This is a genomic window from Amorphus suaedae (assembly GCF_053629675.1).
The window spans coordinates 397,110-624,749 of sequence record NZ_JBRJIT010000001.1 but is presented as its reverse complement, the minus strand read 5'-3'; the positions used below and the strand labels follow the sequence as shown (position 1 = coordinate 624,749).

The window sequence follows — 227,640 nt, the reverse complement described above, 5'->3', positions numbered from 1 at the left end:
TCGACCACAAGATCCGCGTCTCCGACCCGCTGCTGCGCGCCGCCCGGCCGGTGATGGCGGAGCTGGTGGCCGACGTGCCCGGCGTGGCACTGCTCTGCCGGCGCTACCGCCAGAAGGTGCTGTGCGTGCATCAGGAGACCAGCACCGCCGCGTTCACCAGCACCTACGAGCGCGGCAAGGCGCGGCCGCTGCTGGAGGGCGCGGCGTCGGTGGCGATCCTGGCGTGGCTGCCCGCGCCCCAGATCGGCCGGCTCTACAAGGCGATGCCGGAGGCGTTCGCGGCGGCGGGGCTGGGGGAAAGCCTCCAGGAGGCCAAGGCGATGCTGAAGGCGCACCGCCAGGCGGGGTTCGTGGTCAGCTACGGGCAGGTGACGCCGGGGGTGATCGGCATCGCCGCGCCGGTGATCGATGCGCGGCCGGAGGTCATCGGCTCGCTCAGCCTCACCATTTCCGACACGCCGGCCGCCCGCGCGCGTCTCGACGCGATCGTCGCCAAGGTGACCTTCTGCACCCGGGTGGTCAACGGCGCGCTCGCCCGCTGACACGCCGAAAAGCCCGGCCTGTCGGGGCCGGGCTTCCGGTTGTTTCGATGCGGGGGTGCCCGGCGTCTGGCCGCCGATGCCGTCGCTATTTCTTCGGCGCGACCATGGCGAAGTAGGCACCCTGGGGGTCGAACCCCTGGACGATCCACATGCCGCCCGGCACCTCCATCGGTCCGTTGACGACCTGGCCGCCGGCCGTCTTCAGCCGCTCGATCGCCGCGTCGATGGCCTCGACGTTGATGTAGTAGCCCCAGGCGCAGACCGGCACCTGCGGCGGTCGGCGCATCATCGCGCCCACCATTGTCCCGGCTTTGCCGAAGATCTGGTAGACGCCCATGTCGCCCATATCCATGGCCTCCATCTTCTCCCAGCCGAAGTGCGAGGCGTAGAACGCGAACGCCGCCTCGGGATCGTCGGTGAGAAGCTCGTGCCAGCCGAAGGTGCCGGCGCTCCCGGCGGGCAGGGACGGCGGCGGCGCGCCGTCGCCGCGGAACAGGCAGATCACCGCGCCCTGGGGATCGCCGACGACGGCGAAGCGACCGATGCCCGGAATGTCCTCCGGGGCGTGGTGGATGGCGCCGCCCGCCTTGGCGAAGGTGTCCGCCATGGCGTCCACGTCGGCGACCGCGATGTAGCCCATCCAGGCCGGCTGCGCACCGGACTGGGCGGCGCGTTCCGGGATGCTCATCACGCCGGCGATCCGATGGGGTCCGACGCCGAGCAGCGTGTAGTCCATGCCCGGCATGCCGCTGTCGGTGGCCTCCCAGCCGATGGTGGTCGTGTAGAAGGCGACGGCGGCCTTCGGGTCGGACGTCATCAGTTCGTACCAGCAGAAATCACCCTGGGACATCGACATTCAGTCTCTCCTTGCAACGGGCAGGGCCCGGCGGTCGGTCGGGGGTCACGCACGCTCGTAGCGGGCGTGCATGATCTCGGTCCACGAGCCGTCTTCCGCCTCCATGTACGACACGAAGGTCCGGGTCGTCCCATCGAGAAGGGTGATGACCTCGCGGTAGCTGGCGCTCTTCGTCGGGTCGGAGAAGTCCGGCCCCTGGCAGTCGAGGGTCAGCGTGTTCGCGGCGCGGTCGAGGGTGCCCTCGTAGACGAACATGTACGGCATCATCGATCCGATCCACGAGCCGACGAACGACTTCACGCGGGTATCGTAGCCGAGGGTGAGCAGGCTGGTCACCGCCGTGCCGTCCGGCGCGACGCCGTGGCCTTCGCCGACGATCCAGAACCCTCCGACCGAGCGGACGGTTTCCCGGCCGGGCGGCATGGCGCCGCACTGCGGCGCGCTGGCCGTGTAGGACCAGTCTCCCACCAGCTGATCGAGCCACGCGTGCTCCTGGCCTGGTTCGAAATTCATTCTTTTCTCCCTGTTGGCATCCGCGCGGCCGCGGACGGGTTGATGACCGGGTCGTTGGAGCGGGCGAACACGACGCGGTTGCCGTCGGGATCGCGCACGACGGTGCCGCTCGTGGTCGGGCCGTCGAAGGTCCACTCGCTGTCGTGGCCGGCGGCGGCCAGCGAGCGTCGCGTGGCCTCGATGTCGTCGACCACCAGGGTGATCGACGACGTGCCGGCGCGGTCCGCGTCGACAAACACCTGGAGCCAGCCACCACCGTCGAACGACCACTCTGCCAGCCCCTCCATCGGGCTGGCGTCGTGGGGCCGGCCGAGCAGCGCGGCATACCATTGGATGGCGGCGGCGAGATCCCGGATGGCGATGGACGCCAGGACGTTGGTGACCGCCATCGGCCCGCTACTCGGCTGCCGCGTGGCAGCAGGCGGCGGCGGGCGCGTCCTCGTACTCGTCGTGGCGGCGGATGAAATCCATCGTCGAGTCCTCGTTGCGGCCGAGCGGCGCCCGGTCGAGGACCATCAGCGTTCCGATCAGCTCCTCCGGCCCGCGCGCGTAGCTCGAATAGGTGTGGTAGACGGTCCCGTCGGCGTCCTTCACGAAGGCGCTGAGGCCCGGCAGCTCGTCGAAGGCCCGGTCGGACGGGGTGTCGGTGAAGTTGTAGAAGACCGACCCGCTGGCGAGCTCCTCCTTGCTGAAGGAAACGCCGAAATCCTGGTTGAAGCGGCTTTCGAACGACGACACCCAGGGAAAGCGCCAGCCCATCCGCTGCTTGTAGGCGGCGATCTCGGCGAGCGGCGCCCGGGACACGGCGACCAGCGTGACGTCGTGGTGATTGAGATGGGGCAGGGTGCCGTCGAAATGGTCCGCCATGAACGAGCACCCGGGGCAGCCCGCCTCCCAGCCCGGCGCCAGCATGAAGTGGTAGACGATCAGCTGGCTACGCCCGTCGAACAGCTCCGCGAGGCTCTTGCGGCCCGCCGGCGTGTCGAAGACGTAGTCCGCGTCGATCCGGACCCAGGGCAGGGCGCGCCGGGCGGCGTTGACCTCGTCGCGCAGCCGCGTCTCGGCCTTTTCCTTGGCGAGGAGCGCTCGGCGGGCCTCCAGCCACGCATCCCGGGAGACAATCTGGTGATCGGTCATGTCGCATTCCCTTTCAGCCTCGAAGGACGATGATGCATCCGGTGCGCCCGCGCGCTGTGGGCCGCGCACGTCGCTCGCTGGCCCCTGCTGCGCGGTCCGGCGGCGCCGGATCACCTTGACAATTACATTGATATCAATATAAAAGGTCCATGTCAAACACAACCGACGTCCCGTTCTCGACGACGATCCTGGTGCGTGACACCTGCCTGTGCCTGCACGCGCAGCGGGCCGCCCGTGCGCTGGCGCGGCGCTTCGACGATGAACTGAAACCCTTCGGGCTGACCAACGGCCAGTTTTCGCTGCTGATGTCGCTGAACCGGCCGGAACCGCCGCCGATGGGGCCGGTCGCCGAGCTCCTGGCCATGGACCAGACGACGCTCACGGCCGCGCTGAAGCCGCTGGAACGGCGCGGGCTGGTGGAACGGCGGGCGAACCCCAACGATCGCCGCAGCCGGCTGCTGGCGCTGACCGACGAAGGCCGCCGGACACTCGCCGCCGCGGTGCCGGTCTGGAAGCGCGTGCACGCCGAGATCGAGGAGGGGCTCACCGATCCGGAGACGCTCAGGGCCGATCTCAGGGTGCTGTCGTTCGGACCGCCGCCGCCGGGCGACGGGGCGATCGAGGTGGCGCCACCCGAGGCGCGGCGGCGCCGAAACTGAGGCGGGCAGGGGCGCGCCGCCTCATCCCGGCGGTCCCAGACGATCTGGCCTGCGCCTGATTAGATCGCCCGCCCGGTGGAGGGCGGACCGCGCGCCTATTCCATCGCCAGGATCATGTTGCGCACGACGGGATAGATCTCGCGTTCCCAGCGCTTGCCGTTGAAGACGCCGTAGTGGCCGACGTTGGCCTGCAGATGGTGGCGTTTCAGGTGCGGGCGCAGCGACCGGCAGAGATCGTGGGCGGCCGCCGTCTGGCCGAGGGCGCAGATGTCGTCGCGCCCGCCCTCGACCGTGAGCAGCGCCGTCTTGCGGATGGTTCCGGGATCGACGATCCGGCCGCGATAGCCGAACTCCCCCTTCGCCAGCTCGTTGCGCTGGAACACCCGGTCGATGGTCTCGATGTAGAATTCGGCGGTAAGGTCGAGGACGGCGAAATACTCATCGTAGAAGGTCTTGATCTTCTCCGCCTCGGCCGTCTCTCCCTTGGCGAGGTGCTCGTAGAGCTTGCTGTGGGCGGCCTTGTGACGGTCCATGTTCATCGCCACGAAGGCGGTGAGCTGCAGGAAGCCCGGATACACCTTGCGCCCGCCGCCTGCGTAGCGTCCGGGAACCCTGTGGATCACCGACTGCTCGAACCACGACAGCGGCTTGGACGTCGCCAGGTCGTTGACGGCGGTCGGGCTCTCCTCCACGTCGATCGGGCCCGCCATCAGTGTCATCGAGCGCGGCGTGTCGGGATGGCCGTCCTCCGACATGATGGCGACGGCGGCGAGCGCCTGGACGCACGGCTGGCAGACCGCCAGGATGTGCGCGCCGGGGCCGATCTCCTCCAGGAAGCGGATCAGGTAGTCGATGTAGTCCTCGACCCCGAACCGGCCCGCCTCGAGCGGCACGTCGCGGGCGTTCACCCAGTCGGTGACGTAGACCTCGTGGTCCTTCAGCAGCGTCTGGATCGTTCCGCGCAAGAGCGTCGCGAAGTGGCCCGACAGCGGCGCGACCACCAGCACTTTCGGCTGCGCGGTGTCGATGTCCTTGGCGAACTTCAGCAGGGTGCCGAACGGCATTTCCAGCGCCGCCTCGGTGGTCACCGGCACGTTCCGGTTGCCCACCATCACGCTGTCGATGGCGAAGTCCGGTCGGGTGTGGCTGAGCTCGTAGCGCGACAGCATCTCCAGGCCGGCGTCGAGCCTGCGCCGGAGCTGGGCGGCGATCCCCCAGTCCATCAGCTCCGCCCACGGCGTCTGCGGCATGGCGCGGGCCAGCGCGCGGATCGGCGCGATGAGATCATCCTGAAGCTGATAGGCCTGATAAAGCATCTGTCCGTCCCGATCGTGACCGGCAAAATGCCGCGTTGCAAAAAAGTTAGTGTGGTTTTTCGCGCAGTGCGAGAGGATTGTGCCGGAAGCGCTGGCGGACCGGTCCTTTCCGGCCCGTCGATTGCAGGGATCCCGTCGAACGGGACAAGCATGTCCCGGGCCAAGCCGGGATCGCATGACGTTCGGGCCCGACGGGGCGACGGCGTCCTGCGGTTGCATGCGGGTTGGGCAGACACGAACAGGGGCTGATGGCACAGATGGCCGGTGCGAAGCTGACGATTTCCTCGAAGAACTATTCCTCCTGGTCGCTGCGCGGCTGGCTTCTCTGCCGGATGGCCGGGCTGGACTTCGACGAGGAGCGGGTCGGCATGGACGATCCCGACAACCGCCAGGAGCTGCTGCTCCTGTCGCCGTCGGTGCTGGTGCCGCGGCTCACCAACGGCGCCGTCACCGTCTGGGATACCCTGGCGATCGCCGAGTATCTGGCCGAGATCGCCCCCAAGGCCGGCCTGCTGCCGGCCGACCAGGCGGTGCGGGCGCACTGCCGCGCGGTGTCCGGCGAAATGCACTCCGGGTTCTACAACCTGCGCTCGGCGCTGCCGATGAACCTCAAGGCCCGCCACGAGCGCTTCAAGATCTTCTCAGGCGCGCGTCCCGACGTGGAGCGCATCAAGACGATCTGGACGGAGTGCCTGGAGACCTACCGCGGCCCGTATTTGTTCGGGAAGACCCCGACGGTGGCCGACGCCATGTACGCGCCGGTGTGCAGCCGCTTCCTCACCTACGCCGTCGAGCTCGACCCGGCACTTGCCGCCTACCGCGACCGCATCCTCGACTGGCCGCTGATGCAGGAATGGACCGAAGGCGCCCGCGCCGAGCCCGACGAGATCATCGAGCTCGAGGTGGAGTTCTAGGGCATCTGCCGGTCAGAAACGGCACTCCGTCAATGGATGTCGGGCGTCGGCATCGCCGAACCGTCGCCACGCGTCACCATCCACATGCCGCGCAGCGCGAGCAGCAGGGCGCCCGTTCCGATGGTCCAGGTGTAGATCCGGAGCAGGCCCGTCCAGACGGTCGGCAGCGCCATCCCGAGCATGATGATCTCCAGGGCGCCGAGAATGCCGATCGCGGCGAGGCGGATCAGGATGCCGGTCAGGTCGCGGGCGTGCAGGCGGTTGATGGTGACGTCGGAGCGGTAAAGATAGAACTGCGAGACGGCTGTCGCGGTGACCAGCAGGATGATGGTCGCAAGCGACAGCCCCCGCAGCCAGCCGGTGCCGATCGAACTCTCCGCGATCCCGAGCCCCAGGGCGATCACGAACGCCGCCAGCAGGCAGGCATACGCGGCCACGATCGGCCGCGACGGACGCGCGGCGGCGGGGACTTCCGGGAGAGCAGCGGTGATGCCGGCCATGAGCGGTGCTCCTCAGTCCGTCCCGTCGGGGTCGATGATGCCGGCGTCGAAGAGGTCGCGCAGGGCCTCCGACCGGAACACCATGTGATAGTCGGTCCGCGGGAAGATCGCCGCGAAGCAGAGGTCGGGAAACACATCCCGGGCGTCCGGCTCCAGCGCGGCGCGGATTTCGGCGTTGTAGTACGCGAAGATGGAGTCGTCGGCGACGATCGCGTCGGCGCGACCGTCGATCAGCATCTGGGAATGGACCCGCTGGTCGGCGATCTCGATGTAGCTGTTGAACGCCGGGATGCGTTGCCGGATCGGGTCCAGCACGGTTGCGGCGCCGCTGAAGGCCACCACGTCGAGGCCGTCGAGGTCGTCGGCGGCGAAGCCCGCCGGATGGTCCGCGCAGCGATAGCCGATGCCGTTCTGATAGGTGATGTAGCGACGTGACGGAAAGCCTTCGAGCGTCATGCCGTCGGGCACGGTCGCGACGGCGTCGAACCGGCTGTCGTTCAGGTAGCTGGTCCAGTGACGGGAGAAGGGCAGGACGAAGAACTCGATGTCCTCGGCCGCGTATCGCGCCTTGAGCGCCGCACGGATCGCGACGCTCTCCCGGCCTTCGCCCTCGGCGTTCATGTAGGGCGGAATCAGTCCGGCGACGATTCTGGCCGTCGGCGCCTTGTCGCTGGCGCCGGCCGAAAGGCTGGCCGGGTTCGACAGATGGCTGGACCGCGCCGCCAGCATGACGAGCAGCGCCGCGCCCACAGCCACTGCGAGGATTGCCAGCGGCGGGCCGGCCGGCCGCCCGTCACTCACGTTCGGGGGTCTCGACGAGGGGCCGCGGGACGGGAGCGCGGGTGCGAAGCACGTGCCGCGGTCGCCTTGCGCGACGGTTGTCCGGGCCTTTGCCGGAGTAGTCGACGTCCCATTCCACCTCCTCGAGCATCAGGTAGAACTTGCCCGTGTTCAGGAGGTCGAGGAGGCTGTTGATCAGCAGGATGGAGAGGATCCACAGCGCCGGCCAATAGACCATCCTGTCTTCCGCCGTGGGATCGAGCACGGGCACCAGGGCCTCGAAGACCAGCGCCGACGCGTTCGCGATGACCGCGGGGGAGGTCGGCGACGGCGCCAGGCCGGACGCGGTGAGGCTGGGCAGGGCCTCCAGGCAGTCGGTTTCGCGGGCGGACGGGGAGGCCGTCTCCGCCGGCAGGCAGCCGGCGCTGTTCTGGGCTTTGGCGATGAGGACGCAGTGGCCGGTGGCGGCGGGACAGATGCTGCCGATCGCCAGCGGACCCAGCGTGAGGAGCACGCACGCCAGATTGTTGCGCATCCAGAGGATGGAGCCGGGCGGCTTCAGGCTGACCGCGGTGTGGTTGGCGCTGCGGGCGAACCCCCGCTTGCGGTACTCGATTGCCGCGATCCAGGCGGAGTTCAGCAGCAGCAGGACGATCTGCATGGTGAACAGGCCGTACAGCGCGCTCTGCGAGAACGGCTTGCTGGACAGCATCAGGAAGCCGATGTGCTCGAACTCGGAGCCGATCAGGTAGAACAGCATCGCGTGCAGCAGAATGATGAACCAGTGGATCGAGATCTCGTAGTGCCTGAGCGGCGCCAGGTCGTGCATGTCCGGGTGGTGGCGGACGGTCTCGTGCACCAGCAGGCGGAAGTTGCGCGGCACCCAGAAGAACCGGATCCCGAGCAGGACGACGTTGAAGAAGACCAGCAGGAAGAGAAGCTTCTCGCTGTTCGTCTGGTCCGGCGAGAGCAGGACCGTGGTCATGAAGCTGTACGAGCCGGTGAACACCTCGCCCAGGCCGAGCGCCATGATGAAGGCGAAGACGGCCTGGAAGACCTCGATGCCGCGAACGGAAAGCTTGTATTTGAGGGTATATCTGGGGGCCACGGGCGGCTCTCGGCAATGACGTGTCGAAGGGTCGTGGCAATCCGCCGGAAGCGCGCCCGCGCGTGAGGCGATTCGCGGGCGGCGTCCCGCACAGCTTGCCTCGGGCAATGAGGCCAGGCAATCGTCTGCGCGGGCGGCACCGGTCGGAAAGTCCGCAATTCACCGGGGGAACGGGCGCGCGTGCCGCGCGTTCGCCCTACACTCATCATCCGCGGGCGGGCTGGCTGCGGGATGTCGGGACCGCCTCCACGGTTGCCGGATGTCCATGCCCGCGCCTCGACAGTCAGGGGAGACGTCATGGCGTCCGGCTCGAAGCATGTCATCTACGCCGCCCTCGCGGGCAACCTCGCCATCGCGGTGACCAAGTTCGCCGCCGCCGCCTGGACCGGCTCCAGCGCGATGATGTCGGAAGGCATCCACTCCACCGTCGACAGCACCAACCAGGCGATCCTGCTGCTCGGGATGAAGCGGTCCTCGCGGCCGCCGGACGAGCGCCATCCCTTCGGCTACGGCATGGAGATCTATTTCTGGGCGTTCGTGGTCGCGCTCCTGATCTTCGCGCTGGGCGGTGCGGTCTCCATCTACGAAGGCGTGCACCGGGTTCTCGCGCCCGAGCCGATCCACCAGCCCTGGGCGAACTTCATCGTCCTGGGCGTCGCCATCGTGATCGAGGGATCCGTGTTCAGGATCGCCTGGAAGGAACTGCGTCACCAGCAGCCCAACCGGACGATCTGGCGTGCGCTCAGAGCCAGCAAGGACCCGAGCGTCTTCGCGATCTTCTGCGAGGATTTCGCGGCGCTGGCGGGGCTCTCGGTGGCGCTGATCGGCGTGGGGCTGGCCTACTTCCTGGAGATGCCCATCTTCGACGGGATCGCCTCGGTGCTCATCGGCCTCATCCTGGTCGCGACGGCCGTCTTCCTCTCCCGCGAGACGCTCAGCCTGATGACCGGTGAAAGCGCCTCGCAGGGCGTGCTGACCGACGTCCACGCCGTGCTCAACGCCGACGACCGGGTCAACCATGTGGACGAAGTGCTGAGCATGCATCTCGGCCCGCGCGAGATCATGATCGCGGTCTCCATCGACTTCGCCGAACGACTGAGCGGCGAGGAGGTCGAGGCGACCATGCGCGAACTCACGCTCGCCCTGGAGGCCGAACGCGAGGAGATCAGCCGCGTCTTTCTGCGCCCGGTGCGCTCGGAGAAGCCGGAGCCGACGCCGGTGCTCCCCTGAGCCGCGCGGGGCGGGATTGCGCCTGCGCGCGGCCGCCCCGGCCGGATAGCCCTCAGTCGCCGTCGGTGGCGAGGGCTGCGACCGCGTCGGTGGCCGACATCTTGCCGACCACGCGCCCGTCGCCATCGACCACCACCAGCGGCGTCGTGTGGCCGGCATAGAGCGACAGCACGTCGGAGAGCACCTGGTCGTCGCGGGCGGTGCGCGGCGCCGGCAGGTTGCCGGGCGTGCGCCACCATTCGTCCGACCGGTCGCGGAATTCGTAGAGCACGGTTTCGCTGACGGCCGCGAGCGGCTTGTTGTCCCCGTCGACCACGATCACGTCGCTGACGCCGTCCCGGGCGATCACCTCCGCCAGCCCCTGGCGTGACACCTCGGCCACGCCCATCGTGGTGGCGTCCCGCGCGGTGCTGGCGAGCGTCACCACCTGGCCGCGGTTCACGTCGCGCACGAAGCGCTCCACGTAATCGTCGGCCGGGTTCAGCAGGATGTCCTCGCCGGTGCCCACCTGGCGCAGCTCGCCGTCGTTCAGGATGGCGATGTGGTCGCCCAGCTTCAGCGCCTCGTCGAGGTCGTGGGTGATGAAGACGATGGTCTTCTTCAGCTTCGCCTGCAGTTCCTTCAGCTGGGTCTGCATGTCGCCGCGGATCAGCGGATCGAGGGCCGAGAACGCCTCGTCCATCAGCATGATGTCGGCGCTGGTGGCGAGCGCGCGGGCCAGCCCGACGCGCTGCTGCATGCCGCCCGACAGGTGCCGCGGGTAGCGGTCCTCGTAGCCGGCGAGCCCCACCGTCTCGATCTGCTCCATCGCCGTCTCGCGGGCCTTGTCCTTCGCCACGCCGTCGATGCGGAGCGGGTACATGACGTTCGCCAGGATGGTCTTGTGGGGCAGCAACGCGAAGCGCTGGAAGACCATGGAGATCTTCTGGCGCCGCAGTGCCCTGAGCCGCTTCTCGTCGAGGGTCAGCACGTCCTCGCCGTCGATCAGGATGCGGCCGGCGGTCGGCTCGATCAGCCGGTTGATGTGGCGGATCAGCGTCGACTTGCCTGATCCCGACAGCCCCATCACCACGAAGGTCTCGCCCGGTGCGATCGAAAGGTTGATGTCGCGGATGCCGACGACGTGGCCGTCTTCTTCCAGGATCTCCCGCTTGGTGGCGCCGGCCTCGACGCGCGGCAGCACCGCCTGCGGATCGTCTCCGAAGATCTTGTAGACGTGCTCGATGGATATCTTGGGGTCCCGGGTCGGGGAGGATGTGCTCATCGGGACCTAGCTGTTGTGGAGGTGCTGCTGGGCGCGGCGGCCATAGGCCTGCGCGATGCGGTCGAAGATGATGGCGAGGAAGACGATGGCCAGCCCCGCCAGCAGGCCCCGGCTGACTTCCAGCCGCTGGATGCCCTGGAGGACCTGATAGCCGAGCCCGCCGGCGCCGATCATCGAGGCGATCACCACCATCGACAGCGCCATCATGGTCGTCTGGTTGATGCCGGCCATGATCGTCGGCAGGGCGAGGGGGATCTGCACCGAGAACAGCCGCTGGCCGGAGGTCGCCCCGAAGGCGGTCACCGCCTCGATCACCTCCGCGTCGACCTGGCGGATGCCGAGGTTGGTGAGCCGGATGACCGGCGGCACGGCGAACACGATGGTGGCGAGCAGCGCCGGGATCTTGCCCGGCCCGAACAGCATCACGAAGGGGATCAGGTAGACGAAGATCGGCATCGTCTGCATCACGTCGAGCACCGGCAGCATGATCGACTGCAGCCGGTCCGAGCGTGACATCAGGATGCCGAGCGGAATGCCCAGGATGATGGCGAGCCCGGTGGCCGTGATCATCAGCGCGATGGTCGCCATCGCCGGCTCCCACAGGCCGATGAAGCCGATCAGGAACAGCATGATCGCGATGCCCACGGTGGTCACCAGCGAGCGCGTCGCGGCATAGCCGAGCGCCGCGATCGCCAGGATGACGACGTACCAGGGCAGCCAGAGCAGGCCGTCCTCGATGTTGTTGAGGAGCCGGAGGACCGGCAGGAACAGGAGCTCGAGCTGGCGCCCCCATTCGATGACCACCCAATTGAAGGCGTCGTCGATCGCAAGGCGCAATCCGCGCGTGTTGATCAGGTCCGGAAACCCGGAGTCCATCGCTGTGTCCCTCTGGCTCTGTCGATCGTTCTGGCTGAACCGGCGGCGCGCCGTCCGTGCCGGTTACCGGTCTTCGGAGGCGTCTTTGCCCGTTCGAAACCGGCCGGGCGCGTGCGCCCGGCCGGAGCTTTGGAAGGCTTGGCGTGTGCCGCCGGTCCTTACTGCAGGGAGGCCTTCACGGCCTCGGCAACGTCATCCGGCACCCAGGCGGTCCAGACGTCCTCGTGGTTCTTGAGGAAGTAGTCGGCCGTGTCCTCGGCGCTCGCCGACTGCTCGTCGCCCCAGGCCAGGACCTCGTTCACGACGTCGTTCGGGATCTGCATCTTGGACAGGAACTCGGCGACCGGCTTCGCCTTGTCGCGCAGCGCCGTCGTCGCCGCCACGGCGACCTCGCCCTTCTGCCAGCCGGTGACCTGCGGATCGGCGCAGTTCATGTCGGTCAGGCACGTGAACTTGTCGGCGTCGAATTCCGGCATGTCGAGCCGCACGAGCCCGTAGCGGCCGATCACCGCCGTCGGTCCCCAGTAGTAGCCGACGATCGGCTCCTTGCGGGTCACCTTGCGGGCGATCGACGCCTTCAGGTTGGCGCCCGAACCCGGCGAGAACAGCTCGAACGTCTCGTCGAGTTCGAGGGCCTTGAAGAGGTTGTTGGTGATGATCTCGCAGCCCCAGCCCGGGGGGCACCCGTAGAGACGGCCCTTGTCGGGCGACGACGGCTCGGTGAACACCTTCCAGTTGGCCTTCAGGTCGGTGACCGACTTGATCTCCGGGTGCTCCTCGGCGACGTAGTCCGGGATCCACCAGCCTTCGATGCCGCCGGAGCCGAAGATGTCGCCGGCCTTGTAGACGTTGCCCTTGGCGATCGCCTTGTCCCAGATCGCCTCGGCGGTGGAGACCCACATTTCCGGGGCGATGTCGGGCTCGGACTTGGTCAGCATCGAGGTGGCGGTCGGGACGGTGTCGCCGGGAACGAGTTCGGCGTTGCAGCCGTAGCCGTCGGCCAGGATGTCCTTGGTCACCGTGGCGATGACGCTCGCCGACAGCCAGGTCATGTTGGCGATGCTGATGGTGTCCTTGGTGCCGCATTCGGTGGCCTGCGCGGCGCTCGGGATGAGGCCAGCGGCAAGCAATGCGATGCCACCGGCCGCAAATAGCGGTTTCATGCAGGTCATGGTGATGTTCCTTTTGGTCCGTTTGGGACGACGCTGATTGTGTGCAGCGCCGGTTCGGGCATCCCGCGAGCGCGGGACGCGGTTTAAGCCGAGCCGGAACCCGCCTCGGACGAGGCTGGCGCAATGGGATATTCAGGGCAACTTTAAAGTTTTGGCTCTAGCTTCAAATCGATTGAAGCTGCTGCCCCGTCGGTGATCAGTGTGCAATTCCTGTGCGGCCGGAGTCAAACCGGCCGCCCGGCCGTGCGCCTGCCACTCGGTGCCCGAGGCCGCACGAGCCGGGGAGGGGCCTCACTTCAGGAAGTTGTGGTCGAGCAGCGCCCAGACGTCGTCCAGCCGGCCGTTCAGAACCGCCTTCGCGCCGTAGACGGCGGTCGACACGACCTCGCCCGCGTTGATGGTCGGCGGCATGACGAGCTCCATCCGGTTGACCTTCACGTCGAGCAGCGCCGGCCCCGGCTGGGCCAGCCACTCGGTCATCGCGGCCTCCAGGTCGTCGGCGTTGGTGACCTGGGCGCCGTAGAACCCGCAGGCCCGGGCGAGGTCGCCGAAGTTCGGGTTGGTCATGCCGGTGTAGGTGTCGAGCAGCCCTTCGACCTTCATCTCCATCTCGACGAAGCCGAGCGTATCGTTGTGGAAGATCAGCAGCTTGACCGGCAGCTTCTCCTGCACGAGCGTCAGGATGTCGCCCATCAGCATGGTCATGCCGCCGTCGCCGCACATGGCGATCACCTGGCGGCCGGGATAGGCCTTGGCGCAGCCGAGCGCCTGGGGATAGGCGTTGGCCATCGTCCCGTGCAGCAGGCTGGTGAGAAAGCGCCGCTTTCCGGTGGCGCGGATGTAGCGCAGCATCCAGACGAACGGCGAGCCGCCGTCGGCGGTGAAGATGGCGTCGTCGGCCGCCAGCCGGTCCAGCGTCTTGGCGACGAACTGCGGATGGATCAGCTCCGGCGAGGGCTCCCGGGTCTGGTCGTCGAGCGTCTTCAGGCTTTTCCTGTGCTCGTCGAGCGCGCCCTTCAGGAACGTCTCGTCGGTCCGTTCGGCGAGCCGGGGTAGCAGCGCCTCGACGGTCGGCTTGATGTCGCCGACGACGCCCAGCGTCACCGGCGTGCGGCGGCCGATGTTCAGCGGATCGATGTCGATCTGCACGATGCGGCCGTGCTTCGGATAGAACTGGGTCCAGGCGAAGTTGGTGCCGAGGCACAGCAGCAAGTCGCAGTCCTCCACCGCCTCGAACCCCGATTTCATGCCGATGATGCCGGTCATCGAGACGTCGTAGGGGTTGTCGGGCTCCAGGAACTCCTTGGCGCGCGAGGTGTGGACGATCGGGGCCTTCAGCCTGGCCGCCAGCGCGACGACCTCGTCGTGGGCGTGCCGGCACCCGATGCCGCCGAAGATGGTGATCTTCCGCGCCTCGCCGATCATCGCGGCCACGGCGTCGAGCTCGTCGTCGCTCGGCCGGATCACCGGCTTCGGCCGCGAGACGGTCCAGTGATGGCTGTCCGTGGTCGTCGCCTTGGACATGTCGCCGTTGATGATGATGACGGCGACGCCGCCCTTGGTCAGCGCCGCCTGGGCGGCCATGACGGTGATGCGGCGCGCCTGCTCCGGGTGGGCGATGTACTCGCAGAACACCGAGAACTGCTCGTAGATCTTCCGCTGGTCGACGGCCTGGGGAAAGTTCAGCCCTTCCTGGACCCGGTCGATCTGCGAGGCGATCAGCACCACCGGGGCGCCGTTTCGGTGGCTTTCGAACAGGCCGTTGACGAAATGCAGGCTGCCGGGGCCGGTGGAGCCGGCGCACAGCGTCAGTTCGCCGGTCATGTAGGAGTCCGCGCCGGCGGCGAACCCGCCGACCTCCTCGTGCCGGACATGGATCCAGTCCATCCCCTGCCGGCGCATGGCGTCGGTCACGTAGTTGAGGGTATCGCCGACGATGCCGTAGCAGCGCTTCGCGCCGGCCTCCATCAGCGCTTCGACCATCACGTCGGCGACGGACTTCGACATCGGCTCCTCCCGTGAGCTCTCCCCGATCCTCGCCAGCGAATGTCCGCCCGAGGGGAAGGTCAAGTCAACGCACGCCGCGCGGAGGCCGCCGACGGCGCGAAGCCGCCGCCGCGCCCGGCCTACGAGACGTAGGCGTTGATCCGCTCCAGCAGCGCTTCCGGCACGTCGGTGCCGTCGCGCTCGATGCGGGCGCGGTTGGCGAAGCGCCGGCTGCCGGGAATGCGGGCGCCGTCCTGGGCCTCGATGGCCTCGACCAGCTCGGCGACGGAGCCAGCGAAGGCGCCGCCGGAGAAGGCGTCCGGGTCGACCGCGAAGAAGAACTGGCCGGTCTTCGGCGGCCCGCCGGCGGTGCCGGAGAAGGGGCTGGCGTTCTTGCCAAGCGTGGCGCCGGAGAGCGCCGCCGCGAAGATCTCCACCATCAGCCCCGCGCCGAAGCCCTTGGCGCCGCCCGACGGCGTCATCGAGCCCTTCAGCGCGGCGTCTGGATCGGTGGTCGGGTTGCCGTCGGCGTCGAGCGCCCAGCCCTCGGGGATCGTCTCGCCCTCGCGGGCCCGCATCATGATCTCGCTCTTGGCAACCGTGCTGGCGCTCTGGTCGATGAGCAGGCTGGGACCGTCGGGACCCGGAACGGCGAGGGAGAACGGGTTGGTGCCGATCACCGGCTTGCGGCCGCCGACCGGGGCGATCGAGGCCGGCGCGTTGGTGAAGCCGAGGCCGACCAGGCCTTCCGCCGCCAGCCGCTCGGTGTGGTAGCCGAGGACGCCGCAGTTGTAGGAGTTGAAGACCGCGAGGCCGGCGCAGCCGTTGTCGCGCGCCGCCGGCACCAGCTCGGCGAACCCGGCCTCGATCGCCGGATGGGCAAACCCGCTCGCCGCGTCGACGCGCACTGCGCCCGGCTTCGGCCGCGAGACCGTGGGGCGCGCCTGGCCGTCGACCTTTCCGCAGACGACGTGCTCGCAGTAGATCGGGATGTAGTGGAGGCCGTGGCTGCGGATGCCGTCGCGCTCCGCTCCCGCGCAGGCGCGCGCCATCGCCGCGGCCGCCGCCGGGCTTGCCCCGGCGCCGACGAGGGCGCGGGTGGCGAGGTCTTCGATCTCGGCGAGGCTGAGGCGGGTGCTGGTCAAGACGGGCTCCGTCGACGGTGGGAATGGCAACGCGAGGCGTGGGACCATCTGCGGTCGGATGAACGCACCCGGCCGATGGGGAATGGCCCCGGATTCAATGTCTTGAGCGGGTCTGCTCTAGTCGGTGTCGATGCGGCCGGCGCCCGCGCCGCGTTCGCGCGACGCGTCCGAGGCCGGCACCAGGGTGCGGGCGAACAGGCGGGCGATGATGTCGGACGCCGGTTCGGTCGGCACGCCCGAGGCGATCACCCGGGCCCGGTCGTCGGCGTCGCCGTAGACGCGCACCGGCTCCGACGGGACGGCCGGGTCGGCGATCTCGATCAGGAGGTCGGACGGCGACGTCCAGGCCGACAGGTCGTCGCCGCTGAGCAGCGCCACCTTCGGCGACACGATCAGCACGTGCGCCGCGCCATCCCCGTCGCCCAGCACCACCGACACGCCCGGCGCGTCGGTCACCGTCGCCAGCAGCGCCACCACCAGCACCGGCGACGACACGGAGCCCAGCCGGATCGTCGTGGATCCGGCGTTGATGAGGTCGGCGGCGACCACGCCCGCGTGGCAGGGGCACAGCGGCCGGTCGTCGACTGGCGCGATCGTCCATCCGGCGCCCGTGTCGGTGCCCCGGCCGACCGTCGTCGTCTTGTCGAGGCTCGCCTCCAGCGCGGCGGCACAGATCGTCAGCGCCGGCAGCCCGGCCAGCGCCAGCCATTCCGCGGCGCGCCCGGTTTCCTGGGCGATGCCGTAGGGCAGGCCGGCCCCGATGCTGGCCTTGCGCACGGAGACTTCGATTTCGTTCAGCGACAGTCGGGTCATGGCGGGCTTCCCGGCGCCAGCACGAACCAGTCCGGTCCGCCGCGCGTGAGTTCGTCGGGAAGCGGCGCCCCCGCGAACATGGTGATCCGCGTCCACAGGTCCGACTTCGGATCGAACTTGGACGCGCCGAAGAAGGACAGTTTACAGCGCAGCAAGTCGATCGGAAGGCATTCCTGGCCGATGAGATTGTCGCGGATCTCGCCGTAGGGAAAGCGGGCGACGGTCTGGATGCGCGCCGCCGTCTGGCGCACCTCCGGGTGGGCGAGGGCAGCCTCCACCAGCAGCTGGTCGTCGGAGAAGCCGTCGATCACCGCCGCCAGCGCCTGGACGTCGCGGGCGATCGCCAGCGGCATCTCCCGGTCGGCGCCGAGGTCGCTCGCCCGCTCGCCGAGGCGCGGTTCGAGCTTCTCCTCCGACACGTACCAGAAGCGCTGCTGCGACGGCGGCGCGCCGAAGTCGATGGCGATCGCCCACCCGTAGTGGGTGCGCAGGATCTCCCGGAACCGGCCGATGGTCATGCCCGCCTCGAAGCGCGGGGTCTCGTCGGCGCTCATGGTGGCCGTCAGCGGATCGACCAGCGCGCCGTGCGGCTCCAGCAGCAGCGTCACGGTGAGCTCCTGGGCCTCCAGGCCGAGGGTCGCCTCCGCGTGGCGGTAGATCGCGTCGAACGGCCGGGGACCGGCAAGCGGATCCGCCGCGTCGATCCACGCCGCGAGCGTTGCCAGATCCTCGCCGAGCCGGGCGATCCGGGCGCCCTGGCGCGCATCGTCGACGCGCCACTCCGCCACGTGCCGGCGCGCCTGGGCGAGGGCGGTGCGCACTCCTTCGGCCGTGTCGTGGGTGGCCGCCTCGAGGCTGCGCACCCGCGCCAGCGCCTCCTCGCGCGCGGCGATCCAGTTGTTGATCAGCACCGGCTGGTTGGCGAGGAACGGCGCCATGCCGAGGCCCGTCGCGTTGCCGATGCCGAGGCGGCGCCGCGTCGCGCGCGCCAGCGGCACGAAGCTCGCCGGCGCGCGGTTGCGGGCGATGTGCTCCACCAGGTCCAGCGTGAAGCAGCGGATCAGGTAGACGTTCAGCATCTCCGCCTGGAACGGGCCGGCGAGTTCGGGGCGGTCCTTGAAGCGGGCGCGGTCGGAGATGCCGAACTTGCCGTTGCCGTAGACCGCCGTCGTCCGCATCAGGTAGCCGACGCTTGCCACCAGCTCTGGGTCCGGCTGCCGCCCGGCCGCGAGGCTGTCGACCATGTGCTCGAAGAAGCGGACGCTGCGGTTCGCCCGCGACAGCACCAGCTCGCTCGACCGGTAGCGGCCGGCCTCCTGGTGCGGGGCGTTGCGGGACAGGCGGTCGATGTCGTCCGCCGTGGGGATTCCGTCGAACAGGCAGAAGGTCGCGTCCCAGGCGTCGGCGATGACCCGGTCGCTGCGCCGCTCCGGGTCGAGCTGGCGGGAGAACGCGATCAGCGTGTAGGTGCGCTTCGGACCCCGGGCATGATAGAGGACATGCCCATAACCCTCTGCGTCCAGGGCGTTTTCGCCGCGCTCGATCCGCCATTCCTCGTCGCGCAGGCGGCGCAGCAGGGTCGGCATGAACGACAGGCGCGACGGGAAGAAGCTGCCGATGCGCTCCAGCCGCATCACCGTGGAGGGCGGCCGGGGGCCGATGGCGGGGCGCGCCGACATGTCCGTGTCTCCGCTCGCCGCCATGGCCCTAGTCCTCTTTCGGGGCGCCGGGACCGGTGCCTCCCGCCGGCTCGAAGGCGTCGCCGTAGAAGGCGAGCCAGTTGCCCCCCATGATCCCGTCGACCTCGGCCTCGGAAAACCCGACGGTCTTCAGGCCCCCGGCGATCGTCATGAAGTCGCGGTTGTCGCGGAACCAGTCCGGCTGCGGCGGAAAGCCGGCGGCGGCCGCCGAGCCCTCGCCGAAGTCGAGGTCCTTGGTCCAGCGGCCGTTGCGCATCCATTCGACCACCGTGTCCGGCTGGTCGACGCACAGGTCGCTGCCGATGCCGAGCCTGTCGGCGCCGATCATGTCGGCGGTCCTCGCCACCATCTCGCAGAAGCTCTCCAGCGTGCAGTCCGACTTGTTCTTCAGATGGTGCGGATAGAGCGAAAATCCCAGCATGCCGCCGCTTGCGGCCAGCGCCTTCAGCACCGTGTCGGACTTGTTGCGCAGGCCGTCGTGCCAGAAGCTCGGGTTGGCGTGGGTGATGGCGATCGGCCGCGCGGAGATCTCGATCGCCTCCAGCGTCGAGCGCTCGGCCGAATGGCTCATGTCGACGGTCATGCCGACGCGGTTCATCTCGCGGATCACCTGGCGCCCCATGCGGGTGATGCCGGGGTCCTCGGCCTCGTAGCAGCCGGTCGCGAGCAGGCTCTGGTTGTTGTAGGAGAGCTGCATGAAGCGCACGCCGAGCCGGTGCAGGATCTCCACCAGCCCGATGTCGTCCTCGATCGGCGAGCAGTTCTGCAGCCCGAAGACGATCGCGGTGCGCCCCTCCGCCTTGGCGGCGCGGATGTCGGCGGCGGAGTACGCCGGGCGGATCAGCTCCGGATGCCGCTCGAACCAGCCGTTGAAGCGCTCCAGGTTCGCCACCGTCTCGCGGAACGTCTCGTGGTAGCAGATGGTCACGTGGACCGCGTCGACGCCGCCCTCCCGGAGCTGCCGGAACACGGCCTCCGACCAGTTGGAATACTGCAGGCCGTCGATGATGTAGGCGGGACGATGCATCCGGTCGCTCTCAGGTCTCGGGAGTGCCGGCCCGGATGTAGGCCGTCTTCACCTGGGTGTAGAATTCCGCGGCGTAGCTTCCTTGCTCGCGCGGGCCGTAGCTGGAGTTCTTCCGGCCGCCGAACGGCACGTGATAGTCGGTGCCGGCGGTCGGCAGGTTGACCATCACGCAACCGGTCTTCGCGTTGCGCCGGAAGTGGGTGGCGCGCGCCAGCGAGGTCGTGACGATGCCGGCGGTCAGCCCGTAGTCGGTGTCGTTGGTGACGGAAAGCGCCTCCTCGTAGTCGTCGACCGCGATCACCGCGGCGATCGGCCCGAAGATCTCCTCGCGGTTGATCCGCATGGCGTTGCTGGAGCCGGTGATCAGCGCCGGGCTCATGAAATAGCCTTCGGTCGGGCGCTCGACCCGGGCGCCGCCGCAGGCGATCTCGCAGCCCTCCTGGCGGGCGAGGTCGACGTAGGCGAGGTTGGAGGCGAGCTGCGCCTCGCTGGCGACCGGCCCCATGGTCACGCCGTCCTCCAGCGCATGGCCGACTTTCATGGCGGAAAGCGCGGCGGTGAGCTTGTCGACGAAGGCGTCGTGGACGGCCCGATGCACCACGAGGCGCGAGGAGGCGGTGCACTTCTGGCCGGTGCCGGAGTAGCCGCCCGCCACGGCGCAGGCGACCGCCACGTCGAGATCGGCGTCGTCCATCACCACCAGCGCGTTCTTCGACCCCATCTCCAGCTGCACCTTGGTGAGGTTCTTTGCCGCCGACACGGCGACCCCGCGGCCCACCTCTAGCGAGCCGGTGAAGGTGACCGCATCGACGCCCGGCGCCTCCACCAGCGCCTGGCCGACGCCGGAGCCCGAGCCCATCAACAGGTTGAACGTGCCGGCCGGCAGGTCCTGGCGGGCGATGATCTCGGTCAGCGCCCAGGCCGAGGCCGGCGTCAGGTTCGCCGGCTTCCAGATGACAGCGTTGCCGAAGGCGAGCGCCGGGGCGATCTTCCACGCCGCCGTCGCCGTGGGAAAATTCCACGGCGAGATCACCGCCACGACGCCCATCGGCTCGCGGGTCACGTCGACCTCGATGTCGGGGCGCACCGAGTCGGCCTTGTCGCCCTGCAGGCGCAGCACCTCGCCGGCGGAGTAGGTGAAGAACTGGCCGGCGCGGTAGACCTCGCCGACGCCCTCGGCGCGCGGCTTGCCTTCCTCGCGCGACAGAAGCTCGCCCAGCTCGGCGGCGCGCGCCATCAGCTCCCGGCCGATCGCGTCCAGCGCCGTCGCGCGCCGCTCCAGGCCGGTCTTGGCCCACGCGTCGGCGCCGGCACGGGCAGCCTCGACGGCGGCGGCCACGTCGCCGGCCGAGGCCTGGGCGTAGCGGCCGACGACGTCCGAGAGGTCGGACGGATTGACGTTGTCGACGGCGTTCGAGCCCGGCAGCCAGGCGCCACCCACGTAGTTGGCGAAGATGTCAGTCACTCGGGGCAACCCATTGCTTGACCGTCGGAGGGCGAAACTCCGGTCAACTTGCGGCGCGCCGCTACTTCAATCAAATCGAAACTTCTGTTACGAACTTCAGTGCAATTGGATTTGTGAGCGCCATGGCACTGACCCTCGGGCAGCTGCGCGTCTTCCTCGAAGTCGCGGATCTCGGAAACATCAAGGACGCCGCCGAGAAGATCGGCCGGACGCCCTCGGCGGTCTCCATGTCCCTGAAACAGCTCGAGGAACACCTGGGCGGCGCGCTCTTCGAAACCGACCGCAAGACGACGCTCACCTCGCTCGGCGAGTACGTGCTGACGGTGGCGCGCGCCGAGGTGAGGGGCTTCGACCGCTCCGTCGCCGCCGTCCACGCGTTCGCGCGCAACGAGATCGGCCGGCTGGAGATCGCCTGCGTGCCGTCGGTGGCCACCCAGCTCATGCCGATCGTGCTCAACAGCTTCCTCGCCGCGCGGCCGGACATCGAGCTCGACGTGCGCGACGCCGATTCGGAATCGGTGGAACTGGCGATCGAGCGCCAGCGGGTGGAGCTCGGCATCGCCGGCCGCCCGGCGAATGCCGGCATCGTCGCCTTCACGCCGGTGTTCCGCGACCGCTTCGTGCTGGTGTGCGCGGCCGGCAATCCGCTCGCCGCCACCAATGGCCCGGTGCATGCCCATGAGCTTGGCGACGTGCGCTTCATCGCCAACGGGGCGTCGGCGCGGATGCACGATCCGGAATTCCAGGCGATCTCGCGGGCCTCGCGCCTGATGGTCCGCAACGTCACCTCGCTGCTGGCGCTGGTGCGCGCCGATTTCGGCGTGACGGTGCTGCCGGCGCTGTCGGTCGCCGCCGACAAGGCGGTGTGCTGCCGGCCGCTGGCGGGGGACGACCTCTACCGCGAGGTCGGGCTGCTGTGGCGGGCCGGGCGCACGCTGTCGCCGGTCGCGGAGGCGTTCAGCGACGCCTTCCGCGCGGCGATTGCCACTTCGGGGATCGACGCGCGGCTCGACTGACACCGGCTCAGGCCTTCTCCATCACCACGACGATGTGGATGTAGTCCATGGCGTGGCCCTCTGGCGCCGCGGCCACGTGGTCCTCGTAGCGCTGGTAGAAGTCGTCGACGAGCGCCTGGGCCTCGTCGCGCGGCCGGGCGTCGAGGGCGGTCAGGTACACCGTCTCCGACCACGAGCGCATGGTGGGGATCAGCGTCTTGGCGAAGTCCGCGCCGGACATGGCGCCGGCGGACTCGGCGAACTTCGCCTCGTAGGGGCAGCGAGTGTAGGTGGAGAACGCCTCCACCAGCTTGAGGCCGGCCTTCGAGACCGGTGACGCCGGATCGGTGAACGGGGCGGTGAACTCCTCCAGCGTCCGGTAATACTGCACGAAGGTCGCGCGCTCGTACTCGGTCTTGGTGATCTTGCCCTCGTCGCGCAGCTCGCCCCAGAACCGGTCGAACAGGTTGAACATGTGGGCGCCGCCGGTGGTGCCCAGATGGCGTCCCTGTTCGTCGATACCGAAGTTCAGGCAGATCATCCGGCCGCCGGACTTCAGTTCCGCGGCGCGGGCGAGCAGGATGCGCTCCCAGTCGGCGCGCGCCTGTTCGGCGAAGGCGGCCGCCTCGTCGCCTTCCGCGCCCACCGCATGGCAATGGGTCGAGATCTCGCACGGCTTCTGGGAGAGGTAGTGCATCGCCGTGGCGGAGAAGCCGAGGTCGAGCGTTCCGGCGGGGAAGAGCTGGCTGTGGAAGCCGGTGCCGCAGCCGTAGACGAACACGTCGTCGACGTTCTTCTGGTAGGCGAGCGCCGGGTCCCCCTGCAGCCCCTGCATGGTGCGGAACAGCGTGGAGAAATCGTTCGAGGGAAGGTCGGTGTAGGTGATCGCGATCTCGCGGGTGTCGCCGCCCTGACGCAGCCCCTCGAACGCCTTGAACCACATTTCGCGGCTGGTGCCGCCATCGGCCGCGCCGTAATCGGCGACGCGCACGACGCCGGTCGCGCCCGGCTGCGGCTTCAGCGCGTCCTGGACGATCGGCAGCATCTTGTCGATCGCCTGCTTGGCGCCGTAGGTCCGCTCGGAATAGTAGCCTCCGCCGCGCATGGAGAGGACGGCCTGGGTGCTGATTCCGGTCTGGGAGGCGGTCATCTTGGTGTGTCCTTGAACAATCGACTGGCAATCGGAAAGGGCCGGCCGGAGGGCATCCGGCCGGCCGCGTCGCGGGTGTCCGGTCAGACCGGCCGGGCGTTGATGTAGGCGCCCTCGGAGATCGCGGTGTACGGCTTGATGGTCTTCATGAAGTCCTGGATGGACGCGTAGACCTTGGTCGCCAGCGGATCGGAGTCCGCCACCGTCTGGACGACGCCCGCCGACACCTCGGCGAGCTTCTTCAGGATGTCGTCGTTGAGGGTGCGCACGTCGACGCCCTCCGACCGCATCTGGGCGAGCGCCTTGCCGTTCTTGGCCACGAACTCGTTCAGCACGATCTGGTTGGCCATCACGTTGGCGCCGCGCACGATCTCCTTCAGGTCGTCGGGGAGCTTGTCCCAGGCGGCCGGGTTGATCATGCAGTCGAGCACGCCGCAGGGCTCCATCCAGCCCGGCCAGTAGTAGTATTTGGCGACCTTGTGCAGGCCGAACGCCATGTCGTTCATCGGGCCGACGAAGTCGGCGCCGTCGATCGCGCCGGACTGCAGCCCCTGGGGCACTTCGCCCAGCGGCATCTGCACCGGCGTCGCGCCGACCTCGGTCAGCACCTTGGCGCCGAGGCCGCCGGAGCGGACCTTGAGGCCCTTGTAGTCCTCGATCGAGTTGAGTTCCTTGTTGAACCAGCCGGCCGCCTGCACGGAGGTGTTGCCCGACGGGAAGAACTTCACGCCCAGCTTGCCGTAGACCTCGTCGGCCAACTCCTGGCCGCCGCCGTAGGAGAACCAGGCGTTCTGCTCCTGGGTGGTGAAGCCGAACGGCATCGGGGTGAAGAACTGCATCGCCGGCAGCTTGCCGGCCCAGTAGGCGGGATAGCCGTGGCCCATCTCCAGCGTGCCGTCGGCGACCGCGTCGAGCACCTGGAACGGCGGCACGATCTCGCCGGCGGCGTACAGCTTGACGGACATCCGGCCGCCGGAGGCCTTGGAGATGAAGTCGGCGACGATTTCAGGGCCGGTGGCGAGCAGCGGCGAGTTCTTCGCCCAGGTCATCTGCATGCGCCATTCGATCTTGCCCTGGGCGATTGCTGGGGCGGCGAGGCCGGTTGCCACCGCCGTTCCCGATGCCAGGCCCAGTCCGGCCTTGGTGACGAATTGTCTGCGGTCCATGTCGAGTTCCCCTCAGTGTTGCGACAAAGGTCGGTGTCGTCGATCTGCCGTCGTTGCGACGGATCACGCGCGCCTTGCCGGTCCCCTCGACCGGTTGTGCGGCGCGCGATTCCTCAGCCCGAGAGCAACCCGGGCAGCCAGTGGACCAGTCCCGGCCAGATCCACAGCACCGCGACGGCGACAAGCTGGATCACGACGAACGGGATCACGCCCCGATAGATGGTTGGAAGCGACAGGCCGCTCGACGCGCCCTGGAGGTAGAAGATGCCGAAGCCGAACGGCGGCGTCAGATAGCTCGTCTGGAGGATCACGGCGGCGGCGACGCCGAGCCAGAGCGGGTCGACGCCCTGCATGATCAGTCCCGGCGCGAAGATCGGGATCACGATGAAGATGATCTCGAAGGTGTCGATCATGAAGCCGAGCAGGAACATCAGGCCGAGCACGAAGATCGTCGCCCCGATGGCGCCGGCCGGCAGCGAATGCAGAAGCTCGATCACCACGTCCTCGCCGCCGAAGCCGCGGAAGACGAGCGAGAAGATCGTCGCGCCGATGAGGATCGCGAAGATCATCAGCGAGATGCTCATGGCGTCGCGGATCGCCTCGGCGAACGTCTCCCAGGTCAGCGACCGGTTCATCAGCGCCAGCAGCACCGCGCCGACGCCGCCGAGGGCGGCCGATTCCGTCGCCGTCGCGATGCCGGTCAGGATCGAGCCGAGCACCAGCAGGATCAGGCCCAGCGGCGGCACCATCGCGAACAGCACCCGCATCGGCAGGTTGGTCCGCTCGGCCTCGCTCATGGGCACCGGTGGGCAGCTTTCAGGGTCGGTGACGGCGCGGAAGAGGATCCAGGCGATGTAGAAGCCCACCAGCACCAGGCCGGGCAGCAGCGCGCCGGCGAACAGGTCCGTGACCGTCACCGGATCGGAGGAGAAGATCCCCATCCGGAGCTGCGCCTGGGTGTTGGCGTTCTGCAGCATGGTGCCGAGCAGGATCAGCACGGTGGAGGGCGGGATCAGCTGGGCGAGCGTGCCCGAGGCGCAGATCACGCCGCACGACAGCGACTGGCTGTAGCGGGCCCGCTGCATCGCCGGCAGGCTGATCAGCGCCATGGTGACGATGGTGGCGCCGACGATGCCCGTCGAGGCCGCCAGCAGCGCGCCGACGAGCACCACCGAGATGCCGAGGCCGCCGCGCATCCCGCCGAACAGCTGGCCCATGGTGATGAGCAGGTTCTCGGCGACCTTCGAGCGCTCCAGCACCGTCCCCATGAACACGAACAGCGGCACCGCCACGAGGGTCGGGTTGAGGCCGATGTCGAGGAGGCGCGAGGGCAGGGAGCCGAGCAGGATCGGATCGAACGCCCCGAACAGGCTGCCGATGCCCGCCATCAGCACCGCCGACCCGCCGAGCGCGAACGCCACGGGAAAGCCGGTGAGAAGCGCGATCACGACGCCGAGGAAGAGGAGGAGACAGGAAACGGCTTCCGTTTCCATCTCAGTGCGAGCCCCCGGGCCCGTGGACGATGACGTGCAGGCTGCGGAGCGCCGTCGCCACCCCCTGGATCGCCATCAGTCCGCAGAAGGCGACCACGGCGGTCTTCATCAGATAGAGGAAGGGCAGGCCGTCGATGGAGGGCGAGGCCTCCATCAGGTTCCACGACCGCAGCAGGGCAGGCCAGGCCTTCACGGCGATGACCGCCATCATCGGCCACAGGAACAGGACGGTCCCGATGAGGTTGGTCCAGGCCCGGCCGCGCGGGCCGAGCATCCGGTAGACGAGATCCACCCGGACGTGGCCGTCGCGGGCATAGACCGCCGAGGCACCGAGGAAGACGAGCGCGCCGTTCAGCCAGACGAAGCTTTCGGAGAGCCAGGGGTAGCCGATCGACAGGCCGTAGCGCAGCAGAGCGACGGCGGCGGCTAGGAAAACCACGACGGGGAGGATCCATTTGAGGAGTTCGCCGAACCCCGCCATCGCCCGGTCAATGGTGCCCGCCGCCCTCAGCATCCTTCACCACCTGCCGCGGTCGAAGGGGGCGGTCCGGGAGACCCTGTGCACCGCCGCGCGACACGCGCGCCATCGTATGGACATCAGCTGTCCCCCTGGCGGTCCGGCGTGGAAAGAAGGATCGATACAGGTCTTCATTTCAAGAAGCGTGCCAAGCGGCGCGGATTGAGGCAAACCGGAATTACTTGTTCACGCTTCAAAAAAACTGGAATGCAGTCATCCGTCGACCTCGCGCCGTGCCGATCGCTCTTCCGTGCGCACAAACGCGCACAAACGCGCACGAAAGCGCAAAATCGCGCAGCCAGATCACAAAGCTGCGCGCAGGTGCGCGCGCGCAGACCTTCCACCCCGAAATGTGTCGGCGGCGCAACTAGTTGCGGACGAGAATGCGCGTATTGGCTGCGCCGTTCGCCTGCACCAGGTCATAGAGCGCCTTCGCGTTCGACGGAGCCAGCCGCACGCAGCCGTGGGACGCCGGACGCCCGAGGCTCTTCACCGCCGTCGTCCCGTGGATGGCATAGCCGCCCCGGAAGAAGATCGAATGCGGCATCGGCGCGTTGTCGTACTTCTTCGAGTAGTAGCGCCGGTACATGCGGGTCGGCCGGTAGCTGCCGGTGGGAGTCCGGTAGCCCTTGCGGGCCGTCGAGACAGGCCACGCGTAGACGGGCGTGTTGCCGACACGCACGTACATGCGCTGCTCGGACAGATCGATCGTCGCCGTCACCGTGGCGGCCCGCGCGGCCGCCGGAAGCGTGACCGCCGCGGCCACCACCGCGAGCGCCAGCGTGGCGGCCCGCACGTTGCTCCAACCCCAGTTCAATCCGTAACGCATCTACGCCCCCGAATTTCCCCGGTCCGACAGCCAGATCGAGAAGGCCATCGCGACCGAACCCGGCCGCGATGTTAATCCTCGGATGGCGGAATGGCGCACCCCAAATCCGGCCTTCCGCGATGAAAGTGATGTGATCGGGGCGCTGCCGGCGGCGATTCGTGCACGGGGAGCTTCGCATCGGAGTATCCGTGCGCCGGCCCGGGCAAGCCCTGCGCGGCACACGGGCGTTTTCGCGGTCATCGCTTCGATCTCGCCTGGAAATGCTCTAGACATGGCGCACGAGCGCGATGCGGACGGAGCGGAGACGGCGACCATGTGGATCTTCATACTCGGGCTTGTGATCTTTTTCGCCACCCACCTCCTGCCGGCCGACACCGGCCTGCGCGCCAGCCTGCGCAGCCGAATGGGTGAGGGGCCTTACCGGGCCGTCTACTCGATCGTCGCCTTCGTCGGGCTCGTCCTGATCATCTGGGGCTACGGCGAGTGGCGCGATGCCGGCCCGGCGATTCTCTACGTCCCCCCTGTCTGGACCCGGCATCTGACGATGCTGATCATGCTGCCGGTCTTCGTGCTGCTGGTCGCCGCCTACGCTCCCGGGCGGATCTCGCGGGCCACCAAGCACCCGATGATCCTGGCGGTGAAGATCTGGGCGCTGGCGCATCTTCTGGCCAACGGCGACGTGGCGTCGGTGCTCCTGTTCGGATCGTTCCTGGCCTGGGGCGTCATAGCCCGCATTTCCCTGAAGCGCCGCCAGCAGGCGAACCCGCACGCCGTGCCGGTCGCCGGCTCTGCCCGCAACGACGTCATCGCTGTGGTGGTGGGCCTCCTTGTTTACGCCCTCTTTGTCTGGAAGGTGCACGTCTGGCTGATCGGTGTGCCCATAATCGCCTGATCTTCACTTCGTTTCAGCGGCTGCCCGAGCGCGCCAAATGGCTTGGCCCGCAGCCCGGAACGCGTTACACGGCGCGGACCGGGACCGGATTGGCAGCGGCGATGAACGCGGCAAGAGAACCGATGAGGATCGACGGACGATGACGGACATTTTTCACGAGGTCGAAGAGGATCTGCGTCGCGAGCGCATGCGGTCGCTGTGGGACCGCTTCGGGCTCTATGTCGTCCTCGTCGCCGTCCTGATCGTGGTCCTGACCGCGGGCTATCGCGGCTATGTCTATTTCCAGACGAAGGCCGAGCAGACGGCCGGCGACGAATTCCTGACGGCGCTCGACACCGCGGCCAACGGCGACAGCGCCGGGGCCGCCGAGGCGCTCACCAAGTTTGCCGAGTCCGCGCCTGGCGACTATCCGGTTCTTGCCCGTTTCCGGGCGGCAAGCGAAATGGCGCTGGCCGGCGAGACCGACGCGGCCGTGGCCGCCTTCGATGCGCTCGCCGCCGACAGCAGCCTGTCGCAGCGCCAGCGCGATCTCGCCCGGGTGCGGGCCGGCTATGTGCTGCTCGACACCGGCGACAAGGCCGGCATCGAGGACCGGCTGACCGGCGTCGCGACCGAGGTTGGCGCCTGGCGCAACTCGGCCCGCGAGATCCTCGGCATCGCCGCCTACCAGGACGGCGACTATGCGGGCGCAGAGAAATGGTTCGGCGAGATCGGGATGGATCCGTCCGCGCCGCAGGACCTCAAAGCCCGGGTCCAACTGTTCATGGGTCTGATCAATGGGTCCCGTGCCGCACCCGCGGCAAGCGAGGCCGCGTCGACGCAAGACAGCGGCACGGCAGCGCCACAGGATGGCGATGCGGCCGGTGCGGGGGCGTCGGAGGTGAGTAAATGATGAGTTCTTTGCGTCCGGTCGCGGCTCTTGTCGCGGTCGCAGTTCTGGTAAGCGGGTGCGGCTCGGTCGGCGACTCGGTGTCCTCGATCAATCCGTTCCGGAAGAAGGACACCATCCTTCCCGGCGAGCGGAGCCCCATCTTCACCAACCAGGACACCCCGGACGAGGCGAACACCGACGTGGCCTCCGTCTCGATCGGCGCCGCGTCGTCCATGGGCGACTGGCCGCAGGTTGGCGGCAACCCGTCGTCCAACACCGGGCATCTCGCCTTCAGCGGCAGTGGCGCCCGTGCCTGGAGGTCCTCCATCGGTCGCGGCGGCGGCAGCGTCATGCAGTTCGCCAACGAATCCCAGCGGATCGCGGCCCGCCCCGTGGCCGCCGGCGGCAACGTGATCATCTACTCGCCTGACGCGACGGTCACCGCATTGTCGGTGACCAGCGGCGGGCGCGGCTGGAGCACCAGCCTGCGGCCTGAGAAGGAGAGCGACGTCGCCAGCGGCGGCGGTGCGGCCATCGACGGCGGCAAGGTGTTCGTGGCGACCGGCTACGGCACGCTCGCAGCCCTGGATCTCGGATCCGGCAAGGTGCTGTGGTCGACCGAGATGTCCATCCCGGCGCGCGGCTCGCCGACGGCGACCGCCGGCAAGGTGTTCGTGGTCAACCAGTCCAACGAGATCGTCGCGGTCAACCAGGCCGACGGCACCGAGGTCTGGACCTATCGCGGAATTCCGGAGACCGCCGGCCTGCTGTCCACCGCCAATCCGAGTGTCTCAGGCGACACCATCGTCGTGCCGATGAGCTCCGGCGAGGTGATGGCGCTGACCGCGTCGAAGGGCGAGCCGAAGTGGATCGACTCGGTGACCCGGTCGACGCGCACCCTGGCCGTGGCCGGCCTGACCGACGTGTCCGGCAGCCCGGTGATCGATGGCGGCACCGTGTTCGCAACCGGCGTTGGCGGGCGTACGATCGCCGTCAGCCTGGCGACGGGCGAGCGGGTCTGGGAACAGAACGTCGGCAGCGCGTCGACGCCGATCGTCTCCGGCACCGGCGTGTTCCTCATCGACCTCGAGGGCCGCATGGTCGCGCTTGAGAAGTCGTCCGGCAAGATCGCCTGGCGCACCGCGCTTCCGCAGAAGAAAAAGGGTCGCTACGCCTGGAACGGGCCCATACTGGCGGGCAACTCCCTGTGGGCGATTTCCAACGAAGGCGAGCTCGTGGTCGTGAACCCGACGGACGGACAGATCAGGTCTCAGACGAACGTCGCGAACCACGGCTACACCGCGCCGATCCTGGCGTCCGGCAACATGATCTTCGTGTCCGACTCCGGCGAGATCTCGGCACTCCGATGAGGTCAAGATCCCGGCGCTCCGATGATGACGCTGCCGACCGATCCGGTAAACGGCAGGCGCGCGTCGCCATCGTCGGGCGGCCGAACGTCGGCAAGTCCACCCTGTTCAACCGGATCGTCGGCAAGCGCCTTGCGCTGGTAGACGACACGCCCGGCGTCACCCGCGACCGGCGCGAAGGGCAGGGCCGCGTCTCCGACCTGCGGTTTGTAGTCGTCGACACCGCAGGCCTGGAGGATGCCGGTCCGGACACGCTCGAAGGCCGGATGCGGCAGCAGACCGACACCGCCATTCAGGCGGCCGACGTGATCCTGTTCGTCGTCGACGCCCGCGCCGGCATCACCCCCGCCGACCAGGCCTACGGCGCGCTGCTGCGGCGCACGTCCCATCCAGTGATCGTGCTGGCCAACAAGGCCGAGGGACGCAGTGGCGACACCGCCGCCCTGGAGGCGTACAGCCTTGGCCTGGGCGAGCCCATTCCCTTCTCCGCCGAGCACGGCCAGGGCATCGACCTGCTCTACGACGCCCTCGACGCGGCGTTCCAGACGCTCGATCTTGGCGGCGACGCGGATGTCGACGACCAGGACGCGGTCATCGCCGGCGACCTGCTGGGCGAGGACCTTGCGCCGGAACACGATGCGCCCGCCGAGGACGACGCGGGCCCCGGCCGGACCCGCCCGATCCAGGTGGCGATCATCGGCCGCCCGAACGCCGGCAAGTCGACGCTCATCAACCGCCTGATCGGCGAGGAGCGTATGCTGACCGGGCCCGAGGCCGGCATCACCCGCGATTCCATCAGCGTCGACTGGACGTGGCGCGACCGCGCCTTCCGTCTGGTGGACACTGCCGGTATGCGCAAGAAGGCCAAGGTCCAGGCCAAGCTGGAGCGCCTGTCGGTCAACGATTCCATCCGGGCGCTGCGCTTCGCCGAGGTGGTGGTCATGACCATCGATGCGACCGTGCCGTTCGAGAAGCAGGACCTGCACATCATCGATCTGGTGGAGCGCGAAGGCCGCTCCATCGTGATTGCGCTCGACAAGTGGGATCTGGTCGAAGATCGCGACCAGACGCTCAGCGCGTTGCGCGAGGCGGCGGACCGGCTGCTCCCGCAGTTGCGCGGCCTTCGCCTGGTTCCGGTGTCCGGCCTTACGGGGCTGGGCCTCGACCGGCTCATGGAAGCCGTCGTCAGCACCGTCGAGCGCTGGTCGACCCGGGCGACGACGGGCCAGCTCAACCGCTGGCTCTTCAATGCCATCAACCGGCATCCGCCGCCGGCCGTTGCCGGCCGCCGCATCAAGCTGCGCTACATCACCCAGGTGAAGACGCGTCCGCCGCACTTCGTGGCGTTCTGCTCGATGCCCGACGACCTGCCGGCGGCCTACAAGCGCTACCTGGTCAACGGCCTGCGCGAGACCTTCAAGCTCGACGGCGTGCCGATCCGGCTGACCCTGCGCAAGGGCGACAACCCCTACGCCTGAAATCATTTCCGAGATGCATTATGGCCGGACCCGCTGATCGCGAGGCCCGGCTGGGGCCTTGAGCGAATTTACTTCGATCAGATTGCGTCGATCAGATCGGGAAACGCTCAGGCGATGCCCACGGTCCGTTCGCTGGCCGGGATGCCGTCGTCGGCAACGGGGTGGCCGAGCTCGATGAGGCTACCGTGCTCCAGGCAGGCGGGCGTGAGTAGCGCCATGATGGGCAGCGCGTGGGCGCTCGGCGGTGTCGCCGCATCCTTCGCTTCGCCCGGGAACGCCTTGCCGCGGAAGTGGGTGCGGGTCGGTCCCGGATCGACGAGGTTCACCCGAACGTTGGTGTGGCGCACCTCGTTGGCATAGGTGCGCACCAGCGCTTCCAGTCCGGCCTTCGACGCGGCGACGACACCCCAGAACGGCTCGGAGGTGCGGGCCTGGGCGGCCGTGAGGAACACCGCACGGCCGGCCTCGGACTGACGCAGCAGCGGATCGAGCGAGCGAAGCAGCCGCCAGTTGGCCGTGAGGTTGAGGCCGATCGCATCGTCCCAGACCTTCGGCGGGATATGCCCGATCGGCGACAGCTGGCCGAGCATGCCGGCGTTGCCGACCAGGACGTCAAGGCGGCCCCAGCGCTCGTACAGCGCCGCACCCAGCCGGTCGATGGCGTCGTAGTCGGTGAGGTTGATCGGCACGAGGGTCGGGGCGGGGCCTCCCGCGGCGCGGATCTCGTCGTCCAGTTCCTCCAGCGCGCCCACCGTGCGGCCGACGGCCACCACGTGGGCGCCGGCTTCGCCGAGCTTCAGCGCCACCGCACGGCCGATGCCGCGCGTCGCGCCCGTCACCAGGGCGACACGGCCTTCGAAGGCTCCCGACATGATCAGCCGACCTCGGCCAGCAGCGAGAGCTGCGGGTCGGTGTTGTTCTCGAGCCGATCGGTCAGGCGGGTCGGATAATCGCCGGTGAAGCAGGCGTCGCAGTATTGCGGGCTCTCGTTGGTCCGGCCGGGCTGGCCGGCGGCGCGGTAGAGACCGTCGATCGAGAGGAAGGCCAGGCTGTCGACCTTGATGTAGCGCGCCATCTCCTCGACCGTCATGCGGGCGGCGATGAGCTTGGACTTTTCCGGGGTGTCGACGCCGTAGAAGCACGAGTCCGTGGTCGGCGGGCTGGCGATCCGCATGTGGACCTCGGCCGCGCCGGCCTCGCGCACCATCTCGACGATCTTCAGGGACGTGGTGCCGCGCACGATGGAATCGTCCACCAGCACGACGCGCTTGCCCTCGAGAACCTCGCGGTTGGCGTTGTGCTTCAGCTTCACGCCCATGTGGCGGATGGCGTCGGTCGGCTGGATGAAGGTCCGACCGACATAGTGGTTGCGGATGATGCCGAGATCGAAGGGCAGGCCCGCCGCCTCGGCAAACCCGATCGCCGCCGGGGTGCCGGAATCGGGCACCGGCACCACAACGTCGGCAGGCACCGGAGACTCACGCGCGAGTTCGGCGCCGATGCGCTTGCGCACGTCGTAGACGTTCAGGTTCGACACGATCGAATCCGGCCGCGCGAAATAGACGTACTCGAAGATGCAGAAGCGGGAGGAGGGCGTGCTGGCGAACGGGTGCAGCGATTCGATGCCGTCGCTGGTGATGACCACCACCTCGCCGGGCTCGATGTCGCGGACGAACCGGGCACCGATGATGTCGAGCGCGCAGGTCTCGGAGGTCAGCACGTAGGAGCCGTCGAGATCGCCGAGCACCAGCGGGCGGACGCCGAGCGGGTCGCGCGCTCCAACGAGCTTCTTGTCGGTCATGCCGACGAGCGCGTAGGCGCCTTCGAGGTTGCGCAGCGCATCGATGAAGCGCTCGATGAAGGAGCGCCGGTCGCTGGTCGCCACCAGGTGGATCAGCGTTTCGGTGTCCGACGTGGACTGGAAGATCGAGCCGCGTTCGCGCAGCTGCCGCTGCAGCGTGCGGGCGTTGGTGATGTTGCCGTTGTGGGCGACGGCGAAGCCGCCGCCGGCGAACTCGGCGAACAGGGGCTGCACGTTGCGCAGCGCAGCGCCGCCCGTGGTGGAGTAGCGTGTGTGGCCGATGGCGCGGTTGCCGTGCAGCCGGGCGATCACCGCGGGCTTGGTGAAGTTGTCTCCGACCAGGCCGATGTGGCGTTCGGTGAAGAACTGGGCGCCATCGTAGGAGACGATGCCCGCGGCCTCCTGGCCGCGATGCTGGAGCGCGTGCAGGCCGAGGGCCGTCAGCGCGCCGGCATCGTCGTGGCCGAAGATGCCGAAGACGCCGCACTCGTCGTGGAAGTGGTCGTCCGCTTCGTCGGCGAAGGAGCCGGCGTTCGCGGGGCTCACTGAATCGTAAAGACGGGGCATTCGGGACCGGACCTCATTAACCCCCCAAGATCAACGCGGATGCGGCTGGGCTTACCCGACCGCACATAGGTTGATCCCTGACCAATATCCAGTGCACCCCGGCTGCTTTCATACAAGCCGTGGGTGCGGATGGATCTCAAAAGTAGGAACGCCGCCCTTGTCGACTAATTTCCCGGCGTTCCGGCGTCGGTACCGGCGGGGGCCTGGGGGGCCGGAGCCGCCTCGGAATTTCCCTCACCGGTGGACTGGATCAGCTGATCCATCTGGTTGCGTTCCTGCGATCCGTAGTCCGGCGTGGTCCGGGTCGGCGCAGTCGCGTTGTCGTCGACGGGAGCGCCGCTTTCGCGGGGCTTCACGGCGTCGCGGAAGGTGGCTTCCGGATCGTCGGGCAGGGCCGCCAGCAGGCGGTTGCCGAGGTCGTTGAGGGTCGGGCGCGAGGCCGACTGCACGACCCAGGTCGGCTGGTTCCGCTCCGGCACGAGCCAGTTGAAGAAGATGAGCGCGACGACGATCAGCAGCACGCCGCGGGCGACGCCGAACAGGAAGCCGAGGAAGCGGTCGACGAAGCCGGCGCGGCTGTCGACGACGAAATCGGAGAACTTCATGGTGATGAAGCTGACGACGATCAGCGTGACCAGGAAGATGACGGCCGCGGAGACCGCGAGCGCGATCGTCGGCTGGGTAATGTACTTCTCGATCGTCGGGACGAGGGAGTCGTGGAACATGTAGGCGACGAGGGCGGCGATCACCCAGGCGGCGATCGACAGCACTTCCCGCACGAAGCCTCGGATCATCGCCAGCAGCGCCGAGATCAGCACGACCGCGAGGACAAGGGCATCAAATGCGGTGAAGGACATGGATCGGGCTCCTCACGCCACCGCGCCGTTCTGGGCGCGTTTCAAGCACTTCTCAGGATGATGCGGATGGTTTGCGATCGGGCGCATCTTTGTCGCCGCCGCGGAGCCCGTCGGGAACCCCGTCTTCGAACAGACGTCCGATGAGATCATTGAGACTGCCGATCGCAACTGTTCGCAAACCCTTGGGTGAGTCCGTCGCCACCGCTTCCGGAACCACAGCCTGCCCAAACCCGAGTTTTTCCGCTTCCTTCAGCCGTCCCGCCGCATGGGCGACCGACCGGACACGACCAGACAGGCTGACTTCGCCGAAATAGACGCAATCACTGGGCAGAGCAAGCCCGCCCAGAGAGGAGATCAGCGCCGCGGCGACGGCGAGGTCGGCGGCGGGCTCGGTGATGCGCAGACCGCCCGCCACCGCCAGGTAGACGTCGTTGCTTCCGAGCCGCACGCCGCAGCGTGCCTCCAGCACGGCGATCACCATGGCGAGGCGGCTGGAATCCCAGCCGACGACGGCCCGGCGCGGGGTTCCGAGCGTGCTCGGAGCCACCAGCGCCTGGATCTCCACCAGCAGGGGGCGGGTGCCTTCCATGCCGGCGAACACGGCGGCCCCGGGGCTCGCGGTGTCGCGCTCGCCGAGGAACAGCTGGGACGGGTTATCCACTTCCCTGAGGCCGGCGCCGGTCATCTCGAAGACGCCGATCTCGTCGGTGGGCCCGAATCGGTTCTTCGTGGCGCGCAGGAGCCGGAAGGAATGGCTGCCGTCGCCCTCGAAGGTGATCACCGCGTCGACCATGTGCTCGACCACCCGGGGCCCGGCGATCTGGCCGTCCTTGGTGACATGACCGACCAGCACGACTGTCGCGCCGGAAGTCTTGGCGTAGCGGATGAGGGCCTGCGCGCTGGCGCGGACCTGGGACACGGTTCCGGGCGCGGATTCGGCGATCGACGTCCACAGGGTCTGGATGGAATCGATGATCACCAGGCCGGGCCGGGGGCCCACCTGCAGCGTCGCCAGGATGTCCTCGACGCAGGTCTCGGACGCAAGCGCCACGGGGGCGCCGCTGGCGCCGAGCCGCTCCGCGCGCATGCGCACCTGGGGGATCGCCTCCTCGCCGGAGATGTAGACGACGTGACCGCCGTCCATGGCGAGTCTCGCGGCCGCCTGGAGGAGGAGGGTCGACTTGCCGATCCCCGGGTCGCCGCCGACCAGCAGCACCGAGCCGGGTACGAAGCCGCCGCCGGTGACGCGGTCGAGCTCGGCGATGCCCGTCTGCAGCCGCGGCGGTTCGTCGCTGGTGCCGGCCAGGCTCTCCAGCTTCACCGGCCGGCCGCGCACCGACGAGAGCTTGCCGGTGCCAGCCAGGATCGGGTCGGTGACGGTCTCCTCGGAGATCGAGTTCCAGGCGCCGCAGGATTCGCACTTGCCCGCCCAGCGATTGGTGACGGTGCCGCATTCCTGGCAGACGAAGCGCGGTTGCCGCTTGGCCATCAGCGCGCGTCCAGCCCGACGTAGCGGCGGGCGTAACGGCGGGAGAGATCCGTCAGGAGTTCGTAGCCGATGGTGCCGGCGGCCTGGGCAACGTCGTCCACGGCGATGTGGGGCCCGAAGAGTTCGACCCAGCTCCCCCGGTGCAGGAGGTGCTCGGGGACGGCGCTCACGTCGAGCGTGATCTGGTCCATGGAGACGCGGCCGATATAGGGCACTCGGTGCCCGGCGATCCATGCCGTCGCCCCCGCGGCGCCGGGGCGCTCGCCGGCGCCGCGCAGCAGCCCGTCCGCATAGCCGACCGAGACGATCGCGACGCGGCCCGGCCGTTCCAGGTGACCGACGGCTCCGTAGCCGACGGTTTCCTCCCGGGACACCTCGCGCACCTGGAGCACCCGTGCTTCCAGTGTCACGACCGGTGCCATCGGGTTTTCGCCCTCGACCTTCGCCCGGCCGCCATAAAGCGCGATGCCGGGGCGCACGAGATCGAACAGGAAATCGCCGCCGGCGAGCACGCCGGCCGAATTCGCCAGCGAGGCGGGAATGTCCGGATAGAGCGCCTTTGCCGCCGCGAAGGCGTCGAGCTGCTTGCGGTTCAGCGGATGATCCGGCGTGTCTGCGCAGGCGAGGTGGCTCACCAGCAGCTTCGGCGCGACGCCCGGCTCCATGTCGACGCCGGCGAACGATTCCGCTTCGGCGTGGGTGAGGCCGAGCCGGTTCATGCCGGTGTCGACGTGGATGGCCGCCGGCAGCTCGCGCTCGACCGAGCGTGCGTACCGTCCCCAGTCCTCGATCTCGCCGGGGCTGCCGAGCACCGGGATGATCTTCGCCTCGCGATAGTCCGCCTCCGCGCCCCGGAACAGCCCGTTCAGCACATAGATCGTGGCGTCGGGCAGCACCTCGCGCAGCCGCATTCCCTCTTCGGGAAGGGCTACGAAGAAGGTCCGGCAGCCGGCGTTCCAGAATGTGTCGGCGGCCCGCTCCAGGCCGATGCCGTAGCCATCGCCCTTCACCACGGCCGAGCAGTCGGCCGGGCGGCTGCGGTCACGCAGCCGGATCCAGTTTCCGGCGAGCGCGGCAAGGTCGATGGTCAGCCGTCCGCCGGCATGCTGCTCGCGAGGGTAGGCGGGGGAGAAGGGGCTTCGAAACACGGCGCTCTGATCCAATCAGTCCAGGCGTGCGGGGAGATGGTCGTCCGGGGCAAGGCTGGAGAAGCGGGTGACCTGGGCGTCGAACTGCAGGTTGACGGTGCCGGTGGGGCCGTGGCGCTGCTTGCCGACGATGACCTCGGCGCGGCCGGCCACCTGTTCCATCTGGGCCTGCCACTCGAAGAACTGCTCGGTGCCTTCCTTCGGCATCTTGCTCTGCAGATAGTACTCCTCGCGGTACACGAACATCACCACGTCGGCGTCCTGCTCGATCGAGCCCGATTCACGCAGGTCGGAGAGCTGCGGCCGCTTGTCGTCACGCGATTCCACCTGACGCGACAGCTGCGACAGCGCCAGCACAGGCACGTTGAGTTCCTTCGCCAAGGCCTTGAGGCCTGTGGTGATTTCGGTGATTTCCTGGACGCGGCTGTCGGAGGAGCGCTTGCCCGAGCCCTGCAGCAGCTGAAGGTAGTCGATGATGAGGACGTCGAGCCCCTGCTGCCGCTTCAGGCGGCGGGCCCGGGCGGTCAGCTGTCCGATGGTCAGGCCGCCCGACTGGTCGATGAACAGCGGCAGCGTGCGCATTTCCTGCGCCGTCGCGGCCAGCCGCGCGAACTGCTCCTCGTCGATGTCGCCGCGTCGGATCTTCGACGAGGACACGCCCGACTGTTCGGCGAGAATACGGGTGGCCAGCTGTTCCGACGACATTTCCAGCGAGAAGAAGCCGACGACGCCGCCGTCGAGCGCCTTGATGGTCCCGTCCGGCTGGGTCTCCGGTTTGTAGGCGCGGGCGATGTTGAAGGCGATGTTGGTCGCGAGCGACGTCTTGCCCATGGCGGGGCGGCCGGCAAGGATGATCAGATCCGACGCCTGCAGACCGCCGACCTGCCGGTCGAGATCCACAAGGCCCGTGGAGACGCCGGAGAGGTGGCCCGAGCGTTCGAAGGCGGCGGCGGCCATGTCGACCGCCAGGGTCACCGCGTCGCCGAAGGAGCCGAACCCGCCCTCGAACCTGCCGCTCTCGGCGATCGAGAACAGCTTGCGTTCGACGTCCTCGATCTGGTGGCGCGGCGTGGCGTCGATCGGGGAATCGTACGCGACGTTGACCATGTCCTCGCCGATGGTGATCAGCAGGCGCCGGAGCGCGAGGTCCATCAGCGTGCGGCCATAGTCCTCGGCGTTGATGATCGTCGTGGCGTCGGCGGCGAGGCGCAGCAGGTACTGGGTGACGGGCAGGTCGCCGATCTTCGCGTCAGCCGGGAAGAACGTCTTGACGGTGATCGGCGAGGCGACCTTGCCGGCGCGGATCAGGTGGGCGACCTTCTCGTAGATCTGCCGGTGCTGCTCGACGAAGAAATGCGTCGGCTCGAGAAAGTCGGTGACGCGGTAGAACGTCTCGTTGTTCACCAGGATGGCGCCGAGGAGCTGTCGCTCGATCTCGATGTTGTGGGGCGCCGTGCGGGCTGCCGCCGTCTCGCTGGTCAGGGAAAGGGCCGAGGTGGCCATGGTTCGCCTCCGTCCCCGCTTCCGCGCCGGCGCCGGTCCCTCTGCGTGTCCGCCCGTCCGGAGGGCGTTCGTCGCGACGGAGTTGGCCGGACGGTCGTCGGACCGTGATCATCCGTAATGCATGGGCGATGCCCGCGCTGCCCGCCCGACGACGGCCGGGCGGATCCCGCATGATCCATAGCGGTGAAAGCCGGCGAGCGGGAGAACAAGCGTACCTGATTCGCCGCTTGTGCCCGCTATCCCCCGCCGCGAACGAAAAGCCGCGCCGGGGCTTGACGCGACCCTGTCGCTACTCTCCCGCCTCGCGGTACGAAATAGGCTCCCGGTCGATCTCCTTGAGCCTGGTCTCGGCCTCGATCATGTAGTCGCGGGTGAGGGGCAGGGCATGCTGGTTCCGGGTGATCTGGATCTGGAAGTTCATCATGTCCTGGAAGCGGAAGGCGGTCTCCGATCCGGCCAGGTAGAACTCCCACATCCGGCAGAAACGCTCGTCGTAGAGCGCCTTCGCCTCGTCCCGGCGGGCCATGAACCGTTCGCGCCAGGCCTTCAGCGTCTCCGCGTAGTGAAGGCGGAGGATCTCGATGTCGGTGATCTTGAGCCCAGTGCGCTCGATGACCGGGATCACCTCGGACGTCGCGGGGATGTAGCCGCCGGGGAAGATGTACTTCGAGATCCACGAGTTGGTGTCGCCGGGCCCATCGAACCGCCCGATCGAATGCAGGAGCATCACCCCGTCGTCAGCCAGCAGCGACCGGCACTTGCGGAAATAATCCTCGAAGTAGCCGACGCCGACGTGTTCGAACATTCCCACCGAGACGATCCGGTCGTAGGGGCCGTCGAGGTCGCGGTAGTCCTTGAGCTCGAAGTGGACGCGGTCGGACAGGCCCATCTCCGCGGCGCGCGCGTTGGAGCGCTCGTACTGCTCCGTCGACAGCGTCACACCCGTCACTTCGGCATCGAAATGGCGCGCGATGTAGAGGCCCATGCCACCCCAGCCGGAACCGATGTCGAGGACCCGCTGTCCGGGCTCGAGCGCCAGCTTGGCCGCGATGTGGCGCTTCTTGGCGAGCTGCGCCTCCTCCAGATCCGTATCGGGCGTCTCGAAGTAGGCGCACGAATACTGCGAATCGGCGTCGAGGAAGAGCCGGTAGAGATCGCCGTTGAGGTCGTAATGGTGGGCGATGTTGGAGCGCGCGCGCGAATGCGTGTTGTGCTGGCGCAGGCGGCGGGTGAGGTAGCGGTAGGTCTCCTCGGCACGCATCCACCAGCCCGGCCTTTCGAGACCGGTGTTGGAGAGCACGACGGCGAGGAAATCGTAGATGGCGCCCTGCTCGACGACGAGCGTCCCATCCATGAAGCATTCCCCGACCTTCAGGCCGGGGTTGAGAATGCAGCTTCGTTCAGCCCCGGGGGTCGTGAAGCGAACGCGGACCGGAGTTCCAGAACCGTCGCCGAACTCGTGCGTGGCTCCGTTGGCGCTCACGACGGTGAGCGCTCCCGTCTTCACGACGCGCGAGAGGAAGCTCTTGAGCAGCTTGTCCATAACGCCTCGGATGGCCAGCCGGTTGGAATGACCGGCGATTCTCCGTTCAAGTTGACGTTATCGTAAGCAAAGGAGCGCTTGAACCTCAAGCGCTCCTTGAACATAGGTCAGCCAATTGGATGCATGGCTTTTGCCGCTCCGCCCAAGCAGGCCGAAGCGGCAAAACAAGTCAGGCGTTGACGTCGTCTTCGGTTGCTTCCGGCTCTTCGCCAGCAGCTTCCTCGGCCTCGGCGGACGCCTCGGCATCCTCGTCCTCGTCTTCCTCGAACGCGAACTGGTCGTAGGAGAGAACGTCCTCGCCACGCGCCTGGCGGGTGGCCTCGTCCGGCGAGCGGGCGATGTTGACGGTCACCGAGACGGCCACTTCCGGGTGGAGGCGGATCGAGATGGTGTGCACGCCGAGGGTCTTGATCGGCTGGTTCAGCTCGACCTGGTTACGGCCGACCGAGAAGCCGCCGCCCTCGAGGATCTCGGCGATGTCGCGGGTCGAGACCGACCCGTACAGCTGACCGGTCTCGCCGGCCTGGCGAATCACCACGAACGCGCTGCCGTCGAGCTTCTCGCCGACCTGCTCCGCTTCCTGGCGACGCTCAAGGTTGCGCGCCTCGAGCTGGGCGCGGTCGCGCTCGAAGCGCTTCTGATTCGCCTCGTTGGCGCGCAGCGCCTTGCCCTGCGGCAGGAGGAAATTGCGGGCGAAGCCGTCGCGCACGCGCACGCTGTCGCCCATCTGGCCGAGCCGGGGAATTCGCTCGAGAAGAATGACCTGCATTGTCGGGGGTCCTTTCCGTCTGTCCCGCACGGTGATCATCCTGCCGTCGGGCGACTGCCCTGGCCGGCGCGGAAGATGATCGTGTTCGATGCTCTGGAGTGCGGCTCGGGCGCGACTGCGCTGCGGCGGCTTGCTCCAGGAGGCGGTTAGAGGCCGGTCGCGGGTTGCCCCGGCCGGTCCCAGCGGTAGTCCCGGCGGCGCGATTTAAAGGAACCGTCGCCGCCGGGGGCAGTCGAGATGAAGGCGCTGTCTACTTGATCACGTAGGGCAGCAGGCCGAGGAAGCGGGCGCGCTTGATCGCCTTGGCGAGCTCACGCTGCTTCTTGGCCGACACAGCCGTGATGCGCGACGGCACGATCTTGCCGCGCTCGGAGACGTAGCGCTGCAGCAGCTTCACGTCCTTGTAGTCGATCCGCGGCGCGTTCTCTCCGGAGAACGGGCAGGTCTTCCGGCGGCGGAAAAAGGGCCGGCGGGTGGGCAGCTGGGCGATATCGATCATTCTGCAACTCCACGACGGTCGTCACGGCGGTCACCGCGATCGCGATCTCCACGGTCCGGACGATCACCACGCTCGGGACGATCGCCACGCTCCGGGCGGTCACCGCGATCGAAGCGGTCGCCGCGGCGACGGTCGTCGCGCTCGCGCTTCTGCTTCATGACGGACGGACCGTCCTCGTGGGCTTCCACGCGGATGGTGATGTAGCGCAGGATGTCCTCGGAGAGGCGCATCTGGCGCTCCATCTCGGCGATGGCGGCCGGCGGCGCGTCGATGTCCATCAGCGCGTAGTGCGCCTTGCGGTTCTTCTTGACGCGGTAGGAGAGGTTCTTGAGACCCCAGTTCTCGATGCGCCCGACGGAACCGCCGAGGCCTTCGAGTACGGCCTTGTACTGTTCGATCAGCTGATCGACCTGCTGGCCTGAAATGTCCTGGCGAGCCAGGAACACATGCTCGTAAAGTGGCATGGATGTGCCTTCCTCTGTTGACTATCACACCCAGCGCAAAGCCTCGTCGAAGCCTTCGAGAAAGGCGTTCGAATACGCCTTCGCGAGCGGAGACACGGGAAAACGGCTTCCAGTGTGGAAAACCTGTCGTTCTCGGTCGACTACCAAGAGCGACTTTCCGTTCAGCCTCCAGCCGAATGTGATGTAGGTCGGTCTATCTATCCCCTTCGCGGAAAAATGCAACTGGTTTGAGCGGTTGCGAGCATCTGCACTTGACAGGCCGGCGCCGTCTCGTCTTTGTCCGGCCGCACACGAGACGAGTGACGCACTTTTGTGACGGTCGCTCTTCGGCCGAACCAGGTCGCTCGCAAGGAACGCCATTATTCAATGACGATCGCTTTCACGTTTCCGGGGCAGGGCAGCCAGACCGTCGGTATGGGGCGCGACCTCGCCGACGCCTATCCGTCGGCGCGCGCGGTCTTCGACGAGGTCGACGATGCGCTCGGCGAGAAGCTGTCGGCCACCATCTGGGACGGCCCGGCCGAGACGCTGACCCTGACGGCCAATGCGCAGCCCGCGCTGATGGCGGTGAGCCTCGCCACGATCCGGGCCCTCGAATCGGAGGGCGTGCGCGTCGCGGATGCGGCGACCTTCGTGGCCGGTCACTCGCTGGGTGAATATTCCGCGCTTGCCGCCGCCGGCAGCCTGTCGATCGCCGACGCCGCGCGCCTCCTGCGCCGCCGCGGACTGGCGATGCAGGAAGCCGTGCCGGTCGGCGTGGGCGCCATGGCGGCGCTGCTGGGTCTCGACCGCGACGCCGCCGAGGGGGTTGCCCGCGACGCGGCCGAAGGCGACGTGATCGCGGTTGCCAACGACAACGCGCCTGGCCAGGTGGTGGTCTCCGGCCACCGTGCGGCCGTCGAGCGCGCCATCGAGATCGCCCGCGAGCGCGGCGCCAAGCGTCCGATGCTGCTGCCGGTCTCCGCGCCGTTCCATTGTCCGCTGATGGCCCCGGCCGCGACGGTCATGGCCGCGGCGCTGGCCGACGTATCCCTGCAGGCGCCGTCGGCGCCGCTCGTCGCCAATGTGCGGGTGGCGCCGATCGCCAACCCGGACGAGATTCGCGCCTGCCTCGTCGAGCAGGTGACCGGCACCGTCCGCTGGCGGGAATCGGTCGAGTGGCTCGCCGCCAACGGCGTCGATACGATCGTCGAGATCGGCGCGGGCAAGGTCCTGACGGGGCTGGCCAAACGCATTGATCGCGCGCTCGACGGCGTTGCGGTAAACGGACCCGACGACGTGCGTGCTTTCGCCGAGCGTCTCGGCACCCGAAGCTAGGACAACCAAGATGTTCGACCTGACAGGCAAGATCGCGCTGGTGACGGGCGCAAGCGGCGGCATCGGCGGGGCAATCGTCCGGGCGCTGCACGCCCAGGGCGCCACCGTCGCCCTTTCCGGCACCCGGCGCGAGGCGCTCGACACGCTCGCCGGCGAACTGGGCGACCGCGTCCACGTCGTGCCGGCCGACCTGTCGGACCGCGACAGCGTCGAGGCGCTGGTTCCCGCCTGCGAGGAAGCCGCGGGCCCGGTGGACATCCTGGTGAACAATGCCGGCATCACGCGCGACATGCTTGCGCTGCGGATGAAGGACGAGGACTGGGACCGGGTGCTGGAGGTCAACCTGTCGGTCGCCTTCAAGCTCTCGCGGGCGTGCCTGCGCACGATGATGCGCAAGCGCACGGGCCGGATCATCAACATCTCGTCGATCGTCGGCGTGACGGGCAACGCGGGGCAGGTGAACTACGCCGCCGCGAAGGCCGGCATGATCGGCATGACCAAGGCGCTCGCGAAGGAAGTCGCGAGCCGAAACGTCACCATCAACGCAATTGCCCCCGGCTTTATCGAGAGTCCGATGACAGATGCGTTGAACGCGGACCAGAAATCGTCGATTCTCTCGGCTGTCCCGGCGGGCGTGCTGGGGCAGGGGTCCGACATCGCCGCCGGGGTGGTGTATCTGGCCAGCGACGAAGCGGGTTACGTGACGGGTCAGACGCTCCATATCAATGGCGGCATGGTCATGATCTGACCATCGCCGATGGGCCGCAAGGCCCGGAAATCCTGGACCGGATGGGCGGCGGCGCTTCTGGTCAAGCCTTTGAAAGTGTGTTACCTACCGCCGCGCCCTGAGGACGGACTTAGACCTGAGCGCTCCTGTTGAAAGGACGCCTGTGTCGAGGTCGTACGGTCCTGGATCATCCGCTGGGTCTTTCCTAAAAAGAAGAAACGCGGTCAGTGAGGCCGGGTCATCCCGGCAGGATAGTTTCGCCAAACACAATCGAGGAACCGAGAATGAGCGACATCGCGGAACGGGTGAAGAAGATCGTCGTAGAGCACCTCGGGGTCGAACCGGAGAAGGTCACCGACAATGCGAGCTTCATTGACGATCTCGGGGCTGACAGCCTCGACACCGTCGAGCTCGTCATGGCCTTTGAAGAAGAGTTCGCCGTCGAGATTCCTGACGATGCAGCAGAGACGATTCTGACCGTTGGTGACGCGGTTAAGTTTCTCGAGAAGAACACGCAGTAACAGCGCGTCCGAAACGGTCGGTCCCGCACGTGGCGGGACCGGTAGCCGGCATTTGGATTAAGAGGACGTGCCGAACAAAGAGGCGAGCGGCTAGTTGATGAGACGCGTTGTCGTAACGGGGCTGGGGACGGTCAACCCGCTCGGATGCGGGGTCGAAACAGCCTGGGCCAACGCGCTTGCAGGTAAAAGCGGCGCTTCGAAGGTCGATCATTTCGAGGTTTCCGACCTCGCATGTCAGATCGCCTGCCAGATTCCCCGCGGTGACGGGGCGAACGGTACGTTCAATCCCGACGACTGGATGGAGCTGAAGGAGCGTCGCAAGGTCGACGACTTCATCGTCTTCGCCATGGCGGCCGCGGAGCAGGCGCTTACCGACGCCGACTGGAAGCCGAAATCCTACGAGGATCAGACCCGTACCGGTGTGCTGATCGGGTCGGGAATCGGTGGCCTCATGGGCATCGAGGAAGGTGCGATGACGCTCCGCGATCGCGGACCGCGTCGTCTGTCGCCCTTCTTCATCCCGGGCCGGCTGATCAATCTCGCATCGGGCTATGTCTCGATCCGCTACGGTCTCAAGGGACCCAACCATGCGGTCGTGACCGCGTGCTCGACCGGGGCGCACGCCATTGGCGACGCGGCCCGCCTGATCGCGCTCGAGGATGCCGACGTCATGGTTGCCGGCGGCTCGGAATCGCCAATCGGACGCCTGTCGCTGGCGGGCTTTGCCGCCTGTCGGGCGCTGTCCACACATTTCAACGACACGCCTGAGAAGGGCTCGCGGCCATACGATCGCGACCGTGACGGCTTCGTGATGGGCGAAGGCGCCGGCGTGGTCGTGCTCGAGGAATACGAGCATGCCAAGGCCCGCGGTGCCCGCATCTACGGCGAAGTGATCGGCTACGGCATGTCCGGCGACGCCTATCACATCACCGCGCCGTCGGAGGATGGCGACGGAGCCTTTCGCTGCATGACCGCCGCGCTGAAGCGGGCGGGCATCACGCCGGCCGATATCGACTACATCAACGCCCACGGGACCTCGACGCCGATGGGCGACGAGATCGAGCTGGGCGCCGTCGAGCGGTTGATGGGAAACTCGGCGGGTGATCTCACCATGTCGTCGACCAAGTCCGTCACCGGGCACCTTCTCGGTGCCGCCGGCGCCGTCGAGGCGATCTTCTCGCTGCTCGCGATTCGCGACAACAAGATCCCGCCGACGATGAATCTCGACAACCCTTCGATCGAGACCACCATCGATCTCGCGCCGAATGCCATGCGGGAGCGGGAGGTGAATATTGCGCTCTCGAATTCGTTCGGCTTTGGCGGTACGAACGCCTCATTGGTGTTCCGCAGCGTCGACGCGTAGTCGCGCGCCGACGTGACGGGATCTGGCCATAATCGGCGGTCAGGAAACGATTGCGAGATCGTCTCCTTCCGCCGGTAGGGGCTGCGTGTGTCGCGGATCAGGGAATCAGAATGAGCAACGACGCGTCAGACAAGCCCGGTCCGGGCAATCGAAACCGGCCGAGGCCCGTTGCCGCGCGTCCGTCCCCCCGCAGCCCGCGCGAGGCGCTGCAGCCGGAGATCGCTCCGCCGCCGCCGCCGAAGGTGCGGTCGCGCCAGGCCCGGCACCCTGTCGTCATCGTCCTCAATTTCTTCCTCACGCTCGGCCTGATCGCGGCCTTCGCCGCGGGCGTCGGTCTCTACTGGAGCCGCCAGGAATATCTGTCGGCGGGCCCGAACGGCTCCGACGCGAACTTCGTCGTCGACCAGGGCTCGACCGTCGAAGGGATCGCGGCACAGCTTGAGGATCGCGGCCTGATCTCCAACCGCTGGATCTTCGTCGGCGCGGCGCAGATGATGAAGACGGCCACCAAGATCAAGGCCGGCGAGTATCTCATCCCCGCCCACGCCAGCATGGACTCCATCATGGAGAAGCTGGTCGAGGGCCGCTCGATCCAGCACGCGATCACCATTCCCGAGGGTCTCACCAGCGCGCAGATCGTCGCCCGCATCAACGAGAACCCGATTCTCGTCGGCGACATCGGCTACATCCCGGCCGAAGGCAGCCTGCTGCCGGAGACCTACAAGTTCACGCGCGGTGCCAACCGCCAGGATGTGCTGGAACGGATGCAGCGCGCGCACCAGAAGGTCGTCGACGACGCCTGGGAGCACCGCATCGACGACCTGCCGCTGAAGTCGAAGGCCGACGTCGTCACGCTCGCCTCGATCGTCGAGAAGGAAACCGGCCGCGCCGACGAGCGGAACCGCGTCGCCGCCGTCTTCCTCAACCGTCTGAAGAAGGGCATGAAGCTGCAGTCCGATCCGACGATCCTCTACGGCCTGTACGGCGGGGAGGCGTGGGAGAAGCCGCGCACGATCTACCGGTCGGACATGCAGCGTCCGAACGCCTACAACACCTACCAGATCGAAGGCCTGCCGCCCGGACCGATCGCCAACCCCGGCCGGGCCTCCATCGAGGCGGTGACCAATCCGTCGCGCACCGACGACCTCTATTTCGTCGCGGACGGCACCGGCGGGCACGCGTTCTCGGAAACGCTGGCCGAGCACAACCGGAACGTCGAGAAGTGGCGCGACATCGAGGCGGCCCGCCCGAGCTCGGGATCCTCGAACTGATGGGCGTCCCGACATCCGCTTGCCTGCAGGCCGGCGACGGGGAGGGCCGAACGTGAGCCTCTCGTCGATGACCGGCTTCGCCGCCACCCGCGGGACCAGCGGCAGCATCAACTGGCTGTGGGAGGCCCGCTCGGTGAACGGCCGCGGGCTGGACCTCCGGGTGCGCCTGCCCCAGGGCTGGGAACGCTTCGACCCGATCGTGCGCGAGCACGCCACCAAGCGCTTCAAGCGCGGTTCGGTCTCCATTTCGCTCAGCCTGTCGCAGGTCGACACCGTCACCCGCTACGCCATCAACGAACCGCATCTCAACGCGCTGCTGGAGCTGGTGCGCCCGCTGCAGGAGCGTGGCGATGTCGCGCCGCCGACCGCCGATGGCCTTCTGGCGATCAAGGGCGTGCTGGAGCCGATCGACGACGGCGCCAACGGAAACGGTGACAAGGAACTCGAAGCCGCCGTGCGGACCGGCATCGAACAGACGCTCGACGCGCTGCACGACAATCGGCTGTCGGAAGGCGCGCGTCTCGGCGAAGTCGTCGGTCAACAGGTCGCGACGATTTCCGGATTGTCCCGGTCCGCCCGGGCGCATCCCTCGCGCTCCTCCGAAGCGATCCGCGAGCGCCTCGCCGCCCAGGTGACGGCGCTTCTCGATGCCTCCGCCTCCTTCGACAGCGTCCGCCTCCACCAGGAAGCGGCGCTGCTTGCCGCCAAGGCCGACATCGCCGAAGAGATCGACCGCCTCGACGGACACGTCGACGCGGCGACCAAGCTGCTCCGCGAGGGCGGGGCGGTCGGGCGTCGGCTCGATTTCCTGGCCCAGGAGTGCCACCGGGAGGCCAACACCCTGACGGCCAAGTCGGTGCATCGGGACGTGACGGCGATCGGCCTCGACCTCAAGGTGGTGGTCGACCAGCTCCGCGAGCAGGTCCAGAACATTGAGTAGCGCGCCCGTGCCAGATACCGGAACCGCCTCGCGCCGCCGCGGCGTCATGCTGGTCCTTTCGTCGCCGTCCGGGGCGGGAAAGACGACGCTGTCGCGCGCCGTGCTCGATACCGACGACAACATTGAGCTGTCCATCTCGGCGACCACCCGCGCCAAGCGGTCGAGCGAGGCCGACGGCGTGCACTACCACTTCGTCACCCAGCGCGCCTTCGAAGCGATGCGCGACCAGGACGAGCTGCTGGAGTGGGCCGAGGTTCACGGCAACTACTACGGCACGCCGCGCGAGCCCGTGGAGAAGGCGCTCGGCAACGGCGAGGACATCCTCTTCGATATCGACTGGCAGGGCACCCTGCAGCTCTACCAGACCTGTCGCGACGACGTGGTCTCGATCTTCATCCTTCCGCCCTCGGGCAAGGAGCTGAAGGCGCGGCTGGAACGCCGGGCCGAGGACGATCCGGACACCATCGCCAAGCGGCTGGTGAACGCCAAGACCGAGCTCGCCCACTGGAACGAGTACGACTACGTCATCGTCAACGACGATCTCGAGCGTGCGCTGGCCGGTGTCCGGGCGATCCTGTCCGCCGAGCGGCTGAAGCGCACGCGCGCCGCCGATCTGGATGGCTTCGTGAAGCGCCTCATCGGCGATCTCTGAAGGCCTGCGGCTTCAAAAGCCGAGCTCAAGCCCCTGAGCAGAAATGATTTTCAGGCTCAGTCTGGGTTCGAGCCGCTCGTCTTGCGGGCCGCTTCGACGGCACGGGCAAGTGCGACGAACCCTTCCACGGAGACGTTCTCGGCCCGCTCGGTCGGCTCAAGCCCGGCGGCCTCGATCAGCGCCATGGTGTCCAGGTCGAGCGTCTTCAGGCTCTGGCGCAGCATCTTCCGCCTCTGGCCGAAGGCGGCCGCGGTCACCCGGCTGAGGATCCGGCCTTCGCAGGCGAGCGGCTCGGCGCGCGGCCGGATGTGGACCACCGACGACCACACCTTGGGCGGCGGCGTGAAGGCCTTCGGCGTCACGTCGAACATGATGCGCGCCTCGGCCCGCCACCCGGTGAGCACGCTCAGGCGGCCGTAGCTGTCGCTTCCGGCCTCGGCGACGAGGCGTTCGGCGACCTCGCGCTGGAACATCAGCGTCAGCGACTGCCACCAGGGCGGCCACGGATCCGTCTCCAGCCAGCCGACCAGCAGCGCCGTGCCCACATTGTAGGGGAGGTTCGCCACGACGGCGCCGGGACGTCCGTCGAGACGCGCTGCCATGTCGACCTGCAACGCGTCGCCCTCGACGATCTCCAGCCGGTCCGGATAGTGCGCGGCGATCTCCTCCAGCGCGGCGATGCAGCGGCGGTCCCGCTCGATCGCCACCACCTTTGCCGCCCCTTCCATCAGGAGGGCGCGGGTGAGGCCGCCCGGACCGGGACCGACCTCGATGATGGTCATTTGCGACAGGTCGCCGGCGGTGCGCGCGATGCGCCGGGTGAGGTTCAGGTCGAGCAGGAAGTTCTGTCCGAGCGACTTGCGCGCGGACAGCTCGTGCGTGCGGATGACCTCGCGCAGCGGCGGCAGCGGATCGTCAGACATCGGCGGTTTTCGCGCGGCGGCCGGCGGTCATGCGGTCGGCCATGGCGATCGACGCCAGGAAGCTTTCCGGGCGCGCCCGTCCGGTTCCGGCAAGGTCGAACGCGGTTCCGTGGTCGGGCGAGGTGCGCACGAAGGGCAGGCCGAGCGTCACGTTGACGGTTTCGTCGAAGGCCAGCGTCTTCACCGGGATCAGCGCCTGGTCGTGATACATCGCCAGGACCACGTCATAGGTCTTGCGGGCGGCGGCGGAGAAGATCGCGTCGGCGGGGAAGGGCCCGCGCGCATCGATCTTGCGGAGCTGCAGCTCCCCGACGGCCGGCGCCACGATCAGTTCGTCCTCATGCCCAAGGGCGCCTCCCTCGCCGGCGTGGGGATTGAGGCCGGTCACCGCGATCCGGGGATTCTCGATGCCGAAGCGGTCGACGAGGTCGCGGGCGACGATCTGGCCGGCCGTCACGATCATCGTCGGCGTGAGCATCGTCGGGACATCGCGCAGCGGAATGTGGACGGTGACGGGGACCGTGCGGAGTTCGGGTCCGGCCAGCATCATGATCGGCGTCGCGGTGACGCCGAACAACCGCTCCGCCAGCGTGCCGAGATACTCGGTGTGGCCCGGGTGGGAGAAGCCCGCCGCGTAGAGCGTGCGCTTGTGGATGGGGGCGGTGACGATGGCCCGGGCCGATCCGGAGCGAACGGCCATGACGCAGGCGTCGATGGAGGCGATCACCCCGTCGGCATCGGCGCTGCTCGGCTCCGCGGGTATTCCGCGCGCGGTGTGGCCCGTGGGCACCACGGGAAGGGCGTCGGGGAAGACGGCTGCCGTGTCGGTCTCGGCGCAGGTCTTGATCGCCACGTCGAGGCCGAGCAGATCGGCGCGACGGGCGAGGCAGTCGGGGTCGCCAGCAACGAAGAACGGCGGCAGACCGCGGGCCCGGCGCTGCAGCCAGGATTGGAGGATCAGGTCGAGCCCGATGCCGGCCGGCTCACCAAGGGTGATGGCCAGCGGCAGGGCGGGAGAGGGAGGCGAACGATCCACCATCCCTCAGCGCCGTTCGATCACGGCGTCCTTTCTGAGATTGCGGAGATACTGGCGCGAGAAAAGCGCCCCTTCCTCGCCGACGATCTCCGACTGAACCTCCTGGATGGCCGCCTCGGTGCTCCGGACGGTGTCCTTGGCACAGACCGCGTACATCTCCAGACCTTCGCTGGTCTTGTCGGGGGCGGACAGATGTCCGACTTCCGTCGCCTCGACGAGCTTGAGGACGTTCTCGGGGATCTCGTTCGACGTGCGCCGGCCGGCCTGCTTCACCACCACCCCCTTCGCCTGCCTGGCGAGGTCCAGACCGCTGTCGCAGGAGGTGAAGCGGGACCGGAGCTGGCGAGCCGTCGTCTCCGCGGACGAAATCTCGCCGCGCGACGCCGACTTCGGAATGACCACGATGACCCGCTCCAGCAGATACTGGGACGTTTCCTTGCTGGTCTCGGTGCCCTTGCCGCGCAGGGTGGCGATCAGGTCCTGCTCGGTGACCTTCTTGGAAGAGCGGAAGCGCGTGCCGACCACCCGGCTCCATGCGAGCTGGACGCGGAGGCGGTCCTTCAGCGTTTCCGGGTTGACGCCGTTCTGGCTGAGCGCCGTAGCGAAGTTGGCCGGCGACAGCTTCACGCGCGTGGCGATCTCGGCGAAGGCGGCGTTGACCTGCGCATCGGAGATCTCGACGTTGGCGCGCTTCGCTTCCTGGCGCTGCAGCACCTCGTCGATGAGCTGCTCGGTGGCCTCGTCACGCACGTTGCCCTTCGCGCCGGTGAGCTTCAAAAGCCGCGCGCGCTGATCGATCGCGTAGTTGGTGATCGCCTGGTCGTTGACGACCACCTCGATGCGCGTTGATGCCGCGCTCGGCCCGGCAAGCATGACGCAGATCCCGAGCAGTGCTCCGACACTCGCCAAGACATTCCGAACGGGTCCAGTCGCTGTCGCCACGAATATCCTCCTGCTGGGTGCGATCTTATCGATGCCGCACCCGCATCAAGTCGGAAACGGTCCAACGGTCCAAAGTCATTCTACCGGATCGATTGCCTACTTCGTAGGGCGAAAGCGTGGCAAAGCGGCGTCGCGCGGGCCCTGGCGGGCGTTAGTTGCTCAGATAATCGCTGAGCCCCGTCGACAGGTCGCTGTCGCCAAGGGTGCGCAGCCCGAAGCGGAGGTACACGGTGCGGTCGATCTCGGCGGTATTGCTCCGGTCCTCGGCGAAGGTGACGGAGACGGACAGCGAGTCGTCGTCGTAGCCGACGCCGAAGCCGTCGCGCACGATGCCGGAATCCTCCAGATCGTAGCGCACCCGGCCGAACAGCCGCCACTTGCGCATCAGCTGCAGGCTGGCAGCTCCCTGCACTTCGCTGCGGTCGTCGTTGATCCCCAGGTCCGGCTGCGCCCGCAGATAGGCGTAGATGGCCTGGGAGGTGAGAGGTCCGCTCACGCCGGTGGCCTGGGCCTCGAAGCGGTTCGTCTGCAGGTCCTCGTTGTCGAACCGTCCCTGGGCGCTCATCCGGACGCCCATGTTGGTGTCGAGGTAGAGGCTCGCGATGTAGTCGGACTGATCGGTCTCGAGACCGGAATACTGGGTGGCGTCGAGGATGCCCGGAACCTCGTAGGAGTTCGCCCCGGCGAGCTGGAACGACTGGCCGACGAGGCCGGAGATGAAGCCGCCCGAATAGGTGGCGACCGTGTACTTCATGCCGATGTTGGCGCGGGTGCCGCCTTCCACGCGGTCGAAGCCGGAGAACTTGTCGGCGTCGAACAGGGTGGTGTCGTCGAAGACGATGCTCTGCGCGTCTTCGTTGGGCAGCTTGCCGATGCTCGTCTCGTTGGGGCGCACCACGACCTGTCCGATCGGCTCGAACAGCTGGGTGCCCCAGGAATGCGCGCTGAGCCACGGGTAGCGATAGGTGATGCCCGCCGCCGGCATGGCGCGGCCGACCACCGTCTCACCCTGCAGGGCGGTGACGTTGTTATCGGTGGAGTTCAGGAAGAACACGTCGGCCTGCGCCGACAGGAACGGCGTGAACACCTGTCCGATCGGATCGATCAGCTGCCGACGCCATTCCGACTTCGCGGAGGTGCGCGTGAACGTACCCGCGACGCCGCGGAACCGCGCCTGACCCGATGGGGTGAAGATCGCGTCGGTCTCCTGGCGCGTCAGCGAGGTGAAGTTGGTGTCGAACGACAGCTCGCCGCCCAGCACCGAATGGCCGATCAGGCCATTGTAGTCGATGACCGGGTGGACGTAGGGCTGCTTCTCCTGCTGGTCGATGCCGGATCCGGTGAACGGCGAGCCGGCCGGCGGCTGGGTGGTGCCGCTGTAGACATAGTCCTCGCGCAGGATCTGGTAGGCATAGGCCCGCATGTCGAAGAAGTTGTTCCGGCCGAGGCCGGTCAGGAAGATCGACGAGGTGCTCGTCGACTGCCAGAGCTGCGCGTAGTTGTCGGCGAAGGTGACGTCGCTGAACAGCGCCGCGTCCCAGCCCCAGGTCCAGCGCGGATTGATGCGGAAGGCGCCGTGCGTGGTGACCACGCCGCGCCAGTCGGTATCGCCGGCATGGCCCGCGAACGCGCCGGGATCGAGCTGGTAGATGCCGGCGCCGCGAACCGTCATTTCACCCGACCGGAACGTCTTGCGTAATTCCACGTCCATCAGCAGGCCCTGCCGCGACAGCGGGGTGGCGATGAAGGTGACGTCGTAGCTCTCGGCCGGAGCCCAGAAATACGGGATCGACGCGCCGAAGCCGAGATCCTCCGAATAGAAGGCGCTCGGGCGCAGGAAGCCCGACTTGCGCTTCACGGTCGGATCCGGGTGGCTGAAATAGGGGAAGTACGCCACCGGCACGCCCCAGAATTCCAGGCGCGGCGAGGTGTAGCTGATCTTCTGCTCGGTCTTGTTGTGGACGATCTTGGTCGCCTTGATCTGCCAGGTCGGCGGCCGATCGGGATGGGCGAGGCAGGAATAGCAGGCGGTGTAGACGCCCTTGTGCATCGTCGTGATGTCGCCGTTCTCGCGCTCGGCGCTTTCAGCGGCGATGCGTGTCCGGTTCACCGCGTCGATGCGCAGCGCCTTCACGAAGCCGTCGCGGAAATCGTCGGTCAGCGAGATGGTCTCGGCGACGATGATGTTCTCGTCGGGTTCGGTGAGCTTGGCGCCGCCCTCGGCGATGAATCGCCCGGTCTTGCGCTCGAGGCGCACGGCGTTCGCGAAAAGGGTGTAGCCGTTGTAGTACATCTCGACGTTGCCGACGGCCGAGATGACGTCGTTGTCCTTGTCGTAGATGAGCTCGTCGGCCTGCAGCACCAGTTGCGCATCGGCGGGAGCGCTCACGCCGAACATGTCATCGCCGGTGGTGACCTGGGCGAAGCCGGCAGACGGTGCAAAGAGGAAAAGCACGCTGACCATCACGCACGTCAGCGCACGCGCATTCCGTCGCCTGGAACGACGACGAGGGTGCGAGCGCTTTGTGCCCGTCTGCAACATGCAACGGGTGCCCAGCCTCATCCGTCCTCCTGGTGCAGCAGGATAGAAACGCCCAACAAAATCGCAGCCAGACCGGGAGCCCACGCGGCAGCGGCCGGCGCGATCACCCCGGCGCCCCCTAGGTCACTCGTGATCTCTGCCGTAACATAAAGCACGAACCCGGCAGCGATGCCACTGGCAATGGCGCGCGCGATCCCGCCCAGTCGAGCGAGCCTTAACGAAACCGTAGCGGCGATCAGAACCATGGCGGCAAGCAGCACCGGGCGGGCGAGAAGGGACTGATAGCGCAGCCGATACCGGTAGGCCGGAAGGCCGGCGCGCTTGGTGAGCGTAATCACGGACGGCAAGCGCCAGAACGGAACGGCATCGGGCTGACCAATCGTTTCCCGCACCTCGGTCGGCGTGAGAAAGGTCGAGACCGAATAGGTGTCGTGATGCGTTTCCTCTCCATCGGTGGAGTAGGTAGTCGCATCGCGCAGAAGCCATTCCCCGTCACTGAGCACCGCCTCCTTTGCGTTGATCCGTTGCCGGAACGCGTTGTTGTCGCCGAACTGGTAGACCACAACTGCGAACAAATGCTTGCCATTCTCCACGACCTGTCCGGCATGGACGATGGATTCACCGTCTCCGCCGTCCTGGCGGAACCAGACGGACCCGCTGGTCTGGATCAGCGCCTTCTCCTCGCCGTCGAAAAGCGTCGCGCCGAGCAGGTTGGCGCGCTCCTTCAGCACGGCGGAAACGGGATTGTAGATTGTGGTGGCGGCGATGCCGATCACCACGGCGACGACCAGGGGCGGCAGGATGAACTGCCAGACCGAAACCCCCGACGCGCGCACGACGACAAGCTCCAGCCGACGGGAGAGGCCGATGAAGGCCGCGATCGAGCCAAAAAGGACCGCAAAAGGCAGGAATTCCTCGGTGAGGGAGGGGGTGCGAAGGCTGGAGATCAGCAGCGCGCGAAGCACGGTGACACTGTCTGAGTCACTTGTGCGGCGCAACAGTTCCAGAAAGTCGGCGAGCAGGATGATCGCGCTTCCCAACAGGAAAACCGCGGCAATCCAGCTGACGAATCGCATGGCCAGATAGCGGGGAAGGATCGTGCCGCTCATGATGCCGCCCTCTTGCGGCGACCCGCCAGCGGCTTGCCGCCCCGCGATTCGGTGAGCCGCTTGATCCAGTCGGAAATGGCCGCCGTCGCGCGGTCGTGGACGGTGATGGTGCGGTCGGTCAGGATGATCCAGAGCGACAGGATGCTGAACCCGATCGGGATGCCGTACATGGCGACGGTCGCGATGGGAAAGCGAACCGCCAGCGTCGTCGCCACGAACCCCAGGAAGCGCACGCTCCCGATTGCCACGATGGCGCCCATCACCGCCGAGAGGCGCCCCTGGCGCAGGGTCTGCGGATCGCCGACGAACAGGAAGCCCAGCAGAACCAGCGTGATCGGATACAGCGGCTGCGACAGCCGGTCGTGGAATTCCACCCGGAAGCGGTCGGCATTGTTCTTGGCATATTCGTCGTCCGGCGGCGGGTTCATGAGCTCGAACACCGTCCGCTCGCTCGGCCGGAACGTCGTCGACACGTTGTTGGGAAGCATGCTCGTCAGGTCGAACGCGTAGGCGTCGAACTGGACGATCGACATCTCGTCGTTGCGCCGGTCGAACCGCTGCATCGAGCCGTCGCGCATGACGAGCAGGGTGGTGTCGGGTGTCTCCACGATGCGGCCGGAGGCAGCGAGATAGGTCTGGCTGCGCTGCGGATCGCGCTCGTCGGAGAGCACCAGGCCCTGCAGGGACCCGTCGCGCAGCCGGTCGCGGATGTGAACGGTCAGCCCCTGTTCCATGGACATGAAACGGCCCGGCTGCAGCACCGTGGCGATCACGTCGGCGCGCACTTTGGTGATCAGCACGCGCACGCTCTTCAGTCCCATCGGCGCGACGTAGGTCGAGACCCCGAGCATGGCGATGGTGACGAGGACGCCGAGAATCATGCTGGGCTTCAGGAGCTGCCAGCGCGAGTTTCCGGCGGCGCTCATGACCACCAGTTCGCTGTCGCCGTTGAAGCTGTTGTAGACGGTGACCATCGCCATCACGAGCGCGATCGGCGCGGTGATCAGCATCAGGAACGGGATCGCCAGCAGGGTGAGCTCGAGAAACAGCCCGATCGTCTGCCCCTTCGACGTCACGACGTCGAGCTGGCGCAGCGCCTGGGTCGTCCACACCACGGCGGTCAGCACCAGCATGACGGCCAGGAAGCCTGTCGTCACCCGCCGGAAAATGTAGAGTTGGATCAGACGCATCTACTCGGAACCAGGATCGTCGCTTGCCGCCGCGCTCTTGTTACCGTGCCTTGGCCGTCCGTGCACCCGTGCATTTGAGCACATCCAGACTTGCCGCTCCTGCCGGTCCGGCAAGGGCCACTCGTCGCGTCGCCGATAGTCTGCATTTGCGGCCTCCACGAGACGACCGCCTTGCGGGCGGCTGCCTAGGGGTCCATTTTCCCGGTCTGTGCCCACCGTCACAAGTCCTCCCTTCCGCCGTCACTCCGCCAGCGAGGTTTGCGTTGTCATGACTGCATCTCCCACCATCCGTTTCGTCGATACCGCCCGTCCCACGAAAGGCTCCGTGGTGCTGTTCGTCGACGAGCAGCGTGCGTTCGGATCGATTGGACGCGCTCTCGATGACGAAGCTGGCGGCCTTCTGACACGGGCCATGGAGCTCGCCAAGTTCAAGGGCAAGCGGCTGAAGACGATGGAGCTGCTCGCTCCCGCCCATCTTCCCTATGACCGGATCGTGATCGCCGGCCTCGGGTCCGATACGCCAGCCGAAGCCGAATGGACGTCGCTGGGCGGCGCCGTGTTCGGCGCGCTCTCCGGCGGCGGCGCCGTCACCGTGGTCGCCGAACGCCCGTCGCACACCGCCATCCCGGCGGCCGATTCGGCGCGCCTGGCGCTTGGCATGATGCTCCGCGCCTACGGTTTCGACCGCTACAAGACGAAGTCCGACAACGGCGACAAGGACGCGCCCGGCGCCGATATCGCCATCGCCGTGGCCAACACGGCCGAGGCCGAGGAGGCCTGGCAGGCGGTGAAGGGGATCGGCGAAGGCGTCATCCTCGCCCGCGACCTGGTCAACGAGCCCGCCAACGTGCTGGGCCCCGTCGAGTTCGCCGAAAAGGCCGCCGCGCTTTCCGAGCTGGGCGTCGAGGTCGAGATCCTCGAGGAACCCGCCATGCGGGAGCTCGGCATGAACGCGCTCCTCGGCGTGTCGCAGGGCTCCGAGCGGCCTCCGCGCCTGGTGATCATGCGCTGGCAGGGCGGGGCCGCCGACGCCCAGCCGCTGGCCATCGTCGGCAAGGGCGTCGTCTTCGATACCGGCGGCATCTCCATCAAGCCGGCGGCCGGCATGGAGGACATGAAGGGCGACATGGGCGGCGCGGCGTGCGTGGTCGGGCTGATGCATGCGCTTGCCTCTCGCAAGGCCAAGGCCAACGTGATCGGAGTGATCGGCCTGGTCGAGAACATGCCGGACGGCAAGGCCCAGCGGCCGGGAGACATCGTGAAGTCCATGCAGGGCCAAACGATCGAAATCATCAACACCGACGCGGAGGGCCGCCTCGTTCTCGCCGACGCGCTCCATTACACCATCGACCGGTTCAAGCCGCGCTTCGTGGTGGACCTGGCGACCCTGACGGGCGCGGTCATCGTCGCGCTCGGTCACCTCAACGCCGGGCTCTTCACCAACGACGACGGGCTGGCGGACGAGTTCACCGCCGCGGGCATCGCCACGGGCGACGCCGTCTGGCGCCTGCCGGTCAGCGCCGACTACGACAAGCTGATCGATTCGAAGGTGGCCGACATGAAGAACACCGGCGGACGCACCGCCGGCTCGATCACCGCCGCGCAGTTCCTTAAGCGGTTCGTCGGCGAAACCCCTTGGGTGCACCTCGACATTGCAGGCACCGGCATGGGCGCGCCGTCCAACGAGATCAGCCGCACCTTCGGCTCCGGCTTCGGTGTGCGCCTGATCGACCGGGTGATCGCCGACCACTACGAGGGCTAGCGTTACTCAGCAAAGCTCGGCCTTGGTCCGGTCCGGAATTCTCCGGATCGGACGGAGGCCACATGTCGCTGAGAAACCGAAGCGGGCTGGATCCGGTCCGGGATGAGACGGGAAGGGCGGGTGATGGCGGAGGTGCTGTTCTACCATCTCGAGCGCCAGCCGCTCGAGCAGGTTCTGCCGACGCTCCTGGAGCGGTCGCTGCAGCGCGGCTGGCGCGTCGTGGTGCAGACCGGCGACGAGGAACGGCGCGACGCCCTCGACGGGCATCTGTGGGCGTACCGGGACGATTCGTTCCTGCCGCACGGCACAGCCCGTGACGGGTACCCCGATCTGCAGCCGGTCTGGCTGACCTGTCTCGACGAGAACCCAAACGGCGCGACGGTCCGGTTCCTGGTGGACCGGGCCACCTGCGCGGATCTCGCCCCTTACGAGCGGGTCGTCTACATGTTCGACGGCTTCGACCAGACCGCGCTCGCCGACGCGCGGCTGCGCTGGAAGGAGGCCAAGGCCGCCGGCCATGGCGTTACCTACTGGCGCCAGGGCGAAGAAGGCGGCTGGACCAAGATGGCCTGAAGCCGTTCCGGATCAACCGGTTGCGAGTGCTTCCTCGTATTCGGTCGAGAGCGCCAGCCAGTTTTCCTCCAGCTCCTGGATTTCTTCCACCGTGCGGGCACGATCCTTGGCGAAGCGGGCGCCCTTTTCGGGATTGCCCGAAAACAGCTTCGGGTTGGCGAGCGCAGCATCCAGCGTCGACAGGCGCATCCGGGCGGCCTCGATCTGCCGTTCGGCGGCGGAGATCTTCTTCTTCAGCGGCGCCAGCTCGGCGCGGGCCTGGGCGGCCGCCTTGCGGCGATCCTGTGCCTTGCCGCGGGCGCGGTCCTCGCTGCCACCCTTTGATGTCGTATCCCGCTTCAGCACCATGTCGCGGTACTCGGCGAGATCGCCGTCGAAGTCCGACACGGTCCCGTTGCCCACCAGCCAGAGCCGGTCGGCGCACGCCTCGACCAGGTAGGGATCGTGCGAGATCAGGATGACGGCGCCTGAATAGGCGTTGATCGCCTGCATCAGCGCCTGTCGGCTGTCGATGTCGAGATGGTTCGTCGGCTCGTCCAGGATGACCATGTGCGGTCCGTCGAAGGTGGCGAGCCCCAGCAGCAGCCGGGCGCGCTCGCCACCGGACAGGTCCGCCGCCTTGGTGTCCATGCGGGCGCCGGCCAGTCCGAACTGGGCCACGCGCGCACGCACCTTGGATTCCGCCACGCCCGGCAGGCGCCGGCGGACATGCTCGACCGGCGTTTCACCGCCGACGAGTTCGTCGAGCTGGTGCTGGGCGAAGTAGGCGACCTTCAGCTTGTCGGCCTTGACGATGCTGCCGCCCTGGGCCGCAAGCCGGCCGGCGAGCAGCTTGGCGAAGGTCGACTTGCCATTGCCGTTCGAGCCCAGCAGCGCGATGCGGTCGTCGTCGTCGATCCGGAGGTCGAGGCGGGAGAGGATCGGTTTGCCGGGCTCGTAGCCGACGGAGACGTGCTCCATGGCCACGATGGGCGGCGACAGCTTGCCCGGCGGTTCCTGCAGCCGGATCGGCAGGACGGTTTCGTCCACCACCGGGGCGATCTGCTCCATCTTCTCCAGCCGCTTCATGCGCGACTGGGCCTGGCGGGCCTTGGAGGCCTTGGCCCGGAAGCGATCGACGAAGGCCTGCAGGTCCTTTCGCTCAGCCTCCTGCTTGGCGATCCGCTTGCCCTGCAGCACGGCCTGCTCGGCGCGCTGGCGGGCAAAGGAGTCGTAGCCGCCCGTGTAGGTGGTGAGCTTGGCCTGGTCGAGATGCATGATCTGCGTGACGGCGCCGTTCAGGAGGTCGCGGTCATGGGAGATCAGGATGACGGTGTTCGGATAGCGGGCGAGGTAGGTCTCCAGCCACAGCGTGCCTTCCAGGTCGAGATAGTTGGTCGGCTCGTCGAGCAGCAGCAGGTCGGGGGCGGAGAACAGGATGCCGGCCAGCGCCACGCGCATCCGCCAGCCGCCCGAGAACTCGTGGCAGGGGCGCGCCTGCGCAGCGGTGGAGAACCCGAGGCCCGACAGGATCCGCGCGCCGCGGGATTCCGCCGAATGGGCGTCGATGTCCGACAGCCGCAGATGGATTTCGGCGATCCGGTTCGGGTCGGTGGCCGTTTCGGCCTCGACCAGCAGCCGGGCGCGTTCGGTATCGGCGGCCAGCACCCATTCTATGAGGCTGTCGTCCGACGCCGGCGCTTCCTGGGCGACCGCACCGATGCGCGTCGCATTGGGCAGCCGGATGCTGCCGCTCTCGGGCGAGAGCTCTCCCTGGATCAGCTTGAACAGCGTCGTCTTGCCGGTGCCGTTTCGACCGACGAAGCCAACCTTCGAGCGCGCCTGCACGGTGGCGCTGGCGCCGTCGAACAGGGTGCGGCCCGCAATGCGAAAGGTGAGGTCTGAAATCGTGAGCATGGGCGCGTTGTGACGGCAAAACGGGCGCGCGGCAAGCGGGCTTGGTGGCAATGCAGCATGGAATGCGTCAGTGCAGGCCGATCCCGGTCTCGAGGTTGAAGTAAACCAGGTCGAGCGACGGTGTATCGACCCCGAGCCGCGTCAGCAGCGCGGTTGCCTGGCCGCGGTGATGGGTCTGATGATTGAAGAGATGATGGAGCGCCGGCAGGAGCGGGTAGGCGACGTCCCTCGGCTGGGAAAGGGCCCGGTAATGCAGGACCGACGCGAGCGCATCGGCGTCCAGTCCGTCGACGTAGGCGATGATCCGCTCGTCCTCGGCGAGCCGTGCGGCACGCAGCGCGGCGAAGTCATCGTAGAGGATCTCGTCGAGGGCGCGGGGGACAGGGCCGGTTCCGGTGAATCGGGACAGCCAGACCCGGTCGCCCACGAGTATGTGATTGAAGGTTCCGTGGACCGACTTGAAGAACGCGCCGAGATCGGCACGGTAGTCGGCATCGGAGAGACGGGCAGCGGCGTCGTAGAGGCGCTCGTTGCACCAGGCATTGTAGCTTGCCATCATCTTGAAGTGGTCGCGCATGGTCTCGGCTCCGGTCACGTGCCGCAGCCATAGCATGAGCTCGACCTCGCGCGCAGGCGAATGGCAGGCCGGGCGCCAACGGGAACGGGACACATCTGAATGTCGATCATCCTCTACGATCTGTGCGGCGCCAACGACGTCCGCTTCTCGCCCTATTGCTGGCGCGTCAAGCTGGCGCTCGCCCACAAGGGCTTGGCGTTCGAGACGCGCCCGGTCCCGTTCACGGAGATTCCGTCGATCGCGGACGGCACTCAGAAGACGGTGCCGGTGATCGACGATGAAGGCCGTATCGTACGCGATTCCTTCGACATCGCTGTCTATCTGGAACAAGCCTATCCGGACCGTCCGAGCCTGTTCGGCGGACCGGGCGGGATGAGCGCCGCGCGCTTCATCGAGGCATGGTCCCGCGTCGTCGTGCACATGGGGCTGACGGGGCTGATCGTTGCCGATGTCCACTCCGCGCTGCAGGACGTCGACGACCGCTATTTCCGCGAAAGCCGCGAGAAGCGGCTCGGTCGCAAGCTCGAGGAGGTGCAGGCCGGGCGGGAGGATCGACTGGAGGCGTTCCGCGCAAGCCTCGCGCCGGCGCGCATGACCCTCGACTCACAGCCTTTCCTGGGCGGCAGCGCTCCGCTGTTCACCGACTACATTCTGTTTGGTGCCCTCCAGTGGGCGCGCGCCACCAGCCCGCTCCCGATGCTCGCGGACGACGATCCGCTCCACGCGTGGTTCGAGCGCTGCCTCGACCTCCACGACGGCCTGGGACGCGCACAACCGGCACGCGCGGCCTGACTCTCGGAAAATCGCGCGATCCGGGGCGTTTTCGGGCCAAATTCGGCCTTGATCGTGGGTGAGGCCCTTGCGGGCAATTCGTGCCTAAAGCTATAGCAGCGCGACGCCGCCGGCTTCCGCCGGCTGCCACGCATTCACCACCGACAGACATTCCGGAAGGAACTGACCACAATGGCGATCGAACGCACGTTTTCCATGATCAAGCCGGACGCCACGCGGCGCAACATCACCGGCAAGATCGTCGACCGCCTGGAGTCCGCCGGCCTTCGCGTCGTCGCCCAGAAGCGCATCCTGATGTCCAAGGCGACCGCCGAGGCCTTCTACGCCGTCCACAGCGAGCGTCCGTTCTTCCAGGAATTGACCGAATTCATGTCGTCCGGTCCGGTCGTCGTGCAGATCCTGGAAGGCGAGAACGCCGTCCTGAAGAACCGCGAAGTGATGGGCGCCACCGACCCGGCCAAGGCCGATCCCGGCACCATCCGCGCCGATTTCGCGGAATCCATCGGCGAGAACTCGGTCCATGGTTCCGACGCGGTCGAGACCGCCAAGGAAGAGATGGCCTTCTTCTTCTCCGGTTCCGAAATCACCGGCTGACACGGCGTGTGACCGTTCGGAGCGCAGCGACCGGGCTCTCGCGGGTCAGATCGCGCCGCTCCGAACGCAGCGCCTTGCACGACAAAGCCTGCCGCGGTTGCCGCGGCAGGCTTTTTTGTTGAAGTCTCATCGGGCCTCAGCCCTGGGCCGTCGGCCGGACGACGATCTCGCCGATCTCCACGTCCGCCGGCTGTTCGATGGCGAACGCGATCGCGCGCGCGATCGCCGCGGGCGCAATGCCGATCTTCTCCTGCATCGCCACGATCTCGGCCCTCAGACCGTCGTTGGTGATGGCGGCACCGAAGTCCGTCGCGACGGCTCCCGGCGAGATCACGGTCACCCGCAGGTTGGGGCCGGCCTCCTGGCGAAGGGCTTCCGAAACCGCCCGTATCGCATTCTTCGACCCCGCGTAGACACCCATGGTCGGCACGATCTTGATGCCTGCCGTCGACAGGACGTTGACGAACTGGCCGCTGCCCTGGGCCTGGAAGACGGGCAGGGCCGCCGCCATGCCATAGAGCGGGCCCTTCACGTTGATGTCGATCATCCTGTCCCAGTCGTCCACCCGGCGTTCGTCCATGCGCGAGATCAGCCCCACGCCGGCGCAGCTCACCAGCACGTCGAGGCGCCCGAACCGGTCGAGAGCGTCGTCGACGAGGCCCTGAACGTCAGCCTTGACCGTGACGTCCATGACCCGTGAGGCAGCGGCGCCGCCTCCTTCGGCGATGCGCCTGACGAGCGCCTCGAGCCGGTCCGCCCTGCGCGCGCCCAGCATGACGCTCGCGCCGCGCTCCGCCAGCAGCAGGGCCGTCGCCTCGCCGATGCCGCTGCTCGCCCCGGTGATCGCCACCACCTTGTCCTTCAGTCCCGTCATATCGACCGTCGCTTTCTCATCTGAGGCGGATGGTTTTCCGCGCCGGTCAGCAAGCTATGGTGCGAGCCTGGGATGATGAATAATCATCCGTCCCAGATACATTCGCGAAAGTACCGGAATGCACGGCGATCCGATCTCGGACATTCTCGCGCTCACCGATGCGCGCACCACCGTCTCGGGCGGCTTCACCGCCGGCGGCGACTGGTCCATCCGCTTTCCGCCGCCGGGCAGGATCAAGTTCTTCGCGCTCATCCGCGGCCGGTGCGCGCTGCGGATGGAGGGGAGCGACACCGTCGTCCCCATCGGCTGCGGCGACGTATTCCTGCCATCGGCGACCTCCGGCTTCGTGCTGTCGGGGGGCGCAGGCGCCGTTCCGATGGATGCCGCACCGCTGTTCGCCGACGCGCCGGAGACGATCGTCGCGGTGGGAGGCGGCAACGACTGTCTGGTGATCGGCGGCCACGTCCACCTGAACCCGGTGAGCGGCAGCCTCCTGTCGGAGATCCTGCCGCCGCTGGTACATGTGCCGGCGGCCGACGAACGGGCAGCGCCTATCCGCTGGCTGCTCGACCAGCTGATGGCCGAACGGGCCGCGGCCGCCCCCGGCGCCGACATCGCGCGGGCGCAGATCGCCCAGCTGATGTTCGTGCATCTCATCCGCGCGCATCTCGCCGGGGGCGGTGCCATCCCCATCGGGCTCCTGCGCGCCGCCGGCGATCCGCGACTGATGGCGGCGCTGCGGCTCATCCATGGCGACCCGGCCCGCAACTGGCGCCTCGCCGAGCTCGCGGCGGCGGCCGGCATGTCGCGGACGAACTTCTCCCTCCGGTTCAGGGAGGCGGCGGGCGTGGCTCCGCTCGCCTATCACACGCGCTGGCGGATGCGGCTCGCCGACCGGATGCTGCGGGAAGGCCAGGCGCCGATCTCGGCCGTCGCCCGGTCCCTCGGTTATGCGTCGGAGAGCGCCTTCAGCAGCGCGTTCAAGCGGGTGACGGGCAGCGCACCGCATCATTACCGGCGCGCGGCGGCGGGGCCGCGTTCGGGATCGTGAGGCCCGGCGCGCGCCGGACGCCGCGACACTGAACGGAAAACCATGAAAAAGGCCCCGGAGCTTTCGCCCCGGGGCCTCTTTTTCGTACGTCCCGTCTCAGCAGGAGATCAGGCGAGGCGTCCGCTCGCGTGGGCGAGCATCGTGTAGAGCTTGCCGGTCTCCGAGGTCAGGTAGGTCCGGCTGGTCGATCCCGTACGATCGGTCTCGGCCACGTCGGAGATCAGCTTCTCGAAGTCGTCGACGTACCGGTCCACCGCATCCCGGAAATCCCGGTCCCGCTGATACTTGCGGCGGATTTCGTCGAAGGTCTGCTGGCCCTCCATGGTGTAGAGCCGGCGGCTGAACACCTTCGATTCACCGCGGTTGTAGCGCGACCAGGCGTCCCGGTAGCTGTCCTCGTCGACGGCCCGTGCCATGTCGCTGGTCAGCACGTCGAGGCTCTCGGCGGCCGGCGTGGGTGCCTCGTCCGGCTGCTGGCGGCCGCGCGGACCACGGTCGTCGTCCTCGTCGACGGAGGCGCGGCGCAGGAGGCTGGCGACCCATCCATCCGCGTTGCCGGTTCCCTCGTCGGGATCGGGCAGGCGCATGGCCGGGTGGCTCTCGCGGCGTCCGCCGCCGCCGTTGCCGGCGTCACGCTGCGGCGCGGGCGCCCGGAACTCCGGCTCCGGATCGACCGGCGCCCGCTCCATCACCGCCGTGTCGGCCGGTCCCTGGGGCTCGCGTTCGCGGGCGACGGGCTCGGAGCGGGCCTCGCGGCGCGGTGCCTGCCGGGCGCCCTGGGGCTGCTCGGTGTGCACCGACACGATGTTGGCCAGTTCCTTCAACGCGTCGATCTGGTCGGTGACCGCGCGGCGCATGGCGGCGGAGTTTTCCGCTGCCTCTTCCGGCAGTTCCAGCACCCCACGCTTCACTTCGGCGCGGGTGGCCTCCAGGTCGCGCTTCATCTGCTCGGCCGCGGACCGCATGTCCTCGGTCGCGCTGGTGAAGCGGCTTGCGATGTCCTTCAGCGTGCGGGTCATCTCCTCCGACATCACGCCCTGGGCCTCGCGCACGGCTTCCCGTGCCTGGTTGCCCTGGTCGCTCGCCACCGACGACAGCGACGCGAGCTGGTCGGCCAGCGTCTGCGAGGCCTGCTCGACCGTCCGCTCGATGAGGGCGGAGGTCTCCTGCGCGCGGGCTTCGGCGGTCGAGATCGAGCGTTCGACGCGGCCCAGGAAGGACTTCATCAGGCCGTCGACGGTCTCGGTCTTGCTGGCCAGTGCCGAGGTGATCTCCTCGATCGTCGCCCGGTGCTCGGCAAGCGTTGCCTCGACCGACTGGTTGGCGACCTCGAAGCGCTCGGTGGCCGAGACCAGGCCGCTGGTGTGCTCGTTGACCTGGCCGTAGAGGCTCTGCAGGTCGCGCAGCGCGCTGCCCGTCAGGCGGCGCAGTTCCTCGGTCTGGGAGCTGAGCATGCGCCCGGTCTCCGAGGTCGAGTTGCCGGCCTGGGCGACGGTGGTCTCGAAGCGGGCCATCTGCTCGCCGAGCGCACCCTCGATCTCGGCCATCGTCGAGCCGATGGTGGAGAGCGTGGAGTGCAGCGAGCCGTTGCTGTCCTCAAGGTTGGCGACCAGCGTGCCCAGCTCGTTGCGCAGCGACTGCTTGAGGGCCTCGGATTCCCGGGCGAAGCGATCGGCGGTCTCCGACAGGATGTCCTGCAGGTTCGCGCCGTTGGCCGAGATCCGGTCGGCGAGGTCCGTGAGCGGGGTGATCGCGTTGTCGATGCTGCTGCGGACGACGGCCTGCAGGGCTTCCTGGGCGCGGTCGCTCTCGTCCTTGAGGACGGTCGCGATTTCGCCCGTGCCGTCCCGGGTGAGCCGGTCGATCTCCTCCAGGTGACCCTTGAAGGTCGCGGTGATCTCCGTCTGGCCGGTGTGCAGGCTGCTCGCCACGTCGCGGGCCCGGGTCAGCAGGGTGTCGCTCAGCTTCTCGATGCGGCCATCGAGCGCCTGCTCCATGGTCTCGATGCGGCGGCCGAGGACGGAGTCGATCTCCTCGCCGCGGGTCCCGACCGTCTCCACGAGGGAGGCGGCGCGCCCGTCGATGAGTTCGCTGAAGCTGCCGATCTGACCTTCGAAGGCTTCGTGCACCGAGTTGGCGCGCACCGTGAGCATCGTCTCGAGCCGGTCCAGCTTCTCTTCCAGGCCCGACTGCAGTCCGTCGCCGCGGGTGGAGAGCAGGTAGGACAGGCGCTCGGCGTAGCTCTCGAGCCGGGTGTCGATGCTGTCGCCGGTCTGGCCGAGCAGCATTTCAAGCCGTCCGAGGTTGCTCTCGAGCGAGCTGTGGATCGTGTCGCCACCGCTGGAGAGCAGGGTGTCGAGCCGCTGTGCGTGCCCGTCGAGCTGCGTGTTGATCTGGTTGCCGGACCGGGAGAACAGCTGGTCCAGACGGTTGATCTGCTGCTCAAGCGTGCCCTGCATGCCTTCGCCGCGGCTGGCGATGACCGTGGAGAGGTGCTCCGCGTGGCCGGCAAGCCGCGCATCGATGCCCTCGCCGGACCGGGCGAGCGCGGTCTCGAGGCGTCCGATGTTCTCCTCCAGCGAGGCGTGGATGCCTTCGCCGTTGGTCGACAGAACGTGGGACAGGCGGTTGGTGTGGCGCGTCAGGCGGCTGTCGATGGTCTCGCCGGACTGGGAGAGCAGGGCCTCCAGGCGGGCGATGTTCTCCTCCAGCGAGGTGTGGATACCCTCGCCGTTGGTCGACAGCACGTCGGTGATGCGGTCGGCGTAGCCGGACAGGCGGCTGTCGATGGTCTCGCCCGACTGGGAGAGCAGGGCCTCGAGGCGCCCGATGTTCTCTTCCAGCGAGGTGTGGATGCCCTCGCCGCTGGTCGACAGCACGTGGGTGATGCGGTCGGCGTGGCCGGTGAGGCGGCTGTCGATGGTCTCGCCCGACTGGGACAGCAGTGTCTCGAGGCGGCCGATGTTCTCGTCCAGCGAGGCGTGGATGCCTTCGCCGCTGGTCGACAGCACGTGGGCGATCCGGTCGGTGTGATCGCCGAGCTGGGTGCCCAGGTACTCGCCCGACTGGGTGAACAGGTTGTCGAGGCGGCTGATGACGGTCTCGATGGAGGCCTGCACGCCTTCGCCGCGGTTGGCCAGCACGTTGGAGAGGTGCTGGGTGTGCGCATCGAACTGGGTGCCCAGGGCTTCGCCGGTGTCGGAGAAGAGCTGGTCGACCCGGCCGATCTGCTCCTCGAGCGTGGCATGGATCATGTCGCCACGGCCAGCCAGCAGCTCGTCGATGCGGGTGACATTGCCGGTGAACGTCTGCTCCAGCCCGTCCTGGTGGACCGAGAAGACCTCTTCCAGGCGGTTTGCGCTTTCCTCGCTGGCAATGCGGATCTGGTTGCTGCGGTCGGACAGGAGGTCGCCGATGCGGCTGACGTTGTCGTCGACCGACGCGCGGATCTGCTCGCTGTAGGACCCGAGGAGGCTGTCCATGCGGCCGACGCTGTCGTCCACGGAGTAGCGGACCGTGTCGCTGTGGGAGGACAGGATCCCATCGAGGCGTCCGACGCTCTCGTCGACCCGGGCGCGGACTTCCTCACCCTGGGCGCCGATGCGCTCGGCGACGGTTTCGGCGCTCTGGGTGATCTCCTCGGCGATCCGGGAGCCGCGCTGGACGATCGCCCGCGAGATCTCGGCGCCGGCGGTGGCCAGCGTCTCGCCGAGCTCGGTCGTGCGGTGTCCGAGCGACGCGGAGGTCGTCTCGACCACCGTCTCGATGCGCGCGTTGAGGGCGTTGGTCTGGGCCTCCAGCGCCTCCGCCAGGGCGGCGGTGGAGCGCGAGAAGGTTTCGGCGATGCCGTTCGACGACCGGTCGAGGTTCTCCTCGAGCGAGCGGCCTTCCACGGTGATCGTCTCGTGGATGCGAACGGCGGTCTGCGAGAGCTTCTCCGCGAGTTCGAGACCGGAGACGGTGATCGCCTCGTCGAAGCGGGAGGCGGTGGTCTCCAGGTGGCCCGACAGGACATCCACCTGCTGGGTGAAGTCGGAGACGAAGGTGCTGCCGCTCTCCTGCAGGGCGGCGACCGCGCGGCCGGCTTCGCTGGAGAGCTGGTTGGTCACGCTGTCGCCGAAGCCCGTGAGCTGGCTGACGGCGCGTTCCGCCTCGCCGGACAGCTGCGAGGTGATCGTCTCGCCGAGGCCGGTGAGCGACGCCACGGCACGCTCGGCCTCGCCGATCATCTGCGCCGAGATGGTGTCGCTGAAGCCGGTGAGCGAGGTCACGATCTCTTCGCTGCGGGTGCCGAGGCGGCTGTCGATGGCGACCGTTGCGCCGTCGAGCGCTTCCTGCAGCTCGCGGGTCCGGATCTCGAAGGTCTGGTTCAGGGTCTCCTGGCGACCGGCCAGGATCGCGTCGGCCTTCTCCACATGGCCGAGCACGGCCTGCGAGAGTTCGGTCGAGCGCTCGTGGATGACCTCGCCGACGCGGCCGCCGAGGTCGGAGAGGGTCGCCTCGATCTCGCTCATGCGGCTGTCGACGCTCTCGCCGAGCGCAACGTTCGCCGCGCCGATCGTGCCGAGCAGGCGCTCGCCGGTTTCCGACAGCGAGTAGTGCAGTTCGCTGACCTTGCCGTCGATGGAGGAGACCAGCTGCGTGGCGGTGTCGGTGAGGTTGCTGTCGATCGTGCTGGCGCGATCCTCGAAGCCCTTGACGATGCGCTCTGTGACCTGGCCGAGGTTGTTCTCCAGGCCCGACAGCCGCTCGTCGAGATCGACGGTGAAGCGGCCGGCCGTGCCGAGGATGGCCGTGTCGATCGCCGACAGCCGCTCCTCGATGGACTGGCTGAGGCGCTCGCCGGCCATGGCAACGGTCGTGTCGACGGCGGCGAGCCGGTCGTCGATCGTCCCCGTGAATTGGGCACCGGCGCCGTCGAGCGAAGCCGTGATGCGCTCGTGGGCGGCATCGAGCGCCAGCAGGAGGGCGTCGGAGCGCTCTTCGACGCCCGAGGTGACGCGCTCGGAGGCCGCCGCGATGGTCCCGTCGAGGGTCTCCAGCCGGCCGTCGATGAGCGTGGTGAAGCGGCCGCTCGCGGTGTCGATGGCGTTGGTGACGCGGTCCTCGGTGGTGAACAGCATCTCGTGGAGGCCGTTGTAGCGCTCGTCGAAGGCCGACGAGAGGCGCTCGCTCGCCTGACCGACAGAGCCGTCGAACGTCTCGAGGCGCTCGTCGACGAGGGTGGTGAAGCGGCCGCTGGCGTTCTCGATGGCGTTGGTGACGCGGTCTTCCGTGGTGAACAGCATCTCGTGGAGGCCGTTGTACCGCTCGTCGAAGGCGACGGCGAGGCGCTCGTTGGCCTGGGTGACCGAGCCGTCGAACGCTTCCAGTCGCTCATCGAACATCGCGGCGAAGCGGCCGCTGACGCTGTCGACCGCCGCGGTGACGCGGTGTTCGGCGGAGGTGAGGGCCTCGTGCAGGCTGCTCGACCGCTGATCGAAGGACGTGGCCAGGCGCTCGCTCGCTTCGGCGAAGGTCGCGTCGAAGGTGCCGAGGCGGTCTTCGACCGAGCTCGACAGCCGGCTCGCCGCGGCGTCGATGGACGAGGTGACCTGATCTTCGGTGTTGAGGATCGCCTCGTGCATGGCGCCGGAGCGCTGCTCGAAGGTGGTGTTGAAGCGCTCGCTGGCCTCGTCGAAGAGGCTGTTGAACGTGCCGAGGCGCTCGTGCACCGCCAGCGTGAAGCGGTTCGACGCCTCGTCGATGGCGCCGGTCACCTGCTCGTGGGTGCCCGACAGCGTCGCATGAAGGTGTTCGGTGCGCTCCTCGACGGTGGCGCTCAGGCGCTCGCTGGCGCCGGTGACGGCGCCGTCGATCAGCGCGAGGCGATCGTCGATCGTGCCGGTGAAGCGGCCGGTCACGTTGTCCAGTTCGGAGGTGATCTTCTCGTGGGTTTCGGTCAGCGAGGCGCTGAGGGCCTCGAAGCGACCGCCGACGGATTCCAGGATCAGCTCGCCGGACGACGAGATCGAGGAGGTGAGCGTTTCGCGGGCGCTGTCGACTTCGCCGCGCAGCGACGAGACGACCGTCTGAAGCGTGCCGGTCAGCGTCGACTGGCTGCTGTCCAGCTGCTCCTTCAGGAGGCCGGCGTTGTTGGCCACTTCCTGGCGTTCGTTGACGAGTTCGTTGATCAGGCTGCGGATCGCCACCTCGTGCTCGCCGTACGAGCGCTCCAGGGCGGACACTTCGCGCTTCACCATGACCTCGAGCTCGCTGGCCCGGGCAAGCGCGCGCTCGATGCCGTCGCCCATGGCGGCGACTTCGCGGCGGATCGTCTGGCCGACACTGACCATGCCTTCGGCCGCGTGGACCTCCGGCTCGGACAGGCGCAGCGCGATGTCGGTCATGGAGGCCGCGGCGAGGCGGAATTCCTGCCCGCGGCGGATCATGTAGGCGAACGCGAACAGGCCGAGCACCGGGACGAGGGCCAGCGCGATCAGCACGAGGAACTCGCCGGTGGCGGTGAAGGCGGTGAACGACGCGGCGTCTTCGAAGGCACCCGGGAACTGCTGCTGCACGATCATCGCGCCGGCGCCGAGCCAGGCGAGGCTCAGGATGGCGGCGATCCACAGGGGCCAGTTGGACGGGCGCTGGGAGGCGGCGAGGGCACGACGGGCGTCGACGCGGTCGTCGTTCGCCGCCGAGCTCGGACGCGCCAGCTTTGGCCGTGCGCGGCGATCCTTGCCGGGCAGGGGAGCCGCATCGCCTTCCAGGCCGTCATTGGCCACCGACGGCGCGGCGCTGTCCGCCTCGCTCTCGTCGAACAGGGATGCGGTGTCCTCCGCCTGCGTGTCCGCAGCCTCTGCGGTGGCAGAGGACTGGTTGTCCTCGTCATCGCGCAGAGATGTCGTTCCGAGATCGAACAGGGCCTCTTCAACCGCCGACAGGGCAGCTTCCGCGGGATCGTTCGCCTTCGAAGATTGCGTGGCCATGGTGTGCGTCGCCTCGCGTCCGTACGCTTTACTCATCGGGACCGGCCGCTGCTCTCTCGAACACAGAGAACTGCCGGCGGGAAAAACCGTTTACGCATCGCTTCCGCTTCACTTTCGCCCCGGTACCGAGACGATGTCTCGCTGTTTCCAGGGAAACTGCGCGCATCATCAGCCGATAGGGCGAGAAACGGAATTTGTTAACGAATTGGTAATGACATATCCGGCGTCCCGGAACAAGGAAATGCCTTGGATGGACAAGGCTCTATGGTTAACGACTGCCGCAGTTCGGGCGTATATTTGGCGAAACCGTGGCGGCTGTCTTGAGCGGCAATTTGGAACGGCTCCGACTTGACGCGGCGCAGCAACCCGATATGTCGGTCGGACGCAGGCTCTCTCAGTGCATCGAAGGAATCCCATGGCGAAGATCACCTACATCACGGCTGACGCGGAAACCCACGAAGTGGACGCGGAGCCGGGCTCGACCGTCATGGAGAACGCCGTGCGCAACATGGTGCCGGGCATCGAGGCGGAATGCGGCGGCGCCTGCGCCTGCGCGACCTGCCACGTCTACGTCGACGAGGGCTGGCGCGAGCGCGTCGGGGATCCGTCGCCGATGGAAGAGGACATGCTCGACTTCGCCTACGACGTGCAGCCGAACTCGCGCCTGTCCTGCCAGATCAAGGTGACGGCGGAGCTGGACGGCCTCGTCGTGCGTGTGCCGGAGCGTCAGGCCTGAGGCGACGCCCGGGCTTCGGGATTATTGTTTCAACATAGATAGTTGAGGGCGGGCGTTCACGTTCCGCCCGGCCGACTTGGGTGGCGCCGAGGGGCGTGTGGACGCCCTTGCGCGGCGACGGCTTCGGGCCGGCGGAGGGCTGTGGACAGCTGCGCGCGCGCAGCCTCGGTGCGCGCGCACAAAGGCGCAGTCAGCCTGCGCGTTCTTGCGCTTTTCTGCGCGTTTCCGCGCGATTTTGCGCGCGCCTCCTACATGTTCGGATAGTTCGGGCCGCCGCCGCCTTCCGGCACCGTCCAGACGATGTTCTGGTTCGGATCCTTGATGTCGCAGGTTTTGCAGTGCACGCAATTCTGCGCGTTGATCACGAAGCGCGGGTCGGTGTCCTGGTCCACCCATTCGTAGACGCCGGCCGGGCAATAGCGCTGCGACGGGCCGGCATAGACCGCCCATTCGGACTCCTTCTGCAACGCCATGTCCTTCACCTTGAGGTGCACCTGCTGGTCCTCCTCGTGGTTGGTGTTGGACAGGAACACCGACGACAGCCGGTCGAAGGAGAGCTTGTTGTCGGGCTTGGGGTAGACGATCGGCTTGCACTCGGCGGCCGGTTTGGTCGAGGCCGCGTCGGTCTTGCCGTGGGACAGGGTGCCGAACGGCGAGAAGCCGAACAGCGACTGCATCCACATGTCGACGCCGCCGAGGCCGATGCCGAGCAGCGTGCCGTAGCGCGACCACAGCGGCTTGACGTTGCGCACCCGCCAGAGGTCGCGGCCGATCTCCGAGCCGCGCCAGGCTTCCTCGTAGCCGACGATCTCGTCGTTGGCCCGACCCTCAGACAGGGCCGAGTGGACGTGCTCGGCGGCCAGCATTCCCGACAGCATGGCGTTGTGGGAGCCCTTGATGCGGGGCACGTTGACGAAGCCGGCCGAGCAGCCGATGAGCGCGCCGCCGGGGAAGGTGAGCTTCGGCACCGACTGGTAGCCGCCCTCGGTGATGGCGCGGGCGCCGTAGGCCAGGCGCTTGCCGCCTTCCAGCGTCTCCGCCACCGCCGGGTGGGTCTTGAAACGCTGGAACTCCTCGAACGGGTTCAGGTAGGGGTTCTGGTAGTTCAGGTGGACGACGTAGCCGACCGCCACCTGGTTGTCCTCGAAATGGTAGAGGAACGAGCCGCCGCCGGTCTTGCCGTCGAGCGGCCAGCCGAACGAGTGCTGGACCAGGCCCGGCTGGTGCTTCTCCGGCGGGACCTGCCAGATCTCCTTGAGGCCGATGCCGTATTTCGGCGGCTCGCGGCCCTCGTCCAGGCCGTATTTGGCGATCGCCATCTTCGACAGCGACCCGCGCACGCCCTCGGCGAACAGCACGTACTTGCCGCGCAGCTCCATGCCGGGGGTGTAGCTGTCCTTGTGCTGGCCCTCGCGGCCGATGCCCATGTCGCCGGTGGCGACACCGATGACCGCGCCGGCGTCGTCGTAGAGGATCTCGGCGGCAGCGAAGCCGGGATAGATCTCCACACCCAGCCCCTCGGCCTTTTCCGCCAGCCAGCGGCAGACGTTGCCGAGCGACACGACGAAGTTGCCGTGGTTCGACATCAGCCGGGGCATCAGGAAGTTGGGCAGCCGGATGCCGCCGCTCTCGCCGAGGAACAGGAAGCGGTCGTCGGTGACCGGCGTCTTGATGGGCGTATCCTCGTCGCGCCAGCCGGGCAGCAGCTTGTCGAGCCCGATCGGGTCGATGACCGCGCCGGAGAGGATGTGCGCGCCCACCTCGGAGCCCTTTTCGAGCACCACCACGGAGAGCTCGGTGCCGGCTTCGGCCGAGAGCTGCTTCAGCCGGATGGCCGCCGAAAGGCCGGCCGGTCCCGCGCCGACGACGACCACGTCGTAGTCCATGCTCTCGCGTTCGACCGCTTCGTTCGTGTCGACCATACCTGTCCTCTGTTCCTGGTGCCGCCCGACGGCACGGCGCGAATCCGGAATTGCTCCAGAATACTTGCATCCCCCGGGCGTCAGGTGAACACTGTCTTCTCAACGCGCAATCGGACATCATGGATCCGACAGCCGTTGATCCACGGCGCCGCGTCGACCACTACGAACCGCCGGGCACCGTCCGGATGGCGCAGCCGGCCAGCGGTCCGGCGCGCACCGGAAGCACCGCTGGACCGACGCTTCAACGCGATCGTCAGCCATAGGGCAGGGCTGTCGAGGGTGCAATTCCAGGGTGCAGGAAACGCCGCGAACCGGGCGGCAGGGAGTTTGGGCTGGTGATCGAGGGACTGGGGGACAACCGGCGCGCGGCGGCCGAGGCGCTGCTGGGCTGGTACGAGGCGATCGGCGTCGACGCCGTCGTCCTGCCCGACGCCGTCGATCGCTTCGCCGCGCCCGTTGCCGCACCGCCCCAGATCGCAGCCCTGGAGCCCGAAGAGGTTCCTGCCGGCCGATACCCGGAGAGGCCGGCGTCCGCCCCGAGGCCGCGCCCGGCGCCGGCCGGCGAGGCCGACGACGAGATCATGCTAGCCCGCTCGGAGGCGGCGCGCGCTGAGAGCCTCGACGAACTCAGGGAAATCCTCGCAGGCTTCGACGGCTGCCAGCTCAAGGCGACGGCGCGCCAGCTCGTCTTCTCAGACGGCAACCCGGCCGGCCGGCTGATGCTGGTCGGCGAGGCGCCGGGGCGGGAGGAGGACGCGCAGGGCACGCCGTTCGTCGGCCGCTCGGGCCAGCTTCTCGACCGGATGCTCGCCGCCATCGGGCTCGACCGCTCGTCGGTCTACATCGCCAACGTGGTGCCCTGGCGGCCGCCGGGAAACCGCACGCCGAGCCCGCTGGAAACCGAAATCTGCAAGCCGTTCATCTCCCGCCAGATCGAACTCGCCGATCCGGACGTGCTGGTGTTCCTGGGTGGTGCCGCATCGAAGGCGATCACCGGATCGAGCGAAGGCATCCTGCGGGCGCGCGGCAAGTGGGCGAGCCACCAGACCGGCCAGCGCGAAATTCCCTGCATGGCGACCCTGCATCCCGCCTACCTGCTCCGCCAGCCGGCCCAGAAGCGGCTGGCCTGGCGCGACTTCCTGGCCATCAAGCGGCGTCTCGACGGGACAGACTGATGGGGCGTGGCTTTCCCCCGGTGTCGCGTGTCCGCTACAAATCGTCTCTAGGACTTTTGGCCGACTCGCGGGGCGCGGGCGGGCCGAGTAGACCAGATCGGACGGGGCGGGCTGACGTGACCGCCTGACATCGGGCTACGCGCTTGCGGTCGGGGTTGCCGTGGCGCGGTGTTTTCAGGAGGGCCTGTGATGGACTTCGATCCCGTAATTCTCGCCAGAATTCAGTTCGCGTTCACGGTGTCGTTTCACATCATCTTCCCGTCCTTCACCATCGGGCTGGCGGCATGGATCGCGACGCTCGAGGGGATGTGGCTCAGGACGAAAAACGAGCGCTACCACACGCTTGCGCGCTTCTGGACCAAGATCTTCGCCGTGTCGTTCGGCATGGGCGTCGTCTCCGGCATCGTGCTGAGCTACCAGTTCGGCACCAACTGGAGCGAATACTCCCGCATCGTCGGCAACGTGGTCGCGCCGCTCATCGGCTACGAGGTGCTGACCGCCTTCTTCCTGGAGGCGACCTTCCTCGGGATCATGCTGTTCGGCTGGAACCGGGTGCCGCCGTGGCTGCACTTCACCGCCTCGGTGCTCGTCGCGCTCGGCACGACGATGTCGGCTTTCTGGATCCTGTCGGCCAACTCGTGGATGCAGTACCCGGTCGGCCACGCCATGGAGAACGGCATCGCCGTTCCGGTCGACTGGCTGCAGATCATCTTCTCGCCGACCTTCCCGACCCGCCTGCTGCACATGGTCATCGCGGCCTACATCACCACCGCCTTCGTGGTGTTCGCCATCGGCGCGCGCTACTGGCTGCAGGGGCGCTTCATCGACCATGCCGAAACCATGCTGCGCATGGCCCTTGGCCTGCTGCTGGTGCTGGTGCCGCTGCAGATGCTGGTCGGCGACCAGGCCGGAACCACCGTCGCCAAGTACCAGCCGGTGAAGCTGGCGGCCATCGAGGGGCACTGGAATGGCGACGAGTCGCCGGTGCCGTTCGTGCTGTTCGCCTGGCCGAACCAGGAGCAGGAGCGCAACGACTTCGCGATCCAGATCCCCTATGTGGCCAGCCTGCTGATCACCCACACCCTGGACGGCAAGTTTCCCGGCCTGACCGACGTGCCGCGCGAGGACCGTCCGCCCGTCTGGCCGGTGTTCTTCTCGTTCCGCATCATGGTGGGCCTGGGCCTGATCATGCTGGCGACCGTGGTGGTCGGCGGGGTGCTCTGGTACCGGGACCGGCTGTTCTCCACGGGGATCTACCTGCGCGTGGTCTCGCTGATGTGGCCGATCGGCTTCGTCGCGATCCTGTTCGGCTGGTTCACCACGGAGATCGGGCGACAGCCCTGGGTCGCCACCGGCATCCTGCGCACCGCCGACGCGGCGTCGCCGGTTCCGGGCGGGTCGATCATCGTCTCGCTGGTGATGTTCGTGCTGGTGTACGGCGTCGTCTTCTCCGCCGGCATCTACTACATCAACCGCCTCCTGCGGCGTGGTCCCGACCATTCCGGCTCCGGCGGTGACGACAGCTCGAGCCGACGCCCGATGTCCTATGCCCAGGACTCCGGGCGCGAAGCCATCCACGCAGGGGAGTAAGACGCCATGGAAGCCTATCTTCCCGTCATCTGGGGCGGCCTGATCGCCACGGCGGTCACGCTCTACGTCATCCTCGACGGCTTCGATCTCGGGGTCGGCATCCTGTTTCCGTTCGGCCGCACCGAGGCCGAACGGGACCACATGATGAACTCCATCGCCCCGTTCTGGGACGGCAACGAGACTTGGCTGATCCTGGGCGGCGGCGGCCTGTGGGTGGCGTTCCCGACGGCCTTCTCCATCATCATGCCGGCCATGTACTTCCCGATCATCTTCATGCTGCTGGCGCTGGTGTTCCGGGGCGTGGCCTTCGAGTTCCGCTTCGTTTCCAAGCCGAACCACAAGATGTGGGACGTGGCGTTCTCCGGCGGTTCGTACACGGCGGCGTTCTGCCAGGGCCTCGTGCTGGGCGGCGTGCTGGACGGCATCACGGTGACCGACGCCCGCTTCACCGGCGGCCCGTTCGATTTCCTGTCGCCGTTCGCCATTGCCTGCGGCTTCGGGCTGATCTGCGGCTACGCGCTGCTGGGCTCGACCTGGCTGATGATGCGGGTGGGCGGGACCGCCGGCACCAAGGCGCGGGGCTGGGCGTTCCCGGCCCTGGTGCTCATGCTGGTGTTCATCGTGGTGGTGTCGGTGTGGACGCCGCTGATGGATCCGCACATTTCCGAGCGCTGGTTCTCGCGGCCGAACATCTACGTGCTCTGGCTGGTGCCGATCGCCACCGCGCTTCTGGCGCTGATGGCGATGCGCAGCATCGACTCCGACCGGGGCTTTCCGGCCTTCGCCGCCTCGGTGGGCCTGTTCCTGCTGTGCTTCCTGGGCCTCGGGATCTCCACGTTCCCGTACCTGGTGCCGCCGACGCTGACGGTGTGGGACACGGCGGCGGTGCCGGCGAGCCAGCTGTTCACGCTGGCGGGCGTGCTGGTGATGCTGCCGATCATCCTGCTCTACACGGCGTTCGTGTACTGGACGTTCCGCGGCAAGCTGATGGAAGGCGAGGGCTACCACTGAGCCGATCCCGCCCCGGCGGGCACGGTCCGGAGCCTGCTTCCACGGCGCTCAGCCCCTGCGACTTTCGGAGCGCGCATTGTCCCGATGCGCGCTCCTCCCATATCTGGAGCACGCCGCGCCACTTTGCGCGCCCCCTCGCTTGAAAGGATCCCATCGTGATCGACCGCATACGCTCGCTCCTTCCGGCCCGCTGGGCGAAGTCGAAACCGGTCGTTCCCGTGGTGCGCATTCACGGGGCCATCGGCCTCTCCACCCCGCTGCGACCGGGCGTCACCATGGCCGGGCTCGCGCCGGTGCTGGAGAAGGCGTTCAGCATCAAGAAGGCGCCGGCGGTGGCGGTCGTCATCAATTCGCCCGGCGGCTCGCCGGTGCAGTCGCACCTGATCTTCAAGCGGATCCGCGCGCTGGCGGAGGAGAGCGGCAAGCAGGTGCTGGTGTTCGTCGAGGACGTTTGCGCCTCCGGCGGCTACATGATCGCGGTGGCCGGCGACGAGATCTTCGTGGACGAGCACTCGATCGTCGGCTCGATCGGCGTGGTTTCCCAGGGGTTCGGCTTCGTCGGGCTGATCGACAAGCTGGGCATCGACCGCCGCGTGCACACCTCGGGCGACCGCAAGGCGATCCTCGATCCGTTCCAGCCGGAGCGGCAGGAGGACGTCGACCACCTGCTGCAGCTGCAGGAGGAGATCCACTCGGAATTCCGCGATCTGGTGACCGGCCGGCGCGGCACGCTGCTCTCCGACGACGGCGAGCTGTTCTCCGGGCTGTTCTGGACGGGCCGGACGGCGATCGGGTTGGGGCTCGCGGACGCGGTGGGCGACGTGCGCACGGCGCTGAAGGCGCGGTTCGGCGAGGACACCGTGCTGAAGCTGATTTCCACGCCGCGGCCGATCCCGTTCCTGCGGACGGCCTCGCCGGGCGTCGGCCTGTCGCTCGACGGCTGGTCGGCGGATCTGATCTCGACGCTGGAGGAACGGTCGCTGTGGAGCCGCTTCGGTCTCTGACCGGGGCGCGGAGGCCGGCCGACCGGGACGAAATGTCCCGCGACGCGATCCCTTCCATTTGCGCCGGGAATCCCTAGATTTGAGCCATGCCGGCTGGCGCGCGGGACGGGTGCGCGCGTGCCGCGAAGGGAGTATCGCATGCCTCAGCTCGTGTTCGTGGCGCTTGCCGCCGGTGCCGCCATCCTCGGATCCCGCTGGATGAAGCGCGAAATGGCGCGCGTCGAGGCGCGCATGCGGCCGCAGGAGGCACGCGACGATCGCGGCCGGCGCCTGGAGCGCGATCCCGCCACCGGCGTCTACCGTCCCGAGAAATAGGACGTCCGGACGGGCAGGGGCGGCCGCTCCGCCGTCTGTCGATTTCCCGCCGAAACCGAGCATCCATTCCGTCGGTTCGCCGTGCCGGTTCGGTGAACGGCGGGCCGCTCGATGAGGTGAACGGTCCGCCGCAAGATCTTCTTCCCAAATGCATTTCGGCGCCTCGCCATCGGCGCGTCCGCGTCAGCGGTAGGTGCGCACCACCTCGCCGCAGTCGCGGTAGACCAACATGCGCCCGTCGGCGAGCAGGTCCTGGCGCATGTAGCAGGCCTCGTTGGCCCGCACCGTTTCCGCCTTGCGCCGGCGGTTGGGGTTGCGGGGCACGTGGGTGACCACGGGTGCCGCCGCTGCCGCGCCGCCACCGTAGCCGTGGCCGCCGCCCTTGAGCACGCCGTCCTCGATGAAGGCGTTCGGGTCGGCGCAGCCGGTGCAGACGATCAGCCGTTCGCTGCCGCCGCCTCCGGGGCCGCCGCTGGTGCCGATGCCGCCGCCCTTGCCGCCGTTGCCGTTGGACTGCGCCAGCGCGCCGCCGGCGGCCGAGAACGCCACCGCGGTGACGACGAGGCCGGAGGTGATCAGGGTCGTGAGGGTCGTCCGTTTCATGTCAGTCTCCCATTCCGGTTGTGGATGAAGGCAGGCCCGCCGGCTCCGTTCGGGAGGCCGGGCGGGATGCCGCCACCAGCGGCGCGGACGGAGCGGCGTCCGGGGCCGGAGCTTCGGCCAGCCGGATGACGCGACGCGCGGACAGCGCGGCCCTGTGGCCCTTGCCGAGCACCCCGAAGATCGGAATGCGGACGGCGTCCAGTGATCCGTGATGCGTCATGTCGCTCCTCCCACCGCTTGCCCGTGTCGCTGGTGACGACCCGGACGTCGGCACGGGAGAGCCCGGCTTTAAGGGGCCGGGGCGGCGGGAACGGCGCGTATGTGACGGGGGACACGCGCCGGGCGACCGATGGTGACGGGCGTCACGCGCTTGACCGGAGGCGGGCGGCCTGCCTACCGTGCCGCCGCTTTCGCGCGGTGCCGCTCCGCCGCTCGCGCGCCTCCCGCATCCGACCGATCCTCCGCGATCGCCGGCGCCCGCTCCGGCGCCTCAACCGCTCGAAGTGCCCGATGACCGATACCGCCGCCGACCCGCTTTCGCCGAAGACCTCGTTCCAGGGGCTGATCCTGACGCTGCAGCGCTTCTGGGCGGCGCAGGGGTGCGTGGTGCTGCAGCCCTACGACATGGAGGTGGGGGCGGGCACCTTCCATCCGGCAACGACGCTCCGGGCGCTGGGGCCGCGCCCGTGGAAGGCGGCCTACGTGCAGCCGTCGCGGCGGCCGACCGACGGGCGCTACGGCGAGAACCCCAACCGGCTGCAGCACTACTACCAGTTCCAGGTGCTGCTGAAGCCGAGCCCGGCGAACCTGCAGGAGCTCTACCTGGAGAGCCTGCGCGAGATCGGCATCGACATGGGGCTGCACGACGTCCGCTTTGTCGAGGACGACTGGGAGAGCCCGACGCTGGGCGCCTGGGGGCTGGGCTGGGAGTGCTGGTGCGACGGCATGGAGGTGTCGCAGTTCACCTATTTCCAGCAGGTGGCGGGCTTCGAGTGCGCGCCGGTGGCGGGCGAACTCACCTACGGGCTGGAGCGGCTGGCCATGTACGTGCAGGGCGTCGACAACGTCTACAACCTGAACTTCAACGGCCGCGAGGGCGCCGAGCGGGTGAACTACGGCGACGTGTTCCTGCAGGCCGAGCAGGAATATTCCCGCCACAACTTCGAGCACGCCGACACCGAGATCCTGCTGCAGCACTTCCGTGACGCGGAGAAGGAATGCCACGCGCTGGTGGAAGCCGGCTGGACCGGCGAGGGCGAGGCGCGCCGCCACCTGATGGCGCAGCCCGCCTACGACCAGTGCATCAAGGCGAGCCACATCTTCAACCTCCTGGACGCCCGCGGCGTGATCTCGGTGACCGAGCGCCAGAGCTACATCCTGCGGGTGCGCCAGCTTGCGCGCGCCTGCGGCGAGGCATGGCTGGCGACCGCGTCGGGCGGCGCCGAGCCGGTCGCGGCCTGACCGGTCACTCGGAGCGGTAGACCTCGACGATCTCGACCCGGCGGTTCTTCGCGCGGCCTTCCTCGGTCCGGTTGGTGCTGACCGGCGACATCATGCCCGCGCCGGCGGCCGTCATGCGCTTGCCGTCGATGCCGTAGCCGGAGGAGAGGCGGGCGGCCACCGCCTGGGCCCGCGCCTGGGACAGGTCGAGGTTGTAGTCCATCGCGCCCTTGCCGTCGGTGTGGCCGACGATGAGGATCCGCAGCTCCGGATTGTCCTGCAGGAGCGCCGCCAGCTGCTCGACCTGGGGCTGGGAATCGGGCTTCAGGTCGGCCTTGTCGAAATCGAAATAGAAGCCGTAGACGGCGATCTTGCCGTCGCGGGCGAACGCCCGCTCCATCTCGTCGGCCTCGACCAGCGTGATCTTGTCGCTCTCCATCGCCTCGCCCTCGACGATGGTGGCCGCGAGCTGGGGTTTGCGCTCCAGATTGCCGCCGGTCTCCACGGCGAGGATCCCGATGGTGTCCTGGCGGCCGTCCTGGCTCCTGCGGGCGAGCAGGTAGATCGAGCTGCCCCAGTTGGAGGTGAGGCCGATCTTGCCGCGCCCGGCGTTCCAGATCTCGGCGAGGCTGACCTCCGAGCACTCCTTTTCGCGGCAGAAATAGGCGATCTCGAAGCCTTTCGCCTCGAGCGCCTTCTGGTAGTTGCGCATGACCTCCAGCGGCGACCGGCCGGGCGGCCCCTCGTAGCGGATGCGCGTCACCTTTCCGGCGACGTCGATCTGCCAGGCGCCCGGATCCTTGACGTTCTCGCGGGTGATCCTGGCCGCCGGCAGGGTGATCTCGTCGTAGGCCGACTGCATGTACTGGGTGATCTCGGCGCCTTCGTACCGCCCCAGGAGCGGGTGATCGGACGATCCCTTCACGTCCTCGGCGAGGGCTGCCGGCGCGACCGCGAGGAACGCGGCGGCGGCAAGCGTGGCGCGGGCGGATGTCGTGCGAGCGACGGGCATGGTGTGTCTCCCTCCAGTTGGGCAATCCCCCTGAACCCCGGTCGTCCAGCCTTCCAGCCGCAGCCTAAACCGGCAAACGCGGCGGATGCACGGGCGGAAAGCGGCGGAGAGTTGGCCCGCCGCCGCCAGCCTCGGACGCCAGCCCGGTTTATGTCCGCAGCCGGGATCCGGCTGTGCCGCCGGTCACAGTTTTTCGTCCCGCGTGCCGTTTCCGCGGGTGCACCAGCTCGCGCACGTCTACGGCGAGGCGGGGCTGCCGAGCGGGAGGCTGTGGGGGAGCAGGTCAGTCGTCGGTGAGGGTCCAGACGGGCGCCGGCCGGTCCGTCGACGCGCGATCCGTCGTTGCGCGCGACCCGTGGGCCAGCGAGGCGAGCGGCCCGGCCGCCGCGAAGATGGCCATGGCCAGGACCAGGCAGACCACCTGGGGCAGTTTCGCGGACATGGTGAAGCCCTCCACCGCAACGATCGCTCCGGGACCTGCGGTCTCGGGCGCCGTTCCCGTCTAGGTCCGCCGCCGCAATCCATCTGTGTTGCGGATCACACTTTGTCGCTCCGCGGGCCCGGTCGAGGATCAGGGTGCCCCGGAGGCGCCGCCTCGCGCCACGAGCGGGCCCAGCCCGTCGACCAGGGCGTCGAAGACGGCGCGGCAGGGCGCGCTGGTCCTCAGGTCCTCGTGCATCACCACCCAGACTTCCAGGTCGACCGTGAAGCGGTCGGCGAGAACCCGCAGGTCCGGCTGCCGGGCGGCGCGACGGCGTCGCGTTCGCCGCCTCTGGCCTCGGGAGCCAACTCGGTTTATGTCCGCAGCGAAGATCCGGCGGTGCCGCCGGTCCCCGTTTTCGTCCCGAGCCCGAGCGTCCGCGTCCTCATGCCCGAACTCCTGCTTGAACTCTTCTCCGAGGAAATTCCCGCGCGCATGCAGCGCCGTGCCGCCGACGACCTGAAGGCGCTGGTGACCAACGGCCTGGTCGAGGCGGGTCTCGTCTACGAGGGCGCCACGGCGACCGCCACGCCGCGCCGGCTCTGCCTGCACGTGATGGGCGTGCCGGGGCGCTCGCCGGAGCGCACGGAACTCCGCAAGGGGCCGCGCGTCGGCTCGCCGGAGAAGGCGCTGGAGGGCTTCCTGCGGGCCGCGGGCCTCGCCTCCATCGAGGAGGCGGAGATCGTCACCGACCCGAAGAAGGGCGATTTCTACCAGGCGAAGATCGTCACCCCCGGCCAGGACGCGGCCGCGGTGCTGACCGAGCTGCTGCCCGAGGTGGTGCGCAAGTTCCCGTGGCCGAAGTCCATGCGCTGGGGGGCGGCCTCGGCGGAGCCGGGCGCGCTGCGCTGGGTGCGGCCGCTGCATTCCATCGTCTGCACCTTCGGGCCGGAGACGGAGGAGCCGGAGATCGTCCGCTTCGAGGTCGGCGGCATCGCGTCGGGCGACGAGACGCGCGGCCACCGCTTCCTGGCGCCGGCGCCGTTCAAGGTTCGCCGGATGGACGACTACGTGGCGAAGCTGGAAGCCGCCAAGGTCGTGCTCGACCTCGACCGCCGCAAGCAGATCATCGTCAACGACGCCAAGGACCGCGCGCTGGCGCTGAACCTGGAGCTGGTCGAGGACGCGGGGCTGCTGGAGGAGGTGGCCGGGCTGGTGGAATGGCCGGTGGTGCTGATCGGCCGCTTCGACGAGCAGTTCCTGGCGCTGCCGGACGAGGTGATCCGCCTCACCATCCGCGAGAACCAGAAGTGCTTCGTGATGCGCGACCCGAAGACGGGCCGGCTCGCCAACGCCTTCGTGCTGACCTCCAACATCGAGGCGAGCGACGGCGGCGCGGCCATCGTCGCCGGCAACCAGCGCGTCGTCCGCGCCCGCCTGTCGGACGCGGAGTTCTTCTGGAAGACCGACCTGAAGACGCCGCTCGCCGACCACGCCAGGAAGCTCGCCTCGGTGACCTTCCACGAGAAGCTGGGCTCCCAGTCGGAGCGCGTCGAGCGCGTCGCGGCACTGGCGAAGGCGCTGGCGCCGATGGTGGGCGCCGATCCGGATGCCGCCGAGACCGCAGCCCGCCTCGCCAAGGCGGACCTGGTCACCGGCATGGTGGGCGAGTTCCCGGAGCTGCAGGGCTATGTCGGCCGGCGCTACGCCGAGGCGCAGGGCATCGACCCGGCGATCGCGGCGGCCATCGAGGAGCACTACAAGCCGGCCGGACCGTCCGACGACGTGCCGACCGCGCCGGTCTCCATCGCCGTGGCGCTCGCCGACAAGCTGGACCTTCTGGTGTCGTTCTGGGCGATCGACGAGAAGCCGACCGGCTCCAAGGACCCGTTCGCGCTCAGGCGTGCCGCGCTGGGCGTGATCCGGATCGTGCTGGAGAATGGGCTGCGGCTGGACCTGATGCGCGTCCTTCGGGCACCGGCGTCGACGATGCTGTCCATCGTGGGCGAAGGCTCGCCGCCGGCCGGCTCCGACACGGAGAGCAAGGCCGTCGCGGCCATCGAGACCGATCTCCTTTCCTTCTTCATGGACCGCCTGAAGGTCCAGTTGCGGGAGCAGGGTGCCCGCCACGACCTCGTCGACGCCGTGCTGGAAGGCGAAGCCGCGACAGGGACGCAGGCAAACGCCGACCTCCTGCTGATCACCCGCCGGATCGAGGCGCTGTCGGCGTTCCTGGCGACCGAGGACGGGGCGAACCTGTTGTCCGGCTACAAGCGCGCCGCCAACATCCTGCGCGCCGAGGCGAAGAAGGACGGCCGGTCGTTCGACGGCGAGGCCGATCCGGCGCTGCTGGCCGAGGCCGAGGAAAAGGCGCTGTTCGCGGCGATCGGTCCGGCCCGCGAGACCGCCGCGGCCGCGGTGGCGCGGGAAGACTTCGCCGGCGCCATGGAGGCGCTGGCCGGGCTGCGGCCGCCGGTGGACGCCTTCTTCGACAGGATCCTCGTCAACGCCGACGACCCGGCGCTGCGCGAGAACCGGCTGAAGCTGCTCAGCGCCATCCCGGCAGCTACGGCCGCGGTTGCGGACTTCTCGAAGATCGCGGGGTAGGGGCGCGTCCGGGGCCTGCCCTAGGCCGTTGATGGCCGGCTCCGTGCCGTGCCGCCCTGGATTCCCGCTTTCGCGGGAATGAGCGGAGGATGGGGAGGCGACTGTGCCATGACCTGTCGCGATGTGGCCGATCTCGGACACACGCATTCGAAGCCTCCGGCTTCTTGGGAGTTTCCAGGACGGAACAGAAACTCCGCTCATTCCCGCGAAGGCGGGAATCCAGGGCCTCGTGTCGCAGCCTGGGTTTGGTGTTTTGGCCGGGCGGATGCTGGCACTCCGCTCGTGTCTGCGGGACGAGTCACCGTGCGCCCCTTGCGATCATACCGGCTGCCTGGCCGAACGGCGAAGGTCGCGGTCGGCTGCGTGCGGAGGGCAACATGGCCGTCAGGCGTGGCGAGTGGGCTTGCTACCGCCCCTCTACGGCCGGCTCCGTGCCGTGCCGCCCTGGATTCCCGCTTTCGCGGGAATGAGCGGAGGATGGGGCTATCCCGGGGGACAAACTGTTGTTTGGACTATGACGCCCGACGGTTGGGTGTTTGCGACCGACCGGATCGGAGGAAATGGGCGACGTCTGCCCCACGACCGGTCGCTCTGGAGCGGGATATCCGTCTTACCGCAGCTTCCAAGCCTCGGCCTCGTCGGATTCTCCGGGTTTGGACAGAGACTCCGCTCATTCCCGCGAAGGCGGGAATCCAGGGCCCAGGGCCGCAGCCTGGATCTGGTTTGGCCGGCCCCTTGCGATCACGCCGGCTGCCTGGCCGGACGGCGAAGGTCGCGGTCCGTTGCGTGCGGAAAGGCAACATGGCCGTCAGGCGCGGCGAGTGGGCCTGCTTCCACCCCTTGACTGCCGGCGTCGTGCCGAAGCGCCCTGGATTCCCGCTTTCGCGGGAATGAGCGGAGGATGGAGCTATCGCGGTGGCAGACAGCAACCTGACTCAAGCAATCCGCCGATTAGGGCGGAACTTGGAGATGCAGGAGGATGCTTGCGGGTGCCGAACGTTGACGCGGTGTGCGAACTGGGAGGTGACGCGTTGAGGGTCCGGGGCGGTGCCCCGGCTTTCAGCTCAAGACGCCCGAGTCAGTGGTCCCGGCGGGTCCTGCCTGCGTCTCGGACGCGATGGACGCCTTCTTCAACCTGGGTGGCGACCAGGCAAGCCGCTTGCCTGCGGCGGGTGACTGGTCGGCACGCTTGTCGTCGGTCTTCTGCATGGTTCCACTCTCCGGCCCCCACTGTGCGGGGCACGCAACTCTCGGGCGGAATGTAGACCCCCGCGAGCCATGTTGAAAAGGGGGATGCGGGGAGGTTTGGCATGGTCCGTTCATGCGCGCGAAAGCGGGAATCCCGTTGCGGGGCCGCCACTTGCCCCTTGCGGGAGAGAAGATGGCCTGGCGCCCCCCGAGCCGGAATCCTCACCACGCCTCGAGCATCTACTCCATGCCCGGCCGCCCTGGATTTCCGCCTTCGCGGGAAGGAGCGGAGATTGGGCGGGAGCTCCGCGCGACGTCCCGTTCCGCCGGCAAAACAGCGTCTGAGCGGCGAGGCGCTACGCCTGTAGCCTGTGGCGATCAGCAGCCCGGCTGGCGCGAGACCGGCCGAACCGGAACAGGGGTTCATCCATGCCACGTCTGCGCCACTTCGCCATCGTCGTCCGCGATCTCGAGGCTATGACCGAGTTCTACAAGTCGGTCTTCGAGCTGGAGTTCGTCGGGTCGGAGACCATCGGGACCGGAACGGCGAACTACCTGACCGACGGCGTGGTCAACCTGGCGCTCCTGCATTTCACCGACAAGACGGGCGAGGAGCTGGACCGGATGGCCGGGCTCAACCACTTCGGCGTGCAGGTCGACGACGTGGCGGAGTACGAGCGGCGGGTCGAGGCGGCCGGGGGAAAATTCTTCTTCGAGCTCGCGGGCTCCAAGCAGGGCAACTCGGAGCGCAAGTACAAGGACCCCGAGGGCGTCGTGTTCGACATCTCCGCCCACGGCTGGGTCGGCACCGACGGCCGCGTGGAGGCGGCGGAGTAGCAGCCGTCGACGGGGCCGCGGCGCCATCGGCCCGGCGCGCCGGGCCTGAACTATCTGCATCAACGCTCTGAAACCACAGGCGAAACGCCGCGGGCGGCCTGCCGCCATGCGCCGCGCGCCTAGCCACCGCCGTCGCAAAGCGGCTATCCTCGTCGCAATCCGACCAACGACGGCGAGGCGCCCCGACATGACGCTCCTGACCACGGCCGAAGAGATCTCCGACATCGCCTTCGGCTTCATGGGGTCGAAGGCCCTGTTCGCGGCGCTGCACTTCGGGGTGTTCACGCACCTGGCCGACGGGCCGATGACGGCGGAGGAGCTGGGCAAGGCCGCCGGCCTGCCGGCGGAGCGGGCGCGCACGCTGCTCACCGCCGTGGCCTCGCTGGGGCTGGTGTCGGTCGAGGACGACCGCTTCGCCAACGCGCCAGCAGCGGAGTCCTTCCTGGTGCAGGGCGCCCGCCACGACTTCGGCGACTATCTGCGCCTGCAGGTCGACCGGCAGATGTACGGCCTGCTCGACCAGATCGAGCCGGCGCTGGCGAACCGCCTGCCGGACGAGGCGACGTGCAGCTACGCGGAGTGGTTCGACGACCCTGAGCAGGCGCGGATCTATTCCGAAAGCCAGCATGCCGGCTCGCTCGGCCCGGCGCGCGGGCTTGCCAAGATCGTCGACCTCTCCGGTGCGAAGACGCTGCTGGACGTGGGCGGCGGCACCGGCGCCTACGCGATCACGCTGTGCAACGCCTGGGCGGGCCTGACCGCCACCGTGGTGGATTTCCCCAACGTCGCCGCCATCGGCCGGGAGTACGTGGCGGACGCCGGCCTCAGCGACCGGATCGCCTACGTGGAGGGCGACGCGCTGGTGACCGCGTGGCCGGCCGGGCAGGACGCGTTGCTGATGTCCTACCTGTTCTCCGGCGTGCCGGGCGACGCCCACGAGGGGCTGATCGCCCGCGCCTTCGAGACGCTGGCGCCGGGCGGGCTGATGATGCTGCACGATTTCGTCGTCTCGGCCGACCGCACCGGGCCGAAGCTCGCCGCGCTCTGGCAGCTCCAGCACACGGCGTTCACGCCGACGGCGCGCAGCCTCGACGAGGCGACGCTGGCCGACATGATGACGTCGGCCGGCTTCGAGGGCGTGTCGGTCGGCGAGATGATCCCCGGCCTGACCATGTTGGCGACGGGCCGCAAGCCCGGCTGAGGCGCGCGCGGCGGACCGGCGCGCCTTTCGGGAGCGGCGATTCGCCGGCTTCCGTTGCCGTGTCAGGACGTTGCGTCAGAAACCTTCGAGCACGATCTTGCCGCGCGCCGTGCCGCTTTCGAGCGTCGCGTGGGCGGCCTTGAGGTTGGCGGCGGTGATCGGGCCGAGGCTCTCGGTCATGGTGGTGCGGATGCGGCCGCTGTCGACCAGCCCCGACACCTCGTCGAGGAGCGCCCGCTGGGCGGCCATGTCGGCGGTCTGGAACATCGACCGGGTGAACATGTACTCCCAGTGGATCGAGACCGACTTGGGCATGAAGGCGGCGAGCGGGATGTCGCCGGAACGGTCGATCATCCCGAAGCGGCCCTGGGGGGCGATCAGCTTGGCGATGGCTTCCGCGTGCTTGCCGGTCTGGTTGGTGGAGAACACGAACGCCGGGGCGCCGATGCCGAGGGCGGCGACCTCCGCGTCGATGGGGTTGGCGTGGTCGATGACATAATGGGCGCCGAGCTCGGTGGCCCAGGCCTTCGTCTCCGGCCGGGAGGCCGTGGCGATGACGGTGAGGCCCGTCATGGCGCGCAGGATCTGGATGGCGATCGAGCCGACGCCGCCCGCGGCGCCGACGACCAGGACGGCGTTGGCGGCGCCCGGCACCGCGCGGCGCACGTCGAGCCGGTCGAACAGCATCTCCCAGGCGGTGATGGCCGTCAGCGGCAGCGCGGCGGCCTCCGCCATCGAGAGGCTTTTCGGCTTGCGGCCGACGATGCGCTCGTCGACCAGATGGAACTCGGCGTTGGTGCCCTGGCGGATCACCGAGCCGGCGTAGAAGACGTCGTCGCCGACCTGGTAGCCCTCGACGCCGTCGCCGACCGCCGCCACCGTGCCGGCGGCGTCGTAGCCGAGCACCCGGACGGGCACGTCGATCGGCGCGATGCCACCGCGCACCTTGGCGTCCACCGGATTGACCGACACCGCCTTCACCTCGACCAGCAGGTCGCGGCCGGAGGGCGCCGGCCGGTCGAGGGTCACATCGACGAGCGCGTCGTCGCGGTCGATCGGTCCAGGCTCGCGAAACCCGACAGCCTTCATCTCGTCTCTCCCCGTTTCATGGTCTTGCACCCGCGCCGCGCCGGCGCGGGCGGATGGTCAGCCGATCCGCTTCATCAGGACGGCGAAGCGGGTGAGGCCTTCGGGCCAGGGGCCGTGGCCGCTTTCGTTGTTGAGGTGGCCGGCGTCGCCCGCGTCGATGAGCTCCGAGCCCCAGCTGGCGGCGAAGTCCTCGGCGCGCTCGTAGGAACAGTACGGGTCGGTCCGGCTCGCCACCATCAGCGAGGGAAACGGCAGCGGATCGCGCGGCAGCGGCGCGTAGGCCCTGGTCGCCTCCGGCATGTCGTCGCGCTCCAGGTCCGGAACGCCCACCAGGAACGCCCCGGCGACGCCGGGCAGCGACGTTTCGGCCGCCGCATGGACGGCGAGCGCCACGCCGAGCGAGTGGGCGATCAGCACCACCGGGCGCTTCGCCTCGGCCACCGCCGTGACGAGCGCGTGGGTCCAGCCGACGCGGTCGGGCGCGTCCATGTCGTCGAGGGCGATGCGGCGGGCGCTCTTCAACTGGGTCTCCCAGCGGGAGTACCAGTGCTCCGGCGTGCCGCCGCCAAGGCCCGGAAGGATCAGCAGTTCAACATCGGACGTCTTCATGCGGTGGCCCCGTCGGTGCCGAACACCCGGTCGAAGATGGTGTCGACGTGGGCCAGATGATGGTCGAGATCGAAGAGCGCGTCGATCTCCTCCGGCGTCAGCTTGGCCGCGACGTCCTTGTCGGCCTTCAGCAGCGCCTTGAAGTCGCCGCCCTGCTGCCAGACCGGCATCGCGTTGCGCTGGACCATCCGGTAGGACTCCTCACGCGACACGCCCGCCTGGGTGAGCGCCAGCAGCACGCGCTGGGAGTGGACGAGGCCGCCGAGCCGGTCGAGGTTGGCCTGCATGCGGTCCGGATAGATCAGCAGCTTGTCGATCATGCCGGTGAGGCGGGCGAGCGCGAAGTCGAGGGTCACGGTGGCGTCCGGGCCGATCATCCGCTCCACCGACGAGTGGGAGATGTCGCGCTCGTGCCAGAGCGCCACGTTCTCCATGGCCGGCAGGGCGTAGGCGCGCACCATGCGGGCGAGGCCGGTGAGGTTTTCCGACAGCACCGGGTTGCGCTTGTGGGGCATCGCCGACGAGCCCTTCTGGCCCTCGGAGAAGAACTCCTCGGCCTCCAGCACCTCGGTGCGCTGCAGGTGGCGCACTTCCGTGGCGATCCGCTCCACCGACGAGGCGACGACGGCGAGCGTGGCGAAGTAGGCGGCGTGCCGGTCGCGCGGGATCACCTGGGTGGACACCGGCTCCGGCGTCAGGCCGAGCTTCTCGGCGACGTGCGCCTCGACCTTCGGGGAGATGTTGGCGAAGGTGCCGACGGCGCCGGAGATCGCGCAGGTGGCGACCTCCTCGCGGGCGATCTCCATGCGCTTGCGGCAGCGCGAGAACTCGGCATAGGCCTGGGCGAGCTTCAGGCCGAAGGTGGTCGGCTCGGCGTGGATGCCGTGGCTGCGGCCGATGGTCGGCGTGTACTTGTGCTCGAAGGCGCGGCGCTTGATGGCGGCGAGCAGCTGGTCGAGGTCCTCGATCAGCATGTCGGCGGCGCGCACCAGCTGCACGTTGAAGCAGGTGTCGAGCACGTCGGAGGAGGTCATGCCCTGGTGGACGAAGCGCGCCTCGGGGCCGACGATCTCGGCGAGGTGGGTCAGGAAGGCGATGACGTCGTGCTTCACCTCGCGCTCGACCTCGTCGATGCGGTCGACGTCGAAGGTGGCGTTGCCGGCGCGTTCCCAGATGGTGGCGACGGCCTCCTTCGGGATCACCCCTTCCTCGGCCTGGGCCTCGGCCGCGTAGGCCTCGATCTCGAACCAGATGCGGAACTTCGACTCCGGCGACCAGATCGCGGCCATGGCGGGACGGGAATAGCGGGGGATCATCGTATGGACAGCTCCGAGGGGGAAGGAGGCTCGCCCATAGCAAAGCCCGCGCCCCGCGACAATCGGCGCCGCGCGCGCGCAGGCGCGTCCGGCGCGGCGGATTTCTGAGGACGCACGCCTAACCGGCTGGCGGACCTCGACATATCGCGTGCGCGGACGACCATGCGCGCGGGACGGGGTGTTTCGCTCGCCTTGCGGCGCCGGGGCGAGTTGCGCACTATCGGCGCAAGCCCCGATTGCACGGGGCGGGGGGACCGATCCGGGAGGACACGCATGACGGAGCGGGCGGACATCGTCGTGCTCGGGGCCGGCATCGTCGGCGTTTCGACGGCGCTGCACCTGATGATGCGCGGCCGGGACGTGCTGCTCGTCGACCGGCGCGAGCCCGGCGAGGAAACCTCCTACGGCAACGCCGGGGTGGTGGAGCGCGAGGGCCTGGTGCCGGTGATGTTCCCGCGCGGCTTCGACAAGCTGCTGCCGTTCGCCCTCAACCGCAGCGTGGCGGCGCACTACCGCGCCCGCGACCTGCCGAAGTTCGCCGGCTGGCTGGCCGCCCTGCGGGCAAATTCCACCCCCGAACGGGTCGACCACTATACCGCCGCCTCCAACGCGCTCAGCCGGGAGGCCGCCGCCGAGCACCATGCGCTCGCCCGCGCCGCCGGCGCGGAGAGCTATTTCCGCAAGACCGGCTGGCTGCGCTTCTACCGCACCGGCGAGAGCTTCGCCGCCGCCCAGGCCGCGCACCTGACGCGCGCCAAGCAGCTCGGCCTGCCGTTCGACATCCTGACGGCGGAGGAAACCGCCGAGATCGAGCCGCACCTGACGGCGGAGTTCCACCGGGCGGTGCTTTGGCCGGAGACCGAGAGCGTCTCCAGCCCCGGCCGGGTGACCAAGGCCTACGCGGCGCATTTCCTCGCCGGCGGCGGGCGGTTCCTGCTGCAGGAGGCGCGCGCCATCAAGCCGCTACCCAGGGGCTACGAGGTGATCACCGACGGCGGGACCGTGCACGCCGCGCAGGTGGTGGTGGCGATGGGGCCATGGGCGGGCGACATCGTCCGGCCGCTCGGCTACGCGCTGCCGCTGATGCCCAAGCGCGGCTACCACCGGCACTACCGGCCGCGCGGCAACGCCAGCCTGGGTCGCCCGGTGGTCGACATGGACAACGGCTTCGCCATCACGCCGATGATCGACGGCATCCGCCTGACCACCGGCATCGAATTCGCCGACCGCGACGCCCCGCCGAGCCCGGTGCAGCTCGCCAAGGCCGAGCCCATCGCGCGCCACCTGTTTCCGCTCGGCGAGCCGGTGGAGGCGACGCCGTGGATGGGGTCGCGGCCGTGCTTCCCGGATTCGCTGCCAGCGATCGGCCAGGCGCCGGAGCACGACGGGCTGTGGTTCAATATCGGCCACGGCCACCTGGGCTTCACCCAGGGCCCGGCGTCCGGCCGGCTGCTCGCCGAGCTGATGACCTGGACCCGGCCACTGGTGGATCCGAGTCCGTATTCGCCGAAGCGGTTCGGGTAGTTTTTCCCCTCGCGCCGAGTTCGCTCCGCTCACCGGCCGGGAGGGCGGCCTGACCGGCCGGCGCGCGGTCGCGCGCTGATGGGTGCATTCCGGACAGGATCTGGAGGGCTTTGCGGACTCGGCGTGAGGGCAAAGACCCTCCTCAATCCTCGCGGATCGGCAGGGCGGGGGTGTCCTTCACGGTGGCGATGACGATGCGCGACTGCACGTCGGAGACGAGATCGTTGTTGAGCAGCTTGAGGCGCAGGAAGTCGTCGTAGTCCTTGATGTCGTCGGCGACGATCTTCAGCAGGTAGTCAACCGCGCCGGTGATGCGCTCGCAGATCACCACCTCCGGCCAGCGGTTCACCAGCCGGTCGAACTCCTCCATGTTGTCGCGGCTCGGGATAGAGAGCTTCACGAACGAGTAGGAGGCGAACGTCAGCCCGACCTTCTCGCGGTCGACCAGCGCCGCGATCTGGCGCACGACGCCGCTGTCCTTCAGCTTCTTGATGCGGCGCCAGCAGGGCGTCTGGCTCATGCCCGCCTGACGGGCGATCTCGGCGATCGAGAGGGACGCGTCGCGCTGCAGAATCCGCAGTACGCGGATGTCCGCCGGGTCCAGGTGGGTTCTTCCGCTGCTGGCCTTCATTCCGGATGGTTCTTCCTACTGAGCCGCCCTTTGGTGTCACGATAGCAGAGATATTCCCGCTCAAGAGAACAAACTCTCCGCAAGTGGGGAGTCCGTCTCCCGTCCGCGTGCGGTCTGCCGCGCTTCATCGCCTGCCAGCGGGATCGCCCTCCCGCCCAAGGCGCCGAAGCAACCAAAGGCTGATCGGCGCGTTGTTCCGTCAAAGGCGCCGGGAGGCATCATGACCGCACATCCGACCAGCATTACGCTGCAGGACAAGTACAGGTTGGAGCGTGGAACCGTCTACCTGACGGGGATCCAGGCGCTGCTGCGGATCGGCCTCGACCAGATCCGCGCCGACCGGGCGCACGGTCACAAGACCGGCGGCTTCTACTCCGGATATCGCGGCTCGCCGCTCGGCGGGCTCGACCAGCAGCTCGGCCGCGAGAAGAAGCTTCTCGACGAGCACGACATCGTCTTCAAGCCGGGCGTGAACGAGGAACTCGGCGCCACGGCCGTCTGGGGAACCCAGAAGGTCGGGCTGCACGGGCAGGGCTCCACCCACGAGGGCGTGTTCGGCATCTGGTACGGCAAGGCGCCCGGCGTCGACCGGGCCAGCGACGCGCTGAAGCAGGCGAACGCCAGCGGCACCGCGCCGCTCGGCGGCTGCCTGGCGCTGTGCGGCGACGACCACCTGGCCAAGTCGTCGATCCTGCCCGCCCAGAGCGAGTTCTCGCTCCTGAATTTCGAGATGCCCGGGCTGAACCCCTCCGACCTGCAGGACGTGCTCGACTACGGGCTGCACGGCCTCGCGATGTCGCGATTCTCGGGGCTGTGGACCGGCATCCTGTGCCTGGCCGACACGATGGATTCCTCCGGCCTCGTCAACGTCGACCCGGAGCGGCTGGCGATCGTCATCCCCGACGAGCACGATCCGCGCCGCGAGGCCGACGTGAACCGCGTGCTCCTGCTCAAGAACCGGCTGGAGACGGAACGGGTGCTGCGCGAGCACAAGATCCCGGCCGCCCAGGCCTATGTCCGGGCGAACGGCCTCGACCGGGTGGCCTTCGGCTCGCACCGGCCGCGCTACGGCATCGTCACCACCGGCAAGGCCTACCGCGACCTGCGCCAGGCGTTCGAGCTGATGGGCATCGACGAGCAGGTGGCGCGCCGCATCGGGCTGGCGATCTTCAAGGTCGCGATGCCGTGGCCGCTGGAGCCGACCCGCGTCGCGGCGTTCGCCCGCGGCCTCGACCGGCTGATGGTGGTGGAGCACAAGCGCGCCTTCATGGAGCCGCAGATCAAGGACCTGCTCTACGGCTGGCCCGAGCACCAGCGGCCGCGCATCTGGGGCAAGAAGACGCCGGACGGCGCGCCGTTCCTGTCCGATCTCCTGGAACTGCAGATGCAGGAGATCATCGAATCCATCCTGGCGTTCGTGCCGGAGGTGCAGGAGGACGGCGCCATCCGCGAGGTGGCCGAACGGCTGGTGATGCGCTCCGCCTGGGCCGGCGGCCACGCCGAGAAGGCCCAGCGCAGCGCCTATTTCTGCGCCGGCTGCCCGCATTCCTCGTCGACCATGGTGCCGGAAGGCGCCCGCGCCCAGCCGGGCATCGGCTGCCACGCGATGACGGAGATCAACGGGCGCACCACGGACGGCCAGATCGCCATGGGCGGCGAGGGCGTGCTGTGGGTCGGCCAGGAGCCGTTCTCCAAGGACCGGCACATGTTCGTCAACCTCGGCGACGGCACCTACTTCCACTCCGGCATCCTGGCGATCCGCCAGGCAGTTTCGTCAAATGTTCCAATCACCTACAAGATCCTGTTCAACGACGCGGTCGCGATGACCGGCGGTCAGGAGTTCGACGGACCGCTGTCCCCTGCGCTGATATCCCGCCAGCTCGCGGCCGAGGGGGTCGAGAAGATCGTCGTGCTGTCGGAGCGCCCGCACCTCTACGAGGGCGACAAGGGGCTGGCGCCGAACACGCCGGTGCACGACCGCGGCGAGCTGATGAACGTGCAGAACGAGCTCGCCGCCTATCCGGGCGTCTCGGCGATCATCTTCGACCAGACCTGCGCGGCGGAGAAGCGCCGCCGCCGCAAGAAGGGCGGCTACGAGGACCCGGACAAGCGGCTGTTCATCAACCCGCGCGTCTGCGAGGGCTGCGGCGACTGCTCGGTGCAGTCGAACTGCATCGCGGTGGAGCCGCTCGACACCGAGTTCGGCGAGAAGCGCCGCATCAACCAGTCGAGCTGCAACAAGGACTTCTCCTGCGTGAAGGGCTTCTGCCCGTCCTTCGTCTGGGTGGAGGGGGCCGAGCTGGTCACCGCCGAGGACGCGCACATCGACATCGACGCGATGGTTGCCAAGCTGACGGCGCCGCGCCCCGACGTGCCGACCGCCACCCGCAACCTGCTGATCGCCGGCATCGGCGGCATGGGCGTCACCACCGTCGGTGCCGTGCTCGCCATGGCCGGCCACATCGACGGGCTGAACGTGACCACCCTCGACGTGACCGGGCTTGCCCAGAAGAACGGGCCGGTGACCTCGCACGTGCGCTTCGCGCCGAAGGGGCGGGACATCGAGGGCGCGCGGATCCCGACCGCCAGCGTCGACGTACTGCTCGCGGCCGACATGCTGGTCGCCTGCAGCGCCGACGTGCTGGGGCTCGCCGACTTCGGCCGCACCTCCACGGTCGCCAACACCCATGTGGCGCCGACGGCGGAGTTCGTCATGAAGCAGACGCTCTCCTACGAGGAGGCGCGCCTCAAGAAGACGCTTGCGGAGGGCAGTCGCGCCTTCACCGCCATCGACGCGGCGGATCTGGCGGAACGGCTGATGGGCGATGCGCTGTTCACCAACATCATGCTGGCCGGCGCCGCCTGGCAGCGCGGCGAGATCCCGCTCAGCTACGAGGCAATCGAGACGGCGATCCGGATGAACGGCGCCGCCGTGGAGAAGAACCTCAAGGCGTTCGCCGTGGGACGGGTCGCCGCCGCCGATCCGTCGGCGCTGGCGGCCGCGCTGCCGAAGGAGGAGCACCCGGAGGAAGAGACGCTGGACGAGCGGATCGCGCTTCTCTCCGACGAGCTCGTCGCCTACCAGGGCCGCGGCTACGCCCGCCGCTTCCGCGACCTCGTCGGACGCGTCCAGGCCGCCGACGCGGAGAAGGGCCAGGGGAGCATGCGGCTCACCCGCAGCGTGGCGGAAAACCTCTACAAGGTGATGGCCTACAAGGACGAGTACGAGGTGGCGCGGCTCTATTCCGAGCCGGCCTTCCGGGCCCGCCTGAAGGACACCTTCCACGACCACAAGCGCCTGACGGTGATGCTGGCGCCGCCGATGCTCACCGGCACCGACCCGGCGACCGGGCGCCCGAAGAAGCGCGCCTTCGGGCCGTGGGTGTTCAAGGCGTTCGGCGTGCTGGCCGGGCTGAAGGGCCTGCGCGGCACCGTCCTCGACCCGTTCGGCTACACCAGCGAGCGCCGCGCCGAGCGCGACCTCGTGAAGCGCTATCGGGCCGACGTGGAGATGATCCTCGCGCGGCTCGGCGAGGCGAACTACGGGCTGCTCGTCGAGATCGCCCGGATCCCGGACCTGATCCGCGGCTACGGGCCGGTCAAGCAGGCGAACTTCGCGGTCGCCGACAAGAAACGCGAGACGCTCATCGCCCAGCTCGACAGCGGCGCGCGCGGCGGACCCGAGGCCGGCGTCACCCGGCACCGGATCCTGGAGGCGGCGGAGTAGGCAGGCCGTTCGAGGCCGCGCCCCTCAGCCGCCGAACCGGCTCGCCCAGGTCGGCAGCACGTCGCGGTCGGCCGCCTGGGCCGCATGGACGCCGCGCGCGATGGCGCGGGCCAGCGTCGCCGCCGCGGCCGCCCCGAGCTCGATGGGCTCGAACAGCGCATCGGCGATGGGCCGCTTGCCGGTCGACATCGTGAAGATGGTATCGCCGTCATAGGGCGTGTGGGCCGGCCACAGCGCGCGGGAAAAGCCGTCGTGGGCGGCGATCGCCAGCCGCTTGAGCTGCGCCTTGGAGAGGATCGCGTCGGTCGCCACCACGGCGATGGTGGTGTTGGCGCCAGCCTTCAGGGCGTCGAGCTTGGTGACCAGCCGGCTCGCGTCGGCGGGCAGCGGATGCGGCATGCCGCGACCGCCGAACTCGCCGTCGAGCTCGAACGGAGCCGCCCAGAAGTGCTCCCCGCCGGCGATGGTGGCGGTGCCGACCGCGTTGACCCCGACGATCGCCGCGATGGTGTGGCCGCTCGGCAGGACGGTGGAGGCCGAGCCAAGGCCGCCCTTGAGATCAGCCGTGGTGCAGCCGGTGCCGAGCCCGACGGTGCCGATGCGCACGTCGTCGGACGAGGCGGCGCGCACGGCGGCCAGCCCCAGTTCGCGGAACGGCGGCACGTCCCCCCACGCCTTGTCGCCGCCGTTGGCGAGATCGAAGACGATCGCCGCCGGCGCGATGGGGACGCGGAACCCGGCCACCTCCGCGCCGCGTCCCATGGCGGCGAGCGCCGACAGCGCGCCGTCGGCGCTCGCGAGCCCGAACGCCGAGCCTCCCGACAGCACGATGGCGTCGACCGCCGGGATCATCTGCTCCGGCGCCAGGAGGTCGGTCTCGCGGGTGCCGGGCGCGCCGCCCAGCACCGCCACCGAGGCCGCGGCCGGTTCGTCCGGCACGACCACGGTGACCCCGGTCTTGACGTGGGGATCCTCGGCGTGACCGACGGAGAGGCCGGCGACGTCGAGCAGGTGATTGCGGGGTCCCGGGCGCATGGGCATTGCCTCCGGTCGGATGGGAAAAGGGGGTCCTGAAACGAAAACGCCCGCCGGCCGGGGGACCGGCGGCGGGCGTCGCGAGCGCGTCGGGGCGAGGGCGCCCTACTGCTTGGCGGGGGCGTCGCCGCTCGCCGGAGCGTCGGTGCCGGGCTCGTTCGCCGCCACCTCGACCGACAGAACGTTCGGCAGGGTCTGCGGCGCCATCATCACCGTGCCGACGAGCTGGGCGAACGGCACGGGGGCGGCCGGCGCCGCGGTGATCTCCAGCGACTTCGGATCGTTCAGGAACATCTTCACCGCCGCGGAGACCTTCTCCTCGAACGGCTTGTTCTCCAGCATCGCCAGCATCTGCGACACCTGCATGTTGAGGGTGTCGATGAGCTCCGGCTTGGTGACGTCCTGGTCCTTGGCCGAGAGCGTGAGCGCCCGGTCGGCGAGCGAGGAGTCGTCGTAGCGGATCTTCAGGTTGGCGACGCTGACGCCCTGCATGGTCTGCATGAGCTTGGAGAAGTCGTTGTCGTCCTGCTGCAGCGCCGCCACCACGTCCGGCGTCAGGCCCAGGAACTTGCCCGACATGGCCACGGTGCCCATGTCCTCGGCCGAGATTTCCAGCTGGGTGAGCGTCGCCGTGCCGTCGTCGGAATTCCAGTCGCCCTCGGCGACGAGGTCGACGACGATCTCGGCGTAGCCGAGGTCGGTCAGCCGCTTGCGGGTCTCCTCGTCCTCGATGGTCGAGGTGGCCATGACGGCGTGCTCGAGGGTGATGGTGCCGCCGCGCGGGTCGCCGTCGATGCGCTTGGTGACGGCGAGGTGGGCGCGCTCAACCGGCAGCTCGGAGCCGTTCTCGTCGGTGAAGACGAGGTTGTTGAGCTCGGCGTCCTTGTAGTCGGAGAGGCTGGAGGTGGGCTCGCCGTTGGCGGTGGCGGCCTTCTCCACCGGGATCTCCGGCTCGTTGACGACGATGCTGTCGACGGAGAGCTTCGACTGGCTGTCGACCTCGTCCATCGTCACGTCCTGGATGGACAGCGAATCGGCGGTCAGCACGCCGTCGGCGACCTTGCCGTTGGCGATCGCGGTCTTGCCGAGGAGGGCGGTGCCGCTTCCCGAATCGCCCGTGTAGCCGACCTTGATGTCGGTGATGGTAACGGTGGAGCCGGAGGCGTCCACGGAGCCGTAGCTGACCGTGCCGCCGTCGTTGGGCTCGATCGCGGTGAGGAAGGCGTCGGCCACGTCGTTGCCCGTCGGCTCGATGGCGAACGACGGCTGCGCCAGGGCGACGAGCACGGAAACCAGCGCAGCGGTGCCGGAAACCCGGAGAGCGTTCATGTCAGACCTCTGAAATCTCATGCTTCGGACGTGGCGGGCGCTCGATCGGTGCCTGAGGCCCCAGTTCGGCGCCACTCTGGTGGAGGATGGCGGCCAGAGCAAGACGACCCGGCGGCCCGGAGCGTGACACGCGTCACGGACTTGACGGATGCGGGCGGCGTGGACAGGTTCTCCGCCGACTGCCGAGATAACCGCAATTCGAGGGACTTGATGACCGACCGCTCCTGCCTGGCGATCATCCTGGCGGCCGGCGAGGGGACGCGGATGCGCTCCCAGACGCCGAAAGTCCTCCACGAAATCGCCCACCGGCCGATGATCGGCCATGTGCTGCATGCGGCCGGCGCGGCCGGCGTGGCGCGCCGCGCGGTCGTCGTCGGGCACGGCGCCGACACGGTGCGCGATGCCGTCGGCCGGCTCGACGCGGCGGCGGAGGTGTTCGAACAGACCGAGCGGCTCGGCACCGCCCACGCGGTGCAGTCCGCCGCGCCTGCGGTGTCCGACGACCTACACGATATCGTGATCCTCTACGGCGACGTGCCGCTGGTGACGCCGGAGACGATCGGCCGGCTGCGCGCCGGGCTCGCGGCCGGTTCCGACCTCGTGGTCCTCGGCTTCGAGGCCGCCGACCCGACGGGCTACGGACGCCTGATCCTCGACGGCGACCGCCTCGTCGCCATCCGCGAGCACGCCGAGGCGAGCGAGGCCGAGCGCCGCATCACGCTCTGCAACTCCGGCATGCTGGCGGTGCGCGCCGACCGGCTGCTGCCGCTGCTGGAGCGGATCGGCAACGCCAACGCCAAGGGCGAGTACTACCTGACCGACGCCATCGAGATCGCCAACGCCGAGGGGCTAGCCGTTTCGGTCGAGGTGACCGGCGAGGAGGAACTGATGGGCGTCAACGACCGCGCCCAGCTCGCCGCCGCCGAGGCGGCCTTCCAGCGCCGGGCGCGGGCGCGCGTGCTTGCCTCCGGCGTCACCATGCACGCCCCCGACACGGTGATGTTCGCCGCCGACACCGAGATCGAGCCCGACGCGGTGATCGAGCCCTACGTGGTCTTCCGCCGGGGCGTGTCGGTCGCCGCCGGCGCGGTGGTGCGGGCGTTCAGCTACCTGGAGGGCGCGCGCCTGGAGGGCGGCGCGCTGGTCGGGCCGTTCTCCCGCCTGCGCGACGGAACGCATGTCCACGAAGGCGGCAAGATCGGCAACTTCGTGGAGATGAAGAACACCGAGCTCGGACCGGGCGCCAAGGTGAACCATCTCGCCTATGTGGGCGACACGACGATCGGCGCGCGCGCCAATCTCGGCGCCGGAACGATCACCTGCAACTACGACGGCACCCAGAAATTCCGCACCGAGATCGGCGAGGGGGCATTCGTCGGATCCAACTCGGCGCTGGTGGCGCCGATCCGCATCGGCGAGGGCGCCTATGTGGGCACCGGCAGCGTCGTCACCGACGACGTGCCCGACCGCGCGCTGGTGATCGCCCGGGCGCGCCAGGTGGTGAAGCCGGATCGCTCGCCGCTGCCCGCGCGGAGCGACAAGCCGAAGGCCGGGTGAGCCGGTCGGGCGCGGTCACACTTCGAAACCTGGATTGATTCACGCACGCGGCCACCGACCGGGTAGAACCCGGCGGACAAGAGCTGCATCCGAATCGGGTTGAAAAGGGGTCTCACACGTGTGTGGAATCGTTGGCGTTCTCGGCAGTGAACCTGCGGCCCCGCTGCTTCTGGACGCCCTGAAGCGGCTGGAGTACCGGGGTTACGATTCCGCCGGCATCGCCACCCTCGACGGAGCCGGGCACCTGTCGCGCTGCCGGGCGGCCGGCAAGCTGCGCAACCTCGAGGCGGCGCTGGACGCGCACCCGCTCGCCGGCATCACCGGCATCGGCCACACGCGCTGGGCGACCCATGGGGCGCCGACCGAGAGCAACGCCCACCCGCACATCGCCGGCCGGGTCGCCGTGGTCCACAACGGCATCATCGAGAACTACCGGGCGCTCAAGGACGAGGTCACCGCGAAGGGCGGGACGTTCGAAAGCGAGACCGACATCGAGGTGGTCGCCCACCTGATCAACATCGCCCTGGAAGAGGGCCTGTCGCCGAAGGACGCCCTCGGCTCCACGCTGGCCCGCCTGCAGGGGGCCTACGCGCTGGGCATCCTGATCGACGGCGAGACCGACCTGATGGGCGCGGTGCGCGTCGGGAGCCCGCTCGCCATCGGGCTTGGCGCCGAGGGCACGTTCCTAGGCTCCGACGCGGTCGCGCTCGCGCCGTTCGCCAACAAGATCATCTATCTGGAGGAGGGCGACTGGGCCCTCATCAGCCGCTCGGACATTCAGATCTTCGACGAGGCCGGTAACGCCGTGGACCGGCCGGCCGTGCTGATGCCGGCCAGCATCTCGCTCGCCGAGAAGGGCAACTACCGCCACTTCATGGCCAAGGAGATCCACGAGCAGCCGGCCGTGCTCGGCCACACATTCGGCCACTATCTCGATCTGGCCGGGGAGCGGGTGCACGTGGCCGAGGCCGCCGGGATCGACTTCGCCGGCGCCGAGCGGGTGACGCTGACGGCATGCGGCACGGCGTTCTACGCGGGTCTCGTCGGCCGCTACTGGTTCGAGCAGCTGGCGCGGCTGCCGGTCGACATCGACGTCGCCTCGGAGTTCCGCTACCGGGAGGTCCCGGTGACGGCGAACAATCCCGCCGTGTTCATTTCCCAGTCGGGCGAGACGGCCGACACGCTCGCGTCGCTGCGCTACTGCAAGGCGGCGGGGCAGACGATCGCGAGCATCGTCAACGTCACCACCTCCACGATCGCGCGCGAATCCAACAACGTGATGCCGATCCTGGCGGGGCCGGAAATCGGCGTGGCCTCGACCAAGGCGTTCACCTGCCAGCTCGCGGTGCTCGCCGCGCTGGCGCTGCACGCCGGCCAGGCGCGCGGCCATCTCTCCGAGGAGCAGATCCGCGCCCACGTGCGGGCGCTCGCCGAGGCGCCGGGCTACGTGGCCGAGGCGCTGCGGCTGGAGCCGGTGATCGAGGGCATCGCGCGCGACCTGGCGCACGCCTCCAACGCGCTCTACCTGGCGCGCGGCACCAGCTATCCGCTGGCCCTGGAAGGGGCGCTGAAGCTGAAGGAGATCTCCTACATCCACGCCGAGGGCTACGCGGCGGGCGAGCTGAAGCACGGGCCCATCGCGCTCATCGACGAAGAGATGCCGGTGATCATCGTGGCGCCGTACGACCGAGTGTTCGAGAAGACCGCCTCGAACATCCAGGAGGTGGCGGCACGCGGCGGACGGATCATCCTGGTGACCGACGAGCGCGGCGCCGAGGAGGCCGGCCACAACGCCGCCGAGACGCTCGTCATGCCGACGGTGCCCGACCTCATCGCGCCGATCGTCTATGCCGTGCCGATGCAGCTGCTCGCCTACCACGCGGCGGTGTTCAACGGCACCGACGTGGACCAGCCGCGCAACCTGGCGAAATCGGTCACCGTCGAATAGGCACTCCCGGCCGCCCGCACGATTTCAGGATCGACGGCAAGAAATCCTGCTGGCGTTCGTCTTGCATCTCCTATCTTAGACAGGTGCTGTCCCGGCCGGAGCGGCGATCTTGGCGATCGTTCGGAACAGGATGCGGCCCCGAGCGGTTGCGACCGAGCGGCCGGCTCAGCCCGACAGACCGCGTGCGGCTTTTGTGGAGACGTGACGATCGATGAAAAGAGACCCGCGGGGTCCTGAAACGGACCAGCTCCCGAAGCCACGCAACTCGGTCTGGGCGCGCTTGCGGAACTATTTCCTCACCGGTGTCGTGTTCGCGGCGCCGCTGACGATCACCTTCCTCATCACCTGGTCGTTCGTGCGCTGGGTCGATGCGTGGGTGAAGCCCTTCATCCCGCACCGCTACAACCCGGACACCTATCTGAGCTTCCCGCTGCCGGGCATCGGCCTGATCGTCGCGCTCGTCGGCCTGACGCTGCTCGGGTTCCTGACGGCGAACATCTTCGGGCGGACGCTCTTGTCGTTCGGCGAGCAGATGCTCAACCGGATGCCGCTCGTCCGTAACCTCTACAAGGCGCTGAAGCAGATCTTCGAGACGGTGCTCTCGGAGCGCGGCAGGTCGTTCCAGCAGGCGGGCCTGATCGAGTATCCGCGCCGGGGCATCTGGTCGATCGTGTTCATCTCGACCGACGCCAAGGGCGAGGTGGCGCACCGGCTCTCCGAGGACGACTTCATCTCCGTCTTCCTGCCGACCACGCCGAACCCGACCTCCGGGTTCCTGCTCTATCTGCCGCGGCAGGACGTCAAGATCCTCGACATGAGCATCGAGGATGCGGCGAAGCTCATCATCTCCGCGGGCCTGATCGCCCCGGACTTCGACGGCGGCGTCCAGCCGCTGGAGCTGACGCAGGCCGAAAAGGATGCCGCGGCGGCGGTCGACGCCGATCAGCCGGCGCGCAGCAGCCGCACCGCCTCGTCGCGCTCGAACAGGTAGAGCAGGATCCGGAGCGCCCGGCCGCGCTCGGTGACGAGATCCGGGTCGGTCTCGATGATCATCCGGGCGTCGTCGTGGGCGGCGGCGATCAGGTCGCCGTGCAGCTCGGGGACCGCCAGCCGGAAGCCGGGCAGGCCGCTCTGGCGGGTGCCCAGAAGCTCGCCTTCGCCGCGCAGGCGCAGGTCCTCCTCGGCGATGACGAAGCCGTCCTCGCTGTCGCGCATGACCGAGAGGCGGCCCTTCGCCGTCTCGCCGAGCGGCTCCTTGTAGAGCAGCAGGCAGACGGAGCGGCGGGCGCCGCGGCCCACGCGGCCGCGCAGCTGGTGGAGCTGGGCGAGGCCGAACCGCTCGGCGTGCTCGATGACCATTATGGTCGCGTCCGGCACGTCGACGCCGACTTCGACCACGGTGGTGGAGACCAGCACCTTGAGGTCGCCGTTGCGGAAGCGGCCCATCACCTCGTCGCGCTCGGAGCCCTTGATCTTGCCGTGGACGAGCCCGACGCGGTCGCCGAGGCGGGCCTGCAGCGCGCGGTGGCGCTCGGTCACTGCGGCGAGCTCCACCACGTCGGAATCCTCCACCAGCGGGCAGATCCAGTAGGCCTTCTCGCCGCGCGCCAGCGCCGCCTCCAGCCGGTCGACCACGTCGTCGAGGCGGCCGAGCGGCACGGTGCGGGTGTCGATGGGGGTGCGGCCGGGCGGCTTCTCGGTGAGCCGGGAGACGTCCATGTCGCCGAACACCGTCAGCACCAGGGTGCGCGGGATCGGTGTCGCGGTCATCACCAGCACGTCGCTCGACGGGCCTTTCTCCGACAGCGCCAGCCGCTGGTGGACGCCGAACCGGTGCTGCTCGTCGACGATGACCAGGCCGAGGTCGCGGAACGTCACGTCCTCCTGGAACATGGCGTGGGTGCCGATCACCACGTCGACGGTGCCGGCGTCGAGGCCGGCGCGGATCTGGTTGCGTTCGCCGGCCGGGACGCCGCCGACGAGGAGCCGGCAGCTGATGCCGAAGGTGGCGAACAGCGGCGCGAGCGCTTCGAAATGCTGGCGGGCGAGGAGCGCGGTGGGCGCCATCAGGGCGGCCTGGGAGCCGCTGGTCACCGCCATGGCGATGGCGACGACGGCCACGGCGGTCTTGCCGGAGCCGACGTCGCCCTGCAGCAGGCGCAGCATCCGGTGCGGTGCCTTCATGTCGGCGGCGATTTCCGTCAGCGCTTCGCTCTGGGCATTCGTCAGGTCGAACGGCAGCGCGCCGCGGACGGCGGCGACGCGCTCGGCGTCCCACGTCCGCGACACGCCCTGCTGGCGGCGGATGCGGCGGCGGATGAGCGCCAGGGCGAGCTGACCGGAGAGGAGCTCGTCGTAGGCGAGTCGCAGCCGGGCAGGGGCGGCGGGCGACAGGTCGGCGATGTCGGTCGGGTGGTGCAGGCGGGTCAGCGCCGCGTGGAAGGACGGGTAGCCGCCCCTGGCGAGCCAGTGCCGGTCCTGCCACTCCGGCAGGTCGGGGACCGTCTCCAGCGCGCCGGCGACGGTCTTGGCGAGGACGCGCGCCGTCAGCCCCTCGGTGAGCGGGTAGATCGGCTCGATGGTGGGAAGCTTGTCTTCGTCCTCGAGCGCCACCGCGTGGTCCGGATGGACCATCTGGGGACGGCCGCTGTACCATTCGACCTTGCCGGAGACGAGGCGGATCTCACCCTCCGGCAGGAGCCGGCGCAGCCAGTCGGGCTGGGCGTGGAAGTAGACGAGCGCCAGTTCGCCGGTCTCGTCGTGGGCGTAGACCTTGTAGGGGGCGCCGCGGCGCTTCGGCGCCTCGTGGCGGTCGATGCGGACCGTCAGCGTGGCGATGGCGCCGTGGGGGGCGGTGGCAATCTCCGGCCGCGCCCGGCGGTCGAGCACGTCGACCGGCAGGTGGAACAGGAGGTCGCCGACGCGCGGATCGTCGCCGCCGCGGCCGAGCAGGCGGGCATAATGCCTGACCGACTTCGGCCCGACGCCGCCCAGGTCCGTCAGCGCGCGAAAAAAGGGATTGAGTTCGGCAGGTCGCATCGGGCATTCACGGGGTTTCGCGCGGCGGTCTCGGCCGGCGCGCCACGGGGCGCTCATGATGCGGTCACTCGCATCCGCTTGCGCAAGTACCACGTAAGCGCAGGAAAGACACCGATCCCGCGTCCCGTCGCCGGCCTTTGCGGCGATCCATTCTCGACGGAGCCTGTCCGCGCATGATCATCGACGCAGCCGCGATCCGGCCGCCCTTCCTCGCCCCCGTCACGACCCGCGCGGGAGGCCGGCCATGAGCGGCACCGTACGCTCCTCCGACGGGCTCGACGTCCGCCGCAAGAAGCTCCTGTTCCATGCCTGGCATCGAGGCACCCGGGAGATGGACCTGCTGCTCGGCCGCTTCGCCGACGCCACCATCGGCGAGCTGTCCGACGACGAGGTCGGCGCCTTCGAGGCGCTGATGGAGGTGCCGGACCCCGATCTCTACGCCTGGATCGCCGGCCAGGCCGACGTGCCCGCCAACTGGGACGACGGCCTCCTGCGCAAGATCATCGCCTTCCACACACCTTCATGAACCGAGCCGTGACGACCGCCATGCGCGCCGCATCCGCATCCCTCGCCGCCGTCCGACCGGATCCCGGCACCACCGTGACCGTCGCCGACGTGCCGGACGGGCTGGAAGGCCTCGTGCTGGGCGACATCGCGCGCGCCGGCGGGACCGCGCCGTCGGTGCTGTTCGTGGCGCGCGACGGCCAGCGCCTGCAGGCGGTGCAGGACTCGCTCGCCTTCTTCGCGCCCGACGTCACGGTGCTGGAATTCCCCGCCTGGGACTGCATGCCCTACGACCGGGTGTCGCCGAACCCGTCCGTCCAGGCGCGGCGCATGGCGGCGCTGGCGCGCCTCGTCTCCGCCGATGCCACCGACTGGCCGAAGGTGGTGCTGACCACCGCCAACGCCGTGGTGCAGCGGTTGCCGGCGCGGACCTGGATCGAGAGCGACGTCTGGTCGGCGGCCGCGGGCGGCCAGATCGCCATGGAGAGCGTCGTGCGCTGGCTCGACGCCAACGGCTTCCTGCGCACACCGACGGTCCGCGAGGCCGGCGAGTACGCGGTGCGCGGCGGCATCGTCGACCTCTACGCGCCGGGCTCGGAGTCGCCCGTGCGCCTCGACTTCTTCGGCGACACGCTGGAATCGATCCGGCCGTTCGACCCGGAGACCCAGCGCACCACCGGCCAGCAGCCGCGCCTCGACCTGGTGCCGATGAGCGAGGTGGTCATCGGGCCCGACGTGGTCACCCGTTTCCGCACCGCCTACCGCGAGAGCTTCGGCGCGCCGTCCCGCGACGATCTGCTCTACACCTCGGTGAGCGAGGGCCGCCGCCATCCGGGCATCGAGCACTGGCTGCCGCTGTTCCACGACCATCTCGACACGCTGTTCGCCTACACGCCCGACGCGGTCACCGTGCTCGACCACCTGGCCGACGAGTCCATCCGCAACCGGCTGAGCGAGGTCGCCGACCACTACGAGGCGCGGCGCGCCGGCATCGGCGCCGGGCAGGGGGGCGTGCCCTACCATCCGATCGAGCCGCGCACGCTCTATCTGGGCGAGGACGAGCTGAAGGCCGACATGGCGGCGCCCGGGCAGGTGCGCTTCACGCCGTTCATGGTGCCGGCGACCCAGGAGACCGGCCCCGTCACCGACGCCGCCGGCCGCGTCGGCCGGACGTTCGCGGCGGAGCGAGCGGCGGAGAACGTCAACGTCTTCGACGCGCTGGTGAAGCACGTCGGCAGCCTGCGCAAGGCGAAGAAGCGCGTCGTCATCGCCGCCTGGAGCCTCGGCTCGCGCGACCGGCTGCTGCAGGTCCTGGTCGACCACGGGCTCGGCAAGGTGACGCCGGTCGCCGACTGGAACGAGGCGCTCGGCCTGCCCGACGGCACCGTCGCGCTGGCGGCGCTTGGGATCGAGACCGGCTTCGAGACTGACAGCCTCGCCGTCATCGCCGAGCAGGACGTGCTGGGCGACCGGCTGATCCGCGGCAAGCGCCGCAAGCGCTCCAACGCCGACGTGCTGACCGAGGCGTCGAGCCTGGCCGAGGGCGATCTGGTCGTCCACGCCGACCACGGCATCGGCCGCTTCATCGGCCTGAAGACGATCCAGGCCGCCGGCGCGCCCCACGACTGTCTGGAACTCGCCTACCACAATGGCGACAAGCTGTTCCTGCCGGTGGAGAACATCGAGCTCCTGTCGCGCTACGGCTCCGACGAGGCCGAGGCGCAGCTCGACCGGCTCGGCGGCGGCGCCTGGCAGGCCCGCAAGGCCCGCATGAAGCAGCGGATCCGCGACATGGCGGGCCAGCTGATCAAGATCGCCGCGGCGCGCGCCATGCGCCACGCCGCCGTCATCGAGCCGCCGTCGGGGGCTTACGACGAGTTCGCCTCGCGTTTCCCCTACGAGGAGACCGAAGACCAGCTCGGCGCCATCGACGCCATCTTCGAGGACCTGGCCACCGGCCGGCCGATGGACCGGCTGGTCTGCGGCGACGTCGGCTTCGGCAAGACCGAGGTGGCGCTGCGCGCGGCCTTCGTCGCCGCCATGACCGGCCGTCAGGTGGCGGTGGTGGTGCCGACGACGCTGCTGTCGCGCCAGCACTACAAGACCTTCACCGAGCGCTTCCACGGGCTGCCGGTGCGCATCGCCCAGGCCTCCCGGCTGGTGACCGCCAAGGAGATGGCCCAGGTGAAGGCGGGGCTTGCCGACGGCTCCATCGACATCGTGGTGGGCACCCATGCGGTGCTGGGCAAGGGGATCGAGTTCCGCGACCTGGCGCTGCTGATCGTCGACGAGGAGCAGCACTTCGGCGTGAAGCACAAGGAACGGCTGAAGGAGATCAAGGCCGAGGTCCACGTGCTGACGCTGTCGGCGACGCCGATCCCGCGCACCCTGCAGCTGGCGTTGACCGGCGTGCGCGAGCTGTCGCTCATCGCCACGCCGCCCGTCGACCGGCTGGCGGTGCGCACCTTCGTCTCGCCGTTCGACCCGCTGGTGATCCGCGAGACGCTGCTGCGCGAGCTCTACCGCGGCGGCCAGGCCTTCTACGTCTGCCCGCGCGTCTCCGACCTCGCCGAGCGCAAGGCCTTCCTGGACGAGACGGTGCCGGAGGTGAAGGTCGCCGTCGCCCACGGCCAGATCCCGGCGGGCGAGCTGGAAGACATCATGACGGCCTTCTACGAGGGCAAGTACGACGTGCTGCTCTCCACCACGATCGTCGAATCCGGCCTCGACATCCCGTCCGCCAACACGCTGATCGTGCATCGGGCCGACATGTTCGGCCTGTCGCAGCTCTACCAGCTGCGCGGCCGCGTCGGCCGCTCCAAGCAGCGCGCCTACGCGCTGTTCACGGTGCCGGCCAACAAGACGCTGACGCCCTCGGCCGAGCGCCGGCTGAAGGTGCTGCAGTCGCTGGACACGCTGGGCGCGGGCTTCCAGCTCGCCAGCCACGACCTGGACATCCGGGGCGCCGGCAACCTGCTCGGCGAGGAGCAGTCCGGCCACATCAAGGAAGTCGGCTACGAGCTCTACCAGCAGATGCTGGAGGAGGCGGTGGCCAGCCTGAAGAGCGGCGAGGACGAGACCGACGACCAGCAGTGGTCGCCGCAGATCGCCGTCGGCACGCCGGTGATGATCCCGGAAAGCTACGTGCCGGACCTGTCGCTGCGGCTGTCGCTCTACCGGCGCCTCGCCGACCTGACCGAGGCCGAGGACATCGACGCCTTCGCGGCGGAACTCGTGGACCGCTTCGGGCCGATCGGCGACGAGGTCGAGGCGCTGTTGAAGATCGTCTACATCAAGGGCCTCTGCCGGAAGGCGAACATCGACAAGGTCGACGCCGGGCCGAAGGGGCTGGTGATCGGCTTCCGGGGCAACGTGTTCCCGAACCCGGCCGGGCTGGTCGCCTACATCGGCGAGCAGAGCATCCTCGCCAAGATGCGGCCCGACCACCGGCTGGTGCTCCAGCGCAACTGGCCGACCCCGGAGGACCGCCTGAAGGGCACCGCCACGGTGCTGGCCAAGCTCGTCCGCATCGCCGAGGCGGGCCAGAAGGCCGCCGCCTGAGGGGAAGCGGGCGCGCTTCTGCGGACGAAATCGTCCGGCCGGCACACGCATTCCTGCCGGGATCGTGTCTTTCCTGCGCTGGACAGAGCGGGCCCCGGCGGGCACACCATGGGTGGGGAAGGAACCGGCAGAGAGTGGATCGCGTGCGGGCAAGACGGGTTTTTCTGGGTGTCGCCACGATCTGCCTGATCGTCGCCGGCTGCGCGAGCAAACCCGAAGGCGTGCTCGTCCCGTTCGACGGGCCGATCACCGGCACCAGCGTGGTCGACCTGGTGGCCGCGACCACCCGCGTCTACGACGACGTCGACCCCGGCTTCCTGTTCTCCGGCGATCGCGCAGACGTCACCGCCTTCGCCGAGATCAGCGTGTCGATCCCGCCGGATTCGGCGCGCAAGTCGGGGGAGATCCAGTGGCCGCGGAAGCTGCCGCCCGATCCGGCGACCGAGTTCGTCACCGTCGCGGCGAAGCGCGTCGACGAGAAGACGGCGATGGCGCGGGTCGACGCGGAGCTGAAGGAGAACAAGGCGCGGCACGTGCTGGTGTTCATCCACGGCTACAACAACCGCTTCGAGAGCGCCGTCTACCGGCTGGCCCAGATCGTCCACGATTCCCGCGCCCCGGTGGTGCCGGTGCTGTTCACCTGGCCATCGCGCGGCAAGCTGCTCGCCTACACCTACGACCGGGAGAGCGCCAACTTCTCGCGCGACGCGCTGGAGCGGCTGCTGACGGAGCTGGCGCGCAACCGGCAGGTGGAAACCATCAGCATCCTCTCCCATTCGATGGGCAACTGGGTGACGCTGGAGGCGCTGCGCCAGATGGCCATCCGCAACGGCCACATCAACGCGAAGATCCACGACGTCATGCTGGCGGCGCCGGACGTCGACGTCGACGTGTTCCGCACCCAGATCGCCGCGTTCGGCGAACCGCAGCCCAACTTCACCCTGTTCGTCTCCCGCAAGGACAAGGCGCTGGCGGTGTCGCGCCGGGTCTGGGGCGGGGTGCGCCTCGGCGCCATCGATCCGACGTCGGAGCCCTACAAGGAAGAGCTGCGCAAGGCCGGCTTCACGGTCGTCGACCTGACCGGCGAGAAGACGTCGGACCGGCTCGGGCACAACACCTTCGCCGAAAGCCCCGACGCCGTGCGCCTGATCGGGGCGCAGCTCGCCACCGGCCAGGACCTCAACACCTACGACGTCGGGCTGGGCGAGAAGGTGGGCGAACTGGCGACCGCCACCGGCGCCAATCTGGGCGCCGCCGCGGGCCTCATCGTCACCGCGCCGCTGGCCGTCGTGGATCCGGTCACCCGCAACCACTACGACGACCGCGTCGAGCAGCTCGGCCAGCAGATCACCGACACGCTCGACAGCGCCACCGACCTTCCGGAGGGCGCGGCCCCGCCGCCGGTCACGGACCAGCGGTAGGGCGGTTTGCCGGGGCAGGGCGGGCACCAGCCGGATGCCCGCCCGCACCGCGCGGAGACGGCGTCAGATCTGGTAGCCGCCGCTGATGTCGACCACGCCGCCGGTGATGTAGGCGGCTTCCGGACCCGCCAGGAAGCAGACCGTGGCGGCCACCTCCTCGAGCGTGGCGATGCGGCGGACCGCATGCAGGTCCATCATCGCCTCGGGCAGGTTGTCGGCGACCTCGGAGGCCATGTCCGTCGGCATGATGCCCGGCTGCACGACGTTCACCGTGATGTTGCGGGACCCGAGATCGCGGGCGACGCCCTTGGCGTAGCCGAGCACGGCCGCCTTCGTTCCCGCGTAGTCGGCCACCCCCGGGAAGGCGATGCGCGTGCCGAGGCCCGAGCCGATGAAGATGATGCGGCCGCCGTCGGTGAGCTTCTGCGCCGCGGCCCGCGTCGTGGCGACGGTGCCGAGGACGTTGATCTGCCACTGGCGATCGAGGCCGGCCGTGTCCAGATCGGGATCGTCGACGGTCTTGCCCTGGACGGCGATCGCGGCGTTGTTCACGAGGATGTCGAGCCTGCCGAAGTGCGCGACCACCGCGTCGACCAGCGGCCCGGCGGCGGTGAGATCGGCCTGGTCGCTCTGGACCGCGAGCGCGCGAACGCCCTTGCTCCTGAGCTTTTCGACCACGGCTTCGGCCTTGTCGGCGGAGGCCACGTAGCTGATCGCGACATCGGCGCCCTGGTCGGCGAACGCTTCCGCCATGGTGGCACCGAGCCCGCGCGATCCGCCGGTGATGAGAACGACTTTTCCGTCGAGGCGACTGGTCATGGGTGGTCCTTTCGATTGGACACGTCTGGAGAACCCCGCCGCGTGGGCGGCAGGTGATCGAGAGGGCTGGAGCATGCGGTTGACTGTCGGTCAGCGGCCGGAGGCGACGACCGACCGATCGGATGCGCTCATTCCGTAACGATCATTATTGTAACGATCGTTAGCCATTCTGGACACGGCGCGTCAAGTGATTTAATAACGGCCATTATGAAAAACGGATGGACGATCTGATGGGGCGTCATCGCGAGTTCGACGTAGACCAGGCGCTGGACGCGGCGCTCGCCGTGTTCTGGCGCAAGGGCTACGAGGGCGCCTCCTATGCCGACCTGACGGAGGCGACCGGCGTCGAGCGGCCCGGCCTCTACGCCGCGTTCGGCAACAAGGAAGCGCTGTTCCGGCGCGCGCTCGACCGCTACTTCGAGCACTACCTGCACTATGTGCCGGCGGCCCTGAAGGAACCGACATCCCGCGCGGTCGCGGCCCACGTCCTGCGCGGGGCGATCGAGCTGTGCACGCGCTACCCGGATCGGGCGGGGTGTTTCGCGATCAACGGCGCGCTGGCGTGTTCCGACGCGGCCGAGCCGATCCGCCTGGCGCTGGTCGACGAGCGCGCGTCGGGCGAGGCGTCGCTGCGCGCGCGCTTCGAACAGGCGAAGGCCGACGGCGACCTTCCCGAGACCGCCGACTGCGGCACGTTGGCCGCCTACGTCATGGCCGTCGCGCACGGCATGGCGGTGCAGGCCAAGGCGGGCTTCAGCGCCGAGACCCTCACGGCCGTGGCCGACCAGGCGCTCGCCAGCTGGCCAGCGCCCGTCTCATCTCAGAAGTAGGACCGCATCGGGAGAGGGCCCGCCGGGCGGGCGGAAAGCCCCCAGCCCGCGGCGACCCGTACGCATCCCTTCCCGGAGCCGCGCGTCTATTCCCGGAAGATGGCGCAGAGCTTGTTGCCGTCGGGATCGCGCACGTAGGCGAGGTGGAACCGGCCCATGGCGGTGTCGCGCGGGCCCGGCGCGTCCTCGATCGAGGTGCCGCCGTGTTCGACGGCAGTGTCGTGGAACTGCTGGACCTGCTCGGGCGAGGTGCACTTGAAGCCGATGGTCCCGCCGTTGGCGAAGCAGGCGGCTTCCCCGTCGATCGGCTGACTGACGGCGAAGGTGTTGCCCGCGTGGCGGTAGAACAGCCGCTGCTGGCCCGTGGCGTTGGTGTTGCGCGCGGCCTCGCCGGCGCCCACCGTTGCCAACACGGCGTCGTAGAAGCGCTTCGAGCGCTCGATGTCGTTGGACCCGACCATGATGTGACTGAACACGGTTCCTCCCGGACTTCGTTGTTATCTTTCAGTTGCGTAGAGGGAATGCCTCAGGCGCCAGGACCCTGCTCGACGGGCGGCCGCACGCCGGCCAGCCGCTCCTGGTAGGACTGGCGGATCGCGTCGGCGATGACGGACGATTCCTGGGCGCCGAGGACCGCATAGCGGTTGTCGATGATGAAGCAGGGGACGCCGGTGACGCCGATCTTCTGGGCGGTGGCGATCTCGTCCTGCACGGCTTCGCGGTCGGCCTCGCCGGCCAGCAGCGCCTCCACCACCGGGCCGTCCATGCCGGCATCGGTGGCGGCGTCCACCAGCGTCTCGCGCTTCGTCAGGTCGGCGGCTTCCACGAAGAACATCGAGAACAGCCGCTCGACGACGGCGGCCTGCATCTTCTCGCCCTCGATGCCGGCCCAGCGGACCACGCGGTGGGCGTCGATGGTGTTGGGCGAGCGCTCGATCGCCTCGAAGGCGAAGTCGATCCCTTCGGCGCGGCCGAGCTCCACGAGCTGGGCGTGCATCGCCTTCACCCGCTCGTCGTCGCCGAACTTCTCCTTGAAGTAGGCGCGGCGGTCCTTGCCCTCGGGCGGGATCGTCGGGTCGAGCTGGAAGGGCCGCCAGTTGACCACGACGTCGATGCCGGCGACGTCGGCAAGGGCGCCTTCCAGCCGGCGCTTGCCGATGTAGCACCACGGGCACATGACATCGGAGATCACGTCGACGGTGATCGGTTCGATCGCTTGGGTGTCCGGCACGGCTGACGCCTTTCGTTCGAAGAGGGAAGCGGGACGCTCCGGCGCCTCAGTGGACGACGGCAGCGTCGCGGGTGTGCGGAAAGGTGGGCCCGCCGACCGCAAAGGGCAACCGGGCTAGTTGCCGGGCGCCGCCCACCAGGTGTCGGGTTCGGCGCCGCTGAGGCTCGAGGCCTCGGGCCGCCGGATCCGCGCCCAGCGGCCGATCCACTGGTCGGCGGAGTTGTAGAGCGGCAGCCCGTAGAAGCCCGACAGCAGCACCCGGTCGAGCGCCCTGACGGCGTCGACGAACTCCGGACGGGTGGTGGCGGCGAGCATCGCCTGGATCATCGCGTCGATGGCGGGATCGGCGGCGCCGGTGAAGTTGAACGATCCGTCGGCCCTGGCGGCCGCCGAGCTCCAGCGGAACAGCTGCTCGTTGCCGGGCGAGAGCGAGGAGCGCCAGCCCGCCCGGATCACGTCGAAATCGAAGCTCTGCAGCCGCGATTGGTACTGGGCGCTGTCGACGTAGCGGACGTTCACGGTGACGCCGATCGGCTTCGCCAGCCGCTTGTAGGCAAGCGCCAGGCGCTCGTCCTCGCGGGTCGCCACCAGGATCTCGAAGACGAACGGCGCGCCGGTCGCCGCATCGACCAGCTGGCCGTTGCGGATCTCGTATCCCGCCTGCTGGAAGAGCCGCAGCGCCTCGCGCATGTTGGCACGGTCGCGCCCCGACCCGTCGCCCTTCGGCGGCGCCCAGGTGCCGTCCAGGATGTCGGCGCGCACGGCATCGGGGTAGGGCGCCAGCAGCGCGCGCTCGGTGGCGCTCGCCGGCCGCCCGGTGGCGGCGAGCTCGGAGCCCTGGAAGTAGCTCGTGGTGCGCTCGTACTGGCCGTTCAGGAGGTTCTGGTTGACCCAGGGAAAGTCGAACAGGTAGCCGAGCGCCTCGCGTACCCGCTTGTCGGCGAACTGCGGTCGGCGGGTGTTGAAGGCGAACGAGCGCGCCGCCCGGGGCGTGTGCGTCTCGATGCTGTCCTTCACCGCGTCGCCCGAGGCAATGGCCGGAAAGTCGAAGCCGGTCGCCCAGCGGGTCGGGTCGGTCTCGACGTAGACGTCGACGAGCCCCTTCTTGAAGGCCTCGAACAGCGTCGACTGGTCGCGGAAATAGTCGAAGCGGACCCGGTCGAAGTTGAAGCGGCCGCGCACGATGGGGAGGTTCGCGCCCCAGTAGTCCGGATTGCGTCGGAGGACGATGCGCTTGCCGGGATCGACGCTGTCGACGAGGTAGGGCCCGCTGCCGACCGGCGGATCGAAGGTGGTGCGCTCGAAGGTCTCCGGATCGATGGCATGCTTCGGCAGCACCGGCATCAGCCCGAGAATCAGCGGCAGTTCGCGGTCGGCCCCGTCCTGGAAGACGAATCGCACGCCGTCGTCGCCGACGCGCTCCACGCGATCGACCTTGGAATAGTAGCTGCGGTGGTTGGGCCGGCCCTTTTCGCGCAGCAGCTCGTAGGAGAAGATCACGTCGTCGACGGTGACCGGCTCGCCGTCGGAGAAGCGCGCCTCCGGCCGCACGTAGAAGGTGACGGAGCTGCGATCCGCGGGCATCTCGACGCCCGAGGCGAGCAGCCCGTAGAGGCTGAACGCCTCGTCGCGGTTCCGCTCCATCAGGCTTTCGTAGACGTTGTTGCCGGTGAGCGGGCCGTAGAACGGGTCCAGGAGGCCGTAGGCGATCTCGCCGCGGACGATGAACGGGTTCAGGCTGTCGAACGAGCCGAGCACGCCGTAGGTCACCGTGCCGCCCTTCGGCGCATCCGGGTTGGCGTAGGGCAGGTGATCGAAGTCGGGGGCGAGTTCGGGCGTGCCGACCATGGCGATGCCGTGCGCCGGCGCGGCCGAAACCGGACCGGCGAGCGCCACGAGCGCGGCTAGCAGGATGCCCGCGAGGGCTTGCGGGCGGCGCCTCGGGCCCACAGATGGGAGACGTCGGTGTTGCAAAAGGAACATAGCCGCTTCCCGAATCGATGGTCGAACAGGGTCAACCGATCGAAAGACCTAGCAAAGCACACCCTTTAGTGCATCCGTTGCCGGCCTAGATATTCGGCGCGCGGACGTTTAGAAGGTCACGCGCTGGAGCTATCGAGAGCCGGAGGCCCGACTTCGGCAAGATCGACACCTTGGCGCGGGAGCCGCGCGGCGGTACAACCGCCGAAGATGGCTTCGGACCCGTGCTCGGCATCGCCGAGAGGCGGCCAGTACTAACCCGGATGGAGTTCAAATGGCTGAGCGCAAGATGATGATGAAGGCTCCGGCGCGAACCGGCCTGTTGGTGGCCGGGGCGATCGCCGTCGCGAGCGCCATCTCCCCGGTCCAGGCGCAGACCGAGCAGACCGACAACGCCTGGGTCAAGGTGTGCAACACCGACCCGAACACGAACAAGGAAGTCTGCCTGATCACCCAGGAGATCCGGACCGACTCCGGCCAGTTCCTGGCTTCGGTGGCGATCCGCGAGATCTCCGGCGAGGAGCGCAAGGTGCTGCTGTCCGCCGTGCCGGTCGGCATGCTGATCCAGCCGGGTCTGCGCGTGCAGATCGACGGCGGCAAGCAGGCGCAGGCGCGCTACTCGATCTGCTTCCCGAACGCCTGCTACGCCGAAATGGTGGTGGACGCGGCGTTCGTGACGCAGCTGAAGGCGGGCGGCACGCTGAAGCTCACCACGCTGAACCAGCAGGCGAAGCCGGTGAACTTCGACGTGACCCTGAAGGGCTTCACCTCGGCCTACGACGGCGCAGCCCTCGACCCGCAGGCCCTGCGCCAGCAGCAGGAGCAGCTGCAGGACGAGCTGAACCGGAAGGCCCAGGAGGCCCGCCAGCGGCTCATCGACGAGCAGAAGAAGGCCAGCAAGGCGGCCGAAGGCAGCAACTGATCCTGCCAGCGCCGACGAAATCGGAGAAAGCGCAGCCCGAAAGGCTGCGCTTTTTTCGTTTGAGCATGACGACACAGACCCACGCACGGCGCCCATAGCGGCGCCGTTTCGCGTTTCAGATCAGCGGTTTATCGGGGGTATTTGAGGCTCCTGCCGTGAGCGCTGAGCGCCCACCGGCGGTACCGTGACGGCCCATGCGGAACGCGCAGGGCGGGAGAACCCGCCAGCATCATCCGGCGGCGTCGCTCGAGGCTGGCCTAGTGGCGGCGGATTTCGCGGGACTGATAGACCCCGTCCTCGCGGCCGCCGAACATCTCGGCCACCTGGGGGTGCCGGATCGGCTCCTCGGACTCGTCGGGAAGCAGGTTCTGCTCGGAAACGTAGGCCACGTACTCCGTCTCGGCGTTCTCGGCGAATAGGTGATAGTAGGGCTGGTCCTTGGACGGGCGCACATCTTCCGGGATGGCGAGCCACCACTCTTCCGTGTTCGCGAACGTCGGGTCCACATCGAAGATGACGCCGCGGAACGGATAGATGCGGTGACAAACGATCTGGCCTATCTGGAATTTTGCAGTCCGCACCTTGTCTATCATCCCCAAATCCTCGAGCAGCCCCTCCTAACGAATCCCCAGACGCACTGCAATAATATAGATCGCCGGTTAAAGACCTACACCCCGTAGGCGGCAGCAAGATCCGGGTCGCGGGCGGCCACCGCCTTCGCCAGATCGACGATGACCTTGGCCTGCTTCCAGGTGGCGTCGTCCTGCATCTTGCCGTCGAGCATCACCGCGCCGCTGCCGTCCGGCATCGCCTCCAGGATGCGGCGGGCGAAGGCGACCTCGTCGGGATCCGGGCTGAACACCCGCTTGGCGATGTCGATCTGACTCGGGTGCAGCGACCAGGCGCCGACGCAGCCCATCAGGAAGGCGTTCTGGAACTGGGCCTCGCAGGCATCGGGGTCCTGGAAGTCGCCGAACGGGCCGTAGAACGGCTTGATGCCGGCGGTGACGCAGGCATCGACCATCCGGCCGATGGTGTAGTGCCAGAGGTCCTGCTGGTAGCTCGACCGTGCGCCGCCGTCGGCGGTCGGATCGGCCAGCACGCGGTAACCCGGATGGCCGCCGCCGACGCGCGTGGTCTTCATGCGGCGCGAGGCGGCGAGATCGGCCGGCCCCAGGCTCATGCCATGCATCCGCGGGCTCGCCTGGGCGATGGCGGCGACGTTCTCGACGCCTTCGGCCGTCTCCAGGATGGCGTGCAGCAGGATCGGCCTCTCGATCCCGTGCCGGGCCTCAAGCTGGGCCAGCAGCTGGTCGAGGTAGTGGATGTCCCACGGGCCGTTGACCTTGGGCACCATGATGACGTCGAGCTTGTTGCCGATGGCCGGAACGATCTCCAGCACGTCGTCCAGCATCCACGGGCTGTCGTAGCTGTTGATGCGGGTCCAGAGGCCGGTGGCGCCGAAATCGGTCGCCTTCGCCATCTCGATGAAGCCCTGGCGCGCCGCGAGCTTCTGGTCGGCCGGAATGGCGTCTTCCAGATTGCCGAGCACCACGTCGACCTTGCCGGCGAGCTCCGGCACCTTGGCGCGCACCTTCTCGATGTGCGGCGGCACGAAGTGGATCATCCGCTCCAGGCACACCGGAAGCGTGCGGAAGGGCGCGGGCGCACCGACGGCGAGTGGCTCGAAAAAGGCGCGGGGTGTCTTCAACGGCTCCTCCATCAGACGCCGGTCTGCGCCGGGCGCTTCTCCTGGATCATGCCGATGCTGCGACGCAAAACAAGCCCCGGTGGCAGCCGGCGGGCGGGTTCCCCCAGCCCGGCGTGCAGGTCAGGCTCGGGCCTCGTCCTCGGGCCGCAGCGCCCATTTGCGGTGGGACCACATCCACTGGTCGGGGTGGGCGCGGATCCAGTGCTCGAAGGTGTCGTGGATGGTCTGGGTCGTCTGCAGCACGTCGTGCGCCCGATCGTCGGTGCGGGTCTGCTCGATGGTGGTGAGATGCAGGCGGAAGCGGGCGCCCTCGGTGCGGACCATGCAGCCGGCGACGATGGGCAGGTCGGCGAGGCGGGCGAGGCTGGCCGGAAACGGGTTGGCGTAGGCCGGCCGGTCGAAGAACACGACCTTGATGCCGCGCCGCTCCCGAAGGTCTGCCAGGAACCCGACCGAACCGCCTGATTTCACGATGGAAACGAGCTTGCGGGCGGTGGCGTGGCCCTTCGGAAAAAGGCCGCCCCTGTAGATCGGCTCCCGCAGGCTTCGGATGTAGCGGTCGACCAGCGGGTTCTGGATCGCCTGGTAGGTGCCGGCGACCGAGACGTTCCGGCCGAGCGCCGGCAGCGCGGCGACCTCCCAGTTGCCGAGGTGGAGCGAGACGAACACGCAGCCGGTGCGCGCCAGGCGGCGGTAGCGCTCGACATCGGTCGGAAGCTCGAAGCGTGAGGGATCTGCGACCAATGCGTCGACGTGGGCGCTTTCGGCGACGACGCGTCCGAGGTTTTCCCAGCTCGCCACCGCGATCCGCTCGCGGGCGTCGGCGCTGAGCTCCGGGAAGGCGAAGGCGAGATGTTCGCGGACCCGGGCGTGCCGGCGCATGTGGGGGGCAAAGGTGCGCCACAGCCGGCCGCTGACCGCCGAGGCGGTGTCGAGCGGCAGCGCGCGCACGGGGGCAAGCCCCGCCCTGAGGCCGAGATATTCCAGCCGCATGCGCAGCGGGCCGAACGGGCCGGGATAGAAGGCAGACGTGGTCACTTCACGGGTCCGGACACTTGACGATCGCCGCCCGAGACCGCGGAGGTGCGGAGCGGGCAGCCTGGCACAGGCAAGGACGGGTAGGGCGGTTACGCCCCGCCTGTCCATGGGCTTTGACGCAGGCGCCGCTTTGACCTTTGATGGGGCCTGCCGGCCCCACCGGATCGCCGCGCGGCTTCCCCGAATCGATCGAGAGGCGGGAATGCCCTTTATTCCAACGAGTTGGTGCGGGAAATGAAAGCGCGTCCGGTCTCTCTCACGATCGCCCCGATGGTCCCGGCAGCGCCGATGCCGTCGATCGTCGCGACGCGCCCGCGGGCGGTGCGATCCGCATGAACCACGTCATCTCGCTCGCCTTTCCGTTCTTCGGCCTGATCTTCCTGGGGTACGGCGCGGGGAAGCTGATGGACCTGTCGACGGACGGGCTCTCCTGGCTCAATTTCTTCGTGATCTACCTGGCGCTTCCGGCGCTGTTTTTCCAGCTTCTGGCGGAAACGCCCATCGAACAGATGGGAAGCTGGGGCTTCATCATCTCCACCACGGCCGTGACGGCGGTGATGTTCGCGCTGGCGTTCCTGGTCGGCTACCTGAGGACCCGGGGCGACGTGCGGGTGGCGGCGATCCAGGGCCTGGTCGGCTCCTACTCCAACATCGGCTACCTGGGGCCGGGCCTGACGCTGGCGGCGCTCGGACCGCTCGCCACCGTGCCCACCGCGCTGATCTTCTGCTTCGACAGCGCTCTGCTGTTCGTGCTCGTGCCGATCCTGATGTCGGTGGGGAGCCGGGAGCACGAGAGCGCGTGGCGCACCGGGCTCATCATCGCGCGGCGCATCCTCACCCACCCGTTCATCGTCGCGACGATCGCCGGCATCGCCGCGGCGGCGATCGACTTCGAGCCGCCTGAGGCGCTGGACCGGCTGCTCTCGATGCTGCGCGGCGCGGCGGCCCCGTGCGCGCTGTTTGCCATCGGCGTGACGGTGTCGAGCCGGTCGATCCGGCGGGTGCCCGGCGAACTGCCGCTGCTGCTGGCCATCAAGCTGGTGCTGCACCCGGTGCTGATCTTCCTGGTGCTGAGCTGGGTGGGCGGAATCGATCCGCTGTGGATCGCCACGGCCGTGCTGATGGCGGGGCTGCCGCCAGCGACCAACTGCTTCGTGCTGGCGAGCCAGTACCAGGTCTATGTCGAGCGGGCGTCGAGCGCGGTGCTGATCGGCACGGTCGCCTCGGTGGTGACGGTGACGGCGCTCCTCTACCTCGTCACCCACGACCTGCTTCCGAAGGCGCTGTTCTAGACCCGTCTCACGCCAGCGGCAGGCCGCGGCTGAGGCGCGGCGCGCCGAGGCTGGGCGTCAGGCCCTCGCGCATCATGAAGCGCCGGAGCGGGCCGAAGCGGGTGGCGGCGTAGAGTCCGAGCCCGCGCGCGGCGGAGGCCGGCAGGAACCCGCTCAGCAGCGACCGGTTCAGGAGATCGACGGCCAGCGTTCGGCTCTCGATGTCGGGCTTGCGGCTCTTCTCGTAGGCGGTGAGCGTGCCGGCGCCGCCGAGGTCGGCGGCGGACCGGCGTGCGGCGACCAGCACCTCCACCAGCCCTGCGATGTCGCGGAAGCCGAGATTGAGGCCCTGGGCGCCGATCGGCGGGAAGCGGTGGCCGGCCTCGGCGATCAGAACGGTCCGCCGGGCGGCGAGCTTGCGGGCGACCATGCCGCCGAGGGGGATGGATCCCCGCGAGGCCTCGACGGTCACGGCGCCGAGCAGCCGGTGGCTGCGCCGCTCGATCTCGCGGGACAGCTCGCGGTCGGACAGGGTCTCGATGCGGGCGACCTCCTCGGCGCGCTCCACCCAGACGAGGCTCGACCGGCGGGCCTCGAGCGGCACCACGGTGAACGGGCCGGACGGCGTGTGGAATTCCGTCGAGGTATCGTGATGGGGGCCGCTGTGGCCGAAGGTCGTGACGAAGGCGTGCTGGGGATAGTCCCAGGTGCGCACCCCGATGTCGGCGGCTTCCCGCAGGAACGAATGCGCGCCGTCGGCCGCAACCGCCAGCCGGGCGGTGAAGGTCCGCTCGCCGGACACCAGCGTGATCTTCTCGCCCCCGTGGACGACATCGGTGACCGGCGCCTGGATCCAGGGAAGGCCGGCGGCCTCGGCGGCGGCGCCCAGGCTGTCGTTCAGCGCGTTGTTGGCGATGTTGTAGCCGAACGCCTCCAGGCCGATCTCGCCGGCCTCGAACGTCACCTCCGGCGCGCGGATCAGCCGGTTGGTCGCGTCGACGATTCGCATGGCGCGCATGGGGGCGGCGTGGGGCGCCGCGGCATCCCATGCGCCGGCCGCGTCGAGCACGTTGACCGACCCGGTGAGCAGGGCGGTGGTGCGCGGATCGCCGGCGTGCCGGGGGCCCACCAGCGCGACGTCGAAGCCCTGCGCCTTCAGGAGAAGCGCCGCCGTGAGCCCGGCCGGGCCGGCGCCGACCACGACGATCTCGTGGTGCGTGCTGGTATCGTGCTCGTCCATGGGGCGTCTCCGGATCGTCTCTCGCCGTGACCGTTGCTGCGATGCTAATATCCATGTGGCGGTCCCGGCGCGAGTGCCAAGGGCCGAAGCACTTGTTCGGCGATGCGTTCGCTGCTTTCGTGAGCGCCTTGCCCTTCCCGGACCCCGCGCCGCCCATGCCGACCCGGCAGCCGCTTCATCACCCCATTCCCTCCGGCGACGACGGCCCGGCGGCCAGCGATCCGTCGCCGGCGCGACACCCGCTCACCCGCAGCCGCACGCTGGTCTACGCGGCGACGGCGGTCGCGGTGCTGCTGGGCTGGGCCTATCTCGCAACCGTCGTGCTGTCGGTACCGGACGCGGCGCGCGGGGCGCTCGGGCCGGGCATGAACCTGACGGCGCTCGGATCGGGCCCGACGATCCCGACCTTTCTGCTGGCGCTGTGCACCCCGGCGACGCTCGCCACCGGCATCGACCCGGCCGCCGCGGCGGTGACGTTCGCCATGTGGGCGGCGATGGTGTTCGCGATGATGCTGCCGTCGGCGGTGCCGATGTTCACCACCTATTCCGACATCGCGGCCGAGGCCGCGCGCAAGAAGATGCGCGTTCCCTCGGTGTTCGTGCTGGCCGGCGGATACGTCAGCGTCTGGCTGGCGTTCGCGGTGCTGGCGACGGCCGCGCAGCTGGCGCTCGTCTGGCTGGGGACGCTGTCGCCGTCGATGACGCCGCTGGCGCCGGCGCTCGCCGGCACGACGCTGATCGCCGCCGGTGTCTACCAGTTCACCTCCGCGAAATATGCGTGCCTGGTGCGCTGCCGCGCGCCGTTCTCGATCCTGTTCACGCGCTGGCGGACCTCGGCGCACGGCATGTACCGGCTCGGGCTAGAGGAGGGGCTGTTCTGCCTCGGCTGCTGCTGGGCGCTGATGGTGGTGATGTTCGCCGTCGGCGTGATGAACGTCGTGTGGATGGCGGTGCTGACGGTGCTGATGGTGGCGGAGAAGACGACGTCGGGGCGGGGGCTGACCTGGTCGATCGGCGTCGGCCTGGTCGGCTGGGGACTGCTGCTGCTCGCCGTGTCGGAGCCGGGTCGCCGGCTGATGGGACTGGCATAAGAACAAGACACATCGGGGAAACGGACCAATGGCCAACGAACCGTGGGAGCTGAAGGGGGAGCTGGTTCTGTCGTGCAACTGCACGGTGTTCTGCCCGTGCGTGCTGTCGCTCGGGCAGCATCCGCCGACGGAGGGCTACTGCCAGACCTGGGCGGCGGTGCGCATCGACGACGGACACTTCGGCGACGTCGACCTCTCCGGCGTGAAGGTCGGGCTGATCATGGAGATTCCCGGCCTGATGAGCCGCGGCAACTGGACCGCCGGGCTGATCGTCGACGACCGCGCGTCGGTCTACCAGACCAAGGCGCTGACGCGGATCTTCACCGGCAAGGCGGGCGGGACCACGGCGCTGCTGTCGATCCTCGTCGGCCGCTTTCTCGGCGTCCACCGCGCGCCGATTTCCTACGGCCTCGACGGCGAGACGCGCCGGGTAACCATCGAGAATTACGTGGAAGGGGCGCTGACACCGGTCGCCGGCAAGGAACCAGGCGAGGCCGTGGTCATTTCCAACAGCCAGTACTGGATTGCGCCGGACATCACGGTATGCAAGGCCGACCGCAGCAAGATGCGGGCGTTCGGCCGGAACTGGAACTTCGCCGGACGGTCCGCCGAGCTCTGCCGGCTGGACTGGCGGGGACCTTGAAACGCATGTCCAGGGCACGACGGCGCGCCGCGTGACCCGATCGGGGAATGATTGATGGAATGGATCTCTGACCCGCAGATCTGGGCGAGCCTTGTCACGCTGACCGTGATGGAGATCGTGCTCGGCATCGACAACATCGTGTTCATCTCCGTGCTGGTGTCGAGGCTGCCGCAGTCGCAGTCGGACCGCGCCCGCAAGATCGGCCTGGCCCTGGCGCTGATCATGCGGATCCTGCTCCTGCTTGTGATCTCCTGGATCATCGGGCTGACGGCGACGCTGTTCACGCTGTTCGGCGAGGCGTTCTCCTGGCGCGACATCATCCTGCTGGCCGGCGGCGCGTTCCTGCTGGTGAAGGGCACGCTGGAAATCCACGCCGGCATCGAGGGCGACGAGCACGGCCTCGGCGAAAAGCCCGCGCCGCCGGCGTTCTGGTCGGTGATCGCCCAGATCCTGGTCATCGACCTGGTGTTCTCGGTCGATTCGATCGTCACCGCCGTGGGCATGGCCCAGCACGTGGAGGTGATGATCGCCGCCGTGGTCATCTCCATCGGCATCATGTTCGTCGCGTCGGGGCCGGTCGCCGACTTCATCAAGCGGCACCCGACCACCAAGATGCTGGCGCTGTCCTTCCTGCTGCTGATCGGCGTGGCGCTGATCGCCGACGGGCTCGGATTCCACATCCCGCGCGGCTACATCTACTTCGCCATGGCGTTCTCGGCCCTGGTGGAGATGTTCAACATCGCGCGGCGGAACAGGCATATCGCGCGGACGGGAGCGGACGCGGGCCACTGAGCCTGCCGCCCGCCTGACCATCATCGGGCCGGCGCGGCCGGTGGGAACCATCTTCCGCCGGCCGCCCGGCCCGCCAGAACCACGAAGGGAGCCGCAATGACCCACGCCATCGTCGTCCACAAGACCGGGGGACCGGAGGTCCTCAGCTGGGAAGAGATCGAGGTGGGCGAGCCGGGGCCCGGCGAGGCGCGGGTCCGCCACACCGCGGTCGGGCTCAACTACATCGACACCTACTTCCGCACCGGCCTCTACAAGGCGCCGTCGCTGCCGTTCATCCCCGGCAACGAGGGCGCCGGCGTCGTCGAGGCGGTGGGCGAGGGCGTCGACACCGTCGCGCCGGGCGACCGCGTGGCCTACGCCGGAACGCTGGGCGGCTACGGCGAGGCGCGGCTGATCGAGGCGGACCGGCTGGTGAAGGTGCCCGACGGGATCGACGACAAGACCGCGGCCGGCATGATGCTGAAGGGCATGACGGCGCGCTACCTGCTGCGTCGGACCTTCAACGTGACGCCCGGCACCACCATCCTGTTCCACGCGGCGGCGGGCGGCGTCGGCCTGATCGCCGGCCAGTGGGCCAAGCATCTGGGCGCCACCGTGATCGGTACGGCGGGCTCGCCCGACAAGATCGAGCTCGCCAAGGCGCACGGTTACGACCACGTGATCAACTCGCGGACCGAGAACTTCGTCGAGCGGGTGAAGGAGATCACCGGCGGCAAGGGCGTCGACGTGGTCTACGATTCGGTCGGCCAGGACACCTATCCGGCCTCGCTCGACTGCATCCGGCGGCTGGGCATGTGGGTCCCGTTCGGGCAGTCGTCCGGCCCGATCAAGAACTTCGACCTGCAGATCCTCAACCAGAAGGGCGGCATCTTCACCACCCGGCCGACGCTGTTCCACTATGTGGCGGAGCGCTCGGAACTGGAGGAAACGGCGGCCGACCTGTTCGACGTGGTCGCCTCCGGCGCGGTGAAGATCCGGATCAACCAGGAATATCCGCTGAAGGAGGCGGGCCGCGCCCAGACCGATCTGGAGAACCGGAAGACCACCGGCACGACGGTGCTGATCCCATGAGGCGAAAACGATGATCGAAACGGAGGTGGACAGTCGGTTCGCCGAGGCTGTGGCGTTCCTGCAGGCGCTGATCAAGGTGCCATCCGAAAACCCGCCCGGCGACTGCGCCGAGGCGGCCGACACGATCGCCGGGCTCTACGAGGAGCTCGGGTTCACGGTCGAGGTCCATCCGGTGCCCGATCCGTTCGCCCGCCAGTTCGGGATGCGGAGCGCGACGAACCTCCTGGTCCGCAAGACGTTCGGCGACGGGACCGGACCGACGATCGCGCTCTCCAGCCACGGCGACGTGGTGCCGCCGGGCGAGGGGTGGAACAGCGACCCCTACGCCGCCAACATCCAGGGCGGCGCGATCTACGGGCGTGGCACCAACGACGCCAAGGGTGACCTCGCCACCTACGCCTTCGCACTGCAGGCGTTCGCGGCCTCCGAGGAGAGCCGCGACGCCAACGGCACCGTGGAGCTGCACATCTCCTTCGACGAGGCGACCGGCGGCTTCATCGGCCCGCAGTGGCTGATCGGCCAGGGCCTGTCGACGCCCGACTATGCGATCTGCGCCGGCTTCGTCGGCGCCGTCACCACGGCCCACAACGGCTGCCTGCACATGGAGATCCTGGTCCGGGGCCGATCCGCTCACGCGGCGGTGCCCGAGGCCGGCCACGACGCCCTGGAGGCGGCGACACCGATCCTGGTGGCGCTCTACCAGGAGCGGGCGCGGCTCGCCAGCGTGGTGAGCAGGGAAGACGGCATCGGCTCGGCCAAGCTGACGGTCGGCACCATCGCCGGCGGCATCCACACCAACGTCGTCCCGGACCGGGTGGTGATGAAGGTGGACCGCCGGCTGATCCCCGAGGAAAATCCGGAGGAGGTCGAGGCGCAGCTCACCGAGCTCGTCCATACGGCGGCCGGCGAGCACGACGGCATCGAGGTGGAATGCCGTCGCATCATGCTGGCCGGCGCCATGCACCCCGTCGAGGGCATCGAGCGGCTGGTCGATCCACTGCGGCGCCATGCGTCGGAGGTGCTCGGGCGGGATGTCGCGGTCACCGGCGCGCCGGTCTACACCAGCGCCCGCCACTACGCGGCCGCCGGCATTCCGACGGTGCTCTACGGCGCCAGCGCCCAGGTGACCGGCGACAACGACAGCCACGCCGCCGACGAATCCCTCAACCTCGACGATTTCCGCAAGGCGATGAAGGTGATCGGGCTGACCCTTGGCGACCTGCTGGGCGGACGCCCGGCCTAGAGTTCACGTCCTGGCCGCGGGCCAGGACGTGAACGTTCCCGGTCAAGTCGCTGTATTAATGGCGTTTCTCAGAAACGGCAGGTCGACACGCTCGGCCTGCTTTCGGGCGTCAGTCCTCAACCGGCACCGGCGGCCGGGTGAGGAGCAGCGGCACCAGCGCCAGCACCTGGAGGGCCAGCAGGATCGCGAACCCGATCTGGTAGCCCTGCGCCGTGGCGCCGCCGCCCTCGGCGGGGAAGAAGTCGAGGAACTCGCCGAACAGCCACTGGATCAGGAACGCCACCACGAACACGAAGAAATTGAGCGCCGTGTTCACCCGGCCCGAGGCGCGGCGCGAGAACGCCGGAGCGAGCACCGCGAAGCACGACACGCCGACGGTGCCGGTCATGGCGTAGAGCAGCCACAGGGGCGCGGCCGTCTGCGGCGGCAGCACGATCATCAGGAACTGCACGACGAAGAAGGCGAGGGTGCCGGCGATCATCACGCGCTCGGAGGAGCGTCCGCCGCGGGCGGCCTGCTGGACCACCCAGCCGAACCCGACGAAGCCGGCCATCAGCGCAATGGCGATGACCGACAGCCAGGCGGCAGCGCCAGTCGCGGACACGCCGGCGGCGTCGCGGAGCCACGGGCCGGCCCACAGGCTGCCGACCGACAGCAGCACGCCCTGGACCATGCTGGAGATCGGGCAGAGGCGCCAGAAGGCCCTGGCCGTGAGGATGTCGCGCAGTTCGCGGAGCAGCAGGCCCATCGGCGGGGCCGTGCCGTGCATGTCGCGGCGCGGCACCATGAGCATGGTGGCGAAGGAAGCCAGCACCGTCGCGGCAGCGATCACGTCGAACACCCCGCGCCAGCCGAGCGCCTGCACCAGCGCCTCGGTGGGCGTGCCGCCGAAGAACGCGCCGATCGAGCCGGCCGCCATGTGCAGGCCGTTGATCATCGGAATCCGGTCTGCCGGGAACCACAGCCGGTAGGCGGTGAAGGACGCCGTCAGGCAGGTCGCGGTGCCGAGGCCGATGATCAGGCGTGCGATGCTGAGTTCGGCGAAGGACGACGCATGGGCAAACAGCAGGCAGCCGGCACCGGCCATCAGCATCAGTGCCGCCTGGACGCGCCGCGGTCCGAACTTGTCGATGAGCACGCCGAAGGGAAGCTGCGCCAGCGCGAACGCGAAGAAATAGAGGCTGGTCAGAAGCCCGAGCTCGCCGGGGGTGAGGCCGAACTCGACGCTGATCGGCTCGCCCGCCACCGCGTTGATGACGCGAACGAGGTAGCTGACCAGATAGCCCGCCGAAAACGGAAGGAAGACGCGAACAAACGGTGACATCGGACCACGCAAGGGATGCAGATGCGCGCGGGGCGATAACCGGGCGCGCCGAGGCTCGGCGGGAGCGACCCGACAGCGCCGGGTCTGCACTGCTATCGCGCGAACACCTGTCGTTGCAAGCATGACGGGTGGCGTCCTGGCCCGCGGTTTGCGACACCATCGGCTTGATCGCAAAGACGTCTCGCGCTAGCGCGGTACTCGCGCTCCGGGTCGCCGGCGCGCGGAGCGCGGTTCGGCAGGGCCGCAGGCAAGGGGCAGGGGCGTCAGTGAACAAGCCAGGATCGCCATCGCGCGTATCGGATGCGTGGTTCTACGTCCTGGCGATGGCCGTCGGCCTGCTCACCGGCTTCGTCGGCACGGTCTTCCACCTGGTCGCCGATGCCATCCTCACCTGGCACGCGACGTCCGCCGGACGATTCGGCACGCCGACGGCGATCGTGCTGACGGCGCTCTCCAGCTGCGCGATGGTGGTGGGCGCGGTCTACCTGGTGCGGCGCTTCGCCCCCGAGGCCGGCGGTTCGGGCGTCCAGGAGATCGAGGGGGCGCTGGAGGACCTGCGGCCGGTGCGCTGGCGCCGGATCCTGCCGGTGAAGTTCTTCGGCGGGCTGCTGTCGATCGGCAGCGGCCTCGTCGTCGGCCGGGAAGGGCCGACCATCCACATGGGCGCCAGCATCGCGGCGGCGCTGTCGGAATACGCCCGCCCCGGCAAGATCGAACGGAAGGGCCTTCTTGCCGCCGGCGCGGCGGCCGGCCTGGCGGCGGCCTTCAACGCGCCGCTCGCCGCCGTCCTGTTCGTCATCGAGGAAACCCGCAAGCAGTTTCCCTACACGTTCCGCACCTACATGGGCGTCGCCATCGCGGCGGGGTTCGCGACCCTCGTGACCGAGGAGATCGCCGGCGTCGGCCCCGACCTGCCGATCATGGGGCTCGCGGTGGCGCCGCAGTACCTGATCGCGTTCGTCGTGCTCGGCGCGGTTCTGGGCCTGTTCGGTGTCGGCTTCAATCGCCTGCTCCTGTGGTCGCTCGACGCGGTCCAGAGCATCGGCAGACACACCAATCCCTACGTCTTCCCGGCGCTCTGGGGCCTCGTCATCGGCGCGCTGCTGATCGTCTATCCCGGGGCGGCCCAGGGCGGGGAACGGCTCATCCTGACGCTGGTGGCCGAGCACTGGACCGTGCTGGGCCTCTGCATGCTGGTGGTGCTGCGGCTCGGGTCCACCATGGCGAGCTACTCGGTCGGCGCGCCGGGCGGCATCTTCGCGCCGATCCTGACGCTCGCCACCTCGGCCGGACTGGCGCTCGGCGCCGCGATGGCGCTCGTGCTGCCGCACGCCGAGGGACTGCCCGTCGCGTTCGCGATCGCCGCGATGGGCGGCCTGTTCACCTCGACCATTCGCGCGCCGATGGTGGGCATCGTGCTGGTGCTGGAGCTGACCGGGTCGTTCGACCTGCTCCTGCCCGTCTTCGTCACCTGCGTGGTCTCCAACATCGTGGCGGAGCTGCTCGGCGGCCGGCCGATCTACGAGCAGCTGCTGGAGCGCACGCTGCGGCTGGCCGGCCAACCCGTGCCGCCCGCCGACGACGAAACCCTGCCGGTCCAGTTGGGCTGGGAGAGCGGCAAGGACGAGGAACCGGTCGCCGACAGCGGGATCCACGCCCGGCGCGGCTAGGGCGCGTTTCGAGCCCGTATCAGGCGCGTCTCGACCTCTCCGTCTCATTTCGGCAACATTGTTGTTTATCGGTAACGTTCACCGCGGTGACTCGGCCCCAAGCTTTTCGGTTTCATGACCTCGAACGACATCTTCATCACACAGCCCATCGGCGGGAACGGGTCGGACCGGAACCGCTGGGTGCGTATCCTCGGGCTGTGGATCGTCGGGCTCGCGCTGCTTTCCGTCACCGTGACCTTCCTGGTCCTGACGGGCCTGACGCCGATCGCCCCCACCAAGCGAGTGGTGCACCTCGCGCTGATGATCAACGGCGCGCTGGTCACGATCCTGCTGTTCGGGGTGGCGTGGGAGATCCGCAGCCTGTGGCTCGCGCGGCGGGAAGGCCGGGCCGGGTCCCGGCTGCATGTCCGCATCCTGGCGCTGTTCTCGCTGATGGCCGTGCTGCCGGCGGCGCTCGTCGCCGTGGTGGCGGTGATCACGCTGAACCGCGGCCTCGACCGCTGGTTCGAGGAGCGCACCCGGGCGATCGTCGACAATTCGGTCGCCGTCGCGGACGCCTACGTGGAGGAACACGCCCGCGTGCTGCGTGGCGACCTGATCGCCATGGCCCTGGACATCGACCGCGCGCGGCCGCTCTACGACCACGAGCCGGCGCGGTTCGACAGCTACCTGCAGACCCAGACGTCGCTGCGGCTCTTGCCCAAGGCGTTCCTGCTGTCGGCCGACGGCAACGTGATCACCAGCGCCGTCGTCAATCCCGACCTCGAGATCGCCATGCCGCCGGAACCGGCGCTGAAGCGCGCCGAGGACGGCAGTCCGGTGATGATCGCGCCGGGCGACGCCAACCAGGTGGGCGGCATCCTCCGCCTGAAGGCCTACGACGACCTCTACCTCTACATCGCGCGCCCGATGGACCCGCGGGTGCTCGCCTACCTGCGGCTCAGCCAGGAGAACGCCGAGGAATACAAATCGCTCGACGACAGCCGGCTCGGCATGCAGGTGGCCTTCGCGCTGGTCTATGCCGGCGTGACGCTGGTGCTGCTCGTCTCGGCGCTGTGGCTCGGATTCGGGTTCTCCAACCGGCTCGTCGCGCCGATCCGGAGGCTGATCGACGCCGCCGATTCCGTCTCGCACGGCAACCTGTCCACCGAGGTGCCGATCAATCCCCACGACGGCGATCTCGCCCATCTCGGCGAGACCTTCAACACGATGACGACGCAGCTGCGCTCGCAGCGCGAGGAGCTTTTGTCCGCCAACGAGCAGATCGACCAGCGGCGCCGCTTCACCGAGGCGGTTCTCGCCGGCGTGACGGTGGGCGTGCTGGGCATCGAGCCCGACGGCACGCTGTCGCTCGCGAACCGCTCGGCGCTCGAGATCCTCGGCGTGCGCGAGGAGGACCTGGCCGGCCAGCCGCTCAGGGACTGCGTGCCCGAGCTCGCCGGCCTGATGGACACCGGGCCGCGCCTCGGGTTCCGGGCGCGGCAGGGCCAGATCACGCTCAACCGCGACGGCAAGGAACGGATCGTGGCGGTGCGCATCACCGTCGACCGGGCGGATGCCCGCCGGCAAGGGTGGGTGGTGACGTTCGACGACATCACCGATCTGGTGTCCGCCCAGCGCACCTCCGCCTGGGCCGACGTGGCGCGCCGCATCGCCCACGAGATCAAGAACCCGCTGACGCCGATCCAGCTCTCGGCGGAACGCCTGAAGCGCCGCTACGGCAAGCGCATCGAGGACGACCGGGAGGTGTTCGACCAGTGCGTCGACACCATCATCCGCCAGGTCGGCGACATCGGCCGCATGGTCAACGAGTTCTCGTCGTTCGCGCGGATGCCTAAGCCGGTCATCGAGGAACGCAACCTCACCGATGCGGTGCGCGAGGGCGTCTTCCTGCAGAGCGTCGGCCACCCGGGCGTGAAAGTGGACACCCACTTCCCGGAGGAAAAGGTCATCGGCCGCTTCGACCACCGGCTGATCGTCCAGGCGATCTCCAACCTGGTGAAGAACGCCGCCGAATCGATCGAGCAGGTGAGCGAGGAGGAGCGGGCCGCCACGCCGGGACACATCGACGTGACGATCCGCACCGAGAACGGCAACCACATCGTCGAGATCGTCGACAACGGCATCGGCCTTCCGCAGGAAGGCCGCCAGCGGCTGCTGGAGCCGTACATGACGACGCGCGAGAAGGGCACCGGCCTCGGCCTCGCAATTGTCGGAAAGATCGCCGAGGACCACGGCGGCCGCGTCGAGCTGCTCGACGCCCGGGCCGTGGGCCACGATCAGCGCGGCGCATGCGTGCGGCTGATCCTCGCCGCGGCGGGGCCGTCCGACGACGGCCTGCCTGCCATTCAAGCTTCACCGTCTTCACCCACAGCTGCGGGTTAGGAATTCATGGCCACCGATATTCTGATCGTCGACGACGAAAGGGACATCCGCGATCTGATCGCCGGTATCCTGGAGGATGAGGGCTTCTCCGCTCGCACCGCCGCGCACTCCGACGAGGCCCTGGAGGAGATCGCGACGCGCAAGCCCAGCCTGCTGTTCCTCGACATCTGGCTGCAGGGCAGCCGGCTCGACGGGCTGGCGCTGCTGGACCAGGTGAAGGAGCAGCATCCGAGCCTGCCGGTGGTGATTATTTCCGGCCACGGCAACATCGAGACGGCGGTGTCCGCCATCAAGCGCGGCGCCTACGACTACATCGAGAAGCCGCTGAAGGCCGACCGGCTGATCCTGGCCGCCGAGCGCGCGCTGGAGGCCTCCAAGCTGCGCCGCGAGGTCGCCGACCTGAAGGCGCGCGCCGGCGAGGCGGGCGAGCTGATCGGGCAGTCGGCGGCCATGAGCTCGCTGCGCGCCACCATCGGCCGGGTGGCGCCCACCAACAGCCGGACGCTGCTGTCGGGGCCCTCGGGATCGGGCAAGGAGCTGGTTGCGCGGTCGATCCACATGTCGTCGCAGCGCGCCGACGGGCCGTTCGTCATCGTCAACGCCGCGACCATCACGCCCGAGCGGGTCGAGGAAGCGCTGTTCGGCACCGAGTCGTCGAACGGCGGCCCGCGCGCCGTCGGCGCGCTTGAGGAGGCCCACGGCGGCACGCTCTACCTGGACGAGATCGCCGACATGCCGCTGGAGACCCAGGGGCGGATCCTGCGGGTGCTGGTGGATCAGACGTTCACCCGCGTCGGCGGCTCCACCCGGGTGCACGTCGACGTCCGCATCATCTCCTCGAGCGCCCGCGACCTGCAGTCGGAGATCGAGGACGGGCGCGTCCGCGAAGACCTGTTCCACCGCCTGAGCGTCGTGCCGATCCGGGTCCCGTCGCTGGCCGAGCGCCGCGAGGACATCCCGCTGCTGGTCGACCATTTCATGCGGCAGATCACCACGGCCTCGGGCCTGCCGATGCGCATCATCGGCGACGACGCGATGGCGGTGCTGCAGGCGCACGACTGGCCGGGGAACATCCGCCAGCTCAAGAACAACGTTGAGCGGCTGTTGATCCTGACCCGCGACCAGGACATCGACGAGCCGATCTCCGCCGACCTGCTGCCGTCGGAGGTGGGCGCGCTGGTGCCGCCGCTGTCGTCGGGGCCAGGGGGCGAGCATTTCATGGCCCTGCCGCTCCGGGACGCCCGCGAGATCTTCGAGCGCGACTACCTGAAGGCACAGATCAACCGCTTCGGCGGCAACATCTCGCGCACCGCGGAGTTCGTCGGAATGGAACGCTCCGCCTTGCATCGCAAGCTGAAGTCGCTAGGCATCGCGTGAGTGAGGTCGGCGACATGCGTCGACAGCAGACCTGTGGGCTGACAGTGGGCGCGGGATCCAGGGCCGTGGGCACGGCGGGACGCGCGAGCGAGGACGAATGCGCATCGTGATTTGTGGTGCCGGGCAGGTCGGCTTCGGTATCGCCGAGAAGCTCGCCCAGGAAGAAAACGACGTGTCGGTGATCGACACGTCGCCGCGGCTCATCAACATCATCCGCGACACGCTCGATGTGCGCGGGGTGGTGGGCTACGGCTCGCATCCGGACGTGCTGGCCCAGGCCGGCGCCGAGGATGCCGACATGCTGATCGCGGTGACCCAGGCCGACGAGGTCAACATGGTTGCCTGCCAGGTGGCGCACACGCTGTTCAACGTGCCCACCAAGATCGCCCGCATCCGCGCCCAGAGCTACCTGCAGCCGCATTACCAGGACCTGTTCGCCCGCGACCACCTGCCCATCGACGTGATCATCTCGCCGGAGATCGAGGTCGGCGAGACGGTGCTGCGGCGGCTGTCGCTGCCGGGGGCGGTGGAGACGGTGATGTTCGCCGACGGCTCGGTGTTCGTGGTGGGTATCCTGTGCAGCGAGGACTGCCCGGTCATCGACACACCGCTGCGCCAGCTCACCGAGCTGTTCCCGGACCTCGGCGCCGTCGTCACCGGCGTCTTCCGCAATGGCCGCCTGTTCGTGCCCCAGAGCGACGACACCATCGTCGTGGGCGATCTGGTCTACGTGGTCGCCAAGCTCGACCAGGTACGCCGGACGCTCGGCATCTTCGGCCACGACGAGCCGGAGGCGAAGCGGGTGGTGATCGCCGGCGGCGGCCACATCGGCGCGTACGTCGCCCGCGAGCTGGAACGGCGCAAGCCGAACGTGAAGGTGAAGATCATCGAGCAGTCCAGGGCCCGCGCCGTCGAGATCGCCGACGAGCTGCGCCGCACGGTGATCCTCCACGGCTCCTCGCTGGACCAGGAGATCCTGCTGGAGGCCGACATCCAGGACGCCGACGTGCTCGTCGCCGTCACCAACGACGACCAGGCCAACATCATCGCCGGCGTGATGGCGAAGACGCTGGGCTGCAAGCGCAACCTCAGCCTGATCAACAACGCGAGCTATCCGGCCTTCGCCCACGCGCTCGGGATCGACGCCTACGTGAACCCGCGGGCGGTGACGATCTCGCGGGTGCTGCGGCATGTGCGCAGGGGCCGCATCCGCTCGGTCCATTCCTTGCAGAACGGAGCGGCGGAGGTGATCGAGGCCGAGGCGCTCGAAACCTCTTCCCTGGTGGGCAAGCCGCTCAGGGACCTGAACCTGCCCGAGGGCATCCGCATCGGTGCGATCTACCGGCGCAAGCAGGCGATCACCCCGCAGGGCGACACGCAGATCCAGGCCCACGACCGGGTGGTGATCTTCGCGCTCGCCGAGCAGGTGCGCCAGGTGGAACAGATGTTCCGGGTGAGCCTCGAGTTCTTCTGAGCCCCGCGCCGAACGGCGCGCGCCAACCGATCGAACTTCGCATTGGAGTGACCATGAGCCGCATCGCCTACGTCAATGGCCAGTACCGGCCCCACGATACCGCAACGGTCCACATCGAGGACCGCGGCTACCAGTTCGCCGACGGCGTCTACGAGGTCTGCGAGGTGAAGGACGGCGCGCTGATCGACACCACGCGCCATCTCGACCGGCTGGAGCGCTCGCTGTCGGAACTGGAAATCCCGTCGCCCATGGGCCGCAAGGCGCTGACCATGGTCATGCGCGAGGTGGTGCGCCGCAACCTGGTGAAGAACGGCATGATCTACATGCAGGTCACCCGGGGCGTGGCGCCGCGCGAGCACACCTACCCGGCCGAGGGCACGCCGTCGGCGCTGGTGGTCACCGCGCGGGCGGCCGACCCGCGCAAGGCGGCGAAGACGGCGGAAGACGGCGTCGCGGTCATCTCCGTGCCGGACAACCGCTGGGAACGGGTGGACATCAAGTCGGTGTCGCTGCTGCCCAACGTGATGGCCAAGCAGAAGGCGAAGCGGGCAGGGGCCAAGGAGGCGTGGTTCGTCGACGCCGACGGCTACGTGACGGAAGGCTCGTCCACCAATGCGTGGATCGTCACCGCCGACGGCGCGCTGGTGACCCGTCCGGCCGAGCACGGCATCCTGAAGGGCATCACCCGCGCGGCGATCCTCGATCTCGCCAGGCGCGACAACCTGACGGTCGAGGAGCGCCCGTTCACGCTGGAAGAGGCCTACAGGGCGCGCGAGGCGTTCATCACGGCGGCGACGACGCTGGTGATGCCGGTGGTGCGCATCGACGGCCATTCGATCGGCAACGGCAAGCCGGGCTCGATCGCGACCGGCCTCCGGGAGCGCTTCCACGAGGTCGTCGAGGCCACCGCGGTCTGAGCGACGCGGCGAGGGGATGGCACGCGATATGCAGCGTGGGGAACCGGACCGCCTGCGGGGCTATTTCAACATTGCGAACCGTGAGGAGACCAACCATCTAACTGTGAATGAACACCCCTATAACGGTGGATGATGCCGTCGCGTGTGGGCGGCGTCCAATCAAGCAACCACCAAATAAGAAGGTAAACCAAACTTATGGCCGATCGTACACAAAACCTACAAGACACCTTTCTCAACTATTGCCGTAAGAATAAGACTCCGCTGACCATCTTCCTCGTGAATGGTGTTAAGCTCCAGGGCGTGGTGACCTGGTTCGACAATTTCTGTGTACTTCTGCGCCGCGACGGACACTCGCAGCTCGTCTACAAGCACGCGATCTCGACCGTCATGCCCAACCAGCCGGTGCAGCTGTTCGACCCGAGCGAAGAAGCGGCTGGAGGCTGATTGGAACACCGTCCGCATGAACCGTCACTGACGGCTGACCGTGCCCCGGATGGCACGTCGGATACGGTTGCGGCGCGCACGCGCGCGTTCGTCATTCTGCCGGACCTGAAACAGACGGCCGACGCGCGCAGCGCGTCGGCCGGAAGTCCGGTCCCGTCCCGCACGCCGGAAGCCCGCCTCGAGGAGGCGATCGGCCTGGCGCTTGCCATCGACCTGGACGTGGTCGCCTCGGGCGTCGTGCGGCTTGCCGCGCCGCGCCCCGCAACCCTGTTCGGCACGGGCAAGGTGGAGGAAATCAAGCTCCGGATCACCACCGACGAGATCGGCCTCGTGGTCATCGACCGGCCGCTGTCGCCGGTGCAGCAGCGCAATCTGGAGCGCGCCTGGGGCGTGAAGGTGCTCGACCGCACCGCGCTCATCCTGGAAATCTTCGGCGACCGCGCCAACACGCGGGAAGGCGCCCTGCAGGTCGAGCTCGCCCATCTCCAGTGGCAGAAGAGCCGCCTCGTGCGCTCGTGGACCCATCTGGAGCGGCAGCGCGGCGGCTTCGGCTTCCTGGGCGGCCCGGGCGAAACCCAGATCGAGGCCGACCGGCGGATGATCCAGGAACGGATCACCCGGCTCGAGAAGGACCTCGACAGCGTCCGTCGCACGCGCTCGCTTCACCGCAAGAAGCGCAGTCGCATGGACCAGCCCGTGGTGGCGCTCGTCGGCTACACCAACGCCGGCAAGTCGACGCTTTTCAACCGTCTCACCGACAGCGCCGTGTTCGCCCAGGACCTGCTGTTCGCGACGCTGGACCCGACACTGCGCCGGGTGACGCTGCCGCACGGCGTGGAGATCGTCCTGTCCGACACGGTGGGCTTCATTTCCGACCTGCCGACCCATCTGGTCGCGGCGTTCCGCGCCACGCTGGAGGAGGTGGTGGAGGCCGATCTGATCCTGCACGTCCGCGACATCGCTCACCCCGACAGCGCGGCCCAGTCGGCCGACGTCGCGTCGACGCTCGAGGCTCTCGGCATCGACGCCAACGAGCCGGGCCGGCTGATCGAGGTCTGGAACAAGATCGACCTGCTGCCGGAGGCACTGCGGGAGAAAATGCTCGCCGAGAGCGGAACCGACACCGTGGCCGTGTCGGCGCTGACTGGGATGGGCGTCGACACGCTGCTTGCCACCGTCGAAGGCCGGCTCACGAAAGGCCGCGACCTCGCGAAGGTTCGGCTGCCGTCGGAGCAGGGCGAGCTTCTGGCGTGGATCTACCGCTCCACCGAGGTGCTCGAGCGGGTTGATGGCGACAACACCGTGCAGCTCACCGTGCGTATCCCGCCGAGCGCGACCGAGCGTTTCCAGGAACGGGCAGGGGCGTTCGTCATCTCCTGAGCGAAGAGCGCCCTAGCCTCGGCCGCGCTCCAGGCGCTTGGCGTCCTGCCAGAGCGCTTCCATCTCGTCGAGGCTGGCCGCATCTATCGTGCGGCCGGCGCGCTCCAGGCTCGTCTCCACGTGGCTGAAGCGGCGGCGGAATTTCGCGTTGGTGCCGCGCAGCGCGTCCTCCGGGTCGACGTGCAGATGACGGGCGAGGTTGGCGACGGCGAAGAGCAGGTCGCCCATCTCGTCCGCGACCGCCGCCGGCGACGGCGCATCGGCGGAAAGGGCGGCCTCCAGCTCGTCGATTTCCTCGCGGATCTTCGCGAACACCGGCCCCGGCGCGGCCCAGTCGAAGCCGACCTTCGAAGCCTTCTTCTGCAGCTTTTCGGCGCGCGTCAGCGCGGGCAGGGCCATCGGCACGTCGTCCAGGCGCCCTTTCGCCCCGTCGCCCTCCGGCGCGCCCGAGCGCTCGGCCTTCAGCCGCTTTTCCTCCGCCTTGATCTCGTCCCACATCGCCTTGACCTGCTCCGCGGGCAGGTCGCGCGCGTCACCGAACACATGCGGATGCCGGCGGACCAGCTTGGCGGTGATCGCCTCCACCACGCCGCCGAAGTCGAATGCGCCGTCTTCCTCGGCCATGCGGGCGTGGAAGACCACCTGGAGAAGCAGGTCGCCGAGTTCGGCGCGGAGGTCTTCCGTGTCGCCGCGTTCGACCGCGTCGGCGACCTCGTAGGCTTCCTCGATGGTGTAGGGCACGATGGTGGCGAACGTCTGCTGCACGTCCCAGGGGCAGCCGGTCTCCGGATCGCGCAGCCGCGCCATGATCTCGATCAGCCGGCCGATGTCGCGCGACGGGGTCATCGTCATTCGGTGTCCTGTTGCCTGGTGCGGTCGATATGCCCGAGATCGCGCTCGGGGTCCATGTGGTCACGCACCCGCTGCTTGAGGCTCTTCACATCAGGAAAGCCGCCGTCGCGCACGCGCTCCCACAGGAGCGTCCCGTCGATCTCGATGCGGAAGGCACCGCCCGTCGCCGGAACCAGCGTGACCGCGCCGAGCTCCTCCGAGAAGGTCGACAGCAGCTCCTGCGCCATCCAGGCGGATCGCAGCATCCAGTTGCACTGGCGGCAGTAGGTGATGGTGACGTGGGGCTTGTCGGTCATGGGCCCAGAGCCTCCAATGGGATGGCGGGGAATGCAAGGCGGCGAGGGCCCTTCGGCGGGACGGCGGGCACGGCCGGCAAGCGGCCTCGCCCGTTCATCTCACCGGGGTTCGGTGGCGCGCTCGTCCTCGATCGGGAACAGCCAGTCGTAGGCGAGATTGAAGACGAACGCGTAGACCCCGTAAAACGCCAGGAATCCGGCCTGCATGACCGCCGCATTCCAGAGGGTCATCCCCAGGAACCAGGCAATGAACAGAACCAGAACAACCACCAGGACGACCTGAAACACCGCGGTGTGCAGGAACCGGATGGGCATCGTCTTCCGGGTGCTGCCGCGCACCCGCAGCATCGCGAGATCGAAGCCGAGATTGTAGACGTAGTTCCAGGAGATCGCGATGAGCGAGCACGCGACCGTCAGCGTGCCCATGGTCAGCGGCGGCACGCCGAACACCCAGGAGGCAAGCGGCGTCGAGAGCGCCAGCCCGATGATCTCGAAGCTGATGACGTGCCGAAGCCTATCGCGAACCGAGCGCATGCAAGCGACCCCTCGAGGGTGCCGCCACGGTACGCCGATCGAAGCGCGCCCGAGGCGGTGAAGACGAAACCTTGGTCGCACCGCACAGAGAGCGATTTCCGGCCGGGTGAAACTCCGCCGGAGAGCATATGGCGTCCGATCCAGGATGCCGAGCCTGATCCGACAATGGGACGCAGCCGGCCGACTTGATGACGAACCCGCGCGCGCGGATCGCCGCGATGGCGAACGGCGAACCGCATCTACCGAGCACGACTTGTCGCGGACATCAGGAGCACGCCGTCGTACGGACGTTCCCGACAAGCGCTTTCGTCAGGAGCACCTCAGAGAGGGAGGAACCCAATGATCATGGAGCTGGGGGACCTTGGAGCGACTGGCAAACGGAAGCCCGGGTCCATTTCCGGATCAATCCGCAAGTCGCATAAGATGCATTATGGAACATAAAAGAGCGATGAGTATCAAGGAGTTGGGCACATACGGCCGTTCTGCCGCTTCCCCACGACGGCCAATTCGCTTCGTCACGACGTGAAGAGATCGCGGCGGTGCGGCCTGCGAAGCGTTTCCAGCCTGCCGACGTGGTCCGGCAATCCGGCGCCCGGGCTATCCGCCGTACGGAACTTCGAACCGCATCATGTCGTAGGCCGGCTCGACATCGTCCGGCAGCGCGGCGGCCAGCGTCGCGAAATCCAGGTCGAGGTGCAGGTTCGTCAGGATCGAATGCCTCGGACGCATCCGCTCGATCCACGCCAGCGCGTCGGCCACCGAGAAATGGCTCGGGTGCGCGCTGTAGCGCAGCGCATCGATGATCCAGATGTCGAGATCGGTCAGGTGGTCGAGGCTCGCCGGCGGCAGATCGCTGACGTCGCTGGAATACGCGACGGGTCCGATCCGGTAGCCGAGCGAGTCGATCTCGCCATGATGCTGCAGGAACGGCATGAAGCGGATCGGCCCGCCGGCGCCGTCGATGGTCACGGGAACGCCCGGATGGACACGGTGCTCCGTCAGGATCGGCGGATAGCCGGAGCCTGGCGGCGTGACGAAGCAATAGTCGAACGCCTTGTGGGCGCGCACCGACGTGGCCGCATCCAGATAGACGTCGATGCGCTTGCGCTCCTTGATGGCCAGCCCGCGCAGGTCGTCGATGCCGTGGATGTGGTCGGCATGGGCGTGCGTGTAGAGGACGGCATCCACGGTCGGCACCGCGGCGTCGTTGAGCTGCTCGCGGAGGTCGGGGCCGGTGTCGACGACGACGCGCGTGATCCCGCTCTCGGAGCGGCGCTCGACCAGCAGCGCGCAGCGGCGGCGTCGGTTCTTCGGGTTGTCGGGATCGCAGGCGCCCCAGTCGCCGCCGATGCGCGGCACACCGCCGGACGAGCCGCAACCGAGGATGGTGAACGCCAGCGTGCTCATGCGTCGGCCGGGCGCTCGATCCTGGAGAACAGCCGGAAGAAGTTGTCGGTGGTCTGCCGCGCGATCTCCTCGGCCGACACGCCGCGCGCCTCGGCCAGAACCCTGGCGGTCTCGACGACATAGGACGGCTCGTTGCGCTGGCCACGATGCGGCACCGGCGCCAGATACGGCGCATCGGTTTCCACCAGCAGGCGCTCCGCCGGCACCTCGCGGGCGATCGCCCGAATCTCCTCGGCGCTCTTGAAGGTCAGGATGCCGGAAAACGACACGTAGAGGCCCAGCTCGACGCCTTTCACGGCGAGCGCGCGGCCCGACGAGAAGCAATGCAGAATGGCCGGAAAGGGCCCCTCCTCCGCATGCGCCGTGGCGAGGATCTCGGCGACCTCGTCGTCGGCGCTGCGGGCGTGGATGACCAGCGGCAATCCGGTCTGCCGGGCGGCGCGGATGTGACGGCGGAACCCTTCGGCCTGGGCATCGCGCGGCGCGTGGTCGTAGTGGAAGTCCAGACCCGCCTCCCCGATCGCCACCACCTTGGGATGGCGCGCCAGATCGACCAGCATCTCCGTCGTCACGTCGGCCTCGCCGTCTTCGCCGGCGCTGTTGGGATGCGTTCCGACGGAGCAGTAGACCTCCGGATAGGCCTCGGCGACGGCCCGTACCTGGTCGAACTTCGCCACGCGGGTGCAGATGGTCACCATCAGGCGCACGCCGGCCGCGCGGGCCCGCGCGACGACCGCGTCACGCTCTTCCGCGAAGTCCGGAAAATCGAGATGGCAGTGGCTGTCGATGAGCATGGGCGGCAAACAGGTCCTGATCAGGCAGCGTGACTGAAGCGTTTCCGGATGCCGGTCGGCCGTGCGCAAACGCGATGGCGAACGCCTCTAGGCTTCGGTGGCTTCCGGCTCGACGAACCGCGGAAACACCGGCGCGGGCGCCGGCAGCGCCGTGTTCGGAACGAGCCGGCCGGCGGCTCCGAGCCTGGAGAAGTCCCGTTCGTCCTCGCCGACGCCGAGGATCGCCAGCAGCCTGTCGGCCGCCGCCGGCGTCACCGGCTGCATGAGGACGCCCACCTCGCGCAGGACCTCGGCCGTCACGTAGAGAACGGTCTGCATGCGTTCAAGATCGGTCTTGCGGAGCGCCCATGGCTCGCTGGCCGCGAAATAGCGGTTGGCATCGGCCACCACCTGGAAGATCGCACCCAGCGCCGTGTGCAGCGACTGGGTCGACAGCGCGGTGCGGCACTGCTCCAGCAGCGCGTCGGCGGCGCCGAGGATCGCCTGGTCGGCCTCCGTGAAGGCACCGGGCGTCGGCACCCTGCCCTCGCAGTGCTTGGCGATCATCGACAGCGACCGCTGGGCCAGATTGCCGAGATCGTTGGCGAGATCGGCGTTGATGCGGTTGACGATGGCGTCATGGGAGTAGTTGCCGTCCTGTCCGAACGGCACCTCGCGCAGGAAGAAATAGCGCAGCTGGTCGACGCCATAGGTCTCGGCGAGCGCGAACGGGTCGATCACGTTGCCCACCGACTTGGACATCTTCTCCCCGCGGTTGAACAGGAAGCCGTGGGCGAACACGCGGCGGGGCAGCGGCAGGCCTGCCGACATCAGGAACGACGGCCAGTAGACCGCGTGGAAGCGGACGATGTCCTTGCCGATGACGTGCAGATCGGCCGGCCAGTAGCGCTTATAGCCCTCCGATTCCACGTCGGGGTAGCCGATGCCGGTCAGGTAGTTGGTGAGCGCGTCGACCCAGACGTACATGACGTGCCGGTCGTCACCGGGCACCGGGATGCCCCAGTCGAACGTGGTGCGCGAGATGGAGAGGTCGCGCAGCCCGCCCTCGACGAAGCGGACGACCTCGTTGCGGCGCTCGTCCGGGCCGACGAAGTCCGGCGTGTCGCGATAAAGCGCCAGCAGCTTGTCCTGGTAGGCCGACAGGCGGAAAAAGTAGCTCTCCTCCTCGACCCATTCGACGGGCGTGTTCTGGGGACCGCGGCGCACGCCGTCGTCGCCCACGACCGTCTCCGCCTCCTGGTAGTAGGCCTCGTCGCGGACCGAGTACCAGCCGGAGTAGCTGTCCTTGTAGATATCGCCCGCCGCGGCCATCCGCTCCCAGATGTCGCGGCTGGCGGCGGTGTGGCGCGCCTCGGTGGTGCGGATGAAATCGTCGTTGGAGCAGTTGAGCGCCGCCGCCATGGCGGCGAACCGCGGCGCCTGCCGATCGGCGAACTCGGCCGCCGTCAGCCCCTCGCGCGCCGCCGTCTGCTGCATCTTCTGGCCGTGTTCGTCGGTCCCGGTCAGGAAGAAGACGTCGAAGCCGTCGAGCCGCCGGAATCGGGCCAGCGCATCGGTCGCGATCAGCTCGTAGGCGTGGCCGATGTGCGGCGCGCCGTTCGGATAGGAGATCGCAGTGGTGATGTAATAGGCGGGGCGTTCGGTCATGGCATCCGGCGAAAAGCGGGATCGGCCCAGCCGATCAGGACGCGCGCGCCCGTGCCGTCCGGTCGACCTCCGCGATGTCTTGAAAGAGGTTGAGCACAACCTGCTTGCGGTCGAGATTGAGCGCCTCGGCCGAGCCGATCGCCTGGCCGGTCTTTTCCCATACCTCGGCCCACCCGGCAAGCGCTGCGGCGGGAACCTTGGCCGTGGCCTCCGCCCTCACCTTCCGCGACAGCCAGTCGAAGACGAGATCGGTGAGCAGCGCGAAGGCCTCGTCGGTGCCTGGACCGCTCACCCGGTCGGCCAGCCGGTGGACCGCGGCGATGTCGAGGGCGGGAAGCGCACCGAGGATGTCGGAGACGGCCTTGTGCAGCCCGACCCCGCCGGCCTCCAGCATCGACAGCGCCCGGCGCAGGCTGCCGTTGGAGAGATCGGCGGCCGCGGCGACCGCCTCGTCCCCATGTTCGCCGGCCGTCCCCAGCGCGGCGAGCGCATCGACGATCTCGACGGCGGACAGCGGCCGCACGTCGAGGCGCCGACAGCGGGACCGGATCGTCGGCAGGAGCCGCCCCGGCACGTGACAGACCACCATGAACAGCGCCTGGCGCGGCGGCTCCTCGAGCGCCTTCAGGAGCGCGTTGGCGGCGTTGGTGTTCAGGTCGTCCGCCGGATCGACGATGACGGTGCGGTAGCCGCCATGGGCCGAGGTCGATCCGAAATAGGGCACCAGCCGGCGGACCTCATCGACGGTGATCTCGGTGCGGAAGCGCTTGGCCTTCTCGTCGTAGGGACGGCGCAGGTGGAGCAGGCCCGGGTGGGCGCCGATCGCCACCTGGCGGGCAACCGGATTGTCGGGCGCGAGCGACAGGTCTGTCGCCTCCTGCACCTCGCGGGCGGCCGGATCCGGATGGGCGAGCACGAAGCGCGCGAACCGGAACGCCAGCGTCGCCTTGCCGACCCCCTCTGGCCCGGTCAGCAGGATCGCATGGTGGAGGCGCCCGGACCGATAGGCGTCCAGCAGTTCAAGCTCCGCCTGGGCATGGCCGAACAGCGCGGTCTGCAGCCGCGGCGTCGGCCAGTCGCCGATCTGGTCGAGTTCCGGCGGGGCCTCGGTGACGGTGGCGGCGCGCGCCATCGGACCTCAGAGCCCCCGGTGGGGGCAGAGGCGCTCGACGACCGTCCGCCAGATCGTCTCCGCGATGTCGGACGACGGGGCGGCCGCGTCGATCACGACGCAGCGTTTCGGATCGGAGCGGGCGAGCGCGCGGAAGGCCCGCTGGCGGGCCCGGTCGGAGTCCAGCCCCTCTTCCTCGAACCGATCCGCGGCGGTCGATCCGCGCCGGGCGGCGGCGCGCGCCCGGGCGACTTCGGGGTCGAGATCGAGGACGATGGTCAGATCCGGCCGCAGGCCGTCGAGGGAGATCCGCTCCATGGCCGACAGCAGCGGCATCTCCACCCCGGCCAGCCCCTGGTAGACGCGGGTGGAATCGGCGAACCGGTCGCTGACCACCCAGGTCCCCCGCGCCAGGGCGGGCCGGATGGTGCGGTCGACGTGATCGATGCGCGCGGCCGAAAACAGCACCGCCTCGGTGTCGGGACCGAGGGTCTTGGCGGCACCAGAGAGGAGGATCTGGCGGATCATTTCCGCGCCGCTCGTCCCGCCGGGCTCGCGCGTGCGCAGCACCGGCAGCCCGATTTCGAGGAGGCGGTGGACGAGGGAGCGGATCTGGGTGGTCTTGCCGGTCCCCTCCCCGCCCTCGAACGTGATGAACCGGCCGCGCGAGGTGCGGGCCGGCCCTTCGTCGGACGGGAGTGAGGGAGAACCTTCGGCAGCCGCGCCGCCGGAGGATGCGCCGCCGGAGGATGCCGGCAGCGTTTCGAGATCGGCGGCCGGCGACCCGGTCATTCCGCTTTCGCGACTACGCTGCCCTTGGCCGCGGCGGATGCGATGGCGTTCGCATCGAGGCCGGCCGGGGTCTGCATCATCGCGTAGGCGGCGGTGATGCGCGACCCGATCGGATCAGGATCGCTGGGCTGGGCGACCGAGGCCATCACCATCGGCTGGGTGTAGGACTGCGCACCGGCGACATCGGCCGGCGGGTTGTTCGCGCCGTCATCGGAGGCGAGCTCGAGAAGCTCGGCCATCGGGTCCTGCTTCGGCGTCGGCTCGGGGACCACCACGGCGGGCGTGGCGGCAGGAGCAGGAGCGCTGCGGACCGGGGCGGCGGACTGCACGGGGGCAGCGGCCTGGACCGGCTCGGGCGCAGAAGCGGCGACGCCCGGCAGCGTTTCGGCCTGCGGCGCGGTGCGCGCGGCGGGAAGCGTTCCGCGACGGGTCGATTCGATCGGCGGCGGCCCGGCGTGGATCGGCACCGATGCCTGCCGGCGGGGCTTGGACTCGTTGTAGGCGAGCAGCGCGCCGGTCGCCGATTCGGGCGGCAGCACCTCGCGGCGCGGAGCCACGCGGGTGGCCCGGCTTTCCGACTTGCGGGCATCACGCGAAGCGAGCTGGATGCTGCGCTCCGGAGCTTCCTTGCGCGGCGCCGCACCCGGCTCGCCGGGCGCCTGATAGCTCGCCAGCAGGAAGTCCTCGTCGCGCCCGTCGATGCGGGCCGGACCCACATAGGCGACCTTCACCTGACCGATGCCGTCCTGGCGGAAGCCGAGGATCTCGGCCGTGCGCTGGGAGACGTCGATGACGCGGCTGCCGTGGAAAGGGCCGCGATCGTTGACGCGCACGATGATCGAGCGGCCGTTCTTCATGTTGGTGACACGGGCATAGGACGGCAGCGGCATGGTGGTGTGCGCCGCCGTGATGCTCCGAGAATCGAAGATCTCGCCGTTGGCCGTCTGCCGGCCATGGAAGGCGGAACCGTACCAGGAGGCCTTGCCGACCGCCTCGTAGTCCGGGTCTTCCTTCGGCGTGTACCACTTGCCGGCGACCTTGTAGGGCTTGCCGACGATGGCGCGGCCGCCACCCTTCGGCACGGCCTCGCCCGAACCGATCAGGCGCGGGCTTGCCGGCACGCCGTACTTCGGATCGATCGATGCTTTGTCGGTCGTGTTGCAGGCGGCCAGCATGAAGCAGCCGGTGGCAACGACGCCAACCTTGAAGAGGAGACTTGAGCCCAACGGAACCTTCCGCGATTTGAGGGAGGCGGCACCACGATCGGCGGTGTGTCCGAAAGGATCCATTGCCACCATGCCGTATGCCCCTGCCCCGACTGGAAGGGTCGTCCCGATTCCACAAAGAATGAAACCCGGGCAACCCGTCGAACGTTAATTCCAGTTCATCCGTTCTAGGGAGAATAGGGCGGCATTGTGACATATGCCAAAGACGCGCGCAGCTAGAGATAAGACAATCCTAACAGCGCCGGTCGGATCGCACCCAAATCGGGAGGGTCGCGGAGGCAAAACCCTCAGTCGGCGACCCGTGCGCGGCCGGATAATCCATCGTCGCGCGTCCAGAAGAGGCGGCTCCCCTTCCCCTGCCTCAGCGTGAAGCAGAACTGCCGCCCGTCGTACCAGCTTGTCCACTTCTGGCACAGCCGGTCGCCGGCGATCCACCAGCGGCCGGAGTCGGTCGGGCGCATGTAGCGGCCAAGGCCGACCGCCTCGCCGGAGCCGTCGACGGCGCCGTTCGTCTTGTAGAACAGCGGAAACTCGCCGCCGAACGGGGTGGCGAGATAGACGCGCTTGCCGGCGATGAGGCCGCGGATCTCCGGGCCGCTGAGGTCGGCGGGCTGCCCGATGGCGGCCGCGGGGGCAAACAGCACGGCAACGGCAAGGAGCACGCGAAGCGTGGACATGGCGGATCTCCCTTCTGTCGTTTCGGAGAAATACGCGGCCCGGCGCGGATCGGATCGGTCGGCCGGACGAAAGCCCCGCGGCATTGAGTTGAGCTCCGCCCTGCCCGACGGCCCGCCCGCCGGCCCCGCCGGATCCTCGACCGGCAGAGCGATCGAGCCGGAGCGTTCGTTTGGTGTCTTGCGGGATCGGGGCTCGGCCAGCTAACAAGCGTGCACCGGAGGAGTGGCCGAGCGGTTGAAGGCACCGGTCTTGAAAACCGGCAGGCGGGCAACCGTCTCGTGGGTTCGAATCCCACCTCCTCCGCCAAACGCCGATGGCGCGGCGCGCGTGTCTTCGCGATCGACGTCACCGCGCCCCACATCCGGACGGCGTTGATGAACCGGCCGAAGCGTCTCGACGACTTGAGCTTCGACCTGCACCGTCATCCAGCGGCCGATTTTGAGGACGTTGCTGGGAAATGCTGGAACGGTTGCCGTGACGCGGATACGCGAGTGGCAGCCGGACTCCAGGCCGACGCCGGTCGATCGAGGTGATGGTCTGGCTGGTGGGCGGTTTTTGAAACCGCGCCTGCGGCTTTGCCCTACTGTGCCGCCTGGCCCTTCTCCCCTCTCAGATTCTCGGTGCGACAGAACGATGCCAGCCGACGGACCGAAGATCGTTTGGCGGACGGATCAGGCCGTGCCAAAGCCGCCCGCCCGATCCTTCCTGCCACTGTTGCGCGCCGCCGTCGCGACGCGCGGCGACCGTCCCGATCTGTTGCGCGATCTCGTGGTCGCCCTTCGCGACGATCAGCGCTGGGCGGAGATCCTCGATCTTCTGTCGCCGCTTGCCGAAACGGGCGGATTGACGCCCACCCTCCGGTGCGAGCTGGCGCAAGCCGCTCTCGCCTGCGAACAGCCGGAACTGGCCTTGAAGGTGCTGGACGCGGTGGGCGCCGGGGCGGCACCGGAAGCGCGCCGACAACGGATCCTCGCCCTCTACGCCTTGAACCGGATCGACGAGGCCCGGATGGCAGCGGAGCTGATGCTGGACGAGGACCGCCGCGACGGCCCCGTGCTGCGAGCCTTCGCGGACGACTGCCTGACCCGCGGCGACGGCGAGGCGCTGGCAATCGTTTGCCGGAAGGCCATCGATGGCGGTGTCGGCTCCACCATCCACTTCGCCTATCTGTCCGCGGCGCTTTGCCTGGCGGGGCGGACGTCGGACGCCCATCGCCTGATCGATCGCGAGCGTCTGTGCCGCCGGGTCGAGCTGGCCTCCGCCCAGGTCGACAACGAAGACCTGGTACAGGCGATCCTGACGCATCCGGCGCTTGCCCCATCGCCGGAGATCCGACCGACACATGGGTGCAATCTGCGCCTTGAAGGGCTGGCCGGGGTCACGCATCCGGCGATCCGCAACCTGCTCGCCATCGTTCGCCGAGAGGTCGACGACTATCTGGCGGAACGGCTCGATGCGCCGCATCCGCTGTTCGCCAATAGCCCGCAAACGGCGCGGCTGCAGGGCTGGGCACTGGTCCTGTCGAACGATGGCCATGAGGAAGCGCACATCCATCCGCAGGGCTGGCTGAGCGTCGTCTATTACGCGCGCGTGCCACAAGGCGCGTCAGGCAATGCGGGCGAGGACGCGCCGCCCGGATCGCTGGCCTTCGGTCCCTGGCCTCCGTCCATCGGGGCAGCGCTCCCGGATTTTCCACGGTGGCACGTGGAGCCCCGGGAAGGGACGCTGCTCATCTTCCCCTCCTTCCTGGGGCACGGGACCGTTCCCACCGGGGTCGGCGATCCGCGAATCTGCGTGGCACTCGACGTCATTCCGTGCGACCAACGGTCAACGCCCTGACCACCGACTGAATCAGGATCGCAGAATGAGCATCGCTCCCGAGCTGAACGCTTTCGCGCGACCCGCCCCCCATCAGGTGATCAGCAACTTCCTCGGCGTCGATCTGGTCGAGCGGCTGCTGGCCCACGCCGAGGCCAACCAGACCGCCTTCACGTCTACCGCGCTTGCGGACGGGAGGGTCGATACGGGGATACGCGTTTCACGGATCCTGCGGGAGTTCGGGCCACTGCGGAGCCCACTGGAGTCCCGTTTTCTGGCAATCATGGAACCAACAGTCGCCGATCTGCGGCTGTCGCCGTTCGATCTGGGGCGCTTGGAGATGGAGCTTGTCGCCCACGGTGACGGTGCCTTCTACCGGCGGCACATCGACACGCGAACTGGCCGTACGGACCAGGCGACGGATCGGGCTCTGACCGCGGTGTACTATTTTCACGCCGAACCCCAGAAATACACCGGCGGCGCATTGCGGCTGCATTCGATTTTGCCCGTCGAACAGGGCGGAAGCTTCGTGGATGTCACGCCGGAGCAGGACATGCTGCTGCTGTTCCCATCCTGGGCGCCCCACGAGGTGAGACCGGTCTCCTGCCCGTCCGGTGCATTCATGGACCAGCGGTTCGCCATCAACTGCTGGTTCCGGAGCCAACGCGCCTCATGATCCCCTCCGCCTATGTGGCCAACCCACTCGCCGACGCGGTGATCCACGCCGAAGCGGGGGTCGCGGACCATATCGACATCGCCACCTATTCCCGGATGCGCGGCTTTGTGCAGCGGCGGCTGACCCGGAACGGGACGCCGGGCTTTGACGCCATTCTCCGCTTTCTGGATGACGATGCGGAAGGCGGCGCGCCGCTGTCCGCCGATGAGGTGATGACGCTTTGGCAGACCGGCCTGATCCTGGTGCCACAGGAGCGCGCCGAGCCACTCGTCCCGCCCGCCGTCACCGTGGAGCGCGACGAATTTGCCAAGGATGGCGTGATCCTGCTTTCCGAGCTGGTAACGCCCGATGCGACGCGGATCCTGACCGACCATTACCGCGCCGCGGTGGCGGCGGGAAAGTTGACGCATGGCGACCGTCAGGCCAACCGCCATTGCGCGCACAACGACGCCGCCGGACGCGTGATGCTGAGCGCGCTGCGGGAGACGGTCGAGCGGATCGTCGGCACCCCGATCAAGAGCAGCTACGCCTACGCCTCGCTCTATTGCGCGGGAGCCGATCTGCCATGGCATACCGACCGGCCGCAATGCCGCTACACGCTGTCGGTGCAGATCGACCATCAACCCTTGCCGCAGGATGGGCGGTCGCCGTGGCCCGTTCAGGTGCGCATCGATCCGGACGCGACGCCGCTCGAGTGCTTTCAGACGATTGGCGGCGGCGTGCTGTTTCGTGGCTGCGACGTCGCGCACGGGCGGCCCGCGCTGCCGCCTGACCAGAGCAGTTGGGTGCTGCTGCTCCATTATGTCGACATCGATTTCGACGGATCGCTCGATTGACCACGCCAAGGCGCCGCCATCACGACAACGCTTCATGCGGCTGATCTGCGGCTTTCTCCATCTCGACGGCAGACCTGCCGAGCCCGGGCGGTTGGCCGCCATGGTGGCCGCGATGACCGAGCCGGGCCTGACCCCGGCGGTGGCCCGTTTCGCGGAAGGGCCGATCGCGCTCGCCACGCTTGATTTCGCGCCCGCCGCCGCAGCATCGCGGGTTGGACAGTCGGAGGCCTCCCTGCCGCGCGGCGCGAGCGGTCTCGTGCTGGCGGCCGACTGCCGGCTCTACGAAGCGATCGATGGCAGGACGGACGAGGCCGCCCTGCTGGAAACGCTGGAAAGCCGCGGGAGCGACGGATCCGACGGGGGGCTTCGCGGCGTCTTCGGCGACTTTGCCCTTGCCGCGTGGAATCCGCGCGACCAGACGCTGCTCTGCGCCCGTGACGGCATGGGGATCCGACCCCTGTTCGTCACCGAGCAACCGGATCGGGTGGTCGCCTTTGCCTCGCTGCCGCGGGGCCTGACCGCCAGCGGCTTCGTCACGCGGGAGCTGGATGAAGCCGCCCTGCTCAGCACGCTGTTGATGCGTGCGACACCCAACAACCGGTCGGTGCTTCGCGGCATTGAACGGCTGGGGCCCGGAACATGGGTCCGGCGGTCTGAACGGCGACGGGAGCGCGGGGTCCATTGGCGGCTTGACCCGGCGACCGCCGGGCGAAGCCGTTGCCGCCCGCAGGAGGCCGCCGAGGAGATGGCGGCGCTGGTCGCACAGGCGGTGCGCGTCCGCCTGCCGGCAACCGGTCCGGTGGCAACCCACCTGAGCGGCGGGCTCGACTCCCCATCCGTCAGCGTCCTCGCCGCCCGGGCGCTGCGCGCAACGGGGCGCCCCCTGCTCGCCTATTCCTTCCTGCCGACGCCGCGCGGAGATTACGCGCCCGTCGGCGAGGGGCCGCTCGTCCAGACGGTGCTGGATCAGGAGCCGGACATCGTCAGCATACCCGCGCGCATCCGCCCCTCGCTGGAGTATCTGCTGCCGCGCATGGACTGCGACCAACCGATGCCGTTCGACCCTGCCGATCCCGACGCGTGGATCTGCATGGATGCGGCGGCCCGAGGCGCGCAGGTCCTGCTTTCAGGGTGGGGAGGCGACGAGGGGGCGTCCTTCAACGGTCGCGGCGCCTTGCCCGAGGCGTTGCTCGCCGGGCACTGGCGGAGGCTGGCACACGAGATCAGGGTCTCCTCCACCGACAGAGGGAGCTCGATGACGAGAACGCTGCTCGGCGAAGTGCAGACCTACCTGCTACCGGAGGCCGTTCAGACGATCGTCCAGCGCCTGCGCGGCAAGACGCCCGACAGCGTGCCCATGACCCTGACGGCACTGTTGCGCGGCGAGGCAATGGATGGTGTCTCGCCCCCGAAGCCGGCGATGCGCCCCAACGCCGTCGCCAACCACCTTACTCTTCTGACCGGACCGGTCGTGACGCGGCGCCCCGAGTACTGGGCGTTGACAGGTGCCCGCACCGGTATCGCCGCCGCATTCCCGCTGCTCGACCGCCGGGTCGTCGAGTTCGCCCTGACCTTGCCCAGCCGGCATTTTCTCCGCGATGGCATTGCGCGGCGGTTGTACCGCGACGCCATGACCGGAATTCTGCCGGACAGGATCCTTGAAAACCGGGCCAAGGAGGCCCCTTTTTCGGAGACTGCACTGGTCGTCGCCCTGCAACGCGATGCGCTGCTTCGTGAGCTGCCCGACCTGCGCCAACACCCGGGCGTCAGCCGGTTGTTCGATCTGGACGCCCTGGAACTGCGGTTGCGCGCCCTGCCGCCCTCGGAGGAGGCGCTGCGCCGCGCCAGCGAACTTGGCGACAGCCCGGCCCTGAAGCGGCTGGCGATGTTGCTGCCGCGCTTCCTGCGCTTTGTCGCCTATGTGCGGCAGCACCACTGAGGCGTCAGGCGGCACCGCAGGCAACCCGATGCTATCGGCCGCCGATCTTTCGACGGAGGCGCGAAGACCTTACACCGCCGCGGAATCCGCATCATCGGTGGCAAGCAGGCCGCGTTCCCGCAGGGCGCCTAAAAACCGCTCGACCTCAAGGCGGGCTTCGGCGGGCGCAACGTCATACTCATCGGACAATGCCTCCGTCAGTCCATCGACCGACATCGGCACCGCGAGCAGTTCCCAAATGCGGGAGCCGACGGCGTTCAGGTTGAAGTATCTGGCCTGCTCGACGCTCATCATCAGCAGCTCGCCGTCGAGATCGGCGGTCAGCAGGCCATCGGCGCGGCGAACCTTTCCGCGGGCTTTCGTCGGGTCGTCCATGTGCGTCTCCATCGTCTCACCCCAGCGCGATCGGGCAACAGGCCGGGTCGCACGGTGATCCTTTTCTTCTGTGCGGCTACGAGAGGTACCCGAACCGTTCCATCATCGGGCGATGCGCGGTGGCGATCGCGTCGCTCTGCGCCCTGGTCAAGACCTCGGCCCAGGCCCCTCCCCGACCCGACCGGAAGAATGGCGCGGCTGAGTTGGATGGACGTTCGAAAAAGCCGGACTGGCTCTCCTGGCGTTGCAACTCGCGAAAGTCGGCGAAGCGAACGGCGCGCTCCACCCGTTCAAACTGAACCTCGAGACCGACAAAGGCGACAGCCGCGCCAAAAACTCCGACCGGATCGGCTTGCAGATCCTCGTATCGCAGGACATGGACGGGAAAATCCGATTGGTCGATCCAGCTTGCGACGTGGGCGCTCCAATCGCCAACCCGTTGCGGCACATGATGGTGGCGACCGTCGCGGCTCCACCCGATGATGTTGTCCGGATCGTTCAGCATCCTGATCGCGCCATCGAACATCGTGTTGTTGTGAAAGCGCATCGAGACCGCCACGTCGCGCGGATCGCGGACGATATACAGGCCCGACCAGGCCGCTCCCCGCCCGAGGAGAGGCGCGCCATTCGCGCAGACGTCGCGCCTGTCATGAACCTTGATGCAATTGACCGTGTCGCATCGCTTGACGAAATCCGCCATGACGCTGGCCCGGACCATATTCGCTTCGTCAAGCCTCAGAAGGTCCGCATCAATGAAGGTCTCATCTTCCAGAAAGTCCTTCATGACCGGATAGGGACTGTTCAGGTTGATCCGGTTGATGGCGATCGGTGCCGCGTCGTCGGCAAGATAGTTGGCGATCAGGAAGCGGAGCCACGTGTTGCCCGATTTCGGATAGGAGGCGAGCCAGACGATCCTGCCTTCGGGCGGTGTCATGCGTCCTCGTCGAGCTTCGCCAGCACGGCAGCGACGGTGTCGTGCAGCAGGCTGAAATCCATGGCACGCTCGAACAGGAAAACCCGAACCTGACCGATCAGCCCAGCGATCTGACGGAACAGATCGGCGTCGCGTCCCAGATGGCTGGCCGGTCGCGAGCGGTAGACCTCGTCGCGCAGCAACGCGGCGGCATCGGCAGGCCCCACCTCAACCAGGCGGGACGCAGCCGCCGTCCGGAGTATGAAAATTGCGCCGAGCGGCGCGGGTCCTGGCGTCGCCAGCCGTGTCGGATCGACGTGGAATTTCTTCATGCCGGGTCGAACCGGCGGCCCCAGACGGTCGGTCAACGCTAGCCGTTCGGCCGCGTCCATCCACAACCGATGCTGATGCCCATCCGGAAGAACGGCCGGAACGCCGCCCTCATCGAAGTGGACGGCGGCGACATCGTCACCGACGAAATCGCACCCCGCCTGGCAAAGCGCCGCCGCGAGAGTCGATTTTCCGGCGCCCGTAACGCCACACAAGGCCACACCCCTGCCCCGGCAAGTGACGGTGGCGGCGTGCAGGACAAGCTGTCGGCGCTGGTGAAGCAGGACCCCGAAGGCGGTGCCCAGCAGGAAGGGCGCGGCGTCGACCGTTGTCGACAGTTCATCCAGGTCGACGACGACCTCGCGTCCCTCCGTGACGAGGAAGCGGGCGACCTGCGGAACCTGAAACAGAAACGACGTGTCGTCGAGCTGCCACATCGGCCCGACGCGCTGCGCCGTGTCGAGTTCGGCTGGCGTCGCGCCACGCCGAACACGCACATCGGCGCGGGACACGCTCTCGGCTGCGATCAGCATCCCAGGAAGAGCGAAATCCGACGCAACGGACAGGCCGCAGACGCAATAATGAAACAACAGCTGCTCAGGACATCAAGAGAATCGCGAAGCGCTCACCAGATGATCCAGAGTTACGACACGGGGCCGGTGTTGGGGCTCGATTCACTCGGGCTGAAGGACTTGGCCTGAGTGACGCTCTCAATGCTCTGGTCACGGATTTCCGGAGCGATCCAGGTCTTCTTGCCAGGAACAGGCGAGTCATTCGCCAGATCGGAGCGTTCACTCGAACTCATGCTACTACCTTCTAAGCGTTTGGCGCGGCCAACCACCGTTTCCAAAGCCGTTCGTCCGAACGTACGCTGGCGGGGACGGAGAAGGCAAGCGCCGATGCCCCTCCTCCCCTCGCCTCCAGTCCCCGGTTCCAGTCACCGAGGCGAACGGGGAGCGGCCGGAAATGTCGCGGGGCCGGGCGGCTCGGGCCAAGACAACGCCGAACCGCCGCAAGGCAGTTTCTTCTGACCGTGTGGGCCCGGATGGCCGGACGCTTCGCTGCAGGCCGCTGGCACGCGGCCTGCAATTCCCGACGATCCCGGACGCCTACGCCTTGCCTTTTTCGGGCGTGTCCTCCGAGACGGCCGCCGCGGCGGCTCGGGCCATCGTCGCCCTGTCGGCCCCGCGATTCCCCTCGGCATCCTCCATCTCGGCGGCATTGGGCATGTCGACGATGACCCGCTTCGGGGCGAAGTTGATGCCGGCCTCGCGGAACGCCTTCTGGACCTTCTGGTACACCGCCTTGCGGATGCCCCACTGCTTCGTCGGCTTGGCCATGAACTTGCCGGAGACGATGAAGGCGGAATCGTCCATCTGCACGACGCCCTGGGACTTGAAAGGCTGGATGAAGTCCGGGCCGAGGTCCGGATCGGCCTGCAGCTCCTGACCGATCTTCTTGAAGATCTTGCGCACCTGGTCGATGTCGGTGTCGTACGGGACCCGGAAGCGCAGCTTCATGATGACCCAGTCACGGCTGAAGTTGGTGACCTTGCCGAGGTCGCCGTATGGGATCGTGTAGACCGCACCCAGCGTGCCGCGAAGGACCAGCGAACGGGCGTTGAAGCGCTCGACCGCACCCGAGGTCCCGCCCGCCTCGATGAACTCGCCAATACGGAAGGCGTCGTCCATCAGGAAGAACATGCCGGAGATGAGGTCCTTCACCAGGGTCTGCGCGCCGAAGCCGACGGCAAGGCCGAACACGCCCGCGCCGGCGATCAGCGGGGCGATGTTCACCCCCATGGAGGAGAGCGCGACCATCACCACGATGACGGCGAGCATGATCTGCACCGCGCGACGGAAGATCGGCAAGATCGTCTGCAGGCGCGAGCCGGCGGAGATCACCGGCCCCTCGTCATGGTGATCGCCATGGGCGGCATTTGCCGCCTGCTCGGAGGCGAGCTTGCGATCGATCCAGGCCGCGATGAACGACCAGCAGACGTAGCCGACCAGCAGGATCAGGCCGATGTCCATCATCACGCCCAGAAGGTACTGGGCGATCGGATACTGCCGGCTCGAGGAGAAGACGTCGACGCCGATCGTCAGCGCGAAAACGGCGATCGAGACGACGAGGACGGCGATCGAGATCACCCGCCCGAGCACGCGCTTGTCGCGCATGACCGCGAGCGAGGCGGACTTGGGCGCTTCCTCCGCCACCTCCACCTGCTCGCCGTCGTCGGGATCGGTCACGTAGATGTGGGTCGGCGCGACCTCATGGACGATGGTCTCCTCGTCCACGGAGAACAGCATCTTCAGGACGGCCGTCAGATAGGGGTTCAGGACGAACAGGATGAAGAAGCCGAGCGCCGCGCTGAGCGGATCGTACGGCAGGCCGAGAAGCAGGCTGTAGATGCCGATCAGGAACGCCGCCACAACGTAGCCCACCGCCAGCGCGTACCAGGTCCACCCGGCCGCGCCTTCTGCCCAGCGAGGGACGGTCCCCTCGCCCAGGGCGGCACGGACGGTGCGCAACGCGTGGCGCCGGTAGCGCCAAAGGAAGACGCAGTAGCTGAGGGCGAAGATGACGGCGCTCAACAGCGCGCCGAGCCGCCAGGTGTCGTGGTCGACCCCCCACATCTTGCCAAGCGTGCCGAGGAGCAGGAGGGCGATGCCGAGGGTGACCTGACGGCGCGTACCGCGCACGAAATGGGCGGCGGCCTCGTCGTCGACGGGCATGATGCGCCACGCCGGATGGTTCGGCAGGAAGATGAAGCGGACCACCGCCACCGATACCCGGGTGATCAGGATCGCCAGCAGGACGACGATCAGGAAGTCGCGACGGGCCACGTCTCCGGCCCAGACCGCGAAGAAGACACCGATGAACCCGCCGGCGAACGCGGCGATCGCCCCGATCCCGTGGAGGAACTGGCCGAACGCGCGGGAAAGCTTCTGGCGCACCGTGCGAATGGGAGCCGCCTCGTACCGGGCGACCATGGCGCGGGTGAGATAGCGGTACAGGTACTCGACGAGGCCGCCCGCCAGCGACAGGCCGAGGATCGTCCCGAACACCAGGAGCAGTCCGCCCGATCCGACGCCGATTCGGAGCTTCTGTTCCATGTGCCCGACATAGTCGCCGATCAGGCCGTCGAACCTGGACAGGACCGCGCCCAGGTTCTCCCGGATTGCGGTGCCCTTCTGCTGAAGTGCCCTCATCGAGACGGCCGCCGTGCTGCCGCTGGCGGCAGGGCTCGTGGCGGGGGCGTTTTCGGAGAGGTAGTAGAGCAGCAGGTCGCGCGCTTGGGAGTCGGTCATCTTGCCGATCAGAGCGGACCGCTCCTCCACCGTCAGCGGCGCGAGCTCCTGGGCAACTGCCGACGGGCCGCTGGCGCTGGCGCTGTTGGAGCCGCTGCTTTCCGCCGCCCCCGCGGCCGAAGGCGACATCGCGAGCGCGAGTCCCAACAGGCCGAAGGCAAGGACGAGACGATTCCACCCACGTGCGTTCGATCGCATAGTTTCGCAGCGCCCCCTAAGCGCCAAAAGCCGAAGCCGTTGCAGCGCTCCGGCACTCCATCCCCGTCGGCCCGGGACCATCCATCCCCAGGCGGGGGCTGGATCGGCCGGGTCTTCTCTGCAGGCGGAAGCGCTGTTGGCGGAGCACCGGGCCGCCCGAAGACCCATGTGCCGACGGCAGCGTCGGCGCCGGGGTCGGCAGCCTCTCACACGGTAGATCGTCTACAGAACGTCCGGCCCTCCGGCTTAACATTTTACGTCGCTGCCCGCTCCGGCACGCGGCTTCGCCGCCGGAATTCCATAGGCGAGGCCCCCGTCCAGCGACGGAACGCCCGCGTGAAGCTGGCATGATCCTCGTAGCCGAGCGACAGGGCGACATCGACGATCGCGAGATCCGTCTCGCCCAGCAACCGGATCGCCCGGTTCAGGCGCGCGGAGTCGACGATTTCCCGGTAGGTGAAGCCCTTCTCGCGGAGCCGGCGCTGCAGCCCCTGGACGCTCATGCCGGCAAGCCGGGCCGTCCCCTCGATGTCGCTCTGCCCGTCGAGGAGACGGAGTGCCACGACCGCGGACAGCGAACGGGCCGGCTCGGGCGCCTGTTTGAGGACGACGTCCGCCACTATCTCCCGCAGGGTCACGACGCGGTTGAAGTCTGACAGCGAAGCCTCGCGCCGGTGGGCGAGGTCCTTGCGGCGGATAGCGACGCCGAGACCGTCGCAGCCGTAGTGCACCGGGACCTTGAGCCATTCCTCCACCTGCGCCGCACCGGGATCGCGCCGATAGTTCATCTCGATCCAGTCCGGATGCCAGCCGCGCCCGAGATAGCAGCGCACGAAATCCAGCATGGTCGGAACGATGTGGTCGCTGTGTTGCGCGTTGATCGCGCTGAGGACCGGCGGGCGATACTGCCAGAGAACGTGGTCCTCCAGCTGGATCAGCTCCAGCTGGCAGTGCGTCTGGTGTGACCAGACGGTCGCCACGTTCCGGCGCAACGCCTCGCCGAGGGTAGCCGCCTGGATGTTGTGCTCGACCCACAGCCCGAAGCCGCGGTGGGTCATCTGCTGCCCGACCTCCAGACCGAAGGTGCGATCGCCGAGCAGGCGACCGGCGCGGGCAAAGATCCGCATCATCGCGTGAACGGGGATCGGCGTATGCAGCGCCCCCAGGATCGCGATTGGAAGGCCCTCACCTTCGATCGTCCTGAGGAGCGCGGGCTCGCCGAGACGCGCTTCGAGCATGTCCGGCAGCGCGCCCATCCCGGCGGCCCGTGTCAGGGCCACCGCCCCCGGATATCGCATCAACGTCCCCGCCAACTGACGCAAAATATCAAGAACCCGATCGAACTCTTGGCGATTGTGTGGCCGGAAGCAAGCAAGAGAATGGTCGGCGGAGCGGATTGCTGCGTCGCGATGGGGGAAACGATTCACCGCGAGCAGGATTCAGGCGGCGGCGCATTGCCCGCAGAGCGGCTGTAGCCGGCTAATAAATCCATCGCTTCAACCACCTCATACGGCGGCAGCCAGCGGACGCTGCGAAGGTCCAGCGCCTTGAAGGCTGAACGTCCAATTCCGCAGCCACAACGCGCAGGGCGATGCGCCGCGACGGCCGGCTCCCTCTCCGGGAACCACGACCATCGCCGCCGACCGGTCCTTCACATCGTCGGACGGTCTGGGAACCCACCAGGCTGACCGACGCCGATTTCGAGCCAACCAAAAGGAGACGTCTGATGAAGTTGATTTGGGTTGCTGCCGTGGCAGCACTCGCGGCGTCTGGGCCCGCATGGGCGCAGACGGCCACGAGCGAGACGACCGCCAAGAAGCCGAACATCCTGCTGATCGTGTCTGACGATACTGGCTGGGGTGACCTCGGCCCCTATCTCGGTGGCGCCGCCCGCGGCATGCCGACGCCGAACTTCGATAAGCTGGCGGCGGAAGGCATGACCTTCACCGACTTCTACGGTCAGCCGAGCTGCACGCCCGGTCGCGCGGCCATTCAGACCGGCCGCATCCCGAATCGCTCGGGCATGACGACGGTGGCCTTCCAGGGCCAGGGCGGCGGCCTGCCGAAGGCGGAATGGACGCTCGGCTCGGTGCTCAAGAACGCCGGCTACAAGACCTACTTCACCGGCAAGTGGCATCTGGGCGAAGCGGACTACGCGCTGCCGAACGCCCATGGCTACGACGAGATGAAGTACGCCTTCCTCTACCATCTCAACGCCTACACCTACACCGACCCGAAATGGCACAAGGCCATGTCGGAGGAACAGCGCGAGATGTTCCAGAAGGCCACTCGCGGCGCGCTCTCCGGCAAGGCCGGCGAAGCGCCCAAGGAGGACTTCAAGGTCAACGGCGAATATGTCGACACCCCCGAAAAGGGCGTCGTCGGCATCCCCTACCTCGACAAGTACGTCGAGCAGGCGGGCATGGAGTTCCTGGAGGACGCGGCAAAGAACCCCGATACGCCGTTCTTCATCAACATCAACTTCATGAAGAACCACCAGCCCAACATCCCGGCGCCTGAGTTCGAGGGCAAGTCGGTCACCAAGACCGACTACGCCGATGCGGTCATCGAGCTCGACACACGAGTGGGTGAGGTTCTCAAGAAGCTCGACGAACTGGGTCTCGCCGACAACACGCTGGTCTTCTACACCGTGGACAACGGTGCCTGGCAGGACGTCTATCCGGACTCCGGCTACACCCCGTTCCGCGGCACCAAGGGGACCGTTCGTGAAGGCGGCAACCGCGTCCCGGCGATCGTCCGCTGGCCCGGTCATGTGAAGGAAGGCGTCGTCAGCAGCGACATCACCGGCGGTCTCGACCTGATGGCGACGTTCGCCTCCGTCGCCGGCGAGAAGCTGCCGACCGAGGACCGCGAAGGTCAGCCGATCATCTTCGACAGCTTCGATCTGACGCCCGTCTTCGAAGGCACCGGTGAAGATCCGCGCAAGGAGTGGTTCTACTTCACCGAAGACGAGCTGTCCCCGGGCGCCGTGCGCGTCGGCCAGTTCAAGTACGTCTTCAACCTGCGCGGCGACGACGGCGCGGCCACCGGCGGCCTGGCTGTCGACACCAATCTCGGCTGGAAGGGCGCGGAGAAGTACGTGGCCACGGTTCCGCAGATCTTCAATCTGCTGTCCGATCCCCAGGAGCGCTACGACATCTTCATGACCACCTTCACCGAGGCCACCTGGACCCTGCCGGTGGCCAACGAGGCGGTCGCGAAGAAGGTGAAGACCTACGTCCAGTATCCGCCGCGCAAGCTGCAGAGCGACGTCTACACCGGTCCGATCACCATCACCGACTACCAGCGCTACGAGTGGGTCCGGAATGCGCTCGAAAAGCAGGGCGTCAACCTCGGCCTGCCGACGGGCAACTGAGCTCCGACGCATCCGCGACCGAGGCCGGACCCGCTTTCGCGGGCCCGGCTTCATCGTCCGACAACCGGAGCCCCCGGCCCCAGGGCGGCTCAGCAGTCTGAATGGCGGAGACGACACCATGGCGAACTTCCTCGGTGCGGCGCGTGGCGTCGCGATATGCGCGCTTCTTCTCGTGGCCGGACCGGTCTGTGCCCAGGACGATCCGCTTCCCTCCTGGAACGACGGACCGACCAAGAGCGCCATCATCGACTTCGTGACCGCCGTGACGACGGACGGCGGGCCCGATTTCGTCTCCAGGCCGGAACGCATCGCGGTCTTCGACAATGACGGCACGCTTTGGGCCGAGAAGCCGGCCTACGTGCAGCTCTTCTTTGCGCTCGACCGCATCAAGGCCCTCGCCCCCGACCATCCGGAGTGGCAGAGCCAGGAGCCCTATGCCTCGATCCTCAAAGGCGACCTCAAGGGGGCGCTTTCGGGCGGCAAGCACGCCGTCGCCGAGATCATCGCGGCCACCCACTCCGGCATGACGACCGACGCCTTCGCGCAAACCGTCGCCGAGTGGTTCTCGACAGCCGAGAACCCCGAAACGAAACGTCCCTTCGCCGAGATGGCCTACCAGCCGATGGTCGAGCTGCTCGGCTACCTGCGGGAGAACGGCTTCCAGACGTTCATCGTTTCCGGCGGCGGCATCGATTTCATGCGGGTGTTCAGCGAGCAGCTCTACGGCATCCCGCCGGCGCAGGTGGTGGGCAGCAGCGGCAAGCTGAAGTTCGAGAACCAGGACGGCGCGGGGCCGGTGCTGGTGAAGCTTCCGGAGATCGACTTCGTCGACGACGGACCGGGCAAGCCGGTCGGCATCCAGATGCACATCGGCCAGGTGCCGATCCTTGCCTTCGGCAACTCCGACGGCGACCTGGAGATGCTGCAGTACACCTGCCTTCCGGAGGGGCCGAGCTTCTGCGCCTTCGTGCACCACACCGACGCCGCGCGGGAATGGGCCTACGATCGCAAGTCGGACGTCGGACAGCTCGACAAGGGGCTCGACGCGGCAAGCGCCAACGGATGGACGCTCGTCGACATGAAGTCGGACTGGAAGACGATCTTTCCCAAGTCCGCGAACTGACCGGCGGGAGCGTCGCACCATGACGACCAGAGCGCTTCCGTGTGCACTCGCCTGCCTCCTGCTCGGCCCGGTCGGCGGGATCCTCTCGGCCGTCCAGGCGGACGACGCCGGCGGATCATCCGCCCAGGACCTCCAGGTCGCGGCGCAGAACCCCATCGCGGCGATGGTGTCGGTGCCGTTCCAGGAAAACCTCTACTGGGGCGGTGGCCTCGACAAGCCGCTCAGCGTGCTCAACATCCAGCCCGTGATCCCGGTCTCCTTCAACGAGCGCTGGAACGTGATCTTCCGGCCGATCCTGCCGCTGATCTCGGCGCCCGGCGCCCTGCCGGGCGACAACCGCGAGAACGGTCTGGGCGACCTGCTGCTTGAAACGTTCGTCTCTCCCTCGAAGCCGCTTGATACGGGGCTGGGGGCGATCACCTGGGGCTTCGGCTCCGCCGTCACGGTGCCCACCCATACGGGCGACGACCTGGGATCGCGGACCTATGCCGCCGGCCCGGCGTTCGTCGCGTTCATCTCGAAGGCGCCGTTCAGCTACGGCTTTCTCGCGTTCAATCAGTGGTCCTTCGCCGGCCCGACCGACGCGCCCGACGTCAACCAGCTCGTCGTCCAGCCCTTCCTGAACTTCAACATGAAGGACGGCTGGTCGCTCCAGACCGGACCGGTCATCAGCGTCGACTGGACCAGCGACGACGAAAAGGTCACTCTTCCCGTCGGTGGCGGGATCTCGAAGCTGACCAAGTTCGGCAAGACCCCGGTGAAACTGACGGCGAACCTCTATTACAATGCGCTTCGCCCGGACACCGCGCCCGAATGGCAGGGCCAGTTCATGGCGACGTTGCTGTTTCCCCGGTAGACGCCGCTCACAGAACGGACTTCGGACCATGTTGCTCAGACAGGCCTCTCTGGCCGCCTTCATCACCGTCGCGGCGGGCGCCCTCGCCGCCTCCGGCGCGCTCGCGCAATCCGATGGCGCCTTCGTCGATCTCCCCGGCGGATCGTTCATGATGGGATCGGAGCGCTTCTACCCGGAGGAAGGTCCGGCGGAGAAGGTGACGGTCGGCCCGTTCGCCATCTCGACGACGGAGGTCACCAACGACCAGTTCGCCGCCTTCGTGGCGGCGACCGGCTACGTCACCACCGCCGAACAGGGTCTGGATCCTGAGAAGTACCCCGACGTTCCCGAGGAACTGCGACGGCCGGGCTCGATGGTCTTCGCGCAGCCGTCGGAACGCGTCAGCCTTGCCGATCCCAACGCCTGGTGGCGCTACGTCACCGGTGCCGACTGGCGGCATCCGACGGGTCCCGACAGCTCGATCGAGGGTCTTGGCCACCATCCGGTGGTTCAGGTCTCGCCGGAGGACGCCGCGGCCTATGCCGCATGGGCCGGCGGACGCCTGCCGACCGAGGCGGAATGGGAATTCGCCGCACGCGGCGGGCTCGACGCGGCGGACTACGCCTGGGGCCAGACCTATCAGGCCCCCGGCGAGGCCTGGAAGGCCAACACCTGGCAGGGGCTCTTCCCGAGCGTCGACATGGCCGAGGACGGCCATCACGGGACGGCCCCCGCGGCGTCGTTCGCGCCCAACGGCTACGGGCTCTACGACATGATCGGCAACGTCTGGGAGTACGTCGGCGACTATTGGGTGCCGGGACATGTCCCGGGGCCGAAGGTCGATCCCCAGGGTCCGGACGCCGTCGTCGCGGCCCGCTTCAGCTCCCCCGCGACCGGGCCCCGCCGGGTGGTCAAGGGCGGATCGTGGCTGTGCGCGCCGTCCTACTGCCAGCGCTACCGCCCCTCTGCCCGCCAACCGGCCGAGCTGAGCCTCGGGACCAACCACATCGGCTTCCGGATCGTGAAGGACGTCCAGTCCTAGAGCCCTCCCCGATCAGGCGCCTCCGGCGGGCCTGATCGGCAATTGGCTGCTGATTGCCCTTCGTCAGGCGCTCAGCCTGACGACGCGCTTGCCGAACGACTCGCCCTTCAGGAGGCCGACGAGGGCGGCGGGCGCCTGTTCCAGCCCCTCGATGATCTCCTCGCGGTACCGAACCTTTCCGTCGGCCACCCACGCGCCCATCTGGCTGGCGAATTCCGGATAGAGGTGGCCGAAGTCGTTGAAGACGATGAAGCCCCGCACGGTCATCCGCTTGCGCAGGATCATGCCCAGGAGCTGGTTCAGGCGGTCCGGCCCCTCCGGCAGCGAGGTGGCGTTGTACTGCGAGACGATCCCGCAGACCGGAATGCGCGCCGAGGTGTTGAGCAGCGGCATCACCGCGTCGAAGACCGCGCCGCCGACATTCTCGAAATAGATGTCGATCCCGTCCGGGACGGCCTCTTTCAGCGCGGCCGGAAAGCCATCGGCCTTGTGATCGATGCAGGCGTCGAAGCCGAGGGTGTCGACCACATGGGCGCACTTCGCGGGCCCGCCGGCGACACCCACGACGCGCAGCCCGAGGATCTTGCCGATCTGGCCGACGGTCGCGCCGACCGGACCGCTGGCGGCCGCGACGACGAGCGTCTCGCCGGCCTTCGGCTGACCGATCTGGGTCAGCCCCGACCACGCGGTCAGGCCCGGCATCCCCAGCACGCCCAGCGCCCAGGACGGGTTCTTCGGGCTCTTTCCGAGGTTGATCACCCCGGTCCCGTCCGACACCGCGTAATCCTGCCAGCCGCCGAACGCGACGACCCAGTCGTCTTTCTCGAACCCGTCGACGTCCGAGGTCAGCACCTGCGCCACCGTTCCGCCGACCATGACCGCGCCGATCTCGACCGGCGGCGCGTAGGACGGCGCGTCGCTCATCCGCCCGCGCATGTACGGGTCAAGGGAGAGGAACTCGTTGCGAAGCAGCATCTGGCCCTTGCCGGCGGTCGGCAGGTCCTCGGTCTCCAGGTGCAGGGTGTCGGCGTCCGGCTCCCCCTTCGGGCGCTGGGCCAGGACGAACTTGCGATTGCGGGTGCTGGATTGCGTCATGGATCTGTCCTTCCGTCTCGCGACCCGGCTCCGGGAGAGAGACCGAGTCGACTGCGCGGTCTCGTAGCTATGACCCCAATGATCGCGGTCAACAACGCCGGGCGATCCCGGTGGACGCGGTGCGCGACACTTGGCAGCGGGCGCGTTCTGACCGCCGATCAAGCGCCAACGAGCCCTGGTGACGTCCCGCTTACGCAATCAGATGGATCGAGGGCCTGTTCAGGCCTGCCGCGGCTGAGGCGACTGCGCGCCTACATGGCCTGCGTCGATGACGATTGCCTGCGGGCATCATGCATGGCGGCGAACTCGAGGCCCTTCACCAGACGATACACCGTGCGGCATGCCTCGACGGGAACGCTCAGGCGATCGCCCTCGCGCACCAGAAAGCCCGTCAGTTCCTCGATCTCGGTCGGTGCCCCGCGAGCGATGTCGAGCGCCATCGAACCGCAATGAGAGGACAGCGGCACCTCGCCCGAGCGCACCTTCTTCACGAAGGCCATGGGATCAAAGGCGAAACGTCCGCCTAGCGCCTCGATCACCGCCGTTCCCTCCGCGGCCAGATCATCGATCAGCGCCCGCACCTCCGCCACCTCGTAGCGGGCCGGGTTGTAGCCACCGACCAGGGCGCCGACCGGGTTCATCACCGCATTGAACAGGAACTTGGACCACACCGCTCCCATCGGGTCGTCGATGACGTCGGCGCTCAGCCCCCCGGCGGTGAGTGCCTCGGCAAACGGGAAAAAGGCATCCAGGGCGCCACGCACCGGTCCGATCCATGTCCGCTGGCCGTGGATAAGGTGCTCCACGACGCCGGGCGCCAGATACCGGCCCGCCTCCATCGTGACGCCACGGCCGACCGGCGCGTCAGCCGTCAGCTCGGTCAGCACCTCGGCGTTGCCCATGCCGTTCTGCAGCGTGATCAGCACCGGCCGGCTCTGCAACACGGGCAACAACGAGCGCGCGGCCGGGCCTGTTGCTCCGGATTTGACCATGAACAGAACCGCATCGAAGCGGCGCCCGGCGAGCGCGCCGGGATCGCTGGTAACGTCGAAGCGCGCCGTCCATTCCTCCTTGCCCTTCACGATCCTGAGCCCCTCGCTGCGGATGGCAGCAAGGTGTTCCTCGTTGGTGTCCAGCCCGACAACGTGGGCGACCCGCGAGAGATGACCTGCGAAAAGACCGCCCATTGCGCCGCAACCGACGATCAGGACGTGCGGCTTGGCGGAGTTGTCTTCCCTGGCGGTCATTTCGGTCGGTCGGGGGTCGGTCATGAGGTCGCCTGCTCGGAGCCGGACGCGAGGCGTCCCCTGGTCCGCCGGGAGTGATAGGCCCAGCCGATGATGGCCAGGCCGACAAGGAGCGCAGCGACGTTGCTCACGTAGTCGATGCCGATCAGGGAGTGGACCGGCAGGACCGCGACCAGTCCGCTGACCGCCAAGGCGATGCGTTCAAGGATACCGAGCCGGCGTGCGAAGAAGCCGCGCATGGCCGCCGTCACGAAGCAGACACCGGCCAGCGACGCGACCGTGTGCCAGACGATGACGGGAAGCGGAGCCTGCATCACCAGGCCAGGCTCGAACACGATCATGAACGGCACCAGATAGGCGATCCAGCCCATCCGGATCGCCTGCCAGCCGGTCTTCCAGGCATCGGCTCCCGCCAGCGACGCCGCGGTGAAGCTTGCGAGCGCGACCGGCGGCGTGATCATCGACAGCATGCCGTAGTAGAGCAGGAACATGTGCGCCGCGATGGGGTTGATGCCCGCTTCCACGAGGGCCGGCCCGATCAGGCTCGCAAGCAGCACGTAGACGCCCACCGTCGGCATGCCCATGCCGAGCACGATGCTGACGATGGCCCCCGCCGCAAGCAGGATGAGGAGGCTGCCCTCCGCCATCTGGACCAGCATCAGGGTCAGCGAGAAGGCGAGGCCGGAAATGTTGAGGACGCCGATCACGAACCCGGCCGCGGCCGAAATGACAAGCACCTCGATCACGCCGTATCCCGTGTCGCGGAGTATCGGGAAAATGTCGAAGAGGCCGGTGCGCCGCCCGCGATAGGACAGGACCGTCGACAGGAAGAGCAGCGAGCCGGCACCGGCCAGCGCCGCAAGCTCCGGGCGCCAGTTGAGCCAGAACAGCGTGTAGATGAGCACGGCGAAGGGAACGATGAAGTGCCAGCCATCGCGCAGCACGGCGAGCGGCCTCGGAATTTCGAGATCTTGCGGCAGATGATGGCCGCGCTCGGCTGCCTCCAGGTCGATGTAGAAGAACAGCGCCAGATAATAGAGGCCCGTCGGGATCACGGCCGCCAGCACGACCGTGGAATACGGGATGCGCAGAAACTCGGCCATGAGGAACGCGGCCGCGCCCATGATGGGCGGCGCCAGCTGACCGCCGGTGGAGGCAAGCGCCTCGATCGCCGCCGCCATGTGGGCGCGATAGCCGGCGCGCTTCATGAGCGGGATGGTCACCACACCAGAGGCCACGACGTTTGCCACCGCGCTGCCGGAAACGCTGCCGAACATGAACGAGGAGACCACGGCGATCTTGGCCGATCCGCCGCGGGTGCGGCCGACCAGTGCCAGGGCCAGATCGTTGAAGAAATCGCCACCGCCGCAGCGGGCCAGCACCGTGCCCATGAAAATGAAGGCGTAGACGACGGTCGTCGCCACCAGCAGCGGCAGACCGATCATCGCGTTGGTGTCCATCGCCAGATAGATCATCAGCCGATCGGGCAGGATCTGGCGCGACATGCCGATCGGCACGAGATGGCCGACCATCGCATAGAGGATGAAGACGACGACGATGATCGTCAGACCAAGCCCGGTCGTGCGACGCACCGCCTCGACCATCAGCACGACGATGAGGCTCGCGACGATCACTCCGTCGAGCGGCTTGTAGACGAGCTCGTTGACAAAGACGGGATAGCGGGCGGCCACATACCAGCAGGCGAGGAACCCGGCGAGCGCCGCCGCCCGATCGATCCAGACCAGATGCCCCTGGAACCGTGGCTGCGACAGGTAGGCGAGCGGCAGCACGAAGGACAGGATGACCGCGACATACTGCTCGGTGAAGGGCGCGTAGCCCAGCATCTGCGGAAGGTCGAGCGCGTAGAGCACCGCAGTCAGCGTCATGACCGTGGCGAGACCGTCGGCGAGCAGTCCACGCCGCTGGCCGCGCGCCCTTCGCGGCTCAGCTGATTTGCCGGCGTCGCTCATGTTCGGATCCTGATGAACGGGAAGCCGGCCGCGGACCGATGGCCTGCGGCCGGCTGACAAGCGATCGGTTTACTGCCCGAGCTGCTGATAGGCCTGGTTCGCCCCATCATGGTAGGCGATGGGCAGGTCCTTCTTCATCTTGGCGGGATCGAATTCGTCGAACCGTGCGAATGCCTTGGCGAGTTCATCCGGATTGTCGTGAAGCACGCGCACCACCGCCGCAATCTGCTCGTCAGGCACATGGGACCCGCCGAGAAGGACGTAGTCGTAAGCCAGGGCCGGCGTCGCGACGGTCACCCCGGCGAGATCCGGCGCGGGCTGGACCTCGGTGACGTAAGCCGCGGGGATCGTCTCCTGGATGCGCGCTTCCGCTTCCGGCGCCGTGGAGATCGGCAGCATGCGCAGCCCGCCGACCGAGGCGTCGACCTCGGCGACCTTGCCGCCGCCGACGGCGAAGAAGCTCGCGTCTGCCCGACCCGAGGCGAGGTCGTCCATGCCGCGCACCACGGTGGGCACCATCACCGGCGTGAAATCAGCCTCGGTGATGTTTTCGGTCGCCAGGATCGCGTCGAGAATATTCTTCAGCGTCACCTGATTGGTGAACCCGTAGGCGACGCGCTTTCCCTTGAGGTCGGCGATCGTCTTGATGTCGCTGTCGTCGCGCACGAAAATGCCCACCTTGAACGGGAAGAGCACCGACACGGCCCGCAAATTCTTGAGTTCGTGGCCCTTGAAGCCGGCCTCGCCCGCAGCCGCCTCGCCTGATTCAATCACGTTGGCGATCCCGAGATCGAGTTCGCCCGCATCGATCAACGGCAGGTAGGTGCTCGTGCCACCGGAGGGCTGGACGATCGCGTTGACGTCATGCTTGGCGAGCACACTGGCAATGGCCGTGCCCATCGAATAGCCGAGATTGCCCTGCCCCATCGTTCCGATGCCGAGCTGCTGGGCTTGGGCCGCCGTGCCGAGAGAGAGCGCAAAGCACGCCCCCGCGAAAAGCTTTAAGAGCTTCATGGTTCGTCTCCTCTTCCGTTTCCTCATGGCGACGCGGTTCATCCGCGCTCGTCGCTTGGTTGCGGCCATCGTCGCTTGGAGCGACACCGGCCGAAATGCGAGGGTCGACAGGCGTGCGATTCTTCGCTTCTGGTAACCCCTGGTCGGCCTGTCGGAAGCCCCTGCGAGGGGCCCCGATCGTTTAACTTTCCTGAATTCGATTCATCAACATCCAAGCCCAAACGCCGAACCGACGCAAGCCTGTCCCAGCGGCCCAGTGGAGGGATGGGGCGGAGAGATCCGCGCGACCGAGGGCTTCTTGCGCCCGGCAACGAATGGCGAATGGAACCCCAAGGCCTTGGTCCGAGGAACGCTCCGGGAAGCGAGCCATGCCGTTCGCACAGGGCAGCCTCGCCGTGCGTCACCTTGCGCATGTTGCAACGCAGCATAATCTCTTGAGCAGCCGCCCCGCGTTCCGGCATTCAGCAGGCGCGGGCTGCGCCACACAACAGACTTCGGTGATCCGCATGACCGTCGCAAACGGCAACCTTCCGGCGAAAACGTCGAGCCGCCTGCCCCTGCTAGCGCTGGGCCTTGCCTCCTTCGGCATCGGCACCACCGAGTTCGTCATCATGGGCCTGCTGCCGAACGTGGCACAGGATCTGGCCGTATCGATCCCCACGGCGGGTCTGCTGGTGACCGGCTACGCGCTGAGCGTCACCTTCGGCTCGCCGTTCCTGGCGATCGCCACCGCGAAGATGGACCGGCGCCACGCCCTGCTCCTGCTCATGGGCGTGTTCATCGCCGGCAACGTGCTGTGTGCGGTCTCGCCCAACTACTGGCTCCTGATGGGCGCGCGCGTCGTCACCGCACTCTGCCACGGCGCCTTCTTCGGGCTCGGTGCGGTCGTCGCCGCATCGCTGGTCGAACCGCGACAGAAGGCGCAGGCCATCGCGATGATGTTCGCCGGGCTGACGCTGGCCAACGTCCTCGGCGTGCCCTTCGGCACCGCCATCGGTGAGGCGCTCGGCTGGCGCAACACGTTCTGGGCCGTCGTCCTCATCGGACTTGCCGCCGCAACCGCGCTCTATGCCTGGCTGCCGCGCGACATCCCCGTGCCGCGGGTGAATATCGCCCGCGAGGCGAAGTCGATCGCCAGCACCCAGGTGGTGCTCGCCATGATGATCAGCGTGCTGGCATCGGCGAGCCTGTTCAGCGTGTTCACCTACATCGCCCCCCTGCTGCGCGAGGTCACCCATGTCTCCGCGCACGCGGTCACGGTCATGCTGCTGATCTTCGGCGTCGGGCTGACGGTCGGCAACTTCATCGGCGGCCGGCTCGGCGACTGGAAGCTGATGCCCTCGGTGATCGGCGTCCTCGTCGCCATCATCCCCGTCCTCGCCATCCTGACCGTGACCAGCCACGCCATGGTGCCGGCAGCGCTGACGCTGTTCGTGTGGGGCGCGCTGGTCTTCGCGCTCGTCTCGCCGCTGCAGATGCGGGTGGTCACCGAAGCATCCCAGGCCCCCAACCTTGCCTCGACCGTCAATCAGGGGGCGTTCAACTTCGGCAACGCCATCGGCGCCTGGTTCGGCGGCATCGGCATCACCTGGGGGCTCGCCTACGACAGCCTGCCGTGGATGGGCGTGGCGCTTGCCGCTGGCGCGCTCGTGCTGACGCTCGTCTCCTACCGGCTCGATCTGCGCCGCCAGGCGGCCATCGGTTCGACGCCGTCGTGCTGCGTGCCGGACGCGGCCTGACCGCGTCGGCGCGTTTCCGTCTCAGACCCTAGAGTTCCCGTTGGACCGGGCGGCTCAGCCGCCGGCGCGGGCGAAGAAGGCGGCGATGCGTTCGCTCGCCTCGTCGGTCTCCCAGCGATCGGCCAGCGCCTCCACCGTGCGCTCGATATGCGCGGCGACCGGGTCGCCTCCGAGCGACAGGCAGAGGGCCTTGGCGGCCGCCACGGCGCCGGGGGCACAGGCGAGTGCCGCCACGCATTCCGCCTCGACCGTCTCGTCGAGCGCCTCGGGGGCGCAGACCTCCGACACCAGTCCCGATCGCTGCGCGAACACGGTGTCGAACGGCTTGGCGGTCAGGAACACCCGTCGCGCATGTCCCTCCCCCATCCGGCGCACCACGAACGGACCGATGGTTGCCGGGATCAGCCCGAGGCGCGTCTCGGTGAGCCCGAACCGCGTGCCTTCGGCGGCCACAACGATGTCCGATACCGCCATCAGGCCGATGCCGCCGCCATAGGCCGGGCCCTGCACCCGGGCGATCACCGGCTTCGGCAGCGCGTTCCAGGCCGCCAGCATGTCGGCCAGCGTGCGCGCCTCCGCGATCTGGCTGGCCCGGTCCTGGCCGGCCTGGGCCCGCATCCACCCGAGATCGCCGCCCGCGCAGAAGGTCCTGCCCGCTGCGGCGAGTACCACCACGCGCACCAGCGGATCGCCGCCCAGCCGCGCGGCGACTTGCGAGAGGTCGGCGATCATCGCGGCGTTCATGGCATTGTGCTTGTCGGCCCGGTCGAGGGTCACCGTGGCGACCCCGCGCGCATCGACGCCGACCTTGATGGTCTCGTAGGGACCGTCGGGACGTGTTTCGGTCACGCCCCCTCCTCCTGATAGCGCAGCAGGACGGCCCCGCCCTCGACCGCATCGCCGACCGCGCACAGCACCTCGGCAATCAGCCCGTCGCGATGGGCGAGCAGCGTCGTCTCCATCTTCATGGCCTCCATGACGATCAGCCTTTCGCCCGCCCGCACCGTGTCGCCCGACGAAATGCCGACGGCGCGGACGATACCGGTCATCGGCGCCATCAGCGCATCGGTCGCGTCCGCCGCGTGGGACCGCGCCGAGAGCGGATCCGGGAAGGCGATCTCGAAGGAGGCCGTATCGATCATCACCGATACCGCGGCGGCATCGCCGGTCGCGTAACGCGCGATGACCGCCTCCAGCCGGGACTGGGTGGGCCCCGAACGCGCCTCGATCCGGTCGCCTTCGCGCCGGATGGCGTCCAGGCGCAGCGACCCGTCCTCACCACCCTCCAGCGTCACCGACCCGCCGCCGTGCAGGACCAGCCGGCGCTCCAGCATCTCGTCCCGAACGCGCGCCCGCACGACGCAGGCGGCATCGCCGAACTGGCGCCAGCCCGCGAAGCGCGCCGCCGGGTCGATGTCCAGAGCGACCAGAGCCGCGAACGCGATCGCCGCCTCCGGCAACTGGGCGCGGCCCGTCAGGGCGGTGACGTTGCGGTCGATCAGTCCGGTATCGACGATCGCGGCGGCGAAGTCCGGCTCGGCGGTGAGCGCGAGCAGGAAGTCGCGATTGGTCACCGTCCCGGCGACATGGGTGCCGGCAATCGCCGCGTGGAGCTTCGACAGCGCCGCTTCGCGGGTGTCGGCGTGCGTGACGATCTTGGCGATCATCGGATCGTAGAACGGCGTGATCGCGTCGCCCGAGCGGATGCCGGTGTCGATCCGCGCGCCCTCGCCGAACGCGAGATGGGCGAGCGTTCCGGTCGCCGGCAGGAAGTCGTTCGCCGGATCTTCCGCGTAGAGCCTCGCCTCGAAGGCATGTCCGTCGATGGAGAGTGCTTCCTGGCTGGCGGGCAGTGCCTCGCCGGCGGCCACGCGCAGCTGCCATTCCACCAGGTCGAGGCCGGTGATCGCCTCGGTGACGGTATGCTCCACCTGCAGACGGGTGTTCATCTCCATGAACCAGAACCCGTCGGGCCGGAGCGGACCGGTGCCGTCGGCGATGAACTCGATGGTGCCGGCGCCGACGTAGCCGATCGCCTTCGCCGCGGTAACGGCCGCCTCGGTCATCGCCGCGCGCACCTCGTCGGTCATGCCGGGGGCCGGCGCCTCCTCGATCACCTTCTGATGACGCCGCTGCAGCGAGCAGTCGCGCTCGAAGAGATGGACGACGTTGCCGTGGCTGTCGCCGAACACCTGGACCTCGATGTGGCGGGGCGTGGCGACGAACTTCTCAACCAGCACCTGGTCGTCGCCGAAGGCCGCCCGCGCCTCGCGCTTGGCCGCGCCCAGCGCGTCCTTGAAGTCGGCCGATCGATCGACCCGGCGCATGCCCTTGCCGCCGCCGCCGGCGCGCGCCTTGATCAGCACGGGATAGCCGATGTCGGTCGCCTTGCCGGCGAGCACGACGATGTCCTGCGCCTCGCCGTGGTAGCCGGGCACGACCGGCACCCCGGCCTTCTCCATCAGCCGCTTGGCGGCGTCCTTGAGACCCATGGCGCGAATGGCGCTGGCCGGCGGACCGACGAAGATCAGGCCCGCGGCCTCCACCGCCTCGACGAACTCCGGGTTCTCCGACAGGAAGCCGTATCCCGGGTGGATGGCGTCGGCTCCGGTGGCGCGCGCGGCGGCAAGGATCGCGTCGGTGGAAAGATAGCTCTCGCCGGCGGGCGCGGGACCGATGCGGATGGCCTCGTCGGCCATCTCCACGTGCAACGCCTTGCGATCGGCGTCGGAATAGACCGCGACCGTCCGGATGCCCATTCGGCGCGCCGTGCGGATGATCCGGCAGGCGATTTCGCCGCGGTTGGCGATCAGAAGCGTCTTGATGGGGCGTTTCATCATCACATCCTGAACACGCCGTAGGTCGTCTTCTCGATCGGCGCGTTCAGCGCCGCCCTCAGGCTGAGCGCCACCACGTCCCGCGTCTTGCGCGGATCGATGATGCCGTCGTCCCACAGCCGCGCCGACGCGTAGAACGGATGCCCCTGGCGCTCGAACTGGTCGAGAACGGGCTGCTTGTAGGCGGCCTCATCCTCCTGGCTCCAGGTGCCGCCCTTCGCTTCGATGGCGGTGCGGCGCACGCTGGCGAGAACGCCGGCCGCCTGCGGACCGCCCATCACCGAGATACGCGCGTTCGGCCACATCCACACGAAACGGGGATCGTAGGCGCGGCCGCACATGCCGTAGTTTCCCGCGCCGTACGAACCGCCGATGATGACGGTCACCTTGGGCACGGCGGCGTTGGAGACTGCAGTGACCAGCTTGGCGCCGTCCTTGGCAATACCGCCGGCTTCGTACTTTGCGCCGACCATGAAGCCGGTGATGTTCTGCAGGAACAGCAGCGGAATGCCGCGCTGGCAGCACAGCTCGATGAAGTGGGCCCCCTTCAGCGCGCTTTCGGAGAACAGCACGCCGTTGTTGGCGAGGATGCCGACCGGCATGCCCTCGATGTGGGCGAAGCCGGTGACCAGCGTCGTCCCGTAGCGCGGCTTGAACTCCGCGAAATCGGACCCGTCGACGATCCGCGCAATCACCTCGCGCACGTCGTAGGGGGTGCGCGTGTCGGCCGGCACGATCCCCATGATCTCCTCAGGATCGAGCGCCGGGACCCGCGGCGCCTGGACGGCCACGGCGGGCTCAGGCGCCGGGCCGAGATTGCGGACGATCTCGCGGGCGAGCGCCAGCGCATGGGTGTCGTCGTCGGCGAGATAGTCGGCCACGCCCGACAGGCGCGTGTGCGTATCGCCGCCGCCGAGCGTCTCGGCGTCGACCACCTCTCCGGTCGCCTCCTTCACCAGCGGCGGGCCGGCCAGGAAGATGGTGCCCTGCTCCTTCACGATGATGGTCTGGTCGCTCATGGCGGGCACGTAGGCGCCGCCGGCGGTGCATGAGCCCATCACCACGGCGATCTGGGCGATGCCCTTCGCGCTCATGCGCGCCTGGTTGAAGAAGATCCGCCCGAAATGGTCGCGGTCGGGAAACACCTCGTCCTGGTTGGGCAGGTTGGCGCCGCCGGAATCGACGAGATACAGGCAGGGCAGCCGGTTCTCCTCGGCGATCTCCTGCGCCCTGAGGTGCTTCTTGACGGTCAGCGGATAGTAGGTGCCGCCCTTCACTGTCGCATCGTTGCAGACGATCATGCAGTCGCGGCCCGCCACGCGGCCGATGCCGGCGATGACGCCCGCCGCCGGAATGTCGTCGTCGTAGACATCCTTTGCCGCGAACAGGCCGATCTCGAGGAACGGGGAGCCGGGATCGAGCAGCCCCTCGACGCGGTCGCGGGGCAACAGCTTGCCGCGCGAGACGTGCCGCTCCTTCGACGCGGCGCTGCCGCCTTCCAGGATCCGTGCGGCCTCGGCTGCAACGGCCGACAGCTGCGCCTCCATGGCGGCCCGGTTCGCGCCAAACTCGGGCGCGCCGGTGGCGACGGTCGAAGCGTGGCGGCTCATGCGGATATACGGGCGGTCGCGGGGGCGCAGTGGGTCGTCGGCAAGTCCAGTCCCTCCCGTTGCTGCCGGCATGGCGTTACGGCCGCCACCGGTTCGAGCAGACCGCGTCCTCTCCCGGTCGCGACTCGACGTAGGATAGGGACAGCGCGGTCGCCTTGTCGATGTGGTTGCGGAGGACTGCCCCGCCACCGGGCACACCCTGTCGGGGCCGGACGGCGGAAATGGGACGAGGGACGCGCTTTCCACCTCGGCGGGAGCTGCCTGGCGAGCCGGGACACGTCGGCCGGACCGGATAGCATGCCAGCTCGGGCAGCGAAGGCGGCGGCGCGGGAAACGCCGCGCCTCGCTTTAGGAGGCGCTCATAATCCGTTGATTTTTCGGCAGATGTGAGCCCGGTGAACCCGGCCCCTAGATAATCGCGTGGTTGGCGATGAGCTCGTCGCGGACCTGCGCGGCGCTCGGCGCGCGACCGTCGATCGCGGACAACGCCGCCGCCGTGCCCGCCGCCTCGCCGGTGGCGAACGCCGTGCCCATCACCCGGATCGAGCCGTAGGCGAGGCTGTCGGCGCCGATCACCCGGCCGCCGTACCAGAGATTGTCGAGCCCGCGGGCGCGTACCGCATCGAGCGGCACGTGGAAGTAGCCGCGCGCGCCGATGCTCTCGTAGAGCGGCTTGCCGGCCTCCTTGTGGATCTCGATGGGCCAGGCGCCGCGCGCCACGCCGTCTTCGCGCAGCCGACCCTCGACCACGTCCTCGTGGGTGATCTCGTAGCGCGCGGCGGGATGCCGGCTCTCGCGGATGCCGATCTGCGGGCCGGTCTGGGCGAGCCAGGCGTTCTCGAAGCCCGGCACCTGCTCGCGCAGGATATCGACCAGCGCCAGCGCCATTTCGCGCGCCCGCTGTTCGGCCCGCGTGTAGGCGCGCGACGACAGATCCGGCATTTCGCGATCGATGATCAGCCACCAGAAGTCGGTGGTTCCCGGCACGCGCGTGTAGATGCCGCCGTCTGTGCGGTGGATCGGGTCGTTGCCGCGCTCGTTGTAGGTCCTGATCGCCGCCTTGATGGCCTCGCGATCGATCTTCACCGCCGGATTGAGCCCGCCGACACGCATCGGCATCGTCGCCGCCTGCAGGTGCGTGTCCTCGTCGCCGACGCGGAAGTCGAGACCCGACACCAGCGCCAGGTTGGCGTCGCCGCTGGCGTCCACGTAGGCTTCGGCCCCGACCCGGTTGCGCCCGTCCATGCCAGCAAGCGTCGCCGCCTCCAGCCGCCTGCCGGTGCGCGACACGGCGGCCAGCCGCGTGTGCAGCATTACGTCGATCTCATGTTCGGCGCACAGCCGGTCGAGGCCCACCTTCAAACGCTCCGGATCGAGCAGCACGATCCAGTTGCCGGTGGTCTCGGAGTGATGCGCATCGGCGCCGATGCCGAGCTTGCGCAGCGCGCCCAGCACCTGCTCGCCCGCCCCGCCGACGGCCTGCACCGGTTCGTTGCCCTGCTGGAAGAACCCGCAATAGGCAAGCACCTGGGCGTTGGTCGCCGCGCCGCCGAGGAAGCCGTACTTCTCGACCAGGCAGACCTTGGCCCCGCTCTTGGCCGCACCAAGCGCGGCGCCGACGCCGCCTGCTCCCCCGCCGACCACGATCACGTCATAGTCGGCTTCCGGTTGTCTGCTCATGTTCGTGGGGACTCCTTATGCGCGCCAGCGCAGGAAATGGCGCTCGGCGCGCGAAATCAGCCAGCTCACGATCAGGCCCAGGATGGACAGCACGATCACGCCCGCGATGAGCTGGTCGGTGGCCATCAGGTTGCCGGCGAGCAGCACATAGGCGCCGATGCCGTATTCCGCGCCGATCATTTCGGCTGCGACCAGCAGGATGATCGAGATCGACGCCGCGATGCGCATGCCGTTGAGGATCGCCGGCAGCGCGCTGGGCAGGATGATCTTCCGGATAATCGACGCCCGGGTCATGTTGAAGCTCTGGCCCATGCGGATCAGCGAGCGGTCGACCGCGTCGATGCCGCCGAACGTGGCAATCACCATCGGAAAGAACGAGCCGAACAGGATCGTCGCGACCTTGGAGCCCTCGCCGATGCCGAACCAGATGATGAACAGCGGCAGCAGCGCGATCTTCGGCACCGGGAAAATCGCGGCGACCAGCGGCCGGAAGGCCGCCCGCGGCAGCGAATAGAGGCCCGTCAGCACGCCGACGATGGTGCCGAGAATGGTGCCGCAGGTGAAGCCGATGCCAAGCCGGGTCAGCGAGGCCGACAGATGCTTGTAGAGCATGCCGCTCTGGACGAGGTCCTGCATGGCGCCGAACACCTCCGTCGGGGCCGGCAGCACCAGCGAGGAAATGAGCCCGTACCGCGACCCGGCTTCCCAGATGGCGAGAAGCGCCAGGAACACCAGCGGCGCGACGTACCAGATCGGCTGCGGGGCGAAGCCGCCGCCGCGGAACGCCACCGGCTTCCGGTCGACGTCCGCCTGGACCGGACGGAGCGGGGCGACGGTATCGGCCGGACCGGCCTCGATGCTCTGTGTGGGGCTGCTATGCATTGGTCAGCTGCCTGTCCGCGGAGAGCGCTTCGTCGCGCATCATTTCCCAGAGGCTCGTCTGGATCTTGGCAAGTTCCGGGGTGTCGACCGAACGCTCGCTGATCGGAATGGAGATCTCGACCGTCTCCCGGATCTCGCCCGGACGGCGCGACAGCACGATCACCTTGTGGCCGAGCCGCACGGCCTCGTTCAGATTGTGGGTGATGTAGCAGGCGGTGAAGCGTTCCCGCTCCCACAGCGCCACCAGATCGTCCATCAGCAGTTCGCGGGTCTGGCTGTCGAGGGCGGAGAGCGGCTCGTCCATCAGCAGCACCGCCGGGTCGACGGCGAGCGCGCGGGCGATCGCCACGCGCTGCTTCATGCCGCCGGAAAGCTGGCGCGGATAGACGTCGGGGAAATCGGAGAGACGGGTGCGCTCGAGCACGTCGGCGATCCGCCGGTCGATCTCGGCCTTGCCCAGATTGTGGTCTTCGAGAACGAGCGAAATGTTGCCGCGCACGGTGCGCCAGGGCAGCAGCGCGAAGTCCTGGAAGATGTAGGTGAGCGGGTTGAGCGACCCTTCCGGCGGATGGCCGACCTGCAGGATCTCGCCTTCGGTCGGCTGCTCCAGGCCGCCGAGCAGGCGCAGGAGGGTCGACTTGCCGCAGCCCGACGGGCCGACGATGCAGACGATCTGTCCGCTCGGAATGGTGAGGTTGATGTCGCGCAGGACATCCAGCTCATCGTACCGGTGCGTGAGGTGCCGGATCTCGAGATCCATGGTCGCGTCCTTCCCGCCGATAGGCGATCACGGTCGGCCGACGGGCCGCACCCGGGCGCCACGGCCCGGATGCAGCCCGATCAGGACGGCTCAGTAGGTGTCGACGAACGAGGTGTCGGCGAGCTTTTCGATGGTCAGGTCCGTCGGGACCAGACCCTGCGCCTGGAACCACTCCATCTGCTTCTTGATGTCCGTGATGTCCATGTCGCCGTCCTCGTTCAGGTTCATCGAACCGGCGAGGATCGACGGGGCAGCCTCTTCGAGCGGCTTGTCCTGGTAGACGTAGTTGTGGATGATCTCGATCATCTCTTCCTGCTCGGCCGGATCAGCGTTTTCGGCCAGCATGACGCGGTTGAAGTCGGCGATCCCCTTGGCATAGGCCCGGATGAAGCGCTCGACCATGTCGCGGCGGGTCTCGATGTTCTTCACCGACGTGAACAGGCCCGAGATCTGGTACTCGGCATAGTCGTAGAGCCAGCCAAGCATCTCGGCGTCGCCGTTCTCGACCAGCGGCTTGGCGATGTGCGGCACCATGATCATGGCGTCGACCTGGCCGCTCTTCACGGCGGCGATCATCGCGCCGACCTTCTGCAGCGGCACCAGCTTCACGTCGTCGATCGACCAGCCGAGCTGATCGGCGATCCGCGACGTCATGTAGTGGAAGGTCGAACCGACCTGGGTCATCGCGATCGAGTGACCCTTGAGCTTGTCGACGGAATCGAGCCCGGCCTCGTAGGCCTTGTTCGAGGCGACGATCATCATGCCGTCGACGCCCTTCTTCTCGTGAAGGACGCCCGCGACCAGACGCACCGCGTCCTTGTTGGCGAGGTTCATGAACCCGCCGGTCACGCCGGCGATGCCGAAGTCGACGTCGCCGCCGGCGGTGGCGACGGCGATCGGCTGGGCGGCCTGGAAGAACTTGAACTCGACGTCCAGCCCCTCGTCCTTGAAGTAGCCCTTCTCGTAGGCAATGAAGCCGGCCGCGTGCGAGGTGAAGCGCAGGGCGCCGACCACGACCTTGTCGTCAGCCCGGGCCTGATCGGCGGAAAGGAACGGAACGGCGGCGATCGCCGCGATCAGCGCGGCGCCAAGCCACGGACGGAATGTCTTCGAAAATGTCACGGTGTCCTCCCAGAGGGTACGGTTCTTGAAGTGAGATCAGTCACGATGGTCGCAGGTGTCTGCCATTTCGGTTGCCCGGAAAAGACAAGACTCCCGCTTTGGGGATAGCCTGAGGCTATTGTTGGATTTCTAACGCCGGAGATCCAGTGCGATACCGAATCGCTCGGCGATGAGGCCGAACTGGCCCTCCGCCATGGCAGAGCCGGGCTGGATCGCGCAACCTCGCTCCTGCGCCTGCCTCAGCCAAGGCGTCAGCTCGGGAACCGCCAGCACGTCGGCCACCAGCGCATCGGGGCGAACGGTTTCCAGCGAATGGACGGTGCTCACGCCATCGAGGCCGATCGCCGTGGCATTCACAACCAGGTCGTAAGGCTCCAGGCTGGCGGGCACCCCGGCAAAGGGCGAGACCCGACCGAGGGAGGCGACGAAAGTGGCCAGGGCATCGGCGCGTGCCGCGTCGACATCGACGAGATGGAGCAGCCCGATCCCCGCTTCTGCCAGCGACAGCGCGATCGACGAACCGGCACCGCCGCAGCCGAAGACGATGGCGCGCTTGCCCGCAACGGCGAACCGCCGCTGGCCGAGGCCCTGCACGAAGCCCGCTCCGTCGACGTTGTCGCCGACCAGCCGGCCGCCCGCTTCCCGCACCACGAGGTTGACCGCATCGAGCCCCCTCGCCCGCTCGCTCGCCACGTCCACGAGATCGACCGCCGCGCGCTTGTGCGGCGCCGTCACCACGCAGCCGCGGCAGTTCGACCACCCCCGCAGGGCGGCGAAGAAGTCGGCAAGCCGCTCCGGCGCCACGTCGAGGGGCGTCATGACCGAGTTCATGCCTTCCTCGGCAAACCGCCGGTTGAACGTGCCCGGAAGGTGCGCGTGGGCGATCGGCGATCCGATCATGGCGATCACCGTGGCCGCGGCCGTGGGTGCGAAAGTGCGGTCCGTCATGTGTGCTCCCGGGTCAATCGCGCCGTTAGAGCACGGCCGCCGCGCGACCGCCTTGGTGGATTGCGGGGGTAGCTATAGCTTGATGGAATAGATCAAACTCAAGAGTCGTCCCAATGCTGTCCTTTCGCCAACTGGAGATCTTCCGCTCGGTCATGGTCTGCGGCTCGATCAGCGCCGCGGCCCAGCAGCTGAACATCGCGCAGCCGACGGTCACCAACACCATCAAGCGGCTGGAGGACATCCTGAAGGTTGACCTGTTCGACCGCAGCGGCGGCCGTCTCGCGCCGACCCGGACGGCACGGCAGATCTACGAGGTGATCCAGCCCTCGATCGTCAGCATGGAGCAACTCTCGCTCACCGTGCAGGAGATCGCCAGCGGCCGCCACATGATGGTGCGCCTGGGCGTCTCGCCCAGCGTCTCGCAGGCGCTCGCGCCGCGCGCGCTCAAGCACCTCGCGGAGCTGAACCCCGGCGTGAAGCTGCGCATGGACACGCTGTCGCTGAAGCAGATCAAGGACTATCTCTGGCTCTCCGAAGGTGATTGCGCCGTCACGATTTTTCCCCTGGATGACAGCTTCATCGTCTCCCACAAGATCACCGAGATCTCCCTGGTCTGCCTGATCCCGCACGACCACCGGCTTGCCGACAAAGCGTCCGTATCGGTGGCCGACATCGCCGACGAGGAACTCGTGTTCTTTCACCCCAACACCCCGCACGGGCAGATGGTGAAGGACATGTTCGCCTCGCTGAAGATCACCCCGAAGATCGCCATCGAGACCCGCTTCGCCGAGAGCGCCGTCAACCTCCTGCGCGTCGGCTTCGGCATCGCGATTGCCGACGAACTGACCAGCAAGGGGGTGCGGGGCGACGACGTGCGGATCGTGCCCCTCGCCGGCGGCCCGCGCCTGCCGGTCCTTCTCCACCATCACCGCAACCACGGCTCTCCGCAGTTGATCGCCATGGTGCGGAGCTGCCTCGAGCGCGCGACCCGAGAGCTTGGGCTTGCGCAGGCCGAATAGCCTGACGCTATGGCCCCGGCCCGAGTTCTGGGTGGCCGGTGGAACGGAATGTGGCCATCACTCCACGCGGAAGATGGAGGCGTGACGTTGATGGACTTGCCGAGCGACGTGAGAGCACTTCTTGGGGCCGCCGGGGACGACGGCCTGCCGTTCGCCGTCTGGCGTCGGCCGGATGGCGCCCGCCACGAGGCGGTGATCGCGTGCGAACCCGTCTGCCGCCGCACCATCTTCGGCGCCGACACGCGCGAGACGTTCTTCGCCATCAGCGGCTTTGCCGCGGAAAGCGCCAATGTCTGTGACGCCATCGTCGGCGACGTCGTCGTCCGCGGGAGCGAAGTCACCTATCTGGACGGCGACGCCTATCGGCCGGCTCCCGTGACCGCGATCCAGCGACGGCTCGCCGAGCGTGCGCGCGGCCGCGACCCGTTTGCCCCGCTTCGCGCCGACGGGTCCGACGACGTGCCGGTCCAGACCGGCGAGGCGGACTACAAGGCGCTGGTGGAAAAGGCCGTCGCCGAGATCGACAGGGGCACTTTCCGCAAGGTCGTCACCTCGCGCTGCGAGGCGCGGCCGCTGCCGGCCGGGACAGACTGTCTCGCCCTCTACGAGGCGCTGGCCGAGAAGCTGCCCGCCGCCTTCGTGGCGCTGGTCAACCTGCCCGGAAAGGGCGCCTGGCTGGTCGGCACCCCCGAAACGCTGCTCTCGGTGCGCGGCGATGCGCTGCACACGATCGCGCTCGCCGGCACGCAGTGGGCGAAGGACGGTGTTCCCCTGCCCGACGTGTGCTGGCCGGACAAGATCATCGAGGAGCAGGCATTGGTGGCCGCCTACATCCGCCGCTCGCTGGATGCCGCCGGGCTCACCTCATTCGACGAGAAGGGGCCGCGCACGGTGGCTGCCGCGAACCTCGTTCACCTGCGCTCCGATTTCGTCGTGGAGCTCGAAGCCGGCGACAAGCCGCTGCTCGGTGCCCTGCTCGACCGTCTGAACCCGACGTCCGCCGTGCTCGGAATGCCGAAGCAGCCGGCACTTGCGTTCCTAACGGCGAACGAGGGCTACGACCGCGACTACTACACGGGCTTCCTGGGTCCGGTCGGCTTCGACGGCAACACCGACCTCTACGTCAACCTGCGGACTTCGCGGATCATCGGCGACACGGCCTATCTCTATGTCGGCGGCGGGATCGTCGCCCAGTCGCAGCCCGACGTGGAGTGGCAGGAGACGGTCGAGAAGTCGAAGACCGTCGGCACGATCCTGAACGCCGGCGCGGGGCGGCACGCCCCGGTGTCCGCCACAGGCTGACCCTCCGCCAGGGTTCTGGACTGGTGGGGTCAGTCGCCGACCCTGCGCGCACGCCCGGATGCCGGTTGTGCAGCGCAGGATGGGTTCGCCAACCTGCCCGGGCCGTGCTAGCATTCGTCCACACGTTCGAAGCCGGGCAGCGTCGCCCGGCGCCTTCGGCCAAGGATGCCCGTGCCGCGCGGTCCGAAGCGCCTTCTGCCTGAACGGGCGGCTGGTTGCTCCGGAAAGGCGGGATCGATCGCGGTCCGGTTTTCCCCTTCGGGAAGAGCCCTCGCGATCGGACGTGGCGTTCATGCCGACCGTCTGCAGCGCGCCCCCGGCCCTTCGAAGGCCCGATCGTCCGGCGCATCGCAGACCTCCGTCCCGAATGCCTCCCCGCCGCGCATCCTGCCCTCACCCGTTGAGCGCCGAGCCGTATCGCCGGCGCCGCCCTCCGGAGGACCCGATGACGCTCGACGCCTACCGCATCACGGACGAACCCTATTACCGGCCAGCCGGCGACGAGGTCGCGATCTTCGAGGCCGCCTGGCGCGAGCGCCTGCCGGTCATGCTCAAGGGCCCCACCGGCTGCGGCAAGACGCGGTTCATCGAGCACATGGCGTGGCGGCTGGGCGTCCCGCTGGTCACCATTGCCTGCCACGAGGACATGACGGCGAGCGATCTGGTCGGCCGCTATCTCATCGACGAGACCGGCACCGTCTGGCACGACGGGCCGCTGACGTTGGCCGTCCGCCACGGCGCCATCTGCTATCTCGACGAGGTGGTGGAGGCGCGCCAGGACACCACCGTCGTCATCCATCCGCTCACCGATGCGCGCCGCATCCTGCCCTTGGAAAAGCACAACGAGGTCGTGCGCGCGCACCCCGATTTCCAGCTCGTCATCTCCTACAACCCCGGCTACCAGAGCGCGATCAAGGACCTCAAGGAGTCCACCAAGCAGCGCTTCTGCGCGATCGGCTTCGACTATCCGGCCCCCGAGGTGGAGGCGGCGATCATCGCAGAAGAGGCCCACGTCGGCGCCGACACCGCGCGCCAGCTGGTGGCGATCGGCGCGCGCAGCCGGAACCTGGAAGGGCACGGCCTGGCCGAAGGCGCCTCGACCCGGATGCTGGTCCACACCGGCCGGCTGATCGCCCAGGGCCTTCCCATCCAGCAGGCGGCCGAGACCGCCATCGTGCTGCCGGTCACCGACGAGCCCGACGTGCGCGCCGCCCTGTCGGCCGCGGTGGCGGCCTGCCTGCCATGAGCCCGGCGGCGGCGCCGGCAACGCTGGCCGCGCGGAACGACGATGCCGTTGCCGCGGCGGTGCGGCTGATCGGGCAGCGCGACGCGTTGCGCGCGCCCTTCGGTGCAGCCCTCGATGCCGTGTCCCGACACGCCGCTCCGGCGGACCGCGACGCCTGGTGCGACGCGGTCGTCGCGCTGGTCCACGCGAACGCCGGAAAGACCGTACTCCTCGCCGCCTGGCAGCTCACCCGCGAGGAGATCGGCTCCCTCGACGCGGCGCGCCTGGCCGACCTCATCGGTGCCGCGACCGAAACCTGTCGACGGGCCGGGGCTTCGGCCGCAACCGCGCTGCTGCGCCAGGCGCCCGTCGCGCTGCGCAAGCTTCCTGACGCCGACGCCACCACGGGCTGGGCATCCCGCGTCGCCGGGATCGCCGCCGACATGCCCAGGGTTGTCGAACCGCTGCTGGCCGAGACCGGCCGCATCCTGTCGCATGTCGACCTCGACGGCTTCACCGCCTGGGTGGAAGCGGGTCGGCGGGCAACCGATGGCGACCCCCGCAAGCAGGCGGCCTTCTTCTCGCTGGAGGATCCCGCCGCCGTGCGGCTGCTGGCGCGCGCCGGCAGGGAGCAGCCCTTCGACCGGCTGGAACGTCAGCTAGCCACCTACGCCACCGCCCTCTTCGGACTGCCGGTGTCGCTGCGTGCCTTTGAGCCGCCGACCGACGACACCGCGCTGCCGCCCCGCTCCAACATTGCCGGCGGGCTTATCCGCCTGCCGCTTGCCTTCCAGGCGCCGCCCGCCGAGCAGAACCGCATCTTCTACGCGTCGGTTGCCCACATGGCCGCGCATCTCGCCTTCAGCACCACGCGGTTCGAGGTCGGGCGGCTGCGGCCGCTGCAGATCGCCCTGGTCAACCTCGCCGAGGACCACCGCGTGGAAACGCTTGCCGCGCGGCACTTGCCGGGGCTCGCGAGCACGTGGCGACGGTTTCACACGATCACCGCGGACACGCCCGCCACCACCGACAACCTGCTCGCCCGCATCGCCCGCGCGCTGGCCGACCCGGCCTACGAGGATCCGGACTGGGCCGTCGCCAAGGCCCGCTCGCTCGTGGCCGAGCGGGCCGATCGCCTGGACGACCCGGCCACCTCCCGCGAGTTCGGCTCGCTTCTCGGCAACGACTTCGGCCAACGCCGGCTCCAGTTCAACTGGAAGACCTACGTGGTCGAGCCGGTCTACCGGGACGACGGCCTCGGACTGTGGGAGTTTCCCGATGCCGATGCTCCGCCGGAAACAATCGAGATGTTCTCCGAGGCGGCGAAGCGCGTGCAGGCCGACGACCCGTCTGAGGGCAACCAGAGCGAGCCGGACGAAAGCCATGAGCCGGCTAAGGTTCGCCCCGCCGACCTCTCCGACGGCCTGCCGCTCGCCCGCTACCCCGAGTGGGACAACCGCACGCGCGAACTGCGGCCGGAGTGGACCTGCGTCCGTGACGTGCCCGGGTCGCTCGGGACGCCGGCCGCGATCGAGCGGCTGATCGGCGCGCACGCGGGTGTGCACGAGCGGCTGGTGAAGCAGATCCGCTCGGCCCGCATCGGACGCGCCGAGCGGTTGCGGCGACAGCCGGACGGCGACGTGCTGGACCTGGATGCCGCCATCGATCACCGCATCCGCCGTCAGGTGGGCGACATCGGCGACGACCGGCTGTTCGTGCGCAGCCACCGCCAGGCGCGCGACCTGTCGACCCTGGTGCTGCTCGACGTCTCGCAGTCGACCCGCGAGCGGATCCCCCTGTCGACCAGCACCATCCTGGATCTGGAGGTCGCCTCGACGGCGCTGCTCGGCCGCGCCCTCGACAGCCTCGGCGACCGGCTCGCCATCCGCAGCTTTGCCTCCGACGGGCGCAACGACGTGCAGCTGACGCGGCTGAAGGAGTTCGACGAACCGTTCGACGACGCCGCGATGGCGCGTCTGGCCGGGGTTCGCCCTGGCCTCTCGACGCGCCTCGGCGCCGCGGTGCGCCACGCCGCCGGCGAAATCGCCCAGGAACGCGCCTATCGCAAGCTGATCGCCGTGGTCACCGATGGCGAAACCTCCGATATCGACGTGCGCGATCCCGACTACCTCGCCTTCGACGCCCAGCACGCGGTGCGCGCCGCCCGGCGCTCCGGCACCGACGTCGTCTGCATCGCGCTGTCGACCGACCATCTCGACGAGGCCAAGCGCATCTTCGGCGCCGGCCACGTCTTCCCCGTGGCGCGCATCGAGACGCTGCCCACGGCGCTGTCGGCCATCATCTTCCGCCTCGCAGCGCGCTGACGCCTTTGCGCTCCGCGCTATTTGCGCCGGCGCACCGGATCGGCGCCGTAGACCAGGTGGAACGCGGCGGCGAACACGGCATCGAGGGCGCGGGTGAGCGCCACGCCGCCGTTCGCCGCGATCCGCACGGAAAGACCGGTCCCGAACGGCAGGCGGCTCACGCCGATCCGCGCTCCCTCGACGGGCCCGACCCGGCTCCGGAACGCCACCGGGTCGGCGGCCGATGCCATGGGCCCCGCAATCAGGAACCCGCCGGCCGCCACCGTGTCGCCCAGGCGTGAGGCGGTGGCGACATCGGCGCCCGACAGCACCTGCCGGTCGATCGCCTCGGCCTCGCCGTGCGGCGTCTCGATCCGAACCTCGTTTGAGAAGGCCGCAAACGGGCGTCCGATCGCGGCCGGGTCGTGACAGAGAAAGGCTTCGGAGACGATGGCCGTCGCGCCTGGATGGCGGCGCACGCGCACCGTGGAGCTGAGATCGGCGCCCGGCAGCAGGATCAGCGGATCCGGCACGTGGAAGACGACCGCCCCGTCTTCGGCCTCGATCGTCGTCGTGGCGACGGTGCGAACGCCGCGCGCGTCGTGCACCACGGTCGACGATTGGGTGGTCAGGCAGACGTGTGCGCCGTCCGCCGCGACGACCCGCACCGGTAACCGCTCGCCGCGGTAGAGGCCGCCGGACGCCGACTGGAGATAGAGCGTCGCCAGGCCGGGAGCGGACACCGTATCGAAGTAGAACGGCCGGGTGATGTGGAACGGATAGCGCACCGTCTGCTCGCAGAGCCGCGTGCGCGCGCCAGTGCGCCGGAACGTCAGGTCCAGCGCCGGCTCCGCTGCCGGCGCGCCGACCAGATCGCGTCGCCGCGGCTCGACCGTCATCGGTCGAACAGGACCGAATGGCCGAGTTCGTTGGCGAGCGTCGACATCCCCTCGCCCGAGCGGGCGTTCGCCAGGATGACCGGCCGTCCTTCGCGCACGATCATCGCCTCCTCGTACATGGCCTTCAGGTTGACGCCGACGTGGGGCGCGAGATCGATCTTGTTGATGATCAGGAGGTCGGCCTGGATGACGCCGGGGCCGCGCTTGCGGGGAATGTCGTCGCCGCCGGCCACGTCGATGACGAAGGCCCACCAGTCGACGAGATCGAGCGAGAAGGTCGAGGCGAGATTGTCGCCGCCGGATTCGATCAGGATCAGTTCGGTGCCGGGAAACCGCATTTCCAGGTCGTCGGCGGCGGCGATGTTGAGGGTCGGGTCCTCCCGGATCACCGTATGCGGGCAGGCGCCGGCCTCGACCGCCGACACCCGCGCCGGGTCGATGAAGGCGCCGCGACGGATGCGTTCCGCGTCCTCGTCGGTCACCAGGTCGTTGGTGATCACGCAGAGATCGACGCCGCGTCCCGTCAGGATCGGGATCAGCGCCTCCAGGATCGCCGTCTTGCCCGATCCCACCGGCCCGCCGATGCCCACCCGGGCCGCGCCGCCCTTGCCGCTCGCCGTTTCCGGACGGATGAGTTCGGGAGTGTGGATGCCGTGCATGGTGGTCTTCCAGGTTGCGCCGGAGATCCGTGGACCGGTCCGACGAGACGACGTGATGGGCCCGACCGAGGGCCCGCAGGGCCGCGCCGAAGCGCGGCGGTTTCAGCGGAGCATGTAGAGCTGGGCGAGCGGCAGCCGCTCGGCCGGTTCGCAGGTCGCCAGCACGCCGTCGACGAACACGTCGAACGTCTGCGGATCCACCCGGATGTCGGGCACGGCGGCGTTGTGGAGCATGTCGGCCTTGCTGAGGGTGCGGGTGCCGCGTGCCGGCAGCAGCCGCTTCTTGAGGTCGAGGCGGTCCGCGATGCCGGCCTCGATGGCGCTCGGGTGCACGAAGCACGCCGACAGCGCCTGCTTGGCGCGGCCGAAGGCGCCCCACTGCGGGCGCATCTGGATCGGCTCGCAGGTCATCAGCGAGGCGGCGCTGTCGCCCATCGCCCCCCAGGCGATGAAGCCGCTCTTGATGACCAGTTCAGGCTTGATGCCGAAGAAGCCGGGCCGCCAGACGACGAGATCGGCCATCTTGCCGTCCTCCAGCGAACCGACGTGGTCGGCGATGCCGAAGGTGCGGGCGGCGTTGATGGTGTACTTGGCGATGAACCGCTTGATGCGCTCGTTGTCGCCGCGGGCCGTGGTCTCCTCTGCGAGCCGGCCCCGCTGGTCCTTCATCTTGGAGGCGAGCTGCCACGTGCGGCAGATGACCTCGTGGATGCGGCCCATGCCCTGGCTGTCGGAGCCGAGCATCGAGATCGCGCCGAGGTCGTGGAGCACGTCCTCCGCCGCGATCGACTGGGGCCGGATGCGGCTTTCGGCGAAGGCGACGTCTTCCGGGATCGACGGGCTCAGATGGTGGCACACCATCGTCATGTCGAGGTGCTCGTCGAAGGTGTTGACCGTGTAGGGATTGGTCGGATTGGTCGACGACGGCAGGCAGTTGGCGATGCCGGCAACCCGGATGATGTCCGGGGCGTGGCCGCCGCCCGCTCCCTCGGTGTGGTACATGTGGATCGTGCGCCCGCCGATGGCGGCCAGCGTGTCCTCCACGAAGCCCGACTCGTTCAGCGTGTCGGTGTGCAGCTGGACCTGGAAATCGAGCTGGTCGGCCACGTCCAGGCAGGTGTCGATCACCGCCGGCATCGCCCCCCAGTCCTCATGGATCTTCAGGCCCAGGCAGCCGGCGGCGAGCTGTTCGGGAAGCGAGCCCGGCTTGTGGGTGTTACCGCGCCCGAGGAAGCCGAAGTTGATCGGCCAGGCTTCCGCCGCCTGCAGCATCTTGCCGACGTTGAACGGCCCGCCGGAATCGATGCCGACGGTGATCGGCCCCAGCGAGCCGCCGATCATCGTGGTGATGCCCGAGGCGATGGCGTGCTCGCACAGCTGGGCGGAATCGAAATGCACGTGCACGTCGATCGCCCCCGGCGTGACGATCATCCCCTCGCAGTCGCGCACCGTGGTCGACGTGGACACGATCAGCCGCGGGTCGACCCCGTCCATGATCCCCGGATTGCCCGACTTGCCGATCCCGACGATGGCGCCGTCCCGGATGCCGATGTCGCCCTTGACGATGCCGATCACCGGATCGATCACCAGCGCGTTGACCAGCAGCATGTCGAGGGCGCCGTCGGTGCTGGCGGCGCCCGCCACCAGGCCGATGCCGTCCCGCAGCGTCTTGCCGCCGCCGTGCAGGCATTCGTCGCCATAGGCGGCGTAGTCGAGCTCGACCTCCGCCAGCAGGCTCGTGTCCCCCAACCGCACGACATCGCCGGTCGTCGGCCCGTACATCGCCGCATAGTCGGCGCGTGAGATGGTCGCCATGCTGGTACTCCTACGCCCCCTTGAAGCCGCGCTCGCGGGCCCGCAGAAGCGCGGCCGCCTTGTCGTCGGGTCCCGTCGGCCCGTCGTTCAGTCCGTTGAGGCCGGAAACCTCGCGCGCGCCGCCGAACGGCACGAGCGTGACCTCCTTCGACTGGCCCGGCTCGAACCGGACCGCGGTGCCCGACGGGATGTCCAGGCGGCATCCGTAGGCGACCGCGCGATCGAACTGGAGGGCGCGGTTGGTGTCGAAGAAGTGGTAATGGCTGCCCACCTGGATCGGCCTGTCGCCGGTGTTGACGACGGTCAGCGTGCTGCGGTCGCGGCCCGCGTTGAGCTCGATCTCGCCGTCGAGCGGCAGCGTCTCGCCGGGCGGATCCAGCCCATCGGGCGGCGTGCCGAGGCGGATCGGGTCGTGAACGGTGACGAGCTTGGTGCCGTCGGGGAACATGCCCTCCACCTGGAGCATCGGCAGCAGGTCGGCCACGCCCGGCATCACGTCGTCGTAGGTCAGGATCTGGCTGCCCCAGGAGATCAGGTCGGCCACCGACCGGCCCTCCCGCGCACCCTCCAGTATCTCGTCGGTCAGGATCGCGACCGTTTCCGGGTAGTTGAGCTTCAACCCCTTCGCGCGCCGTTTGCGGGAGAGTTCGGCGGCGGTGAAGATGGTCAGCCGTTCGAGTTCGGTGGGCGTCAGCAGCACCTCGGAAAGCTCCTCAGTTGGTCAGGACGGGCGGACGGCGGTCGATCCACGGGCGGGCCTGCTCGAAGGCGGCTGAGGCCTTGAGCACCAGCGGATCGTCGAGATGGCGCCCGACGATCTGGAGGCCGACGGGCAGTCCTCCGTCGGTCCATCCGGCCGGGATCGAGGCCGCCGGCTGGCCGGTGAAGTTCATCGGAAACGTGAAGGCGAGCCACTGGAACGGCGGCACGATCCGGCCGTCGATCTTCTCCGGCCCCTGGATGTGGACGGGGAACGGCGGCACCGCCAGCGTGGGGGTCAGCAGCAGGTCGTAGGTCTGCATGAACCGCCACATCTTGTTGTTCACCGCCTTCCGCGCCATCACCGCGTCGGTGAACTCCTCGGCGGTCCATGGCCGGGTGATGAACTCGACGAGGTGCGGCGTCATCCGGTCGCCGTACTCCTCGACCAGCGCGCGCAGGCCCTTGAGGTCCGACTCCATCGCGACCACGCCCCAGAAGGCGCCGTAGGGATCGTCCCAGCCCGGATGGGCTTCCTCGACGGTGCAGCCGAGATCGGTCTCGAAGACGCGTGCCGCCTCGGTGACGATGCGGCGAACCTCCGGATCGACGGCGGCGTAGCCCCAGTCGATGCTGAGCGCCACCTTCTTGCCCTTCAGGTCGCCCTTGAGGGTCTCCATCCAGTCGAAGGACGCATCGGGCAGCGAGAAGCGGTCGCGCGGATCGGCGCCGGCGATCACCGACATCATCAGGGCCGCATCGGCGACGGTCCGGCTCATCGGGCCGATGTGCTCGAGGCTCTCCCAGCTGGAGACGCCGGGGTAGCGCTCGTCCTTCGTGCCGGGATAGAGCGGCACGCGCCCCATCGAGGCCTTCAGGCCGTAGATCCCCGAATGGGCCGAGGGAATGCGGATCGAGCCGCCGCCGTCGCTGCCCAGCGCGAACGGACACATGCCGGAGGCGACGGCGGCGCCCGATCCGGCGCTGGAACCGCCCGGCGTCATGTCGAGGTTCCACGGATTGCGCGTCGTCTCGAAGACGGGATTGTGGCCGACGCCGCTGTAGCCAAACTCCGGGACATTGGTCTTGCCGACGATCACGGCACCCGCCGCCTTCAGGCGCTCGACGACCACGTCGTCCTCGTCGGGCACGAAGTCCTCGTAGATGAAGGAGCCGGATGCGGTGCGGATGCCGGCCGTGCAGATCAGGTCCTTGACGCCGACCGGGACGCCCGCGAGCGGCCCAACCGGCCGGCCGGCGGCGATGTCGTCCTCCAGCGTCTTCGCGGTCTCGCGGGCGAGATCGGGGGTCGGCGTGCAGAACGCGTGGAGTTTCGGCTCGAGCATGTCCATGCGGTCGAGGTGAGCCTCGGTCACCTCGACCGGCGACAGCTCCTTGCCCGCCACCAGGCGCGCGATCGTCACGGCATCCATGGAACAGATTTCGTCGCGGGCGGTCATCGGTCCGGTCTCCTTCGGCGGGATGACGGCCGGACCGCACACGCGGCCCGGCCCGGTTGCTCAGGAGGCGAGGAGTTCCTTCAGCTTCACGTCGAGGGCGGCGACGTCGACCGGATTGGTGCCCGGCCCGCCGGCGAAGTGGCCCCACACGGACTCGATCGGGAAGAGTTCGGCGTTCGGCATGTGCGCGACCTCGAACTCGCTGTCCTCGGGCGGGAAATAAAGGTCGGTCCGGCCCGGCATGACGAAGGTCTTCGCCTTGATCGCGCCCAGTGCCTTCTCGAAGTCGCCGCCGTAGAGGTCGTTGTCGCTGATGTCGCCATGCTGCCAGGTCCACAGCATGGTCAGCAGGTTGTTGGCATCCTTGGGAAGGAAGAAGCCCTCCCAGAACGCCACCAGGAAGTCCTCCAGCGAGGAATAGCCGAGCGTCTCGATGTCGAGCTTCTGGCGGTAGAAGGCCTGCGAGAACCCCCAGCCGGCGTAGACGCGGGCGGCGGCGCGCAGCCCCCTCGCCGGCTTGTCGACGTACCAGCCCTCGTTCCAGGCGGCATCGGCGGTGAGCGCCGCCTTCACGCCCTCCAGGAAGACGAAGTTGTGCCGCGAGCACTTCGCCGACCCGCAGAACGGCGCCAGCGTGTCCATCATGTCCGGGAACAGCGCCCCCCAGTGGAACGTCTGCAGCGCGCCCATCGACCAGCCGACCACCATCCGCAGGTGCTCGATGCCGAACTTCTCGGTCACCAGGCGATGCTGCGCCATGACGTTGTCGTAGGCGGTGACGTGGGGGAAGCGGGGCCCGTTGTAGGGCTCCGGATAGTTGCTCGGCGAGGACGACAGCCCGTTGCCCAGCATGTTCGGGATGATGATGAAGTACTTGGTGGGGTCGAGCGCCATGCCCTCGCCCACCAGCCATTCGTTGTCGTAGTGCTGGCCGGAATACCAGGTCGGGTAGACGATGACGTTGTCCTTGGCGGGGCTCAGCGTCCCGAAGGTCTTGTAGGCGAGCTTGCAATCGCGGAGCGTCGCGCCCTTCTGCAGGACGAGATCGCCAAGGTCGTAGGTTTCGTAGTCGAGCGACATCGGATTTCCTCGTTGCTGGTGGTCCGCCGCGGCATCGCGGCGGACCCGTCTGCGGATTGGGCTACGGTCAGGCGAGCTGCGTCTTGCGCTCCGTCGCGAGCGACAGCGCCCAGTAGGCCACGCCGGCGACCACCATCGCGGAGATGGCCGTCGACAGACCCGGCACGAAGGTTTCGACGAGGAAGGCGACGACGGAGCCGATGGCCCAGGCCGCGAAGGCGGTCATCCGCCAGTCGGTCGTGGCGACGGCGCCTTTGCGCACGACGAACTGGTCGACCAGGATGATCGCCCCGATCGGCGGCACCAGGATGCCGAGCAGCGACAGCCACTGGATGAAGAACGCCCAGACGTTGCCGGCCGCCACTATGATGCCGATGACGCCCAGGATGACCGCCAGCAGTCGCATGTGACTGCCGACGATCCGCGACCAGCCGGTGGCGGAGTTGTACAGGCAGTGCGAGCAGACCGATCCCAGGTTGACGTATAGGAACAGGAACGCGAGCACGCTGAGCCAGGTGATCTGCATGCTGTTCATGTAGCCGAACATGTTGTCGGTCCCGAACGGGTTGGCGTCCGGCACGGCCAGCGCGGCGGTGGTCACGCCGCCGACGAGCATGGCGATCAGGTTGGCGAACGGGAACGCGCTGAAGGTGGCGATCAGCGAACTGGTGCTGTCCTTCGCCCATCGATTGAAGTCGGCGGTCACGGTGCCCGCATCGATGAACAGCGCGATCACCACGGTGAGACCGACCCCCATCGACATCGTGGCGATGCCGTTGTTGCCCGGATAGGCGAAGATCGCGTCGACCGAGGTGGTCGCCGCAGCGTGCCAGGCGACCCAGAGCCCCAGCACCACGAACAGCGGCACCGACACCGTGCCGATCCAGTGCAGTCCCTTCACCCCGACGAAGGTGATCGCGATGTAGAGCACCCCCGCGATCACGGTCATGACCACGTAGTTCAGGCCGTAGGTGCCCGAGACCAGGGCCCCGGTGATGCCGGTCTGCACCGCGTACCAGCCGAGCAGCAGCGTCGACAGCAGTCCGGATGCCAGGATGTAGCCCTTGTTGCCGAACACGATGCTCGCGATCAGCGCGAAGTTCATGCCCGAGCGGGTCCCCAGCACCCCGAGCGCGCCGACATAGGCGAACATGATGATGTTGCCGATGATCATGGCGATCAGCGCGTTGCGGAAGCCCATCCCGAGCACCAGGATCGACCCGGTCATCGCTCCCGTGATGATCATCGGGAAGCCGAGCCAGACCATCGTCACGGAAAACAGGCTGCGACGGGCCGATAGCGGCACCGGTTCGTGCTCGTATTCGTGACCGAGAATCGCGTCTACCTGCTCCTCGGCCTCGTCGATTTCATGCGCCAGGCTGTCGTGCTTCACCGTAGACATCGTAGGTCCTCCTCCAGACCGCTGATTTAAGGAATGCAACTATCTCCGTGAATTCGCTCCCATGTTCACTTTCGAGTTCTTTTTCAGAAGGTGTCTTGACGTTCTTCTTGGCTCTTCTTGCGAAGCGCTCTTCATGAGCTGAAGAGACGGCCGCGGGCGTAGGTGTGTTCGATGGCGGCGATGTCGACGAGCGGCGTGAAGGTGGCCGGCGCGCCGTCGTCGATATCCGCGTCGGCGATCGCCTCCAGGTCGCCGAGGGCGCGCGCGACCACCGACTGGGTGTCCATGGCACCTATCCGCCCGAGCCGAAGCGCCGCCTGGGCGATGCCCATGACCATGGCGTAGCCGGCAACGCGCACCGCCTCCCCTTCGCCGAGGCCGAGTTCGCGGTACACCAGTCCCTGCACCAGCGGCAGGTGCCCGAAGGCCTGCTGCGCCCGCACCCGCGCCTGGTAGGACGCCGCCCCCTCGGTCCTCAGCCGCACGTGCGCCGCCAGGAACGCCGCGCCGTTCTTCAGCGAGGCGAGGCGCTGTGGCTCGACCGGCGAGGCAGCGTGGAACTCCCGGTCGACCGCGGCGACGGCATCCTCGTCGCCGGCGAGCCGGAAGGCCCGCACCAGCGCGACCCGGTCTGCCGTCGCAAAGCGCAGCCGCACCTGTTCGCGGATGAACGACAGCACGATGTCCGCCCCCGCCGTCCTGTCCGCGGCAAGGATCGGCTCCAGCCCCTGCGAGAAGGCGAACCCTCCGCTCGGGAAGGCGCTGTCGCCCAGACGAAGCGCGGTGAGGAGCGCGGTCATGCGTCCTCCTGCGCATGGGAATGGGGATGGGGATGGGGATGGGGATGGTCGTGATCGTGCGCGGCACCGTGCCCGTGACCGGCAGGCGCCTCGGTCTCGTCGGCGGCGACGATGGCGTCACCGATGCGCACGCGACCTTCCGCGACGAAGCCCCTCAGCCGCGCCAGATAGTCGGCCTCCGGCCCCTCCAGCCCGACGAGCAGCGTCGACCCGACAAACCGGACCCGCCAGTGCAGGTTGCCGGCGTGGTAGCCGAGCTCGACGGCGGCCGCCGCATCGACCGGTTCGATCGGCAGCCAGCGGGTCTCGTCGACCCGGATGACGACGGCGCGCTGGTCGTCGACGTAAAGGAGCGCCCCGTCGTAGAGACGCTCCGAGCGCGGCAGCGCAATCGCCACGTCGCTGCCCTTGTCGGTCGTGGCGCGCAGGCGGCGGCGGGCGACATCGCTTGCCGGAAGCCGGATCGTCTCCACGCACCCGGCATGGGCGAGGTCATGCAGGCGCGTGGCGAACTCGGCGCTCGTGGCGCTGCCGAGGATCGACTCGATGCGCAGCATGTGGGACCTCCGACAAACCGAATTCTGGGGGATGCGGTCCCGGCCGGGCGAAAGCCGCCGGCCGGGACCGACGGGATCAGCGGTGGGCGTCGGCCTGGTTCGGAATGCCTTCGATCGGGCATTCCTCGGTCCCGACGGTGGGCCTCGTCAGCCCCTCCACCATCTCGCGCGTGCCATCCGGGTCGGTGACCCAGTTCTTGTAGAACTCGAACGGGCAGATGGCGTGGCCGCGGATGTCGTCGCCGGAGTTGATGGTGCCGGTGTAGCCGCGGTGCAGAAGCTTGAAGAGGTGGTTCTGCGACTGCATGTTCTTGCGCGCGTCGCGGATCAGCGATTTCGACAGCTGGGCGTACTGGATGCCCATGTCCTCCTCGCCGCATTCGCCGAGCGTCCGGCCGTCGAAGCCGACGATCGCCGAATGGCCGAAGTAGGAGTAGACGCCGTCGAAGCCGGCCGCATTGGCCACCGCCACGTAGGTGTTGTTGGCCCAGGCCATCGCCTTTGCCATGACCACCTGCTGCTCCTTGGCCGGATACATGTAGCCCTGGCAGCGGACGATCAGCTCGGCGCCGCGCATGGCGCAGTCGCGCCAGATCTCCGGGTAGTTGCCGTCGTCGCAGATGATCAGGCTGATCTTCATGCCCTTCGGTCCGTCGGACACGTAGGTGCACTCGCCCGGATACCAGCCCTCGATCGGCACCCAGGGCATGATCTTGCGATACTTCTGCACGATCTCGCCCTGGTCGTTCATCAGGATCAGGGTGTTGTAAGGCGCCTTGTTCGGATGCTCCTCGTGGCGCTCGCCGGTGAGCGAGAACACGCCCCAGACCTTCGCCTTGCGGCACGCCTCGGCGAAGATCTCGGTCTCGTCGCCCGGGATCGTCGAGGCGGTCTCGTACATTTCCTTCTGGTCGTACATGATCCCGTGGGTCGAATATTCCGGGAAGATCACCAGATCCATGCCCGGCAGACCCTGCTTCATGCCGATCAGCATGTCGGCGATGTTCTTGGCGTTGGCGAGCACTTCCGCCTTGGTGTGGAGCCGCGGCATCTTGTAGTTGACGACGGCCACGCCGACGGTGTCGTTGCTGCTGGAGATGTCACCGTGCAACATTGGTAGTCTCCTTGTTGAGTTCGCACTCGTGGGTCCTCCCCGCGGCGACACTGGCGCGGGACGTCTCTCGCCGGGCGGTCGCGCTTCGGCGCTTTTCCGCGTCGGCGTTCCGACCGGCGCGGGCGTCCCGGGCATTAAGCCCCGGACGCGTCACGCCCTGCCCGTTCGATCCCGAACGGGCACGTCTCAGACGGCCATGTGCTTCTGCACCAGCGCGTCGGTGAGTTCCGCCGTCGGCCCGGCCTGCGCCACCCTGCCCTTCTCGATCAGGACGAAGGCGTGCGCGGCCTCCCGGGCAAACCCGACATTCTGTTCGACCAGCACCACGGTCAGCCCGATCTCGCGGTTGAGCCGGACGATGATCGCCTCGATCTCTTCCACGATGTTCGGCTGGATGCCTTCGGTCGGCTCGTCGAGGAGCAGCACCCGCGGGTCGGCGGCGAGTGCGCGGGCGATCGCCAGCTGCTGCTGCTGGCCGCCGGACAGCACCCCACCGGGCCGGTTCAGGTTGGCGGCAAGGTACGGAAACAGCTCCAGCGCCAGCTCCGGCACGGCGCGCTTGCCGTCCTTGCGGGCAAACGACCCCATCAGGATGTTCTGGCGCACCGTGAAATCCGGGATGATCTCGCGGCCCTGCGGCACGTAGGCGATGCCCGACCGCGCCCGCAGGTGGGTCGGCATCGGCGAGAGGGGTGTGCCATCGAGTTCGACGGTTCCGGTGTGGCGATCGGTCAGGCCCATCACGGTCTTGAGCAGCGTCGTCTTGCCCACGCCGTTGCGGCCGAGGACGGCGAGGATCTCGCCGCTTTTCGCTTCCAGACCCACGCCGTGGAGGACGTGGCTCGATCCGTAGAAGCTGTCGACGTCGCGCATCGCAAGCATCAGTGAATGCCTCCCGATCCGAGGTAGGCTTCACGCACCGCCGGGTTGTTCTCGATCTCCTCGATCCGCCCCTCGGCGAGCACCTTGCCGAGGTGCATGACGGTGATGCGCTCGGCGATCTCACGCACGAACGCCATGTCGTGCTCGACGACGATCAAAGTGTGCCGGCCCTTGAGCCCGTTGATGATCCGCGACGTCTTCAGGGTTTCCGCCTGGGTCATCCCGGCGGTCGGCTCGTCGAGCAGCAGGATCTGCGGGTCCTGGATCAGGAGCATGCCGAGCTCGAGCCACTGGGTCTGGCCGTGGGAGAGCGCCCCCGCCGTTTCGTCGGCGACATCCTCCAGCCCCATCTCCTCCAGGATGGCGCCGACGCGCTGGCGCTGGTTCGACGAGAAGGACAGGCCGAGATTGGCGAAGACGCCCGGATTGCGGATGCTGGACACCTCGAGGTTCTGCCGGACGCTCAGCTCCCGGAAGACGCTGGGGATCTGGAACTTCCGTCCGATCCCGGCGCGCGCGATCCTGTGCTCCTCGGCGTTGGTGATCTCCGTTTCGCCGACGAAGACGCGGCCCGCCGTGCTCTTGGTCTTGCCGCTGATCAGGTCCATCAGCGTCGTCTTGCCGGCGCCGTTGGCGCCGAGAAGCACGTGAAGCTCGCCTTCCTCGACGATCATGGTGACGCCGTCGACCGCCTTGAAGCCGGAGAAGTCGACTTCCAGCGCGTCGATGGTGAGGGCTGCCCTGTTTGCCATCTCGCCCTCCTATTCCGCCGGCTGATTGCTGGTGTCGGCGGCCCGGGCCGCCGGAGCGCTGCGCGAGCCGGACACCTTCGCGACGACGAAGGCGCAGGCGTCCTGCGCGAAGCCGGCAAGGCCGCGCGGCATGAACAGGACGACCAGCACGAAGATCAGGCCGATGATCGCCTTCCAGGCTTCGACGAACATCTCCGTCTCGCTGATCGACGCCTCGATGGTGTTGATGAGGATGGCGCCGATGCAGGCGCCGAGCAGCGAACTGCGCCCGCCGACCGCCGCCCAGACCACCATGGTGATGGAGAAGGTCAGGTCCATGAACGTCGGCGAGGCGAACTCGGCCACCACCACGTAGAGCATGCCGGCAAGGCCCGCGATGCCTGCCGAGACCGCGAAGAAGAAGGTCTGGTAGCGCGGCACGTCGAAGCCGAGATAGCGCGCCCGGTTGGAATCGTCGCGGATCGCCTGGAGAACCAGGCCAGCCCGGGTGGCGACCAGAAGCCGCGCCGCGATCAGCACCACGATCAGCATCGCGGCCACCACGTAGTAGGTGGCCAGCATGTACGGATCGAACTCGAACCCGCCGATCGTCAGCCAGGCGAGATCGGTCAGCCCGTTGAAGCCGTTGGTGATGGGCTGCAGGTCGATCACCAGCAGCCGGACCAGCAGCACCATGGCCAGCGTGATGATGGCGACGAACACGCCGGAAATGCGCTGGCGGAAGATGACCGTGCCGATCGCGAAGGCCAGCAGCACCGGCAGCGCGATGCCCATGAACACGCCGAAGCCCATCCACTGGAACGGGATCCACAGCCACGACCCGCTGGTGATGCAGCACAGGTTGGTCAGCGCCCCCGGCTCGGCGTTCCAGAGCATGAAGTCGGGCACCGGCGTGGCCGATCCCTGGGCCAGGCTGGTCGGGCTCGCCAGCTTCAGCGACATCGCCAGCATGTAGGCGCCGGCGCCGAAGAACAGGCCCTGGCCGAGGTTGAGGATGCCCGAATAGCCCCACGACATGGCGATCGCGATGCCGAGCATTCCGTAGACGAGATACTTGGCGAAGCGGTTCAGCCAGAACACGTCGGCGAAGGCCGGGAGCACCAGGATGGCGACGATGAAGAGCGCGTAGGCGAAGATCTCGAGGCGGCGCTGAAGGGTTTCCGACATGATCTCAGCGCCCCTTGAACGAGAACAGGCCGGCCGGCTTCAGGACGAGGATAAGGATCACCGTTCCGAAGACGATGGCGCGGGCGAGAATGTCGTTGGTGAGCGAGGCGAAGACGCCGTTGATTTCGCCGAGTAGTCCAGCCGCGGCGACGGTGCCGAGCAGGCTGCCGACGCCGCCCACGACGACCACCAGGAAGCCGTCGACGACCATCGGGGTCCCCATGTCCGGGAAGACGGTCTTGAAGCCCGACATCATGACCCCGGCGACGCCGGCCAGACCGGAGCCGTAGGCGAAGGTCAGGGCGTTGACGCGCTTCACGTCGATGCCGCAGGCGGCGGCCATGCTCGGGTTGCGGATGATGGCGCGAACCTGGGTGCCGATGGCCGTGCGGTAGAGGATCAGCCAGGTGACCACGGCGAGCGCGATGGTCACGAAGATGATGAAGGTGCGATAGGCGTTCACCTGCTCGCCGAAAATCGAGACGGTTCCGCTCAGGACCTCCGGAACGCTGACGTTCTGCAGGCCGGGGCCGAGACCCGGAATGTGCACGTCGAAGAAGGAAAGGCCGAGCTCCAGGCGGACCGCCTGCTGGATCAGGATGGCGACGCCCCAGGTGGCGAGCAGCGTGTCGAGCAGCCGCCCGTAGAGCCTGCGCACCACCGCCGCTTCGATCAGCCAGCCCAGCAGCGCGGTGGCGATGAAGGCGAGCGGCATCGCGACGAACAGGTTCGTGCCGAGATAGATGCCCGACAGCACGGCCGTGTAGGCGCCAACCATCACCAGCTCGCCGTGGGCCATGTTGATGACGCCCATGGCGCCGTAGGTGATCGTCAGGCCGAGCGCGATCAGAAGCAGGATCGAGCCGAGACTGAGACCGATGAACAGGATGTCGATCATGGTCGTCCTTCGAGAGCGCGCGCTCGGGCGGCGTCGGGATTTGGGACGGAAGTCACCCTTCGCCGACCGCGGTTCGGCGGCCGGCACCGAAGATCGGGAGCGCGCGGATCTCCTCCACCGCGCGCCCCGGCCTTCCGAGGATCAGAGCTTCGAGGTGTCGAGGCCCGAGGCGGTACAGAACAGGTTGTCCTCGGTTTCCCCGTAGGCGACGTAGGGAAGCGGGAAGACCGGCTGATCGTAGGCGTTGACGATCTTGCCCTGGCCGTCGGCCTGCCATTCGGCGATCCGCGGCGTGAGTGCGGTGTGCAGGTTCTGCGGTTCCACCGTGACGGTGCCGCCCGGCGCGTCGAACGACTGGCCGCCCACGTTGGCCACGATCGCCGCCGGGGTCGCCTCGCCGGCCTTCTCCACCGCCTGTTTCCACAGGTAGACCTGGAAGTAGGAGCTCTCGAGCGCGTGGTGGGTCACCGCCTTCGGATCGTTGACGAACTTGCGGTAGCGCTCGACGAACTCGTGGTTGGCCGGGGTGTCGATCGCCTGGAAGTACGGGAAGGAGGTGTAGCTGCCGGCGGCGTACTCGGCGCCCATGGCCGCGATCTCGATCTCCGACGTCACCGTGGCGCAGATCGGCAGCTTGTCCTGGGTCAGCCCCTGGTTCTTGAACTCGCGATAGAAGGCGACGACGGAGTCGCCGACCACGTTCGACAGGACCACGTCGCAGCCCGACGACTTGATCTTGTTGACCATGGCGCCCCATTCGGAGTGCCCGAGCTCGAGATACTCGTCGGCCACCCACTCGCCGCCGTTCTGCTCGATGAGGATCTTCGACACCTTCGCCATTTCGCGCGGATAGATGTAGTTCGATCCGACGATGAAGAACTTCTTCTTGCCGAGCGTCTTGATGATCCAGGGGATGAAGTTGGAGAGCTGCTGGTTCGGGACCGCGCCGGTGTAGACGACGCTCTTGGAGCACTCGAAGCCTTCGTAGTAGGTCGGGTAGAAGAGCAGGTTCTTGCGCTTCTCGAACACCGGCAGCACCGCCTTGCGGCTGGCCGAGGTGTAGCAGCCGAACACCGTGGGCACCCGGTCGCGGATGATCAGCTTGGAGGCCTTCTCGTTGAAGGTCTTCGGGTCGGAGGCGCCGTCCTCCTGGACCGCCTTGATCTGCTTGCCGCCGACGCCGCCGTTCGCGTTGATTTCCGAGATCGCCATCATGGTGGCGTCCGCCAGCGACTTCTCGATGATCGAAAGACCGCCCGTCAGCGAGAACAGCACGCCGACCTCGAGCTCTTCGGCTGCCATGGCGGAGCGATGGAAGAAGGTCGGCGTGGCAAGCGCCCCGGCTGCCAGCGCGCTGGTCTTCAGAAAATCTCGGCGGTTGAACGACATCGCAAGTCCCCTCTGCTTATCGTGTGATCTGATCTGTCGGGACGCCGACCGCCCATGCCCCCTCACCCGTCGTCCAGCGACGGAAGACACATGCCGAGCGGTCGCGGCCTCGGGCAGCGCTAACCCGAAAAGGAAATTCAGACGGACCGACGGCCTTGTCGGTAGATCCCACGCGGCCGAAAACAAAAAAGCCCCGCGAAGGCCTGAGGCCTTCCGGGGCTGCGTTGCCGCGCGCATCGACATCCTTGTCGGTGCATTATGGGACGGGGCGGCACCTCAGTGCCCGATTGCCCCGCATGACTAGAAGTTAAGCATCATCGTCTTTTGGGCGCAAGCGGGAATTCGTCCGATCCCCCTTGCGCGGGGCCGGCCTGCCGACCAGGACGTCGTTCGCGTTGATGATCGCGGAGGCCAGATCCTCCATCGACATGCGCTTCGCCATCGCCTGCCGCCGCAGCGTGCCGTAGGCCTCGTCCTCGCTGATCCCCTGCGAGTTCATCAGGATCGACTTGGCCTTCTGCACCTGCTGCATGCCGCTCAGCCGCCGCTCCAGCTTGCTCATGCGCCGCTCGGCCTCCATGCGCTGGAGCCACAGGCTGCGGGCGACGGTCAGGTTGGAGAGCAGGCCGAACGGGCGGATCGGGCGCTCGACGATCGCCAGCGCGCCGCTCTCCAGCACGATCTGGAGGGTGCTGGGGTCTTCGTAGCCAACGATGGCGATCAGCGTCGGCAGCACCGCCCCGCTCTTCGGCCGCGTCAGCTTGCGGATCTGCTCGCGCGCCTCGTACTCGATCGACAGGACCGCCACATCGGCCGTCGGCGAGAACTCGTCCGGAACCGGCCACTGGGTCTCGGTCGGGCAGCCGATGCGGCTGAACTGCTCGACCAGGCTCTGCCCCTCTCCGTCCGGCGGGTGGATGATCTGGACGCGCAACCCTCTGAGGTCGCGAAGAACCTGGACCGACACCATTATCGCCCCCCGACCCTCACGCCCGTCGGCTTTCCAGCGCGACGTTCGCCCAATCGTCGACGCTGGGCGCCAGGAAATAGGGATCAGGCTTGATCGCCGTCTTCGACGACCAGACGATCTCAAACCGGCCGTCCCGGCCGACACGGCCGATCCGGGGCCAGACGTAGGAGTGGTTGGTGTCCGGGTCGATCTTCACGCGGCCCTGGGGCGCGTCGAATTCCATCCCCTTGAGCGCATCGAGCAGCGGTTCCGGCGCATCGGTGTCGACGGCGCGCAGCGCGTTCGCGAACAGGTGCACCTGGAAATAGGCCGCCTCGGCGCTCGCCGGGATCGGCGCATCCTGCCCGTACTTGAGCTTGTAGGCGGAGACGAACGCCTTGGCCGACGCCGTGGTCAGGCTCTCGAAGAACGGCGCGGCGGTGATGTGGCCGGCGGCATCGGCGGGATCCATCTGCGCGATTTCCGCCTCGCTCGTCGTCAGGCTGGCGATCGGCATCGTGGACGGATCGAAGCCCGCGGTCCGGTAGGCGCGGTACAGCTGCGCCGTCCCCGTGCCGACGATCGTCGAGAAGATCACGTCCGGCTTGCGCCTTCCGACCTCGCGCATGATCCTCGTAAAATCCGCCTCCCGCGGCTCGAGCGGAATGTAGATCTCGTCCAGCACCTTCCCGCTCGTGCTGGCGACAAGATCCGACATTACCCGGTTCGATGCATATGGAAAGACATAGTTGGAGCCGACGAATAGAAAGCTACTGCCGTAATGCTCCAGAAGGTATTTGAGCAGCGGCAATGAATTCTGATTGGGGGCGGCGCCTGTATAAATACATCTAGGCGAGTACTCGAACCCCTCATACAGCGTCGGATAGAACAGGAGGCCGTTGCGCGCTTCGACCACCGGCAGCAGCGCCTTGCGCGTGCTCGACATGTAGCAGCCGAAGATCACCCGGACATTCGCCTCGCTGATCAGCCACTCGCCGAGTTCGCGGTACTTCTTCGGATTGGATGCGGGATCGCGAACCACCGGCTCGATCGGGCGGCCGTTCACGCCGCCGGCCGCGTTGATCTCGTCGATCGCAAGCAGGGTGGCGTTGAGCTGGGTGTGTTCGATCGCCGACGTGACGCCGCTCTGGGAGAACAGAACCCCGACCTTCCACGGTGCGTCCGAAGTCGCATCTCCTGCCAATGTAGCCTCCAAAAAAAAGCCCCCGTGTCTCCAGGCCGAGACGCGAGAGCTTCATTGCTCGTGGAAATGGGATCGGCGGCGATCCTGCGCCATCTTAGTTCACGCAAATCGTCGAAGGCAACGTGCGGAATCCGGCGCCCGTCCGACCGCGGGCGAAAGGCGTACCGTCTGCGAACCTGTGGACGACGACTTCCGGGGCATGACGCCACGGCGATGCGGGTCCAATCCCGCATGGACCCTGCGTCGCCGTCCTGCGAGTATTGCCGGGTCCCGCTTCATCGGATCCAGCCCCATGACCAATCCTGTCCTCGTCGAAGTCACCCGCGGCCCCCGTGTCGAAAGCCGTCATCGGGGCGCGATCGCCATCGTCGACGCGCGCGGAACGAAGCGTCTGGCGCTGGGCGACGTCGGCGAGCCGGTGTTTCCGCGCTCTGCCGTGAAGATCTTCCAGGCGCTGCCGCTGGTGGAAAGCGGCGCGGCCGACGCCGCGGGACTGACCGATGCCGAGCTCGCGCTGGCGTGTTCCTCCCACAACGGCGAGGCCGTGCACGTGAACGGCGCGCGGTCCATCCTGGCCAAGGCCGGCGCCAGCGAAGCCGCGCTCGAGTGCGGCCCGCAGTGGCCGGCGCTCGGACCCGATCAGGACGAACTGCGCCGCACCGGCACGCCGCCCGGCGCCGTCCACAACAACTGCTCGGGCAAGCACGCCGGCTTCGTCTGCGCCGTGACCCATATGGGCTATCCGCTCGAAGGCTACGTCGCCCGGCAGCATCCGCTGCAGGTCCAGATCCACGAGATCCTCACCGAGATCACCGGCGCCAGCCTCGATGCCGACGTCTGCGGCATCGACGGCTGTTCGATCCCGACCTGGGCCGTCCCGGTCGAGAACCTCGCGGCAGCCTTCGCCAGGGTGGCGACCGGTACCGGCCTTGCGCCGGAGCGCGCCACGGCGCTCACCCGGCTGCGCAAGGCCTGCTGCGCGCATCCGATGGAGGTCGCCGGCACCGACCGCTTCTGCACCGACGTGATGGCCCGGTTCGGCGATGCGGCCTACGTGAAGACCGGGGCGGAAGGCGTCTACTGCGCGGCCCTTCCGGCCCTTGGCCTGGGGGTGGCCATCAAGATCGACGACGGCGCCGCGCGCGGATCCGAAGCGGTCATGGCGGCGGTCCTCCAGGTGCTCATCGCCCGGACCGCCGAAGACCGGGGTTTCCTCGACCGATGGGCCCAGCAGCCCATCGAGACGCGGCGCGGCGTGGTGGCCGGCACGATCCGGCCGTCCACCGATCTGGCGGACGGCCTCGCCGCGCTCTGAGCGCGGTCAGGACGCGAGAAGCACCGGCGCGGCAGAGGCGATCACGTCGCCCCCTTCCTCGATTTCCCGCCGAAGCGCGGCGGTGGCGGTCAACGGATTGGCCGCGAAATAGCGCGCCACGAGCGCCCTGCGGGCCGCCGCCGGCGAGGAGGCGATGTCCGGGTCCTGGGTGGCCAGCAGCGCGCCCTTCGCCAGCGCGACGGCACCCGCCGTCAGCCCACACAGGCGCAGGAAAGGTGTCGCGCCGGCGAGTGCTTCGGCGATCTTTCCCTCGGCGCGCGCCGTGCCGAGCCATGACGCCGCGGCCGCCATGTCGGCGATCGCATCGTCGAGCCGTGATCCCACCGCGCTCAGGGCGGGATCGTTGCTTGCGCGCACGCGCTCGGCATCGGCCGACAGCTCCGAAACCCACGCCGCAAACGCTTTCCCATCGCCGATCGGCAGCTTGCGCATGACGAGGTCGATCGCCTGGATGCCGTTGGTGCCCTCGTAGATCGGGAAGATCCGCGCATCGCGCAGGAACTGCGCCGCTCCCGTCTCCTCCACGTAGCCCATGCCGCCGTGGACCTGGACGCCGAGCGAGGCGACCTCCACCCCGATGTCGGTGGAGAACGCCTTGGCAATGGGGGTCAGGATGTCGGCGCGCGCCTGCCAGAAGCGCGCATCGTCGCCCGACATCGTCTCCGCTCGGTCGATGGCGACGGCACAGGAATAGGCTATGGCGCGGGCGGCTTCGGTGAGGCCGCGCATGGTCAGCAGCATCCGCTTCACGTCGGGATGCTCGATGATCGGCGACATGCCGTCGCCCTCGGCGCCGGGCGCCCGCCCCTGGGTCCGCTCTCCGGCATAGGCCGCGGCCTGCTGGAGCGCGCGTTCGGCGATCCCCACGCCCTGCAGGCCGACCGCGAGCCTGGCATTGTTCATCATCGTGAACATGCAGTTCAGGCCCCGGTTCTCCTCGCCGATCAGGTAGCCAACCGCACCCTCGCCCCGGTCGCCGTAGCCCATGGTACAGGTCGGCGAGCCGTGGATGCCGAGCTTGTGCTCGATGGCCCGGCAGACGACGTCGTTGCGCGCGCCGAGGCTGCCGTCCTCCTCCACCATGATCTTGGGAACCAGGAACAGGGAAATGCCGCGCGTGCCAGCGGGCGCATCGGGCAGCCGCGCCAGCACCAGATGGATGATGTTCTCGGTGAGGTCATGGTCGCCGTAGGTGATGTAGATCTTCTGGCCGAAGATCCGGTAGGTGCCGTCGCCGGCGGGTTCGGCGCGGGTGCGCAGCGCCCCGACGTCGGACCCCGCCTGGGGTTCGGTCAGATTCATCGTGCCCGCCCAGCGGCCGGTCACCAGCGGCTCCAGGAAGCGCGCCTTGAGGTCCTCAGCGGCATGGCTTTCGACCGCCTCGATGGCACCAGCGGTGAGGATCGGTCCGATGGCGAAGGCCGGCGAGGCCTGGTTCCACATTTCCACGATCGCGGCATAGAGCGCCTTCGGGAGCGCCTGCCCGCCGAACGCCTCGGGTCCCGTCAGCGCCGGCCATCCGCCCTCGACCCACTGGTCGTAGACCTGGCTCCAGCCCGGCGGCATCGTCACCTGCCCGTCGCGCATTGGCGTTCCGTGGCGGTCGCCGACGACGTTCAGGGGTGAGATCTGGTCGGCGGCGAACTTTCCGGCCTCGGTCAGGATCGCGTCGACGAGATCCTCGCTCAGCTCGGGAAACAGACCATCCGCCAGCAGCCGGTCGACGCCTGCCACCGATTTGAGCGTAAATGCGATCTCGTCTACGGGTGCCCGGTAGGCCATAAGGTTCTCCCTGTCCCCGCTTGCCGTTGTCCGGACGTCCGGAGGCGGCACGGGCAATCCGATTGGGCGGGCCACGTCCGGCTTGTCCGATACGGCCCCGTCTGGAGATCACAGTAGAAAGCCGCCGCGTGCCGTCAATGGCTGGAGAAGCACCCACCGAAGCGCAGACCGCGCCCCGTGTCGCCCGGATGACCACGCCGGAGGACGACCCGGCTGCGTTTGCCGCTGCCCTCGACGCGCTGGCGCGGGGCGAACTCGTCGCCGTTCCCACCGAGACGGTCTACGGGCTCGCCTGCGACGCCACCAATCCGGACGCGATCGCCCGGCTCTACGCGGCGAAGGGCCGCCCCTCCATCAACCCTCTCATCGCCCATGTCGCGGATCTGGACGCCGCCGCGCGGGAGGGCGACCTCGACGCCCGGGCACTCCGGTTGGCCGACGCATTCTGGCCCGGGCCGATGACGCTCGTCGTGCCGCGCAGCGCCGGCTGCCGGGTCGCGGCGTCGGCGAGCGCCGGCCTGCCTAGCCTCGCGCTCCGCGTTCCCGCCGCCCCGCTGATGCAGGCGCTGGCTGCCGCCCTCGGCCGCCCGATCGCCGCGCCGAGCGCCAACCGGTCCGGCCGGATCAGCACGACGACGGCCGAGGCCGTGGTGGAGGACCTGGGCGGCGCGGTTTCGGTGGTGCTCGACGCTGGCCCCTGCGCGATCGGCGTCGAATCGACCATCGTCGACCTCACAGGCCCGACGGCCCGTTTGCTGCGGCCGGGCGGGCTCGACCGCGCGGCGATCGAGCGCGTGCTCGGCGCGCCGCTCCAGGCACCGCCCGCCGACGCGGGGGAAGCGCCGATCGCGCCGGGCCTGCTCGCCTCCCACTACGCGCCGCGCGCTGCGGTGCGGCTCGACGCCACGGAGGTGCTCGCCGGCGAGGCGTGCCTCGCCTTCGGCCCGTCGCTGCCGAGCGGCGCCGAAAAGGCGGTCGCGTGCGAGAATCTCAGCGTGACCGGCAATCTGAACGAAGCGGCGACCGCCTTGTTCGCGGCGCTCAGGCGCCTCGACCGCTCTGGCGCGCCGATCATCGCCGTCGCCCCGATTCCCCGGTCCGGCATCGGGGAAGCGATCCGCGACCGGCTGGTGCGGGCCGCGGCTCCCCGCCCCTGAGCGGCCGCGATTTCCCGGTTTCCCACGTCCTTTGATTGACAAAGTCCGGCGGGGCGGCGTCTGATCGACGTCAAACAAGAACGGACAGCGCTCTGTGCCAACCCTCCTTCTGCATCATCCGAAATTCCTCGAACACCTGACCCCCGAGGGTCATCCGGAACGACCAGACCGCCTCCGGGCGATCGACCGGATTCTCGAGCACGAGCGCTTCCAGCAGCTCGAGCGCGATCTCGCGACGCCGGCCAACGACGAGCAGATCGCCCGCTGCCATCCGACCTCGTACATCCAGCACATCCGCGCCACCGCGCCGGAAACCGGCTTCGCCAGGCTTGACGCGGACACCACCATGTCGGCCGGAACGCTGGACGCGGCGCTGCTCGGCGCCGGCGCGGCCTGCACGGCGGTGGACGAGGTGATGACGGGGCGCGTCTCGAACGCCTTCTGCGCCAGCCGCCCGCCCGGCCACCATGCCGAGCGCTCGACGGCGATGGGCTTCTGCTTCTTCAACAACGCCGCCATCGCGGCCCGTCACGCCCAGGCGGCGCATGGCGCCGAGCGGGTGGCGATCGTCGACTTCGATGTCCATCACGGCAACGGCACCCAGGACATCTTCTGGGACGATCCGTCGGTGTTCTACGGCTCGACCCACCAGATGCCGCTCTATCCGGGCACCGGAGCGCAGCGCGAGACCGGGGCCGGCAACATCTTCAACGCCCCCCTGTCGGCCGGCGCCGACGGCGAGGTGTTCAAGGATGCCATGCGCAGCCGGATTCTCAATTCGCTCAAGGACTTCCGTCCGGATCTCGTGATCATGTCCGCCGGCTTCGACGCGCACGTGCGCGACCCGCTCGGCGAGCTGCTGCTGGTCGAGGCGGATTTCTCGTGGATCACCTACCACCTGATGGAAATCGCCGACCAATACTGCCACGGCCGGGTGGTTTCGGTGCTTGAAGGCGGGTACGATCTGGAAGGGCTCGCCCGGTCCACGGCGGCCCATGTCATGGCGTTGATGGACGCCTGATGCGGGCGACCACGGCCCCCGCCAACCCGATTTCAGCCAGACGAGGCCCTGCGTGACCGCAAACGCGTCCCCCATTCCCGACGACATCGCCGCACTCAGCTTCGAACAGGCGCTGGCGGAGCTGGAGAAGATCGTCGGCGAACTGGAAAAGGGCGAGGTGCCGCTCGAGAAGTCGATCGCCATCTACGAGCGCGGCGAGGCGCTGAAGAACCACTGCGAGGCGCTTCTGAAGCGCGCGGAGCTGCGCGTGGAGAAGATCCAGGCGCGCGCGGACGGCATCTCCAGCGGCACCGAGCCGTTCGACCCGAGCTGACCGCGCGATTCGCGCAAACGCCTTTCAATTCAATACTTTAGGATGAAATCCTGACATCGCGCGCAGCGCTCGCCGCGCGTGGGGCCACGTTGCGCGATTCTGCGCGTTCTTGCGCGAAACTGCGCGTTTATGCGCGCTGGGCGTGGGTGAGCTTGTCGCGACCGAGCGCCTCGAAGACGGTGCGCACGATCCCCGCGGCATCGAGGCCCGCGAGCTGATACATCCGCTCGGGCTTGTCCTGGTCGACGAAGGTGTCCGGCATCACCAGCGGGCGGACGCGGAGCCCGTTGTCGAGCAGGCCTTCGCCCGCGAGGAAGGTGAGCACGTGGCTTCCGAAGCCGCCGATGGAGCCCTCCTCGAGGGTGACCAGGATCTGGTGCTCGCGGGCGAGCCGCCGGATCAGGTCCTCGTCGAGGGGCTTGGCGAAGCGGGCGTCGGCGACGGTGGCCGACACGCCGTGGGTCTCGAGCTCCTCGGCCGCCTGCAGCGCCGCCGCCAGGCGGGTGCCGAACGACAGCAGCGCGACGGTGGTGCCCTCCCGAATCACCCGGCCCTTGCCGATGGCGAGCGGAACGCCGACCTCGGGCAGCTCCACCCCGACGCCCTCGCCGCGCGGATAGCGGAAGGCGATGGGCCCGTCGTCGTGGGCGGCGGCGGTCGCCACCATGTGGCGCAGCTCCGCCTCGTCGGCGGCGGCCATGACCGTCATGCCGGGCAGGCAGGCGAGGTAGGCGATGTCGAAGGTGCCGGCATGGGTCGGCCCGTCGGCGCCGACGAAGCCCGCGCGGTCGATGGCGAAGCGGACCGGCAGCTTCTGGATCGCGACGTCGTGGACGATCTGGTCGTAGGCGCGCTGCAGGAAGGTGGAATAGATGGCCGTGAACGGCTTCAGGCCGCCGGCGGCCAGACCGGCCGCGAAGGTGACGCCGTGCTGCTCGGCGATGCCGACGTCGTAGGTCCGGTTCGGAAAAACCTCCTGGAAGAGGTCGATGCCAGTGCCCGACGGCATGGCAGCGGTGACGGCGACGATCCGGTCGTCCTTCCGCGCCTCCTGGATGAGGCTCTGGCCGAACACCTTGGTGTAGCTGGGGGCGTTGGAAACCGCCTTCGCCTGCTTGCCGGTGACGACGTCGAACTTCGACACGCCGTGATATTTGTCGGTCGAGCCCTCGGCGGGCGCGTAGCCCTTGCCCTTCTGGGTCACCACGTGGACCAGGATGGGGCCGCGCTTCGCGTCCCGGACGTTCTTCAGGACCGGCAGCAGGTGGTTCAGGTTGTGCCCGTCGATGGGGCCGACGTAGTAGAAGCCGAGCTCCTCGAACAGCGTGCCACCCATGGCAAAGCCGCGGGCGAACTCCTCGGCCCGCGCCGCGCCGCGCTCGACGAACCGCGGCAGATGGCTGACGATCCCCTTCACCGCCTCGCGCATGGAGACGTACGCTTCGCCCGAGGTCAGCCGCGCCAGATAGGCGCTCATGGCGCCCACCGGCGGCGCGATCGACATGTCGTTGTCGTTGAGGATGACGATCAGCCGCTCGCCCATGGCGCCGGCGTTGTTCATGGCCTCGTAGGCCATGCCGGCCGACATCGCGCCGTCGCCGATCACCGAGACGACGTTGTGCTTCTCGCCCAGCAGGTCACGCGCGACGGCGAAGCCGAGCCCGGCCGAAATGGAGGTGGAGGAGTGCGCCGCGCCGAACGGATCGAAGTCGGATTCGGCCCGCTTGGTGAAGCCCGACAGCCCGTCGACCTGGCGCAGGGTGCGGATGCGGTCGCGCCGGCCGGTCAGGATCTTGTGGGGATAGCACTGGTGGCCGACGTCCCAGATGAGCTTGTCGCGCGGCGTGTCGAAGACGTGGTGCAGGGCAACCGTCAGCTCGACGACGCCGAGGCCGGCGCCGAGATGCCCGCCGGTCACCGAGACCGCGTCGATGGTCTCCGTGCGCAGCTCGTCGGCAACCTGCTTCAGGTCCGTCTCGGGCAGCCGCCGCAAATCGGCCGGCGTGCGGATCTGGTCCAGCAGCGGCGTCCGGGATGTCGGCTCGCGTTCCTCGGTCAAGCTGTGCCGTCCTCTCGTCAAACATCTCGTTGCGTGCAGCGCTGCGGGCAGCCGGCACGGAAGTCTTCGGCGTCATCCGGCCGCGCGGACCGGATCCGTGCGACTGTTCGGAAGCGCCAAGCCGATGGGGCGTTAGCACGTGAACCGGGCCGCTCCAAGCCGCAGCCCCGGCCGGTCGCGCGGCGGGTCCTTCCCTACACCAACGCAAACGCGGCGTCAGCGTTCAGTCGATCCGGTCACCGCTCGGGCAGCGGGATCAGCTCGTGTTCGCCGGGCACCGCGGCGAAGCGTCCCGCCTTCCAGTCGGCCTTCGCATCCTCGATCCGCTCCTTCGACGAGGACACGAAGTTCCACCAGATATGGCGTGGCCCATCCATCGTGGCACCCCCCACGATCACAAGGCGCGTCGGTTCGAGCGCCACCAGGGTGGCGGCATGGTGCGGATGGAAGACGATCAGGCGGCCGGATTCGTACCGTTCGCCGCCGATCTCGACGGCACCGGACATCAGATAGATCGCCCGTTCCTCGTGCCCGACATCGAGGGGCAGCCGGGCGCCGGTCTCCAGCACCGCATCGGCATAAAGGGTGTCGGAATAGGTCTTCACCTTCGAGGACTGGCCGTAGGCCGAGCCGATCATCACCCGGACGCGCTTGCCGGCGTCCTCGAGCGTCGGCAGCGCGGCGCCGTCGTAGTGAAAGAACTCCGGCTCGATTTCCTCGGCGTCCTTCGGAAGCGCGACCCAGAGCTGGAGACCCAGCATGTTCGGCCCCTTGGCGCGCTCCTCGGCCGGCGAGCGTTCGGAATGGGCGATCCCCCTGCCCGCCGTCATCCAGTTCACCTCGCCCGGGCGGATCGCCTGCACGGTCCCTAGGCTGTCGCGGTGCATGATCTCCCCCTCAAACAGGTAGGTCACCGTCGCCAGCCCGATGTGGGGATGGGGACGGACGTCGAGCCCCTCGCCCACCGGCATCTCGGCCGGGCCCATCTGGTCGAAGAAGATGAACGGCCCGACCATCCGCCGCCGCGCCGTGGGCAGCGCCCGGCGCACTTCCAGCCCGCCGATGTCGTGGGCGCGGGGAACGACCACCAGGTCGACCGGCAGGCCGTCCTCGTCCACCGAGGCCGGCTTTTCGCTTGGCATCCAACTCATGTCGTCCTCCGGACCCGCCGCACGGTCAGTCCTGATCTGCGGGAATTCTAGGCCCGCGGACGGGGTTTGGACAGGCTGCGGGCGCCGACCGGCGACAGCCCCGGCACAGCCAGCCCCGCTAGCCGGTAGGATGGCGGCGATTCATCCATTGCACAGCCCTCACGGGTGGGGTTAAGGCAGGAGGGATGGAAGCCCGGCGGCCCGACATTCGGCACGCTGCTTCCATGTTTTCGTCCGCTTCGCCCACTACGGCCCGTGCCGACACTGGGGGACCGGCACGCCGCAGCCCGTCCGTGCCCGATTCTACCGCCGCCGGTCCCGATCGGCATTACCCGGCGAACACCAAGGTGGCCGAATGCTGAAAGCGCTGGCGCCCATAGCCGCGGTCCTCATCGGCACCGCGTTCATGCTGTCGGGATATGGCCTGCAGTCCACCGTGCTGCCGCTGCGCGGCGAGGCCGAAGGGTTCGGCGCGCTGTCGCTCGGCCTGCTCGGATCGGCCTACTACATGGGCTTCGTCGCCGGCTGCTTCTTCGGCCCCTTCGTGATTCTCCGGTCGGGGCACATCCGGGCCTTCGCCGCGATGATCGCCATCGGCTCGGCCGCCTCGCTGGCGTTCCCGCTGGTCGTCTCGCCGGCGAGCTGGAGCCTGTTCCGCCTGCTGTTCGGCTTCTGCACGGCCTGCCAGTTCATCATCATCGAAAGCTGGCTGAACGACCGGGCGACCAACACCACGCGTGGGCAGGTGATGTCGGCCTACGTGCTCGTCAGCTTCGGCACCATCATGCTGGGGCAGCTCGCGGTGACGCTGTTCCCGATCACCGATTTCGGCCAGTTCGCCCTCGCCTCGATCCTGCTGTCGCTGGCGGCGGTGCCAATCGCCTTGACCAACGCCGGCCAGCCCGCCCCGATCGCCGTCGTGCGGTTCCGACCACGCCAGCTCTTCAACGCCACGCCCGCGGCGGTCGTGGGGGCCACCGGCAGCGGGTTCATCCTGGGCGCCATCTGGGGCCTCGGACCCGTGTTCGCGACGTCGCGCGGTTTCAGCGCCAGCCAGGCCGCGGTGTTCATGAGCATGTGCTTCGTCGGCGGCGCCATCGGCCAGTACCCGCTCGGCCGCCTGTCCGACTTCTACGACCGACGCCTCGTGATGGTCGGCGCCATGCTGTCGTCGGTGGTCGCCGCGCTGGCGCTGTGGCACACGACGTCGCCGGACTGGATGACCATCGCGATCATCGGCTTCGTCTTCGGAGCGTTCGCCTTTCCCGGCTATTCGCTGGCCGCCGCCCATGCCTTCGACGCCACCGAGCAGGAGAACATGGTCGAGACCTCGGCCACGGTGCTGCTGCTCTACGGCGTCGGCTCGGTGCTCGGGCCGCTGATCGCCTCGCTGGCCATGAAACTCTCCGGATCCGGCGGGCTGTTCCTCTACTGCGCGCTGATACAGTTGGCCCTCGCCGCCTTCATCATCGTGCGGATCCGGGTGCGCAAGGCGCTCACCACCGAGGAGAAGACCGACTTCGACATCTACTCGACCGCGCCGGTCGGCGGCGCCATCACGCCAGAGCCCGTCGACGAGAGCCATCCGATGATGGAGACGCCGGAAGCGCCGCCGACGAGCGAGCACGAGTTCGACAACCTGGTGGAGACGGCGGGCTTCCCGGTGCCCGATGCCGAGACCGACTACGACGACATGATCCTGGCGCCGACCGGCGAGCGCGAAGAGGCGCTCGACGCCCTAGACGACGAAGTGAACCGGGGCGGCGGCGGTGCGCTTTCGGAGAACAACCGGTGACGCGCCCCCGACGGGCCCGCGAGCGGCCCGGCCTGCGACCCTTGGCCACCGGTTTCGCCACTTCCGTCGCGGCGCGACAGGTCTATGACTGTCGCAAACGATCCGCGGGATGAAAGCCATGAAACTCGTTCGTTACGTCGCCTGGGGACTGGTCGCGCTGGTGGCGATCGCCGCCGCGGTCGCCTCGATCGGCTGGTACACCGGCGAGATGGGCGGCCCGAAGCAGGGGCTCGCGACCATCGGCGGGCCGTTCGCGCTCGTCGACAGCGACGGGGACCGGGTGACCGAGGCCAACTTCTCCGACAAGCCGCGGGCGATGTTCTTCGGCTTCACCTTCTGTCCGGACGTCTGCCCGACGACGCTCTACGAGGCCGGCGGCTGGCTGGACGCGCTGGGCGACAAGGCGGACGACCTGAACATCATCTTCGTGACGGTGGACCCGGAGCGCGACACCCCGGAGCAGATGAAGAGCTACCTGTCGTCGTTCGACCCGCGCATCGTCGGCCTCACCGGCACCCGGGAGCAGATCGACGACGTCATCTCCAAGTACCGCGTCTACGCCAAGAAGGTGCCGCTGGACGACGGCAACTACACGATGGACCACTCGGCCGCGGTGATGCTGTTCGACGAGGACGGCGAGTTCACGGGCACCATCGACTACCGCGAATCCAAGGAGAACGCGGTGGCCAAGCTCGAGCGGCTCGTCGCCGGGGGCTGACCCTGATAGGGTTGTCCCGACAGCGCCGCACGAGGCGGCGCCCCATTCGAAGCGGTCTCACATGACCTGGCCCGCCGCGATCGGCACAACTCTGGTCTGCGTCTCGCTCGTCGTCATCGGCTCGGTCCTGTGGCTGCGCTACGGCGAGGGCATGTTCGTGGAACAGATGCTCGCATCCCTGGCCGGCTGCTTCTGAGGCTGAACGATTGACCGACATCGACGACCAGACGGACGCGCCGGCGACAGGGCGGGCGATGCGCCTCGACCAGGCGCTGGCGGAGCGCGGGCTGGTGCGCTCGCGCGCGGCGGGGCGCGACGCGGTGCTGCGCGGCACCGTCCGGGTCGACGGCACGCCGGTGTCGCGGCCGAGCGTGCGCGTTCGGCCGGAGCAGGCGATCGAGATCGCCGATCCGGCGGCGCGCTACGTCTCCCGCAGCGCGCTGAAGCTGACGGCCGCCCTCGACGCGTTCGGGATCGACCCGGGCGGGCGTGATGCGGTGGATCTCGGCGCCTCCACCGGCGGCTTCACCCAGGTGCTGCTGGAGCGCGGCGCGCGCTCGGTGACCTCCATCGACGTCGGCCACGGGCAGCTTGCCGGGGAGGTCGCGTCCGATCCGCGGGTCCGCTCCATCGAGGGCCTGAACGTGCGCGAGCTGGAGGCGGCGCACCTGGCGGTCGCGCCGTCGCTGATCGTCGCCGACCTGAGCTTCATTTCCCTGATCCTGGCGCTTCCGCCGGCACTGGCTCTCGCCGCACCGGGGGCGGACCTCGTCGCCCTCGTCAAACCCCAGTTCGAAGTCGGTCGCGAGGGCATCGGCAAGGGCGGCATCGTCCGGGAGACAGCAATGGTCGATGAGGCACTGGAACGCGTGCGCCGGTTCGTGGACGCGACGCCGGGCTGGACGGTGCGGGGGCTGATCGCCTCGCCGATCGCCGGCGGCGACGGCAACCAGGAGTACCTTCTCTGCGCCCGGGCGGCCGGCCGATGAGACAGCCGCACCGACGCACCGGCGGACGCCCGCAGCGCCCCGCCCCCGCCGCCCGCGACCTGACGGTCCGCATCCGCGAGCTGGGCCACAAGGGCGACGGCATCGCCGACACCCATCCGTCGATCTACGTGCCGCGCACGCTCGCCGGCGAGACGGTGCAGGTGCGCGCCACCGGCGCCCAGGCGGAGCTGGTCGCGGTGGACGTGGCCTCGCCCGACCGGGTGGAGGCGCCCTGCCCCTATTTCGGCAGCTGCGGCGGCTGCGCCGTGCAGCACATGGCGACCGACCCGTACCTTGCCTGGAAGCGCGAGCTGGTGGTCGCGGCGCTGTCGGCGCGCGGCATCGACGTGCCCGTGGCGCCGATGGTGCCGGCGACGCCGGGCACCCGGCGGCGCGCCGTGCTGACGGCCCTGCCGCTCGGCCGCACCGTCCGGCTCGGCTACCACGCGCGCGCCTCCCACGCGATCGTCGACATCGAGAGCTGCCTGGTGCTGACGCCGGGGCTGGTGGAGCGCTTCGGGGCGTTCCGCGACATCGCCCGGATGACGGCGCCCAAGAAGGGCCCGCTGCGGATGACGGTGACGGAGACCGACACCGGCGTCGACGTGGCGATCGAGGACGGGCTGGAGCCCGATCCGGCGCGCTTCGCGGCGCTGGCCGAGATCATGCAGCGCGCCCGCATCGCCCGGGTCAGCCTCGACGGCCGGGCCGTGCTGGCGCTGGCCGAGCCGGTCGTGCGCATCGGCAAGGCGCGGGTCGCCCTGCCGCCGGGCGGCTTCCTGCAGGCGACCGCCGAGGCCGAGGAGGCGCTGGCCTCGCGGGTGGTGGAGGCGCTTTCCGGGGCGAAGCGCGTGATCGACCTCTTCTCCGGTGCCGGCACCTTCGCCCTGCGGCTCGCCGAGACGGCGCCGGTGCTGGCGGTGGAATCCGACCGGGCGCTGCTGAACGCCAGCCTCGAGGCGGCCAACCGCACTGACGGGCTGAAGGCGTTCAAGGCGGAAGCGCGGGACCTGTTCACGTTCCCGGTTTCCGCCAAGGAGCTCGACCGCTTCGACGGGCTGGTGTTCGATCCGCCGCGCGCAGGCGCCGCCGACCAGGCGACCGAGATCGCCGCGTCGAAGGTGGCCACCGTGGTGGCGGTGTCGTGCAACCCGGCGACGCTCGCCCGCGACCTCAGGATCCTCATCGACGGCGGCTACGCGGTCGAGAGTGTCACACCCGTGGACCAGTTCCTCTACGCGCCCCATATCGAGGTGGTGGCCGTCCTGACGAGGAGATGACCGATGGCGCCGATGTCGCTTGACCGCCTGTCGACCCGCGCCCGCTTCGCGCTCGCCCAGGGGGCGCGCGTCGGCTGGTACGGGACGCAGAGCGCGCTGTCGTCGCGGCTGGTCTCGCGCCTCGAGCGCGACATCCCCGAGGAGGACCGCCGGCGGGCGCGCACCGAGCGGCCGGTGCCGAACCGCGCGGCGCTGTTCGACGACGTGCAGAAGCTGCTCAAGCGCGACATGCGCAACGTCGAGGCCGGCCTCTACCCGATGCCGCGGGACGAGCGCGGCGGCATCGCCGGGGCGGTGAAGCGGGCCCGGCTCTATTTCGAGGACCTGCCGGAGGTCGTCCGCCGCCGCCACAGCCAGAGCCACCACGAGCTCGCCGGCGACGGCGCGCCGCGGCCCGACTACTACCTGCAGAACTTCCACTTCCAGACCGACGGCTGGATGAGCGACCGCTCGGCCCGGATCTACGACACCCAGGTGGAGACGCTGTTCCTGGGGGCGGCCGCGGCCATGCGCCGGCAGGCGCTGGTGCCGATCGCCGAGGAGCTGGCGAAGCGCGACCAGCGCGGGCTGTCGCTGGTGGACGTCGCCTGCGGCACCGGCGCGTTCCTCGGCACCGTCAACCGCGCCTTCCCGCGGCTCGCCACCCTCGGCGTGGAGCTGTCGGAGGCCTACGCGGCGCACGCGCGCACCACCCTCGGCCGGCGCCCGCGCACCGGCGTCGCCGTCGCAGACGCCGCCGCGCTGCCGCTGGCGACCGGCTCCACCGACTTCGCGACGGTGATCTACCTGTTCCACGAGCTGCCGCCGGAGGTGCGCGGCGCGGTGGCGCGCGAGTTCGCCCGGGTGATCGCGCCGGGCGGGCTGGTGGTGATGGTGGATTCGCTGCAGTTCGGCGACCGGCCGGACTTCGACGGCCTGCTCGACCTGTTTCCGCAGATGTTCCACGAGCCCTACTACCGGAACTACCTGATCGCCGACATCGCGGCGCCGTTCGTGGCGGCGGGATTTGCCGTGGAGCGGCAGGAAACGGCGTTCCTGTCGAAGGTCACGACGTTCCGCCGGAGCGCCGAGCGGGCGTGATGCCCCGGTCACAAATCCGGCGTAGTGTGGGCACCAGATAAGGAACGACGGACGCTCGAATCGGGAAACGCGGGGATGCGCAAGCTAGCGGTCACCTGTCTGGCTGTGGTCTGCCTGATTGCCGGTCTCCTGACCGTCTGGACACCCCTTCCCACCGGCGTTCCGCTGATCGCCATCGGGCTGTTCCTGCTGCTCACGGTGAGCCCGCGGGCGAAGCGGACGCTGCGCCGCGTGCGCGCCAACCACGCGCGCGTCGACCGCGGCCTGGAATGGGTCGAGGCGCGCGCCCACCGGTCGATGGCCGTCACGCTCCGGCGCACCCGGCCGTACCGGCACAAGGCCAAGATGGCGCTGCTCGCGACCGCCGAAAGCCTCGGTGAACGGTCGCAGGCCTGAACCAAATTTCCATTTGAAATCAGAGAGCTGACGCGGGTTCCTGAGGCGTGCGCGTGCGGGGTGCCGTGCTCGGGCGGGGTGCCGCGCGGGCGCGGTCAGGTCCGGGCGGCGGCGGCCATCTTCTGCAACGCCTTCACGCGCCGCAGCACCACCTCCGGATCGGCGCGCAGCGTGTCGAGCTTGATCTCCAGCACGTTGCCCTTGAGCGTCCAGTTCTTGCTGGTGTAGCGCCGCCAGGTCGCGGTCACCTCGGGCTGCACGACGGCCTTGTCGAGGGGCATCGACAGCGTCACCACCAGCCGGGTGAAGCGCATGGTGCGGATGTAGGTCTCGAACATGTCGATGTCGGCGATCGCCCGCCAGCCGATGACGCCGATGCGGTCGACGTAGAGCCCCTGCATGCTGGCGCCGAGCTGGGGGCGGCGCGCCTCCATCAACGGGCGGTAGTAGAACGTGCTGCCGAGCCCGACCAGCGACAGAAGCAGCGCCGCCGGGTGGCCCTGGACGGCGGTGATGATGCAGCCGATCACCACCAGCGACGCGCCGCCGTAGACGTAGATCTCGCCGCCCGACGGGTTGTAGCCGACGGCGAAGGAGCGCGGGACCGGCTCCGGCCCCTCCTCCCGCGGCGGATCAACCGGCGCGGTCATCGATGATCTCGGTGCCGTCGATGGTGATGCCGAAGCCGTCGAGACCGACATAGTGGCGCTCGCGGCCCGCCAGCAGGCGGATGGAGCTGACGCCGAGGTCGCGCAGGATCTGCGCGCCGAGCCCGATCTCGCGCCACTCCTCGTCGCGCTTCTGGGCGGTGTCGTGGCCCTCGTCGGGGCTGGCCATCTGGCGCGGCCGCTCGGAGGTGGGCGTCACCCCGACCGAGCCGTCGCGGAGATAGACGACGACGCCGCGGCCGGCTTCCTTGATGCGGCCCAGCACGCCCTCGATCTGGCGATGGCGGCCGAACACGTCGTTGAGGATCGTCTCGCGCTGCAGGCGCGCCGGGATCGATTCTCCGTCGCGGATGTCGCCGAAGATCAGCGCGAGGTGCTGCACCGCCTCGAAGCGGGTGCGGTAGCTGACCGCCTGGGCGGGCCCGACGGGCGTGTCGACCATCACCTCGCCGACCCGTTCCACCAGCCGCTCGGTGCGCTGGCGCCAGGCGATGAGATCGGCGACCGACACCGTCTTCAGCCCGTGCTCGTCGGCGAAGCGGGCGACCTGCTCGCCGCGCTTGACGGTGCCGTCGTCGTTGACGAGTTCGCAGATGACGCCCACCGGCGGCAGGCCGGCCAGCCGGCAGAGATCGACGGCCGCCTCGGTGTGGCCGGAGCGCATGAGCACGCCGCCGTCGCGGGCGATCAGCGGAAACACGTGCCCCGGACGCACGAAGTCGGAGGCGCCGAGGTTGGGGTTGGTCAGCGCCCGCACGGTGTTGCAGCGCTCCTCGGCGGAAATGCCGGTGGTGAGGCCGTGACGCACGTCGATGGAGACGGTGAAGGCGGTGGAGAGCGGCGCGTTGTTGTCCGACACCATCGGCGCCAGGTTGAGCCGCTCGGCCTCGGCGCGGGTCATCGGCGCGCAGACGATGCCGCTGGTGTGGCGCACGATGAAGGCGACCTTCTCCGGCGTCGCATGGGTGGCGGCGACGATCAGATCGCCCTCGTTTTCCCGGTCGTTGTCGTCGGTGACGACGACGATCTCGCCACGCTCGAACGCCCGGATCGCGTCAGCAACCCGGCTTGAATGTTCCGTCATCAACCGAATGCCTCGCTCGAACCCAGAGTGTCACGCGCACCGGGACCTACCTGCCCGCGGTGCCTCAAAAGATGATCGGCCAGCACGCAGGCCATCATCGCCTCGCCCACCGGGACCGCACGGATGCCGACGCAAGGGTCGTGCCGCCCCTTGGTGGAGACCTCGACGTTCTCGCCGGTGCTGGTCACCGAGCGCCGCGGCGTGAGGATCGACGAGGTCGGCTTGACCGCGAACCGCACCACGACGGGCTGTCCCGACGAGATGCCGCCGAGGATGCCGCCGGCATGGTTGGACATGAAGCGCGGCCGGCCGTCGTTGCCCATCACCATCTCGTCGGCGTTTTCCTCGCCCGACAGCTCGGCCGCGCCGAAGCCGGCGCCGATCTCGACGCCCTTCACCGCGTTGATGGACATCATCGCGCCGGCGATCTCCTGATCGAGCTTGGCGTAGATGGGCGCGCCGAGGCCGGCGGGCACGCCTTCGGCGACCACCTCGACCACGGCGCCGATGGAGGAGCCGCTCTTGCGGATCTTGTCGAGATAGTCGGTCCAGACCGGCACCATGCCGGGGTCCGGGCAGAAGAACGGGTTGTCGCCGACGGTGTCCCAGTCCCAGCGGGAACGGTCGACCTCGTGCCGGCCGATGCGGATCAGCGCGCCGCGGATGGTGACGCCGGACAGCACCTTGCGGGCGATGGCGCCGGCCGCAACGCGCGCCGCCGTCTCGCGCGCCGACGAGCGGCCGCCGCCGCGCGGATCGCGCAGGCCGTACTTCGCATCGTAGGTGTAGTCGGCGTGGCCGGGCCGGTAGCGGTCGGAAATGGCGCTGTAGTCCTTGGAGCGCTGATCGACGTTCTCGATGACCAGCGCGATGGGCGTGCCCAGCGTGCGCATCCGGCCATCCTCGTCCTCCACCACGCCCGACAGCACGCGGACCTCGTCGGGCTCGCGGCGCTGGGTGGTGAAGCGCGACTGGCCGGGACGCCGCCGGTCGAGCGCCGCCTGGATGTCGGCGCGCGTCAGCTCCAGCCCCGGAGGGCACCCGTCGACCACGCAGCCGAGGGCCGGACCATGGCTTTCGCCGAAGGTCGTGACGCGGAACAGATGGCCGAAGGTGTTGTGGGACATGAACGCGATCGCCGTGTGTGTGGAGCCCTCATCTAGATAGGTGCGGGCCGCCGGTCAAACCGGACGCGATGGTTTCTGTGCGCTCACGCCGACGCAAGCACCCTCGCAACCGCGCGGGCCGGCGGGTTCGCGCGCGCGCAACCGCTTTTCCAAGCACGCCAGGAACCCTTTTCGTGTGGTGCGCCGATCGCCGTGCAAGGTCCGGCACCGCGACACCTGCGGGAACACTTCGGCCGAGCCAGCCTTGCCTTGCCTCGCTCACGCAAAGAGTTGTATCGTCGACGGGGTACAAGCAGTGGTTCGGGCCATGACGAAAAACGCACAAGATCTTTCCGACGAAGTCCGCTCTGCCGACGACGCGTGCCTTCTCCGCGAGAAGGTCGCCTGGCAGCCCCCTAAACTCCAGCGCCTCGACATCGACGAGACGCATGGGGCGGCGGGAGGAAACGCGGATCCATTCTCTTCCTAGTTAGTTCCGGGCGCCGCCACCGAGATCACTCCCCCGCCTCTTCCAAAGAGCCGAGGGCGTGCGGGCCGGCTTGTGCCCCGCGCCACGGCGTCTTCTGGTTTGGGAATCAGCCGTGACCGCTCTCGGCGCGATCATCACCAACGCCCATTCCGTTTCGCCCTCCGAGTCCATCGCCCGCATGGCGCGGGCTTTGGGCGCCTATGGCCCCGACGACACGTCCCAGGAGGGCGGAGAGGGGTGGGCCCTGGCGCGGCTCCTCTGCCGGCTGACCCCGGAAGACCATTACGACCAGCAGCCCCTGCCGCTGTCCGGAGGCAGCGCCCGCCTGTTGTTCGACGGCCGGATCGACAACCGCGAGGAGGTGCTGTCCGCGTTGGGCCGGGATGGCGCGGACGCCAGCGAATGGGCCGACTCCACCCTCCTGGCGATGGCGATCGAAGAATGGGGGGTCGCCGACACCCTGCCCCGCCTCTGCGGCCCCTTTGCCCTGGTTCACTGGGACGTGAGCCGATCCGTCCTCACGCTCGCCCGGGACGAAGTCGGGTACCGGCCGCTCTTCTTCACAAGGCAGGCGGACTTCATCGCCGTGTCATCCATGCCGAAAGGGCTGCACGCCCTGCCGGACATGGACCGCGCCATGAACGTGGCCGCCGTCGCATTGTGGTTCCTGAAGTACCCACGGTCCGATACGACAACCCTGTTCGAGCACGTCGAAAGGGTCCCCCCGGGACATCTGGTCGAGCTGTCCTTCTCCGGCCAGACCGTTCGGCGATGGCGGGACCTGGAGACGCTGACCGCGGATCGGTCGCGGGGCTTCGAGGTAAACCTGGAGGCCTTCGACACGGCCATGACTCAAGCCGTGGCGGCCCAGCTGCGGCGCGTAGGGGGAATCGGCGGGCAGCTCAGCAGCGGCCTCGATACCTCGACCGTCATGGGTATCGCCGTGCGGCAGCTGCCATCGACCACCCCGTTCCACGCCTTCACCGCCGCCCCCAGGGACCCCTCGATCCTTCCCGCGGACCGCCGGGACTGGCTGGACGAATCCCGTCGCGCCAAGGCCATCGCCGACCGGTTCCCCTCGGTGCGGCACCACATCGTTCCCAATGACGGGACCAAGCTGTCTACGGTCGTGGCACGCTACACGCACTCCCTGGATGCCCCGCTTCAGTTGCCCTTCCACACCTGCTGGTTCGACGCCATCGGCCGGGAGGCCCGTCAGAAAGGCGTCCGGGTCCTGCTGACGGGCCTGTCGGGCAATGTCGGATTTTCCGCCGGATGCGGGCTCGTGGAATCCACCTACCGCCGCGACAACGGCCTGCTCGCCTGGTTGCATCTGCGGGCCCGACCGCTGATGCGCGGGGAGATCTCGTGGAAGGCCTGGCTGCGGCCCTGTGTGGATCACCTGCCTCGCCGCCTGCGCGAGGGGATTCTGAAGGCCACCGGACGATGGCGCCGCATGCACGAGATCGAGCGCCTGAGCGAGGAGGTCATCAGCCGCCATGACCTCGCCGCCAGGCAGGCGGAATGGAACGGTGACTTCTTCCACTCGAAGAAAGCACGTTCGCTGGACCCGCGACTGGTCGTCTACGAGCTTCTGGACGTGGGCGTTTTCCTGAAGGCGTTGCTCGCGGAGACCGGGGTGGATTTCCGCGACCCCTGCGGCGACAACAGGGTCCGGCGCGTCGCCCTTGCCGTCCCTCAGGAACAGTATATGACGCCTTGCGACCGAGCGTTCGGACGCGCCCTGTTCTCCCGATACGTCTCCCCGGACCTGGCCGACGAGGCGGTCATCCTGTCCGGCCGGCAGAACGCGGACATGGCCGCGACCCTGGCGGCGTCCGAGGACCATATCGTCGAGACCCTTGAACGGGGGACATCCGGCCCCGCCGTCTTCGCTCCCCTCGCCCCCGAGGCCCTCTCCGCCCGAATCCGGACGCTCCGGTCGGAAACGGGCACGCTTCATCCCGGAAACTTCGGATCGCACGGGGACGAGGCGCGCAACATCGCCTGGCAGTACGCCGCCCAGGCCTTCATCAACAGCTTCAACCGACGCAATCGCCCCGAGACCATCGCCGACGGGACGACGGACGAAAAGAGCCTGATCTGACCCGAAAGCCTGTGGCGAGCCACGGTCGGATGGCGGAGGGTTGGGAGACGGCGAGACGGTCGTTCGCTTCGGCGACCGGTCGCGCCCGAAGCGTGCTTGCGGGTCCTGAGCCTAGAGCAGCTCGACGGTGTCGCCGCGGAACACCGCGATGCGATCCTGGGGCACCGGCAGCTCGGGCGCGGCATGGGCCGGCGTGCCGGCGATGAGGTGGTTGAGGACGCGGAACACGCCGCCGTGGGACACCACGATGGTGTCGCGGTCCAGCTCGTCGAGCCAGCCTTCGATCCGGGTCTTGAGGTCGGCGTAGCTTTCGCCGCCGGGCGGCAGGAAGCCCCACTTGTCGAGGCGCCGGGCGGCGACCGCGTCGGGATCCACCTGCTTCAGCTCGGCGATGGTGTGGCCGCGCCACTTGCCGAAGGCGATCTCGCGCAGCCGCTCGTCGAGCCGGTAGGCCGTGGGATCCAGCCCCATCTCGGTGCGGACGATCTCCATCGTCTCCCGCGCCCGCGACAGCGGCGAGGCCACCCAGTCGAAGCTGTCGTGGGAGCGCTTCATGCCGGTCAGGCAATAGAGCAGCCGCGAGCCGTTGCGGCGCGCCTGCTCGCGCCCGAGCGCGTTGATGGGGATGTCGGTCTCGCCCTGGAGGCGCGCCTCGGCGTTCCAGTCGGTCTGGCCGTGGCGGATGTGGATCAGGCGGATGTCGGGCTTCATGGACGTCTCTGCCGCGTCGTCGCTTCACTCGGCACTACGCCCATACTCCCCGTTCAGATCGGTCCGACCCGCACCAACGTGCCCTAGACCGTCGAGATGTCCGGCGCGTCGACGGCCTTCATGCCCACGACATGGTAGCCGGAATCGACGTGGTGCACCTCGCCCGTCACGCCCCGCGACAGCGGCGACAGCAGATAGAGGGCGGCGTCGCCGACTTCCTCGATCGACACCGTCTTGCGCAGCGGCGAATTGAACTCGTTCCACTTCAGGATATAGCGGAAATCGCCGATGCCCGACGCCGCCAGCGTGCGAATCGGGCCGGCCGACAGCGCGTTGACGCGGATCTGCTTGGGGCCGAGGTCGACGGCGAGATAGCGGACGCTCGCCTCCAGCGCGGCCTTGGCGACGCCCATCACGTTGTAGTGGGGCATCACCTTCTCGGCGCCGTAGTAGGTCAGCGTCAGGATCGACCCGCCGCCGCTCATCAGCGGCTCCGCCCGCTGGGCGATCGCCGTCAGCGAGTAGCAGGAGATCGACATGGTCTTGTTGAAATTGTCGGACGTCGTGTCGACGTAGC

195 protein-coding genes and 1 tRNA gene (2 of these 196 running past the window's edge) are annotated in these 227,640 nt (G+C 68.5%); 81 read left to right on the top strand and 115 right to left on the bottom strand.

The annotated features are described in order from the left end of the window. Positions 1 to 542, top strand: the 3' portion of a protein-coding gene (locus AB7M35_RS02790) for an IclR family transcriptional regulator (protein WP_453957070.1). Its footprint begins 199 nt before the window's first position; 542 of the gene's 741 nt are visible here — the last part of the coding sequence; its start codon lies beyond the left edge, outside the window; the stop codon is at positions 540 to 542. 85 nt (positions 543 to 627) lie between these two features. Here the strand turns inward: AB7M35_RS02790 and AB7M35_RS02785 are convergent, their stop codons facing one another. Genes AB7M35_RS02785 through AB7M35_RS02770 form a run of 4 tightly spaced genes read right to left on the bottom strand, consistent with a single transcriptional unit; the run spans position 628 to position 3,048 of the window. After that, a complete protein-coding gene (locus tag AB7M35_RS02785; RefSeq protein WP_453957068.1) occupies positions 628 to 1,398 on the bottom strand; it encodes a VOC family protein in 771 nt (256 codons plus the stop codon). A gap of 45 nt (positions 1,399 to 1,443) precedes the next feature. Further along, positions 1,444 to 1,911 carry a DUF1579 domain-containing protein gene (locus AB7M35_RS02780; RefSeq protein WP_453957066.1) on the bottom strand — a complete coding sequence of 156 codons (468 nt, stop codon included), beginning with the start codon at positions 1,909 to 1,911 and terminating at the stop codon, positions 1,444 to 1,446. Then, complete coding sequence (locus AB7M35_RS02775; RefSeq protein WP_453957065.1) at positions 1,908 to 2,300, bottom strand: VOC family protein; 393 nt, start codon at positions 2,298 to 2,300, stop codon at positions 1,908 to 1,910. Before AB7M35_RS02775 ends, AB7M35_RS02780 begins: the two co-directional genes overlap by 4 nt. Before the next feature lie 7 nt (positions 2,301 to 2,307). Beyond that, positions 2,308 to 3,048, bottom strand: coding sequence for a DUF899 domain-containing protein (locus tag AB7M35_RS02770; RefSeq protein WP_453957063.1), 741 nt, complete (start codon positions 3,046 to 3,048; stop codon positions 2,308 to 2,310). A 149-nt stretch (positions 3,049 to 3,197) separates the two neighbouring features. On the opposite strand from AB7M35_RS02770, the gene AB7M35_RS02765 reads away from it, so the two are divergent. Further along, positions 3,198 to 3,707, top strand: coding sequence for a MarR family winged helix-turn-helix transcriptional regulator (locus AB7M35_RS02765; RefSeq protein ID WP_453957061.1), 510 nt, complete (start codon positions 3,198 to 3,200; stop codon positions 3,705 to 3,707). A gap of 95 nt (positions 3,708 to 3,802) precedes the next feature. Here AB7M35_RS02765 and AB7M35_RS02760 read toward each other — a convergent pair whose 3' ends face one another. Next, positions 3,803 to 5,023, bottom strand: coding sequence for a polyhydroxyalkanoate depolymerase (locus tag AB7M35_RS02760; RefSeq protein WP_453957059.1), 1,221 nt, complete (start codon positions 5,021 to 5,023; stop codon positions 3,803 to 3,805). 257 nt (positions 5,024 to 5,280) lie between these two features. Here AB7M35_RS02760 and AB7M35_RS02755 point away from each other — a divergent pair, with 257 nt between their 5' ends. Further along, complete coding sequence (locus AB7M35_RS02755; RefSeq protein ID WP_453960581.1) at positions 5,281 to 5,937, top strand: glutathione S-transferase; 657 nt, start codon at positions 5,281 to 5,283, stop codon at positions 5,935 to 5,937. A 29-nt stretch (positions 5,938 to 5,966) separates the two neighbouring features. Here the strand turns inward: AB7M35_RS02755 and AB7M35_RS02750 are convergent, their stop codons facing one another. Genes AB7M35_RS02750 through AB7M35_RS02740 form a run of 3 tightly spaced genes read right to left on the bottom strand, consistent with a single transcriptional unit; the run spans position 5,967 to position 8,325 of the window. Beyond that, complete coding sequence (locus AB7M35_RS02750; RefSeq protein WP_453957058.1) at positions 5,967 to 6,437, bottom strand: hypothetical protein; 471 nt, start codon at positions 6,435 to 6,437, stop codon at positions 5,967 to 5,969. A 12-nt stretch (positions 6,438 to 6,449) separates the two neighbouring features. Further along, entirely contained in the window at positions 6,450 to 7,238 is a 789-nt protein-coding gene (locus AB7M35_RS02745) for a hypothetical protein (protein WP_453957057.1), read from the bottom strand. Then, positions 7,231 to 8,325 (bottom strand): hypothetical protein, encoded by a 1,095-nt coding sequence (locus AB7M35_RS02740; RefSeq protein ID WP_453957056.1) that lies wholly within the window; start codon positions 8,323 to 8,325, stop codon positions 7,231 to 7,233. The genes AB7M35_RS02745 and AB7M35_RS02740 overlap by 8 nt, the downstream gene beginning before the upstream one ends. A 297-nt stretch (positions 8,326 to 8,622) precedes the next feature. Between AB7M35_RS02740 and AB7M35_RS02735 the strand changes: the two genes are divergently transcribed. Next, complete coding sequence (locus AB7M35_RS02735; RefSeq protein WP_453957054.1) at positions 8,623 to 9,555, top strand: cation diffusion facilitator family transporter; 933 nt, start codon at positions 8,623 to 8,625, stop codon at positions 9,553 to 9,555. 52 nt (positions 9,556 to 9,607) lie between these two features. Here AB7M35_RS02735 and AB7M35_RS02730 read toward each other — a convergent pair whose 3' ends face one another. The 9 genes from AB7M35_RS02730 to AB7M35_RS02690 form a co-directional block, all read right to left on the bottom strand. Further along, entirely contained in the window at positions 9,608 to 10,819 is a 1,212-nt protein-coding gene (locus AB7M35_RS02730) for a quaternary amine ABC transporter ATP-binding protein (protein WP_453957052.1), read from the bottom strand. Between the two features lie 6 nt (positions 10,820 to 10,825). Next, complete coding sequence (locus AB7M35_RS02725; protein ID WP_453957051.1) at positions 10,826 to 11,695, bottom strand: ABC transporter permease; 870 nt, start codon at positions 11,693 to 11,695, stop codon at positions 10,826 to 10,828. Between the two features lie 158 nt (positions 11,696 to 11,853). Next, a complete protein-coding gene (locus tag AB7M35_RS02720; protein WP_453957049.1) occupies positions 11,854 to 12,867 on the bottom strand; it encodes an ABC transporter substrate-binding protein in 1,014 nt (337 codons plus the stop codon). Between the two features lie 291 nt (positions 12,868 to 13,158). Next, on the bottom strand, positions 13,159 to 14,874 hold the full coding sequence (locus AB7M35_RS02715; RefSeq protein WP_453957048.1) for a thiamine pyrophosphate-dependent enzyme: 1,716 nt from the start codon (positions 14,872 to 14,874) through the stop codon (positions 13,159 to 13,161). Positions 14,875 to 14,993: 119 nt separating this feature from the next. After that, on the bottom strand, positions 14,994 to 15,998 hold the full coding sequence (locus AB7M35_RS02710; RefSeq protein ID WP_453957046.1) for an Ldh family oxidoreductase: 1,005 nt from the start codon (positions 15,996 to 15,998) through the stop codon (positions 14,994 to 14,996). A gap of 117 nt (positions 15,999 to 16,115) precedes the next feature. After that, positions 16,116 to 16,811 carry a DUF3726 domain-containing protein gene (locus AB7M35_RS02705; protein WP_453957044.1) on the bottom strand — a complete coding sequence of 232 codons (696 nt, stop codon included), beginning with the start codon at positions 16,809 to 16,811 and terminating at the stop codon, positions 16,116 to 16,118. Further along, positions 16,808 to 18,490, bottom strand: coding sequence for a hypothetical protein (locus tag AB7M35_RS02700; protein WP_453957042.1), 1,683 nt, complete (start codon positions 18,488 to 18,490; stop codon positions 16,808 to 16,810). Before AB7M35_RS02700 ends, AB7M35_RS02705 begins: the two co-directional genes overlap by 4 nt. 28 nt (positions 18,491 to 18,518) lie before the next feature. Continuing rightward, complete coding sequence (locus AB7M35_RS02695; RefSeq protein WP_453957040.1) at positions 18,519 to 19,538, bottom strand: membrane dipeptidase; 1,020 nt, start codon at positions 19,536 to 19,538, stop codon at positions 18,519 to 18,521. Positions 19,539 to 19,548: 10 nt separating this feature from the next. After that, positions 19,549 to 21,003: an aldehyde dehydrogenase family protein gene (locus AB7M35_RS02690; RefSeq protein ID WP_453957039.1), complete on the bottom strand. Its 1,455-nt coding sequence runs from the start codon at positions 21,001 to 21,003 to the stop codon at positions 19,549 to 19,551. A 122-nt stretch (positions 21,004 to 21,125) separates the two neighbouring features. On the opposite strand from AB7M35_RS02690, the gene AB7M35_RS02685 reads away from it, so the two are divergent. Beyond that, positions 21,126 to 22,019 carry a LysR family transcriptional regulator gene (locus AB7M35_RS02685; RefSeq protein WP_453957037.1) on the top strand — a complete coding sequence of 298 codons (894 nt, stop codon included), beginning with the start codon at positions 21,126 to 21,128 and terminating at the stop codon, positions 22,017 to 22,019. A gap of 7 nt (positions 22,020 to 22,026) precedes the next feature. Here AB7M35_RS02685 and AB7M35_RS02680 read toward each other — a convergent pair whose 3' ends face one another. From AB7M35_RS02680 to AB7M35_RS02660, 5 genes are all read right to left on the bottom strand, one after another. Then, positions 22,027 to 23,148, bottom strand: a complete 1,122-nt coding sequence (locus tag AB7M35_RS02680; protein WP_453957035.1) for an SAM-dependent methyltransferase — start codon at positions 23,146 to 23,148, stop codon at positions 22,027 to 22,029. Positions 23,149 to 23,231: 83 nt separating this feature from the next. Further along, the gene (locus AB7M35_RS02675) at positions 23,232 to 24,314 is read right to left on the bottom strand and encodes a TRAP transporter substrate-binding protein (protein ID WP_453957033.1); all 1,083 of its coding nucleotides are present in this window, start codon (positions 24,312 to 24,314) and stop codon (positions 23,232 to 23,234) included. 113 nt (positions 24,315 to 24,427) lie between these two features. After that, on the bottom strand, positions 24,428 to 25,807 hold the full coding sequence (locus AB7M35_RS02670) for a TRAP transporter large permease (RefSeq protein ID WP_453957031.1): 1,380 nt from the start codon (positions 25,805 to 25,807) through the stop codon (positions 24,428 to 24,430). 1 nt (position 25,808) lies between these two features. Continuing rightward, a complete protein-coding gene (locus tag AB7M35_RS02665; RefSeq protein ID WP_453957029.1) occupies positions 25,809 to 26,321 on the bottom strand; it encodes a TRAP transporter small permease subunit in 513 nt (170 codons plus the stop codon). A 370-nt stretch (positions 26,322 to 26,691) separates the two neighbouring features. After that, positions 26,692 to 27,153, bottom strand: a complete 462-nt coding sequence (locus AB7M35_RS02660; RefSeq protein ID WP_453957027.1) for a L,D-transpeptidase — start codon at positions 27,151 to 27,153, stop codon at positions 26,692 to 26,694. A gap of 313 nt (positions 27,154 to 27,466) precedes the next feature. Here AB7M35_RS02660 and AB7M35_RS02655 point away from each other — a divergent pair, with 313 nt between their 5' ends. Genes AB7M35_RS02655 through der form a run of 4 tightly spaced genes read left to right on the top strand, consistent with a single transcriptional unit; the run spans position 27,467 to position 31,761 of the window. Then, the gene (locus AB7M35_RS02655) at positions 27,467 to 28,045 is read left to right on the top strand and encodes an NnrU family protein (RefSeq protein WP_453960580.1); all 579 of its coding nucleotides are present in this window, start codon (positions 27,467 to 27,469) and stop codon (positions 28,043 to 28,045) included. Positions 28,046 to 28,082: 37 nt separating this feature from the next. Then, positions 28,083 to 28,937 (top strand): tetratricopeptide repeat protein, encoded by an 855-nt coding sequence (locus AB7M35_RS02650; protein WP_453957026.1) that lies wholly within the window; start codon positions 28,083 to 28,085, stop codon positions 28,935 to 28,937. Then, a complete protein-coding gene (locus AB7M35_RS02645) occupies positions 28,937 to 30,286 on the top strand; it encodes an outer membrane protein assembly factor BamB family protein (RefSeq protein WP_453957025.1) in 1,350 nt (449 codons plus the stop codon). The genes AB7M35_RS02650 and AB7M35_RS02645 overlap by 1 nt, the downstream gene beginning before the upstream one ends. After that, a complete protein-coding gene (gene der / locus AB7M35_RS02640) occupies positions 30,283 to 31,761 on the top strand; it encodes a ribosome biogenesis GTPase Der (protein ID WP_453957023.1) in 1,479 nt (492 codons plus the stop codon). Before AB7M35_RS02645 ends, der begins: the two co-directional genes overlap by 4 nt. A 107-nt stretch (positions 31,762 to 31,868) precedes the next feature. On the opposite strand, the gene AB7M35_RS02635 is transcribed toward der, so the two are convergent. From AB7M35_RS02635 to rpsF, 10 genes are all read right to left on the bottom strand, one after another. After that, positions 31,869 to 32,633, bottom strand: a complete 765-nt coding sequence (locus AB7M35_RS02635; RefSeq protein ID WP_453957021.1) for an SDR family NAD(P)-dependent oxidoreductase — start codon at positions 32,631 to 32,633, stop codon at positions 31,869 to 31,871. Between the two features lie 2 nt (positions 32,634 to 32,635). Next, on the bottom strand, positions 32,636 to 34,129 hold the full coding sequence (purF, locus tag AB7M35_RS02630) for an amidophosphoribosyltransferase (protein WP_453957019.1): 1,494 nt from the start codon (positions 34,127 to 34,129) through the stop codon (positions 32,636 to 32,638). 164 nt (positions 34,130 to 34,293) lie between these two features. After that, positions 34,294 to 34,986, bottom strand: coding sequence for a CvpA family protein (locus tag AB7M35_RS02625; protein ID WP_453957018.1), 693 nt, complete (start codon positions 34,984 to 34,986; stop codon positions 34,294 to 34,296). 52 nt (positions 34,987 to 35,038) lie between these two features. Beyond that, on the bottom strand, positions 35,039 to 36,475 hold the full coding sequence (gene radA, locus AB7M35_RS02620; protein WP_453957016.1) for a DNA repair protein RadA: 1,437 nt from the start codon (positions 36,473 to 36,475) through the stop codon (positions 35,039 to 35,041). After that, on the bottom strand, positions 36,475 to 37,623 hold the full coding sequence (gene alr, locus AB7M35_RS02615) for an alanine racemase (RefSeq protein ID WP_453957015.1): 1,149 nt from the start codon (positions 37,621 to 37,623) through the stop codon (positions 36,475 to 36,477). The genes radA and alr overlap by 1 nt, the downstream gene beginning before the upstream one ends. Positions 37,624 to 37,638: 15 nt before the next feature. Continuing rightward, the gene (locus AB7M35_RS02610; RefSeq protein WP_453957014.1) at positions 37,639 to 39,126 is read right to left on the bottom strand and encodes a replicative DNA helicase; all 1,488 of its coding nucleotides are present in this window, start codon (positions 39,124 to 39,126) and stop codon (positions 37,639 to 37,641) included. A gap of 289 nt (positions 39,127 to 39,415) precedes the next feature. Continuing rightward, positions 39,416 to 40,669 (bottom strand): class I SAM-dependent methyltransferase, encoded by a 1,254-nt coding sequence (locus AB7M35_RS02605; RefSeq protein WP_453957012.1) that lies wholly within the window; start codon positions 40,667 to 40,669, stop codon positions 39,416 to 39,418. A gap of 169 nt (positions 40,670 to 40,838) precedes the next feature. Next, a complete protein-coding gene (rplI, locus tag AB7M35_RS02600) occupies positions 40,839 to 41,438 on the bottom strand; it encodes a 50S ribosomal protein L9 (RefSeq protein ID WP_453957011.1) in 600 nt (199 codons plus the stop codon). 250 nt (positions 41,439 to 41,688) lie between these two features. Beyond that, positions 41,689 to 41,937, bottom strand: coding sequence for a 30S ribosomal protein S18 (rpsR, locus tag AB7M35_RS02595; protein WP_453957009.1), 249 nt, complete (start codon positions 41,935 to 41,937; stop codon positions 41,689 to 41,691). Next, a complete protein-coding gene (rpsF, locus tag AB7M35_RS02590; protein WP_453957007.1) occupies positions 41,934 to 42,401 on the bottom strand; it encodes a 30S ribosomal protein S6 in 468 nt (155 codons plus the stop codon). Before rpsF ends, rpsR begins: the two co-directional genes overlap by 4 nt. Before the next feature lie 366 nt (positions 42,402 to 42,767). Between rpsF and fabD the strand changes: the two genes are divergently transcribed. The 7 genes from fabD (at position 42,768) to gmk (ending at position 49,192) form a co-directional block, all read left to right on the top strand. Continuing rightward, positions 42,768 to 43,718 carry an ACP S-malonyltransferase gene (gene fabD, locus AB7M35_RS02585; RefSeq protein WP_453957006.1) on the top strand — a complete coding sequence of 317 codons (951 nt, stop codon included), beginning with the start codon at positions 42,768 to 42,770 and terminating at the stop codon, positions 43,716 to 43,718. Positions 43,719 to 43,728: 10 nt separating this feature from the next. Then, entirely contained in the window at positions 43,729 to 44,466 is a 738-nt protein-coding gene (gene fabG / locus AB7M35_RS02580) for a 3-oxoacyl-[acyl-carrier-protein] reductase (protein WP_453957005.1), read from the top strand. 263 nt (positions 44,467 to 44,729) lie between these two features. Next, the gene (locus AB7M35_RS02575) at positions 44,730 to 44,966 is read left to right on the top strand and encodes an acyl carrier protein (RefSeq protein WP_453957003.1); all 237 of its coding nucleotides are present in this window, start codon (positions 44,730 to 44,732) and stop codon (positions 44,964 to 44,966) included. A 97-nt stretch (positions 44,967 to 45,063) separates the two neighbouring features. Beyond that, positions 45,064 to 46,329 (top strand): beta-ketoacyl-ACP synthase II, encoded by a 1,266-nt coding sequence (gene fabF, locus AB7M35_RS02570; RefSeq protein WP_453957002.1) that lies wholly within the window; start codon positions 45,064 to 45,066, stop codon positions 46,327 to 46,329. A 110-nt stretch (positions 46,330 to 46,439) separates the two neighbouring features. Further along, positions 46,440 to 47,600 (top strand): endolytic transglycosylase MltG, encoded by a 1,161-nt coding sequence (mltG, locus tag AB7M35_RS02565; protein ID WP_453956999.1) that lies wholly within the window; start codon positions 46,440 to 46,442, stop codon positions 47,598 to 47,600. 52 nt (positions 47,601 to 47,652) lie between these two features. Next, a complete protein-coding gene (locus tag AB7M35_RS02560) occupies positions 47,653 to 48,540 on the top strand; it encodes a YicC/YloC family endoribonuclease (RefSeq protein WP_453956998.1) in 888 nt (295 codons plus the stop codon). A gap of 46 nt (positions 48,541 to 48,586) precedes the next feature. Continuing rightward, on the top strand, positions 48,587 to 49,192 hold the full coding sequence (gene gmk, locus AB7M35_RS02555) for a guanylate kinase (protein ID WP_453960577.1): 606 nt from the start codon (positions 48,587 to 48,589) through the stop codon (positions 49,190 to 49,192). Between the two features lie 56 nt (positions 49,193 to 49,248). Here the strand turns inward: gmk and rsmA are convergent, their stop codons facing one another. From rsmA to lptF, 6 genes are all read right to left on the bottom strand, one after another. Then, a complete protein-coding gene (rsmA, locus tag AB7M35_RS02550) occupies positions 49,249 to 50,115 on the bottom strand; it encodes a 16S rRNA (adenine(1518)-N(6)/adenine(1519)-N(6))-dimethyltransferase RsmA (RefSeq protein WP_453956996.1) in 867 nt (288 codons plus the stop codon). Further along, positions 50,108 to 51,154: a 4-hydroxythreonine-4-phosphate dehydrogenase PdxA gene (pdxA, locus tag AB7M35_RS02545; protein ID WP_453956994.1), complete on the bottom strand. Its 1,047-nt coding sequence runs from the start codon at positions 51,152 to 51,154 to the stop codon at positions 50,108 to 50,110. The genes rsmA and pdxA overlap by 8 nt, the downstream gene beginning before the upstream one ends. Before the next feature lie 3 nt (positions 51,155 to 51,157). Then, the gene (locus AB7M35_RS02540; protein WP_453956992.1) at positions 51,158 to 52,024 is read right to left on the bottom strand and encodes a SurA N-terminal domain-containing protein; all 867 of its coding nucleotides are present in this window, start codon (positions 52,022 to 52,024) and stop codon (positions 51,158 to 51,160) included. A gap of 220 nt (positions 52,025 to 52,244) precedes the next feature. Further along, on the bottom strand, positions 52,245 to 54,548 hold the full coding sequence (locus AB7M35_RS02535) for an LPS-assembly protein LptD (protein ID WP_453956991.1): 2,304 nt from the start codon (positions 54,546 to 54,548) through the stop codon (positions 52,245 to 52,247). Positions 54,549 to 54,652: 104 nt separating this feature from the next. Then, complete coding sequence (gene lptG, locus AB7M35_RS02530; protein WP_453956990.1) at positions 54,653 to 55,744, bottom strand: LPS export ABC transporter permease LptG; 1,092 nt, start codon at positions 55,742 to 55,744, stop codon at positions 54,653 to 54,655. Further along, the gene (gene lptF, locus AB7M35_RS02525; RefSeq protein WP_453956988.1) at positions 55,741 to 56,934 is read right to left on the bottom strand and encodes an LPS export ABC transporter permease LptF; all 1,194 of its coding nucleotides are present in this window, start codon (positions 56,932 to 56,934) and stop codon (positions 55,741 to 55,743) included. The genes lptG and lptF overlap by 4 nt, the downstream gene beginning before the upstream one ends. Before the next feature lie 268 nt (positions 56,935 to 57,202). Here lptF and AB7M35_RS02520 point away from each other — a divergent pair, with 268 nt between their 5' ends. Beyond that, the gene (locus tag AB7M35_RS02520; RefSeq protein WP_453956986.1) at positions 57,203 to 58,696 is read left to right on the top strand and encodes a leucyl aminopeptidase; all 1,494 of its coding nucleotides are present in this window, start codon (positions 57,203 to 57,205) and stop codon (positions 58,694 to 58,696) included. Between the two features lie 123 nt (positions 58,697 to 58,819). After that, positions 58,820 to 59,269, top strand: coding sequence for a DNA polymerase III subunit chi (locus AB7M35_RS02515; RefSeq protein ID WP_453960574.1), 450 nt, complete (start codon positions 58,820 to 58,822; stop codon positions 59,267 to 59,269). Between the two features lie 12 nt (positions 59,270 to 59,281). Here AB7M35_RS02515 and AB7M35_RS02510 read toward each other — a convergent pair whose 3' ends face one another. Beyond that, positions 59,282 to 61,165, bottom strand: coding sequence for an ABC-F family ATP-binding cassette domain-containing protein (locus tag AB7M35_RS02510; RefSeq protein WP_453956985.1), 1,884 nt, complete (start codon positions 61,163 to 61,165; stop codon positions 59,282 to 59,284). 67 nt (positions 61,166 to 61,232) lie between these two features. Next, positions 61,233 to 61,742, bottom strand: a complete 510-nt coding sequence (locus tag AB7M35_RS02505) for a DinB family protein (RefSeq protein ID WP_453960572.1) — start codon at positions 61,740 to 61,742, stop codon at positions 61,233 to 61,235. A gap of 99 nt (positions 61,743 to 61,841) precedes the next feature. Between AB7M35_RS02505 and AB7M35_RS02500 the strand changes: the two genes are divergently transcribed. Beyond that, entirely contained in the window at positions 61,842 to 62,534 is a 693-nt protein-coding gene (locus AB7M35_RS02500) for a glutathione S-transferase family protein (protein WP_453956984.1), read from the top strand. Positions 62,535 to 62,705: 171 nt separating this feature from the next. Beyond that, entirely contained in the window at positions 62,706 to 63,128 is a 423-nt protein-coding gene (ndk, locus tag AB7M35_RS02495; protein WP_453956982.1) for a nucleoside-diphosphate kinase, read from the top strand. Positions 63,129 to 63,264: 136 nt separating this feature from the next. Here the strand turns inward: ndk and AB7M35_RS02490 are convergent, their stop codons facing one another. Continuing rightward, on the bottom strand, positions 63,265 to 64,002 hold the full coding sequence (locus tag AB7M35_RS02490) for an SDR family oxidoreductase (RefSeq protein ID WP_453956981.1): 738 nt from the start codon (positions 64,000 to 64,002) through the stop codon (positions 63,265 to 63,267). A 118-nt stretch (positions 64,003 to 64,120) separates the two neighbouring features. On the opposite strand from AB7M35_RS02490, the gene AB7M35_RS02485 reads away from it, so the two are divergent. Beyond that, on the top strand, positions 64,121 to 65,053 hold the full coding sequence (locus tag AB7M35_RS02485; RefSeq protein ID WP_453956980.1) for an AraC family transcriptional regulator: 933 nt from the start codon (positions 64,121 to 64,123) through the stop codon (positions 65,051 to 65,053). 107 nt (positions 65,054 to 65,160) lie between these two features. On the opposite strand, the gene AB7M35_RS02480 is transcribed toward AB7M35_RS02485, so the two are convergent. Further along, positions 65,161 to 72,027 (bottom strand): apolipoprotein A-IV repeat region-like domain-containing protein, encoded by a 6,867-nt coding sequence (locus tag AB7M35_RS02480; RefSeq protein WP_453956979.1) that lies wholly within the window; start codon positions 72,025 to 72,027, stop codon positions 65,161 to 65,163. A gap of 415 nt (positions 72,028 to 72,442) precedes the next feature. Between AB7M35_RS02480 and AB7M35_RS02475 the strand changes: the two genes are divergently transcribed. Continuing rightward, positions 72,443 to 72,763 (top strand): 2Fe-2S iron-sulfur cluster-binding protein, encoded by a 321-nt coding sequence (locus AB7M35_RS02475; RefSeq protein ID WP_453956978.1) that lies wholly within the window; start codon positions 72,443 to 72,445, stop codon positions 72,761 to 72,763. Positions 72,764 to 73,011: 248 nt separating this feature from the next. Here the strand turns inward: AB7M35_RS02475 and AB7M35_RS02470 are convergent, their stop codons facing one another. Further along, on the bottom strand, positions 73,012 to 74,685 hold the full coding sequence (locus AB7M35_RS02470) for an electron transfer flavoprotein-ubiquinone oxidoreductase (protein WP_453956977.1): 1,674 nt from the start codon (positions 74,683 to 74,685) through the stop codon (positions 73,012 to 73,014). A 347-nt stretch (positions 74,686 to 75,032) separates the two neighbouring features. On the opposite strand from AB7M35_RS02470, the gene AB7M35_RS02465 reads away from it, so the two are divergent. The 5 genes from AB7M35_RS02465 to AB7M35_RS02445 all read left to right on the top strand — a co-directional run bounded on the left by AB7M35_RS02465 (position 75,033) and on the right by AB7M35_RS02445 (position 79,780). After that, positions 75,033 to 75,860: a uracil-DNA glycosylase gene (locus AB7M35_RS02465; RefSeq protein ID WP_453960569.1), complete on the top strand. Its 828-nt coding sequence runs from the start codon at positions 75,033 to 75,035 to the stop codon at positions 75,858 to 75,860. Between the two features lie 189 nt (positions 75,861 to 76,049). After that, entirely contained in the window at positions 76,050 to 77,450 is a 1,401-nt protein-coding gene (locus AB7M35_RS02460; RefSeq protein WP_453956976.1) for a cytochrome ubiquinol oxidase subunit I, read from the top strand. Positions 77,451 to 77,456: 6 nt separating this feature from the next. After that, positions 77,457 to 78,461: a cytochrome d ubiquinol oxidase subunit II gene (gene cydB / locus AB7M35_RS02455; protein WP_453956974.1), complete on the top strand. Its 1,005-nt coding sequence runs from the start codon at positions 77,457 to 77,459 to the stop codon at positions 78,459 to 78,461. A 155-nt stretch (positions 78,462 to 78,616) separates the two neighbouring features. Continuing rightward, on the top strand, positions 78,617 to 79,465 hold the full coding sequence (locus AB7M35_RS02450; protein ID WP_453956973.1) for a S49 family peptidase: 849 nt from the start codon (positions 78,617 to 78,619) through the stop codon (positions 79,463 to 79,465). Between the two features lie 138 nt (positions 79,466 to 79,603). Beyond that, a complete protein-coding gene (locus tag AB7M35_RS02445) occupies positions 79,604 to 79,780 on the top strand; it encodes a hypothetical protein (RefSeq protein ID WP_453956971.1) in 177 nt (58 codons plus the stop codon). 183 nt (positions 79,781 to 79,963) lie between these two features. Here AB7M35_RS02445 and AB7M35_RS02440 read toward each other — a convergent pair whose 3' ends face one another. Then, positions 79,964 to 80,383 (bottom strand): hypothetical protein, encoded by a 420-nt coding sequence (locus AB7M35_RS02440; protein WP_453956970.1) that lies wholly within the window; start codon positions 80,381 to 80,383, stop codon positions 79,964 to 79,966. Positions 80,384 to 80,893: 510 nt separating this feature from the next. On the opposite strand from AB7M35_RS02440, the gene AB7M35_RS02435 reads away from it, so the two are divergent. Next, on the top strand, positions 80,894 to 81,844 hold the full coding sequence (locus tag AB7M35_RS02435; RefSeq protein ID WP_453956969.1) for a glycine--tRNA ligase subunit alpha: 951 nt from the start codon (positions 80,894 to 80,896) through the stop codon (positions 81,842 to 81,844). Positions 81,845 to 81,848: 4 nt separating this feature from the next. On the opposite strand, the gene AB7M35_RS02430 is transcribed toward AB7M35_RS02435, so the two are convergent. Both AB7M35_RS02430 and AB7M35_RS02425 read right to left on the bottom strand, forming a co-directional pair. Beyond that, positions 81,849 to 82,835 carry a DUF4892 domain-containing protein gene (locus AB7M35_RS02430; protein ID WP_453956968.1) on the bottom strand — a complete coding sequence of 329 codons (987 nt, stop codon included), beginning with the start codon at positions 82,833 to 82,835 and terminating at the stop codon, positions 81,849 to 81,851. A gap of 283 nt (positions 82,836 to 83,118) precedes the next feature. Then, on the bottom strand, positions 83,119 to 83,277 hold the full coding sequence (locus AB7M35_RS02425) for a hypothetical protein (protein WP_453956966.1): 159 nt from the start codon (positions 83,275 to 83,277) through the stop codon (positions 83,119 to 83,121). Positions 83,278 to 83,703: 426 nt separating this feature from the next. On the opposite strand from AB7M35_RS02425, the gene glyS reads away from it, so the two are divergent. Beyond that, positions 83,704 to 85,863 carry a glycine--tRNA ligase subunit beta gene (gene glyS / locus AB7M35_RS02420; RefSeq protein WP_453956964.1) on the top strand — a complete coding sequence of 720 codons (2,160 nt, stop codon included), beginning with the start codon at positions 83,704 to 83,706 and terminating at the stop codon, positions 85,861 to 85,863. A 1,059-nt stretch (positions 85,864 to 86,922) separates the two neighbouring features. Here glyS and AB7M35_RS02415 read toward each other — a convergent pair. Beyond that, complete coding sequence (locus AB7M35_RS02415; protein WP_453956962.1) at positions 86,923 to 87,072, bottom strand: hypothetical protein; 150 nt, start codon at positions 87,070 to 87,072, stop codon at positions 86,923 to 86,925. A 408-nt stretch (positions 87,073 to 87,480) separates the two neighbouring features. Between AB7M35_RS02415 and AB7M35_RS02410 the strand changes: the two genes are divergently transcribed. Next, a complete protein-coding gene (locus tag AB7M35_RS02410; RefSeq protein ID WP_453956960.1) occupies positions 87,481 to 87,888 on the top strand; it encodes a VOC family protein in 408 nt (135 codons plus the stop codon). 187 nt (positions 87,889 to 88,075) lie between these two features. Beyond that, the gene (locus tag AB7M35_RS02405) at positions 88,076 to 89,089 is read left to right on the top strand and encodes a methyltransferase (protein ID WP_453956958.1); all 1,014 of its coding nucleotides are present in this window, start codon (positions 88,076 to 88,078) and stop codon (positions 89,087 to 89,089) included. A gap of 75 nt (positions 89,090 to 89,164) precedes the next feature. Here the strand turns inward: AB7M35_RS02405 and AB7M35_RS02400 are convergent, their stop codons facing one another. Genes AB7M35_RS02400 through purB form a run of 3 tightly spaced genes read right to left on the bottom strand, consistent with a single transcriptional unit; the run spans position 89,165 to position 92,103 of the window. Then, positions 89,165 to 90,178, bottom strand: coding sequence for a zinc-binding alcohol dehydrogenase family protein (locus AB7M35_RS02400; RefSeq protein WP_453956956.1), 1,014 nt, complete (start codon positions 90,176 to 90,178; stop codon positions 89,165 to 89,167). A 57-nt stretch (positions 90,179 to 90,235) separates the two neighbouring features. After that, complete coding sequence (locus tag AB7M35_RS02395) at positions 90,236 to 90,787, bottom strand: RBBP9/YdeN family alpha/beta hydrolase (protein WP_453956954.1); 552 nt, start codon at positions 90,785 to 90,787, stop codon at positions 90,236 to 90,238. After that, complete coding sequence (purB, locus tag AB7M35_RS02390) at positions 90,784 to 92,103, bottom strand: adenylosuccinate lyase (protein WP_453956952.1); 1,320 nt, start codon at positions 92,101 to 92,103, stop codon at positions 90,784 to 90,786. The genes AB7M35_RS02395 and purB overlap by 4 nt, the downstream gene beginning before the upstream one ends. Positions 92,104 to 92,376: 273 nt before the next feature. Here purB and AB7M35_RS02385 point away from each other — a divergent pair, with 273 nt between their 5' ends. Further along, positions 92,377 to 93,627, top strand: coding sequence for an NAD(P)/FAD-dependent oxidoreductase (locus tag AB7M35_RS02385; RefSeq protein ID WP_453956950.1), 1,251 nt, complete (start codon positions 92,377 to 92,379; stop codon positions 93,625 to 93,627). A gap of 142 nt (positions 93,628 to 93,769) precedes the next feature. Here AB7M35_RS02385 and AB7M35_RS02380 read toward each other — a convergent pair whose 3' ends face one another. Then, on the bottom strand, positions 93,770 to 94,258 hold the full coding sequence (locus tag AB7M35_RS02380; RefSeq protein ID WP_453956948.1) for an Lrp/AsnC family transcriptional regulator: 489 nt from the start codon (positions 94,256 to 94,258) through the stop codon (positions 93,770 to 93,772). Between the two features lie 220 nt (positions 94,259 to 94,478). Between AB7M35_RS02380 and AB7M35_RS02375 the strand changes: the two genes are divergently transcribed. Further along, positions 94,479 to 97,985, top strand: a complete 3,507-nt coding sequence (locus AB7M35_RS02375; RefSeq protein ID WP_453956946.1) for an indolepyruvate ferredoxin oxidoreductase family protein — start codon at positions 94,479 to 94,481, stop codon at positions 97,983 to 97,985. 24 nt (positions 97,986 to 98,009) lie between these two features. Here AB7M35_RS02375 and AB7M35_RS02370 read toward each other — a convergent pair whose 3' ends face one another. Both AB7M35_RS02370 and AB7M35_RS02365 read right to left on the bottom strand, forming a co-directional pair. Then, positions 98,010 to 99,020 carry a P1 family peptidase gene (locus AB7M35_RS02370; protein WP_453956944.1) on the bottom strand — a complete coding sequence of 337 codons (1,011 nt, stop codon included), beginning with the start codon at positions 99,018 to 99,020 and terminating at the stop codon, positions 98,010 to 98,012. Between the two features lie 105 nt (positions 99,021 to 99,125). After that, on the bottom strand, positions 99,126 to 100,349 hold the full coding sequence (locus AB7M35_RS02365; RefSeq protein WP_453956942.1) for a hypothetical protein: 1,224 nt from the start codon (positions 100,347 to 100,349) through the stop codon (positions 99,126 to 99,128). Between the two features lie 210 nt (positions 100,350 to 100,559). On the opposite strand from AB7M35_RS02365, the gene glmU reads away from it, so the two are divergent. From glmU to AB7M35_RS02350, 3 genes are all read left to right on the top strand, one after another. Next, a complete protein-coding gene (gene glmU / locus AB7M35_RS02360; protein ID WP_453956940.1) occupies positions 100,560 to 101,906 on the top strand; it encodes a bifunctional UDP-N-acetylglucosamine diphosphorylase/glucosamine-1-phosphate N-acetyltransferase GlmU in 1,347 nt (448 codons plus the stop codon). 118 nt (positions 101,907 to 102,024) lie between these two features. Beyond that, the gene (gene glmS / locus AB7M35_RS02355; RefSeq protein WP_453956938.1) at positions 102,025 to 103,854 is read left to right on the top strand and encodes a glutamine--fructose-6-phosphate transaminase (isomerizing); all 1,830 of its coding nucleotides are present in this window, start codon (positions 102,025 to 102,027) and stop codon (positions 103,852 to 103,854) included. 211 nt (positions 103,855 to 104,065) lie between these two features. After that, complete coding sequence (locus AB7M35_RS02350) at positions 104,066 to 104,845, top strand: DUF502 domain-containing protein (protein WP_453956936.1); 780 nt, start codon at positions 104,066 to 104,068, stop codon at positions 104,843 to 104,845. Here the strand turns inward: AB7M35_RS02350 and recG are convergent. Next, complete coding sequence (gene recG, locus AB7M35_RS02345) at positions 104,797 to 106,893, bottom strand: ATP-dependent DNA helicase RecG (protein ID WP_453956934.1); 2,097 nt, start codon at positions 106,891 to 106,893, stop codon at positions 104,797 to 104,799. The two genes, AB7M35_RS02350 and recG, sit on opposite strands and share 49 nt — an antisense overlap. A gap of 244 nt (positions 106,894 to 107,137) precedes the next feature. On the opposite strand from recG, the gene AB7M35_RS02340 reads away from it, so the two are divergent. From AB7M35_RS02340 to AB7M35_RS02330, 3 genes are all read left to right on the top strand, one after another. Continuing rightward, complete coding sequence (locus tag AB7M35_RS02340; protein WP_453956931.1) at positions 107,138 to 107,419, top strand: FAD assembly factor SdhE; 282 nt, start codon at positions 107,138 to 107,140, stop codon at positions 107,417 to 107,419. Positions 107,420 to 107,439: 20 nt separating this feature from the next. Then, on the top strand, positions 107,440 to 110,958 hold the full coding sequence (mfd, locus tag AB7M35_RS02335) for a transcription-repair coupling factor (protein WP_453960567.1): 3,519 nt from the start codon (positions 107,440 to 107,442) through the stop codon (positions 110,956 to 110,958). A 143-nt stretch (positions 110,959 to 111,101) separates the two neighbouring features. Beyond that, the gene (locus AB7M35_RS02330; protein ID WP_453956930.1) at positions 111,102 to 112,379 is read left to right on the top strand and encodes an alpha/beta hydrolase; all 1,278 of its coding nucleotides are present in this window, start codon (positions 111,102 to 111,104) and stop codon (positions 112,377 to 112,379) included. Between the two features lie 63 nt (positions 112,380 to 112,442). On the opposite strand, the gene AB7M35_RS02325 is transcribed toward AB7M35_RS02330, so the two are convergent. After that, positions 112,443 to 113,198 (bottom strand): SDR family NAD(P)-dependent oxidoreductase, encoded by a 756-nt coding sequence (locus tag AB7M35_RS02325; protein WP_453956928.1) that lies wholly within the window; start codon positions 113,196 to 113,198, stop codon positions 112,443 to 112,445. Between the two features lie 230 nt (positions 113,199 to 113,428). Here AB7M35_RS02325 and AB7M35_RS02320 point away from each other — a divergent pair, with 230 nt between their 5' ends. Further along, positions 113,429 to 114,028 carry a TetR/AcrR family transcriptional regulator gene (locus AB7M35_RS02320; protein ID WP_453960565.1) on the top strand — a complete coding sequence of 200 codons (600 nt, stop codon included), beginning with the start codon at positions 113,429 to 113,431 and terminating at the stop codon, positions 114,026 to 114,028. 86 nt (positions 114,029 to 114,114) lie between these two features. On the opposite strand, the gene AB7M35_RS02315 is transcribed toward AB7M35_RS02320, so the two are convergent. The 3 genes from AB7M35_RS02315 to AB7M35_RS02305 all read right to left on the bottom strand — a co-directional run bounded on the left by AB7M35_RS02315 (position 114,115) and on the right by AB7M35_RS02305 (position 117,242). Beyond that, positions 114,115 to 114,504 (bottom strand): VOC family protein, encoded by a 390-nt coding sequence (locus AB7M35_RS02315; RefSeq protein ID WP_453956926.1) that lies wholly within the window; start codon positions 114,502 to 114,504, stop codon positions 114,115 to 114,117. A gap of 50 nt (positions 114,505 to 114,554) precedes the next feature. Then, positions 114,555 to 115,259 (bottom strand): DsbA family oxidoreductase, encoded by a 705-nt coding sequence (locus AB7M35_RS02310; RefSeq protein WP_453956924.1) that lies wholly within the window; start codon positions 115,257 to 115,259, stop codon positions 114,555 to 114,557. Between the two features lie 114 nt (positions 115,260 to 115,373). Next, entirely contained in the window at positions 115,374 to 117,242 is a 1,869-nt protein-coding gene (locus AB7M35_RS02305) for an extracellular solute-binding protein (RefSeq protein ID WP_453956922.1), read from the bottom strand. 271 nt (positions 117,243 to 117,513) lie between these two features. Here AB7M35_RS02305 and AB7M35_RS02300 point away from each other — a divergent pair, with 271 nt between their 5' ends. Then, the gene (locus tag AB7M35_RS02300) at positions 117,514 to 118,161 is read left to right on the top strand and encodes an invasion associated locus B family protein (RefSeq protein ID WP_453956921.1); all 648 of its coding nucleotides are present in this window, start codon (positions 117,514 to 117,516) and stop codon (positions 118,159 to 118,161) included. Positions 118,162 to 118,418: 257 nt separating this feature from the next. Here the strand turns inward: AB7M35_RS02300 and hspQ are convergent, their stop codons facing one another. The 3 genes from hspQ to AB7M35_RS02285 form a co-directional block, all read right to left on the bottom strand. Continuing rightward, the gene (gene hspQ, locus AB7M35_RS02295; protein WP_453956919.1) at positions 118,419 to 118,754 is read right to left on the bottom strand and encodes a heat shock protein HspQ; all 336 of its coding nucleotides are present in this window, start codon (positions 118,752 to 118,754) and stop codon (positions 118,419 to 118,421) included. A 74-nt stretch (positions 118,755 to 118,828) separates the two neighbouring features. Beyond that, positions 118,829 to 119,872 carry an HpcH/HpaI aldolase/citrate lyase family protein gene (locus AB7M35_RS02290; protein WP_453956917.1) on the bottom strand — a complete coding sequence of 348 codons (1,044 nt, stop codon included), beginning with the start codon at positions 119,870 to 119,872 and terminating at the stop codon, positions 118,829 to 118,831. Positions 119,873 to 119,992: 120 nt separating this feature from the next. Next, entirely contained in the window at positions 119,993 to 120,910 is a 918-nt protein-coding gene (locus tag AB7M35_RS02285) for a lysophospholipid acyltransferase family protein (protein ID WP_453956915.1), read from the bottom strand. Between the two features lie 332 nt (positions 120,911 to 121,242). On the opposite strand from AB7M35_RS02285, the gene AB7M35_RS02280 reads away from it, so the two are divergent. Next, on the top strand, positions 121,243 to 122,202 hold the full coding sequence (locus tag AB7M35_RS02280) for an AEC family transporter (RefSeq protein WP_453956913.1): 960 nt from the start codon (positions 121,243 to 121,245) through the stop codon (positions 122,200 to 122,202). Positions 122,203 to 122,209: 7 nt separating this feature from the next. Here AB7M35_RS02280 and AB7M35_RS02275 read toward each other — a convergent pair whose 3' ends face one another. Continuing rightward, positions 122,210 to 123,421, bottom strand: a complete 1,212-nt coding sequence (locus AB7M35_RS02275; RefSeq protein ID WP_453956911.1) for a UbiH/UbiF family hydroxylase — start codon at positions 123,419 to 123,421, stop codon at positions 122,210 to 122,212. Between the two features lie 155 nt (positions 123,422 to 123,576). Between AB7M35_RS02275 and AB7M35_RS02270 the strand changes: the two genes are divergently transcribed. The 5 genes from AB7M35_RS02270 (at position 123,577) to AB7M35_RS02250 (ending at position 128,261) form a co-directional block, all read left to right on the top strand. Next, positions 123,577 to 124,512: a DUF2182 domain-containing protein gene (locus AB7M35_RS02270; protein WP_453956909.1), complete on the top strand. Its 936-nt coding sequence runs from the start codon at positions 123,577 to 123,579 to the stop codon at positions 124,510 to 124,512. A 28-nt stretch (positions 124,513 to 124,540) separates the two neighbouring features. After that, positions 124,541 to 125,155 (top strand): DUF1326 domain-containing protein, encoded by a 615-nt coding sequence (locus AB7M35_RS02265; protein ID WP_453956907.1) that lies wholly within the window; start codon positions 124,541 to 124,543, stop codon positions 125,153 to 125,155. A gap of 54 nt (positions 125,156 to 125,209) precedes the next feature. Beyond that, entirely contained in the window at positions 125,210 to 125,947 is a 738-nt protein-coding gene (locus tag AB7M35_RS02260; protein WP_453956905.1) for a TerC family protein, read from the top strand. Between the two features lie 96 nt (positions 125,948 to 126,043). Continuing rightward, entirely contained in the window at positions 126,044 to 127,018 is a 975-nt protein-coding gene (locus AB7M35_RS02255) for a quinone oxidoreductase family protein (RefSeq protein WP_453956903.1), read from the top strand. A gap of 10 nt (positions 127,019 to 127,028) precedes the next feature. After that, positions 127,029 to 128,261, top strand: a complete 1,233-nt coding sequence (locus AB7M35_RS02250; protein ID WP_453956902.1) for a M20/M25/M40 family metallo-hydrolase — start codon at positions 127,029 to 127,031, stop codon at positions 128,259 to 128,261. 109 nt (positions 128,262 to 128,370) lie between these two features. Here AB7M35_RS02250 and AB7M35_RS02245 read toward each other — a convergent pair whose 3' ends face one another. Further along, entirely contained in the window at positions 128,371 to 129,585 is a 1,215-nt protein-coding gene (locus AB7M35_RS02245) for an MFS transporter (protein ID WP_453956900.1), read from the bottom strand. Between the two features lie 266 nt (positions 129,586 to 129,851). Between AB7M35_RS02245 and clcA the strand changes: the two genes are divergently transcribed. From clcA to hflX, 7 genes are all read left to right on the top strand, one after another. After that, positions 129,852 to 131,255 carry a H(+)/Cl(-) exchange transporter ClcA gene (gene clcA / locus AB7M35_RS02240; RefSeq protein ID WP_453956898.1) on the top strand — a complete coding sequence of 468 codons (1,404 nt, stop codon included), beginning with the start codon at positions 129,852 to 129,854 and terminating at the stop codon, positions 131,253 to 131,255. Positions 131,256 to 131,369: 114 nt separating this feature from the next. Continuing rightward, complete coding sequence (locus AB7M35_RS02235; protein ID WP_453956896.1) at positions 131,370 to 133,640, top strand: ATP-binding protein; 2,271 nt, start codon at positions 131,370 to 131,372, stop codon at positions 133,638 to 133,640. A 6-nt stretch (positions 133,641 to 133,646) separates the two neighbouring features. Further along, positions 133,647 to 135,017 (top strand): nitrogen assimilation response regulator NtrX, encoded by a 1,371-nt coding sequence (gene ntrX, locus AB7M35_RS02230; protein WP_453956894.1) that lies wholly within the window; start codon positions 133,647 to 133,649, stop codon positions 135,015 to 135,017. A gap of 97 nt (positions 135,018 to 135,114) precedes the next feature. Beyond that, entirely contained in the window at positions 135,115 to 136,491 is a 1,377-nt protein-coding gene (gene trkA, locus AB7M35_RS02225; protein WP_453956892.1) for a Trk system potassium transporter TrkA, read from the top strand. A 53-nt stretch (positions 136,492 to 136,544) separates the two neighbouring features. Next, positions 136,545 to 137,408, top strand: coding sequence for a D-amino-acid transaminase (locus tag AB7M35_RS02220; RefSeq protein WP_453956891.1), 864 nt, complete (start codon positions 136,545 to 136,547; stop codon positions 137,406 to 137,408). Between the two features lie 195 nt (positions 137,409 to 137,603). Next, complete coding sequence (hfq, locus tag AB7M35_RS02215) at positions 137,604 to 137,852, top strand: RNA chaperone Hfq (protein ID WP_453956889.1); 249 nt, start codon at positions 137,604 to 137,606, stop codon at positions 137,850 to 137,852. Further along, positions 137,853 to 139,232, top strand: coding sequence for a GTPase HflX (gene hflX / locus AB7M35_RS02210; protein ID WP_453956887.1), 1,380 nt, complete (start codon positions 137,853 to 137,855; stop codon positions 139,230 to 139,232). It begins immediately after the preceding gene. A 12-nt stretch (positions 139,233 to 139,244) separates the two neighbouring features. Here the strand turns inward: hflX and mazG are convergent, their stop codons facing one another. The 10 genes from mazG to AB7M35_RS02160 all read right to left on the bottom strand — a co-directional run bounded on the left by mazG (position 139,245) and on the right by AB7M35_RS02160 (position 148,568). Continuing rightward, positions 139,245 to 140,078, bottom strand: a complete 834-nt coding sequence (mazG, locus tag AB7M35_RS02205) for a nucleoside triphosphate pyrophosphohydrolase (RefSeq protein ID WP_453960563.1) — start codon at positions 140,076 to 140,078, stop codon at positions 139,245 to 139,247. 2 nt (positions 140,079 to 140,080) lie between these two features. Next, positions 140,081 to 140,380: a SelT/SelW/SelH family protein gene (locus tag AB7M35_RS02200; RefSeq protein ID WP_453956886.1), complete on the bottom strand. Its 300-nt coding sequence runs from the start codon at positions 140,378 to 140,380 to the stop codon at positions 140,081 to 140,083. Between the two features lie 99 nt (positions 140,381 to 140,479). Continuing rightward, on the bottom strand, positions 140,480 to 140,914 hold the full coding sequence (locus AB7M35_RS02195) for a PACE efflux transporter (protein ID WP_453956885.1): 435 nt from the start codon (positions 140,912 to 140,914) through the stop codon (positions 140,480 to 140,482). A 597-nt stretch (positions 140,915 to 141,511) separates the two neighbouring features. Further along, on the bottom strand, positions 141,512 to 142,321 hold the full coding sequence (locus AB7M35_RS02190; RefSeq protein ID WP_453956883.1) for an MBL fold metallo-hydrolase: 810 nt from the start codon (positions 142,319 to 142,321) through the stop codon (positions 141,512 to 141,514). Beyond that, positions 142,318 to 143,115, bottom strand: coding sequence for a TatD family hydrolase (locus AB7M35_RS02185; protein WP_453956882.1), 798 nt, complete (start codon positions 143,113 to 143,115; stop codon positions 142,318 to 142,320). Before AB7M35_RS02185 ends, AB7M35_RS02190 begins: the two co-directional genes overlap by 4 nt. Before the next feature lie 87 nt (positions 143,116 to 143,202). Next, positions 143,203 to 144,762 carry a methionine--tRNA ligase gene (gene metG, locus AB7M35_RS02180; protein WP_453956880.1) on the bottom strand — a complete coding sequence of 520 codons (1,560 nt, stop codon included), beginning with the start codon at positions 144,760 to 144,762 and terminating at the stop codon, positions 143,203 to 143,205. A gap of 34 nt (positions 144,763 to 144,796) precedes the next feature. After that, positions 144,797 to 145,894 (bottom strand): DNA polymerase III subunit delta', encoded by a 1,098-nt coding sequence (locus AB7M35_RS02175; RefSeq protein WP_453956879.1) that lies wholly within the window; start codon positions 145,892 to 145,894, stop codon positions 144,797 to 144,799. A 6-nt stretch (positions 145,895 to 145,900) separates the two neighbouring features. Continuing rightward, complete coding sequence (tmk, locus tag AB7M35_RS02170) at positions 145,901 to 146,665, bottom strand: dTMP kinase (RefSeq protein ID WP_453956877.1); 765 nt, start codon at positions 146,663 to 146,665, stop codon at positions 145,901 to 145,903. Then, on the bottom strand, positions 146,662 to 147,891 hold the full coding sequence (locus AB7M35_RS02165) for a septal ring lytic transglycosylase RlpA family protein (RefSeq protein WP_453956876.1): 1,230 nt from the start codon (positions 147,889 to 147,891) through the stop codon (positions 146,662 to 146,664). Before AB7M35_RS02165 ends, tmk begins: the two co-directional genes overlap by 4 nt. Before the next feature lie 287 nt (positions 147,892 to 148,178). Then, positions 148,179 to 148,568 (bottom strand): hypothetical protein, encoded by a 390-nt coding sequence (locus AB7M35_RS02160; protein ID WP_453956874.1) that lies wholly within the window; start codon positions 148,566 to 148,568, stop codon positions 148,179 to 148,181. A 217-nt stretch (positions 148,569 to 148,785) separates the two neighbouring features. Here AB7M35_RS02160 and AB7M35_RS02155 point away from each other — a divergent pair. The 5 genes from AB7M35_RS02155 (at position 148,786) to AB7M35_RS02135 (ending at position 153,838) form a co-directional block, all read left to right on the top strand. Further along, positions 148,786 to 148,875: transfer RNA gene (locus AB7M35_RS02155), tRNA-Ser, on the top strand. Between the two features lie 327 nt (positions 148,876 to 149,202). Further along, complete coding sequence (locus AB7M35_RS02150) at positions 149,203 to 150,408, top strand: 2OG-Fe(II) oxygenase family protein (RefSeq protein WP_453956873.1); 1,206 nt, start codon at positions 149,203 to 149,205, stop codon at positions 150,406 to 150,408. Positions 150,409 to 150,433: 25 nt separating this feature from the next. Then, positions 150,434 to 151,063, top strand: coding sequence for a 2OG-Fe(II) oxygenase (locus tag AB7M35_RS02145; RefSeq protein WP_453956872.1), 630 nt, complete (start codon positions 150,434 to 150,436; stop codon positions 151,061 to 151,063). Further along, a complete protein-coding gene (locus AB7M35_RS02140) occupies positions 151,060 to 151,899 on the top strand; it encodes a hypothetical protein (protein WP_453956870.1) in 840 nt (279 codons plus the stop codon). Before AB7M35_RS02145 ends, AB7M35_RS02140 begins: the two co-directional genes overlap by 4 nt. Then, a complete protein-coding gene (locus AB7M35_RS02135) occupies positions 151,865 to 153,838 on the top strand; it encodes an asparagine synthase-related protein (RefSeq protein ID WP_453956868.1) in 1,974 nt (657 codons plus the stop codon). Before AB7M35_RS02140 ends, AB7M35_RS02135 begins: the two co-directional genes overlap by 35 nt. A gap of 69 nt (positions 153,839 to 153,907) precedes the next feature. Here AB7M35_RS02135 and AB7M35_RS02130 read toward each other — a convergent pair whose 3' ends face one another. From AB7M35_RS02130 to AB7M35_RS02120, 3 genes are all read right to left on the bottom strand, one after another. Beyond that, a complete protein-coding gene (locus tag AB7M35_RS02130) occupies positions 153,908 to 154,213 on the bottom strand; it encodes a PqqD family peptide modification chaperone (protein WP_453956867.1) in 306 nt (101 codons plus the stop codon). 76 nt (positions 154,214 to 154,289) lie between these two features. After that, positions 154,290 to 155,147 carry a sulfotransferase domain-containing protein gene (locus tag AB7M35_RS02125; protein ID WP_453956865.1) on the bottom strand — a complete coding sequence of 286 codons (858 nt, stop codon included), beginning with the start codon at positions 155,145 to 155,147 and terminating at the stop codon, positions 154,290 to 154,292. Beyond that, on the bottom strand, positions 155,144 to 155,518 hold the full coding sequence (locus AB7M35_RS02120; protein WP_453956863.1) for a hypothetical protein: 375 nt from the start codon (positions 155,516 to 155,518) through the stop codon (positions 155,144 to 155,146). Before AB7M35_RS02120 ends, AB7M35_RS02125 begins: the two co-directional genes overlap by 4 nt. Positions 155,519 to 155,527: 9 nt before the next feature. On the opposite strand from AB7M35_RS02120, the gene AB7M35_RS02115 reads away from it, so the two are divergent. Further along, positions 155,528 to 156,157 (top strand): hypothetical protein, encoded by a 630-nt coding sequence (locus AB7M35_RS02115; protein WP_453956862.1) that lies wholly within the window; start codon positions 155,528 to 155,530, stop codon positions 156,155 to 156,157. Positions 156,158 to 156,565: 408 nt separating this feature from the next. On the opposite strand, the gene AB7M35_RS02110 is transcribed toward AB7M35_RS02115, so the two are convergent. After that, complete coding sequence (locus AB7M35_RS02110; RefSeq protein WP_453956860.1) at positions 156,566 to 158,896, bottom strand: mechanosensitive ion channel family protein; 2,331 nt, start codon at positions 158,894 to 158,896, stop codon at positions 156,566 to 156,568. Between the two features lie 323 nt (positions 158,897 to 159,219). Then, positions 159,220 to 160,221: a helix-turn-helix domain-containing protein gene (locus tag AB7M35_RS02105; protein WP_453956858.1), complete on the bottom strand. Its 1,002-nt coding sequence runs from the start codon at positions 160,219 to 160,221 to the stop codon at positions 159,220 to 159,222. A gap of 470 nt (positions 160,222 to 160,691) precedes the next feature. On the opposite strand from AB7M35_RS02105, the gene AB7M35_RS02100 reads away from it, so the two are divergent. The 4 genes from AB7M35_RS02100 to AB7M35_RS02085 all read left to right on the top strand — a co-directional run bounded on the left by AB7M35_RS02100 (position 160,692) and on the right by AB7M35_RS02085 (position 165,341). After that, positions 160,692 to 162,341 carry an arylsulfatase gene (locus AB7M35_RS02100; protein ID WP_453956856.1) on the top strand — a complete coding sequence of 550 codons (1,650 nt, stop codon included), beginning with the start codon at positions 160,692 to 160,694 and terminating at the stop codon, positions 162,339 to 162,341. Positions 162,342 to 162,459: 118 nt separating this feature from the next. Next, positions 162,460 to 163,464 (top strand): HAD family hydrolase, encoded by a 1,005-nt coding sequence (locus tag AB7M35_RS02095; RefSeq protein ID WP_453956854.1) that lies wholly within the window; start codon positions 162,460 to 162,462, stop codon positions 163,462 to 163,464. Between the two features lie 19 nt (positions 163,465 to 163,483). Beyond that, positions 163,484 to 164,320 (top strand): transporter, encoded by an 837-nt coding sequence (locus AB7M35_RS02090; protein ID WP_453956852.1) that lies wholly within the window; start codon positions 163,484 to 163,486, stop codon positions 164,318 to 164,320. Positions 164,321 to 164,348: 28 nt separating this feature from the next. Continuing rightward, positions 164,349 to 165,341 (top strand): formylglycine-generating enzyme family protein, encoded by a 993-nt coding sequence (locus AB7M35_RS02085; RefSeq protein ID WP_453956850.1) that lies wholly within the window; start codon positions 164,349 to 164,351, stop codon positions 165,339 to 165,341. Positions 165,342 to 165,404: 63 nt separating this feature from the next. On the opposite strand, the gene AB7M35_RS02080 is transcribed toward AB7M35_RS02085, so the two are convergent. The 4 genes from AB7M35_RS02080 to AB7M35_RS02065 all read right to left on the bottom strand — a co-directional run bounded on the left by AB7M35_RS02080 (position 165,405) and on the right by AB7M35_RS02065 (position 170,709). Then, positions 165,405 to 166,436 (bottom strand): NADP-dependent oxidoreductase, encoded by a 1,032-nt coding sequence (locus AB7M35_RS02080; RefSeq protein WP_453956849.1) that lies wholly within the window; start codon positions 166,434 to 166,436, stop codon positions 165,405 to 165,407. A 251-nt stretch (positions 166,437 to 166,687) separates the two neighbouring features. Next, complete coding sequence (locus AB7M35_RS02075; protein WP_453956847.1) at positions 166,688 to 167,707, bottom strand: ketopantoate reductase family protein; 1,020 nt, start codon at positions 167,705 to 167,707, stop codon at positions 166,688 to 166,690. Next, positions 167,704 to 169,653: a TRAP transporter permease gene (locus AB7M35_RS02070; protein ID WP_453956846.1), complete on the bottom strand. Its 1,950-nt coding sequence runs from the start codon at positions 169,651 to 169,653 to the stop codon at positions 167,704 to 167,706. Before AB7M35_RS02070 ends, AB7M35_RS02075 begins: the two co-directional genes overlap by 4 nt. Before the next feature lie 69 nt (positions 169,654 to 169,722). Beyond that, entirely contained in the window at positions 169,723 to 170,709 is a 987-nt protein-coding gene (locus AB7M35_RS02065; protein WP_453956844.1) for a TAXI family TRAP transporter solute-binding subunit, read from the bottom strand. A 464-nt stretch (positions 170,710 to 171,173) separates the two neighbouring features. Here AB7M35_RS02065 and AB7M35_RS02060 point away from each other — a divergent pair, with 464 nt between their 5' ends. Continuing rightward, entirely contained in the window at positions 171,174 to 172,406 is a 1,233-nt protein-coding gene (locus AB7M35_RS02060) for an MFS transporter (RefSeq protein ID WP_453956843.1), read from the top strand. A gap of 54 nt (positions 172,407 to 172,460) precedes the next feature. Here AB7M35_RS02060 and AB7M35_RS02055 read toward each other — a convergent pair whose 3' ends face one another. The 8 genes from AB7M35_RS02055 to AB7M35_RS02020 all read right to left on the bottom strand — a co-directional run bounded on the left by AB7M35_RS02055 (position 172,461) and on the right by AB7M35_RS02020 (position 182,245). Then, positions 172,461 to 173,255: a crotonase/enoyl-CoA hydratase family protein gene (locus AB7M35_RS02055; RefSeq protein WP_453956841.1), complete on the bottom strand. Its 795-nt coding sequence runs from the start codon at positions 173,253 to 173,255 to the stop codon at positions 172,461 to 172,463. Then, the gene (locus AB7M35_RS02050) at positions 173,252 to 175,243 is read right to left on the bottom strand and encodes an ATP-binding protein (RefSeq protein ID WP_453956839.1); all 1,992 of its coding nucleotides are present in this window, start codon (positions 175,241 to 175,243) and stop codon (positions 173,252 to 173,254) included. Before AB7M35_RS02050 ends, AB7M35_RS02055 begins: the two co-directional genes overlap by 4 nt. 2 nt (positions 175,244 to 175,245) lie before the next feature. Continuing rightward, positions 175,246 to 176,853 carry a carboxyl transferase domain-containing protein gene (locus tag AB7M35_RS02045; protein ID WP_453956837.1) on the bottom strand — a complete coding sequence of 536 codons (1,608 nt, stop codon included), beginning with the start codon at positions 176,851 to 176,853 and terminating at the stop codon, positions 175,246 to 175,248. 408 nt (positions 176,854 to 177,261) lie between these two features. Continuing rightward, positions 177,262 to 178,533 carry an FAD-dependent oxidoreductase gene (locus AB7M35_RS02040; protein ID WP_453956835.1) on the bottom strand — a complete coding sequence of 424 codons (1,272 nt, stop codon included), beginning with the start codon at positions 178,531 to 178,533 and terminating at the stop codon, positions 177,262 to 177,264. A 15-nt stretch (positions 178,534 to 178,548) separates the two neighbouring features. After that, positions 178,549 to 179,415 carry an ABC transporter permease gene (locus AB7M35_RS02035; RefSeq protein ID WP_453956833.1) on the bottom strand — a complete coding sequence of 289 codons (867 nt, stop codon included), beginning with the start codon at positions 179,413 to 179,415 and terminating at the stop codon, positions 178,549 to 178,551. Beyond that, positions 179,408 to 180,175 (bottom strand): ABC transporter ATP-binding protein, encoded by a 768-nt coding sequence (locus AB7M35_RS02030; protein ID WP_453956831.1) that lies wholly within the window; start codon positions 180,173 to 180,175, stop codon positions 179,408 to 179,410. Before AB7M35_RS02030 ends, AB7M35_RS02035 begins: the two co-directional genes overlap by 8 nt. Before the next feature lie 90 nt (positions 180,176 to 180,265). Further along, a complete protein-coding gene (locus AB7M35_RS02025; protein ID WP_453956829.1) occupies positions 180,266 to 181,297 on the bottom strand; it encodes an ABC transporter substrate-binding protein in 1,032 nt (343 codons plus the stop codon). 129 nt (positions 181,298 to 181,426) lie between these two features. Then, complete coding sequence (locus AB7M35_RS02020; RefSeq protein WP_453956828.1) at positions 181,427 to 182,245, bottom strand: shikimate dehydrogenase family protein; 819 nt, start codon at positions 182,243 to 182,245, stop codon at positions 181,427 to 181,429. A 113-nt stretch (positions 182,246 to 182,358) separates the two neighbouring features. Between AB7M35_RS02020 and AB7M35_RS02015 the strand changes: the two genes are divergently transcribed. From AB7M35_RS02015 to AB7M35_RS02000, 4 genes are all read left to right on the top strand, one after another. Further along, positions 182,359 to 183,264, top strand: coding sequence for a LysR family transcriptional regulator (locus AB7M35_RS02015; RefSeq protein ID WP_453956826.1), 906 nt, complete (start codon positions 182,359 to 182,361; stop codon positions 183,262 to 183,264). Positions 183,265 to 183,354: 90 nt separating this feature from the next. Then, complete coding sequence (locus tag AB7M35_RS02010; protein ID WP_453956824.1) at positions 183,355 to 184,566, top strand: chorismate-binding protein; 1,212 nt, start codon at positions 183,355 to 183,357, stop codon at positions 184,564 to 184,566. A 445-nt stretch (positions 184,567 to 185,011) separates the two neighbouring features. After that, positions 185,012 to 185,812: an AAA family ATPase gene (locus AB7M35_RS02005; protein WP_453956822.1), complete on the top strand. Its 801-nt coding sequence runs from the start codon at positions 185,012 to 185,014 to the stop codon at positions 185,810 to 185,812. Further along, positions 185,809 to 188,115, top strand: coding sequence for a VWA domain-containing protein (locus AB7M35_RS02000; RefSeq protein ID WP_453956820.1), 2,307 nt, complete (start codon positions 185,809 to 185,811; stop codon positions 188,113 to 188,115). Before AB7M35_RS02005 ends, AB7M35_RS02000 begins: the two co-directional genes overlap by 4 nt. Positions 188,116 to 188,132: 17 nt before the next feature. Here the strand turns inward: AB7M35_RS02000 and AB7M35_RS01995 are convergent, their stop codons facing one another. The 17 genes from AB7M35_RS01995 to AB7M35_RS01915 form a co-directional block, all read right to left on the bottom strand. Next, positions 188,133 to 188,993, bottom strand: a complete 861-nt coding sequence (locus tag AB7M35_RS01995; protein ID WP_453956818.1) for an urease accessory protein UreD — start codon at positions 188,991 to 188,993, stop codon at positions 188,133 to 188,135. Next, the gene (gene ureG / locus AB7M35_RS01990; RefSeq protein ID WP_453956817.1) at positions 188,990 to 189,652 is read right to left on the bottom strand and encodes an urease accessory protein UreG; all 663 of its coding nucleotides are present in this window, start codon (positions 189,650 to 189,652) and stop codon (positions 188,990 to 188,992) included. The genes AB7M35_RS01995 and ureG overlap by 4 nt, the downstream gene beginning before the upstream one ends. Positions 189,653 to 189,754: 102 nt before the next feature. Then, complete coding sequence (ureC, locus tag AB7M35_RS01985; RefSeq protein WP_453956816.1) at positions 189,755 to 191,467, bottom strand: urease subunit alpha; 1,713 nt, start codon at positions 191,465 to 191,467, stop codon at positions 189,755 to 189,757. A 10-nt stretch (positions 191,468 to 191,477) separates the two neighbouring features. Beyond that, positions 191,478 to 192,167 carry an urease subunit beta gene (locus AB7M35_RS01980; RefSeq protein ID WP_453956815.1) on the bottom strand — a complete coding sequence of 230 codons (690 nt, stop codon included), beginning with the start codon at positions 192,165 to 192,167 and terminating at the stop codon, positions 191,478 to 191,480. Between the two features lie 13 nt (positions 192,168 to 192,180). Continuing rightward, the gene (locus AB7M35_RS01975) at positions 192,181 to 193,626 is read right to left on the bottom strand and encodes an amidase (RefSeq protein ID WP_453956814.1); all 1,446 of its coding nucleotides are present in this window, start codon (positions 193,624 to 193,626) and stop codon (positions 192,181 to 192,183) included. A gap of 60 nt (positions 193,627 to 193,686) precedes the next feature. Then, positions 193,687 to 194,706 (bottom strand): alpha/beta fold hydrolase, encoded by a 1,020-nt coding sequence (locus tag AB7M35_RS01970; protein WP_453956812.1) that lies wholly within the window; start codon positions 194,704 to 194,706, stop codon positions 193,687 to 193,689. Between the two features lie 67 nt (positions 194,707 to 194,773). After that, entirely contained in the window at positions 194,774 to 196,108 is a 1,335-nt protein-coding gene (locus tag AB7M35_RS01965) for a purine-cytosine permease family protein (protein WP_453956811.1), read from the bottom strand. 131 nt (positions 196,109 to 196,239) lie between these two features. Beyond that, positions 196,240 to 196,908: an urease accessory protein UreF gene (locus AB7M35_RS01960; RefSeq protein ID WP_453956809.1), complete on the bottom strand. Its 669-nt coding sequence runs from the start codon at positions 196,906 to 196,908 to the stop codon at positions 196,240 to 196,242. Further along, a complete protein-coding gene (gene ureE, locus AB7M35_RS01955) occupies positions 196,905 to 197,465 on the bottom strand; it encodes an urease accessory protein UreE (protein WP_453956807.1) in 561 nt (186 codons plus the stop codon). The genes AB7M35_RS01960 and ureE overlap by 4 nt, the downstream gene beginning before the upstream one ends. 76 nt (positions 197,466 to 197,541) lie before the next feature. Next, positions 197,542 to 198,579, bottom strand: a complete 1,038-nt coding sequence (locus AB7M35_RS01950) for an aliphatic amidase (RefSeq protein WP_453956805.1) — start codon at positions 198,577 to 198,579, stop codon at positions 197,542 to 197,544. A 186-nt stretch (positions 198,580 to 198,765) separates the two neighbouring features. After that, positions 198,766 to 199,461 (bottom strand): urea ABC transporter ATP-binding subunit UrtE, encoded by a 696-nt coding sequence (urtE, locus tag AB7M35_RS01945; RefSeq protein ID WP_453956803.1) that lies wholly within the window; start codon positions 199,459 to 199,461, stop codon positions 198,766 to 198,768. Further along, a complete protein-coding gene (gene urtD / locus AB7M35_RS01940; protein ID WP_453956801.1) occupies positions 199,461 to 200,213 on the bottom strand; it encodes an urea ABC transporter ATP-binding protein UrtD in 753 nt (250 codons plus the stop codon). Before urtD ends, urtE begins: the two co-directional genes overlap by 1 nt. A gap of 9 nt (positions 200,214 to 200,222) precedes the next feature. Next, positions 200,223 to 201,380 carry an urea ABC transporter permease subunit UrtC gene (gene urtC / locus AB7M35_RS01935; protein WP_453956799.1) on the bottom strand — a complete coding sequence of 386 codons (1,158 nt, stop codon included), beginning with the start codon at positions 201,378 to 201,380 and terminating at the stop codon, positions 200,223 to 200,225. Between the two features lie 4 nt (positions 201,381 to 201,384). Next, complete coding sequence (gene urtB / locus AB7M35_RS01930) at positions 201,385 to 202,278, bottom strand: urea ABC transporter permease subunit UrtB (protein WP_453956798.1); 894 nt, start codon at positions 202,276 to 202,278, stop codon at positions 201,385 to 201,387. Between the two features lie 141 nt (positions 202,279 to 202,419). After that, positions 202,420 to 203,667, bottom strand: a complete 1,248-nt coding sequence (locus AB7M35_RS01925) for a transporter substrate-binding protein (protein WP_453956796.1) — start codon at positions 203,665 to 203,667, stop codon at positions 202,420 to 202,422. Positions 203,668 to 203,974: 307 nt separating this feature from the next. Beyond that, entirely contained in the window at positions 203,975 to 204,634 is a 660-nt protein-coding gene (locus AB7M35_RS01920) for an ANTAR domain-containing response regulator (RefSeq protein ID WP_453960561.1), read from the bottom strand. Between the two features lie 19 nt (positions 204,635 to 204,653). Next, on the bottom strand, positions 204,654 to 205,820 hold the full coding sequence (locus AB7M35_RS01915) for a transporter substrate-binding domain-containing protein (RefSeq protein WP_453956794.1): 1,167 nt from the start codon (positions 205,818 to 205,820) through the stop codon (positions 204,654 to 204,656). A gap of 292 nt (positions 205,821 to 206,112) precedes the next feature. Here AB7M35_RS01915 and AB7M35_RS01910 point away from each other — a divergent pair, with 292 nt between their 5' ends. Then, positions 206,113 to 207,135: an asparaginase gene (locus tag AB7M35_RS01910; RefSeq protein WP_453956792.1), complete on the top strand. Its 1,023-nt coding sequence runs from the start codon at positions 206,113 to 206,115 to the stop codon at positions 207,133 to 207,135. Between the two features lie 6 nt (positions 207,136 to 207,141). On the opposite strand, the gene AB7M35_RS01905 is transcribed toward AB7M35_RS01910, so the two are convergent. Then, complete coding sequence (locus tag AB7M35_RS01905) at positions 207,142 to 208,938, bottom strand: acyl-CoA dehydrogenase (protein ID WP_453956790.1); 1,797 nt, start codon at positions 208,936 to 208,938, stop codon at positions 207,142 to 207,144. A gap of 137 nt (positions 208,939 to 209,075) precedes the next feature. Between AB7M35_RS01905 and AB7M35_RS01900 the strand changes: the two genes are divergently transcribed. From AB7M35_RS01900 to AB7M35_RS01890, 3 genes are all read left to right on the top strand, one after another. Then, the gene (locus AB7M35_RS01900) at positions 209,076 to 210,095 is read left to right on the top strand and encodes an L-threonylcarbamoyladenylate synthase (RefSeq protein ID WP_453956788.1); all 1,020 of its coding nucleotides are present in this window, start codon (positions 209,076 to 209,078) and stop codon (positions 210,093 to 210,095) included. A 94-nt stretch (positions 210,096 to 210,189) separates the two neighbouring features. Continuing rightward, entirely contained in the window at positions 210,190 to 211,116 is a 927-nt protein-coding gene (locus AB7M35_RS01895) for a histone deacetylase family protein (protein WP_453956786.1), read from the top strand. A gap of 52 nt (positions 211,117 to 211,168) precedes the next feature. Further along, on the top strand, positions 211,169 to 211,429 hold the full coding sequence (locus tag AB7M35_RS01890; RefSeq protein WP_453956784.1) for an exodeoxyribonuclease VII small subunit: 261 nt from the start codon (positions 211,169 to 211,171) through the stop codon (positions 211,427 to 211,429). Positions 211,430 to 211,556: 127 nt separating this feature from the next. Here the strand turns inward: AB7M35_RS01890 and dxs are convergent, their stop codons facing one another. Both dxs and AB7M35_RS01880 read right to left on the bottom strand, forming a co-directional pair. Next, entirely contained in the window at positions 211,557 to 213,488 is a 1,932-nt protein-coding gene (dxs, locus tag AB7M35_RS01885; RefSeq protein WP_453956782.1) for a 1-deoxy-D-xylulose-5-phosphate synthase, read from the bottom strand. A 236-nt stretch (positions 213,489 to 213,724) separates the two neighbouring features. After that, on the bottom strand, positions 213,725 to 214,639 hold the full coding sequence (locus AB7M35_RS01880) for a pirin family protein (protein ID WP_453956780.1): 915 nt from the start codon (positions 214,637 to 214,639) through the stop codon (positions 213,725 to 213,727). Between the two features lie 355 nt (positions 214,640 to 214,994). On the opposite strand from AB7M35_RS01880, the gene AB7M35_RS01875 reads away from it, so the two are divergent. From AB7M35_RS01875 to AB7M35_RS01845, 7 genes are all read left to right on the top strand, one after another. Further along, complete coding sequence (locus AB7M35_RS01875; RefSeq protein WP_453956778.1) at positions 214,995 to 216,434, top strand: MFS transporter; 1,440 nt, start codon at positions 214,995 to 214,997, stop codon at positions 216,432 to 216,434. Between the two features lie 118 nt (positions 216,435 to 216,552). Then, complete coding sequence (locus AB7M35_RS01870; protein ID WP_453956776.1) at positions 216,553 to 217,152, top strand: SCO family protein; 600 nt, start codon at positions 216,553 to 216,555, stop codon at positions 217,150 to 217,152. Positions 217,153 to 217,213: 61 nt separating this feature from the next. Continuing rightward, a complete protein-coding gene (locus AB7M35_RS01865) occupies positions 217,214 to 217,348 on the top strand; it encodes a hypothetical protein (protein ID WP_453956774.1) in 135 nt (44 codons plus the stop codon). Positions 217,349 to 217,406: 58 nt separating this feature from the next. Then, positions 217,407 to 218,141 carry a TlyA family RNA methyltransferase gene (locus AB7M35_RS01860; protein ID WP_453960559.1) on the top strand — a complete coding sequence of 245 codons (735 nt, stop codon included), beginning with the start codon at positions 217,407 to 217,409 and terminating at the stop codon, positions 218,139 to 218,141. After that, positions 218,138 to 219,421 carry a class I SAM-dependent RNA methyltransferase gene (locus AB7M35_RS01855; RefSeq protein ID WP_453956772.1) on the top strand — a complete coding sequence of 428 codons (1,284 nt, stop codon included), beginning with the start codon at positions 218,138 to 218,140 and terminating at the stop codon, positions 219,419 to 219,421. Before AB7M35_RS01860 ends, AB7M35_RS01855 begins: the two co-directional genes overlap by 4 nt. Positions 219,422 to 219,424: 3 nt before the next feature. Further along, complete coding sequence (locus tag AB7M35_RS01850; protein ID WP_453956770.1) at positions 219,425 to 220,501, top strand: class I SAM-dependent methyltransferase; 1,077 nt, start codon at positions 219,425 to 219,427, stop codon at positions 220,499 to 220,501. A 75-nt stretch (positions 220,502 to 220,576) separates the two neighbouring features. Next, entirely contained in the window at positions 220,577 to 220,897 is a 321-nt protein-coding gene (locus AB7M35_RS01845; protein ID WP_453956768.1) for a hypothetical protein, read from the top strand. 95 nt (positions 220,898 to 220,992) lie between these two features. Here AB7M35_RS01845 and AB7M35_RS01840 read toward each other — a convergent pair whose 3' ends face one another. From AB7M35_RS01840 to aroC, 3 genes are read right to left on the bottom strand one after another with little or no spacing between them, the layout of a single operon-like run. Continuing rightward, entirely contained in the window at positions 220,993 to 221,547 is a 555-nt protein-coding gene (locus tag AB7M35_RS01840; RefSeq protein ID WP_453956766.1) for a hypothetical protein, read from the bottom strand. Then, entirely contained in the window at positions 221,531 to 222,649 is a 1,119-nt protein-coding gene (gene ribB / locus AB7M35_RS01835; RefSeq protein ID WP_453956764.1) for a 3,4-dihydroxy-2-butanone-4-phosphate synthase, read from the bottom strand. The genes AB7M35_RS01840 and ribB overlap by 17 nt, the downstream gene beginning before the upstream one ends. Beyond that, positions 222,649 to 223,776 carry a chorismate synthase gene (aroC, locus tag AB7M35_RS01830; protein ID WP_453956762.1) on the bottom strand — a complete coding sequence of 376 codons (1,128 nt, stop codon included), beginning with the start codon at positions 223,774 to 223,776 and terminating at the stop codon, positions 222,649 to 222,651. The genes ribB and aroC overlap by 1 nt, the downstream gene beginning before the upstream one ends. Before the next feature lie 581 nt (positions 223,777 to 224,357). Between aroC and AB7M35_RS01825 the strand changes: the two genes are divergently transcribed. Next, positions 224,358 to 226,352, top strand: a complete 1,995-nt coding sequence (locus AB7M35_RS01825) for an asparagine synthase-related protein (protein WP_453956760.1) — start codon at positions 224,358 to 224,360, stop codon at positions 226,350 to 226,352. 111 nt (positions 226,353 to 226,463) lie between these two features. Here AB7M35_RS01825 and AB7M35_RS01820 read toward each other — a convergent pair whose 3' ends face one another. Further along, a complete protein-coding gene (locus tag AB7M35_RS01820) occupies positions 226,464 to 227,063 on the bottom strand; it encodes a histidine phosphatase family protein (protein ID WP_453956758.1) in 600 nt (199 codons plus the stop codon). 83 nt (positions 227,064 to 227,146) lie between these two features. Next, positions 227,147 to 227,640: the 3' portion of an enoyl-ACP reductase FabI gene (gene fabI, locus AB7M35_RS01815; RefSeq protein ID WP_453956757.1), read on the bottom strand. Its footprint extends 319 nt past the window's final position; 494 of the gene's 813 nt are visible here — the last part of the coding sequence; its start codon lies beyond the right edge, outside the window — the gene reads right to left on this strand; it ends in the stop codon at positions 227,147 to 227,149.

Bases quoted from the DNA above. Each gene is read 5' to 3' on its own strand.
- AB7M35_RS02785 (WP_453957068.1), bottom strand. From the start codon at position 1,398: ATGTCGATGTCCCAGGGTGATTTCTGCTGGTACGAACTGATGACGTCC.
- AB7M35_RS02780 (WP_453957066.1), bottom strand. From the start codon at position 1,911: ATGAATTTCGAACCAGGCCAGGAGCACGCGTGGCTCGATCAGCTGGTG.
- AB7M35_RS02775 (WP_453957065.1), bottom strand. From the start codon at position 2,300: ATGGCGGTCACCAACGTCCTGGCGTCCATCGCCATCCGGGATCTCGCC.
- AB7M35_RS02770 (WP_453957063.1), bottom strand. From the start codon at position 3,048: ATGACCGATCACCAGATTGTCTCCCGGGATGCGTGGCTGGAGGCCCGC.
- AB7M35_RS02765 (WP_453957061.1), top strand. From the start codon at position 3,198: ATGTCAAACACAACCGACGTCCCGTTCTCGACGACGATCCTGGTGCGT.
- AB7M35_RS02760 (WP_453957059.1), bottom strand. From the start codon at position 5,023: ATGCTTTATCAGGCCTATCAGCTTCAGGATGATCTCATCGCGCCGATC.
- AB7M35_RS02755 (WP_453960581.1), top strand. From the start codon at position 5,281: ATGGCCGGTGCGAAGCTGACGATTTCCTCGAAGAACTATTCCTCCTGG.
- AB7M35_RS02750 (WP_453957058.1), bottom strand. From the start codon at position 6,437: ATGGCCGGCATCACCGCTGCTCTCCCGGAAGTCCCCGCCGCCGCGCGT.
- AB7M35_RS02735 (WP_453957054.1), top strand. From the start codon at position 8,623: ATGGCGTCCGGCTCGAAGCATGTCATCTACGCCGCCCTCGCGGGCAAC.
- AB7M35_RS02730 (WP_453957052.1), bottom strand. From the start codon at position 10,819: ATGAGCACATCCTCCCCGACCCGGGACCCCAAGATATCCATCGAGCAC.
- AB7M35_RS02725 (WP_453957051.1), bottom strand. From the start codon at position 11,695: ATGGACTCCGGGTTTCCGGACCTGATCAACACGCGCGGATTGCGCCTT.
- AB7M35_RS02720 (WP_453957049.1), bottom strand. From the start codon at position 12,867: ATGACCTGCATGAAACCGCTATTTGCGGCCGGTGGCATCGCATTGCTT.
- AB7M35_RS02715 (WP_453957048.1), bottom strand. From the start codon at position 14,874: ATGTCGAAGTCCGTCGCCGACGTGATGGTCGAAGCGCTGATGGAGGCC.
- AB7M35_RS02705 (WP_453957044.1), bottom strand. From the start codon at position 16,811: ATGACCCGACTGTCGCTGAACGAAATCGAAGTCTCCGTGCGCAAGGCC.
- AB7M35_RS02700 (WP_453957042.1), bottom strand. From the start codon at position 18,490: ATGTCGGCGCGCCCCGCCATCGGCCCCCGGCCGCCCTCCACGGTGATG.
- AB7M35_RS02695 (WP_453957040.1), bottom strand. From the start codon at position 19,538: ATGCATCGTCCCGCCTACATCATCGACGGCCTGCAGTATTCCAACTGG.
- AB7M35_RS02685 (WP_453957037.1), top strand. From the start codon at position 21,126: ATGGCACTGACCCTCGGGCAGCTGCGCGTCTTCCTCGAAGTCGCGGAT.
- AB7M35_RS02680 (WP_453957035.1), bottom strand. From the start codon at position 23,148: ATGACCGCCTCCCAGACCGGAATCAGCACCCAGGCCGTCCTCTCCATG.
- AB7M35_RS02675 (WP_453957033.1), bottom strand. From the start codon at position 24,314: ATGGACCGCAGACAATTCGTCACCAAGGCCGGACTGGGCCTGGCATCG.
- AB7M35_RS02670 (WP_453957031.1), bottom strand. From the start codon at position 25,807: ATGGAAACGGAAGCCGTTTCCTGTCTCCTCCTCTTCCTCGGCGTCGTG.
- AB7M35_RS02665 (WP_453957029.1), bottom strand. From the start codon at position 26,321: ATGCTGAGGGCGGCGGGCACCATTGACCGGGCGATGGCGGGGTTCGGC.
- AB7M35_RS02660 (WP_453957027.1), bottom strand. From the start codon at position 27,153: ATGCGTTACGGATTGAACTGGGGTTGGAGCAACGTGCGGGCCGCCACG.
- AB7M35_RS02655 (WP_453960580.1), top strand. From the start codon at position 27,467: ATGTGGATCTTCATACTCGGGCTTGTGATCTTTTTCGCCACCCACCTC.
- AB7M35_RS02650 (WP_453957026.1), top strand. From the start codon at position 28,083: ATGGCTTGGCCCGCAGCCCGGAACGCGTTACACGGCGCGGACCGGGAC.
- AB7M35_RS02645 (WP_453957025.1), top strand. From the start codon at position 28,937: ATGAGTTCTTTGCGTCCGGTCGCGGCTCTTGTCGCGGTCGCAGTTCTG.
- der (WP_453957023.1), top strand. From the start codon at position 30,283: ATGAGGTCAAGATCCCGGCGCTCCGATGATGACGCTGCCGACCGATCC.
- AB7M35_RS02635 (WP_453957021.1), bottom strand. From the start codon at position 32,633: ATGTCGGGAGCCTTCGAAGGCCGTGTCGCCCTGGTGACGGGCGCGACG.
- purF (WP_453957019.1), bottom strand. From the start codon at position 34,129: ATGCCCCGTCTTTACGATTCAGTGAGCCCCGCGAACGCCGGCTCCTTC.
- AB7M35_RS02625 (WP_453957018.1), bottom strand. From the start codon at position 34,986: ATGTCCTTCACCGCATTTGATGCCCTTGTCCTCGCGGTCGTGCTGATC.
- radA (WP_453957016.1), bottom strand. From the start codon at position 36,475: ATGGCCAAGCGGCAACCGCGCTTCGTCTGCCAGGAATGCGGCACCGTC.
- AB7M35_RS02610 (WP_453957014.1), bottom strand. From the start codon at position 39,126: ATGGCCACCTCGGCCCTTTCCCTGACCAGCGAGACGGCGGCAGCCCGC.
- AB7M35_RS02605 (WP_453957012.1), bottom strand. From the start codon at position 40,669: ATGGACAAGCTGCTCAAGAGCTTCCTCTCGCGCGTCGTGAAGACGGGA.
- rplI (WP_453957011.1), bottom strand. From the start codon at position 41,438: ATGCAGGTCATTCTTCTCGAGCGAATTCCCCGGCTCGGCCAGATGGGC.
- rpsR (WP_453957009.1), bottom strand. From the start codon at position 41,937: ATGATCGATATCGCCCAGCTGCCCACCCGCCGGCCCTTTTTCCGCCGC.
- rpsF (WP_453957007.1), bottom strand. From the start codon at position 42,401: ATGCCACTTTACGAGCATGTGTTCCTGGCTCGCCAGGACATTTCAGGC.
- fabD (WP_453957006.1), top strand. From the start codon at position 42,768: ATGACGATCGCTTTCACGTTTCCGGGGCAGGGCAGCCAGACCGTCGGT.
- fabG (WP_453957005.1), top strand. From the start codon at position 43,729: ATGTTCGACCTGACAGGCAAGATCGCGCTGGTGACGGGCGCAAGCGGC.
- AB7M35_RS02575 (WP_453957003.1), top strand. From the start codon at position 44,730: ATGAGCGACATCGCGGAACGGGTGAAGAAGATCGTCGTAGAGCACCTC.
- fabF (WP_453957002.1), top strand. From the start codon at position 45,064: ATGAGACGCGTTGTCGTAACGGGGCTGGGGACGGTCAACCCGCTCGGA.
- mltG (WP_453956999.1), top strand. From the start codon at position 46,440: ATGAGCAACGACGCGTCAGACAAGCCCGGTCCGGGCAATCGAAACCGG.
- gmk (WP_453960577.1), top strand. From the start codon at position 48,587: ATGCTGGTCCTTTCGTCGCCGTCCGGGGCGGGAAAGACGACGCTGTCG.
- rsmA (WP_453956996.1), bottom strand. From the start codon at position 50,115: ATGTCTGACGATCCGCTGCCGCCGCTGCGCGAGGTCATCCGCACGCAC.
- pdxA (WP_453956994.1), bottom strand. From the start codon at position 51,154: ATGGTGGATCGTTCGCCTCCCTCTCCCGCCCTGCCGCTGGCCATCACC.
- AB7M35_RS02540 (WP_453956992.1), bottom strand. From the start codon at position 52,024: ATGCTTGCCGGGCCGAGCGCGGCATCAACGCGCATCGAGGTGGTCGTC.
- lptG (WP_453956990.1), bottom strand. From the start codon at position 55,744: ATGAGCGGCACGATCCTTCCCCGCTATCTGGCCATGCGATTCGTCAGC.
- lptF (WP_453956988.1), bottom strand. From the start codon at position 56,934: ATGCGTCTGATCCAACTCTACATTTTCCGGCGGGTGACGACAGGCTTC.
- AB7M35_RS02520 (WP_453956986.1), top strand. From the start codon at position 57,203: ATGACTGCATCTCCCACCATCCGTTTCGTCGATACCGCCCGTCCCACG.
- AB7M35_RS02515 (WP_453960574.1), top strand. From the start codon at position 58,820: ATGGCGGAGGTGCTGTTCTACCATCTCGAGCGCCAGCCGCTCGAGCAG.
- AB7M35_RS02510 (WP_453956985.1), bottom strand. From the start codon at position 61,165: ATGCTCACGATTTCAGACCTCACCTTTCGCATTGCGGGCCGCACCCTG.
- AB7M35_RS02505 (WP_453960572.1), bottom strand. From the start codon at position 61,742: ATGCGCGACCACTTCAAGATGATGGCAAGCTACAATGCCTGGTGCAAC.
- AB7M35_RS02500 (WP_453956984.1), top strand. From the start codon at position 61,842: ATGTCGATCATCCTCTACGATCTGTGCGGCGCCAACGACGTCCGCTTC.
- ndk (WP_453956982.1), top strand. From the start codon at position 62,706: ATGGCGATCGAACGCACGTTTTCCATGATCAAGCCGGACGCCACGCGG.
- AB7M35_RS02490 (WP_453956981.1), bottom strand. From the start codon at position 64,002: ATGACGGGACTGAAGGACAAGGTGGTGGCGATCACCGGGGCGAGCAGC.
- AB7M35_RS02485 (WP_453956980.1), top strand. From the start codon at position 64,121: ATGCACGGCGATCCGATCTCGGACATTCTCGCGCTCACCGATGCGCGC.
- AB7M35_RS02480 (WP_453956979.1), bottom strand. From the start codon at position 72,027: ATGGCCACGCAATCTTCGAAGGCGAACGATCCCGCGGAAGCTGCCCTG.
- AB7M35_RS02475 (WP_453956978.1), top strand. From the start codon at position 72,443: ATGGCGAAGATCACCTACATCACGGCTGACGCGGAAACCCACGAAGTG.
- AB7M35_RS02470 (WP_453956977.1), bottom strand. From the start codon at position 74,685: ATGGTCGACACGAACGAAGCGGTCGAACGCGAGAGCATGGACTACGAC.
- AB7M35_RS02460 (WP_453956976.1), top strand. From the start codon at position 76,050: ATGGACTTCGATCCCGTAATTCTCGCCAGAATTCAGTTCGCGTTCACG.
- cydB (WP_453956974.1), top strand. From the start codon at position 77,457: ATGGAAGCCTATCTTCCCGTCATCTGGGGCGGCCTGATCGCCACGGCG.
- AB7M35_RS02445 (WP_453956971.1), top strand. From the start codon at position 79,604: ATGCCTCAGCTCGTGTTCGTGGCGCTTGCCGCCGGTGCCGCCATCCTC.
- AB7M35_RS02440 (WP_453956970.1), bottom strand. From the start codon at position 80,383: ATGAAACGGACGACCCTCACGACCCTGATCACCTCCGGCCTCGTCGTC.
- AB7M35_RS02435 (WP_453956969.1), top strand. From the start codon at position 80,894: ATGACCGATACCGCCGCCGACCCGCTTTCGCCGAAGACCTCGTTCCAG.
- AB7M35_RS02430 (WP_453956968.1), bottom strand. From the start codon at position 82,835: ATGCCCGTCGCTCGCACGACATCCGCCCGCGCCACGCTTGCCGCCGCC.
- AB7M35_RS02425 (WP_453956966.1), bottom strand. From the start codon at position 83,277: ATGTCCGCGAAACTGCCCCAGGTGGTCTGCCTGGTCCTGGCCATGGCC.
- glyS (WP_453956964.1), top strand. From the start codon at position 83,704: ATGCCCGAACTCCTGCTTGAACTCTTCTCCGAGGAAATTCCCGCGCGC.
- AB7M35_RS02415 (WP_453956962.1), bottom strand. From the start codon at position 87,072: ATGCAGAAGACCGACGACAAGCGTGCCGACCAGTCACCCGCCGCAGGC.
- AB7M35_RS02410 (WP_453956960.1), top strand. From the start codon at position 87,481: ATGCCACGTCTGCGCCACTTCGCCATCGTCGTCCGCGATCTCGAGGCT.
- AB7M35_RS02405 (WP_453956958.1), top strand. From the start codon at position 88,076: ATGACGCTCCTGACCACGGCCGAAGAGATCTCCGACATCGCCTTCGGC.
- AB7M35_RS02400 (WP_453956956.1), bottom strand. From the start codon at position 90,178: ATGAAGGCTGTCGGGTTTCGCGAGCCTGGACCGATCGACCGCGACGAC.
- AB7M35_RS02395 (WP_453956954.1), bottom strand. From the start codon at position 90,787: ATGAAGACGTCCGATGTTGAACTGCTGATCCTTCCGGGCCTTGGCGGC.
- purB (WP_453956952.1), bottom strand. From the start codon at position 92,103: ATGATCCCCCGCTATTCCCGTCCCGCCATGGCCGCGATCTGGTCGCCG.
- AB7M35_RS02385 (WP_453956950.1), top strand. From the start codon at position 92,377: ATGACGGAGCGGGCGGACATCGTCGTGCTCGGGGCCGGCATCGTCGGC.
- AB7M35_RS02380 (WP_453956948.1), bottom strand. From the start codon at position 94,258: ATGAAGGCCAGCAGCGGAAGAACCCACCTGGACCCGGCGGACATCCGC.
- AB7M35_RS02375 (WP_453956946.1), top strand. From the start codon at position 94,479: ATGACCGCACATCCGACCAGCATTACGCTGCAGGACAAGTACAGGTTG.
- AB7M35_RS02370 (WP_453956944.1), bottom strand. From the start codon at position 99,020: ATGCGCCCGGGACCCCGCAATCACCTGCTCGACGTCGCCGGCCTCTCC.
- AB7M35_RS02365 (WP_453956942.1), bottom strand. From the start codon at position 100,349: ATGAACGCTCTCCGGGTTTCCGGCACCGCTGCGCTGGTTTCCGTGCTC.
- glmU (WP_453956940.1), top strand. From the start codon at position 100,560: ATGACCGACCGCTCCTGCCTGGCGATCATCCTGGCGGCCGGCGAGGGG.
- AB7M35_RS02350 (WP_453956936.1), top strand. From the start codon at position 104,066: ATGAAAAGAGACCCGCGGGGTCCTGAAACGGACCAGCTCCCGAAGCCA.
- recG (WP_453956934.1), bottom strand. From the start codon at position 106,893: ATGCGACCTGCCGAACTCAATCCCTTTTTTCGCGCGCTGACGGACCTG.
- AB7M35_RS02340 (WP_453956931.1), top strand. From the start codon at position 107,138: ATGAGCGGCACCGTACGCTCCTCCGACGGGCTCGACGTCCGCCGCAAG.
- mfd (WP_453960567.1), top strand. From the start codon at position 107,440: ATGCGCGCCGCATCCGCATCCCTCGCCGCCGTCCGACCGGATCCCGGC.
- AB7M35_RS02325 (WP_453956928.1), bottom strand. From the start codon at position 113,198: ATGACCAGTCGCCTCGACGGAAAAGTCGTTCTCATCACCGGCGGATCG.
- AB7M35_RS02320 (WP_453960565.1), top strand. From the start codon at position 113,429: ATGGGGCGTCATCGCGAGTTCGACGTAGACCAGGCGCTGGACGCGGCG.
- AB7M35_RS02305 (WP_453956922.1), bottom strand. From the start codon at position 117,242: ATGTTCCTTTTGCAACACCGACGTCTCCCATCTGTGGGCCCGAGGCGC.
- AB7M35_RS02300 (WP_453956921.1), top strand. From the start codon at position 117,514: ATGGCTGAGCGCAAGATGATGATGAAGGCTCCGGCGCGAACCGGCCTG.
- hspQ (WP_453956919.1), bottom strand. From the start codon at position 118,754: ATGATAGACAAGGTGCGGACTGCAAAATTCCAGATAGGCCAGATCGTT.
- AB7M35_RS02280 (WP_453956913.1), top strand. From the start codon at position 121,243: ATGAACCACGTCATCTCGCTCGCCTTTCCGTTCTTCGGCCTGATCTTC.
- AB7M35_RS02275 (WP_453956911.1), bottom strand. From the start codon at position 123,421: ATGGACGAGCACGATACCAGCACGCACCACGAGATCGTCGTGGTCGGC.
- AB7M35_RS02270 (WP_453956909.1), top strand. From the start codon at position 123,577: ATGCCGACCCGGCAGCCGCTTCATCACCCCATTCCCTCCGGCGACGAC.
- AB7M35_RS02265 (WP_453956907.1), top strand. From the start codon at position 124,541: ATGGCCAACGAACCGTGGGAGCTGAAGGGGGAGCTGGTTCTGTCGTGC.
- AB7M35_RS02260 (WP_453956905.1), top strand. From the start codon at position 125,210: ATGGAATGGATCTCTGACCCGCAGATCTGGGCGAGCCTTGTCACGCTG.
- AB7M35_RS02255 (WP_453956903.1), top strand. From the start codon at position 126,044: ATGACCCACGCCATCGTCGTCCACAAGACCGGGGGACCGGAGGTCCTC.
- AB7M35_RS02250 (WP_453956902.1), top strand. From the start codon at position 127,029: ATGATCGAAACGGAGGTGGACAGTCGGTTCGCCGAGGCTGTGGCGTTC.
- AB7M35_RS02245 (WP_453956900.1), bottom strand. From the start codon at position 129,585: ATGTCACCGTTTGTTCGCGTCTTCCTTCCGTTTTCGGCGGGCTATCTG.
- AB7M35_RS02235 (WP_453956896.1), top strand. From the start codon at position 131,370: ATGACCTCGAACGACATCTTCATCACACAGCCCATCGGCGGGAACGGG.
- ntrX (WP_453956894.1), top strand. From the start codon at position 133,647: ATGGCCACCGATATTCTGATCGTCGACGACGAAAGGGACATCCGCGAT.
- trkA (WP_453956892.1), top strand. From the start codon at position 135,115: ATGCGCATCGTGATTTGTGGTGCCGGGCAGGTCGGCTTCGGTATCGCC.
- AB7M35_RS02220 (WP_453956891.1), top strand. From the start codon at position 136,545: ATGAGCCGCATCGCCTACGTCAATGGCCAGTACCGGCCCCACGATACC.
- hfq (WP_453956889.1), top strand. From the start codon at position 137,604: ATGGCCGATCGTACACAAAACCTACAAGACACCTTTCTCAACTATTGC.
- mazG (WP_453960563.1), bottom strand. From the start codon at position 140,078: ATGACCCCGTCGCGCGACATCGGCCGGCTGATCGAGATCATGGCGCGG.
- AB7M35_RS02200 (WP_453956886.1), bottom strand. From the start codon at position 140,380: ATGACCGACAAGCCCCACGTCACCATCACCTACTGCCGCCAGTGCAAC.
- AB7M35_RS02195 (WP_453956885.1), bottom strand. From the start codon at position 140,914: ATGCGCTCGGTTCGCGATAGGCTTCGGCACGTCATCAGCTTCGAGATC.
- AB7M35_RS02190 (WP_453956883.1), bottom strand. From the start codon at position 142,321: ATGAGCACGCTGGCGTTCACCATCCTCGGTTGCGGCTCGTCCGGCGGT.
- AB7M35_RS02185 (WP_453956882.1), bottom strand. From the start codon at position 143,115: ATGCTCATCGACAGCCACTGCCATCTCGATTTTCCGGACTTCGCGGAA.
- metG (WP_453956880.1), bottom strand. From the start codon at position 144,762: ATGACCGAACGCCCCGCCTATTACATCACCACTGCGATCTCCTATCCG.
- AB7M35_RS02175 (WP_453956879.1), bottom strand. From the start codon at position 145,894: ATGGCGCGCGCCGCCACCGTCACCGAGGCCCCGCCGGAACTCGACCAG.
- tmk (WP_453956877.1), bottom strand. From the start codon at position 146,665: ATGACCGGGTCGCCGGCCGCCGATCTCGAAACGCTGCCGGCATCCTCC.
- AB7M35_RS02160 (WP_453956874.1), bottom strand. From the start codon at position 148,568: ATGTCCACGCTTCGCGTGCTCCTTGCCGTTGCCGTGCTGTTTGCCCCC.
- AB7M35_RS02150 (WP_453956873.1), top strand. From the start codon at position 149,203: ATGCCAGCCGACGGACCGAAGATCGTTTGGCGGACGGATCAGGCCGTG.
- AB7M35_RS02145 (WP_453956872.1), top strand. From the start codon at position 150,434: ATGAGCATCGCTCCCGAGCTGAACGCTTTCGCGCGACCCGCCCCCCAT.
- AB7M35_RS02140 (WP_453956870.1), top strand. From the start codon at position 151,060: ATGATCCCCTCCGCCTATGTGGCCAACCCACTCGCCGACGCGGTGATC.
- AB7M35_RS02135 (WP_453956868.1), top strand. From the start codon at position 151,865: ATGTCGACATCGATTTCGACGGATCGCTCGATTGACCACGCCAAGGCG.
- AB7M35_RS02130 (WP_453956867.1), bottom strand. From the start codon at position 154,213: ATGGACGACCCGACGAAAGCCCGCGGAAAGGTTCGCCGCGCCGATGGC.
- AB7M35_RS02125 (WP_453956865.1), bottom strand. From the start codon at position 155,147: ATGACACCGCCCGAAGGCAGGATCGTCTGGCTCGCCTCCTATCCGAAA.
- AB7M35_RS02120 (WP_453956863.1), bottom strand. From the start codon at position 155,518: ATGGACGCGGCCGAACGGCTAGCGTTGACCGACCGTCTGGGGCCGCCG.
- AB7M35_RS02115 (WP_453956862.1), top strand. From the start codon at position 155,528: ATGCTGATGCCCATCCGGAAGAACGGCCGGAACGCCGCCCTCATCGAA.
- AB7M35_RS02110 (WP_453956860.1), bottom strand. From the start codon at position 158,896: ATGTCGCCTTCGGCCGCGGGGGCGGCGGAAAGCAGCGGCTCCAACAGC.
- AB7M35_RS02105 (WP_453956858.1), bottom strand. From the start codon at position 160,221: ATGGGCGCGCTGCCGGACATGCTCGAAGCGCGTCTCGGCGAGCCCGCG.
- AB7M35_RS02100 (WP_453956856.1), top strand. From the start codon at position 160,692: ATGAAGTTGATTTGGGTTGCTGCCGTGGCAGCACTCGCGGCGTCTGGG.
- AB7M35_RS02095 (WP_453956854.1), top strand. From the start codon at position 162,460: ATGGCGAACTTCCTCGGTGCGGCGCGTGGCGTCGCGATATGCGCGCTT.
- AB7M35_RS02090 (WP_453956852.1), top strand. From the start codon at position 163,484: ATGACGACCAGAGCGCTTCCGTGTGCACTCGCCTGCCTCCTGCTCGGC.
- AB7M35_RS02085 (WP_453956850.1), top strand. From the start codon at position 164,349: ATGTTGCTCAGACAGGCCTCTCTGGCCGCCTTCATCACCGTCGCGGCG.
- AB7M35_RS02080 (WP_453956849.1), bottom strand. From the start codon at position 166,436: ATGACGCAATCCAGCACCCGCAATCGCAAGTTCGTCCTGGCCCAGCGC.
- AB7M35_RS02075 (WP_453956847.1), bottom strand. From the start codon at position 167,707: ATGACCGACCCCCGACCGACCGAAATGACCGCCAGGGAAGACAACTCC.
- AB7M35_RS02070 (WP_453956846.1), bottom strand. From the start codon at position 169,653: ATGAGCGACGCCGGCAAATCAGCTGAGCCGCGAAGGGCGCGCGGCCAG.
- AB7M35_RS02065 (WP_453956844.1), bottom strand. From the start codon at position 170,709: ATGAACCGCGTCGCCATGAGGAAACGGAAGAGGAGACGAACCATGAAG.
- AB7M35_RS02060 (WP_453956843.1), top strand. From the start codon at position 171,174: ATGACCGTCGCAAACGGCAACCTTCCGGCGAAAACGTCGAGCCGCCTG.
- AB7M35_RS02050 (WP_453956839.1), bottom strand. From the start codon at position 175,243: ATGAAACGCCCCATCAAGACGCTTCTGATCGCCAACCGCGGCGAAATC.
- AB7M35_RS02045 (WP_453956837.1), bottom strand. From the start codon at position 176,853: ATGAGCCGCCACGCTTCGACCGTCGCCACCGGCGCGCCCGAGTTTGGC.
- AB7M35_RS02040 (WP_453956835.1), bottom strand. From the start codon at position 178,533: ATGAGCAGACAACCGGAAGCCGACTATGACGTGATCGTGGTCGGCGGG.
- AB7M35_RS02035 (WP_453956833.1), bottom strand. From the start codon at position 179,415: ATGCATAGCAGCCCCACACAGAGCATCGAGGCCGGTCCGGCCGATACC.
- AB7M35_RS02030 (WP_453956831.1), bottom strand. From the start codon at position 180,175: ATGGATCTCGAGATCCGGCACCTCACGCACCGGTACGATGAGCTGGAT.
- AB7M35_RS02020 (WP_453956828.1), bottom strand. From the start codon at position 182,245: ATGACGGACCGCACTTTCGCACCCACGGCCGCGGCCACGGTGATCGCC.
- AB7M35_RS02015 (WP_453956826.1), top strand. From the start codon at position 182,359: ATGCTGTCCTTTCGCCAACTGGAGATCTTCCGCTCGGTCATGGTCTGC.
- AB7M35_RS02010 (WP_453956824.1), top strand. From the start codon at position 183,355: ATGGACTTGCCGAGCGACGTGAGAGCACTTCTTGGGGCCGCCGGGGAC.
- AB7M35_RS02005 (WP_453956822.1), top strand. From the start codon at position 185,012: ATGACGCTCGACGCCTACCGCATCACGGACGAACCCTATTACCGGCCA.
- AB7M35_RS02000 (WP_453956820.1), top strand. From the start codon at position 185,809: ATGAGCCCGGCGGCGGCGCCGGCAACGCTGGCCGCGCGGAACGACGAT.
- AB7M35_RS01995 (WP_453956818.1), bottom strand. From the start codon at position 188,993: ATGACGGTCGAGCCGCGGCGACGCGATCTGGTCGGCGCGCCGGCAGCG.
- ureG (WP_453956817.1), bottom strand. From the start codon at position 189,652: ATGCACGGCATCCACACTCCCGAACTCATCCGTCCGGAAACGGCGAGC.
- ureC (WP_453956816.1), bottom strand. From the start codon at position 191,467: ATGGCGACCATCTCACGCGCCGACTATGCGGCGATGTACGGGCCGACG.
- AB7M35_RS01975 (WP_453956814.1), bottom strand. From the start codon at position 193,626: ATGACCGCCCGCGACGAAATCTGTTCCATGGATGCCGTGACGATCGCG.
- AB7M35_RS01970 (WP_453956812.1), bottom strand. From the start codon at position 194,706: ATGTCGCTCGACTACGAAACCTACGACCTTGGCGATCTCGTCCTGCAG.
- AB7M35_RS01965 (WP_453956811.1), bottom strand. From the start codon at position 196,108: ATGTCTACGGTGAAGCACGACAGCCTGGCGCATGAAATCGACGAGGCC.
- AB7M35_RS01960 (WP_453956809.1), bottom strand. From the start codon at position 196,908: ATGACCGCGCTCCTCACCGCGCTTCGTCTGGGCGACAGCGCCTTCCCG.
- ureE (WP_453956807.1), bottom strand. From the start codon at position 197,465: ATGCTGCGCATCGAGTCGATCCTCGGCAGCGCCACGAGCGCCGAGTTC.
- AB7M35_RS01950 (WP_453956805.1), bottom strand. From the start codon at position 198,579: ATGTTGCACGGTGACATCTCCAGCAGCAACGACACCGTCGGCGTGGCC.
- urtE (WP_453956803.1), bottom strand. From the start codon at position 199,461: ATGCTTGCGATGCGCGACGTCGACAGCTTCTACGGATCGAGCCACGTC.
- urtD (WP_453956801.1), bottom strand. From the start codon at position 200,213: ATGGCAAACAGGGCAGCCCTCACCATCGACGCGCTGGAAGTCGACTTC.
- urtC (WP_453956799.1), bottom strand. From the start codon at position 201,380: ATGTCGGAAACCCTTCAGCGCCGCCTCGAGATCTTCGCCTACGCGCTC.
- urtB (WP_453956798.1), bottom strand. From the start codon at position 202,278: ATGATCGACATCCTGTTCATCGGTCTCAGTCTCGGCTCGATCCTGCTT.
- AB7M35_RS01925 (WP_453956796.1), bottom strand. From the start codon at position 203,667: ATGTCGTTCAACCGCCGAGATTTTCTGAAGACCAGCGCGCTGGCAGCC.
- AB7M35_RS01910 (WP_453956792.1), top strand. From the start codon at position 206,113: ATGACCAATCCTGTCCTCGTCGAAGTCACCCGCGGCCCCCGTGTCGAA.
- AB7M35_RS01905 (WP_453956790.1), bottom strand. From the start codon at position 208,938: ATGGCCTACCGGGCACCCGTAGACGAGATCGCATTTACGCTCAAATCG.
- AB7M35_RS01900 (WP_453956788.1), top strand. From the start codon at position 209,076: ATGGCTGGAGAAGCACCCACCGAAGCGCAGACCGCGCCCCGTGTCGCC.
- AB7M35_RS01880 (WP_453956780.1), bottom strand. From the start codon at position 214,639: ATGAGTTGGATGCCAAGCGAAAAGCCGGCCTCGGTGGACGAGGACGGC.
- AB7M35_RS01875 (WP_453956778.1), top strand. From the start codon at position 214,995: ATGCTGAAAGCGCTGGCGCCCATAGCCGCGGTCCTCATCGGCACCGCG.
- AB7M35_RS01870 (WP_453956776.1), top strand. From the start codon at position 216,553: ATGAAACTCGTTCGTTACGTCGCCTGGGGACTGGTCGCGCTGGTGGCG.
- AB7M35_RS01865 (WP_453956774.1), top strand. From the start codon at position 217,214: ATGACCTGGCCCGCCGCGATCGGCACAACTCTGGTCTGCGTCTCGCTC.
- AB7M35_RS01860 (WP_453960559.1), top strand. From the start codon at position 217,407: ATGCGCCTCGACCAGGCGCTGGCGGAGCGCGGGCTGGTGCGCTCGCGC.
- AB7M35_RS01855 (WP_453956772.1), top strand. From the start codon at position 218,138: ATGAGACAGCCGCACCGACGCACCGGCGGACGCCCGCAGCGCCCCGCC.
- AB7M35_RS01850 (WP_453956770.1), top strand. From the start codon at position 219,425: ATGGCGCCGATGTCGCTTGACCGCCTGTCGACCCGCGCCCGCTTCGCG.
- AB7M35_RS01845 (WP_453956768.1), top strand. From the start codon at position 220,577: ATGCGCAAGCTAGCGGTCACCTGTCTGGCTGTGGTCTGCCTGATTGCC.
- AB7M35_RS01840 (WP_453956766.1), bottom strand. From the start codon at position 221,547: ATGACCGCGCCGGTTGATCCGCCGCGGGAGGAGGGGCCGGAGCCGGTC.
- ribB (WP_453956764.1), bottom strand. From the start codon at position 222,649: ATGACGGAACATTCAAGCCGGGTTGCTGACGCGATCCGGGCGTTCGAG.
- aroC (WP_453956762.1), bottom strand. From the start codon at position 223,776: ATGTCCCACAACACCTTCGGCCATCTGTTCCGCGTCACGACCTTCGGC.
- AB7M35_RS01820 (WP_453956758.1), bottom strand. From the start codon at position 227,063: ATGAAGCCCGACATCCGCCTGATCCACATCCGCCACGGCCAGACCGAC.